The 229419-nt window shown below is 69.2% G+C and carries 200 protein-coding genes and 16 pseudogenes (1 of these 216 cut by a window edge); 115 read left to right on the forward strand and 101 right to left on the reverse strand.

Annotated features, from left to right (window positions below; genetic code table 11):
* Positions 1-35: 35 nt before the first annotated feature.
* The 3 genes and pseudogenes from OIE13_RS36650 to ltrA form a co-directional block, all read left to right on the forward strand.
* Positions 36-242 (forward strand): annotated as a pseudogene (locus tag OIE13_RS36650) (helix-turn-helix domain-containing protein); the annotation flags it as partial.
* 34 nt (positions 243-276) lie between these two features.
* Positions 277-867, forward strand: a complete 591-nt coding sequence (locus tag OIE13_RS12370; protein ID WP_326640012.1) for an IS630 family transposase — start codon at positions 277-279, stop codon at positions 865-867.
* Positions 868-1462: 595 nt separating this feature from the next.
* Complete coding sequence (gene ltrA, locus OIE13_RS12375; protein ID WP_326829502.1) at positions 1463-2842, forward strand: group II intron reverse transcriptase/maturase; 1380 nt, start codon at positions 1463-1465, stop codon at positions 2840-2842.
* Here ltrA and OIE13_RS12380 read toward each other — a convergent pair.
* The gene (locus OIE13_RS12380) at positions 2757-3299 is read right to left on the reverse strand and encodes a PRC-barrel domain-containing protein (RefSeq protein WP_326640010.1); all 543 of its coding nucleotides are present in this window, start codon (positions 3297-3299) and stop codon (positions 2757-2759) included. The two genes, ltrA and OIE13_RS12380, sit on opposite strands and share 86 nt — an antisense overlap.
* 325 nt (positions 3300-3624) lie before the next feature.
* Here OIE13_RS12380 and OIE13_RS12385 point away from each other — a divergent pair, with 325 nt between their 5' ends.
* Positions 3625-4113 (forward strand): flavodoxin family protein, encoded by a 489-nt coding sequence (locus OIE13_RS12385; protein ID WP_326640008.1) that lies wholly within the window; start codon positions 3625-3627, stop codon positions 4111-4113.
* Between the two features lie 43 nt (positions 4114-4156).
* Here the strand turns inward: OIE13_RS12385 and OIE13_RS12390 are convergent, their stop codons facing one another.
* Positions 4157-5467 carry a PP2C family protein-serine/threonine phosphatase gene (locus tag OIE13_RS12390; protein WP_326830027.1) on the reverse strand — a complete coding sequence of 437 codons (1311 nt, stop codon included), beginning with the start codon at positions 5465-5467 and terminating at the stop codon, positions 4157-4159.
* Positions 5468-5696: 229 nt separating this feature from the next.
* A complete protein-coding gene (locus tag OIE13_RS12395) occupies positions 5697-6236 on the reverse strand; it encodes an STAS domain-containing protein (protein WP_326640004.1) in 540 nt (179 codons plus the stop codon).
* Between the two features lie 97 nt (positions 6237-6333).
* On the opposite strand from OIE13_RS12395, the gene OIE13_RS12400 reads away from it, so the two are divergent.
* Complete coding sequence (locus OIE13_RS12400) at positions 6334-6603, forward strand: hypothetical protein (RefSeq protein ID WP_326640003.1); 270 nt, start codon at positions 6334-6336, stop codon at positions 6601-6603.
* Positions 6604-6843: 240 nt separating this feature from the next.
* Here OIE13_RS12400 and OIE13_RS12405 read toward each other — a convergent pair whose 3' ends face one another.
* On the reverse strand, positions 6844-7101 hold the full coding sequence (locus tag OIE13_RS12405) for a helix-turn-helix domain-containing protein (RefSeq protein ID WP_326640002.1): 258 nt from the start codon (positions 7099-7101) through the stop codon (positions 6844-6846).
* 790 nt (positions 7102-7891) lie between these two features.
* On the opposite strand from OIE13_RS12405, the gene OIE13_RS12410 reads away from it, so the two are divergent.
* From OIE13_RS12410 to OIE13_RS12430, 5 genes are all read left to right on the forward strand, one after another.
* Positions 7892-9064 (forward strand): Hsp70 family protein, encoded by a 1173-nt coding sequence (locus OIE13_RS12410; RefSeq protein ID WP_442811595.1) that lies wholly within the window; start codon positions 7892-7894, stop codon positions 9062-9064.
* Positions 9065-9066: 2 nt separating this feature from the next.
* Positions 9067-9510 (forward strand): thioredoxin, encoded by a 444-nt coding sequence (gene trxA / locus OIE13_RS12415; protein WP_326640001.1) that lies wholly within the window; start codon positions 9067-9069, stop codon positions 9508-9510.
* On the forward strand, positions 9494-10576 hold the full coding sequence (locus tag OIE13_RS12420) for an NAD(P)/FAD-dependent oxidoreductase (protein ID WP_326639999.1): 1083 nt from the start codon (positions 9494-9496) through the stop codon (positions 10574-10576). The genes trxA and OIE13_RS12420 overlap by 17 nt, the downstream gene beginning before the upstream one ends.
* Positions 10577-10607: 31 nt before the next feature.
* Positions 10608-11057 carry a DUF1931 family protein gene (locus OIE13_RS12425; protein ID WP_326639998.1) on the forward strand — a complete coding sequence of 150 codons (450 nt, stop codon included), beginning with the start codon at positions 10608-10610 and terminating at the stop codon, positions 11055-11057.
* 193 nt (positions 11058-11250) lie between these two features.
* Positions 11251-11727, forward strand: a complete 477-nt coding sequence (locus OIE13_RS12430; RefSeq protein WP_326639996.1) for an ester cyclase — start codon at positions 11251-11253, stop codon at positions 11725-11727.
* 59 nt (positions 11728-11786) lie between these two features.
* On the opposite strand, the gene OIE13_RS12435 is transcribed toward OIE13_RS12430, so the two are convergent.
* The 4 genes from OIE13_RS12435 to OIE13_RS12450 form a co-directional block, all read right to left on the reverse strand.
* Positions 11787-12446: a phosphate-starvation-inducible PsiE family protein gene (locus OIE13_RS12435; RefSeq protein ID WP_326639994.1), complete on the reverse strand. Its 660-nt coding sequence runs from the start codon at positions 12444-12446 to the stop codon at positions 11787-11789.
* A gap of 963 nt (positions 12447-13409) precedes the next feature.
* Positions 13410-14342 (reverse strand): metal ABC transporter permease, encoded by a 933-nt coding sequence (locus OIE13_RS12440; RefSeq protein WP_326639993.1) that lies wholly within the window; start codon positions 14340-14342, stop codon positions 13410-13412.
* Positions 14339-15187, reverse strand: a complete 849-nt coding sequence (locus OIE13_RS12445) for a metal ABC transporter ATP-binding protein (RefSeq protein ID WP_326639991.1) — start codon at positions 15185-15187, stop codon at positions 14339-14341. The genes OIE13_RS12440 and OIE13_RS12445 overlap by 4 nt, the downstream gene beginning before the upstream one ends.
* Positions 15184-16116 (reverse strand): metal ABC transporter solute-binding protein, Zn/Mn family, encoded by a 933-nt coding sequence (locus OIE13_RS12450; protein WP_326639990.1) that lies wholly within the window; start codon positions 16114-16116, stop codon positions 15184-15186. The genes OIE13_RS12445 and OIE13_RS12450 overlap by 4 nt, the downstream gene beginning before the upstream one ends.
* A 50-nt stretch (positions 16117-16166) precedes the next feature.
* Here OIE13_RS12450 and OIE13_RS12455 point away from each other — a divergent pair, with 50 nt between their 5' ends.
* The 6 genes from OIE13_RS12455 (at position 16167) to OIE13_RS12480 (ending at position 22361) form a co-directional block, all read left to right on the forward strand.
* The gene (locus OIE13_RS12455; protein ID WP_326639989.1) at positions 16167-16625 is read left to right on the forward strand and encodes a Fur family transcriptional regulator; all 459 of its coding nucleotides are present in this window, start codon (positions 16167-16169) and stop codon (positions 16623-16625) included.
* A gap of 373 nt (positions 16626-16998) precedes the next feature.
* Positions 16999-17250, forward strand: coding sequence for a ferredoxin (locus OIE13_RS12460; RefSeq protein ID WP_326639988.1), 252 nt, complete (start codon positions 16999-17001; stop codon positions 17248-17250).
* A 143-nt stretch (positions 17251-17393) separates the two neighbouring features.
* Positions 17394-18995: an ABC transporter substrate-binding protein gene (locus tag OIE13_RS12465; protein ID WP_326830028.1), complete on the forward strand. Its 1602-nt coding sequence runs from the start codon at positions 17394-17396 to the stop codon at positions 18993-18995.
* A complete protein-coding gene (locus OIE13_RS12470; RefSeq protein ID WP_326639986.1) occupies positions 18992-19945 on the forward strand; it encodes an ABC transporter permease in 954 nt (317 codons plus the stop codon). The genes OIE13_RS12465 and OIE13_RS12470 overlap by 4 nt, the downstream gene beginning before the upstream one ends.
* Entirely contained in the window at positions 19942-20802 is an 861-nt protein-coding gene (locus tag OIE13_RS12475; RefSeq protein ID WP_326830029.1) for an ABC transporter permease, read from the forward strand. Before OIE13_RS12470 ends, OIE13_RS12475 begins: the two co-directional genes overlap by 4 nt.
* Entirely contained in the window at positions 20799-22361 is a 1563-nt protein-coding gene (locus OIE13_RS12480) for an ABC transporter ATP-binding protein (RefSeq protein WP_326639984.1), read from the forward strand. Before OIE13_RS12475 ends, OIE13_RS12480 begins: the two co-directional genes overlap by 4 nt.
* A gap of 82 nt (positions 22362-22443) precedes the next feature.
* On the opposite strand, the gene OIE13_RS12485 is transcribed toward OIE13_RS12480, so the two are convergent.
* A complete protein-coding gene (locus tag OIE13_RS12485; protein ID WP_326639982.1) occupies positions 22444-24084 on the reverse strand; it encodes a (2,3-dihydroxybenzoyl)adenylate synthase in 1641 nt (546 codons plus the stop codon).
* Positions 24085-24265: 181 nt separating this feature from the next.
* On the opposite strand from OIE13_RS12485, the gene OIE13_RS12490 reads away from it, so the two are divergent.
* The 17 genes and pseudogenes from OIE13_RS12490 to rpmF all read left to right on the forward strand — a co-directional run bounded on the left by OIE13_RS12490 (position 24266) and on the right by rpmF (position 50457).
* Complete coding sequence (locus tag OIE13_RS12490; RefSeq protein ID WP_326830030.1) at positions 24266-31024, forward strand: non-ribosomal peptide synthetase; 6759 nt, start codon at positions 24266-24268, stop codon at positions 31022-31024.
* Complete coding sequence (locus OIE13_RS12495) at positions 31021-36531, forward strand: non-ribosomal peptide synthetase (protein WP_326830031.1); 5511 nt, start codon at positions 31021-31023, stop codon at positions 36529-36531. The genes OIE13_RS12490 and OIE13_RS12495 overlap by 4 nt, the downstream gene beginning before the upstream one ends.
* A complete protein-coding gene (locus OIE13_RS12500) occupies positions 36528-37694 on the forward strand; it encodes a saccharopine dehydrogenase NADP-binding domain-containing protein (RefSeq protein WP_326639977.1) in 1167 nt (388 codons plus the stop codon). Before OIE13_RS12495 ends, OIE13_RS12500 begins: the two co-directional genes overlap by 4 nt.
* Positions 37691-39658 carry a Gfo/Idh/MocA family oxidoreductase gene (locus OIE13_RS12505; protein ID WP_326830032.1) on the forward strand — a complete coding sequence of 656 codons (1968 nt, stop codon included), beginning with the start codon at positions 37691-37693 and terminating at the stop codon, positions 39656-39658. The genes OIE13_RS12500 and OIE13_RS12505 overlap by 4 nt, the downstream gene beginning before the upstream one ends.
* Before the next feature lie 50 nt (positions 39659-39708).
* Positions 39709-40986: a cytochrome P450 gene (locus tag OIE13_RS12510; protein WP_326830033.1), complete on the forward strand. Its 1278-nt coding sequence runs from the start codon at positions 39709-39711 to the stop codon at positions 40984-40986.
* Complete coding sequence (locus OIE13_RS12515) at positions 40983-41831, forward strand: thioesterase II family protein (RefSeq protein WP_326639972.1); 849 nt, start codon at positions 40983-40985, stop codon at positions 41829-41831. Before OIE13_RS12510 ends, OIE13_RS12515 begins: the two co-directional genes overlap by 4 nt.
* A complete protein-coding gene (locus tag OIE13_RS12520) occupies positions 41813-42595 on the forward strand; it encodes a class I SAM-dependent methyltransferase (RefSeq protein WP_326830034.1) in 783 nt (260 codons plus the stop codon). Before OIE13_RS12515 ends, OIE13_RS12520 begins: the two co-directional genes overlap by 19 nt.
* The gene (locus OIE13_RS12525) at positions 42592-44547 is read left to right on the forward strand and encodes an ABC transporter ATP-binding protein (RefSeq protein ID WP_326830035.1); all 1956 of its coding nucleotides are present in this window, start codon (positions 42592-42594) and stop codon (positions 44545-44547) included. The genes OIE13_RS12520 and OIE13_RS12525 overlap by 4 nt, the downstream gene beginning before the upstream one ends.
* Complete coding sequence (locus OIE13_RS12530; RefSeq protein ID WP_326830036.1) at positions 44544-46313, forward strand: ABC transporter ATP-binding protein; 1770 nt, start codon at positions 44544-44546, stop codon at positions 46311-46313. Before OIE13_RS12525 ends, OIE13_RS12530 begins: the two co-directional genes overlap by 4 nt.
* 65 nt (positions 46314-46378) lie before the next feature.
* Positions 46379-47782 carry a salicylate synthase gene (locus OIE13_RS12535; protein ID WP_326639964.1) on the forward strand — a complete coding sequence of 468 codons (1404 nt, stop codon included), beginning with the start codon at positions 46379-46381 and terminating at the stop codon, positions 47780-47782.
* A gap of 246 nt (positions 47783-48028) precedes the next feature.
* Positions 48029-48226, forward strand: a pseudogene (locus OIE13_RS12540) (permease); the annotation flags it as partial.
* A 95-nt stretch (positions 48227-48321) separates the two neighbouring features.
* The gene (locus tag OIE13_RS12545; protein WP_326639962.1) at positions 48322-49119 is read left to right on the forward strand and encodes a TIGR03943 family putative permease subunit; all 798 of its coding nucleotides are present in this window, start codon (positions 48322-48324) and stop codon (positions 49117-49119) included.
* Positions 49120-49326: 207 nt separating this feature from the next.
* Complete coding sequence (gene rpmG, locus OIE13_RS12550; RefSeq protein WP_326830037.1) at positions 49327-49467, forward strand: 50S ribosomal protein L33; 141 nt, start codon at positions 49327-49329, stop codon at positions 49465-49467.
* A gap of 4 nt (positions 49468-49471) precedes the next feature.
* The gene (locus OIE13_RS12555; RefSeq protein ID WP_326639960.1) at positions 49472-49717 is read left to right on the forward strand and encodes a type B 50S ribosomal protein L31; all 246 of its coding nucleotides are present in this window, start codon (positions 49472-49474) and stop codon (positions 49715-49717) included.
* A gap of 27 nt (positions 49718-49744) precedes the next feature.
* Entirely contained in the window at positions 49745-49981 is a 237-nt protein-coding gene (gene rpmB / locus OIE13_RS12560; RefSeq protein ID WP_326639958.1) for a 50S ribosomal protein L28, read from the forward strand.
* On the forward strand, positions 49981-50280 hold the full coding sequence (gene rpsN, locus OIE13_RS12565; protein ID WP_326830038.1) for a 30S ribosomal protein S14: 300 nt from the start codon (positions 49981-49983) through the stop codon (positions 50278-50280). The genes rpmB and rpsN overlap by 1 nt, the downstream gene beginning before the upstream one ends.
* 12 nt (positions 50281-50292) lie before the next feature.
* Positions 50293-50457 (forward strand): 50S ribosomal protein L32, encoded by a 165-nt coding sequence (gene rpmF / locus OIE13_RS12570; protein ID WP_326639955.1) that lies wholly within the window; start codon positions 50293-50295, stop codon positions 50455-50457.
* A 204-nt stretch (positions 50458-50661) separates the two neighbouring features.
* Here the strand turns inward: rpmF and OIE13_RS12575 are convergent, their stop codons facing one another.
* Positions 50662-52071 carry an IS256 family transposase gene (locus OIE13_RS12575; RefSeq protein ID WP_442816051.1) on the reverse strand — a complete coding sequence of 470 codons (1410 nt, stop codon included), beginning with the start codon at positions 52069-52071 and terminating at the stop codon, positions 50662-50664.
* Between the two features lie 200 nt (positions 52072-52271).
* On the opposite strand from OIE13_RS12575, the gene OIE13_RS12580 reads away from it, so the two are divergent.
* The 15 genes and pseudogenes from OIE13_RS12580 (at position 52272) to OIE13_RS12645 (ending at position 81010) form a co-directional block, all read left to right on the forward strand.
* Entirely contained in the window at positions 52272-53669 is a 1398-nt protein-coding gene (locus tag OIE13_RS12580; protein ID WP_326830039.1) for a DUF4158 domain-containing protein, read from the forward strand.
* Positions 53666-53920 (forward strand): Tn3 family transposase, encoded by a 255-nt coding sequence (locus OIE13_RS12585; RefSeq protein ID WP_326830040.1) that lies wholly within the window; start codon positions 53666-53668, stop codon positions 53918-53920. Before OIE13_RS12580 ends, OIE13_RS12585 begins: the two co-directional genes overlap by 4 nt.
* 205 nt (positions 53921-54125) lie before the next feature.
* Positions 54126-54395: a hypothetical protein gene (locus OIE13_RS12590; RefSeq protein ID WP_326637189.1), complete on the forward strand. Its 270-nt coding sequence runs from the start codon at positions 54126-54128 to the stop codon at positions 54393-54395.
* Between the two features lie 184 nt (positions 54396-54579).
* Positions 54580-55671, forward strand: a complete 1092-nt coding sequence (locus tag OIE13_RS12595) for a tyrosine-type recombinase/integrase (RefSeq protein ID WP_326828604.1) — start codon at positions 54580-54582, stop codon at positions 55669-55671.
* Complete coding sequence (locus OIE13_RS12600; RefSeq protein ID WP_326637185.1) at positions 55668-55988, forward strand: helix-turn-helix domain-containing protein; 321 nt, start codon at positions 55668-55670, stop codon at positions 55986-55988. Before OIE13_RS12595 ends, OIE13_RS12600 begins: the two co-directional genes overlap by 4 nt.
* Positions 55985-58303: a hypothetical protein gene (locus OIE13_RS12605; protein ID WP_326830041.1), complete on the forward strand. Its 2319-nt coding sequence runs from the start codon at positions 55985-55987 to the stop codon at positions 58301-58303. Before OIE13_RS12600 ends, OIE13_RS12605 begins: the two co-directional genes overlap by 4 nt.
* Positions 58304-58316: 13 nt before the next feature.
* Positions 58317-58592 (forward strand): annotated as a pseudogene (locus OIE13_RS36655) (Tn3 family transposase); the annotation flags it as partial.
* A 431-nt stretch (positions 58593-59023) separates the two neighbouring features.
* Complete coding sequence (locus OIE13_RS36660; RefSeq protein ID WP_442816065.1) at positions 59024-59713, forward strand: tyrosine-type recombinase/integrase; 690 nt, start codon at positions 59024-59026, stop codon at positions 59711-59713.
* Between the two features lie 77 nt (positions 59714-59790).
* Positions 59791-62028, forward strand: coding sequence for a tyrosine-type recombinase/integrase (locus OIE13_RS12615; RefSeq protein WP_326830042.1), 2238 nt, complete (start codon positions 59791-59793; stop codon positions 62026-62028).
* 40 nt (positions 62029-62068) lie between these two features.
* On the forward strand, positions 62069-62773 hold the full coding sequence (locus OIE13_RS12620; protein WP_326830043.1) for a Tn3 family transposase: 705 nt from the start codon (positions 62069-62071) through the stop codon (positions 62771-62773).
* A 37-nt stretch (positions 62774-62810) separates the two neighbouring features.
* Entirely contained in the window at positions 62811-63068 is a 258-nt protein-coding gene (locus tag OIE13_RS12625) for a hypothetical protein (RefSeq protein ID WP_326830044.1), read from the forward strand.
* A 206-nt stretch (positions 63069-63274) separates the two neighbouring features.
* Positions 63275-63831: pseudogene (locus tag OIE13_RS12630) on the forward strand (recombinase family protein).
* Between the two features lie 1146 nt (positions 63832-64977).
* Entirely contained in the window at positions 64978-77916 is a 12939-nt protein-coding gene (locus OIE13_RS12635; RefSeq protein ID WP_326830045.1) for a hemopexin repeat-containing protein, read from the forward strand.
* A gap of 416 nt (positions 77917-78332) precedes the next feature.
* Entirely contained in the window at positions 78333-78554 is a 222-nt protein-coding gene (locus OIE13_RS12640) for a hypothetical protein (protein ID WP_326830046.1), read from the forward strand.
* Complete coding sequence (locus OIE13_RS12645; protein ID WP_326639949.1) at positions 78551-81010, forward strand: hypothetical protein; 2460 nt, start codon at positions 78551-78553, stop codon at positions 81008-81010. The genes OIE13_RS12640 and OIE13_RS12645 overlap by 4 nt, the downstream gene beginning before the upstream one ends.
* A 27-nt stretch (positions 81011-81037) precedes the next feature.
* Here OIE13_RS12645 and OIE13_RS12650 read toward each other — a convergent pair whose 3' ends face one another.
* Both OIE13_RS12650 and OIE13_RS12655 read right to left on the reverse strand, forming a co-directional pair.
* The gene (locus OIE13_RS12650) at positions 81038-81400 is read right to left on the reverse strand and encodes a hypothetical protein (protein WP_326647093.1); all 363 of its coding nucleotides are present in this window, start codon (positions 81398-81400) and stop codon (positions 81038-81040) included.
* 509 nt (positions 81401-81909) lie between these two features.
* Positions 81910-82248, reverse strand: a pseudogene (locus OIE13_RS12655) (group II intron maturase-specific domain-containing protein); the annotation flags it as partial.
* 97 nt (positions 82249-82345) lie between these two features.
* Between OIE13_RS12655 and OIE13_RS12660 the strand changes: the two are divergent.
* The 3 genes from OIE13_RS12660 to OIE13_RS12670 all read left to right on the forward strand — a co-directional run bounded on the left by OIE13_RS12660 (position 82346) and on the right by OIE13_RS12670 (position 84427).
* Positions 82346-82477, forward strand: a complete 132-nt coding sequence (locus OIE13_RS12660) for a hypothetical protein (RefSeq protein ID WP_326639948.1) — start codon at positions 82346-82348, stop codon at positions 82475-82477.
* 172 nt (positions 82478-82649) lie between these two features.
* Positions 82650-83225 (forward strand): TetR/AcrR family transcriptional regulator, encoded by a 576-nt coding sequence (locus OIE13_RS12665; RefSeq protein ID WP_326639946.1) that lies wholly within the window; start codon positions 82650-82652, stop codon positions 83223-83225.
* Positions 83222-84427, forward strand: coding sequence for an FAD-dependent monooxygenase (locus OIE13_RS12670; protein WP_326639944.1), 1206 nt, complete (start codon positions 83222-83224; stop codon positions 84425-84427). Before OIE13_RS12665 ends, OIE13_RS12670 begins: the two co-directional genes overlap by 4 nt.
* A gap of 223 nt (positions 84428-84650) precedes the next feature.
* Here OIE13_RS12670 and OIE13_RS12675 read toward each other — a convergent pair whose 3' ends face one another.
* On the reverse strand, positions 84651-85355 hold the full coding sequence (locus tag OIE13_RS12675; protein ID WP_326639943.1) for a quinone oxidoreductase family protein: 705 nt from the start codon (positions 85353-85355) through the stop codon (positions 84651-84653).
* 131 nt (positions 85356-85486) lie between these two features.
* Between OIE13_RS12675 and OIE13_RS12680 the strand changes: the two genes are divergently transcribed.
* On the forward strand, positions 85487-85843 hold the full coding sequence (locus OIE13_RS12680; protein ID WP_326830285.1) for a winged helix-turn-helix transcriptional regulator: 357 nt from the start codon (positions 85487-85489) through the stop codon (positions 85841-85843).
* A 472-nt stretch (positions 85844-86315) separates the two neighbouring features.
* On the opposite strand, the gene OIE13_RS12685 is transcribed toward OIE13_RS12680, so the two are convergent.
* Both OIE13_RS12685 and OIE13_RS12690 read right to left on the reverse strand, forming a co-directional pair.
* Positions 86316-87005 carry an ABC transporter ATP-binding protein gene (locus OIE13_RS12685; protein ID WP_326830047.1) on the reverse strand — a complete coding sequence of 230 codons (690 nt, stop codon included), beginning with the start codon at positions 87003-87005 and terminating at the stop codon, positions 86316-86318.
* Entirely contained in the window at positions 87002-88069 is a 1068-nt protein-coding gene (locus OIE13_RS12690) for an FtsX-like permease family protein (RefSeq protein WP_442811593.1), read from the reverse strand. Before OIE13_RS12690 ends, OIE13_RS12685 begins: the two co-directional genes overlap by 4 nt.
* Positions 88070-88248: 179 nt before the next feature.
* On the opposite strand from OIE13_RS12690, the gene OIE13_RS12695 reads away from it, so the two are divergent.
* From OIE13_RS12695 to OIE13_RS12705, 3 genes are all read left to right on the forward strand, one after another.
* Positions 88249-89451 (forward strand): sensor histidine kinase, encoded by a 1203-nt coding sequence (locus OIE13_RS12695; protein ID WP_326639935.1) that lies wholly within the window; start codon positions 88249-88251, stop codon positions 89449-89451.
* Entirely contained in the window at positions 89448-90080 is a 633-nt protein-coding gene (locus OIE13_RS12700) for a response regulator transcription factor (protein ID WP_326639933.1), read from the forward strand. The genes OIE13_RS12695 and OIE13_RS12700 overlap by 4 nt, the downstream gene beginning before the upstream one ends.
* 262 nt (positions 90081-90342) lie before the next feature.
* Positions 90343-90501 carry a hypothetical protein gene (locus OIE13_RS12705; protein WP_326639930.1) on the forward strand — a complete coding sequence of 53 codons (159 nt, stop codon included), beginning with the start codon at positions 90343-90345 and terminating at the stop codon, positions 90499-90501.
* Here the strand turns inward: OIE13_RS12705 and OIE13_RS12710 are convergent.
* The 7 genes from OIE13_RS12710 to OIE13_RS12740 form a co-directional block, all read right to left on the reverse strand.
* On the reverse strand, positions 90498-90773 hold the full coding sequence (locus OIE13_RS12710) for a hypothetical protein (protein WP_326639928.1): 276 nt from the start codon (positions 90771-90773) through the stop codon (positions 90498-90500). The genes OIE13_RS12705 and OIE13_RS12710 overlap by 4 nt on opposite strands.
* Before the next feature lie 32 nt (positions 90774-90805).
* Entirely contained in the window at positions 90806-92008 is a 1203-nt protein-coding gene (locus OIE13_RS12715) for a cytochrome P450 (RefSeq protein WP_326639927.1), read from the reverse strand.
* Positions 92009-92331: 323 nt separating this feature from the next.
* Positions 92332-93168, reverse strand: a complete 837-nt coding sequence (locus OIE13_RS12720; RefSeq protein ID WP_326830048.1) for an ABC transporter permease — start codon at positions 93166-93168, stop codon at positions 92332-92334.
* Positions 93169-93173: 5 nt separating this feature from the next.
* Positions 93174-94145 carry an ATP-binding cassette domain-containing protein gene (locus OIE13_RS12725; RefSeq protein WP_442811754.1) on the reverse strand — a complete coding sequence of 324 codons (972 nt, stop codon included), beginning with the start codon at positions 94143-94145 and terminating at the stop codon, positions 93174-93176.
* A 52-nt stretch (positions 94146-94197) separates the two neighbouring features.
* Positions 94198-95046 carry a DUF4097 family beta strand repeat-containing protein gene (locus OIE13_RS12730; protein WP_326639924.1) on the reverse strand — a complete coding sequence of 283 codons (849 nt, stop codon included), beginning with the start codon at positions 95044-95046 and terminating at the stop codon, positions 94198-94200.
* 79 nt (positions 95047-95125) lie between these two features.
* On the reverse strand, positions 95126-95668 hold the full coding sequence (locus tag OIE13_RS12735; RefSeq protein WP_326639922.1) for a toxin-antitoxin system HicB family antitoxin: 543 nt from the start codon (positions 95666-95668) through the stop codon (positions 95126-95128).
* A gap of 1094 nt (positions 95669-96762) precedes the next feature.
* Entirely contained in the window at positions 96763-97584 is an 822-nt protein-coding gene (locus OIE13_RS12740) for an SDR family NAD(P)-dependent oxidoreductase (RefSeq protein ID WP_326639918.1), read from the reverse strand.
* A gap of 114 nt (positions 97585-97698) precedes the next feature.
* Between OIE13_RS12740 and OIE13_RS12745 the strand changes: the two genes are divergently transcribed.
* The gene (locus OIE13_RS12745; RefSeq protein WP_326639917.1) at positions 97699-98298 is read left to right on the forward strand and encodes a TetR/AcrR family transcriptional regulator; all 600 of its coding nucleotides are present in this window, start codon (positions 97699-97701) and stop codon (positions 98296-98298) included.
* Positions 98299-98503: 205 nt separating this feature from the next.
* Here OIE13_RS12745 and OIE13_RS12750 read toward each other — a convergent pair whose 3' ends face one another.
* The 3 genes from OIE13_RS12750 to OIE13_RS12760 all read right to left on the reverse strand — a co-directional run bounded on the left by OIE13_RS12750 (position 98504) and on the right by OIE13_RS12760 (position 101401).
* Complete coding sequence (locus tag OIE13_RS12750) at positions 98504-99508, reverse strand: HEAT repeat domain-containing protein (protein WP_326639916.1); 1005 nt, start codon at positions 99506-99508, stop codon at positions 98504-98506.
* Positions 99509-99514: 6 nt separating this feature from the next.
* Positions 99515-100183 (reverse strand): HEAT repeat domain-containing protein, encoded by a 669-nt coding sequence (locus tag OIE13_RS12755; RefSeq protein ID WP_442811592.1) that lies wholly within the window; start codon positions 100181-100183, stop codon positions 99515-99517.
* A 384-nt stretch (positions 100184-100567) separates the two neighbouring features.
* The gene (locus tag OIE13_RS12760) at positions 100568-101401 is read right to left on the reverse strand and encodes a hypothetical protein (protein WP_326639915.1); all 834 of its coding nucleotides are present in this window, start codon (positions 101399-101401) and stop codon (positions 100568-100570) included.
* Between the two features lie 194 nt (positions 101402-101595).
* Between OIE13_RS12760 and OIE13_RS12765 the strand changes: the two genes are divergently transcribed.
* The 8 genes from OIE13_RS12765 (at position 101596) to OIE13_RS12800 (ending at position 106548) form a co-directional block, all read left to right on the forward strand.
* Positions 101596-101973, forward strand: coding sequence for a DUF2089 domain-containing protein (locus OIE13_RS12765; protein ID WP_326639913.1), 378 nt, complete (start codon positions 101596-101598; stop codon positions 101971-101973).
* Positions 101973-102230: a hypothetical protein gene (locus tag OIE13_RS12770; RefSeq protein WP_326830049.1), complete on the forward strand. Its 258-nt coding sequence runs from the start codon at positions 101973-101975 to the stop codon at positions 102228-102230. Before OIE13_RS12765 ends, OIE13_RS12770 begins: the two co-directional genes overlap by 1 nt.
* An 11-nt stretch (positions 102231-102241) precedes the next feature.
* Positions 102242-102667, forward strand: coding sequence for an SHOCT-like domain-containing protein (locus OIE13_RS12775; protein ID WP_326639911.1), 426 nt, complete (start codon positions 102242-102244; stop codon positions 102665-102667).
* Positions 102668-102840: 173 nt separating this feature from the next.
* Positions 102841-103311 (forward strand): DUF1048 domain-containing protein, encoded by a 471-nt coding sequence (locus OIE13_RS12780; RefSeq protein ID WP_326639909.1) that lies wholly within the window; start codon positions 102841-102843, stop codon positions 103309-103311.
* Positions 103262-104089 carry an ABC transporter ATP-binding protein gene (locus OIE13_RS12785; RefSeq protein ID WP_326639908.1) on the forward strand — a complete coding sequence of 276 codons (828 nt, stop codon included), beginning with the start codon at positions 103262-103264 and terminating at the stop codon, positions 104087-104089. Before OIE13_RS12780 ends, OIE13_RS12785 begins: the two co-directional genes overlap by 50 nt.
* Positions 104086-104847 carry an ABC transporter permease gene (locus OIE13_RS12790; RefSeq protein ID WP_326639906.1) on the forward strand — a complete coding sequence of 254 codons (762 nt, stop codon included), beginning with the start codon at positions 104086-104088 and terminating at the stop codon, positions 104845-104847. The genes OIE13_RS12785 and OIE13_RS12790 overlap by 4 nt, the downstream gene beginning before the upstream one ends.
* A 72-nt stretch (positions 104848-104919) precedes the next feature.
* Positions 104920-105525, forward strand: coding sequence for a DUF1707 SHOCT-like domain-containing protein (locus OIE13_RS12795; protein ID WP_326639905.1), 606 nt, complete (start codon positions 104920-104922; stop codon positions 105523-105525).
* A 345-nt stretch (positions 105526-105870) separates the two neighbouring features.
* Positions 105871-106548 (forward strand): GAP family protein, encoded by a 678-nt coding sequence (locus tag OIE13_RS12800; protein WP_326639903.1) that lies wholly within the window; start codon positions 105871-105873, stop codon positions 106546-106548.
* A 447-nt stretch (positions 106549-106995) separates the two neighbouring features.
* Here the strand turns inward: OIE13_RS12800 and OIE13_RS12805 are convergent, their stop codons facing one another.
* Entirely contained in the window at positions 106996-110640 is a 3645-nt protein-coding gene (locus tag OIE13_RS12805) for an nSTAND1 domain-containing NTPase (RefSeq protein ID WP_326830050.1), read from the reverse strand.
* Between the two features lie 107 nt (positions 110641-110747).
* Here OIE13_RS12805 and OIE13_RS12810 point away from each other — a divergent pair, with 107 nt between their 5' ends.
* Positions 110748-114104: a hypothetical protein gene (locus tag OIE13_RS12810; protein WP_326830051.1), complete on the forward strand. Its 3357-nt coding sequence runs from the start codon at positions 110748-110750 to the stop codon at positions 114102-114104.
* Positions 114105-114426: 322 nt separating this feature from the next.
* On the opposite strand, the gene OIE13_RS12815 is transcribed toward OIE13_RS12810, so the two are convergent.
* Positions 114427-114573, reverse strand: a complete 147-nt coding sequence (locus OIE13_RS12815; protein ID WP_326830286.1) for a helix-turn-helix domain-containing protein — start codon at positions 114571-114573, stop codon at positions 114427-114429.
* Positions 114574-114786: 213 nt separating this feature from the next.
* Positions 114787-115149, reverse strand: a complete 363-nt coding sequence (locus OIE13_RS12820) for an ArsR/SmtB family transcription factor (RefSeq protein WP_326639900.1) — start codon at positions 115147-115149, stop codon at positions 114787-114789.
* A 101-nt stretch (positions 115150-115250) separates the two neighbouring features.
* Between OIE13_RS12820 and OIE13_RS12825 the strand changes: the two are divergent.
* Positions 115251-115358 (forward strand): annotated as a pseudogene (locus OIE13_RS12825) (vitamin K epoxide reductase family protein); the annotation flags it as partial.
* Between the two features lie 56 nt (positions 115359-115414).
* Here OIE13_RS12825 and OIE13_RS12830 read toward each other — a convergent pair.
* The 5 genes and pseudogenes from OIE13_RS12830 to OIE13_RS12850 form a co-directional block, all read right to left on the reverse strand.
* Positions 115415-115513, reverse strand: a pseudogene (locus OIE13_RS12830) (hypothetical protein); the annotation flags it as partial.
* 93 nt (positions 115514-115606) lie between these two features.
* Complete coding sequence (locus OIE13_RS12835) at positions 115607-116026, reverse strand: DUF3703 domain-containing protein (RefSeq protein WP_326830052.1); 420 nt, start codon at positions 116024-116026, stop codon at positions 115607-115609.
* Between the two features lie 28 nt (positions 116027-116054).
* Positions 116055-118202, reverse strand: a complete 2148-nt coding sequence (locus OIE13_RS12840) for a heavy metal translocating P-type ATPase (protein ID WP_326830053.1) — start codon at positions 118200-118202, stop codon at positions 116055-116057.
* A gap of 173 nt (positions 118203-118375) precedes the next feature.
* Positions 118376-118594 (reverse strand): hypothetical protein, encoded by a 219-nt coding sequence (locus tag OIE13_RS12845; protein WP_326830054.1) that lies wholly within the window; start codon positions 118592-118594, stop codon positions 118376-118378.
* Positions 118595-119066: 472 nt separating this feature from the next.
* Positions 119067-119519 (reverse strand): VOC family protein, encoded by a 453-nt coding sequence (locus OIE13_RS12850; protein WP_326639895.1) that lies wholly within the window; start codon positions 119517-119519, stop codon positions 119067-119069.
* Between the two features lie 280 nt (positions 119520-119799).
* Here OIE13_RS12850 and OIE13_RS12855 point away from each other — a divergent pair, with 280 nt between their 5' ends.
* From OIE13_RS12855 to OIE13_RS12875, 5 genes are all read left to right on the forward strand, one after another.
* Positions 119800-120297, forward strand: coding sequence for a hypothetical protein (locus OIE13_RS12855; protein ID WP_326639893.1), 498 nt, complete (start codon positions 119800-119802; stop codon positions 120295-120297).
* On the forward strand, positions 120255-120533 hold the full coding sequence (locus OIE13_RS12860; protein ID WP_326639891.1) for a sensor histidine kinase: 279 nt from the start codon (positions 120255-120257) through the stop codon (positions 120531-120533). The genes OIE13_RS12855 and OIE13_RS12860 overlap by 43 nt, the downstream gene beginning before the upstream one ends.
* 69 nt (positions 120534-120602) lie before the next feature.
* The gene (locus tag OIE13_RS12865) at positions 120603-120782 is read left to right on the forward strand and encodes a hypothetical protein (protein ID WP_326639888.1); all 180 of its coding nucleotides are present in this window, start codon (positions 120603-120605) and stop codon (positions 120780-120782) included.
* A 313-nt stretch (positions 120783-121095) separates the two neighbouring features.
* Positions 121096-121530 carry a helix-turn-helix transcriptional regulator gene (locus tag OIE13_RS12870; protein WP_326647089.1) on the forward strand — a complete coding sequence of 145 codons (435 nt, stop codon included), beginning with the start codon at positions 121096-121098 and terminating at the stop codon, positions 121528-121530.
* Between the two features lie 20 nt (positions 121531-121550).
* Complete coding sequence (locus tag OIE13_RS12875) at positions 121551-121712, forward strand: VOC family protein (RefSeq protein ID WP_442811591.1); 162 nt, start codon at positions 121551-121553, stop codon at positions 121710-121712.
* Between the two features lie 103 nt (positions 121713-121815).
* Here OIE13_RS12875 and OIE13_RS12880 read toward each other — a convergent pair whose 3' ends face one another.
* On the reverse strand, positions 121816-122172 hold the full coding sequence (locus OIE13_RS12880) for an ArsR/SmtB family transcription factor (protein WP_442811590.1): 357 nt from the start codon (positions 122170-122172) through the stop codon (positions 121816-121818).
* Between the two features lie 49 nt (positions 122173-122221).
* On the opposite strand from OIE13_RS12880, the gene OIE13_RS12885 reads away from it, so the two are divergent.
* A complete protein-coding gene (locus OIE13_RS12885; RefSeq protein ID WP_326639886.1) occupies positions 122222-123268 on the forward strand; it encodes a cation diffusion facilitator family transporter in 1047 nt (348 codons plus the stop codon).
* 463 nt (positions 123269-123731) lie between these two features.
* Here the strand turns inward: OIE13_RS12885 and OIE13_RS12890 are convergent, their stop codons facing one another.
* Positions 123732-125387 (reverse strand): serine hydrolase, encoded by a 1656-nt coding sequence (locus OIE13_RS12890; RefSeq protein ID WP_326639885.1) that lies wholly within the window; start codon positions 125385-125387, stop codon positions 123732-123734.
* A gap of 220 nt (positions 125388-125607) precedes the next feature.
* Between OIE13_RS12890 and OIE13_RS12895 the strand changes: the two genes are divergently transcribed.
* Positions 125608-126558: a GbsR/MarR family transcriptional regulator gene (locus tag OIE13_RS12895; protein ID WP_326639884.1), complete on the forward strand. Its 951-nt coding sequence runs from the start codon at positions 125608-125610 to the stop codon at positions 126556-126558.
* 638 nt (positions 126559-127196) lie between these two features.
* Here OIE13_RS12895 and OIE13_RS12900 read toward each other — a convergent pair.
* A complete protein-coding gene (locus tag OIE13_RS12900) occupies positions 127197-127880 on the reverse strand; it encodes a TioE family transcriptional regulator (protein WP_326639883.1) in 684 nt (227 codons plus the stop codon).
* A gap of 91 nt (positions 127881-127971) precedes the next feature.
* Here OIE13_RS12900 and OIE13_RS12905 point away from each other — a divergent pair, with 91 nt between their 5' ends.
* Positions 127972-129138 (forward strand): erythromycin esterase family protein, encoded by a 1167-nt coding sequence (locus OIE13_RS12905; protein WP_326639881.1) that lies wholly within the window; start codon positions 127972-127974, stop codon positions 129136-129138.
* Between the two features lie 153 nt (positions 129139-129291).
* Here OIE13_RS12905 and OIE13_RS12910 read toward each other — a convergent pair whose 3' ends face one another.
* Positions 129292-129837, reverse strand: coding sequence for a MarR family winged helix-turn-helix transcriptional regulator (locus OIE13_RS12910; RefSeq protein ID WP_326639879.1), 546 nt, complete (start codon positions 129835-129837; stop codon positions 129292-129294).
* A gap of 94 nt (positions 129838-129931) precedes the next feature.
* Between OIE13_RS12910 and icmF the strand changes: the two genes are divergently transcribed.
* On the forward strand, positions 129932-133183 hold the full coding sequence (gene icmF, locus OIE13_RS12915) for a fused isobutyryl-CoA mutase/GTPase IcmF (protein WP_326830056.1): 3252 nt from the start codon (positions 129932-129934) through the stop codon (positions 133181-133183).
* Positions 133184-133489: 306 nt separating this feature from the next.
* On the forward strand, positions 133490-133957 hold the full coding sequence (locus OIE13_RS12920; RefSeq protein ID WP_326639875.1) for a hypothetical protein: 468 nt from the start codon (positions 133490-133492) through the stop codon (positions 133955-133957).
* A gap of 122 nt (positions 133958-134079) precedes the next feature.
* On the opposite strand, the gene OIE13_RS12925 is transcribed toward OIE13_RS12920, so the two are convergent.
* From OIE13_RS12925 to OIE13_RS12935, 3 genes and pseudogenes are all read right to left on the reverse strand, one after another.
* Positions 134080-135132: an SDR family oxidoreductase gene (locus tag OIE13_RS12925; RefSeq protein WP_326639874.1), complete on the reverse strand. Its 1053-nt coding sequence runs from the start codon at positions 135130-135132 to the stop codon at positions 134080-134082.
* Between the two features lie 1128 nt (positions 135133-136260).
* A pseudogene (locus OIE13_RS36665) lies at positions 136261-137511 on the reverse strand (RNA polymerase sigma factor); the annotation flags it as partial.
* 47 nt (positions 137512-137558) lie between these two features.
* Positions 137559-137891, reverse strand: a complete 333-nt coding sequence (locus OIE13_RS12935; protein ID WP_326830058.1) for a YciI family protein — start codon at positions 137889-137891, stop codon at positions 137559-137561.
* Positions 137892-138213: 322 nt separating this feature from the next.
* Between OIE13_RS12935 and OIE13_RS12940 the strand changes: the two genes are divergently transcribed.
* Positions 138214-138372, forward strand: a complete 159-nt coding sequence (locus tag OIE13_RS12940; protein WP_326830059.1) for a hypothetical protein — start codon at positions 138214-138216, stop codon at positions 138370-138372.
* Positions 138373-138522: 150 nt separating this feature from the next.
* Here OIE13_RS12940 and OIE13_RS12945 read toward each other — a convergent pair whose 3' ends face one another.
* From OIE13_RS12945 to OIE13_RS12965, 5 genes are all read right to left on the reverse strand, one after another.
* Entirely contained in the window at positions 138523-139305 is a 783-nt protein-coding gene (locus tag OIE13_RS12945; RefSeq protein WP_326639866.1) for a sulfite exporter TauE/SafE family protein, read from the reverse strand.
* Positions 139302-139910 carry a rhodanese-like domain-containing protein gene (locus OIE13_RS12950; RefSeq protein ID WP_326830060.1) on the reverse strand — a complete coding sequence of 203 codons (609 nt, stop codon included), beginning with the start codon at positions 139908-139910 and terminating at the stop codon, positions 139302-139304. The genes OIE13_RS12945 and OIE13_RS12950 overlap by 4 nt, the downstream gene beginning before the upstream one ends.
* On the reverse strand, positions 139907-141301 hold the full coding sequence (locus OIE13_RS12955) for an MBL fold metallo-hydrolase (protein ID WP_326639861.1): 1395 nt from the start codon (positions 141299-141301) through the stop codon (positions 139907-139909). Before OIE13_RS12955 ends, OIE13_RS12950 begins: the two co-directional genes overlap by 4 nt.
* Before the next feature lie 269 nt (positions 141302-141570).
* Positions 141571-141840, reverse strand: a complete 270-nt coding sequence (locus OIE13_RS12960) for a metal-sensitive transcriptional regulator (RefSeq protein WP_326639859.1) — start codon at positions 141838-141840, stop codon at positions 141571-141573.
* Between the two features lie 549 nt (positions 141841-142389).
* The gene (locus tag OIE13_RS12965) at positions 142390-143736 is read right to left on the reverse strand and encodes a phosphoribosyltransferase (protein ID WP_326639857.1); all 1347 of its coding nucleotides are present in this window, start codon (positions 143734-143736) and stop codon (positions 142390-142392) included.
* A gap of 547 nt (positions 143737-144283) precedes the next feature.
* Here OIE13_RS12965 and OIE13_RS12970 point away from each other — a divergent pair.
* Positions 144284-144703 (forward strand): pyridoxamine 5'-phosphate oxidase family protein, encoded by a 420-nt coding sequence (locus tag OIE13_RS12970; protein WP_326639855.1) that lies wholly within the window; start codon positions 144284-144286, stop codon positions 144701-144703.
* Here the strand turns inward: OIE13_RS12970 and OIE13_RS12975 are convergent.
* The 5 genes from OIE13_RS12975 to OIE13_RS12995 all read right to left on the reverse strand — a co-directional run bounded on the left by OIE13_RS12975 (position 144700) and on the right by OIE13_RS12995 (position 150085).
* Positions 144700-146397, reverse strand: coding sequence for a sensor histidine kinase (locus OIE13_RS12975; protein ID WP_326639854.1), 1698 nt, complete (start codon positions 146395-146397; stop codon positions 144700-144702). The genes OIE13_RS12970 and OIE13_RS12975 overlap by 4 nt on opposite strands.
* A gap of 70 nt (positions 146398-146467) precedes the next feature.
* Positions 146468-147022 carry a hypothetical protein gene (locus OIE13_RS12980; protein ID WP_326639852.1) on the reverse strand — a complete coding sequence of 185 codons (555 nt, stop codon included), beginning with the start codon at positions 147020-147022 and terminating at the stop codon, positions 146468-146470.
* A 164-nt stretch (positions 147023-147186) separates the two neighbouring features.
* Positions 147187-148038 (reverse strand): universal stress protein, encoded by an 852-nt coding sequence (locus tag OIE13_RS12985; protein WP_326830061.1) that lies wholly within the window; start codon positions 148036-148038, stop codon positions 147187-147189.
* Positions 148039-148310: 272 nt separating this feature from the next.
* Positions 148311-149177, reverse strand: a complete 867-nt coding sequence (locus OIE13_RS12990) for a universal stress protein (protein WP_326639848.1) — start codon at positions 149175-149177, stop codon at positions 148311-148313.
* A 56-nt stretch (positions 149178-149233) separates the two neighbouring features.
* Positions 149234-150085 carry a universal stress protein gene (locus tag OIE13_RS12995; RefSeq protein ID WP_326639846.1) on the reverse strand — a complete coding sequence of 284 codons (852 nt, stop codon included), beginning with the start codon at positions 150083-150085 and terminating at the stop codon, positions 149234-149236.
* Positions 150086-150390: 305 nt separating this feature from the next.
* Between OIE13_RS12995 and OIE13_RS13000 the strand changes: the two genes are divergently transcribed.
* Together OIE13_RS13000 and OIE13_RS13005 are read left to right on the forward strand one after the other, a co-directional pair.
* On the forward strand, positions 150391-152493 hold the full coding sequence (locus OIE13_RS13000) for a glycoside hydrolase family 65 protein (protein WP_326639844.1): 2103 nt from the start codon (positions 150391-150393) through the stop codon (positions 152491-152493).
* Positions 152494-152584: 91 nt separating this feature from the next.
* Positions 152585-153226: a response regulator transcription factor gene (locus OIE13_RS13005; protein WP_326639842.1), complete on the forward strand. Its 642-nt coding sequence runs from the start codon at positions 152585-152587 to the stop codon at positions 153224-153226.
* Between the two features lie 12 nt (positions 153227-153238).
* Here the strand turns inward: OIE13_RS13005 and OIE13_RS13010 are convergent, their stop codons facing one another.
* A complete protein-coding gene (locus OIE13_RS13010) occupies positions 153239-154939 on the reverse strand; it encodes a sensor histidine kinase (RefSeq protein WP_326639839.1) in 1701 nt (566 codons plus the stop codon).
* A gap of 184 nt (positions 154940-155123) precedes the next feature.
* On the opposite strand from OIE13_RS13010, the gene OIE13_RS13015 reads away from it, so the two are divergent.
* Complete coding sequence (locus OIE13_RS13015) at positions 155124-155999, forward strand: universal stress protein (protein ID WP_326639837.1); 876 nt, start codon at positions 155124-155126, stop codon at positions 155997-155999.
* A 123-nt stretch (positions 156000-156122) separates the two neighbouring features.
* Here the strand turns inward: OIE13_RS13015 and OIE13_RS13020 are convergent, their stop codons facing one another.
* From OIE13_RS13020 to OIE13_RS13030, 3 genes are read right to left on the reverse strand one after another with little or no spacing between them, the layout of a single operon-like run.
* Entirely contained in the window at positions 156123-157409 is a 1287-nt protein-coding gene (locus OIE13_RS13020) for an ArsB/NhaD family transporter (RefSeq protein WP_326830062.1), read from the reverse strand.
* Positions 157406-157867 (reverse strand): CBS domain-containing protein, encoded by a 462-nt coding sequence (locus tag OIE13_RS13025; protein ID WP_326639833.1) that lies wholly within the window; start codon positions 157865-157867, stop codon positions 157406-157408. Before OIE13_RS13025 ends, OIE13_RS13020 begins: the two co-directional genes overlap by 4 nt.
* Before the next feature lie 44 nt (positions 157868-157911).
* Complete coding sequence (locus OIE13_RS13030; RefSeq protein ID WP_326639831.1) at positions 157912-158178, reverse strand: hypothetical protein; 267 nt, start codon at positions 158176-158178, stop codon at positions 157912-157914.
* 215 nt (positions 158179-158393) lie between these two features.
* On the opposite strand from OIE13_RS13030, the gene OIE13_RS13035 reads away from it, so the two are divergent.
* Positions 158394-159431, forward strand: coding sequence for a HAMP domain-containing sensor histidine kinase (locus OIE13_RS13035; protein WP_326639829.1), 1038 nt, complete (start codon positions 158394-158396; stop codon positions 159429-159431).
* Positions 159428-160078 carry a response regulator transcription factor gene (locus OIE13_RS13040; RefSeq protein WP_326639827.1) on the forward strand — a complete coding sequence of 217 codons (651 nt, stop codon included), beginning with the start codon at positions 159428-159430 and terminating at the stop codon, positions 160076-160078. The genes OIE13_RS13035 and OIE13_RS13040 overlap by 4 nt, the downstream gene beginning before the upstream one ends.
* Before the next feature lie 51 nt (positions 160079-160129).
* Here OIE13_RS13040 and OIE13_RS13045 read toward each other — a convergent pair whose 3' ends face one another.
* Both OIE13_RS13045 and OIE13_RS13050 read right to left on the reverse strand, forming a co-directional pair.
* A complete protein-coding gene (locus OIE13_RS13045; RefSeq protein WP_326639825.1) occupies positions 160130-161131 on the reverse strand; it encodes an Acg family FMN-binding oxidoreductase in 1002 nt (333 codons plus the stop codon).
* Between the two features lie 3 nt (positions 161132-161134).
* Positions 161135-161641, reverse strand: a complete 507-nt coding sequence (locus OIE13_RS13050) for a CBS domain-containing protein (RefSeq protein ID WP_326639823.1) — start codon at positions 161639-161641, stop codon at positions 161135-161137.
* A 422-nt stretch (positions 161642-162063) separates the two neighbouring features.
* Between OIE13_RS13050 and OIE13_RS13055 the strand changes: the two genes are divergently transcribed.
* The 3 genes and pseudogenes from OIE13_RS13055 to OIE13_RS13065 all read left to right on the forward strand — a co-directional run bounded on the left by OIE13_RS13055 (position 162064) and on the right by OIE13_RS13065 (position 165527).
* Positions 162064-162516 (forward strand): pyridoxamine 5'-phosphate oxidase family protein, encoded by a 453-nt coding sequence (locus tag OIE13_RS13055; protein WP_326639821.1) that lies wholly within the window; start codon positions 162064-162066, stop codon positions 162514-162516.
* A gap of 146 nt (positions 162517-162662) precedes the next feature.
* Positions 162663-164458 (forward strand): annotated as a pseudogene (locus OIE13_RS13060) (catalase); the annotation flags it as partial.
* A gap of 82 nt (positions 164459-164540) precedes the next feature.
* Positions 164541-165527 carry a sporulation protein gene (locus tag OIE13_RS13065; RefSeq protein ID WP_326830063.1) on the forward strand — a complete coding sequence of 329 codons (987 nt, stop codon included), beginning with the start codon at positions 164541-164543 and terminating at the stop codon, positions 165525-165527.
* A 149-nt stretch (positions 165528-165676) separates the two neighbouring features.
* On the opposite strand, the gene OIE13_RS13070 is transcribed toward OIE13_RS13065, so the two are convergent.
* Both OIE13_RS13070 and OIE13_RS13075 read right to left on the reverse strand, forming a co-directional pair.
* Positions 165677-166561, reverse strand: coding sequence for a hypothetical protein (locus tag OIE13_RS13070; RefSeq protein WP_326639817.1), 885 nt, complete (start codon positions 166559-166561; stop codon positions 165677-165679).
* Positions 166562-166649: 88 nt separating this feature from the next.
* Positions 166650-167291 (reverse strand): ATP-binding protein, encoded by a 642-nt coding sequence (locus OIE13_RS13075; RefSeq protein WP_326639815.1) that lies wholly within the window; start codon positions 167289-167291, stop codon positions 166650-166652.
* Positions 167292-167389: 98 nt separating this feature from the next.
* On the opposite strand from OIE13_RS13075, the gene OIE13_RS13080 reads away from it, so the two are divergent.
* Positions 167390-167761, forward strand: coding sequence for a GbsR/MarR family transcriptional regulator (locus OIE13_RS13080; RefSeq protein WP_326639813.1), 372 nt, complete (start codon positions 167390-167392; stop codon positions 167759-167761).
* 297 nt (positions 167762-168058) lie between these two features.
* On the opposite strand, the gene OIE13_RS13085 is transcribed toward OIE13_RS13080, so the two are convergent.
* From OIE13_RS13085 to OIE13_RS13095, 3 genes are all read right to left on the reverse strand, one after another.
* Positions 168059-168973, reverse strand: coding sequence for a GNAT family N-acetyltransferase (locus tag OIE13_RS13085; protein WP_326830064.1), 915 nt, complete (start codon positions 168971-168973; stop codon positions 168059-168061).
* A 204-nt stretch (positions 168974-169177) separates the two neighbouring features.
* Positions 169178-169966: an SDR family NAD(P)-dependent oxidoreductase gene (locus OIE13_RS13090; RefSeq protein ID WP_326830065.1), complete on the reverse strand. Its 789-nt coding sequence runs from the start codon at positions 169964-169966 to the stop codon at positions 169178-169180.
* A 46-nt stretch (positions 169967-170012) separates the two neighbouring features.
* Entirely contained in the window at positions 170013-170678 is a 666-nt protein-coding gene (locus OIE13_RS13095; protein ID WP_326830066.1) for an FMN-dependent NADH-azoreductase, read from the reverse strand.
* A 96-nt stretch (positions 170679-170774) separates the two neighbouring features.
* Between OIE13_RS13095 and OIE13_RS13100 the strand changes: the two genes are divergently transcribed.
* A complete protein-coding gene (locus tag OIE13_RS13100; protein WP_326639806.1) occupies positions 170775-171284 on the forward strand; it encodes a MarR family winged helix-turn-helix transcriptional regulator in 510 nt (169 codons plus the stop codon).
* A gap of 141 nt (positions 171285-171425) precedes the next feature.
* On the opposite strand, the gene OIE13_RS13105 is transcribed toward OIE13_RS13100, so the two are convergent.
* Together OIE13_RS13105 and OIE13_RS13110 are read right to left on the reverse strand one after the other, a co-directional pair.
* Positions 171426-171764: a hypothetical protein gene (locus OIE13_RS13105; RefSeq protein WP_326830067.1), complete on the reverse strand. Its 339-nt coding sequence runs from the start codon at positions 171762-171764 to the stop codon at positions 171426-171428.
* A 187-nt stretch (positions 171765-171951) separates the two neighbouring features.
* A complete protein-coding gene (locus OIE13_RS13110; protein ID WP_326639802.1) occupies positions 171952-172578 on the reverse strand; it encodes an Nramp family divalent metal transporter in 627 nt (208 codons plus the stop codon).
* A gap of 265 nt (positions 172579-172843) precedes the next feature.
* Here OIE13_RS13110 and OIE13_RS13115 point away from each other — a divergent pair, with 265 nt between their 5' ends.
* Together OIE13_RS13115 and OIE13_RS13120 are read left to right on the forward strand one after the other, a co-directional pair.
* Complete coding sequence (locus OIE13_RS13115) at positions 172844-173467, forward strand: alcohol dehydrogenase catalytic domain-containing protein (protein WP_326639800.1); 624 nt, start codon at positions 172844-172846, stop codon at positions 173465-173467.
* Positions 173468-173604: 137 nt separating this feature from the next.
* Positions 173605-174054, forward strand: coding sequence for a cupin domain-containing protein (locus tag OIE13_RS13120; RefSeq protein WP_326830068.1), 450 nt, complete (start codon positions 173605-173607; stop codon positions 174052-174054).
* Between the two features lie 156 nt (positions 174055-174210).
* Here OIE13_RS13120 and OIE13_RS13125 read toward each other — a convergent pair whose 3' ends face one another.
* From OIE13_RS13125 to OIE13_RS13140, 4 genes are all read right to left on the reverse strand, one after another.
* Positions 174211-174567, reverse strand: coding sequence for a hypothetical protein (locus OIE13_RS13125; RefSeq protein WP_326639796.1), 357 nt, complete (start codon positions 174565-174567; stop codon positions 174211-174213).
* Between the two features lie 144 nt (positions 174568-174711).
* Complete coding sequence (gene crcB, locus OIE13_RS13130) at positions 174712-175086, reverse strand: fluoride efflux transporter CrcB (RefSeq protein WP_326830069.1); 375 nt, start codon at positions 175084-175086, stop codon at positions 174712-174714.
* A complete protein-coding gene (locus OIE13_RS13135; RefSeq protein WP_326639792.1) occupies positions 175083-175424 on the reverse strand; it encodes a DUF190 domain-containing protein in 342 nt (113 codons plus the stop codon). The genes crcB and OIE13_RS13135 overlap by 4 nt, the downstream gene beginning before the upstream one ends.
* The gene (locus tag OIE13_RS13140; protein WP_326639790.1) at positions 175421-175915 is read right to left on the reverse strand and encodes a fluoride efflux transporter FluC; all 495 of its coding nucleotides are present in this window, start codon (positions 175913-175915) and stop codon (positions 175421-175423) included. The genes OIE13_RS13135 and OIE13_RS13140 overlap by 4 nt, the downstream gene beginning before the upstream one ends.
* A 273-nt stretch (positions 175916-176188) precedes the next feature.
* Between OIE13_RS13140 and OIE13_RS13145 the strand changes: the two genes are divergently transcribed.
* Complete coding sequence (locus OIE13_RS13145) at positions 176189-177097, forward strand: DMT family transporter (protein ID WP_326830287.1); 909 nt, start codon at positions 176189-176191, stop codon at positions 177095-177097.
* Positions 177098-177489: 392 nt separating this feature from the next.
* On the forward strand, positions 177490-178308 hold the full coding sequence (locus tag OIE13_RS13150) for a putative protein N(5)-glutamine methyltransferase (protein WP_326639789.1): 819 nt from the start codon (positions 177490-177492) through the stop codon (positions 178306-178308).
* A 111-nt stretch (positions 178309-178419) separates the two neighbouring features.
* Here the strand turns inward: OIE13_RS13150 and OIE13_RS13155 are convergent, their stop codons facing one another.
* Positions 178420-179613 carry a cytochrome P450 family protein gene (locus OIE13_RS13155; protein WP_326639788.1) on the reverse strand — a complete coding sequence of 398 codons (1194 nt, stop codon included), beginning with the start codon at positions 179611-179613 and terminating at the stop codon, positions 178420-178422.
* Between the two features lie 103 nt (positions 179614-179716).
* Here OIE13_RS13155 and OIE13_RS13160 point away from each other — a divergent pair.
* A pseudogene (locus OIE13_RS13160) lies at positions 179717-179989 on the forward strand (helix-turn-helix domain-containing protein); the annotation flags it as partial.
* Positions 179990-180136: 147 nt separating this feature from the next.
* Here OIE13_RS13160 and OIE13_RS13165 read toward each other — a convergent pair.
* Positions 180137-180796: a TetR/AcrR family transcriptional regulator gene (locus tag OIE13_RS13165; protein ID WP_326639787.1), complete on the reverse strand. Its 660-nt coding sequence runs from the start codon at positions 180794-180796 to the stop codon at positions 180137-180139.
* Positions 180797-180968: 172 nt separating this feature from the next.
* On the opposite strand from OIE13_RS13165, the gene OIE13_RS13170 reads away from it, so the two are divergent.
* On the forward strand, positions 180969-181499 hold the full coding sequence (locus OIE13_RS13170) for a hemerythrin domain-containing protein (protein ID WP_326639786.1): 531 nt from the start codon (positions 180969-180971) through the stop codon (positions 181497-181499).
* On the opposite strand, the gene OIE13_RS13175 is transcribed toward OIE13_RS13170, so the two are convergent.
* The gene (locus OIE13_RS13175; protein ID WP_326639784.1) at positions 181490-181915 is read right to left on the reverse strand and encodes a nucleoside deaminase; all 426 of its coding nucleotides are present in this window, start codon (positions 181913-181915) and stop codon (positions 181490-181492) included. The genes OIE13_RS13170 and OIE13_RS13175 overlap by 10 nt on opposite strands.
* Positions 181916-181917: 2 nt before the next feature.
* Complete coding sequence (locus OIE13_RS13180; RefSeq protein WP_326639782.1) at positions 181918-182781, reverse strand: TIGR03619 family F420-dependent LLM class oxidoreductase; 864 nt, start codon at positions 182779-182781, stop codon at positions 181918-181920.
* 93 nt (positions 182782-182874) lie between these two features.
* Between OIE13_RS13180 and OIE13_RS13185 the strand changes: the two genes are divergently transcribed.
* Positions 182875-183321 (forward strand): Lrp/AsnC family transcriptional regulator, encoded by a 447-nt coding sequence (locus OIE13_RS13185; protein ID WP_326639780.1) that lies wholly within the window; start codon positions 182875-182877, stop codon positions 183319-183321.
* Between the two features lie 743 nt (positions 183322-184064).
* Here the strand turns inward: OIE13_RS13185 and OIE13_RS13190 are convergent.
* Positions 184065-185153: a hypothetical protein gene (locus OIE13_RS13190; RefSeq protein WP_326830070.1), complete on the reverse strand. Its 1089-nt coding sequence runs from the start codon at positions 185151-185153 to the stop codon at positions 184065-184067.
* A gap of 803 nt (positions 185154-185956) precedes the next feature.
* On the opposite strand from OIE13_RS13190, the pseudogene OIE13_RS13195 reads away from it, so the two are divergent.
* Positions 185957-186201, forward strand: a pseudogene (locus OIE13_RS13195) (IS982 family transposase); the annotation flags it as partial.
* A gap of 73 nt (positions 186202-186274) precedes the next feature.
* Here the strand turns inward: OIE13_RS13195 and OIE13_RS13200 are convergent.
* Positions 186275-186478 (reverse strand): DUF6183 family protein, encoded by a 204-nt coding sequence (locus tag OIE13_RS13200; protein ID WP_326639776.1) that lies wholly within the window; start codon positions 186476-186478, stop codon positions 186275-186277.
* A gap of 70 nt (positions 186479-186548) precedes the next feature.
* Positions 186549-186842, reverse strand: a pseudogene (locus tag OIE13_RS36670) (DUF6183 family protein); the annotation flags it as partial.
* 190 nt (positions 186843-187032) lie between these two features.
* Between OIE13_RS36670 and OIE13_RS13210 the strand changes: the two are divergent.
* From OIE13_RS13210 to OIE13_RS36675, 14 genes and pseudogenes are all read left to right on the forward strand, one after another.
* Positions 187033-187287 carry a hypothetical protein gene (locus OIE13_RS13210; RefSeq protein ID WP_326639773.1) on the forward strand — a complete coding sequence of 85 codons (255 nt, stop codon included), beginning with the start codon at positions 187033-187035 and terminating at the stop codon, positions 187285-187287.
* A complete protein-coding gene (locus OIE13_RS13215) occupies positions 187287-187643 on the forward strand; it encodes a hypothetical protein (RefSeq protein WP_326639771.1) in 357 nt (118 codons plus the stop codon). The genes OIE13_RS13210 and OIE13_RS13215 overlap by 1 nt, the downstream gene beginning before the upstream one ends.
* A gap of 556 nt (positions 187644-188199) precedes the next feature.
* Complete coding sequence (locus OIE13_RS13220) at positions 188200-188682, forward strand: hypothetical protein (protein ID WP_326830071.1); 483 nt, start codon at positions 188200-188202, stop codon at positions 188680-188682.
* A gap of 226 nt (positions 188683-188908) precedes the next feature.
* Positions 188909-190054 (forward strand): four-carbon acid sugar kinase family protein, encoded by a 1146-nt coding sequence (locus tag OIE13_RS13225; protein ID WP_326639768.1) that lies wholly within the window; start codon positions 188909-188911, stop codon positions 190052-190054.
* 30 nt (positions 190055-190084) lie between these two features.
* Entirely contained in the window at positions 190085-190684 is a 600-nt protein-coding gene (locus OIE13_RS13230; protein WP_326639766.1) for an isochorismatase family protein, read from the forward strand.
* A gap of 23 nt (positions 190685-190707) precedes the next feature.
* Positions 190708-191598 (forward strand): polysaccharide deacetylase family protein, encoded by an 891-nt coding sequence (locus OIE13_RS13235; protein ID WP_326639764.1) that lies wholly within the window; start codon positions 190708-190710, stop codon positions 191596-191598.
* Position 191599: 1 nt separating this feature from the next.
* Positions 191600-192520: a hypothetical protein gene (locus OIE13_RS13240; RefSeq protein WP_326639763.1), complete on the forward strand. Its 921-nt coding sequence runs from the start codon at positions 191600-191602 to the stop codon at positions 192518-192520.
* Positions 192517-193437: a hypothetical protein gene (locus tag OIE13_RS13245; RefSeq protein WP_326639762.1), complete on the forward strand. Its 921-nt coding sequence runs from the start codon at positions 192517-192519 to the stop codon at positions 193435-193437. Before OIE13_RS13240 ends, OIE13_RS13245 begins: the two co-directional genes overlap by 4 nt.
* 2 nt (positions 193438-193439) lie before the next feature.
* Positions 193440-195104 (forward strand): ABC transporter substrate-binding protein, encoded by a 1665-nt coding sequence (locus OIE13_RS13250; protein WP_326639761.1) that lies wholly within the window; start codon positions 193440-193442, stop codon positions 195102-195104.
* Positions 195105-195157: 53 nt separating this feature from the next.
* Positions 195158-196165, forward strand: coding sequence for an ABC transporter permease (locus OIE13_RS13255; protein ID WP_326639760.1), 1008 nt, complete (start codon positions 195158-195160; stop codon positions 196163-196165).
* Positions 196138-197070: an ABC transporter permease gene (locus OIE13_RS13260; protein WP_326639759.1), complete on the forward strand. Its 933-nt coding sequence runs from the start codon at positions 196138-196140 to the stop codon at positions 197068-197070. Before OIE13_RS13255 ends, OIE13_RS13260 begins: the two co-directional genes overlap by 28 nt.
* A 5-nt stretch (positions 197071-197075) precedes the next feature.
* Positions 197076-198107: an ABC transporter ATP-binding protein gene (locus OIE13_RS13265; protein ID WP_326639758.1), complete on the forward strand. Its 1032-nt coding sequence runs from the start codon at positions 197076-197078 to the stop codon at positions 198105-198107.
* Positions 198104-199252, forward strand: coding sequence for an ABC transporter ATP-binding protein (locus OIE13_RS13270; protein WP_326639757.1), 1149 nt, complete (start codon positions 198104-198106; stop codon positions 199250-199252). Before OIE13_RS13265 ends, OIE13_RS13270 begins: the two co-directional genes overlap by 4 nt.
* A 976-nt stretch (positions 199253-200228) precedes the next feature.
* Positions 200229-200489 (forward strand): annotated as a pseudogene (locus tag OIE13_RS36675) (helix-turn-helix domain-containing protein); the annotation flags it as partial.
* Positions 200490-200585: 96 nt separating this feature from the next.
* Here OIE13_RS36675 and OIE13_RS36680 read toward each other — a convergent pair.
* Both OIE13_RS36680 and OIE13_RS13280 read right to left on the reverse strand, forming a co-directional pair.
* Positions 200586-200846, reverse strand: a complete 261-nt coding sequence (locus tag OIE13_RS36680) for a hypothetical protein (protein WP_442811753.1) — start codon at positions 200844-200846, stop codon at positions 200586-200588.
* A 171-nt stretch (positions 200847-201017) separates the two neighbouring features.
* On the reverse strand, positions 201018-201374 hold the full coding sequence (locus OIE13_RS13280; protein ID WP_326830072.1) for an acyltransferase family protein: 357 nt from the start codon (positions 201372-201374) through the stop codon (positions 201018-201020).
* Between OIE13_RS13280 and OIE13_RS13285 the strand changes: the two genes are divergently transcribed.
* Positions 201358-201603: a hypothetical protein gene (locus tag OIE13_RS13285; protein WP_326639754.1), complete on the forward strand. Its 246-nt coding sequence runs from the start codon at positions 201358-201360 to the stop codon at positions 201601-201603. The two genes, OIE13_RS13280 and OIE13_RS13285, sit on opposite strands and share 17 nt — an antisense overlap.
* 591 nt (positions 201604-202194) lie before the next feature.
* Positions 202195-203205: a hypothetical protein gene (locus OIE13_RS13290; protein ID WP_326830073.1), complete on the forward strand. Its 1011-nt coding sequence runs from the start codon at positions 202195-202197 to the stop codon at positions 203203-203205.
* Here OIE13_RS13290 and OIE13_RS13295 read toward each other — a convergent pair.
* Together OIE13_RS13295 and OIE13_RS13300 are read right to left on the reverse strand one after the other, a co-directional pair.
* Entirely contained in the window at positions 203177-204154 is a 978-nt protein-coding gene (locus tag OIE13_RS13295) for a phytanoyl-CoA dioxygenase family protein (protein WP_326639752.1), read from the reverse strand. The genes OIE13_RS13290 and OIE13_RS13295 overlap by 29 nt on opposite strands.
* Before the next feature lie 211 nt (positions 204155-204365).
* Positions 204366-204464: pseudogene (locus OIE13_RS13300) on the reverse strand (hypothetical protein); the annotation flags it as partial.
* Positions 204465-204648: 184 nt separating this feature from the next.
* Between OIE13_RS13300 and OIE13_RS13305 the strand changes: the two are divergent.
* Complete coding sequence (locus tag OIE13_RS13305) at positions 204649-205086, forward strand: Lrp/AsnC family transcriptional regulator (protein WP_326639751.1); 438 nt, start codon at positions 204649-204651, stop codon at positions 205084-205086.
* 24 nt (positions 205087-205110) lie between these two features.
* Here the strand turns inward: OIE13_RS13305 and OIE13_RS13310 are convergent.
* The 13 genes and pseudogenes from OIE13_RS13310 to OIE13_RS13370 all read right to left on the reverse strand — a co-directional run.
* Positions 205111-205341 (reverse strand): annotated as a pseudogene (locus OIE13_RS13310) (transposase); the annotation flags it as partial.
* 152 nt (positions 205342-205493) lie between these two features.
* Positions 205494-205622, reverse strand: a complete 129-nt coding sequence (locus OIE13_RS13315; protein ID WP_326639749.1) for a hypothetical protein — start codon at positions 205620-205622, stop codon at positions 205494-205496.
* Between the two features lie 63 nt (positions 205623-205685).
* Positions 205686-205904: a hypothetical protein gene (locus OIE13_RS13320; protein WP_326639746.1), complete on the reverse strand. Its 219-nt coding sequence runs from the start codon at positions 205902-205904 to the stop codon at positions 205686-205688.
* 71 nt (positions 205905-205975) lie between these two features.
* Positions 205976-206614: a GntR family transcriptional regulator gene (locus tag OIE13_RS13325; RefSeq protein WP_326639743.1), complete on the reverse strand. Its 639-nt coding sequence runs from the start codon at positions 206612-206614 to the stop codon at positions 205976-205978.
* A gap of 82 nt (positions 206615-206696) precedes the next feature.
* Positions 206697-207641: a carbon-nitrogen hydrolase family protein gene (locus tag OIE13_RS13330; RefSeq protein WP_326639741.1), complete on the reverse strand. Its 945-nt coding sequence runs from the start codon at positions 207639-207641 to the stop codon at positions 206697-206699.
* On the reverse strand, positions 207638-208864 hold the full coding sequence (locus tag OIE13_RS13335; RefSeq protein WP_326830074.1) for an amidohydrolase family protein: 1227 nt from the start codon (positions 208862-208864) through the stop codon (positions 207638-207640). Before OIE13_RS13335 ends, OIE13_RS13330 begins: the two co-directional genes overlap by 4 nt.
* A gap of 14 nt (positions 208865-208878) precedes the next feature.
* Positions 208879-209709, reverse strand: coding sequence for an ABC transporter permease (locus OIE13_RS13340; protein WP_326830075.1), 831 nt, complete (start codon positions 209707-209709; stop codon positions 208879-208881).
* Between the two features lie 77 nt (positions 209710-209786).
* The gene (locus OIE13_RS13345) at positions 209787-210722 is read right to left on the reverse strand and encodes an ABC transporter permease (RefSeq protein WP_326639734.1); all 936 of its coding nucleotides are present in this window, start codon (positions 210720-210722) and stop codon (positions 209787-209789) included.
* Positions 210719-211738, reverse strand: coding sequence for an ABC transporter ATP-binding protein (locus OIE13_RS13350; RefSeq protein ID WP_326830076.1), 1020 nt, complete (start codon positions 211736-211738; stop codon positions 210719-210721). The genes OIE13_RS13345 and OIE13_RS13350 overlap by 4 nt, the downstream gene beginning before the upstream one ends.
* Positions 211735-212730, reverse strand: coding sequence for an ABC transporter ATP-binding protein (locus OIE13_RS13355; RefSeq protein ID WP_326639731.1), 996 nt, complete (start codon positions 212728-212730; stop codon positions 211735-211737). Before OIE13_RS13355 ends, OIE13_RS13350 begins: the two co-directional genes overlap by 4 nt.
* A 10-nt stretch (positions 212731-212740) precedes the next feature.
* A complete protein-coding gene (locus OIE13_RS13360; RefSeq protein ID WP_326639728.1) occupies positions 212741-213730 on the reverse strand; it encodes a succinylglutamate desuccinylase/aspartoacylase family protein in 990 nt (329 codons plus the stop codon).
* Positions 213730-215220: an ABC transporter substrate-binding protein gene (locus OIE13_RS13365; protein ID WP_326639726.1), complete on the reverse strand. Its 1491-nt coding sequence runs from the start codon at positions 215218-215220 to the stop codon at positions 213730-213732. The genes OIE13_RS13360 and OIE13_RS13365 overlap by 1 nt, the downstream gene beginning before the upstream one ends.
* Before the next feature lie 234 nt (positions 215221-215454).
* Complete coding sequence (locus OIE13_RS13370) at positions 215455-215970, reverse strand: hypothetical protein (RefSeq protein WP_326830077.1); 516 nt, start codon at positions 215968-215970, stop codon at positions 215455-215457.
* Positions 215971-216021: 51 nt separating this feature from the next.
* On the opposite strand from OIE13_RS13370, the gene OIE13_RS13375 reads away from it, so the two are divergent.
* Positions 216022-217821, forward strand: a complete 1800-nt coding sequence (locus OIE13_RS13375; protein ID WP_326830078.1) for a zinc-dependent metalloprotease — start codon at positions 216022-216024, stop codon at positions 217819-217821.
* 155 nt (positions 217822-217976) lie between these two features.
* Here OIE13_RS13375 and OIE13_RS13380 read toward each other — a convergent pair.
* Positions 217977-218405: pseudogene (locus OIE13_RS13380) on the reverse strand (KR domain-containing protein); the annotation flags it as partial.
* 280 nt (positions 218406-218685) lie between these two features.
* Positions 218686-220134, reverse strand: coding sequence for an argininosuccinate synthase (gene argG / locus OIE13_RS13385; protein WP_326830079.1), 1449 nt, complete (start codon positions 220132-220134; stop codon positions 218686-218688).
* A gap of 1405 nt (positions 220135-221539) precedes the next feature.
* Between argG and OIE13_RS36685 the strand changes: the two genes are divergently transcribed.
* The gene (locus OIE13_RS36685) at positions 221540-221983 is read left to right on the forward strand and encodes an SNF2-related protein (protein ID WP_442816053.1); all 444 of its coding nucleotides are present in this window, start codon (positions 221540-221542) and stop codon (positions 221981-221983) included.
* On the opposite strand, the gene OIE13_RS13390 is transcribed toward OIE13_RS36685, so the two are convergent.
* The 8 genes from OIE13_RS13390 to OIE13_RS13425 form a co-directional block, all read right to left on the reverse strand.
* Positions 221871-222629: an MBL fold metallo-hydrolase gene (locus tag OIE13_RS13390; protein WP_326639722.1), complete on the reverse strand. Its 759-nt coding sequence runs from the start codon at positions 222627-222629 to the stop codon at positions 221871-221873. The genes OIE13_RS36685 and OIE13_RS13390 overlap by 113 nt on opposite strands.
* A 229-nt stretch (positions 222630-222858) precedes the next feature.
* On the reverse strand, positions 222859-223407 hold the full coding sequence (locus OIE13_RS13395; protein WP_326639720.1) for a hypothetical protein: 549 nt from the start codon (positions 223405-223407) through the stop codon (positions 222859-222861).
* A complete protein-coding gene (locus tag OIE13_RS13400) occupies positions 223404-223871 on the reverse strand; it encodes a hypothetical protein (RefSeq protein ID WP_326639719.1) in 468 nt (155 codons plus the stop codon). Before OIE13_RS13400 ends, OIE13_RS13395 begins: the two co-directional genes overlap by 4 nt.
* Positions 223872-223910: 39 nt before the next feature.
* A complete protein-coding gene (locus OIE13_RS13405; protein ID WP_326639717.1) occupies positions 223911-224693 on the reverse strand; it encodes a hypothetical protein in 783 nt (260 codons plus the stop codon).
* Between the two features lie 25 nt (positions 224694-224718).
* Complete coding sequence (locus OIE13_RS13410; protein ID WP_326639715.1) at positions 224719-225243, reverse strand: hypothetical protein; 525 nt, start codon at positions 225241-225243, stop codon at positions 224719-224721.
* A 48-nt stretch (positions 225244-225291) separates the two neighbouring features.
* Complete coding sequence (locus OIE13_RS13415) at positions 225292-226833, reverse strand: hypothetical protein (protein ID WP_326639714.1); 1542 nt, start codon at positions 226831-226833, stop codon at positions 225292-225294.
* Positions 226830-228404: a pyridoxal phosphate-dependent decarboxylase family protein gene (locus OIE13_RS13420; RefSeq protein ID WP_326639713.1), complete on the reverse strand. Its 1575-nt coding sequence runs from the start codon at positions 228402-228404 to the stop codon at positions 226830-226832. Before OIE13_RS13420 ends, OIE13_RS13415 begins: the two co-directional genes overlap by 4 nt.
* 1012 nt (positions 228405-229416) lie before the next feature.
* Positions 229417-229419, reverse strand: the final stretch of a protein-coding gene (locus OIE13_RS13425) for a transcriptional regulator (protein WP_326639712.1). The gene runs 306 nt beyond the window's last position; 3 of the gene's 309 nt are visible here — the last part of the coding sequence; its start codon lies off the right edge, out of view; it ends in the stop codon at positions 229417-229419.

The raw sequence follows: 229419 nt of genomic DNA on the forward strand, positions 1-229419 counted from the left end.
GGGAGATCGATTTCCGGCGAGCACATGCTGGGGGTATGGCCAGAAAAGGTCGCAGAGCGACGTTCGAGGAGAAGGTCTTCGCCCTCCGGTTGCTGGAGCAGGGCATGTCACCCGATCGGGTGGCCGACGCGCTGGGCGTGGGCCGCGAGTCGGTGTTCCGGTGGAAACGCCAGGCGCGGGCGGGCGGCCTCGAGGCGCTGCGGATCAAGAAGGCGCCGGGCCGGCCGCGGCGGCTGACGCCCGGCCAAGAGCAGACCGTCAAGGCGGTGGTGCGTGATGTCACCCCCCCGTCAGGTGCTGGGCACGGCTGTGGCACTGTGGACCAGGGCACTGGTGGCGATGGTGATCGCGGCCTGGTTCGGCATCGGTCTGTCGGTGGCGGCGGCCGGGAGGTTGCTGCGCGAGCTGGGCCTGTCGCCGCAGCGCCCGGTCTATCGGGCGTGGCGGCGTGATGCGGTGGCCGTCACCGGGTGGACGACGGTGGTCTTTCCCGAGATCCGCCGACAGGCGCGCAGGCGGGGGGCGGTGGTGCTGTTCGCCGACGAGATGAGCATGCGTGTCGATCACCGGGCCGGTACCACCTGGGGGGTGGTCGGGCGGACCCCTGTGGTGCGCGCCGGGGCGGAGCACCGGTCGGTGAAGATGTTCTCGGCGGTCGGAGCCGACGGCACGCTGCGCTACCGGCTGAGGCACGGGTCGATGGACCGGTGGGCGTTCCTGGGGTTCTGCGCGCACCTGCTGCGGACCGTCACCGGGCCGATCCTCCTGATCGTCGACGGCTCCTCGATCCACACCGCCCGGGCGGTCGGTGATTTCGTCGCGCGTACCGGCGGCCGGTTGCGCCTGTTCTTCCTGCCTGCTTACTGAGCCGATCATGTGCGCCCAGTAGAACTGGAGGTGAAGCCGTGACATAGCGGCTGATCTGCATGTTCGTAAGCTCGTCGTCGCTTGCCGGTGAAAGTCCGGTCCGGGTAGCTGCCAGGAGGCCCGGTAGCAGGCTGGCGGCTTCGTCTGGAAACGGGCGGGGTCGAAGCCCAGCGTCAAAAGCCCTTAAGGGGGAGCGACGATGCGGTCCGTAGCATGACGCGAAGCCTGCGGCGTCGTTACTCAGCCGTCTTCGGACGGGACAAGGGAGAGCCGAGCCCCTCGTGATCGGGGTGAAGGCCATGGAAGCGGCGAAGAGCCTGGAAATTGCAGCCGCGAAGAACTCCCCGGCGTATGGGGCGCGGAACGTATCGATAGTGACGGCGGGAACTGGGGAGGCCCTCCCCGGCCCGGTGACCTGCGGAAGGTGTTACCGGAGCGTGGCGTCCTATAACCGGTCAACGCCGGGAAGTGGATTGCTGGCCGGGTGGGCGTCGGAGGCGGCCGTAGTACTGCTTGAGCCGACCGGACAACATAACCGGCGGTGAGGGAAGGGCCGCTACTTCGTCGATGCATATTGAGGTGGAGGAGGGGCTCGGTGAGTGCCGTTTTGGCTATTCCCGCCGCCGTGGGGCCGCGTGTTCCGCGTGATCCGGTCCGCGCCTTGCAGCATGTGCTCTACCGGGCGGCCAAGGCCGATCCCGGACGTCGGTTCCACGCGCTCATGGACAAGGTCTATCGCAGAGACGTTCTGGAGCGCGGGTGGGTCATGGTGCGCAGCAACAACGGCGCACCGGGCATCGACGCGACCACGCTGGCCGACATCGAGGAGTACGGGATCGTCCGGCTTCTTGAGGAGTTGGCCGCGGAACTTCGGCAGGGCCGGTATCGGCCATTGCCCGCGCGCCGGGTGATGATCCCCAAGCCTGGGCTGAAGGACGAGTACCGGCCGTTGTCGATTCCCGCTGTTCGGGATCGGATCGTGCAGGCCGCTGTGAAGATCGTGTTCGAACCGGTCTTCGAGGCGGACATGGCTGATTGCTCATTCGGGTTTCGCCCGAAGCGCTCAGCACACGATGCTCTGCAAGTGCTCATTGAGGAGCAGGCGCGGGGCCGCCGGTGGGTGGTCGAGACGGACATCGCCAACTGCTTTTCGGCGATTCCGCACGATGAGTTGATGCGTGCGATCGAGGAACGCGTCTGCGATCAGTCGCTCCTGAAGCTCCTGCGGGTGATTCTGCGCGCCGGGGTGATGGAGGACGGACAGATCCGGCGAGAGGTCACCGGCACGCCACAAGGCGGCGTGGTTTCACCCGTCCTCTGTAACGTCTACCTGCACCGATTGGATCGGGCGTGGGACGAGGCGGACGGCGTGCCGGCCCGCTATGCCGACGACGCGATCGTGATGTGCTGGTCCCGCGGTCAAGCCGAGCGGGCCCTGGCCCGCCTGACGGAGCTGCTGGCGGCACTCGGTTTGGAGCCGAAGGCCGCCAAGACCCGCATCGTGCACCTGGAGGTCGGTGGGGAAGGCCTGGACTTCCTGGGCTTTCACCACCGGCTGGTGCGCTCACGCGGGTTCAACGGGAAACGGCCGTTCGTTTTCCTCGCTCGCTGGCCCTCAGACAGGGCGATGCAACACGCCCGCGACCGGATCCGTGACCTCACGGACGGCCGCAGGCTGCTGCTTCGCACCGAAGCGATCACCAAGGAGGTCAACCTGTTCCTGCGGGGATGGGCTGGCTATTTCCGGTACGGGCATTCTGCCCGGCGCTTTAGCAAGATCAGAGAGTTCGCCTGGATGCGCCTGGCGCTGTTCCTCAGCCGAAAACACCGGCGCAGCCGGAGCTACGGCCGGGGCGTGCTGAAACGCTCGCTCAGCGATCTCGGCTTGATCAGCCTGTATGGAATCGTCGTCGCGCCCAGGGCGGGCAAGCCCTGGCGGGAAAGGCCGAATGCCGGCGGTGAACGACGTCGGTGAGCCGTGTGCGGGAGAACCGCATGCACGGATCGAGGTGGCGGGGGTTGGAAACGGAGCGAAGAACCTGGTCACGGCCACTGGGGTGGCACACCCGTCCGGGAAACCGACGGAAGGAAGGCCCCAGGCCCTCCCGCCAGGAGAAGCCACCGCGCCAGCCCCCGACCCTACAAGTTTTGGTACATGCTGGGTGGCGGTGAGAGATCGAGTTCGGACGGGCGCATGCGTAGATTTTGCGCTCCTGCGGGTCGATCTTGGTTATGGTGCCGGCCGGCAGCACGACCTTCTTGCCGAAGACCCAGAAACCGGTGTCGACGACGAGGTAGCTGTCGCCGACGGCGTTGCTGTCCTCGTCCACCGAGCCGATCTTGCCGTCGGTGGCTTCCACGTCGAACCCGGCCAGGTCCAGGACCTGCTCGCCGCGGACCTCGGGGCGGTAGTTCCACAGGTTCTCGGTCACGGCGTTTCTCCTCGTCAGCGAAGGTAGGAAACCCACAGCTCTACCCCTGGCGCTTTCGGTAAACAGGTCGCGGAGACCTGCCCGCGAACTTCGTTGATCTTGTTCGGGAGACGACGGCGACCTCAAACAAGATCATTGCTGTGCAGTGTGGCGCGCGGTGTTGACCGCCGGGTGAAAGTTCGCGATCAGGGCAATGATCCACCGGCATGTTCGAAGGGGTGCGCTTCGGAAAGGTGTCCAGACAGTGATCGTGATGGCTGGGGCATGTCGGCGAATCTGTCCGCCGTGCTCGCGTCATCGGTACGTCGAGTCGAGGAGATGGTCCATGCGGGCGCTGGTGCTGAACTGCACGTTGAAGGCCTCACCCGAGCCGTCCAACACCGAACGGCCGGCCCAGGTGGTGATCGACGCGCTGGGAGTACAGGTCATGGCGTTGCGGCCGGCCGACCTGGACATCCCGCCCGGCGTGGTCACCGACCTGGGCGACGGCGTCGACCAGTGGCCCGTAGTGCACGCGAGGCTGCTCGAATCACAGATCCTCGTCGTGGTCACCCCCACCTGGGTCGGGCGGCCGTCCTCGCTGGCGCAGCGGATGCTGGAGCGGATGGACGCGATGATCTCCGAGACCGACGAGGCGGGGCGGCCGGTGGCCTACAACCGGGTCGCCGGAGTGCTGGTCACCGGCAACGAGGACGGCGCCCCCCACGTCATCTCCGAGATCGCCGACGGGCTCGGCGACATCGGCTACACCGTCCCAGGCCAGGTCTGGACGCGGCGTTGCGGGCAGCCGACGGCCGCCCAGATGACCCAGTGATCCGTTAACTGAGGCCCGGTTCTGCCGGTTCAGGCCCCGCGTCTCACAGGCGCAGCCGCTCATGGGCGTGGCCGTGCCATTCCACCAGTAACACCGTGGCGTCGTCTTGGAGGTGACCGTCGTGGTAGTCCAGCACGCTGCGCACCAGGCGGCGCAGTGTCTCGGGCGCCGGCAGGCCGTCGGTGGTGCGGCGAATGATGAAGTCGACGAAACGGTTCAGGCCGAACTCCTGGCCGGCGGCGTTGCGGGCCTCGATGATGCCGTCGCTGTAGAACACCACCCGATCCCCGGGCTCCAACTGCTCGCGGCACATCGTGACCGCCAGGCCCAGATCCAAGCCCATCGGATGAGCCGGCCGGCATTCCAACGTGGTGACCCAACGGCCACCGCGGATCACCACCGGCGGGTGGTGACCGCGGTTGACCCAGGACAACACCCCGGTGCAGGTGTCCAGATCGGCCAAGATCGCGGTGACGAAACGAGTGGCCTGACCAAACTCGGTGATCAGAACCTGCTCGGCGGCCTCGCTGGTCGCGGCCAGGTCGGCGCCCTGGCGGCGGTTGTTGCGGCAGGCGGCCACCGCCAGGTTGGCGCTCAGCCCGGCCGAGACGTCGTGGCCCATCGCGTCGAAGATCCCCACATGCACGACATCACCGGCGAGAGCGTAGTCGAAGGCGTCCCCGCCGACCTGGTAGGCCGGCTCCAGCGCCGCGGCGATGGTCACCCGGTGGTCGGCGAAGGTCAGCGGCGGCATCAACGTCCACTGCATCTCCGCGGCCACGTGCATCGGCCGGGTACGCACCAGTCGGGCGTAGGAGTCACTGCAGGGACGTTTGTCGACCAGCAACAGCGCCACCAGCGACGCCAGGTCCCGCATGTTGTCTTGGCTCTGCTTGTCTTGGCTCTGCTTGTCTTGGCTCTGCTTGTCTTGGCTCTGCGCGTCGGCGCCGGCCTCGATGCTGATGCGCAGCACCCCCAGGCGTTCGGTGCCGTCCAGCAGCGGCACCCACCACCGCTCCACACCACCGACATCCTCGTCGGTGCCCACCTCGGCACCGGCACCGCCGCCGGTGCCGGCCAGGATCCGCACCTCCTGGAAGGCCCGCCCGGCCAAGGTCGCATCGACGCGCAACTCGGCGACCTCCGTGCTCGCGTCCTCCCCGGCGCTTTGGCCCTCACCGGTCAACAGGCGCAGCATGTTCTGCTGCAGATCCGCCAGGTAGATCAGCACCTCGGTCATGCCCGCGGACGCGGCATGCTCACCGACCAGGCCCGGAACCTGCTCCAGAGCCGCCAGGTGACTGGCCCGCAACAGCCCCACCAGCATCCGCTCGGGGCCAGGAGAGGTCTTCACCTCCGCGCTACCGCCGACATACGCTTACCCACCTTCGCTGACCATTCATCCCTTATATTCCCTTAAGAGACAATTATCCGCTTTACTGTAGACTTCTCTTGGATCGGCCGTGTCCGAAGGTGCCTTCGGACACGGCTGCCATCCACCTCGGATCGCCGCCTTTCGGACGTTTCTTACCCATCGGTCTCAAGTCGGAACTGGTCGGCGAGTAGAGGGTGCCTGCGGCATTTCACCGGTCTCGCCCCGCAGTGCCAGGTCGCGCTCCGCCTGCCGCAGGGCGCGTACCGCCTCTCTCAGGTTCTCCGCGACTTCGAAGTGATCCGTCATACGGGTCAGCTTGAAAAGACGCCGGGAGACGGCTTTTCGGAGCGAGGATCACGATCAGGCGTCCCCCGCGCTCGCCGACCTGTTCCCGAATCTCCAGCAGCAGGCCCACCCCTGTCGAGGCTATGAAGGTCAGCTGGGTGAGATCCACGATCAGCCTGAGCTCACGGCGGGCGAGCACCACCTCATCGAGTCTGGCGCGGACGCGGAGGGCGGTGAAGGCGTCCAGCTCACCGAGGAGGCGAAGAATCCGCAGCGACTCCAGTCGCCAGGTCCGTATCTCCAGCAGCGCGCCAGGATCATCGGCCGTGGCGGCGAGGATGAGAAGATCGGGCCGGCAGACATGGCGTTCACCTTCGCGAGCAGGGCGGAAGGCGGCCGCGTCTCTGGACCAGAGCCCACCATACCCGTCCCAGGCGGCGTAACCACTCCTACGGGCGTGCAAGGCTGGAAGGGTTACCGAGGGCACTTCGCACGCGTCGTTCAGACCTCTCGTCGCCGGTGGCCGTTGGGCCGTAGCCCCGGAAAACCGCAGGCGAGCCATGGCTTCGCCGTTCACCGCCGCCTGGCACGACGTGCGCAGCGAGGACATCAACACCTACCTGTACGAGCTCTTCGGCATGGAGGTCACAGCGAAGGACTTCAGAACCTGGCACGCGACCGTACTCGCCGAGGTAGGGCTGGCGGTCTCCGCACCCACCGCTTCGACCAGAGCACGCAGACGCGCCGTTGCCCGGGTCATGGCAGAGGTCGCCGATTATCTCGGCAACACACCGCCTTGGTCCGGGCATCCTATGTGGATCCTCGCCTGATCGATCTGTACGAAGAAGGACGCACCATAGCAGCGATGCTGCCGAAACTTGGAAAAGGCGTCTCTGGCGGCGATATGGCCACCCACGGCGAAGCCGAACGGGCGGTCATCCCGTTGCTGGGCCGTGCATGACCGCCGTACTTCAAGCGCGGGGCGGCCTGCGGCTCCCACGGCGGAGCCGAGCGCTCAGCGTAGTGCCTTCTCCAGTTGGGCCTTGGTCATACTGGAGCGGCCCTTGACGTTACGTCGCCTGGCCTCCTGGTTGCGGGGTGAGGTAGCGGTGCAGGGAGGTTTTGGGGATGCCGGTCTTGGCCGCGACCTGGCCGAGGGTGTGGCCTTGGGCCTTCAGTAGCCGGGCGTACTCGATTTTGTCGGCCGGGTGGGCGACGGGGCGGCCGGTGCTCTCGGCGACGGCGCGGGCGTGGGCGGCGCGCTCGGCGGTGAAGGTGCGTTCCATCTCGGCGAACAGGGCCAGCAGCAGGAAGGCGATGCGGCCCATGCCCTCGTCGGTGGTGTTGATCGGCAGTGGAACAGCCTGCGAACGATCGCCGACCGGGGTGATTCTGATGGAATGAGCTCATCCGAGGCCCAACGGCCGGATGATCCGGTTGCCGCGCTCGCCGAGCTGACCAGGAACAGCGGCAGCAGGCCGTGCGCCGCTGGCGGCTTCTCCACCCCCATCTGGAAGACGGGGTCTCGATCCGCCGGCTCGCCGCCGACACCGACGCCTCGTCGCGGACCTTGCACCGGCGGCTGACCGCCTACCGGAACCACGGGCTCGCGGGCCTGACCCGCCGCCCGCGCGTGGACAAGGGCCGAGCCGGCCCTCGCCTGCCACCTCTGTTGTTTGATCCAAAAATGGATATTTGGGGGTTTCGGGGGGCCATCCGGGCCCTTTGACTGGACCTGTAGAGGTCGGAGAGCGGAGGGCTGATCTTTGGGCTGTGGCTGATGGCGCGTGACCGAGGCTTCTCGGTAGCCGGAACAACCAACCAGCAGGGGGTTGATCCATGAGAACCCGAGACATCCACGAGAGCCACAAGACGGTGCTGGCGACCTACGCACCTACGAGATCTTGGTGGACCCGGAGTTCCCCGATGAGGCCCGGCACGTGTTCAACACCGCCCGGGTGGCCACAAAGACCTTCAACAGACCGACGCAGCCGGTCGCGGAGTCGCGTATATGGACCCCCTGGTTCGGAGCGTCCGACGGCACATTGCGGCCGAGATCAGCGGAACCGGGCAGGGATGGGCCGAGAAGAACACGCGGGATCGTGAGGGGATAGGGCGATGGCGAATGCAGTAGGCATCGATCTGGGCACGACGAACTCGGTGATCGCGACGACTGAGGACGGCCATCCGATGGTCATCCCGAATGCCGAAGGGTCGCGGACCACACCGTCGGTGATGGCTTTCACCGACCAGGGTGAGGTCCTGGTCGGCCAGATGGCCCGCCGCCAGGCGATCCTGAACCCGAAGGGGACGATCTATTCGGCCAAGCGGTTCATGGGCCGGCGGTTCGAGGAGGTTCACGACGAGATCAAGGCGGTCTCGTTCGACGTCGCGACTGGTCCCGACGGGGCCGTGCGGTTCAAGGTCAAGGACAGGCAGTACGCGCCGGAGGAGATCTCGGCGTTCGTGCTGAGGAAGCTCGTGGCCGACGCGGCGAAGTTCCTGGGTGAGAAGGTCACCGAGGCCGTCATCACCGTGCCCGCCTACTTCAACGACGCCCAGCGGCAGGCCACCAAGGACGCCGGGAAGATCACCGGCTTGGAGGTCCTGCGTATCATCAACGAGCCGACCGCGGCCTCCCTGGCCTACGGCCTGGACAAGAAGGGCAGGGAGGCCGTCCTCGTCTTCGACCTGGGCGGCGGGACCTTCGACGTCAGCGTCCTCGACATCGGCGAGGGCGTGGTCGAGGTCCGCGCCACGGCGGGGGACACCCACCTGGGCGGCGACGACTTCGACCGCCGGATCGTCGACCACCTGGCCGACGAGTTCCAGCGTCAGGACGGCATCGACCTGCGCGCCGCCCCCCAGGCCCTGCAGTGGCTCTTCGAGGCGGCCGAGAAGGCCAAGGTGGAGCTGTCGGCGGTCAGCCAGACCCAGATCAGCCTCCCGTTCATCACGGCGGACGCGAACGGGCCCAAGCACTTGAACACCACGCTGATGCGGTCCACGTTCGAGCAGATCACCGCCGACCTGATCGAGCGGGTCAAGGGTCCGGTCGAGCAGGCCATGGCCGACGCCAAGCTGACCTCGGCTGATCTCGACGAGGTGATCCTGGTCGGCGGGCTTCGACCCCGTCTACGGCGCACGGCCGCTGCGTCGCTTCATCGCCCGCGAGGTCGAGACCCGCGTGCCCGCGCCCTGGTCGCCGACGACGTCCTCGACGGCGCGGTCATCCGTGTCGGAATGACCGGCGGCACACTCTCGGTGACGTACGAGAATCCGGAGGTCTGACCATGCGGTCACAGGCCAAGGACGCGAGCGTCATCCCATGCTCGAAATGCGGACGGAAGAACCGGCTGCCCAGTGCCGCCTCGGGGATCCCGCAGTGCGGCGACTGCCACCAGCCGCTTCCCTGGGTCACCGAGGCGGGGGACGATGACTTCAGCGAGGTTGTCGAGGCGGCCCGGATCCCGGTGGTCGTCGACTTCTGGGCACCCTGGTGCGGGCCGTGCCGCATGGTCAGCCCGGCGCTGGAGCAGGTCGCGGCCGATCTGGCCGGTCGCCTGAAGCTGGTGAAGGTGAACGTGGACGAAGCGCCCCGGCTCTCGGAACGCTTCACCGTACAGGCCATCCCGACGCTTGTCGTGATCGATCAGGGCCGGGTCGTCACCCGGCGGTCGGGCGCGGCGCCGGCTCCCGCCCTCCGCGAATGGGTGGACGATGCGCTGGCCGCCTGAGCTTTCCGAGACGCCGGACCCGCAGGGGGCCTACCCGCGGCTGAGCGACGCGCAGCTCCAGGCGCTGGCCCCGCACGGCGAGCGGCGCCGCGTCCGCCGAGACGAGGTCCTGTACGCGGAGGGTCTTCCGTGCACCGAGTTCTTCGCGGTCCTGGCCGGCAAGATGGTCCTGGACAATGTCGCGACGGGCGGCCAGGCGGGCACCTCCTCGCGGATCGAGAACTACCTCGGCTTCCCGTCCGGGATCTCCGGCGGCGAACTGGCGGAGCGGGCGGCGATCCAGGCCGGCAAGTTCGGCGCGCGTTTCTGCGTCCCCGCACAGGCATGCGGACTGCGCCTGGACGCGGGCGATCACATCGTCACCGTAGGGGAGGGCGGCACGATCCACGCGCGCACCCTGATCGTCGCGACCGGCGTCCGCTACCGGAGGCTCGATGTCCAGAATCTGGAAAGGTTCGAGCCCACGAGCGTCTACTACGCGGCGACCATGTTCGAAGCCCAGATGTGCAAGCGGGACCCGATCGTCGTCGTGGGCGGAGGCAACTCGGCCGGCCAGGCCGCCTTCTTCCTGGCCCGGCACGCCGCCCGCGTCCGGCTGCTCGTGCGCGAGGACGCGCTGTCCAGGAACATGTCCCGCTACCTGGCCGTCGAGATCGAACGGCACTCCCAGATCCAGATCATGCTGAACACCGAGGCCCGGGAGCTGATGGGAGAAGAGAGGCTCGCCGCGGTCATCGCCGAGAACAACGTCACCGGCGAGCGTTCCACGATCGAGGCCCGCGCGATGTTCATCTTCATCGGCGCGGCGCCGTACACCGCCTGGCTGGCCAACGAGATCGCGCTCGACCCGCGGGGCTACATCCTGACGGGCGCGGACGCCACCCGGTCCGGCAAGGAAGGCACACCCGACTCCGCCGACCGGCCGTTTCCGCTGGAGACGAGCAGGGCGGGCGTGTTCGCGGCCGGGGACGTGCGGAGCGGGTCGATCAAGCGGGTGGCCGCAGCGGTCGGTGAAGGCGCCATGGCCGTACGACTGATCCACGACTACCTCCAGGCCGGACAGTGACTCCGGGCCGGAGGGAAGGAAGGAGACCTCCATGGCTGTCATGGCGGTGCCGAGATTCGAACGCTTCTTCCGCAGCGCCGCAGGTGTCGACGTCGACAAGGACGACCTCCGGCGCTACAGCGACTTCGTGAACGACAAGCTCTACGACCTTCTGGTGATCGGCCAGGCCCACGCCAAGGCGAACCGTCGCGACATCATCGAACCCTGGGATCTACCCGTCACCAAGGGCCTCCAGGAGAGCATCCACCGGTTCCGCCTCCTCGACGAGGACATCGAGCTGAAACCCATCCTGGAGCAGCTCGCCACGCTGCCTCCGCTCGACCTGTCGGTCGGCGAGGAGACCGCCGGCCGCCTGCCCGAGATCGTCGGCGGCCTGTCAGCGGCACTGGCTCAGACTTTCAAGATCGTGGATCCGGAGGTGAAAAACCCCGCGACCGAGCAGTGGGAACGCACGATACGTGTCTTCGACCTGCTGCTCTGAGGCGACCGGGACGGCCTCGGCGATCAGCTCGGAACGGCCCGCCCCGGACGCCCGGTGAATCCGGCGCCGAGCCCTCCCAGGGGCGCGGCCGCGGCGAGCAAGGAAGAAGGAACGAACCGTTGACCTGTTGTACGGCGTAGAACCTCTCGCCCCGTCGTCGACGGGTAAGGCGATCCTTCGCATCGAAGGGGTGATGACCATGGGCGACGCTCGCGCGCTCAAGGACAAGCTGCTCGAGGCCTTCAACGCCCAAGATCTGGATCGTGTTCTTCAGTGCCACAGCCAGGACGGGGTCCTGGTGACCCCGGAGGGCGTCGCGGAAGGACACGCTCAGATCGCCTCGTTCTACGAGGAGGTCTTCAAAGGGTTTCCGGACCTGCGCATGACGGTCTGGCACACGGTGTTCTGCGCCGATCCCGCGGTGACCGAATGGATGCTCACCGGCACGCATAACGGGCCTTTCATGCTGCCCGGCGGGGGTGTGCTGGACGGAACCGGCCGTTCCGTCGCCGTTCGCGGCACCAGCACCTGCTCCGTCGGCAACGACAAGATCATCGCTCATCGGATCTACTACGACCAGCTGGAGCTGTACAGTCAGCTTGGTGGCGAACTCGTCTTCGACGATCGCTCATCATCCGCAGGCGAGGGACGGCCGTCGCCCGGCGACTGAGGATTCGATGTCGCCGCCATTTGGCGTGGCTGTCGGGCGGCTCCGCGGGCATCCGCCGGTCACTCCGCTGACGGTCCGCCGCCGGTTCCGGGCCGCCTGTCGGTACCACCCCCGACGGACGGTCCCTGATCAGCCACCCGCTGGGACCATCGCGCGACGGCCAGCGCGGCGACCAGCAGGAACGCCACGCCTGCGTAGACGGCCAACTCGATCCACTGCGCGCGGCTCTCGGCCGCGGTCATGGACACGGCGAGCCGGACGACCACCGACAGGATGTGCCGGACCACCGCGATGACGCCCACGATGATGAAAGGTTCCAGCTGGAGCCGCCCGCCTTCGAGATGCGCCAGAACGGTGACGAAGATCTCCAGAATGATGAGGACGAGAAGCAGTTCTTCGATGACGGTGATCGTCTTGGTCGTCCACGATCCGGAGCTCTGCGCCACTGTGATCCACATGAAGACGATGACGGCCGCGGCGACGACGAGCAGCATGAGCGAGACCAGATAGAGCACCACACGCTCGGTCCAGACGAGGAAGCGCAGCATCTTCTGCTCCGACCCGTTCCGCATGATCTCGGTCACCCGGGAACCCCGCCTGCCCCTGGGCAGCTGCCCGCCCTCCATGGCCTCGCCGCTCTCCTTGGACGCTCGCGCGGCCGGAATGCCGTGGAGGATGGCCGCGCCTCCGATGCCGCGACCCGCCAATTGCCGCTCCACGGCACGCAGGTATGCCCCGACAGGAGGTTAGATACCCGTCCACCATCGGGGCCGTATCCGTACCGCACCCTTTTGCCGTGCTTCGACCAAGACGTGACAGCTTGTTAATGGTCGACGCATATCCGACGCGTCGACCATCGTGCCGCTGAGGGTTCCCAGCCAGCCGGTCCGGCGCCGCCTGGTGTCGTGGCTGGCGGTGATGTGTATCGGTCCCGTCGTCGGGGTCGCAGTCACCAGTGCTACCCTCACCCGACGCGGCGGAGCCGCTGTTGGTCGCTGTCGTCGCGGGAATCCTCGCCCAAAGCTGTACGGGTCAGCTTTCGAGTCGCCTTCCACCAGCGGCCCCGTGTGTTCCGGCTCTCGCCTCCTGTGACTGCCATCGCAACGGCCGCGGCGGTCACGGCGTTGGCCGTCCACCTCACCGGCTAAACCACGGTACTTCAGGCGGTCGTGCTGCGTGCACGATCGCACATCGCGTAGGAACAGAGAGTCAGCTGCGCAGTGCTTCCAATGCGCGACGGCAGGCGTCGGCCGCACGATGTGTGGCGGCCGCCCCCTGGCCCGTTGTGGACCGGGCAGCGCGGCCCGCTCACCATCTCCGGAATCGTCCAGGCCGTCCTGTCCATCGGCCAGGCCGCCGGCCCGCCTGGGCTTCGACTAACGCCACTGGCCGATTGGTTGCTGCTCAAGTCTTGAACTGCCTGGTAGTGTGGAATACCACCTACATCGACGACGCCCTCACCCATGTAGCGGCCGTCGACGCCGGAAAACGTCTCTCCCAACGCCGTGCCCGCCCCGGCTCGGAGGTACGGGTATCGAGTGTGCTGCGACTGCGTTCTGATCGAGATCGACTTCACCGCTCTCGCCGAGGCAGCGTAGGCGATGTAGGCGATCAGGACAGGCCGACGGGGAGCGGCTGAGGACACCGGTTCCGCGACCACGGCACAAGCTGGACGCGGCGGCCTACCTCAGGTGCATCGATGGACGGCGCATATCGGGAGCGCTCGGGAGCCCCGCCTCCTCTCCAGCCGAAAATGGCCCCGAAGGCTTGTCTCCCGCGCGGGTGCGCAGTGCGCTGATCCCCCGGCAGGCTATGTAGATGGTGAAGGAGATGGTGGTGACGTACGGGCTGATCGGGATGCTGCTGCCCAGTGCCAGCAGGATGCCGCCCAGCATCGAGGTGAGGGCGAACACGACGCTGAGCAGCGTGACGAGGCCGGGTGAGGCGCTGACCCGCATGGCCGCGGCGGCGGGGGTGACGAGCAGGGCGAGGACCAGTAGCGCGCCTACGACCTGGATGGAGACGGCCACCGACAGGCCGAGAAGGATCATGAAGAGCGAGGACAAGGTCCGGACGGGGACACCCCTGGCTGCGGCGACGTCGGGGTCGAGGCTGGCGAACGTGAGGGGCCGCCACAGCACGCAAAGGCCGATCAGGACCACCAGGCAGGTGCTGATCAACCAGGTCGTCTGCACCGTGTCGACCGCGACGATCTGACCGGTCAGCAACCCGAACTTGTTCGCGGCCCGTCCCTTGTACAGGGCCAAAAACAGCACACCCAGGCCGAGACCGAACGGCATCAGCACCCCGATGATCGAGTTGCGGTCCCGGGCGCGCACCCCCAAAGCGCCAATGATCAGCGCCGCGACAATCGAGCCGGCCAGCGACCCCGCGGCGACGTTCACCCCGGCCAGCAGCGCCGCGGAGGCGCCGGCGAAGGAGAGTTCCGCGACCCCGTGTACGGCGAAGGGGAGGTCGCGCATCATGACGAAGGTGCCGATGACGCCGCCGACCAGGCCCAGCATCGCTCCCGCGATGAGGGAGTTGCGGACCAGGAACAACAGCTCGCCGTAGTTGTCGTAGTTGAAGATCTGGTGCCAGATGTCACCGGTCATGCTGCAGGCTCTCCGCCGTGGTCGTGGGAACCGGGGGCGCCGACGACCACGAACCTGCCGCGGACCTGAAGCACCTCCACCGGGCTTTCGTACAGGTCGGACAAGGTCTGCGAGGTCATGACCTCCTCAGGGGTGCCGATCAGAAACCGCCCTCCGGCGAGGTAGAGCACCCGGTCGACCATCTCCAGAACCGGGTTGATCTCGTGCGTGACGAACACCACCGAGGTGGCGCAGGAACGTCGCCGCGCGTTCACGAGGTCGGCCACCACCTGCTGGTGGTGCAGGTCCAACGACAACAACGGCTCGTCGCAGAGCAAGATGGCCGGATCGGTGGCGAGAGCTTGAGCGACCCGCAGCCGTTGCTGCTCACCACCCGACAACACCGACAGGGGAATGTCGGCGAAGGCCGTGGCGCCCACGGCCTCCAGAAGTTCCTCCACCCGCCGACGGCTGCGTCGACCGCCGACGGAAAAACCCCAGCGGTGCCCGTCCACGCCGAGCCGGACCAGGTCGCGGCCCCGCAGCGGGGTCTGCGCGGCGACAGCCCGCTGCTGCGGAATATAACCGATCAGGTCACTCCCCCGGCGGGCCGGCCGTCCGCCCACCAGCAGCGTGCCCGCCGACAGCGACTGCTGACCGAGAAGAACGCGCAGGAAACTGGTCTTGCCTGATCCGTTCGGTCCCAAAACCGCGACGAACTCACCCCGCCGCAGATCCAGGTCCAGGCCCTGCCACAGGACCCGATCACCATAGGCGAGCTCCGCGCCGACGAGGCTGAGCATGACGTCGCCATCGGCCATCGCCTTCTCGCCGTGCGAAGCCGTGACCTCAACAGGCTTGGTCATTTGGCCAGAGCGGCCTGGAGCGCGTCGAGGTTGGCGCTCATCCAGCCGATGTAGTCCTTGCCCTCAGGCAGGGTCTCGGTGACCGCCACCACCGGGATGCCGTTATCGTCGGCCGCCTTCTTGAGCTGCTCGGTCTGCGGCCCGCTCGTCTGCTCGTTGTAGACCAGGGCTTTGACCTTCTTGCCGCTGAACAGGGCGAGCGTCTCCCGCAGGACCTGAGGGGAGACATCGTCGCCTTCCTCGATGGCCTCGCTGAACTCCTCCGGAGTGAGGTTCTTCAACCCCGTGGCCTCCAGGATGTACAGCGGGACGGGCTCGGTGATGGCCACAGTGGCGCCGTCCGCCTCAGCGGCGATCTTCGCCTCGTGTTCGACGAGCGGCTGGAGCTTCTGCTTGAAGGCATCGGCGTTGGCGGTGAAGGTGGCCGCCGAGGCGGGATCGGCCTTGGTCAGAGCCGCGGAGACCTGGTCGGCGATCTTGGCGACCGAAGGGAAGTCGTACCAGATGTGCTCGTTGAGTTCGCCGCCGGCGGGTGCGGTCTTGCCGGAGACGGTGACGGCGTTGATGACCTGCGCGGAGGGGTTGCCGCTGGAGGCGAGCATGGTGTCGATGAAGTCGTCATAGCCGCCGCCGTTCTCGACGACCACCTTCGCCTTGGACAGCGCGAGCTGGTTTTGGGTGTTGGCCTCATAGGAGTGCGGATCCTGCGCGGGATCGGAGATGATCGAGGTCACCGCGACCTTGTCGCCTCCCACCTGCTTGACGATGTCGCCGTAGACGTTGGTCGAGGCCACCGCGGTGACAGGCGTTGAGGGCGACGAGGTCCCGGCCGCGGGGGACACCGGCTGCGGCGAGGGGGAGGAGGACGCGCCGCATCCGGCCATCAGCAGCGCCAGGGCACAGAGAGCGGCGGAGCGCATGAGGTGCATGCGGGACCTTCCTAGATCAATAACGGTTTTCATTTCAACCTGGTGCTTTCGTGGACAACCCTGTAGAAAGTGAAAACCATTGTCAAGCTGGAGTGGCGATCGACATGCAACAGGTGCCGTGGTGGCACACCCGACTCAACGAAGCCGGCATCCGGGCAACCAGAAAACGCGTACTGGTACTGGAGGTACTACTCACCGAAGCCCAGCCCATCACCGCCGCGAAACTGCACGGCGAACTCCTGGGACGAGGCAACACCGTCGGCCTGACAACCGTGTACCGAGCGCTGTCCTCACTCGTGGACGCAGGACTCGCCCACGCCTTCACCCAAACAAGCGAGACCACCTACCGCATCTGCGGCCCCACCCGGCACCACCACCTGATCTGCCGCACCTGCGGCCTGGTGACAGAAGAGGCGACCAAGAAACGACCAGACGGCTTCCGCGTCGAAGAGGTATACGGCATCTGCGGTGACTGCGCGGCCTTCCTCCAACCGGCGAACCCGGGTTAAGGCCCCGGCCCCGGGAACTGCCGACTGTCAACCCGATCCGGCCACCGCCTCCGCGCCGCCCCCCAAACTGGTCGCGCAGACCGAGCGCACCCTCAACAAACACACCGGTGTGCGGTGGTCAGGCTGAGGCCGCCGGCCGAGATGACGCAGCAACAGAGCGGACGTGGGACTCGCCGATCCCATTGATCCAGCCCATGAGTCGGCGGACAACAGGCGAGCCTCCAAGAGTATAAATATGGTTATCATTTCCACTAGCCTGTATCGAACGCCGGCTCCGCACCCGGTTCGGCCGACGCGTGCAACCACTGCTTTTCCTACTCGTCGCGGTCAAGGGCAACGGCATGACAGTCCAGCTCAGGGAAGGGAAGGGATCTTGGCAATCGACCCGGGACCGCTCGAGACCGATTCCGAGTGGTCAGGTATCGAGGTGACCGTGGAGGCGGGCGTCTGTGTCGGCGCCGGACAATGCGTGCTCGCCGCCCCCGAGGTCTTCGATCAGGGCACCGACGGGCTGGTGGTCCTTCTCGACGAGACTCCGCCCCCTTCTCTGCACGCCGCCGTGCGAGAGGCCGCACGTCGGTGCCCGTCCGGTGCCGTCACCGTCGGCGACAGCACGGCCCGCTGAGAAGACACGCTCGGCGGTCGCCCACCGAACCGCTTTCCGCCCCCGCCCCCGTCCAGAGCCGCTGAGGCGGCACGCGTCTGCCTCATGAGCAGCCCGGCTCCCCGAACACCCACCACCGCAGTGCCCCCATATCAAGGAGAACCATGTCCCGCCCATTCGACCGCCGTCGTTTCCTCCGCCAGGGAGCCCTGACCGCCGTGGCTCTGGCCGCCGGGCCTGGTTTGATCACCGCCTGCTCCGCCGATGGCTCCACCGCGTCACCGAAGGCCGCTGCGGCTTCCGGAACCCCCCGGGCCGGGGGCACCCTCCGGGCGGCCTTCGTCGGTGGCGGCGCGTCCGAGACCCTCGACTTTTTCAACGGCCCCACCCCGCTGGACCTGGTACGAGCCCGCGCCTGGCACGCCACCCTCGGCAATCTCGATCCCACCGCCGAGGACGGCGTTCGCTACGGGATTCTCAAGGGCATCGATGTGTCCGAGGATCTGTCCACGTACACCCTGCACCTTCGACCCGATATCCGTTTCACCGACGGCTCCGCGCTGACCTCGGCCGACGTCCTGCACTCCCTGGCGACCCTTGCGGCGGGCAGCACGCTGCCGGTGTTTCGGATGGCCTCGCTCAACTTCGACCTCGCTCGCGCGAAGGCGGACGGCGCCCTCAAAGTGATCCTGCCGACCGTTCGTCCGATCGCCGACGGTCGTCTGATCCTGTGCCAGGGCAATTTCCTCGTCGTCAAGGACGGAACGAAGCAGTTCTCCACCGGCATGCCGAGTTGCGGTCCGTTCACGCTCACCGAGTTCACCGCCGGGCAGGGAGCCGCCTTCACCCGCAACGACGACTACTACGGGGCCGCCCTGGGGCAGGGACCCCGCCTTGCCGGTCTGGAACTGCGTTCGATCGCCGACTCCGACGCCCGGGCCGGTGCGCTGACGAGCGGCGAGGTCGACTTCGTGCACGACCTCTCCCCCGTCACCGCTCGTACGCTGTCCGCCAACGAGAAGTTCGACCTCGTATCCTCCAGGAGCCCTTACCTGGTCGGCCTGTCCTTCCGGATGAACATGAACGTCAAGCCGTTCGACGACGAGCGGGTGCGCGAGGCGTTCAAACTCGCCGCGGACCGCGAGGCCATGGTGAGGACGGTGTTCTACGGCAACGCCACCGTGGGCAACGACCTGCCCTCAATGGGCTTCCCCGACTACGTGGAGGGGCTCGCGCAGCGGGCGCACGACCCTGACAAGGCCCGCTCCTTGCTCAAGGCCGCCGGCGCCGAGGGGATGGAGATCGTGCTGACCACGGGGCCGGAGACGCCGGGCATGGTCGAGGTGGCGACCCTGTATGTCGAGGACCTGAAGAAGATCGGGGTGAGGGCCTCGCTCAAGGAGCTGCCCGCCGGCCAGCTCTTCGCCGACTTCGCCGCCTACACCCGGCTACCGCTGGCCGCCTCCTATCAGGTGCCGGTCCCGGCTCTGTCGACCTACCAGATCGGCACGGCCGGTGGCGCGCCGTCGGCGTTCGGCTGGAAGCGCCCCGATGTCGACGCGCTCGTCTCCAAATCCCGCGCGCAGAGCGAGCCCGCGGAGGCGAAGAGGATCGGAACCGAGGCACAAAAGGAGCAGTGGGAGGACGGGAACACGGTGCTGCCGGTGTTCAAGCCCTACGTCAACGCCCAGGCGAAGGGGGTCACCGGCATCCAGGACGACCTGTTCGAGCAGTTCCCCGGTTTTTCCCGGGCAGCCCTGACGTGAGCTGGGCGGTCTTCGTCGGCCGCCGGGTCGTCGGCGCGGCCGTGCTGCTCGTACTGCTGTCCGGCGCGGTGTTCGCCGCCACGGCCGTGCTGCCGGGAGACGCGGTCAGCGCGGTGGCGGGCACCGATGCCTCCATGGCGGAACGCGCCCGGGTCCGGGCCGCCCTCGGCCTGGACCGGCCGGTGGCCGAACGGTATGCCCAGTGGGCACTCAGCGCGGTCCGCGGCGACCTGGGTACCGGATTCGTCGGGCGTCGGCCGGTCGCGGAGGTGCTGGGAGCCCGGCTCCCCAACAGCCTGCTGCTGGCCGGCCTGACCCTCGTCCTCACCGTTCCGCTCGCGGTGCTGCTCGGCCTGTCGGCCGGGCTTCGGGCGGGCGGTACCGCCGACCGTCTGCTCTCCTCCCTCGCCCAGGTCGCGGCGGGGATACCGGAGTTCGTGTCGGCGGCGCTGCTGATCGCCGTGCTGTCGGTGCAACTGGACCTGCTGCCACGGGTATCCCTGGTGCCGTTGGGCGGCACCCCGCTCGACGCCCCGCAGAGCCTGGTGCTGCCTGTGCTCACCCTCACCGCGGTCGCTCTGGCCACGGCCACCCGACTGATTCGCGTCTCGGCGGCGGACGTGGCGGCCTCCCCGTACGTGGAGACGGCCCGGCTCAACGGGGTGCGTGGCCTGCGCCTGGCCCTGCGTCATGTGCTGCCCAACGCCGTCGGTCCCGCCGTGCAGGCCCTCACGCTCATCACCGGTGTGCTGGTCGGCGGGGCCGTGGTCGTGGAGAGTGTCTTCGACTATCCCGGTATCGGTCGCGAGCTTCAACAAGCCGTCGCGGCCAGGGACATACCGATGGTGCAGGGCATCGCCACGGCCCTGGCCGCGGTGATGCTGCTGATCCTGCTGCTGGGCGACATCTGTGGACGGCTGCTCGATCCGGTGGGCGGGGATCGGCGATGACGGGTGTCCTGATGCAGGAGGGACGACTGCGGGCGGGCGGCTCTCTGCTGCGACCATGCCGCCGATGGCTGCCGCTGCTCGCCGGGGCCGGGGCGCTGTTCGTGGTCGTGGTCGGGCTGTGCGGGCCGCTGATCGCTCCGCACAGCCCGACCGAGCAGCTGGGGACGCCCTTTCGGTCACCGGACGGCATCCATCTGCTGGGTACCGACGTCCTGGGCCGGGACGTGCTGAGCCGCGTGCTGTGGGGAGGGCGGGTGATCGTCCTCACCGGGCTCGGCGCGACGCTGGTCGCCGGAGCCGCAGGAATGGCCGCGGGTGTGTTGACGGGGCTCGCGCCCCGCCGCGTCGGCGATCTCGTGCTGCGGCTCGTGGACGCCTTGGCGGTGCTTCCCGCGCTGTTGCTCATTCTCGTGCTGGCGGCCGGTTTCCCCGGCAGCGACCTGGCGGTCGTGGCCGCCGTCGCCCTGGCCACCACTCCGTTCTCGGTACGTGTGCTGCGCGCGGCCACCCGGCAGGTCGTCGTCACCGGCTACGCGGAGGCGGCGTATGCCCGTGGCGACAGCAGATGGGCCGTGCTGGGCCACGACATACTGCCCAACATCGCCGGACCGGCACTGGCGGACACGGCCCTGCGGCTGGTCGCGTCCGTCCACCTCACCGCCACCGCCGGCTTCCTCGGTCTCGGCCGCGGCGCGCCGGCCCCGAACTGGGGACGCATGATCAACGAGAACATACCCGGTGCCTCTCTGACGGTCGCGCCCTTCCTGGCGCCCACCCTGTTGATCGTGCTGCTCTCGGTCTGCGTCGGCCTGCTGGCCGACTGGTTCGCCGACGCGGCATCCGGGGAGCGGCGATGACCAGCGCGGACGGCGAGGAACTGCTCCGCGTCACGGGGCTGACGCTGGCCCCGGTCGGCGGCGGCCTCCCCGTTCTGCGGGAGGCGACGCTGACCCTCGCCTCCGGGCGGGTGCTGGGGGTGGTCGGGCGGTCAGGCTCGGGCAAGAGCAGCCTGGCGCTGAGCCTGCTCGGCCACGTGCGCCCCGGCCTGGAACGGCGCTCCGGCACGGTGCGGGTGGCCGGTCTCGATCCGTTCGACCGGTCGGGAGCCCGCCGGTTGCGTGGCCGGGTGGTGTCGTTCACGGGGCAGGATCCGGCGGCCTCCCTCAACCCCGCGCTACGGATCGGGGCACAGGTCGCGGAGGCGGTACGGCTGCGCTCACCCGGACTCTCCGACGTCGCCGGGCAGGTCCGGTCGCTATTGTCGTCGGTACGGCTGCCGGCCGACAGGGCGTTTCTGCGGCGCCGTCCCCATCAGGTCTCCGGCGGGCAGGCGCAGCGGGTGGCACTCGCCGCCGCCCTGGCGGGCAGGCCGCGGCTGCTGGTCCTGGACGAGCCGACGGGCAGCCTGGACACCGTGCTGGCCCACCAGATGCGTGAACTGCTGACCGAACTGGTGCGAGACGGTGACCGCACGGCGGTGCTGGTCGGTCATGACCCGGATTGGGTCGCGGCGCTGGCGGACGAGGTGATCCGGCTGGACGACGGGCGGATCACCGCCTCCGGCCCGCCGCGGACGGTACTGCCGGTCGGGCCGCACGTCACCGCGCCCGCCGACCGTGCGGATGCCGAGGCTCCCCGGACGGCCGTTGGCGAGAACCGGGGCGAGCTGCGGGTATGCGACCTGTCGGCCGCGCACGGCCGCAGAGTCGTCCTGCACGAGGTCTCGCTGACCGTCCCCGCCGGCACGTGCACAGCTGTGGTGGGGCCGTCCGGTTCCGGCAAGACCACCCTTGCCCGCTGTCTGGTCGGCCTGCATCGCGCGGTGCGGGGCACGGCCGGCTGGAGGGACGGGTTCGACGGGCCGCCTGTCGCTTCGGGGCGCGGCCGTGCGGTGCAGTTGGTGGCCCAGGACTCCCGTGGGGCGCTCAATCCGCGAGAGTCCGTGCGGACCGCCCTGATGCGGCCGCTGACCGGCCTGCGAGGAATGTCAGCCGAGGAGGCCGCCGCCGAGGCCGGCAGGACGCTCGGGCTGGTCGGCCTGGCGCCGGCGATCCTGTCACGCCGGCCAGGCGAGTTGTCCGGCGGGGAGCGCCAGCGGGTCAACCTGGCGCGGGCCCTGGCCGGTGCGCCGCAGGTGCTGGTCTGTGACGAGATCACCTCGGCGTTGGACCCGGAGATCGGGGCCGGCGTCCTGGACCTGCTGACCTCGTTGCGCCGGACGCTGGGGCTGACGGTATTGCTGGTGACCCATGACCTGACCGAGGTGGCACGGTACGCGGACCGGGTCGTCGTCTTGGACGGCGGGCGGGTGGTCGAGTCGGGCCCACCGGGCCGGGTGTTCGCCCGGCCGGAGCACGCGGTGACACGGGAACTGGTTGGCTGCTCCCGGGTGGGCCCGGCACGAGACCCGGTGTAGCCGCAGAAGGCAGGGGCGAAGGAGACGCCGCAGGCGCGTGAGGGGAGGGGGCGCGGGCCGCCCTCTCCCCTTCCCGGCCCTGTCATGTCGGTGAGAGCGTCCCGGCCAGGGCCTTCTTGTCGATCTTTCCGACCGCGGTCAGCGGCATGGCCGCGATTCCTGCCACCTGGTCGGGTGCCTTGTACTCCGCCAGCCCGCGCCCTCTGAGGAAGGCGGCCAGTTCCCGCGTCCCCGGGATCGGCCCGGCGCAGACCAGGAACGCCACCGACCGCTCGCCCCACTTCTCGTCGGGAACCCCGACCAGTGCCGCCTCCGTGATCAGCGGGTGGGTGAGCAGGTGCTCCTCCACCTCGGTCGCCGCGATCTTCTCGCCGCCGCGGTTGATCTGGTCCTTGATCCGTCCGACGACGACCAGGTGGCCGGAGGGAAGCCGGCGTACGACGTCCCCGCTGCGGTAGAAGCCGTCGGGGGTGAAGGCGACGCGGTTGTGCTCCTGCGCACGGTAGTAGCCGCGCAGGGTGTAGGGGCCCCGGGTGAGCAGTTCGCCGGGGAGACCGTCGGCGACGGGCCGGCCGTCGGGGCCGACGATGAGGACCTCGTCGTCCGGGCAGATCGGGCGCCCCTGGGAGGTACAGATGAGATCCTCGGAGTCCTCCAGGCGGGTGAGGCTGATCAGTCCCTCGGCCATGCCGAAGACCTGCTGGACCGTCACGCCCAGCGCGGGGCCGAGCTTGCGGGCGACGTCGTCGGCAAGCCGCGCTCCCCCGACCTGGAGCACCCTGAGGCTGTCGAGGTCCGCTCCGCCGCGGGCACCTTCCTCCATCCAGTACGGGACCAGGGGCGGGCTGAGCGAGGTGATGGTCACGCGCTCGCGCTCGATCAGCGCGAAGGCGGTCTGCGGGCTCGGATCGGGCGACACGACGACGGTACCGCCGGCGGCCAGAGTGCCCAGCACGCCGGGGCAGGCCAGCGTGAAGTTGAAGGCGATCGGCAGGACGGCGAGATAGACGGAGTCCTCGTCGAGACCGCAGATCTCGGCGGCGGCGCGGGCGTTGTAGGCGTAGTCGTCGTGGGTGCGCGGGATGAGTTTGGGCAGGCCGGTGGTGCCGCCGGAGTGCAACAGCAACGCCAGGTCGCCGGCGACGGGATCCTCCGGGTCGGTCGCGACGGGTGGGGCGTCGTCCGCCAGGTCCGCGAAGCGGATGAAGTCCCGGTGCGCGCCCGGGTCGCCGACCACCACCACGTGGCGTAGCGTGCCGCTTTCCGCCTGGTCGGTGAGGATGTCGCGGAGCAGCCCGCGGTGGTCGAAGCGGGCGTGCCGGTCGGGGATGACGCAGGCCACCGCGCCCGAGATGCGAACCAGGTGGCCGATCTCGGCGCGGCGGTGTCCCGGCATGGCGTGCACGGGTACCGCGCCGAGGCGTTGAAGGGCGAACCAGAGCTGGACGAACTCCGCGCAGTTGGGCAGTTGGACCACGACACGGTCGCCTTTGCGCAGGCCCAGCCGCCGCAGTCCGTGCGCGAGCCGGTTCGCCTCGGCGTCCAGGTGGGCGTAGGTCCAGCGGCGCTCGCCGTCGACGAGCGCGGTTCGCTGCGGGCGCTGCGCGGCCCAGTCACGTAGGTGCGCGCCGAATGTCCGGCCACTCCAGTAGCCGGCGCGGCGGTAACGCTCCGCGTCGGCGTCCGGCCAGACCGGATGGGTCTGGGTCTGGGGCTGGGTCATGGCGATCCCCTTCGTCGTCTCCCGCTGGGAGTGGCATATGCCTCGTTCATCCGTTTAGGATGCACGAGTAGAAATGATAACCATTTTTACTGCATTGCTCCATCGGCACGTCCTTCCGCTGACGCAACGCCACAGGCAAGCACCACGAACATCCGAGCCCACACCGGAGGGAAACCCACCCTTGAGTGACGAACACTCCGTCCCAGAACAGACGCCGAACCCCGCAGAGCCGCCTTCGCATGCGCCCGCACCGGCCTTCGCGCCGGACGACGTACGCGAGGCGGTCGCTCAGGCGCTGGAGATACCGGCGGACGAGATCGACCAGGAGCGCGACCTGTTCGAGCTCGGTCTCGACTCCCTCGCCGTGATGAGACTCGCCGGCGAGTGGCGTCGCCGCGGTATCGCCGTCACCTTCCGGGACCTGGTCCAGGACCCGGTGCTCGGCTCCTGGAGCGCCCTGCTGACGGAGAGGGCACAGCAGGCCTCCATCGACATGCCCTCCCCCGCCCTCACCCCGGACACCGGTTACGACGAGGAGGCGCCGTTCGCGCTGGCGACGATGCAGCACGCCTACTGGATCGGCCGGCAGGACGGCCAGCCGCTGGGCGGCGTCGCCGCCCACTTCTACGTCGAACTCGACGGCGAGGGAGTGGACCCCGTACGGCTCGAGGGGGCGCTGCGCGCTCTGAGCGAGCGGCACGGCATGCTGCGGGCCCGCTTCGACGACGAGGGCCGCCAGCACTACGGCGCGCCCGGCACCGGCCTGGTCGTCCACGACCTGCGGGAGCTGCCCGCCGACGAGGTCACCGACACGCTGGAGACGTTGCGCGAGCGCCACACCCACGGCCGCCTCGACATCGCGGCGGGCGAGGTCTTCCGGGTCTCCCTGTGCCTGCTGCCCGGCGGGCGAACCAGGCTCCAGCTCGACCTGGACATGATGGCCGGCGACGCGCTGAGCCTGCGCGTCCTGCTCACCGACCTGCACCGGCTGTATGAGCGCCCCGATGTGTCATTGCCCGCCTTCGGCCTCGACTACGGCCGCTACCTGGCCGAACACGCTCGGCGTCGTGGCGCGGAACGCGAGCGGGCCGCCCGGTGGTGGCGCGACCGGCTCCCCGATCTTCCCCGGGCGCCCCGGCTGCCCACGACGGTGGATCCGCTGCGGCCGGTGTCGGCGGCCGACTCCGCGCTCACCCACTCCAGGCGTCTGCACCACTGGCTGGACCCGGACGCCAAGGCCGCCCTCCTGGCCCGGGCACGCCTGCACGGCATCACCCCCGCAGCTGCCCTGGCCACCGCGTTCGCCGAGGTCATCGCCGCCTGGAGCGACACCCACCGCTTCCTGCTCAACCTCCCGCTGTTCGACCGGGAGATGCTCACCCCCGACGTCGCCGGCCTCATCGGCGACTTCAGCGGCTCCGTCCTGCTCGACGCGGACATGAGCGCCGCCCTGCCCTTCACCGAACAAGCCCGGCTGCTGCAGGACGGTCTGCAGGCGGGGGTCGCCCACGGCGCGTACGGCGGCGTCGAGGTGCTGCGCGACCTCGCGCGCCTCGAAGGCGCCCCCGTCCTCGCGCCCATCGTCTACACCAGCGCCATCGGCCTGGGCGAGATCTTCACACCGGACGTCCAGGCGACCTTCGGCCGCCCGGTGTGGATCATCTCCCAGGGCCCCCAGGTCTTCCTGGACGCCCAGGTCACCGAACTCGACGGCGGACTCCTTCTCAACTGGGACGTCCGCGACGGCGTGCTCGCCCCCGGCGTGCCGGACGCGGCCTTCGACGCCTACCGCCGCCTGGTCACCGACCTCCTCACCACCTCAGAGGCCTGGCTGCTGCCCGTCGGACCGCTGCTGGCCGCCGACCGGCTCCCGGTCCGCGCCGTCGCCGCCCTGCCTGCGGCCCCGCAGCCCGGCCACGTTCTGCACACGCGCTTCTTCCGGCTCGCCGACGAGCGGCCCGGCCACCTCGCCGTCGTCAAAGAGGACGGATCCGCGCTGACGTACGCCGAACTCGCCCTGGTGGCGCGGAAGGTGGCGACCCTGCTGCGGCACCACGGTGTGCGGGAGGGCGACACCGTGGCCATCACCCTGCCCAAGGGCGCCGACCAGATCGCCGCCGTCCTCGGGGTTCTCGCCGCGGGAGCCGCCTACGCGCCCGTCGGGGTGGAGCAGCCCGCCATCCGGCGCAGCCGCATCCACGCCATGGCCGGCGCGGCCGTTGTGCTCACCGACGACGCTCACGCCCATCTATGCGCCGATCTGCCTGAAGTAGCCGTGCTGCGCCTGGCCGACGCCGAGGAACTCCCCCCCGGGCCCGTCGCCCACCCCGGACCGGACAGTGCCGCATACCTGCTCTTCACCTCCGGCTCGACCGGGCTGCCCAAGGGGGTGGAGGTGTCACACCGCGCCATCGTCAACACCGTCGACGCGATGGGGGATCAGTTCGGCGTCGGTCCCGGCGACCGCACGCTGGCGATCTCCGCCCTCGATTTCGACCTCGCCACCTACGACATCTTCGCCCCGCTGTCGGTCGGCGGGCAGGTGGTCGTCGTCGGCCAGGAGCACCGGCGTGACGCCCACCACTGGGCACACCTCGTCCGCGAGCACAAAGTCAGCATCGTCCAGTGCGTTCCCGCACTGCTGGACCTGCTCATGGCGGCGGGCGGGGACGCGGGACTCGGTGACACGCTGCGCCTGGTCCTGCTCGGCGGCGACTGGGTCGGGCTCGACCAGCCCGCCCGGCTGCGCGCCCTCGTCCCCGGCTGCCGCTTCGTGGCCCTCGGCGGCATGACGGAGGCCGCCGTGCACTCCACCGTCTTCGAGGTCGACGAGGTCGACCCCTCGTGGAAGTCCATCCCCTACGGCGTGCCGCTGCGCAACATGCGGGCCCGCGTCGTGGACGGGCGTGGACGCGACTGCCCCGACCAGGTGCCCGGTGAGCTGTGGATCGGCGGCCCAAGCGTCGCCACCGGCTACCGCGGCGATCCTGAGCGCACCGCGTCCCGGTTCGTCGACCATGACGGCGACCGCTGGTACCGCAGCGGTGACCTGGCCCGCTACCGGCCGGACGGTGTCCTGGAGTTCCTCGGCCGCGCCGACCACCAGGTGAAGATCGGCGGGCACCGCATCGAGCTCGGCGAGGTCGAAGCGGCACTGGAAGAACATCCGGACGTGCTGCACGCGGTGGCCACCGTGCTGGAGACCCCGGTCCGCCGCCTGGCGGCGGCCGTGTCGGTCATATCGCCCACGGGCGGCCGCCCCGACCCCGACCTCCTGCGGAGCCGGGCGGCCGAACAGCTACCCGCCTACATGCTTCCCGAGCATGTCCTGGTCATGGACACGATGCCGCTCACCTCCAACGGCAAGCTCGACCGGGCGGCCGTGCGGCGTGTCCTGACGGCCTCCGCACGCGAGCACCCCGTAGCGGCGCAGGCCCCGTCCGGCCCGGTGGAGACCGTGGTCGCGGGCGTGTGGGCCGAACTCCTCGGGGTGCGCGACGTGAGCCGCGGCGACGGCTTCTTCGCGCTCGGCGGGGACTCGCTCATCGCGACCCGCATGATCGGCCGGCTGCGCGCCGCCGGCGTCGGCGGGGCCCGCGTGGCCGCGCTCTTCGCCAACCCGATCCTTCGGGAATTCTCCGCGCTGCTGACACTGCGGCCCGACACCCCCGGCCCGAGCACCGCACCGAGCACCGCACCGACCACCGTCCTCTCCTCTGACCCCGGCCACGCCTACGAGCCTTTCGCCCTCACCGATGTCCAAGCCGCCTACCACACCGGACGCGACCCCGGTTTCACCCTCGGCGGCGTCGGAACCTGGCACTACAGCGAGTTCGACGGCGCCCAGGTCGACCTGGGACGGCTGGAGCGGGCCTGGCAGACCCTCATCCGACGGCACGGCATGCTGCGCGCCGTCGTACGAGAGGGCACGCAACAGGTGCTGGAGGCCGTCGCACCGTATCGGATCGACTGCCAGGAGAGCGACGCCGCCGGAACCGACGAGGCCCTCGCCGCCCTGCGCGAGCGGATGTCCCGCCAGGTCCGCGACCCCGGCCACTGGCCGCTCTTCGCCGTCGCGGCGGTGCGCTACCCCGGCCCCTCGGGATCCGTCCGGACCAGGCTCGCCATCGGCCTGGACTACCTCGTCCTGGACGCACTGTCGATCACCACCCTGTACGCCGAGCTCAACGCCCTGTACGCCGACCCCGACACCTCACTCCCGGCGATCGAGCTGTCGTTTCGCGACTACCTCACCCAGCTTCCGGCCGACCCCCGCTCCACCGAACGGGCCCGCGCCCACTGGCAGGCGCGGCTGGAGGAACTGCCCCCCGTCCCCGCCCTGCCCCTGGACCGCAATCCGGCACTGCTCGAGACGCCCAGGTTCGCCCGCAGGCAGCTGCGCCTGGACGCCGCCGCCTGGCGCACCGTCAAGGAGCGCGCCGCCCGGCACCGCCTGACACCCTCCACCGTGCTGCTCGCCGCCTACGGGGAGGTCCTGGCGACCTGGAGCGGAACCGACGCCCTCACCCTGACCCTGACCCTGTTCAACCGGCGTGAGGTGCACCCGCACGTCCACCGCGTCCTGGGAGACTTCACCTCCCTGTCCCTGGCCGCCTACCGCCGATCCGGCGACGGCTGGCTGTCGGCCGCCGCCGCGCTGCAGCGGCGGCAGGCCGAGGACCTCGACCACCAGGACGTGCCGATCGCCTGGCTACTGCGGGAGTTCGCCCGCCGTACCGGCATTCTCGACGCCGCCGCGCCGGTGGTGTTCACCAGCGCGCTCGGCGTCGGCGACGCCGGACTGTCCGACCCGGCCTCGGGCTTCCCGCCCAAGGTGTGGGGAATCTCCCAATCCCCCCAGGTCATCCTGGACAACCAGGTCACCGAGGAATCAGGCGAGCTGGTCGTCACCTGGGACGCGGTGGAGGAACTGTTCAGCGACGGCGTGCTCGACGCCATGTTCGACGCCCACACCCGGCTGATCCACCACCTGGCCGACGGCGACTGGACGGCACCGATCCCGGACCTGCTGCCCGCCGCGCAGCGGCAGCGGCGTACGGCGGTGGCGCTGGAGGAGGAGGGCGACCCCGTCACGCCCCGGCTCCTGCACGAGGCGTTCTTCGAACGCGCCGCCGCCGAACCGGACCGGACGGCACTGGTCACCTCCGAGGGCGGCACCACCAGCTACGGCGCGCTCGCCGACGGGGCGCTGCGCACCGCCGCCACCCTGCTGGAGCGCGGCGTGCGGCCAGGCGACCTCGTCGCAATCAGCCTGCCCAAGGGGCCCGAGCAGATCACGGCCGTACTGGGCGTCCTGGCCGCCGGCGCGGCCTACGTCCCGATCGGCCTGGACCAGCCTGCCGCCCGCCGCGACCGGATACGAACCGCCGCGGGAATCGGCCTGACCCTCGGCGAACGGCCCGCACCACCGCGAGCCAACACGCCGGACGACACCGGGGCACACCAGGTGATGTCCCTTCAGGAGGCGCTGAGCCATGAACCGCTGGAGCGAGCACATCGCGTGCCGGTCGAGGCACTCGCCTACGTGATCTTCACGTCCGGGTCGACGGGTGAACCCAAGGGAGTGAAGATCTCCCACACCGCGGCCTGGAACACCGTCGCCGACATCGGAACGCGCCACGACATCGGCCCCGGCGACCGCGTGTTCGCCCTGTCCGCGCTGGACTTCGACCTGTCGGTCTACGACATCTTCGGGCTGCTGTCGGCCGGCGGCTCACTGCTGCTGCCCACAGACGAGCTCCGACACGAACCCCGGCGGTGGCCCGCCCTCGTGCACCGCCACGACGTGACGGTGTGGAACACCGTGCCGGCGCTCCTGGACCTTCTCCTGGACGCGGCGGAGCACGCCGTAGCCGACAGCGAAACGCTGCGAGGGCTGCGCGTCGCACTGGTCTCCGGCGACTGGATCGGCCTGGACCTGCCGGGCCGGTTGCGGGCACTCACCGTGCGGCCCTGCCGGTTCGTCGCCATGGGCGGCGCGACCGAGGCGTCGGTGTGGTCCAACACCCTCACCGTCGAGAAGGTGGACCCCAGCTGGGCGTCCATCCCCTACGGGCGCCCGCTGACCGGGCAGCGCTACCGCGTCGTCGACGGCTTCGGCCGCGACTGCCCCGACTGGACGCCCGGCGAACTGTGGATCGGCGGCGCGGGGCTGGCCATGGGATACCTGGACGATCCGCGCCGCACCGCGGAGAAGTTCCCCACCCACGACGGGCAGCGCTGGTACCGCACCGGCGACCTGGGCCGCTACCGCTCGGACGGGCTCCTGGAGTTCCTCGGCCGGCTGGACACCCAGCTGAAGATCGCCGGGCATCGCATCGAGGCCGGCGAGGTCGAGGCGGCCATCGAAGCCCACCCGGACATCTCCCGGGCCGCCGTGGTGGCCGCGGGAGAGCGCACCGCCCGGCGGCTGGTCGCCTTCGCCGTTCCCCGCGAGCTCCCCGACGATCCCCTCATCGCCCACGACGCTGCCGGCCCGGACGCGACACGACTTGCCGACCGGCTCCATCGCTGGCTCGGCGAGCGCTTGGCCGCCTACGCCATCCCCTCCCGGGTGCTGCTGCTCGCCGCGCTGCCGCTGACCGCCAACGGCAAGATCGACCGCGCCGAACTGGCCCTGCTGGCCGCCCGGGACACCTCCTCGGCCAATGCCGAGCCGCCCCAGGGGGAGGTGGAGACCGCCCTCGCCGGGCTGTGGGACGCCCAGCTGCCCGGCTCGGCGCTGGACCGCAACGCCAACTTCTTCACCACCGGCGGGGACAGCCTGTCCGCGATCCGCCTGGTGTCAGCGATCGAACGCCGTTTCGGGACCGGCATCACGATCCGCACCCTCCTGGCCGCACCGACCATCGCCGCGCTCGGCGCGGAGATCACCGCAACGGTCGCCGGCGCGACCGACGTCGAAATCGGAGAACTGTGAACATCACCGAGCTGCTGGCCGGATACGCACGTGACGGCGTGGTCGTGTGGGCTCAGGACGGGCAACTGCGCTTCCGGGCACCCAAGGGCTTCCTCACCGACGAGCGGCGCGCCGAGCTGCGCGCCCACAAGGACGCGATCCTGCGACACCTGGCCGACGAGCAGAACAGCCGCCCCCTGCACCACGACGAGGCCGGCCGCCACGACCCCTTCCCCCTGACGGGCATCCAGGCCGCCTACCTGATCGGCCGGGCCGACGCCTACGCCTACGGCGGTGTCGCCTGCCACGCCTACGTCGAGCTGGACTACGCCGAACTCGACACCGACCGCGTCACCGCCGCCTGGCAGCACCTGATCGAACGGCACGACATGCTGCGCGCGGTCGTCCACACCGACGGATACCAGCAGGTGCTGCCGCAGACCCCCGAGCTGCGCGTCACCGACACCGCTACCGCCGACACGGCGCAGGCCGACGCCGCCCTGAACGACGCCCGCGCCAGGATGTCGCTGCGCCGAGGACCCACCGACCGCTGGCCGCTGTTCGACGTGCACATCACCCGGGTCCCCGGGCGTGCCGTGCTGCACCTGTCGTTCGACATGCTCACCGTCGACCACGCCAGCCTGCGCATCCTGCTGGCCGAGTTCCACCACCTGTACCGGGACGGCACCGGCGCACCGGCCCCGCTCGGCATCACCTTCCGGGACTACGTCCTGGCCCGGCGAGCCCTGACGGACACCCCCGCCTACTTGCGGGACCGGGAGTACTGGACGGCGCGGCTGGAGGAGCTGCCGCCCCCGCCGGAACTGCCGACCGCCGAGACCTGGGCCGCCACCGAACACCCAGACGACGGTGACGTCCGTTTCCGCCGCCTGGAGCGGCCGCTGCCGATGGCCGCCAGGCAGCGCCTGACCGAGCGCGCCGGACGACGCGGACTGACCGTCTCCACGGTGCTGCTCACGGCGTACGCCGAAATCGTCGGCCGCTGGTCGCGCACCGCGCGCTTCACCCTCAACGTGCCGACCGTGGACCGCCCGGCGCTGCACGAGGACATCGGCCGCCTCGTCGGTGACTTCACCTCGGTGGAGCTGCTCGCCGTGGACCTGACCGCGCCGGCCTCCTTCACCGAGCGGGTCCGGGAGACCGGCGCCCAACTGCTGGAAGACCTGCAACACCCGCTGTTCACCGGCTCGGAGGTGCTGGCCGAGTTGTCGCGCCGGGCCGGCGCCCCCGTGCTGATGCCGGTCGTCTTCACCAGCGCCCTGGGCGGCGCCGGAGCACCGGGCGGCATCCCGCCGGAGGTCTCCTACGCACTCACCCAAACTCCGCAGGTGTGGCTGGACTGCCAGGTCATGGAGCGGGGCGAGAGGCTGGTCATGTCCTGGGACATCCGCGAGGGCGCCCTGCCCGACGGCGTCGCCGAGGACATGTTCGGCGCCTACGTCACGCTGGTCGAACTGCTGGCGGCCGAAGGCGCCGACGCCGAGGACGCCTGGGAGCAGCCGGCCCGCGTCGAACTGCCCGCGGCGCAGGCTGCCCGCCGGATCGAGGTCAACGCGACGCAGGGCCCGTTGCCGGACTCACTGCTTCACGAGCCGGTCCTGGCCCGTGCCCTGGCCACCCCCAACGCGGTCGCGGTACAGTCCCCGGACCGCGCCTTGACCTACCGTCAGCTGCTCGGACGGGCAGCGCAGGTGGCCGACCTGCTGGTCGCAGCCGGGCTGCGCCCCGCCGAACCGGTGGCCATCTGGATGGACAAGGGCTGGGAGCAGGTCGTCGCCGTGCTGGGCACGCTGCTGGCCGGCGGCGCCTACCTGCCCGTCGACACCGCGCAGCCCCCGGCCCGCCGCGACACGATCCTCGCCGACGCCGCCGTCCGTACCGTGCTGACCCAGTCCTGGCTGGCGGAGATCGACGATCTACCGGACGGCGTGTCGGCCGTCGTGGTGGACCGGCTGCCCGAGGCCGTCGCGCCCAACGCCGCCCCGCCGCGCCGCGCCGCCCCCGACGATCTGGCCTACATCATCTACACCTCCGGCTCCACCGGCACGCCCAAGGGCGTGATGATCAGCCACCGGGCCGCCCTGAACACGGTCCAGGACATCAACCACCGCTACGCCCTCACCGGTGACGACCGCGTCCTCGGCATCGCCGCGCTGGGCTTCGACCTGTCGGTCTACGACATCTTCGGTCCGCTGTCGGCAGGCGGCACGCTGGTACTGCCCGAGGCCGGGCGCCGCGGCGACCCCTCTCACTGGGCCGACCTCATCTCCGCCCACGGCATCACGGTGTGGAACTCAGTGCCCGGCCAGTTGCAGATGCTCTGCGACTGGCTGCGCTCGGAGCCTCCCGGCCAAGACGGCACGCTGCGCCTGGCCCTGCTGTCTGGCGACTGGATCCCGATCACCCTGCCCGACGAGGCGCGGACGATCCTGCCCGGCCTGGAGGTCATCTCCCTGGGCGGCGCCACCGAGGGCTCCATCTGGTCGATCGCACACCCCGTCGGCGCGGTGGACACCAACCGGCCCAGCATCCCCTACGGCCGTCCGCTGACCAACCAGCGCCTCACCGTACTCGACCACGCCCTGCAGCCCCAGCCCGACTGGGTCACCGGTGAGCTGTACATCGGCGGAGCCGGAGTGGCCATGGGCTACTTCGGCGACCAGGCCCGCACCGCGGAACGTTTCATCACCGATCCGGCCACCGGTGAACGGATCTACCGCACCGGCGACCTGGGCCGCTACCTGCCCGAGGGGGACATCGAGTTCCTCGGCCGCGAGGACGCCCAGGTGAAGATCCGCGGCTACCGGGTGGAACTCGCCGAGATCGAGGCCGCCCTACAGGCACACCCCTCGGTAGGCGTGGGGGCGGTCCTGGTCGACGACTCCGCCTCAGGCGGGCGCCGCCTGGCCGCGTTCGTCGAAACAGCACACCACGGGTCCGACGAACCCGCCCCCCCGTCCGCCACCCGCGCACGCCAGGCCGCCGCGCACGCCGTACACGAGGCCTCCGCCAAGATCGACAGCAAACGGCTGACCGCCTTCCTCGACACGCTCGACGAGGTCGCGCTCTCGGTGATGAGCCGGGTGCTCACCGGCGCCGGCCTGTTCGCCGATACCGCCGGGCACACCGCCGAGGAGATCTACACCGCGCTGCGCTCCACCCCGCGTCACCGCCATGTCCTACGCCGCTGGCTGCGCGCACTCACCAGCCGGGGCCGGCTGTCGCACGACGACGCCGCCGCGACCTTCGGCGGGCTGCACCCGACCTCCGCAGCAGATCTGGAGCACACCTGGCAGCGCGCCACCGCACTGGAGCGAGAGGTCGGCTGGAGCACCGAACTGCTCGAGGTCATGCGCACCTGCGCCGACCGGCTGCCCGAACTCATCTCAGGCGACCTCGACATCCGCGCGCTGCTCTTCCCCGGGGCGGCCACGGAGGCCGCCGACGCCGCCTACCGTGACAACCTGGCCATCCGCCACCTCAACCAAGCCCTGGTGGCCGCCGTGCGAGAGATCGCCGCCGACCACGCGGGCGAGGAGCGGCTGCGCGTGCTGGAGGTCGGCGGCGGCGTCGGCGGCACGACCGGCGAACTGGTGCCGGTCCTCGCCGAATACGGCGTGGACTACGTGTTCACCGACCCGTCGGCGTTCTTCCTCAACGAGGCACGCGAGCGCTTCGCCGACCACCCCTGGGTGCGCCACGAACGCCTCGACGTGGACAACGACATCCGCGAACAGGGATTCATCCCCAACTCCTTCGACGTCGTGGTGTGCGCCAACACCCTGCACGCCGCCTGCGACACCGAGGCCACACTCGCCCGGCTTCGTGAGCTGCTGGTACCCGGCGGCCACCTGGTGTTTGTGGAAAACACCCGCGACGACCACTACCCGCTGCTGGTGTCCATGGAGTTCCTGGAGGTCGCCGGACGCACCTGGACCGACCACAGGGCACACAACGGGCAGTCCTTCCTCACCCGGCCACAATGGCTGGACCTGCTGGACCGGCACGAAGCGGTGGACGTCGTCTCGCTTCCCGAAGTGGGCGACCCGCTGGCCGCCACCGGCCAGGAACTCTTCCTCGCCCGCCTGAAGGCCGACCGCGCCCACGTCACGGCGGGCGAGCTGACACGCGGTGTGTCCACCCGGCTACCCGAGTACATGGTTCCGTCGCTGTGGCAGATCGTCGACGCCCTGCCCCGCACGGCCAACGGCAAGACCGACCGCAACCAATTGCGCTCCTGGCTGCCCCGCGAGGGCACGCAGGCGGCTCCGGCCGCCGACGAGCGGCCGATGGACGAACTGGAGAGCAAACTCGCCGAATTGTGGGCGCAACTGATGGCCGTGGAGCACGTCGGCCGCACCGACGACTTCTTCGCCCTGGGCGGAGACTCCCTGCTCGTCGCCCGCATGGTCGGCCGGCTACGAGAGCGGATACCGCAGGCCGCCGACCTGGAGTGGGAGGTCGTGCTGAGGCACATGCTGCGGCGCCCGACGGTGGCCGGCCTCGCCGCCTTCCTGCGCGGCCTCACCGGCGAGTCTCCGGCCGACCGGCCTGACGCGCCCGTCGATCCCGTCATCCACCTGCACGGCGCCCGTTCGGCGGACGAGCCCACCACCGTCCTCGTCCACGCAGGAACCGGGACGATCATGCCGTACCGGGCGCTGGTCACCGAGATCAGGCGGCGCTCCCCCGGAGTCGCCGACGTCGTGGGCCTGGAGGTCCCCGGCCTCGACCGCTATCTGGCCGCCCCGCCCGAAGGGCTCATCGAGCAACTCGCGGCCGACTACGCCCGCGCGCTGACCGCGGGCGGCGGCAGGCGCTTCCACATCGTGGGGTACTGCCTGGGCGGCCTGATCGCCACCGAGGTGGCCCGCAACCTGGCCGAGTCCGGCGCCCAGGTGGAGAGCCTGACGGTCATCAGCAGCCACAGCCCGAGGTTCCGCCTCGACGACGAACTGCTGTCGGAGTACTCCTTCGCCGTGATGATGGGCATCGACCCGGCCGACCTCGGCTTCCCCGACGACCAGTACCGAGTGGCGGCCGCCACCGACGCCGTGCTGGCCGGCAGCCCCGGCGTCCTGCCCGACGGCGGACTCGCCGCCCTCACCGGAAAGTACGCCGACATCGCCGCCTGCTTCCGGAACCTGGCCACGGTACCCCGCGCCACGCGCATCGCCCGGATGTGCGAGGCGGTACCCGCCTCGGCCGGCAGCTACGAACCGGACCACATGACCCGGCTGTTCTCCGCCTACCGCCAAAGCGTCTTCGCCATCACCCGCTACACCGCCGAACCCTACGCCGGCGACATCACCTTCCTGCGACACGACGGCGCCTACCCGTTCCCCGGCAGCAAGGCCGCCGTCACCGAGTACTGGCAGGAGCTCACCCTGGGCGACCTGGAGATCGTCGACATCGGCGGCGACCATTTCAGCTGCCTGTCGGCCGAGCACGCCCCCGCGGTGCTGAAGATCCTCACCGAGCTGACCAACGGCGCGGTGACCCGATGAACGGCACGCGCATCATCGGGGTGCTGGGCGCCTCCGGAGCGGTGGGCCGGGCCGCGGTCCGCGAACTGCGCGACCTCGGCCACGGCGCGCTGCGCCTGGGCGGGCGCCGGGTGGACGCGCTGCGGGCCGTGGCCGACCAGGAGCTCGCCGGCCGCGGCGACATCGTCCGGACCGACGTCGAAGATACCGCGAGCCTGGCCGCCTTCGCACAAGGATGCGACGTTGTCCTCAACTGCGTCGGCCCGACCTACCGGCTCAGGGCCACCGTGGCCTCGGCCGCGCTGGCCGCCGGAGCGCACTGCGTCGACGTGGCCGGCGACGACCCGGCCGCCGAAGACCTGCTCAACGACGGCGACCCGGCCCGCGAGGGCCGCAGTGTGATCCTGTCCGCGGGAGCGCTGCCCGGCCTGTCCGCCATCCTGCCGCGCTGGCTCGCCCGCCAGGACCTGGACGAGGTATCGGCGCTGACCGCTCACTGCGGCGGCCTGGAGTCCTGCTCCCCGACCGTGGCCGTCGACCTGATGCTCTCCCTCACCGCGGGCGGCGCGAACGGCGCCGCCTACGGGGAACCGCTGGCCGCCGTCCGCGGCGGGCGCCGCCTCTCCCGGGCGCTGCGGGCCGTCGAGGACGCCGAAATCCCCTGCTTTCCCGGCCGGGTGGCCGTGCAGCCCTTCCTCAGCGGCGAGAGCGAACGCTTGGCCACGCGTCTTGGGCTGGATCGGGTGGACTGGTTCAACGTCCACCCCGGCCCGCAGGTACGCGCCCTGCTGAACCTGTTGCCGGGCCGCCTCGCTGCGGGAGCCGACCTCGGCGAACTCGCCGCCCGGCTGATCTTGGCCGCCAACCTCGACCTGGCCGGGCGCACGCCCTACTACGTACTCGACTTCCAGCTGACCGGCACCTCGGCCGGCCGGCCCGCGTGGCGCCGGCTGACGGTACACACCGCCAGCAGTTACCGGCTCACCGCCGCCGTCGGGGCGCTGGCCGTGGACGCGATCCTGCGCGCGACCGTCCCGCCCGGCGTGCACTTCGCCTGCGATGTGCTCGACCCGGACACCGTCGCCGACTGGCTCCGCGGCGGCGGAGCCGTCGATCGGTTCGAGCTGTCCAGGTCCGCCGATGAGCCGTGCGCCGACGATCCGGCCGAGGAGGGCGTCCTGTGAACGGGCACCCCCCGCTGCGGATGGTCGTCTGCGGCACCAACTTCGGCCGCTTCTACGCCGAAGCCGTCCTGGCCCACCCCGGCTACACCTTGGCCGCGATCCTCAGCCGCGGCTCCGCCGCCTCCCGCGCCTACGCGCGACGCCTCGGCGTCCCTCACCACACCGAGGTCGACCAGCTACCGGACGACCTCGACACGGCGTGCGTCGTGGTCGGCTCATCGATATCGGGAGGAGAGGGAACCGCACTGGCCAAGGCCCTGATCGGCCGCGGCCTCCATGTCCTGCAGGAACACCCCGTTCATCTCGACGAGCTGACCGAGTGCCTGAAACTCGCCCGACGCCACCGCGTGCAGTACCGGCTCAACACGCACTACCCGCACGTCGAGCCGGTGCGCGCGTTCATCCAGGCCGCCCGCAGGCTCACCACCCGCCAAAAGCCGCTGTTCATCGACGCCGCCACCCCCGTCCACCTGATGCAACCGATGGTGGACATCCTCGGGCGAGCCCTCGGCTCGCTGCGCCCCTGGCGGTTCACCGACCCCTTGACCCTGCCCGCGGAGGTCGGCACACAGCCGTTCCGCCTCCTGCAGGGAGTCCTCGGCGGGGTAGCGCTGACCGTGCGAGTCCACCACCAGCTCGACCCCGCCGACCGCGACAACCACGCCCTGCACTGGCACCGGGTATCGCTCGGCACCGAGGGTGGGGTCCTCACCCTGGCCGACACCCACGGGCCGCTGCTGTGGAGCCCACGCCTGCACGTCAACCGGGACGCCGACCGCCGGTTCGTACTCGACGGGCCGGGCACCGACGACCTCGACCTCACGACGACCTCGGTCATCGGCGACACCGGGACGTTCCGCGAGGTGTTCACCGAGTTGTGGCCCCAGGCCGTCGGCCGCGCGCTCGACGGGCTGCGAGCGGCCGTGACCGACAGCGAAGACGTCCTGCGGGCGGCGCAGTACGACCTGACGATGTGCCGCATCTGGTCCGATCTGGCCGCACGACTCGGGCCACCGGAAATCATCAGGCCCCCCGCGCCACACCCCCTTCCAGCCGGCGAGCTGTTCCCCGCTCCGCCGGCCCCGGCTGAAGCGCGAAAACCGATCCCCTCCCCCGAACCCCCCACGGACACCGGATCCCGGCCTGCCCCCCCATCGGAGTCGTCCGCAGACACCGAGGCGGCGCCTCCGTACACGCCGTCGGCCGAGTTCTTCGATCTCATCGCCACCGAACACACCGCCGGCGCGAGCGCTCCCGCCGTCGCACGGGCACTGGCCGGCGCGGACCTCTCACACGGACCGGTGCTCGACATCGGAGCCGGTACCGGCCTGCTGACCGAGGCCGTCGCCCGGGCCCGGCCCGACGCGGAGATCCTCGCCTGCGAACCGGCCACCGGCATGCGGGCCGTCCTGACCAGCCGCGTCTTCAGCGACCCGTACCTGCGCCCCAGGGTGACGATCACCGCTGACGCCGCTCCGGAGCTGGAGCTGCCCGACCACGTCAGCGCCGTCCTGCTGTGCGGTGTACTCGGCCACCTGGACGCCGGGCAACGCCGACGGCTGTGGGAGCGCCTGCTGCGACGCCTGTCCCCGAAGGGCGTCGTCATCGTCGAACTCATGGGGATGGAAAAGCCTCTACTCCTTCCCGAGACCCGGATGGCCACCGCCCGAGCCGGCCACCACCGCTACGAATGGTGGTTCTCCGGCGCCCCCGACCAGGACGCCCCCGCCACGATGCGGCTGCACACCACCTGGCGGGTGTACCTCGACGACGAGGACATCCCGCTACGCCTGGTGCACGACTCCTACCGATGGATTCCCTTCGGGCTGCGGCAGGTGGCCGAGGAGGCTGGGCTGCACGCGCGGCTGCTGCCCACCCGGCCCGGTGCGCCGCCGCTGGCCGAGCTCACCCGCCAGCCGGTCGTTGCCTCCCCTGTTCCCACCCCAGGCCCCGCTCTCCCCTGACCCTCTCCTCTCTTCTTTCTCCCCTCCTCGCCAACGACGAAAGATGACCGATGAACCCGCCCACACCTTCCAGCGTGCCCTCCTCCGCACCCGCGTCTGCTACGGGCGAGGCCGCCTCCATCCCCGCGCTGGACGCCCCCCGCCCGCAGAACTTCCCCATCCGCCGGGGCTGCCCCTTCTCCGCACCCGAGGAGTACACCCGCCTGCGCACCCTCGAACCCGTCGCCCGGGTCACCCTGCCCACCGGACGAGAGGCCTGGGTGGTCTCCCGCTACGAGGACGTCCGCGAACTGCTCGCCGACCCGCGGATCAGCGCCGACATCCGCCGCCCCAACTTCCCCGCCCTCGGCGAGGGCGAGCAGGAGATCGGGGCCCGGCTGCGCCCCTTCATCCGCACCGACGCCCCCGAGCACACCCGCTACCGCCGGATGCTGCTGCCGGAGTTCACCGTCCGCCGGATCCGTGCCATGCGGCCCGCCGTGCAGACCATCGTGGACGGCCTCCTGGACTCCATACTCGCGACCGAAGCACCCGTCGACTTCATCCCCCTCTACGCCAACGCCGTCTCCACCTCCGTGATCTGCGAACTGCTGGGCATCCCCGCAGAAAACCTGGAGTTCTTCCGCGACGTCACCCGCATCTCCGGCTCCCGCCACAGCACCGCCGAACAGGTCGCCGAGGCACTGGGCGGACTGTTCGCCCTGATCTCCGACCTGGTGGCCCAGCGGCAGGAGCAACCGGGCAACGACCTGCTCTCCAAACTCGTCGTCAACCACCTGCAGACCGGCAACGTCACCCTGCCCGAACTGCTGTCCACCGTGGGCATCACCATCAACGCCGGACGCGAGACCAGCACGAACATGATCGCCCTGAGCACCCTGCTGCTTCTCCAGCGGCCGAATCTGATGGAGGAACTGCGAGCCGACCCCTCCCTGATGCCGGCCGCCGTCGACGAGTTCCTGCGGGTGATGTCGATCGCCGACTCCATCCCGCTGCGGGTCGCCGCCCAGGACATCGAGATCTCCGGCACGGTGATACCCGCCGACGACGGCGTCATCGCTCTGCTGGCCGGCGCCAACCACGACCCCGAGCAGTTCCCCGACCCCGACCGGGTCGACTTCCAACGCCCGGACAACCACCACGTCGCCTTCGGCTACGGCGTCCACCAGTGCATCGGCCAGCACCTGGCCCGGCTGGAGCTTGAGGTGGCCCTGGAGACACTGATCCGCCGCGTGCCCACGCTGCGCCTGGCAGCCTCGGACGAGGAGATCGACTTCAAACACGACTCCGCCACCTTCGGCATCGAGCGGCTGCCGGTGACGTGGTGAGTGCCCATCCCGGCGTGCCCGCCCCGTGGACAGGCACCAAACCCCACCCGGCGCCGCGGCGTTTCGGCCCGTGGATCCGGTGCTGGAGCCCGCGGCCGGCGGCCCGGCTACGGCTGATCTGCCTCCCGCACGCCGGTGGCGGCGCCAGTTTCTACCGCCCCTGGGCGGCCCTGCTGCCGCCGGAGGTCGAGCTGTGGGGCATCCAGTACCCGGGCAGGGAGGACCGCTTCGAAGATCCCCTGGTGGACCGGATGGACGAGCTGGTCACGGCCGTCACCGACGCCTTGGTGCCGTTACTCGACCGCCCCTACGCCCTGTTCGGTCACAGCATGGGCTCGGCCGTCGCCTGGGAGGTGGCCCGCGACCTACGGCGCCGCGAGACGCTCGGCCCGCGACGGCTGTTCGTGTCCGGCCGCGAGGCCCCGGGCACCGCCACCGTCGGCGAGGTCCACCGGCAAAGCGACGACCTCCTGTGCCGGGAACTGCAACGGCTCGGCGGCACCAGCGACGAAGTGCTGGCCGATCCCGATCTGCGCCCGGTGGTACTCGGCTACGTGCGCAACGACTACCGCCTCATCGAAACCTACCGCCCGATCCCCCTGCCCCCGCTGCGCTGTCCGATCGAGGTGTTCACCGGCGAGACCGATCCGGAGCTGACCCCGCAGAGCGGTCGCGACCGCGCCGGCGGATGGGCGGATCTCACCACTGCCCGCACCGAGGTCCACACCTTCCCCGGCGACCACTTCTACCTCGCTCCACGACGCCAGGAGGTCGTCACGGCGATACTTCGCCGCCTGGATCCGTCGCTGGCCATGGGCGCTCACCGGTGGCCCAGCACCCCCTGACCACCCGGCCGCGTCCGCACAACCAGGAGAACCCCATGATCGACTACTACTCACCCTCGGCCGAGTTCTACGAGATGGTCGCCACCCGCCACACCGCCAGCAGCGGACCACCGCTCACCCGTGTACTGGCCCACGTCGACGTCTCCTACGGCCCCGTCCTGGAAATCGGCGCTGGCACCGGCCGGATCACCGAGGTCATCGCGGCCGCGCTGCCACAAGCGGAGATCATCGCCGCCGAGCCCTCCGCCACCATGCGGGCCGTCCTCACCTCTCGAATCGCCCGGGAGGCGGACCTGCGCCGCCGCGTCACCGTCGTCGACGGCTCGGCGCAGGACCTCCAACTCCCCGAACGGCTCTCCGCGGTAGTGATCTTCGGCGTGGCCGGACATCTCACCACCACCGAACGCGGCGCCCTGTGGCGCAGGCTCCGCGACCGGCTACCCGACGGCGGTCTCATCGTCGTCGAGTTAATGGGGGTCTCCGCTCCACGCGTCATCCCACCGGTGATGTCCCTGCGAGAGACCATCGGCCGCCAGACCTATGAGTGGTGGATCGGCGGCGAGCCCGCCCAGGACGACGCCATGCGATTCACCACCACCTGGAAGGTCCTGCGAGATGGTCGCACCGTTCGCGAGGTCACCGACAGTTATGACTGGCACACCTTCGACGTCGCCCGGCTCGCCCGCGAGGCGGGAATGACAAGCCGCCGCATCACCGAGGCCGGCGGCCAGGCCATCCCCGAAATCGGAGTCCTCGTCAAATGACCCAACCCACCTCACGCCACCGAGGCCCGCAGCAGCCCGGCGCGCCCGGTCTACACAGCGTCCCCGACGCCTCCGGCGCTCCCGACACACCCGGCGCCTCCCCGGGCCCGGCCCCGTCGGACGCCCCGAAAGTGCCACCGTTGCGCGGCATCCTGCGCCAGGTCCGGGGCCGCCTCGCCCTGGCCGTCGCCCTGCAGGCCGCCGGCGCGCTGGCCGGAGTCATCCCCTTCATCGCCGTCGCCCGGATCGCCGTCCACCTCACCAACGGCTCCCCTCCCCTCGGCGAGGACCTCTGGCCATTGGTCACCCTCGCGTGCCTGTCCGGCCTCGCGGCCCTGCTCCTCGGATCCGCCGCCGGGGTGGTCAGCCATCTCGCCGACAACGACCTGCAACTCGCGCTGCGCCGCCGACTGGCCGAGCACACCGGCCGCCTGCCGCTGGGATGGATCACCTCCAGGGGCGCGGGGGAGATCAAACGCGCCGTACAGGACGACGTGCACGCTCTGCACACGCTCGTCGCCCACACCCTCCTTGACGTCACCGCCGTCCTCACCGCCCCGCTTCTCGCGCTGGTCTACCTGTTCACCCTCGACTGGCGGCTCGCGCTGCTCAGCGTGCTACCCCTGACCCTCGGCGCCTACCTGTTCAGCCGGGCCATGGCCGGAGCGGCGGCGCAGATGGCCGAGTACGGGGCGGCCCTGGGCCAGATCTCCTCAGCCGCCGTGGAGTTCTCCAACGGCATCGCCGTTTTGAAGACCTTCGGCCGAAGCCGTAAGGTCCACGAACGCTTCCTGACCGCCACCGACGGCTTCTCCGACTTCTTCACCTCCTGGGTCCGCACCACGCTGGTCACCTCCACCGCGGCCCTGCTCGTCGTCTCCCCGGCCGTCATCCTGCTCCTGCTGGCCCTGGTGGGAGCCGTGTTCGTCACCGGCGGATGGACGACCGCCGCCGACCTCATACCGTTCATCCTGCTCGGACCGGCCGTCGCCGCCCCCATGGGCGTGGTCGGCCCCCGGATCCAGCAGATCCGGGCCGGCCAGGCCGCCGCCACCCGCATCTCCGCCCTGCTCGACACCCCGGTCCTGCCACAGAGCACAACACCCGCCATCCCCCAGGACTCCCGCATCTCGATGCGCAAGGTGTCCTTCTCCTACGACGGCCGCACCGACGCCCTGAGCAGCATCGACCTCGACCTGAAACCCGGCACCGTCACCGCGCTCGTCGGCCCCTCCGGATCGGGTAAATCCACCCTCGCCTCACTGCTTCTGCGTTTCCACGACGTCACGGCAGGCGCCATCACCATCGGTGGTGCCGACGTCCGCGACATACCCGCCGCCGACCTCTACCGCCACGTCGGCTTCGTCCTGCAGGACGTGCGACTGCTACGGGCCTCCGTCGCCGACAACATCCGCCTCGGCCGCCCCTCCGCCGACGACGACCAGGTCGAACAGGCCGCCCGCGCCGCCCAGATCCATGACCCGATCACCGAACTGCCCGCCGGCTACGCCACCGAGGTCACCACCGGCGTCTCCTTCTCCGGTGGCGAACAACAACGCCTGTCCATCGCCCGCGCCCTACTCGCCGACGCCCCCGTCCTCGTCCTGGACGAGGCCACCGCCTATGCCGACCCCTACTCCGAAGCGCTGATCCAGAACGCGCTGTCCACCCTGGCCGCCGGTCGCACGCTGCTCGTCATCACCCACCGGCTGGCGACCGTCCGCCACGCCGACCAGATCGTGGTGCTCGACGGCGGGCAGATCGTCGAACAAGGCCGCCACTCGGACCTGCTGGCCGCCGAAGGCCGCTACGCCCAGCTGTGGAGAGCCCAGGAGGCGGCACAGGCCGGCGACGAAACAGCACCCACCTCCACCACATCAGCCGCCCTGGCCCCCACGGCACTAACCGTCCGCGGCAACCTCGACGCCTCCCCAGGGAGAACCCCGCGATGATCCGTCATCTCTACCGTGTCCTTGGACCCGAGGGATCCGGTTTCCTGAACCGTCTCCTCGTCGTGCTGGCGAGCGCCGCCATCCTCCAGGGCCTCGCCTTCACCCTGCTGGTGCCGGTGCTGCGTGCCCTGCTCGGTGAGAACCCGGGCGAGGTGTGGCCGTGGCTCACCGTCCTGACGGTCTGCTCACTGGCCTACGCCGCCCTCCAAGCCGTCGCTCTGAGCAGCGGCTTCACCGTCGGCTCCCGACTCTCGCGGGTGCTGCACCGGCGACTCGCCGACCGCGCCCTCGACCTGCCCATCGGCTGGTTCACCCCCGGGCGTGCCGCCGAACTCAGCCGCCTGGCCGGCCAGAACATCATCCAGGTGATGAACATGCCGGCGCACCTGCTGCGTCCGCTGACCAGTTCGGTCCTCACCCCACTCACCATCGTGGCCGCTACCTTCTTCCTCGACGGCCGGGTCGCGCTCGTGCTGCTGCTGTGCGCACCGTTGCTACTGGCGGTACACCTGTGGAGCACCTCCGTGATGAGCAGGCTGGATCGGGGACGCGACACAGCGATCGGCGAATCAGCCGACCGTGTCCTGGAGTTCGCGCAGAACCAGCCGATACTGCGCGCCTTCGGCCGGACCGTCGACGGCTACGGGGCACTCGACGACGCCCTGGCGGCGGAGTCGCGTGCCGACCGCCGACTGATTCACCGCGGCGTACCGGGTCTGGTCTCCTTCGCCTTCGCCACCCGTACGGTCTTCGCCCTCCTGCTGGCTTTGGGAGTCTCCTGGACTCTGGGCGGCTCCCTGGACGTGGCGACCCTGCTGGCCCTGCTGGTGCTCGTCGGCCGACTCACCGACAGCCTGTCCAGCGCGGCCGACCTGGGCGCCGGGATGCGGATCGCCCGCAACAGCCTGGAACGGCTGGACGCCGTACTCGGCCGGCAACCGTTCCCGCAACCGGCCGAGCCCCGGCTGCCGGATGGAGCCGACGTGGAGTTCGACGCGGTCCGCTTCGGCTACCGGCACGACACCATGGGCGGCTCCACCTCTCTCACCGATCCAGAAGCCGAGTTGCTCTCCGATGTGAGCTTTCGCATCCCCGAGCGCAGCATGACCGCTCTCATTGGGCACTCCGGCGCCGGCAAGACCACCGTCGCCCGACTGCTGGCCCGCTTCTGGGACACCACCGGCGGCACGGTCCGCATCGGGGGAGTCGATGTCCGCGACATCACCTCCGAGGACCTGGCCGCGACCGTCTCGATCGTCTTCCAGGACGTCTACCTCTTCGAGGGCACGATCGAGGACAACGTCCGCGTCGGTGATCCAGACGCCAGCGAGGAGAAACTGCGCCGCGCCGCGGTCATGGCCGGGCTGGACCGGGTGGTGGAGGAAATGCCCGACGGCTGGGCCACCCGGGTCGGCGAGGGCGGTACCGCCCTGTCCGGCGGACAGCGTCAGCGTGTCTCCATCGCCCGCGCCCTGCTCAAGGACGCGCCGATTCTCATCCTGGACGAGGCGACCGCCGCGCTCGACCAGGAGAACGAGGCCGTGCTGACGTCCACGGTCCAAGCCCTGGCCACCGAGAAAACACTGCTCGTCATCACCCACCGCCTCAGTACCGTACTGGCCGCCGACCAGGTCCTCGTCATGGAGAACGGGCGGATCACCGAACGCGGCACGCACGCTCAACTCACCACCGCCGACGGCACCTACGCCGACTTCTGGCGACAGCGCACCAACGCGGACGGCTGGCGGCTGGAAGTGGCCCCGTGACCGCAGCGGCCCCGACCGGCACGTCCACCGAAGCACGAGAACACCGCACGGCAAGGAGCACAACGATGACCGCCAGGCAATCCGAACCATGGGCGGACTGGGCGCGGGCCGTACCCGCCCTCAAATGCACAGCCCTGCTTCACACCCCGGACAAACCGGCCCGCACGGCCGTGCACCTCACCAGGGCCGGCCTCGACGAGCAGTACGCCGTCTACGAGCACGCCGGGGTCTGGTACTTCGTGGCAGGCTCCGCCGTCACGCTCACCGCAGACGCGACCGAGGTCGTCGCCCGCGCCGACGGACACACGTGGACCGCGGCCACCGAAGGCCGACCACTGGACAGAATCGCCGAAGCACTCACAGCACTCGGGAACCGCGCTGACGGAACCCGTTACCTGTACGGATGGGCCACCTTCGAACTCGCCCACCTGCTGCACGGTGATCCCACCGCCGCAGGAACGCAACCACTCCTGTCGTTCCTGGTTCCCTGCGTGGAGGTAGCCCTCAGCCCAGGGAAGGCCGAACTACGAGCCGTCGACGAAGCCTGGGCCGCGAAGGTCACGGCCCTGCTCCAAAACCCGGACGATCCCGTTCCGGCCGATGCGACGATGACCACACCGGCCGCAACGGAAGCCGAACGCCTCATCGCCTCCGACGCGTCCGCATACCGCCACGCCGTCGCCCGCAGCGTCGCCGACATCCACGCGGGCCTCCTGGAAAAAGCCGTTCTGTCTCGGATCGTCGTACTGCCCGAAGGAAACGAGCCCGACTTCGCCGCCTCCTACCTCGCCGGGCGCCGAGCCAACACCCCCGCGCGTTCCTTCCTGCTGAACCTCGGCGGCCGGCGAGCCGCCGGCTTCAGCCCGGAGACCATCGTCGAGGTGGAGGCGAACGGCCGAATCCGCACCCAGCCACTCGCGGGCACCCGAGCCCTGGGACCCGACCTCGCCGAGAACGACCGCCTGCGCGAGGAACTCCGCACCGACCCGAAGGAGGTGCACGAGCACGCGATCTCGGTACGACTGGCCGCTGAGGAAATGGAAACGATCTGCCGGCCCGGCTCGGTGCTGATCGAGGAGTTCATGACGGTCAAAGCACGTGGCTCGGTACAGCATCTCGCCTCCCGGATCGCCGGGCAGTTGCGTGAGGATCTCGGCCCCTGGTCGGCGTTCGCGGCACTTTTCCCGGCGGTCACCGTCACCGGCGTACCAAAGAGCGCCGCCCTCGCGGCCCTGAACCGCCACGAACCCGAACCCCGAGGACTCTACGGCGGGGCGGTGTTCCGAGCGGGAACCGACGGCTCACTGGACGCGGCACTGGTCCTGCGCACGCTGTTCGCGCATGGTAACCGCACCTGGCTCCGTGCCGGGGCAGGCATCATGAGCCAATCCACCCCGGAACGCGAATACGAGGAGACCTGCGAAAAGCTACGAAGCGTCGTCCCGCACCTGCGGTTCCATCACACGTGAAGGAGCCGCACGTTCCTCGGGCATCGGACTTACTCGTTCAACTCCTACGCCCCCGAATCCTCTCCGGCACGGCCCCGGCCCGATGCGTTCGCGTGGTTGTGGAGTCCGCCGACACCTCCTCATCCAACCGGCTCGTAGCGTCTTCGATGGCCTGGCTGGAGGGCGCCGGCCACCTGCACTGCTACGTCCCGGCGATGCGCCGGGACAGCCCTGTTTTGCCTGTTGAGATTCGGTCTTTAGTCGACCGCGTTCGTGGCGGCCTCGATGACCGCGTTCTCCCCCACCGCGAAGCTGGCCTTCCTGGTGGTCGGGCCGATGGTCGACCTGAAACTGATCGCGCTGCAGGCCGGCACATTCGGCGGCGCTTTCACAGCCAGGTTCGTCCCGCTGACCTTCGCCCTCGCCGTCCTGGTGAGCACCCTCTTCGGGTGGTTGCTGCTATAGGCTCCACACCTCACCGCCCCCTCGCCCCGCGCCCCCAGGCACGCCACGGCTCGGCCTCGGGCCCCGGCACGATGGAAGGAATCCGCGCCCCCCCGATGAACCGTGTGACCCAGAACCTCCTCCTGACCCTGCTGGGCTGCGCCGTGCTGCGGATCTCGGCGTTCTCCACGACCTACCTCAACTACGTCAAACCCGGCTTCCGGCCATTCCTGATCGGCGCCGGGGTAGTGCTGGTGGGCCTTGGGGTCATCGGGCTGCTCCAGGCGTCCCGGACGAAGGAGAACCCAGCCCAAGACGAACCACGTGACCATTCAGACAGCCATGATCACTTACCCGCCGACGACCGCTCGCATGATCGCGACCGGTCCGACGGTGACGGGCACGACCACGCGCACGGCGGCCCCCGGGTCGCGTGGCTGCTGTGCCTGCCGGTGTTCGCGATCTTCCTGATCGCGCCGCCCGCGCTGGGCTCGTTCGCCGCCTCCCGCGACGACACCCCACCGCCCCGCGACCAGACCCTGAGCTCCTTCACCCCGCTCACCGGCACCGGCGCTGTGGAGATGACCATCGGCGATTTCATCGGCCGTGCCTGGGACGACGACAAGAAGTCCCTCACCGACCGCGAGGTCAAACTGACCGGCTTCGTCTCCCCCGCGAAGAAGAAGGGGCAATGGTACGTCACCCGCATGCAGATCGCCTGCTGCGCCGCGGACGCGTTCCCCCTGAAGGTCGCGGTCAAAGGACTGCAGGCGCCGCCCGCCGACACCTGGGTCGAGGTCACCGGCACCTGGATCCCGCAGACCTTCGGCAAGATGACCACCGGCGTCATCTACCCCCAGCTCACCGGCAAGAGCCTCACCAGGATCGAACCCCCCGACGAGCAGTACGAGTAACGCCAAAAAGCATGTACAAGCTCAGGTTCCCCTTCCCGAGCATGGTCGGCCACCAGGCAATACGACGTCATCAGGTCTTGGCGGACCATCCACAGATGCCGGTGATCCACCGCTGATTCGGGCCGGTCCGGGAAAAAGCCCGGTCGACCAGGTCAGCGGCGATCCGGTCGGACGTGGAACGACGCCACCCGGGCCGACCAACGACCGGTGATCAAGCTGCGATCTACTGCGGGCACCGGCTACACCTACGTGACCCGCAAGAACCTCCGCAATGACCCCGACCGGCTCACCCTGCGCAAATACGACCCGGTCATCCGCCAGCACGTGCTGTTCCGAGAGGACCGCTGAAGCGATGAAAAAAGACATCCACCCCGACTACCACCCTGTTGTGTTCCGCGACCCGAGCGCGGGCTTCGCCTTCCTGACCCGCTCCACCATCACGAGCGGCAAGACGATCGAGTGGGAGGACGGCAACACCTACCCGCTCGTCGACGTCGACGTCTCCTCGGCCAGCCACCCCTTCTACACCGGCCGCAGTCGCGTCCTCGACACCGCGGGCCGGGTCGAGCGGTTCAACCAGCGCTACGGCAAGACCTGACCCCGCCCCCTTCGGGAAGGAAACCGCATGTCCGCCCACTGCCAGCTCACCGGCCTCAAGCCGGTGTTCGGCAACAACGTCTCCCACTCCCACCGGCGCACCCGCCGCCGCTGGAATCCCAACATCCAGCCACGGCGCTACTGGCTGCCCACCGAGGGTCGCTTCGTACGGCTGACGCTCAGCGCCAGAGCCGTCAAGACCATCGACAAGATCGGCATCGAGGCCGCCGTGGCCCGCATCCGCGCCCGGGGAGAACGCATCTGATGGCCAAGAAAAGCAAGATCGCAGCCAACGAGCGACGCAAACGCGTTGTCATCCGCTACGCGGAGCGCCGGGCCGAGCTCAAGGAGATCATCCGCACCGGCTCCCCCGACGAGCGAGTCCAGGCCGTCCGCGAGCTGAGCCGCCAGCCACGCGACGCCAGCGCCACCCGCGTGCGCAACCGCGACAGCACCGACGGCCGCCCCCGCGGACACCTGCGCAAGTTCGGGCTCTCCCGGATCCGCTTCCGCGAACTGGCCCACCGCGGCGAACTGCCCGGCGTCACCAAGTCCAGCTGGTAGGAGCACCACGACATGGCAGTCCCCAAACGCAAGACCTCCCGCAGCAACACCCGCCACCGCCGCTCACAGTGGAAGGCCACCGCACCCGACCTCGTCCCGATCACCATCGACGGGCGCGAACTGCTGGTGCCGCGCCGACTCGTCCGCGCCTACCGGCGCGGCCTCCTCACTCCCTGAGAACCGGCCCGCACCCCGAACCCCCACCGTGAACCCGCACCCCGAACCCGCACGGTGAACCCCGCACTACGAGAGGAGCTGTCATGTCCGTCCCCGTCGTCATCGTCTCCGGACTGTATCCCCAAGCGCGCTCGGCCCTGGTGGACCACCTGGGCCTGTAACCTCAAGTGTGTAAAGGTGATCTTGTGGTGTTGAGATCGTTTTTTACCCGATTCGTCCTGGATAGGCGATAGCGAGTTCGTTGAGGGCTTCACGCCAGCCGTGAGTCCTTTGCCCCTCGATGAGACGCCCGGGGTAACCGGGGCGATGCCTGTCCCGGCCGCGGTGGGCGGCACGTTCGCGGGCGCGTTTGTCCTCGATGTTGACGATGGCCGGCCAGAGCAGCTTGACGACGGCGTCGTCACCGGGGAAGTGCCCCCGAGCCTTGATCACTTTGCGCAGCTGGTAGTTGAGGGACTCGATGCTGTTGGTGGTGTAGAGCAGCCTGCGCACCGCCGGGGTGAAGGCCAAAAACGGCGTCACCTGTTCCCAGGCGCTCTCCCAGACCCTGACCGCCTGCGGGTATCTCGTGCCAAGAGCGGTGGCGGCGAAGGCGGCCAGGGCCTCAAGGGCCGCGTCGGCGTCCGGCGCGGTGTAGATCCTCTTCATCTCCGCCGCGACCTCGGCGCGTTCCTTGCGCGGCACCAGCCGCAGGCTGTTGCGGATGAGGTGAACGATGCAGGTCTGCACGGTGGTGTGCGGGAAGGTGGCGCAGATGGCGTCCTCGAACCCCGACAGGCCGTCGCAGCAGGCGATCAGGATGTCGCCGACGCCGCGGTTACGCAGATCGGTGACCACGCCGCGCCAGAAACCGGCGCCCTCCCCGGCGACGCGGGCGCCCGGTTCGGTCTTGGCGGTCCAGATGCCCAGGACGTGCTTGTCGCCGTCGGTGTCCACGCCGACGGCCAGGTAGGCGGGCTTGTTCTGCACGACGTGGTTGTCGCGCACCTTGACCATGATCGCGTCCAGGAACACCACCGCGTAGACCGCGTCGAGCGGCCGGCGCTGCCAGGCCTTGACCTCCTCCATCACCTGCTCGGTGATCCGCGAGACGGTCTCGGCCGACAGGTGGGTGTCATACACCTGCTCCAGGTGGTGGACGATGTCACGCACGCTCATCCCGTGCGCGTACAGGCTGATCACCATGTCGTCCAGGCCGCCCGCGACCCGGCCGGCGCGCTTGGGCACCAGCACCGGCTCGAAGCTTCCGGCCCGATCTCGTGGCACCGACAGTTTTACCGGGCCGACCGCGGTCTGTACCGTTTTCCTGATCGCTCCGTTGCGGGAGTTGCCGGAGTTGTAGCCCTCGCTCGCGTGCCTGGTGTAGCCCAGATGCGCGGTCAGCTCGGCCTCCAGCGCTCGTTCCAGGACCGCTTTGACCAGGTCGCCGAGCATGCTGTTCTCGCCGGTCAGCCGTAACCCTCCGGCCTCGTCGCGGGAGCGGGCCAGGAGTTCGTCCAGTTGGCGGTCGTCGATCAGTTCACGGATCGGACGCCTGGTCACTTCAGATACCGCAGACGAAAGATTACTCACAGTAGTCGACGTTGTGCCGTCGACACCCTCGATCACAGACATGACGGTGCTTCTCCCCCCGAAGAAGTGGGTGTCCCCACAGGTCACGGGGCTTGAGCAGCAATGGAACGGCCAGTCACGTTAAGGAGCCTGGTGGGCGTCTCTTAGCGTGACTGGCCGTTCCGATGTGGGCGGAGGTAGATCGGGTAACGGTTCGGTGGCTCTGCGTTGGTTACCGGTGGGTCGGTCCTACTTTGCGGCGTATGCCGGTGGAGTTCTTGACCGATGATGAGGCGGCGGCGTACGGGCGGTTCGCGGGGCCGCCGGCGCGGGCTGATCTGGAGCGGGTGTTCTTCCTCGATGACGAGGACCGGGCGCTGGTCGGGCGGCGGCGCGGTGAGCACATGAAACTTGGGTTCGCCCTTCAACTTGTGACGGTGCGTTGGCTCGGGACGTTCCTGGAGGATCCCCTGGATGTGCCGGGGGTGGTGCTGGAGTTCGTGGCCGAGCAACTCGGCGTCGAGGACCCGTCGCAGGTGAAGCGGTACACCGAGCGGCGGCCGACGCCGTTCGATCATCAGCAGGAGATTCGGCAGGCCTACGGGTGGAAGGACTTCGCCTCGGTCGAGCCGGAGTTCGTCGCGTGGGTGGCGGCGAGGTCGTGGACGTCGGGGGACGGCTCGAAGGCGATCTTCACCGACGGGGTGGGGTGGCTGCGGGAGCGGAAGGCGCTGCTGCCGGGCGTGACGACTCTGGCGCGGCTGGTGGCGAAGATCCGCGAGGACACGACCAAGCGGCTGTGGGGCGCGCTGGAAGGGCTGCTGACGATCGGGCAGCGGTACGTCCTGGACCAGATGCTGGAAGTGCCGCCCGGGTCACGGGTGTCGGATCTGGAGCGGTGGCGCAAAGGGGTGGCGCCGCGGGCGTCCGGCCCGACCATCATCAAGGCCCTGGACCAGGTGGCGGAGATCTGCGGTTTGGAGCTTGCGGAGCTCGGCGCCGAAGCGCTGGTGCCGCAGCGCCGGTTGGGCGAGCTCGCGAAGTATGGGATGCGGGCGGACGCCTCGGCTTTGCGCCGGCATCCGGACGGCCGCAGGTTGGCGACGCTGCTGGCCACGGTCCGGTTCCTGGAGGGCAAGTCAGTCGACGACACCCTGGAGCTGCTGGACCTGCTGATGGCGACGGAGGATGAAGGCGCTGCCGGCCGTCCTGGGCTACCGCAGCCGCCTGCCCGCGCCGCTGATCCCCGGCCGCCTGGTCGACGCAGGTGTGGTGACCGGCCCGTGGCAGCGCCTGGTGTTCGGGCACCCGGCCCGCGAGGACGCCTCGGTGAACCGGCACGCCTACGCCTTCTGCGTGCTGGAGCGGTTCTGGCGCGCCTTGAAGCGCCGCGAGATCTACGCCGACGCCTCCACCAAGTGGCGCAACCCTCAAGCCGAGCTGCTGGAAGGAGTCCAGTGGGAGGCGATCCGGCCCGACGCGCTCATCGCGCTCAGCCTTCCCGACGACCCCGACGCGCTGCTTGCCGAGCACTCCCGGACCTTGGACGCCGCCCTCAAGGAGGTCGGCGGACGGCTGATCGCCAACCCCGACGGTCGAGCCGCTGGAGCGCTCACGGCTGTCGCACGTCTACCAGAACTACTTCCGGCCCGAGACCTTGAGCTTGGCGAACGTGCCGCTGGTGGAGATGCAGGCGAACCTGCCGCTCGCCCAGGCGTGGGGCGGGGGCCTGGTCGCCGCGGTCGACGGGATGCGGTTCGTCGTCCCGGTCCCGGCCGCGTTCGCCCGCCCCAACCGCAAGTACTTCGGCTCCAAGCGCGGCATGACCTGGCTGAACGCGATGAAATGGGCCGAGTTGCATCGGATACAACGTGCTGAATGTCCGTTGTGGGGGATGGCTCGGCCTGGTTAAACGTGGTTGTCCTTTGGCTTCGCAGCCGGAACCGGAGGATTGCCCAGGTTCGTCTCAGCCGCTGATAGTTGGCGGCTGAACGGCGAACGCCTGGCCTTGTAGGGGCCAGGCGTTCGGTGCGGCACTGAACTGATGTCAATGCGCTGGGTCAGATCACGCATGACATCAGCTTTCGGGTCGCGATGCAAATTAGACCCGGAGGGGGGTGTTGATCATTCCAAAGAATCCTCGTCAGACCGGCGCAAAGGCTGCTTCAGCCGCTGCTAAGGCCCTGACCAGCGCGAATGCGACCAAGGCGGAGAAGTCCGCTGCGGCCAGCGCACTGTCGCAGGCTCCCAAGAGCACCGGCCAGACCGGCGCGAAGGCCGCTTCGGCCGCCGGCAAGACGCTGGCGAACCCGAATGCGACCAAGGCGGAGAAGGCTGCCGCAGCCAGCGCGCTGGCGCAGACGCCGGTCCGCCCGAAGAAGAAGTAGCACGCGGCTGCTCGGGGCCTACACCCGGGCAGCCGCCCCGCTGAACGCCGTCTCCGACGGCTGCTCCGCATACTCAGAGCTTGCCGTGTCCTTGTCTTTTGATCACATCAACCACAACAATGTTGCGGTGAATGCAACGGAAGCTCGTGAGGGTCATGTCAGCCGCTTGGCCGGGTCCGCCGGCTTGGAACTCGTCGATGGAGTGGTCCACCTCGACCCTTCAAGCGCGGTGTTCGAGGCGATGCTGCTGGGCTGGGCACGCCAGCAACGCACTCGTTTCCTCAACGAGGAGACGACGATCAAACCGCGGATGTCGCTGGTGCGGCGTTTGGCTGACTTCACGAACCAGTACCCGTGGCAGTGGCAACCTGCCGATGGTGAGGCGTTCATAGCTCACCTGCGGTCCCCGAACCGCAAGAAGCCGGTCGTTCTGTCGACAGGGCGGGGCTACGAGACCACCCTCGCTCTGTTTATGGACTTCATCACCGACCGCCGCTACGGATGGGCGGCGGAGTGCCTGGAGCGGTTCGGACAGACCCCGCAGCAGATCTTCCACGAGGACAATCGTGTCGCCCACGTGGCCGAATACGAGGGCCAGCCTGATCGCCGCCCGTTGACCTACGACGAGGTCCAAGCCCTGTTCGACGCCGCCGACAGCCGAGTTGAGGAGGCCCAGACTCGGGGCCGCAAAGGCGCGTTGACCGCGATGCGCGACTCCGCCCTGCTCAAGACGGTCTACGCCTACGGGCTGCGGCGCAACGAGGCGCGGATGCTCGACCTCGCCGACCTTCGGCGGGCTCCGAAAAGACCGCAGTACGGCAAACACGGCGGCCTCTACGTCCGCTACGGCAAGGCCTCCAACGGCAGTCCGCCCAAGCGCCGCACGGTGTTCACGGTCAAGGAGTTCGACTGGATCGTTGACGTGCTCGACCACTGGTGCACCGAGGTCCGCCCCGCCTTCTCACCTGGCAAGCTCGCCGCACTGTTTGTCACCGAACGCTCCAGCCGCATGTCCCTGCGCGGCGTCAACATGGCTTTCACCACGGCCAGAGACGCCGCTGGCCTACCGCCCGAACTGGATCTGCACTGTCTGCGGCATTCGTACATCACGCACCTCGTGGAGTTCGACTATCCCGAGAAGTTCGTGTCCATGCAGGTCGGCCACAGCTACGCCAGCACGACCGCGATCTACACCGGTGTGTCCGACGAGTACCGCAACCGGGTGATCCAGCGCGCCCTGAAGGACCGCCACCCTGACCTCTGGGAGAGTCAATGATCAAGAAAATGGGGATCACCTGGAACCTGCGCAAGCTCATGGCCGACCGCGACATGTTCCAGACGACGGACATGGTCCCGCTACTCGCCGAACGAGGCGTCCATCTCTCCCGCGAGCAGGTCTTCCGGTTGGTCACCCAGCCCCCGCAGCGGCTGTCGATGGACACCCTCGCTGCGCTCTGCGACATCCTTCAATGCACCCCGAACGACTTGATCGAAGTCGAGACGGTCAATGCCCAGGTCAGCAAGGCTGTCGGAGACACGGACCGTCCTGCGCCGCAGGTTCGGCGGACCACGATCCGTCGACCGGGCCAGTGAGCCGCACCCGCGACGAGCGCAGAGTCGCAGAACGCCACGAACGACGCGTCCGGATCATCAATGCGCTCACCACCCGCCTGCCTGACCTGGACGCGGAGGCCGCGTCGGACGCACTGCTGCAGGCGCGGGCCGAACGCGGCGTCGCCCAGCGGGAGCTCGACGAGCACTTGGCCGCGCATCCGGACGCGCTCACCTCCGGCGATCCACGTTGCCCGGCCGTGATCGTGCGCCTCGCGCAGGCCCTGCTCGCCGCCGGACACACCGGTGTCACCTCGCCCGGTTGCTCGGAATGTCGACGCACCGGCATCACGCTGCCCCGCAGCGGCCCGGGCGGCCGGATCTGCCAGGCATGCGCCGCACGAAGCTCCCTGAACAAGAAGCCGTGCGGGCGCTGCGGTCGCACCGCCAGGATTTCCGCTCGGCGCGACGAAGGTGGCATCTGCTATTCCTGCTACCGCAAGGATCCGCAGGTCACCGAGGACTGCGCGGGCTGCGGACGTTCGCGGATGCCCGCCACCCGGCGCTCGGATGGCAAGCCGCTCTGTGAAGCCTGCTGGACTCCGCCCGCGCATACCTGCACCGCCTGCGGTCGCGTCGGCCGCGCCCATTCCCTCGGCTCGGCCGGGGCGCTCTGCCCGACCTGCTACCGCCACCTTGCCCAGCCTCGCCGGACCTGCGGGAACTGCGGCAGGCACCAGCAGATTGTCCGCCGAGCCACTACCAACAGCCCTGACCTCTGCTGGAACTGCGCGACCCCGGCCGCAACCCCGTGCTCAACTTGTGGGCAGGTCCGCCCCTGCACCAAGAACTCTCAAGGGCGGCTCGTCTGCCGCACCTGTCGGCCCCGGCCCACCAGTGTGTGCTCTGCTTGCAGCCAGGTTCGCCCCGTGCACGCCCACTGGCCCCGCGGACCGGTCTGTGGCGCCTGCTATGTCCGCATCCTCGACCACTCCGATGAGTGCCACCTCTGCCACGAGCAGCAACCTCTGATCGCAAGGGACGACAGCGGTCACAACATCTGCGGCCCATGCGCCGGCATGCCCGGCATCTACACCTGCCTGGCCTGCGGCAAGGGCGGACGCCTCTACGCTGATGGCCGCTGCCCCCGCTGCGTGCTCTTGCTCCGCCTCGAAGAACACCTCGCTGGACCCGATGGCCAGGTCTCCTGCCAACTCCGTCCGCTGCAGGACGCGCTGGCCGCCGCAAACGACCCCCGCGGTGTCCTGTGCTGGCTGCGGCGAAGCCCGAACGCACACCTACTGGGCGAACTTGCCGCAAGCGGAAAGCCGCTTAGTCACGACCTTTTAGACGAACTCCCGCCCAGCCGCTACGAGCACTACGTCCGGCAGACTCTGGTTCACACCGGCGTGCTGCCCGAACGCCACGAAGACCTCGACCGGATCCCCGCCTGGCTGGATCAACTCCTGGCCGACCGGCCTACCCAGCACGCCGCCCTGATCCGACCGTTCGTCCACTGGTTCCTGCTCAAACGGGCCCGCCGCCGAGCCGCCCACCGGGGACGACCCGCCATGGCGGGCACCTACGTCCGCACCCGGGTCCGCGTCGCCCTGGAACTGCTGACCTGGCTCGACGAGCACCGACTCGCGCTCGGGGACCTCACCCAAGACCGCCTCAACCAGTGGCTCGCGGACGGCAGCACGCGCAACTACTCCATCCGCTACTTCCTAAGCTGGGCCGCCAAACGCGACCTCCTGCCGGAGATGACCATCCCGTCCATCCCTCGCCAGGATCCAACGCGGATCTTGGACGAGGATGAGCGCTGGCACCAGCTCAGCCTCTTGCTGAACGACGCCACACTGCCGCTGGACGTCCGGGCCGCCGGCGCTTTGGTGCTGCTTTTCGGGCTTCCGACCTCACGCATCCGGCATATCCACACCGGGCACCTGCACGAGCATGACGGTCAGATGCACCTCAACGTCGGCTCACCTGCGTTGCTGATCCCGCCCAAGCTGGCCAGGCTGTTGAGCCAACTCGCTGAAGGCCAGAGCCGACAAGCCAGGATCAAGACCGACGGCCCCGGGCAGCGTTGGCTCTTCCCCGGCCTGCTACCAGGGCGCCCAGCCGCCCCGTCTGGGTTCAGCCGCAAGCTCCTCGACCACGGGATCGACGCTCGGCCGGCCCGCAACGCGGCCCTCATCGCGCTCCTGGAGGATGTTCCGCCCCCGATTCTGGCCGATCTCCTCGGCCTCCACATCAACACCGTAGTTCGATGGGCCAACATCGCCAGACGCGACTGGACCGACTACCTTGCCGCCCGCGACCAGGACACGACGAATACCGCACCCTCTGAATAAGTGCACGTCCCCAGTAAACGACCAGGTCGCGGGCATCGGGCAGATGGTCGTGCCCGGCACCCCGCGCGACTCCCTGCACATCCTGGACGCACTGCTGAACCTGGACGGCGGGGTGAAGCCGGAGATGGTGGCCACCGACAACGCCTCCTATGTTGTTACATGGACACCTCTCGTCCCACAAGCCCAACTAGTAACTGGATTCAGCCAGTTCGCCAGCCGTGTGGGACCTCATCCCTGGAGGTGTCGATGCGGGTCCGGAAGCAGCGTTTGGAGAACGGGACAGTCCGGGTCGAACTGCTCGACGAGGCTGGTGAGCCAGTCGAGATCGTCTCGAGCTTCCTGCGGTCGCTGGCGGCCCGGGACTACTCGCCCAACACACTCGTCGCCTACGCCCACGACCTTCGGCACCTGTGGTGCTTCTTCGACCGCGAGGGCCTGACCTGGCAAGAGTTCGCCGCTCCGCAGGCGCTGCGGTTGCTGGAGCACTTGCGGTCCGTCCCTTCACGCAGGCCTCGGCAGCGGATGACGTTGACCGTCGCCACCGTCGATGAGGACGGGCCGGGCACGAAATTGGCGCCGACCACCGTGAACCGCGTCCTGGCCGCCATCTCCTCCTTCTATGAGTACGTCATCATGGCCGGGCAGTTCGACCGGGCGAACCCGATTGAGAAGCGGCCCGACCCGGCTCTGCAGCGGGTCTCGGAACGACACCGCCCGTTCATGGGCCGGGCCAGTCGACAGAAGCCGATCCGCCGCAGCGTGCGCGTCAAAACCGTGCAGCGGATCCCGCGGCCGCTGGACGAGGACCAGGTCAAAGCGCTGTTAGCGCAGCTCAAGCGGCTGCGTGACCGGGGCATCGTGCTGCTGATGCTCCAAGGCGGCCTGCGTCCTGGGGAAGTTTTGAGCCTGCACCTGGAGGACATCGCCTACGGCCGTCGGCGCGTGATCGTACGCCACAGGACCGACCATCCCAAGGGCGCCCGTTCCAAGTCCCGGTTCGAGCGGGTGGTCGACCTGCACGAACCAGAGACGCTGGCGATGCTGAGCGCCTATGTGATGCAGGAGCGTCCCGCCGACTCTGACAGCCCGCTGGTGTTCCTCATCGGCGGGGGCGGGATGCGGAGGCTGGAGGCGCTCAGCTATGACGGGCTGGTGCGGATGTTCTCCCGAGCGGCCGCCAAGGCTGGGATCCGCCAGCCGTGGGTGACCCCGCACGCCTGCCGCCATACACACGCCACGCGCATGTGGGAAGACGGGATGCGGGAGCTGACCTTGCAAAAAAGGCTTGGCCACGCCTCGCCGGAGTCGCTGCGGATCTATACCCGGGTCTCCGACCCCGAGGTGGTCGCCGACTACAACCGCGCCCTCGGCCAGGGCGAGTCCGGCCTGGGCGTGGGCGAGACACGGTGAGCGCCGGTCACGTGTCGGCCGCCGCTCTGGCAGCGTCCGCGCCGAAGGTCGAGCGCCCCAGCCCAACGCACTGTCCGGTGGCGCACTATGTCGATCATCTACACGATCAGGGCCTGCACCCGCAGTATCTGAGGGCGAGGCTGCGCTTCTATCGGGCCTTCACCAACAGGTGGCCGACGTTGGCCGACTGGTTCGACGAACCGTTGGTGGAACGGGTCGGCCGCCTGCCTGGGGAACCGAGCCATCAGCCGTCCTGCCCACTGTCGTTCCGCGCCCGCCGATACCTGATCTACCTCGCACTGCACGGCTACACCACGCTCGACTACCCCTTTACCCTCGCAGCCGGCCAGCTGCGCGTCGTCGACACCGCCGCGGCGCTGGGCATCGACATGGGCGTCGAGGCCCTGGTCGAGGAAGCCGTCACGCTCGGTTTCCACCGCGAATCAGCGCGGCAGGCGATGACCTGGACCGTCGCCCGCATCGCGTTGCGCACGGGCATCCTGCACGCCGACGGGATCACCGAGGAGCACATTAACGAGGCGCTGGAAGCCGTCCGCCTGTTTAGCGAACGCGACGACCTGCGCTTCTTCTATCCCTCGGCGCAGAAATACCGCGACAACGCCCAGAAAATGTGGGTCACCCACCTGCATCAGCTCCACGTCGTGCTCTTCCACCGCGGCCAGGTCCCCACCCGGCCACGCAAGAAGATGCCCGACCGCAAGCCGCCGCTGGCACTACCGCCCCGGATGCAGGCGGTCGCCCAGAGGTGGCTGGCCGCGCGGCGGCTGACCGATGCCCCCTCGACGACCGAGCAGCTGGAGCTGGCGATCCGCAACTTCGGCGACTGGCTCACTGAGCGCCACCCCGGCATCATCTCCTGGACGGAGGTGACCAGGGACCACTGCCTGGAGTGGATCGAGTATCTGGCCGACTCGCCGTCGAAGGTGACCGGCAAGCCGCTGGGCGTGATCTCCCGCAAGCAGCGCATCTCGGGGCTGTCCCAGCTGTTCCGGGAGACCGCTGCCTGGGAGTACGACGACGTCCCAGGCTACGCCCTCATCAGCGTTGGTGACGCTCCCAAAGCGCCGCAGCGGGTACCGCGATTCATCCCCGGCCACGAGCTCGATCAGCTGATGCCGGTCATCGACGAGCTCACCTGCTCGTTTCAGCGCGCCGCGCTGTTGGCGGTCCGCTGGTCCGGGGCTCGCCGGGATGAGATACGTCGGCTCCCCATCGACTGCCTGGACCGCTACCCCGACGGGACGCCTCGGCTGCGTCTCCCTGCCCGCAAGACTTATAAGGAACGGATGGTGCCGCTCCACCAGGACGCCGCCGGCGCGCTCCAGAAGGTCATCGACCTTCGTAAACAAGGACGCGACCGCCCGCTCACCGACGAGCGCACCGGCGAGCAGATCCGCTACCTGTTCGTCCGCCACGGCAAGCTCATCTCCAGCACCTACCTGTTCGTCCGCCACGGCAAGCTCATCTCCAGCACCTACCTGTTCGTCCGCCACGGCAAGCTCATCTCCAGCACCTACCTGTTCGAGGATCCGCTGCAGAAGGCAAGCAAGGCCGTCGGGCTGGTCGGCCCGGGTGGCTGGAACGGCAAACAGCGCGGCACCGTCTCGGCGCACAGATTCCGGCACACCGTCGGAACCCAGCTCGCCGAACGCGGCGCCAAGTTGCACACCATCATGAAGGTCCTTGGCCACTCCTCGGTCTCTATGGCATTGGTCTATGCCCAGGTCAGCGATCGCGAAGTGCTGCGTGACTACAAGTCCGTCCTCGAACCCGGCGCCGTCGTTGCGGGCCCTGCCGCTGAGGAGCTGAAGTCCGGGACGCTGCCGGCTGAGGCCGTTGACTGGCTGAAGAGCAACTTCCTCAAGACCGAACTCGAACTCGGCCACTGCCTGCGCCTACCCGCCGAAGGCCCCTGCGAGTGCGACCTCTATCTGACCTGCGCCAAGTTCGTCACCACTCCCGACTACGCCCCGCGCCTGCGAGCCCGGTTGGAGGTCGAGCAGCAACTCGTCCAGGACGCCAACGAACGCGGTTGGACCCGCGAGATCGAACGGCACACCGCCGTGGCCCGCCGTCTCATCGGCCTGCTCACCGACCTCGGCGAGCCCACCGATCCGGGTGACAGCAACTCTTCAGGAAGGTCATCATGCACGTCGACGGACTGGGCGAGTCGCTCAGTCCATTGCACAGCCCACCGCGTGCCCGATGCGCAGCGCCGACGAAGGAGGCGTTGCGCGGCGATCGCCCCCAGCCTGGCAGGCGGGCACCGAAGTGATGGCGATCGGTCGGCATGAGCAGGCGACAGCCCTTGACAGTGTCCATATAAACTCCGACATGGTCTTTGGCCTGCTGGAGCTGCTGGGCATCTCCTACCGGCCCGCGCTGGCGGACCTGCCGGACCAGAAGGGCTGGCGGATCAACGCCTCGGCCGACTACGGGCCGTTGAACACCTTCACCCGGGGAAAGATCGACCTGCGAAAGATCCGGCGGAACTGGGAGGACATCCTCCGCGTGGTCGCCTCGATCTACACCGGCACGGTGCGGGCCTACGACGTCGTCACCATGCTCCAGCGCGACGGTCACCCCACCGCCCTCGGCGAGGCGATCGCCTCCTACGGCCGGATCTTCAAATCGCTGCACATCCTCCAGTTCATCGACGTGGACGAGACCTACCGCCGCGGCATCAAGGACATCCGCAACCTCCAGGAGAACCGCCACTCCCTCGCCCGCAAGATCTGCCACGGCAAGAAGGGCGAGCTGCACCACCGGTACGAACGCGGCCTGGAGAACCAACTCGGAGCCCTCGGCCTGGTTTTGAACTGCGCGACTCTGTGGACGACCGTCTACCTAGACGCCGCCGTCCGCCAGCTCAAAGTCCAGGGCTACCCGGTGCGGGAGGAGGACATGGCCCGGCTCTCGCCGTTCGCCCACTCCCACCTCGGCGTCCACGGCACCTACACCTTCGCCCTGCCCGACCTGGCCCCCGGCGCCATCCGCGACCTGCGCGACCCCGACGCCTCCGAAGACGACGAGATCTGACCAGCGCGGTGAAGCAGAGGGTGGCAACGTGAGAGCCATGACGGATACCCCGGACTCAGCACCAGCGACCTACGAGGACCTGATGCGCCAGACCCGCCGGATCTACCAGGAGCTGGAGCGGTACCACGGGATCACCCGGCGGCAACTCAAGGAGGAATGGAAGACCGTCGAAGCCGCGATCTACGTCGCGCTGGACACCGACGACGAGTCCGGCCAGGTGGTCGGACAGGCCGCCTTGGACGCCGCCCAGCAGATACGGGCGCGATGGATCCCGGCATCGGACAACCTTCAGTAGCCCACGGCCAGCATCACTGGTCGTTCATCTAACGACCGTTTGACGAACACGACCGGGAAACCCCTCCTCGCCGGGGCCCGGTGCGGCGTGTCCGGTTCCGGTGTTCATTTTCCCGTTCATCTTCACCTTGCGCCCTGCTGCCGTTCGGATTCATCTCGCGAGACGTTTGATGAACGGAGGGCGGTCCCGTGGCGCTCATCGGCCTGGTGTGGGTCAGTACCGACAAGCAGAAGACCCAGCGGCAGCACGACGCCCTCGGCCCGATCTGCTGGAAGGTCTTCGAGGAGAAGACCAGCGGCAAGCTCGCCACCGCCGACCGGCCCGACCTCTTGGCCGCCCTGTCCTACATTCGCGAAGGGACCTGCTCGCGGTCCAGGGGGTCGACCGGCTCGGCCGCAACCTCCTGGAAGGGCTCATCGTCCTCAACGACCTGTTCCAGCAGGGCATCGGCGTGAAGGTCCTGGAGGGCATCGGGGCCGGAGAGCACACCGAGCGCTCCTTCATCCTCGACCTGGCCCTCGCGCTGGCCGAGGACCGGCGCCGCGACATCGTCAAGAAGGCCCTCAACGGCCTGGAGGCCGCCCGCCGCCAGGGCGAGCTCGGCGGGCGCCGCCCCGTCGTCGACGACGACAAACGCGCCGCCATCCTCGACCGCCACCGCCGCGGCGAATCCATCCGCACCATCGCCGCCGGAGTGAAGGTCTCCATCGGCGTCGTCCACAAGACGATCACCGAAGCCCGGCCGCTCGACCAGACGACCTGACCCGCGGCTCGTCACCGAACCGATACCGCGGTCCTCGGCTTATCGCTACTGGCCGTTCCGATCCTCCTCGCGGGCCGGGCCCGGGCAGGCGCCTTGTGGCCCGGGCCCCTCTCCTGCGGGGTCCTGTCGGACGAAGACCCGCACCCGCCCTACCTACCCGGGCCGCTTGCTTGGCGGGGGCTGTGCCGGGTCAAAGGACGATCAAGACGCGGAGCGGCATGCGCGCCCCGCCAGGGCGGCGGCGCTAGCGTGCGGGCACTGCCGCGCACTCCCCTGACGGGCCCGCGGCAGGCCATGCTCTCCTTCCTCACGGCGGGAGGAGCCCGGGGGCCGCCTTCCAGCCTGTCCCGGGATGCCGAAGGGGCGGGCCGGGCCACGCATGCTCACACATCCGGCCCGGGCCGGACCCGCCCGGCCGGGAGGCCCGGGCCGGACCCGCCCGGGAAACGGCCCAGGCCCCCGCTGTACAGAGCCGGAAGGACGAAGAAGCAGCCGGCCCCACCACACACCCCTACCCGCACCGGCGTACCGGTGCGGCTCGGCCGCGGGGCTTGGCAAGGTGCGGGGAAACGCGGGGAGAACTCCCCGCCGGGCCGGGGCGCGGCGGCAGGGCCCGGAGCCGCGGGCCGGGCCAGGTGCCGACTCCGCTCGCGACCGGCCGAGCGGGGTGGCCCGTCCTCTGCGAGCGGTTTTCCGGATCCGGTCAGCGAGTTTTCTTCTTGACCGAGAAAGTGCCGTCTCGGACGGAACAGAAAATGACCTGGCCGGGTCGGCATGACGCGTGGAGGGAAACGGTGGAACGCGCCGCGACGCGCTCGGCGGCGGCGTCGAGCCCACACGAACGAATTCTGTGTGCGCCGCCCTTCCACTCCGTCGCTTTTGTGCGGTGCGGTGCGGTGAACTCGCCTGCACTGCCGGGAGAACGGGGGGTCCGACCCGTGGAGAAGCCGCGGAGAGAACGCACCGGAGCAATGGGTTCGGCGGTGATCGGGCGATTTGGCCGCTACCCGGATTTGCGCTAGGTGAGAAAGGCGCATGGTCGGTGTGTCCAAAAGGTAAGTAGGCGGTGTTTCCCCGCTCCGAGATCATGAGGCGCTTGTTTCTCTCGGCGGCCCCGGCCGCCTCGGCGGGCTTGGAGATGCGCACATGGTGAGTCAAGAATCGTCGCCCGACTACACGAGCCTGTTCGGCGAACTGCGCTTTCCCGAACGCGATGACGCGCGTTCCGTGTGGTCGCCCGCCGCTTACTTCGCGGAGCTCCTGGGTCTGCTGGAGGGGACGTTCGGGCGCCCGGGGCTGCTCGACCGGCGGCCCGATCTGACCCGGATCGTGCTCGACAAGGAGAACACGTTCACCGAGACCGCCTACCTCGACATCGTCAACGAGGTGCTGGAGCGGCTCGTCGGGGACCAGCCGTACGAGACGCTCCGCAAGGCGGCGCACCCGTTCGGGCTGCCGTTCTCGCTGAAGTCCGAACGGCTGCGGGTCTGCCTCGAACAGCTGAAGGCGACACCGGAGGAGCTGTACCGGCTCTTCGCCGCCCAGGTGGATCACGACGTCGCCGCGCGCGAGTACCTGGGCCTCACTCCGGAGGACGTCGCGGTGATCACCGGGTCCGACGTCCAGGCCGCGGCGCTCGGCCAGCGGTACGGCCTCGCGGCGGGCGAGACCCTCGCGGCCCTGCGCGACACCCGCCGGTTCGCCGAGGCCACCGGCCTCACCGACGCCGAACTCCGCGAACTCGTCGCGATGGCCGGGCAGGCCGTTCCGGAAGGGCGCGTCACGCTCAACACCGGCGAGACCTCGCTCGTCCCGCCGTCCGGCGCCGACCTTCCCCCGGCCTGGCTGGACCGGGCGCACCGGCTGGTCCGCCTCGCCCGCAAGACCGGACTGACGCTGACCCACCTCGACCTCGTCCTGACGTCGTGCGCGCAGGGTCGCCTCGATCCTCCCGCCCTGCGCGCGGTGGCCGCCGTCGTCCGGCTCGGCAAGGTCCACGGGCAGACGGTCCCGGAGGTGTGCGGACTCATCGTGCCGTGGAAGCCGGATCCCAAGGTGACGGTCGAGACGTGCTCGGGCGACATCCTCACCCCCGCCAACCGCGACTACCGGTTCCGGCTGGCCCGGCTGATCGGGGTGGCGGAGCCGGACATCGTCCGGCTCGTCCTGCGGTACCGGGAGCGCTACGCCGACCGGGAGCCGAGCCCGTTCGACCGCGGGCAGGTCGGCCTCGCCGAGATCTCCTTGCTGCGCCGGGCGGGCCTGCTCGCGGCGGCGCTCGGCGTCGGCCCCGACGAGCTCTGCGACGTGCTCGTGGCGTTGGAAGGCGACCCCTCCGTCCAGCGCTACAGCACGTTCGCGGTGCTGGGCGGGCCCGCTCCGGAGACGCGCGACTTCCACAAGGTGCTGGAGGGCGGCGCACCGGAGCAGGCGCTGTGGCTGGCCCAGACCCTGTTCGCGGTGATCACGTGGATGCGCGCCGCGGGATTCGACGGCGCGGAGCTCGCCGGCATCCTCGGCGGCCGGCCCGACCCCGCCACCGGGGATCCGCACGGCCTCGCCGCACTGTTCGCCAGGCTCCGCGACGCCCTCGACCCCGTCGCGCTCGGCCCCGACGCGCTGCGGTCGGACAGGTTCGGCCCCAGGGCGGCCCGGGTGATCCACGACGTGCTCGCCGCCTTCCCCGACGGGGTCGTGGCCGCCGTCGGCAGCGGGCTGCTGGAGGTCCACCGGGAGAAGGCCGAGAAGGCCGCCTACGAGGCGGTCACCGACCTCGGCGTCGTCTTCCCCTCTGACCTCACCGGGCTCGGCCTGGGCGACCGGCTCCAGGCGAAGATCTTCCGCAATCTGGTCCTGCGCGGCGTGCTGGGCGCCGACGGAGAGCTCGCCGCGCCGCCCGAGCGGGAGCCGGACCTCGCCGGCGACTTCACCGGCCACCGGGACGCCCTGTTCGAGATCATCGCGGACGAGGTGGACGGCCCCGCGGAACTCCACCCCTCCCACTTGGAGCGCCTGCCGGGCCTGAGCCCGCAGGAGCGCCGGGAACTGTACGACAACCTCGTCTACCGCCGCCATCTCGGCGAGGACGGCACGGTGCTCGACCCCGACTTCTTCCGCGACCCCGACAACGCCGGGGACCTGTCGGTGAACGTCCCCCTCGCCGACGCGGCCGCGCCGGTCGCGGAGCTGCTTCGCGAGCGCCTCGCGGAGTTCCGCACCTCCCCTCTCACCCTCGACTCGTCAGTCCTGGCGGGGCTCCGCCTCACCGACGCGCAGTTCGGCAGGCTGGTCGACAGCCTCCGCTTCAACGGCCACCTCGACGCCGAGCGGCGCTACACCGACAAGGAGGCGCTGCTGCGCGCCGCGCCCGCCGACTTCGGCCTGGCCGCCGAGTTCGCCGCCCTGCGCCCGGCCGTCCTGGCGGCGCTGCGCGGCCAGGTCGCGGAGTTCCATGCCGGGCTGACGACCTTCACGGCCGAGGACTTCGCCGACCTCGCCGACGACCTCGCGGCACACCGCGTCCACCGTGCGCTCGACGACGCCTGGCTGGACGAGGGGCAGATCGCCGACCCGGGCGAGTTCGCCGAGCCCGGCGGCGCCGTGGACCTCGGCTCGGGGTTCACCGGCGCGGACGAGAGCGCCGTGTTCGACGCGATGGCGGCGATCGCCGCGCAGGAGGCGCCCTACCGGGTCTCCCGGAGCGCGTTCACCGCCCTCGGGCTCACCGATCTCCACGCCGACCGGCTCCTGGACCGCCTCGTGACCGCCGGGCACCTGACCGAGCGCCACGCCGTGGCGCGGGACCGACTCGCCTACTTCGCCAACGCCGACAACTCCCTCGACTTCACCCTCCCCGACATGGTGGACTTCGCCCGCGAAGTCTTCTTCGTCCTGCACGACACCGCGACGGCGCTGACGGCCGCCGTCACCGAGGCGACCGACCGGGTCGCCGAACTGGCCGGCAAGCAGGACCAGGCCCTGCACGCCTGCCTGTCCGACGTCCTGGGTCTGGACGCGGCCGCGACCAGGGCCGTGGTGGAGTGCGTCGCGGGGAGCGCGCGGGAGGCGCGGGCCTTGTTCGCCCGGCCCGCCCTGGACACCGACGGGACGCCCACCGATCCGCGCGTTGTCCTGGCCCACCGGCGGATCCGCAGATTCGCGCTGCTGGCCGCCAAACTCGGGCTGCGCGCCGCCGAGATCCGTGCGGTCTTCGCCGACCAGGACCTCACCGGCAAGTACCCCGAGCCGCTGACCCTGCCGCCGGGCGTCGCCCGCATCCAGGCGCTGCTCGACGCGGGCGACGGCGTGATCCTGCTCTTCGGCGACGACGGCGGTTACTGGACGTACTCCGCCGCCACCCGCGCCCGCACGAGCCCGGCGCGCCGTCCGCTCACCGACCTGTCGCCCCGGCTCTCGGCCCTGGCCGCGGTGGACGCCGCGTTCGTGCGTCCCGACGGCACCTCCTGGCTCGTCGGACGCGACGCCAAGGGCGCCGCGCTGGCCTTCACCAGGGAGAAGGGCGGCACCCGGTGGGCGCCGCGGGCACAGAGGTGGGGGAAGGTCAAGAACGCGTTCGCCGACCCGGTCCGGATCGACGGCGCGTTCACCGACAACGACGGCCGCGTCTACCTGTTCGCCGGTGACCAGTACGTCCGCTACTCCGCGGGCTACGACACCGTGGACGAGGGGTACCCGCGCGACGTCGCCGAGTGGCGCTCCCGCGAGGGCCTGCCCGCCCCGCGCGTGCGCGAGGCGGTGGACGCCTGCTTCCAGGACCTCGACGGCGTTGTGCACGTCTTCGCCGGGGACCGCTGGATCACGACGGCGGAGGAGCGGCCCGCCGCCGAGGTGTGGGGACGGGTGGAGACCCGTTTCGCCGACCTCAAGTCCGTCGACGCCGCCTACACGACGGCGTCGGCCGTCCACGTGCTGTCCGGCGGGGAGATGCTGCGGTACTCCGACAGCATCGAGAACGCCGGCGTCCTCGCCGACGAGGGCGTGCCGCGCCGCCTGCGCGACCTGCCGCCGCAGTTCGAGGGCGGCGTCGAGGCGGCCTTCACCGACCCGTCGGGCGTGCTGCACCTGTTCAAGGCGGGCCGGACCGTCGCGCTCGACGGCGCCCGCGCGACCACGGCCGTGACGGCGGAACGCTGGGGCGCGCTGTCCCCCGCGCTGACCGCAGGCCGGGTGGACGCCGGCTTCGCCGGGCTCGACGGGCGCACCTACCTCTTCAGCGGCGACACCTACCTGCGGTACTCCACCGCCGACTACACCACGGTCGACTCCGGCTTCCCCCGCCGGATCGCCGACGACTGGGGCGGGCTCACCCGTGTGGACGCCTCGTTCGTCATGGACGGCAGAACGTACCTGTTCGGCACCGGCGGCCTGGTCCGCGAGATCCCCGCCGACCACCAGCCCGACCTGGACGCCGGACGGCTCACCCCCGCGCTGCGCGCCCTGTTCGCCGAGCACGGCCTCACCGTCACCGCGCTGCGCGGGAGCGCGCCGCGCTGGGAGCTCACCACCGGGGAGGGGGTCGCGCTGACCGTCGTCCGCGAAGGACTCCGGCTGAAGGCGCGGGGAGACGGCGCGGCGTTCTACGTCCGCTACTCCGCGCGCGACTACCGCACCCCCGACCCCGGCTTCCCCAAACCACTGGCCGACAACTGGTGGAACATGCCGGAGGGCATGCGGCTCGGCCCTGTCGACGCCGTGTTCACCGGCCGCGACGAGCGCACCTACCTCTTCTCAGGCGACAGGTTCGTCTGGTTCGACGCCCGGCACCGGTGGTGGTCGGAGCCGATGGCGCTGCGCGAGCGGTGGGACAGCCTGCCCTTCGCGCGCGTCGACGCGGCGTTCGTCGGCGCCGATGGCCGCACCTACGTGTTCTCCGGCGACCGCCACGTCCGCTACTCCACCGCCGACCGCACCCAGGTCGACGACGGCTACCCGGCGCAGAACGCGGGCCGGTGGGGCCGCGTCGCGCACACCCTCGCCCGCACGGGCCGGGTGGACGCCGCGTTCGTCCTGGACGCCCCCGAACAGGTGGACGGCGTCGAGGTCGTGCGCACCCGCACCTACCTGTTCTCCGGCGACCAGTACGTGCGCTACACCGGCGCCGCGCTCACCGTCGTCGACCCCGGCTACCCGCGCCGGATCGCGGAGCTGTCCGGCGAGCCCGGCCTCGCCGCGCTGCCCGTCACGCTCGACGGGGTGGACGCGGCGTTCGCCGACCGGCGCACCGCCTACCTGTTCCGGGGCGGCGAGTGCCACGCGGTGTCCACCGCGGGCCACCGCCGCTACACCGACCTGCCGGTCGGCGGGGTGCGCTGCGCCTACGTCGAGGACGGCTCGCTCGTCGTCGAGACCGCCGACGGATGGCGGCGGCTGTCGGCGCTGGAGGGCAGGACGGTCGCGGCGGCCCCGTTCCGGCCGCGCGCCCTGCGGACCGTCCCGGCGCGCTTCACCAGCGGCCTGGACGCCGTCCTCACCGGCGCGGACGGCGTCACCTACCTGTTCCGCGGGCCGTCGTGCTTCAACACCCAGGTCGGCCGCGACTACCCGATCGCCGAAGAGTGGGGCAGGCCCAGGGACCTCCTGCGCGAGACCGGCGAGGTCGACGCGGCGTTCGCCGCCCGCGACGGCAGGATCCACCTGTTCAGCGGCGACCAGTACGTCACGCACGCGCCGGGCGCGGCACTCGCCGAGGGCGACCCGAAGCCGATCGCCGACCGCTGGGCCGGACTGGAGGGCGTCGCGCTGGCCTACGTGCACCGCGGCAAGACGCACCTCTACGGCAAGCCGGACGCCGCCGGCAGGGTCCGCCACGTCGTTTACTCCGACGAGTCGTGCGCCGCGCCGGACCCGGGCTACCCGGTGACGATCGAGGCGGCCGCGGCCTTCCCCGGTTCGCCGCTGCCCTTCCCCGACGCCGTCCTGGTGGAGGACACGGCGCTGGTCCTGCTCGCCGGCAAGCGGTGCGCCACCTACAGCGACCGGACCGGGGTCTGGTCGGCGGTCCGCCCGATCGAGCGGCTGTACCCCGGCTTCGGCGCGGGCCTCGACGCCCCCGACGGCCTCAGGTCGGCGCTGCGGACCGCCGACGGCGCCGTCTGGTTCTTCTTCGCCGACACCTGCGCGCCGTTCCAGAACGAGGCGTTCGGCCCGCGGGTCAAGGTCCGCGACCAGTGGGGCCGCTCGCCGAACCCGTTCCTGGCGCCCGGCGCGACCGTCGATGCGGCCTTCGTGTGGCGCGGCGACCGCACCTACCTGTTCTCCGGCGACCGCTACGTCCGCTACACCGGCCGCGTCTACCGGCACGTCGACCCCGGCTACCCCAAGCCGATCGCGGGCAACCTCCGCCGCGAGGAGCCGTTCGCGCGCCTTCCGGAGACCTTCGAGGACGCCCTGGACCGGCCGCTGGACGCGGTCGTCGGCAACGACAGGACCGTCCACGTCCTCGTCGGCGGCGTCTGCCACACCGCGTCGAGTGAGCTCGCCGCCACGTTCGGCACCGGCCGGCTCGGCGCCCTCCGCAACAACCTCGCGGCGACCGGCAAGGTGGACGCCGCGCTCGTCGCCGACCGGCGGATCTACCTGTTCTCCGGGGACCAGTACGTCCGCTACTCCGGCGCAGACCGCACGTTCGTCGACGACGGCTACCCGCGCGCCCTTGCCGACCTTCCCGGCGACCTGAGCCTGGCCGCGCTGCCGTCCGCGTTCCAGGACGGCGTCGACGCGGCGTTCCGCGGCGCCGACGGCGTCGTCCGGCTGTTCCGCGGGCGCGAGTTCTTCGCCGCCGGGACCGCCGGCCCCGTGGCGGGCCGCTGGGGCAAGGTCCGCAACTCCTTCGACACCGGCCCGCTGGACGCCGCGTTCACCGCCCCTTCGGGAGAGCTCTACGCGTTCAGCGGCGGCCAGTACGTCCGCTACCCGGCCACCGGAACCCTCGACCACCCCGAGGCCGGCTACCCCCGGACCGTCCGCGACGACTGGGGCGACGCCCCGCAGGACTTCGAGGACGGCCCCGACGGCGCGTTCACCCTCGACGGCCGCACCTACCTGCTCAAGGGAGACCGGTACCTGCGCTACTCCGGCCCGTACCACCAGGTCGACCGGACCTTCCCGCAGCAGTTCCGGCACCGGTGGTCCGGCACCGCCGACCACCGGCTGAGCGACCTGCACACCATCGTCCGCTTCGCCGCGCTCTGCCGGGGCCGCGATGGCCTCGCCGCGTTCTTCCTCGACGGCGCCGAGGACCCGTACGCCTACCTCGCCTCCGCGTTCGGCTGGCCGCTGGAGGAGGTGCGCTGGGCCCGGCGGAACATGGGCCTGCTGCGGCCCGGCACCAGCGAGGAGCACCTGTTCGAGATCGAGTTTCTGCTCACCCTCGCAGACGCCTTCGGAGCCTCGGCCAAGACCGGCATCGGGGTCCCCGAGCTGTACGGCGTGTGGGCGAAGATGTTCGGGCCCGCGCCCGACCTCGACGGGGCGGCGGCCGCCGTGCGCGCCGCGATCGAGCGGAGGGCGTCGCCGCAGGAGTGGCCGAAGATCTCCGCCGCCATGCGCGACAGGCTGAACGTCCGCAAGCGCGACGCGCTCGTCGCCCGGCTGACCCCTCTGCACGGGAACGCCCGCGACCTGTACGAGCGGTACCTGATCGACGTGGAGATGGGCGGGCAGGGCACCACGTCCCGCGTCCGCGAGGCGATCGCCGCGACCCAGCTCTACCTCCAGAGGTACCTCCTCGGCCTGGAGAAGGTCACCCTGCCCGCCGGCGTCGATCCCGAGGCCGTCCGCGCCAGGCTGCGCACCTGGTGGGGGTGGATGCGCAGCTACCGCACCTGGGAGGCCAACCGGAAGGTCTTCCTCTACCCGGAGAACTACCTGCGGCCCGAGCTGCGCGACCGCAAGACCCCCGCGTTCTCCGCGCTCCAGGACGACCTCCTGCAGGGCGACATCACGGAGAAGGCCGTCCAGGCCTCCTACAAGCGCTACCTCGACGAGTACACCGAGGTCTCCCGCCTGACCATCGCGGGCGGCTACGTGTACCGGCCCGAGGGGACCGCGGCCGAGGTGCGCAGGCTCGTCCTGTTCGGCAGGACCCGCACCGACCCGCGCCGCTACTACCACCGCACCGCCGAGTTCCGCGACGGCGGCAGGCTCTCGGCCGCCTGGGACGCCTGGGAGAAGGTGGACGTCCAGATCGCCGCCGACCGGGTGGACCCGGTGCACGCCTTCGGCAGGATCTTCGTGTTCTGGTCGACGGTCGAGCCCGTCCCGCCGGCCGACCCGTCCAAGGTCACCGTCACCGCCAAATCGTCGGGCTCGGATCAGAAGGTGAGCGGGCCGCCGCCGCGCTACCAGGTCAAGATCCGCTACTCCTTCCGCAACCTCGACGGCGCCTGGGTCGCGCCCCAGGTGCTCGCCTCCGACGCCGAGCGGGAAGGCCAGATCACCGACGTCAGCCTGTACGTGCAGGCTTCCCGCAAGGTCCCCGGCGTCAGCGAGCACGACTCGATCATCGTGCAGTGCTCCTACACCGTCGGCTCGACCGCCCACTCCGCGGCGTTCACGCTCACCCCGGAGCTGTACGCGCTGCCCGCCGCGACGGTCACGCCGCCGCCCCGCGCGGCCGACCTGTCCGCGCTGTTCGCCGAACCCGCCGAGACGCCCATCACCCCGGACCGGGTCGTGCGGTTCAACGCGCCCGCCGACAGCGAGGACGGCCCCTGGTTCAGCGTCGACCACAAGGGCGGCAGCTTCCTGTGCCGCCCCGTCGCGGCCCCCGCGGACCCGGCGCCGGTCCAGCCGTTCAAGGGTAACGCCGACAGGCTGCCGACCACCTGGGACCGCGTGGACGCCGCGGTCCGCCTGCCCGACGGCACCCTGTACTTCTTCGAGTCCGCGACCGGCATCCACGTCGCCGTGCCGCCGGACAAGGTGACGTCGCGGCAGACCCGCCAGCCCACCGGGGACAGGTTCGGCGCGGTGTCCACCCGCATCCTGCGCACGGGGGCCGTGGACGCCGGGTTCTTCCGCACGCACACCTACCTGTTCAGCGGGGACGAGTACTACCGCTACCCGGTGATCTCGGGTCCGTCGGTCCTCGGCCCGCTGGAGACCGGCTACCCCAAGAAGCTCGCCGGCAACACCGAGCGCCTGCCGCAGTGGCAGGCGATCGACGCCGCGGTCACCCTGCCGGGCGGCACCGAACTGTTCTACGCCAAGGCCGTCGGCTTCGTCACCGGCGACGACCTGGCCAACGCCCGGTCGGCCGCCGCCGAATGGCGGGTTCCCGCGAGCGCCGCCGTGGACCGCTTCCACGTGGCCGATGGCAAGGCCTACGCCGTCTTCGGCGACAGGTACGTCAAGCTGCGGTCCGACCTCGCCGCCGAGCACCCGCCCAAGGCGCTGGCCGGCAACACCGACGGCGTCCCGGAGCAGCGCCCGCCCGGACCGGTCGTGCACGCGGGCCGCGCCACCCTGGCGTTCGACAACGCCAACGCCGTCTTCAAGCAGAGCGGCAGCGGCAGCTCCGAAGGGCTGCGCGACACCCGCGGGCTCGGCCGCGCCACGACCGAGTTCGGGCGGACGGGCGAGGTCACCGCCGCGTACCTCGCCGACGGGAAGCTGTACCTCGTCGGGCCGCGCGAGTTCGTCAGGTTCACCCTGGCGGCCGACGGGACGGTCCCGGACTTCGCCGACGACGGCTACCCGAAGCCGACCGCCCAGCAGATCCGCGGCGTGCTGTCGCGCGGCGACCAGCGGTTCGCGTTCGGCCCCGCCGGCTACGCGCCGATCCCCAAGGGCTGGGAGCCCTCGACCCCGCTGACCTTCCTGCCCTACCGGGGCAACTGGCGCGGCCTGCCCGCGGGATTCCCCGGCGACTTCACCGGGCTGCTGGAGGGCGACACCCACCTGTACCTGTTCCTCGGCCAGGGATACGCCGCCCACCCCTACGCCGACGCCGCCCCGCGCCCGTTCGAGGTCGCCTCCCTGCCGACCCAGCTCATCCGGCTCACCTCCAGCACCGCGGCCGAATTGAACCGGAGGCTGCTCACCGGCGGCGTCCCCGCCCTGCTCGACCCCGCCACGCAGGAGCTCGACGAGCTGCCCGCCTTCAGCACCACGGCGTCGAACGCCTCGACCATCCGGATCAAGCCGCGGATCGCGCCCCACGCGCCCGTCAGCTCCCACCTCGACTTCGACAGCGCCAACGGCCCGTACTACTGGGAGATCTTCTTCCACGCGCCGCTGCTCATCGCGCAGACCCTGAACGGCGGGCAGCGCTTCGAGGACGCCCGCCGCTGGTACGAGTACGTCTTCGACCCGACCCGGATCGCCCGCTACTGGCGGTTCCTACCGTTCCTCGCCGCCGACGTGGACGCGCTCGTCGCCCGCACCCGCCAGGACCTGACCGAGCTGGCGTCGCCCGGGATGGAGACCCGGCTGAACCCCGTCCTCACCGCGCTGTCGGCGCTCACCCCCGCGTTCCGGCGCGCCCGCGACCTCACCGGCGCCGAGCTGGCGTACCTGGCCGACCTCGGCGGGACGGGCCTCGACCAGGTCAGGGCGGCCCTGGCCGCCCTGACGCCCGACGCCCGCACCGCCGCGCTCGGCGAGCGCATCGAGATGATCGCGCGGCTGCGCCGCCAGTACGACCTCATGGGCGACCGCCGAGCTCTCATCCAGGCCTACCTCGACGACCCGTTCGACCCGCACACCATCGCGGCGCTCCGCCCGGAGGCCTACCGGCGCGCCGTCGTCATGGCCTACATCGACAACCTCCTCGACTGGGGCGACATGCTGTTCCGGCAGTACACCGCCGAGACGGTCGACGAGGCGCGGATGCTGTACGTCTACGCCTACGACCTGCTCGGGCCCCGCCCCGTCACGCTCGGCCCCGCCGCGCTGCCGCCCGCCGCCCCCTACGCCCTCACCGAAGGCGACGGACCCGGCGAGACCGGCCACCTCACCGCCGACGGCACCCTGCTCAAGGACTCCGGCGCCGTCCACGCCGGCATCGCCAACCCCTACTTCTGCGTGCCGGGCAATGAGCTGTTCCAGGAGTACTGGACCCGCGTCGAGGACCGGCTCACCAAGATCCGGGCGTCGCTCGACATCCTCGGCGTCGCCCGGCCGCTCCCGCTGTTCGACCCGCCCCTCGACGTCATGGCGCTCGTGCGCGGCGCGGCCGAGGGCGGAGGGCTCGACGCGGCGATGGCGGCGGCGGCCGTGCCGGTGCCCGTGCACCGGTTCGACTTCGTGCTCCAGCGGGCCCGCGAGCTGACCGACCGGCTCCGGCAGCTCGGCACCGACCTACTGGAGGCGGTCGACCGGCGCGACTCCGAGGAACTGGCCCTGCTCCAGCAGCGCCAGCAGGGCGAGATCATCGGCCTCACCCGCAAGATCAGGGAACTCCAGGTCAAGATCGCCGAAGAGGGCGTCGCCGAGGCCCGCGACGCCAGGACCGCCGCCGAAGCGCGGGTCGCGCACTACCAGAAGCTCATCAACGACGGCATGTCGCCGCTCCAGCAGGCGCAGATCGCGATGATGTCCCTCGGCGCCATAGGCCAGTTCGTCTCGGCCGGCCTGAAGATCGGCTCCGGCATCGCCGCGGCCGTCCCGCAGGCCAAGCTCGGCCCGTTCATCGTCGGCGCCGAGACCGGCGGCCTCCAGCTCAGCAAGGCCCTCGAAGCCGCGGGCGAGGTGTCCGCGAGCTTCGGCGAGGGCTTCAGCATGATCGGCGAGGTCCTCGGCCTCCGGGCCGAGTTCGACAGCCAGGTGGAGGACTGGCGGTTCCAGCTCGACACCAGCCGCTCCGACGTCGTCCAGGTCGGCCACCAGATCACCACCGCCGACCTCCAGCTCGCCATCGCCCGCCGCGAGCTGGAGATCCACGACCGGGAAGCGGCCCAGCACGCCGCCGTCACCGACTTCCTCACCGCCAAGTTCGCCGGCCCCCAGCTGTACGGCTGGATGGTCGGGCAGATCTCGGGCCTGTACTTCCAGACCTACAAGCTCGCCCACGACATGGCCCGCGCCGCCGAACGCTCCTACGAGAGCGAGCGCGGTGCGTCCCCCGGCCTGATCCGGGCTGCGTACTGGGACTCGCGCCGCAAGGGCCTGCTCGCCGCCGACCAGCTCGCCCTCGACCTCGACCGGCTCGGCCAGGCCTACTACGAGACCGACGCGCGCGGGATGGAGATCACCAAGCGGGTGTCGCTGCTCGGCCTCGACGCGCCCGCCCTGCTCGCGCTGCGCGACACCGGACGCTGCGAGTTCGCGCTCACCGAGACCCTTTTCGACCGCGACTTCCCCGGCCACTACCAGCGGCGGATCAAGTCCGTCAGCGTCGCCTTCCTGACCGCCGAAGGCCCCGTTCCCGTCAACGCGACCCTCACCCAGATCGACAACAAGACGGTGCTCGCGGCCGACCCCAAGGCCGTCCGCTTCCTCCTCGACCCGAAGGGGCCGCCGCCGGAGAGCGTGCGCGGCGACTGGCTGCCCGGGCAGCGCATCGCCCTGTCGGAGGTCCAGGACGGCGAGGACAGCGGCGTGTTCGACCTGCGCTACGACGACCAGCGGCTGCTGCCGTTCGAGGGGACCGGCGCGGTCTCGCGGTGGCGGCTGGAAGCACGGCGCGTCCCCGCCGGGCTCGTCGACGTGGCCGTCACCGTCCGGTACACCGCGCGCGACGGCGGCGAGACCTTCGCCACGGCCGTGCGCGGCATGCTCAAGCCCTACCCGGCGGCGATCCTCCTCGACGTGGAGAGCCGCTTCCCCGAGGAGTGGGAGGCCTTCCTTGGGGACGGCGGCGAACTGCTCCTGCCGATCACCCAGAACCTCTTCCCCGGCATCTCGGGGCGGCAGGTCACCGGGATCGTCGCCCAGTACGCGGCACCGGACACCGAGGCGAGGTTCCTGCTGCACGGCGACCCGGCGCTCGCCCTCGCCGCCGGCCGTCTGGTGCAGACGCCGGGACTCAACGCGGACAACCGCCCCTGGCGGCTGACCGCCTCCGGCGACCCCGCCGGACTCGCCGGCTTCTCCCTCATCCTCCTCTACCGCGCGCTCCCCTAGGAAGGCGACCATGGCCAACGACAAGACCTCCGCGCAGCGCAAGAAGAAGAGGAAGAAGTCCTCCGACGGCGACAGGACCTCCGCACGGGCGGGCTCGCCCATGGACGTCGACAGCTCCTCGTCCGGCACGGACTCCGGCGACGAGTCCGACACGGGCGGCAGCACCGGAAGCAGCGCCAAGAAGCCGCGACTCAGCTCCACGTCCTCCTTTGGTTCCTTCGGCGGCGCAAGCCAGTCCGGATCTCCGGCGTCGCGGCAGAACACCCCGGCACAGGCCGGCGGGACGACGAGCGGCCCCACGCAACGGAAGATCCCGCAGCTCGCCTCGAAACCGACGTTCCCCGCCGCCGGTTCCCGGCCCCCGGCGAACGGCACGCTCGCGGGTCGCGCGGTCACAGGCGCCGCGGACGGTTCGGATGCGGCGGGCACAGGTGCCGCAGGTACCGGGGTTGCCGCAGGCGCTGTGGGCGCCGCAGGTACTGCGGGTGCGGCGGTCGCTGCGGGTGCTGGGGGCACGGCAAATGCCGCCAGTGCTGCGGGCACTGGCGGCGCTGCGGGGGCGGGTGCCGGGGGCGCGGGTGGCGGCGGCGGGAGAGGTGGTGGCGGGGGCGCGGGGGCCGGGGCGGGGGCTCCCGTGAAGCGCAGGATCGTGATCCAGGAGGACCCGGGGCTGTCGCCCATGCGGAGGGTGAAACTCGTTCCGCGCGTCAAGCTCGGCGACGGAGTGATCAAGGGCATCCGTTTCGGCCGCGCCCGGACGCCGTCGCCCTTCGGCGGCCCCATGGGCGATCACACCAGTTCGTGGGCGAGTGTGGTGGACTCCGTGCACGCCTCCCTGTACGGCAGATCCCTCCCCGACGCGTTGCAGAAACTCTCGGCCATGCAGGACGCCGTGCAGGAGTGGATGAACAGCGACACCTCAGAAGGCAGCAAGCTGTTCGACACCCTCGCCCCGGAGGACCAGGACAAGCGCGAGAAGGCCCTGGGGCACTACGCCGCCACGGTCAAGCGGCTGGTCGGAGAAGCGAAGCAGCACCTCGGGCAAGCGCCGCCGAACGACCCCGCGGCCCAGTCCGCTGCGCAGGCCGCGGCGGCGAAGCTCCTCGCCGACGCGGTCGGGCACCACCTCGCCTACGTGAACTTCCTGCCGTTCGCCACCGTCCGCGCCGGCAGCGACCGGGGATCGATCGGATCGGGCGAAGGGGAGGCCCGCGCCGCGGTGCTGGACGCGGAATTCGCCAGCGAGGAGAACCTGGACGAGGTCGAGGCCCAGAATCCCGGCCACGGAAGGCACCGCAACTGGCGGGATTCCCTGGTCACGCTGGGAACGCAGAGTCCCGATTTCGTGCTCCGCGCTGAGATCTGGAAGCTGTTCTCGCTGGAGGCGGCGGTGCGTGCGGCCGACCTGGAGCACGTCGTCGCACCGGAGCGGGCGAAGAAGACGGCGGAGAAGCTGGACGCCCTGAAGACCATGGGCGATGGTCTGGGGGATCTGGTCGACGTCCTCCTCGTCGAGGACGGAGTGAAGGGGCCGGACGGAAAGACTTCGAGGCGAACGAAGAAAAAGGACTTCACGTTCCCCGACGGAGGGGTGAAGATCACGCTGCCCGCCCGGACAGGGCAGGGGGCGACAGGGGTGCCGAACGGGCCGGAGGTGGTGGCGATCGGTTCCCTCCAAGATCTGGCGAGAGTGCTGGACAAGATCGAGGGTCGCGCCGTGGCACAGGTGCCGGATCGCAGCGGTGCCCCCGAGCTGTGGCAGATGCGGGTCCAGGTCACCGGGCTCACGAAGAAACTGCGCGGCATCATGGGCGAAGTGACGCCCGGTCTCTCCGACGAGCTGCGCGCGTTCAAGGACGGCATCAAAAGCACGGGCGACGACATGGCGGAGGAGTCCCGCCGCCTGCGGGAGGATCCCGACCGCACGCGGGAGGACCCCGCCCGGATGCTCGCGCACCTGCTGCACGACTTCCAGTCGATCGTGGTCCGCAGCTATCCCGGCGCGGCGTCCAAGGCCGGCTTCCTCGGTGGCAGCGCGGCGGATTCGGCCGTCAACGTGCTCAAGGAGCATCTGGATAAGGCGGGGCTCGCCGTGGAGCCGGCGATGCTGGACGCCTTCCTCGACAAGGTCAAGGAGTTCCACACCGAACTCGGCGAGCCCGAATACGCCGTGGACGCGCGCTGGATCGCCGAGGCCGGCGGCGGCGGCCTCCTCGTCGCGATCCGCAACGGCAAGCTCGAATTCGGGGGCAGGCCCGACGCTCCCGTCGGCATCGCCGGCATGGGGTCGCACACCACGTCGTGGGTGACCGAGTGTGCCGCCGTCGAGCAGTGGTTCAAGGAGAAGGGGGAGGCCGGGATCGGCGACCACCTGCGCAAGCAGGTCATCAAGGATCTCAAGGGCGAGCTGATGACCGACCTCGCCCCCCTGCTGCCCAACGACCAGCTCAGCGCCGACCAGCTCACGGACATCTTCGAGGCCGCCCGGGCGGCGCTGGAGGCCGAGGCCCCCGAGGACACGATCGAGGCATACCTGAGCTTCCGCAACCTTCTGCCCTACGCCACGGTGGACGCGGGCAACCGCGACGGCCAGGGAGAGCGGGCCACCGCGTCCAAGGGCGTGAACTTCGATGAGGAATCGCTGGAGGCCGCCATGGCGCTCAAGCAGGACGAGCTCGACAATCCCGGCACGGCCATCGCCGTGCTCCAGGCCGCGGCCACCTCCCTCAGGAACGTCGCCCCCGACCTGGCCGGCCCTGCGGCCCCGAAATGGCAGAAGGACTTCCTCGAAGCGGTCGACACCACGATCGCCGGGCTCGACCACATCGTGAGGAGGCTGAAGAACTCGGTGCCGCAGAAGGCGCCTGCGGCTCCGCCGACCGACCCGACCGGAAAGACGAAGAAGAAGGAGAAGGAGAAGACCAAGGCCGAGATGAAGAAGGAAAGGCTGGCCAGAAAGGCGAACGACGAGCCGCCGAGCGTCGATGACATCCTTCAGATGCGCGATGCGGAGCACAACGCGGTCTGGAAGGCGGGGCATCCGGGCAAGAAGACGACGCGGCCTGCCGGTGCCGCCGCGCAGAGCCCGCCCTGAGGCCCGTTCTCGTGCGGTGGGCGCGGCTCACCGCCTGAGGGGTTTGCGTTTCCGGAGATAGTCGGTGAGGCGGACGTCGGCCTCGAAGGCCAGGTCGGCGTCCGGTTCGGGGTCGAGCCAGAGTTCGGAGACGCGGTGCCAGGCGGGCGGTCCGAGGAAGGGGCCGGCGACGGGGTCGGGCCCCAGGGCCGGTCGTAGGGGCCGGTGTCTGGATGGCCGAACTCGCCGTCTTCGAGGAACACCTTCACGAGGCCGTGGCCGGTGGCGGAGAGTCTCGCGGGCCTCCCGGACCGCGGCGGGCAGGAGGTCGATCGTGGTCACGGCACCGTCTGTGCCGACGAGGACGTCCAGGAGCGCCGCGTTGCAGCCGGTGCCCGCACCGATCTCCAGGACCCGGTGAACCTGGCCCTCGCGCTGGCCGAGGACCGGTGCCGCGACATCGTCAAGAAGACCAAGGACGGCCTTGAGTCACCCGCCGCCAGGGCAAGGTCGGCGGGCGCCGTCCGGTCGTCGACGACGACAAACGCGCCGCGATCCTCGACCGCCAGCGGCGCGGGGAGTCCATCCGGACCATCGCCGCCGGGGTCAAGGTCTCCATCGGCACCGTCCACAAGACCCTCAAGGCAGCGGCCGAGGACAACCCCACCGACCGACCACAGCCACCTGCCGCATCGGAACGGCCAGTCACGTTAAAAGCCGCCCACCGAGCTCCTTAACGTGACTGGCCGTTCCATTGCTGCTCAAGCCCCGTCACTTGCTTCCCTCTAGATCACCCCTTACAGTTGGGTCGGGCCGCAGCGCCCTGCCGGGGTTGCCCCCAGTGGGTTTCTGCGACCCGCCCGCCGCACCCGACGTGCGCGTCTCCGCGCATCGGGCGCTCCACGTGTCTTGCCCGCTGGTCAGCCGCCAGCGTCGGCGGCTGCCGGCTTCGGGGTCCATGGGGTCGCGATGGCGCTGCCGCGGTAGCGGTAGCGGGTCACTGGGACGCTGGATGCGCCGGTGAACACGACTCCGTTGTGGGCGAACCTCCACCCCTTGTCGCAGAAGCGACGACGGAGTTCCCTCATGCTCAGCCCGGTCCTGCCCGCGTACTTGGCCCGTATCCAGCGCATCAACCGGCCCCACGCGTGGTGGTCGATCGAGCTGAACACGTCCTTGGACACTCCGTGCCGGAAGTAGTTCGCCCACCCCGCCATTGACCTGTTCAAACTGATGATCAGCTCGTCCAGGTCCAGGTGGAGGGTTGACCTGTACGTCTTAGGGCCTGTTCCAGGTTCAGATCACTGTTCGGTTGAACCGGCCATCTGATCACCCTCGGACTGGTAAACGTCTTGAGTGACGCGTGGCGATCCGACGGATTCCGGTCCCGGTGAGGATCTCCAGGTTGATGTCCCGGGCGTGCAGTTCGTCCTCCAGCAGCACGAGCAGTTCCTTGCCGCCGCCGAGAGCGGCGACATCGGCCAGTAGGTCATCCCCGGCTGAACCCGCCGCCCCGGCCACACCTGAACACGGACTCCACCCGTCTGAGCGCACCTTCACCCACGCGTGACCTGTCTGAACGCGATTCGACTTGAGCGTGGTCGGGGCGTGGTCTACGATCAGGGCAGTCGTACAGGGCGATCGCCCTAGTTTGGAGTGAATGATGGTCTCCCCAGCGGCCGAGCGCGGGCGCGCGGTTCGGGAACGGCTGATGAACGCGGCGGCGGAGCTCATCCCCGAACGCGGCTGGGCGGCGGTGAGCACCCGGATCCTCGCCGAGCGCGCCGGGGTGACGCCGAGCGTGGTGCACTATCATTTCCCTTCGCTGTCGAGCCTGCTGAACGAGGCCGCGACCAGCCGGATGCGGGAGTTGCTGGCCGGGCTGAACGATCTGCTGGAAAACACCCGGTCGCCTGCCGACGCGATCGAGACGATGCTCACGTCGGCCGAGGAGTACACCGGCGCCGATGCCACCTCGCTGCTGTTCATCGAGGCGTGTCTGGCGAGCGCCCGCGATGACGAACTGCGCGAGCGGATCGCCGGGCTGGTAGCTGAGTTCGGGCAGCGGTTCGGCGGGTGGCTGGAGCAGCACGGGGTGCCCGCCCCCTTCGAGACCGCCGCCGTGTTGGCGGCCTCCTTGGACGGCGTTCTGCTGCACCGCGGCCTGGGCCTGAAGGCGAACGCCCCCTCGGCGGTGCTGCGCAGGCTCGTTTCCACATCCTCCGGGGAGGAATGACAGTGCGAACAGTGATCTGCGGGGCCGGGATCAGCGGCCTGGCCCTGGCGCACCGGCTCGCCGCCCATGGCGGCGAGGTCGTGGTGATCGAGAGGGCCCCCGGGCCCCACCCCCAGGGATACATGATCGACTTCTTCGGTCCCGGGCTGGAGGCGGTCGAGGCCATGGGGCTGCTGCCCGCGTTCGAACGGGCGGCCTACCCCTATGACGAGGGGCACCTGGTCGATCGGAACGGTCGCCGCCGCGCCACCCTCCAGACCAAGAGCTTCTCGCGAGGCCCGTTGCTGAGCCTCATGCGCCCCGACATCGAGGCCGTGCTGCGGGAGAACCTTCCGGCCGAGGTCGAGCTGCGCTACGACACGGTGCTGACCGAGGTGGCCAACCGCACCGACGGCGTGGCGGTGACGCTGGAGGACGGCACCGTCTTCGACGCCGATCTGCTCGTGGGCGCCGACGGGATCCATTCGACCGTCCGCCGGCTGGTGTTCGGGCCGGAGGATCGCTACCTGCGCTACCTGGGTCTGCACACGGCGGCGTTCACCTTCGACGCGCCGGACGTGCACGCCGCCACCAAGCGCGCGTTCTGCCTCACCGACTCCGTCAACCGGCAGCTGGGCTTCTACGCTCTCCGCGACGGCCGCGTCGCCACGTTCGCGGTGCACCGCAGCGCCGACCCCACGATCCCGGACGACCCGCGGGTGGCGATCCAGCGGGCCTACACCGGCCTGGGCTGGGTGACGCCGCGCGCGCTGGAGCAGTGCCCGCCGGCCGAGGAAATCTACTACGACCAGGTCGCGCAGATCGAGCTTCCGGGGTGGAGCACCGGCCGGGTTGTCCTGCTCGGAGACGCCGCCTACGCCGTGTCGCTGCTCGCCGGGCAGGGCGCCTCGCTCGGCATCTCCGGCGCTTTCCTGCTCGCGGACCGGCTCGCGCACGCCCCGACCGTCGAGCGGGCCACCGCCGGGTTCGAGCGCCTGTGGCGGCCCGTGGTCGAGGAAAAGCAGCGCAACGCCCGGTCGATGGCCCGCTGGTTCCTGCCCTCCTCACCGACCGATCTACGGGTCCGGCGCGTGATGCTCGGGCTGACCCGGGTGCCCTTCGTCATGGGTTACGTGAACTCCATCCTCGCGGGCAAGAACACCAGGCTCGCCGACGTCATGCGCCAGGCCTCCGGCGCCGCGACCGAACCGGCGGTCCCGTAGCGCCACCGCTCCGGTCCACGGTTGGTCTTCCTCTCGCCGTGCTTCTTCACCGCCGGCGGATCACCGATTCCCAGCTGCTCGGCCAGGTAGTCCACCACCGGCCACGGCACCGCCAAAGGATCTTCCTGGATTCCTCAGCCCCGTACACCGCGGCGACGTCGGCGACGTCGGCGACCTAAACTCACTGCCTGTCCAGGGTATGCGCCAGGTGTGATCCGAGGGGTTATGGCGTGAGGACCGTCTTGCCGATGGTGGTGCGTTCTTCGAACGCTTTGTGTGCGGTGGCGGCCTGGGCCAGCGGAAGGGTGGCGCCTGCCGCCTCCCGTACGCGCTCGCGCCAATCCGGTGTGCTGTAGTCGATCGCCGCGTCCGCGCCGAGTCGCTTGGCCACGTCCAGCTTCTGTTCGCCTCGGGCGACGGCGATCACCCTCGTGCCGGCGTGTTTGGCCAGTTGTACCAGTAGACTGCCGACGCCGCCCGCGGCGGCCTCGACCAGCACCGTCTCTCCTGGCCGGAGGGCTGCCGCCTCGGCCACCCCGACCGCGGTCGTCCCCTGCCCGAGCAGAGCCAGGGTCGTGTGGTCGTCCAGCGTGCCGGGCCGCGACAGGGCCACCGCCGGAAGGACCGCCTTCTCGGCGTAGCCGCCGCCTGCGGTGGCGCCGACTACCTGCCGGCCGATCTGTACGGGGTCGACATCCGGGCCGACGGCGATCACCGTGCCCGCCACTTCGAAACCCGGCGAGTACGGCAGCGGGAGGTCGGCGAGCACCGATCGCATCAGGCCGGCCCGTATCTGGATGTCGGCGAAGCCGATCCCGGCTGCGGTGACCCGCACCGGGATCTCGCCGGGGCCGGGCTCTGGGTCGGGAACCTCGTCCACCTGCAGCACGTCGGGGGGACCGTATTCATGGAACCGAACAGCACGCATTGATGGTCCTTCGCATCGGGGAGATGTGATGCGGCGGATGCACCGCCATCGCGAAGGTATCGATGAGATACTGGTTACTTCAAAGGTATCTAACTACCGTGAGGGTACTTATGGATCCGCTCGCCCCGGACATGTTCGACCCGGCCTGCCCGAGCAGCATCACGCCGATCCGGATCGGCGACAAATGGTCAGCGGGGGTCATCCAATGCCTGGAACAGGGGCCACGACGGTTTTCTGAGATCCGTGTCCCGCTCCGAAATGCCACGCCCAAGGTGCTCACTCAGACTCTCCGTGCCCTTGAACGCGACGGGATGATCACTCGCACCGTTTATGCCGAGGTCCCGCCACGAGTGGAGTACGAGCTGACCCCGCTGGGGCGTACCCTGCTCGACCTCATCGCCGCCTGTTGGCACTGGGCAGAGGAGAACATGTCCACTCTCCTCGCGGCCCGTGATGCCTACGAGAACACCATTACCGACGCCGTCTGATCGAACCAGCACAGCGCGCCGCACGGCCCCGCAAGCAGCTTCCGCCGGACACCTGCGACCGGGAATGCCGCTTCATTATCCGCCACGGTGTCCGTTAGAGGATCCCTCAACGAGACAACCCGGGCAGCCGTCGCGCGAGGACGCGGCCTGCGGGAACGTCATCTCATATAGCCGGCCCGCTCGGTCCCGGACGCCCGCGACATCGGCGACACCCTCGTCGCCCGGGGTGTCCGCCTCTCGCCTGGCGGGAGCATCTACGACCCCGCGGACCCGATGTCGAAGATGTTCTTCAACTCTTGAGAGGGGGCGATCGCGGTGGAATGATCACTCGTGCTCTTTCGCCTGGCCTACCTGACCGTGGAGTCCTCCACGAGTACTCACGTGCCGTTCGAACTGCACGGATGCAATTTCGAGCCGGACTGTCTTGTCCTGGACCGGTTGCCGTGTGTGGCCGGCGTGGGCCGGGATCGTGTCAGCCGAGGTGGGCGGCGGCTCCTGCGGTGAGGTTGCCGTCGGTCATGGTCAGCACGCTGTCCACCATGGCGAGCGTGGCCAGGTCGTGGGTGACCATGACGGTGGCCACGCCGTTCTGCTTGGTCAGACCGGCCAGCAGAGAGACGATCTGCTCGCCGCGCCGGTGGTCGAGGGCACTGGTGGGCTCGTCGACCAGTAGTACCTCGGGTTCGTTCATCAGCGCGCGGGCGATGTTCACCCGCTGCCGCTCGCCGCCGGAGAGTTGGTGCGGCCTCTTGTCCTGCTTGCCCGCCAGGTCTACGGCCACCAGGAGTTCGCGCGCCCGCTTGGTGGCCTGCCGTGTCGAGCGGCCGGCCAGATCGGCCATGACCAGGAGCTGGTCCAGGACGGTGAGCGAGGCCAGCAGGTTGGGCTGCTGGAAAACGATGCCGATGTGATCGCGCCGGATGCGGGTCCGGTCGGCCGGGCTCGCGCCGGACACGTCGTACCCGGCCACGGTCACCGTGCCGGACTCGGGGGTGAGGAGGGTGGCGGCGACGGCGAGCAGGCTGGACTTGCCCGATCCGGACGGGCCGACGACGGCGGTGAACTCGCCGGGGGCCACCGAGAGGCTGACGTGGTCGAGCGCGGTGAGCGTGCGGTCGCCGTCGGGGTAGGTCAGGATGATGTCGGTGAGTTCGAGGGTCATCGGGAGGCTCCCAGCGCGGTCAGCGGGTCGACAGAGGTGATCTTGCGGATGGCCAGTGCCGCGCCCAGCGCGCCGAGCAGGATCATCACGGCGACGGGAACGACGGTGGTGGCCGCCGACAGGACGAACGGGACGGTGCCCTCGGCCAGCGATCCGAGCCCGGCGCTGAGAACGCCGCCGAGCCCCGCGCCGAGCAGCAGTACGATCACGGCCTGGGCGAGGGCGTCGCGTAGCAGGTAGCCGGTGCTCGCGCCGAGCGCCTTGAGCACGGCGACGTCACCGGCCCGCTGGATCGTCCACACCGTGAAGAACGCGCCGATGACCAGTGCCGAGATGGCGAACAGGAAGCCGCGCATGAGCTGCAGCGAGCCGTTCTCGGAGGAGAAGGAACCAATCGCGGCCGGCGCGTCGGCCAGTGAAACGGTGGTGGTGTTCAGGCGCCCGTCGGTCGTGGAGAAGTCCGGCTCTCCGGTGGTGCGCAGGGCCAGGACGGTGGCGACCGTGTCGGCGCCGCTCTGGCGGCCCATCCACTCCCAGTCGCCGATACCGATCCACGCGACCGGCACGTGGCTGTAGGCGGCCGCGGCCGCAGTGCCGGCGACGGTGAAGTCGCGGCCGAAGATCTGCACCTTGTCCCCGGCGGCCAGCCCGCTGTCGTCGGCCAGGCCGGAGGAGAGCACGACCTTGCCTGCGCCGAGGGCGCCGCCCAACGGTCCGGCCAGGTCGCCGCCGGGCTCGACACCGAACACTGCGGCGCCTGTGCTGTCTTGCCCGGAGGCGATCCTCCCCATCGTGATCCCGAGCCGCTCGGCGGTGACGACGCCGTCCGCCGTGCGCCACTCCTGCCAGGTCTTCTCCGTGATCCGGCTGTCGGAGAAGGACGGCTTCTCGGTGCGGGAGAAGACGATCCGGTCGGCGCGCAGTCCGCTGACGGCCGAGATGTTGTCTTGGGCCAGCCCGGCGGTCAGGCCGGACAGCATGGTCACCAAGAGCGTGATGAGCAGGACGACGGTACCCATCAGGGCGAACCGTCCTTTGGCGAAACGCAGGTCTCTGAGCGCCACGAACACAGGCGATCCCCCCGTTGGATGTGGGTCGATCTGGACGCCTTCCAGACTCCAGGAACGGGTGTTTCCGGCACATCGTGAAAACGGGCGGCGCGGGCGCCTTCTTTTGGTCGGCCGGAAATCAACCTTTTGAAGGATGCATCCCATCGAACCCCTTCACCTACTCTGGGGGAGAAATGATGGACTTCCCGTTCCCGCCGACGCTCAAGCTGCTCAGGTGGGCCATTCACGGCACCTTCGCGGTCCTGCTGGCGATCGCCGTCGCCGGGGCCGCACACGAGGGCCACGCCGCCGTCGCGACCTGCGGTGTCCTGCTCGGCGTGCTGTACGCGGCAGGAATCGTCATCGAAGGACGGCTCCCGCGCTTCGGCGGCCCCGCGCATCTGCTGCTGGGACGCATCTGGCTGCTGATCGTCACGCTCGGCTGGGCCGCGCTGGCCCTGAACTCACCGCTTTTCGTATGGCTGGCCTTCCCGCTCTTCTTCGCCTACCTGCACGTGCTGCCCCTGATGGTCGCGCTGCCCGGCGTCGCGGCGCTCAGCGTCGCGGCGATCGCCACAGCCGGCCGGCATACGGGCGGGGTGAGCGCGCCCCAGGTGATCGGGCCGTCCATCGGCGCGGCGGTGGCCACGCTCATGGGACTGGTCTACAAGGCGCTCTACAGCGAGAGCGAGCAGCGCCGCCTGCTGATCGACGACCTGGTCCGCACCAGAGGCATGCTCATGCAGGCGGAGGCCGACACGGCCCGCCTGGCCGAGCGGGAACGCCTGGCCAGGGAGATCCACGACACCCTCGCCCAGGGCATGTCCAGCATCATCCTGCTGCTGCGCGCAGCCCGCCGCGATCTTGCCACCCGGCCCGGGGACGCCGAGCAGCGGATCGCCGAGGCCGAGCACGCCGCCCAGGACAACCTGGAGGAGGCACGCAACTTCGTCCGTGCCCTGGCACCCCCCGCGCTGCAGCACTCCTCGCTGACCGCCGCTCTGCGCAGGATCAGCGCCTCAGCCGCCGCGGGCACCCCCACCCGGGTCGGGTTCGAGATGTCGGGCACGCCGGTGCCGCTGTCCGCCGACTACGACCTGGCGCTGCTGCGCATCGCCCAGGGGGCGCTGGGCAACGTCAGCCGCCACGCGCAGGCCGCGCATGCCACCGTGACGCTCACCTACCTGGACGACATGATCGTGCTGGACATCGTCGACGACGGCTGCGGCTTCGTCCCGGCGCAGGCCCCCGCCGAGACCGCGAGCACCGGCTACGGTCTGCGCACCATGCACGACCGGGCAAGGGCGTTGGGCGGCAGCCTCACCATCGAGTCCGCCCCGGGAGAGGGCACCGCGGTCGCCGCCACACTGCCGCTGCCCGAAGGGGCGGCCCGGTGACAGCGCCGATCAGGATCCTGCTGGTGGACGATCACCCCGTAGTGCGCTCGGGCATCCGTGCCATGCTCGCCGGACAGCCCGACTTCGAGCTGGTCGGGGAGGCGGCCACGGGCGAGGACGGCGTGGAGGCGGCACGTGCCCTCGCACCCGACGTCGTCTTGATGGACCTTCAGTTCGGGACGGGCATCCACGGCAGCGAGGCGACCCGGCGAATCGTCGCGCTCGGCGGTCCCCGCGTCCTGGTGCTCACCACCTTCGACACCGACGCCGACATCGTGGCGGCCGTCGAGGCGGGCGCCACCGGCTACCTGCTCAAGGACGCCCCCTCCGACGACCTGCACGCCGCGATCCGCTCGTCCGCCACGGGCACCAGCGCGCTGGCCCCCAGCGTCGCCTCGCGGCTGCTGGGCCGGGTCCGCACCCCGGCCACCACGCTCAGCCCAAGAGAACTGGAGGTGCTCGGCCACGTCGCGGCCGGCCTGTCCAACCGGCAGATCGGCAAGCAGATGTTCCTGAGCGAGACCACTGTCAAGACCCACCTCGTGCACATCTACGCCAAGCTCGGCGTCGACTCCCGCACCTCGGCGGTGGCCGCCGCCACCAGAAAGGGGCTCATCCGCCCGGCGTGATCTCACCGTCCCACGCCGCTTGACCGCCGGCGCAAGCGCCCCGGCGCCCGGCCGGGCCGAGTTCGTGGCGGAGGGCGGAGCGGCAGTCCGGCCGTTCCTGGTGACCTTCACCGGGCCCGGGAGCGGTGCGCCCCAGGGTGGTGACGGCCAGAAGCAGGTCCTGGAACTCAGCACGCTTCCGGGTGTCGAGAATGTGGCGCCGGCTCCGTCCCAGGGACACCAGCGGCCACGACAGGCCGCGCGGCGAAGAAGGAGAACCACCATGATCGAACGGATGGACCACGTGGGCATCGTCGCCGACCTGCGAGCCCGCGGCGCGGAACTCGTGGGCGAGCTGGAGCGCTACGAGGACAGCTACCGGCTCTGCTACGTCCGCGGCCCGGCGAGGATCATCGTCGAACTGGCGGAGCAGATCAGCTAACGGTCCGTCGCGGCCGACCTGCGACCAACCAGAGCGATCCGACTCGCGTTCCGCACTCGGATCCTCTTGCGGGAGGCCGGTGTGGCGCCCCGCAGCAGCCGCATGGTTACTCGAACCGGCCGTCGGAGCGGCTTCACCCACACCGACTCCCCCAGCAGGGTGCGGCAGTCCACCAGGGCGCCGACACCGGACACCACCACAAGCCCGATCATGAGGGCCACGTGCGCCATCAGCGGGCGGCGCCATTCCCGCCATGGCCTCGACACACTCATCGTCTCCCCCGGCATCGAACGATTCCGGGCGGCTATTCCACGTCCCAGGTGACCGGGAGGCTCTTGATCCCGTAGATGTCCGCGGTCTCCGGGCGCAGGTCAACCTCATCGGCAGGTACGGCCAGGCGCAGCGTGGGGAAGCGGGTGAGCAGCGCGGGGAAGGCGACCCGCATCTCGACGCGGGCCAGTTGCTGACCCAGGCACTGGTGGATGCCGTGGCCGAAGGCCAGGTGCCCGCCGTCCTGCCTTCGGAGGTCGAGCACGTGGGGATCGGCGAAGCGCTCGGGGTCGCGGTTGGCGGTGTTGTACGACAGGATGACCGCCGTACCGGCCTCGATGGTCCGGCCGCCCAACTCGACGTCCTCCAGCGCCGTCCTCATGAACGTCTTGGCGACGCTCAGATACCGCAGCAGCTCCTCTACGGCCCGGTCGGCGAGCGCGGGATCGGCGCGCAGCGCGGCCAGTTGCGCCGGGTTGCGCAGCAGGGCGAAAGTGCCCAGCGCCAGCATGTTCGCGGTGGTGTCGAGCCCGGCCGCCAGCAGGATCAGGGCGACCCCCCTCAGCTCCTCGTCGGTCAGGTCGCTGTCGGTGAGGTCACTGAGCACGTCGTCGGTGGGGTTCGCGCGCTTGGCGACCACCAGCTCCGCGAGGTAGTTCTGGGTCGCGGTGTAGGCCGCTATCAGGTCCTCGTCGCTTGTCTCCCCGCTGAGGAACGAGTCGACCTGCTCCTGGAAGGAGCCCCGGTCCTGGTACGGCACCCCCAGCAGCTCACAGATCATGATGGCGGGGATCGGCTTGGCGAACGCGGTCACCAGGTCCGCCGGCGACCCGGCCTTCTCCATGGCGTCCAGGTGGTCGGCGGTGATCTGCTCGACGCGCTCGGTGAGCTGTCGCATCCGCCGTACGGTGAACTTGCCCACCAGCGGTTTCCGATAGCGCCCGTGCTGTGGCTCGTCCATGAGGAGGAACTCGCCGGGCGGCGCCGGAGGGACCTCGATGTCGCCTAGGTCGATGGTCGGGTGGTGGCGCATGAGCTCCTTGCGCGAGCTGAACCGCGAGTCGGCCAGGGCCGACCGGACCAGGTCGTATCCGGTGATCAGCCAGCCCTGGTGTCCGTCGGGGAAGGGGTAGCGGCTGATTGGGCCGTGCTCGCGGGCCTGGATCAGCTCCTTGGGCGGGTCAAAGGGACAGCCGGGCTGACGCGCGGTCGGCAGCGTGGTGACGGTGTGTTCCATGGTCATTCCTCTCATCGACCTAGGTTGAAGTCGCGATATTACGTGTTTGTCGTGGCTCGAAAGATACGTTGCATTTAGAATTTCCGCCAACCACAGGAAGTGCATTCAGACAGATAATTAGCGCTGATTAAGGCAATGATGCTGCGTGCGAATGCAATGTTGCGTTGCAATGAGCTTGGCAGCGCGAGCGCAGCGGGCAGCCGGTTTGCCCTCCCCGTTCCTGTGGCGGATCGAACGGACAGCCCTCGGGGCGGGTGACGGGCAGCGAGTCGACCGGCGAAACCTGTTGGTGCTGCATCGTTTCTCCTTGGCCCAGGTGCGGCTTAGCGGGTGGACTCGCGGTTGAACAGCCTCTTCGACCACAGGTAGCCGCCGAGCGCGATGACGACGCACCAGCCGACCGCGATGACGGCGTTGTTCCCGATCGGGGTGCCCATCAGCAGGCCGCGCAGGGTCTCGATGAGCGGCGTGAACGGCTGGTACTCGGCGAACCAGCGCAGCACGGTGGGCATCGAGTCGGTCGGGACGAACCCGCTGCCCAGGAACGGCAGCAGCAGCAGCGGCATACCGACGTTGCTTGAGGACTCGACGGTCTTGCTGGCCAGGCCGAACGCGACCGACAACCAGATGAAGGCGAAGGCCATCATCACCAGGACGCCGATGAGGGCGAGCCAGTCGCCGGGCCCCGCCGACGGCCGAAAGCCGATGAGCAGCGCGACGCCGATGACCGCCGCGATGCTGAGCATCGTCTGGATGAGGCTGCCGATGACGTGTCCGGTCAGGACGGACACCCGGGCGATGGCCATGGTGCGAAACCGGTCGACGATGCCCTCGGTCATGTCCATGGCGATCGAGATGGTGGTGCCCTGGACCGCGGCGGTGATCGTCATCAGGATGATCGCGGGGGTGACGTAGTTGACGTACTGCGCACGTCCGCCGGAGCCGCCGGAGACGCCGCCGAGTCCGGCGCCGAGGGTGCCGCCGAAGACGTAGACGAACAGCAGCAGGAAGACGATCGGCATGCCGATGAGCATCAGTGTCATGGACGGGTAGCGCATCATGCGCTTGAGGTTGCGGCGAAGCATCGTCGCCGAGTCGCTCAGGGTGTGCGACACAGTGCTCGCAGTGCTCGCAGTGCTCGCAGTGCTCGCAGTGCTCATGGTGCTCATGGTGTGGTCACCTTCTCCTGGTTGCCGGTGAGAGCGAGGAAGACGTCGTCGAGGTCGGGGGTGTGCACGCTCAGCGAGTCGACCTTGACCGCGTTGTGGTCGAGCCGGTCCAGCAGCGCCTTCAGCGATTTGAGGCTGCCGTCGTGCGGTACGCGCAGGGCGAGCGTGTCGCTGTCGCGGGAGGACTGGCCCACGGCGCGCGCGGCGGATTCGAGGTCGCGCTCGTCGGTGAACCGCAGCAGGACGTGGCCGCCGGGGATGCGCCGCTTGAGCTCGTCCGCGGTGCCCTCGGCGACGATCTTCCCGTGGTCGAGCACCGCGATCCGGTCGGCGAGCTCGTCGGCCTCCTCCAGGTACTGGGTGGTGAGGAAGATGGTGACGCCATCGGCCACGAGTTCTCGCACGATCTGCCACATGGCGCGGCGGCTGCGCGGGTCCAGCCCGGTGGTCGGCTCGTCGAGGAAGATCACCTGTGGTGAGCCGACCAGTGTCATCGCCAGATCGAGCCGCCGCCGCATCCCGCCGGAGTAGGTCGCCGCCGTCTTTTTGGCCGCGTCGACGAGGTCGAACTGCTGGAGCAGCCGGGCGGTCTTGTGCCTGCCGGCCTTGCGGCCGAGGTGGTGCAGGTCGGCCATCAGGGTCAGGTTCTCCTGACCGGTCAGCAGGTTGTCGACCGCGGAGAACTGGCCGGTGACGCCGATCGCGGCACGCACCGCGTCCGGCTCGGCCGACAGGTCGTGGCCGGCGATCCGCGCGCTGCCCGCGTCGGCGCGGATCAGGGTGGACAAGATCTTGACGGTGGTGGTCTTGCCGGCGCCGTTGGCGCCGAGCAACGAGAAGACGGTGCCATGCGGAACGTTCAGGTCGATGCCGTCGAGCACGACGTGGTCGCCGTAGGAGCGGCGCAGGCCGGTCGCCGTGATCGCGGATGGGGATGGCTGGGATGGCCGGGATGGCCGGGATGGCATGGTCATGAGAGGCCCCCTTTTTCGGGATCTGGTCGGGAAGGGCGGGATCCGGTCAGGAACGGCGGACGGTGATGTCGCCGAACGAGGTGCGCGCGCGTACCTCGACGCTCTGCTCGGAGGTCTGCGGTGCGTGGCCGAGAGCCTCCAGCGCGTTCTCCACCCGCCCGTGCGCGGTGTTCAGGTCGAGCCAGGCGGCGGTGCCGGCGGCGATGCCGATGTCGAGGTGGCCGGTCGCGGTGTTCAGCGTGACGGTGCCGCGCCTGACCTGGCCGAGGCGGATGCCTCCGTTGGAGGTTCTGGCCTCCACCGTGGCCTCGGCCCGGTCGACGCGGATGTCGCCGTTGGCCGAGCGCACCTGCAGGTCGCCGGTGACGGTGGCGAGGTCGGTGTTGCCGTTGGAGTTCTTGATGACGGCGCTGCCGTCGATCTCGCCGATGTGCACGCGCCCGGTGCCGGTGGAGACCTCGGCGTTGCCCGCGATGGCCTCGACGGTGATGTCGCCGCCGGAGGTGCTCAGTCGAAGCGGCCCGGTCCGCTCCAGGCGGAAATGCCCGACCGAGGCCTTGAGTCGGCACTCTCCCAGCGTGCCGATGCCGCGCAGGTCGGCGACCGACAGGTCGGCGTGCACGTGCGAGCCGGCGGGAAGTTCGATCAGCACGTCGACCGACCTGGTCTTCTTGGAGAGGTCGAGGATGCGGGCCTTGGGCCCGCGGATCGTCAGGGTGCCGTTGGCGTACTCGACGCGTGTCTTGTGCGCGGCGTCCACGTCGGAGTCGTCGCCGGCGTCGCTGGGCCGTACCTCGACGACGGTGTCGCTCCGGTCGCCGGCGATGATCTGCACGTCGCCGACGGAGAGTTCGATCGTGGCGGAGATCGGTTCGGGTGTGGCGAAAACAGGCATGGCTATCCCCTTGGAATGGGTCAGAGGAACATTTCCGCTGGTCGCAGGTGTGTGAGGAAAGTGGTTGTGTCGGGGTGGGTTAGCGGGCCCAGCCGGTGTAGCGCTGCGCGCTGCGTTTGCCGCGCGGTCCGGAGCCGTGGTCGCGCTCGGGGGCGTGCGGCGCGGCGCGCAGCGCGGTCGAGGCGGCCCGGACCAGCCAGGCGTTGAGCGAGCGGCCTTCCTTGCCCGCGGCCTCCTCGATCGCGGCCTTGAGCTGTTCGGGGAGGCGGACGTTGATCCGGGCCACGGGGCCGTCCTCGAAGCTCGCCGCGGCGTCGTCGGCTGAGACCGCGCCCGACACCGCGCCCGGCTCCGGGGTGTCGTGGAGGGGCTGCTGCGTCTGCCGGGCCGTCACGACGAAGTTCGGGTCACGTCCGCGCAGGTGGACCTGGACCGAGCCGGGGGCCAGGTCTCGGGTGATCTCGTCGGCGGCCGCCGACAATGCCTCGAGCAGGGTGAGCCGGATCGCCGACTCCATCGACACGGTCAGCCGCTCGATCAGCGCGCCGGCGTCGCCGTCGCCGGTCTCGGCGGCGGTCAGCAGTTCGCGGCCGAGGGAGGCCACGTACGGGGTCAGGTCCATGGCATCATTATGGCACAGTGTGATGCCATCATCAAGCCATATTGGCTCAGATTGGCATCACTCTGGCTCAGGCTGGATGTTCAGCCGATCACGACACGACAGACCGACTCCGGAACTCGCACGTCAGAGGGTGCGCTCGGCGCGCCGATACCCTTCCGACGCGCGGGGCGGAGCCGAAGCCCTTCCGGATCACAGCCGCATTCATCCCGTCCTGGTTCCCGGTCGCCGCAAGATCACGCGCCCCGCGAGCGCTCATCAGCAGTGATCGCCTCGCCGGGCCTCGCGTCCACGGACATGGTGTACGAGCATCCGAATCCGGTAAGCCGGTCACGGTGGAAAAGCGCGGCGTCGTCCGTGGTGAAAAGCGCGGCGAGGGTGGTGGAGTGGCCCCAGACCGCCCATCGGTACGGGTCCGCCGCGGTGCGGAAGGATCCGGGGCCGCTCCTCGCCGCCGCCTCGCGCGGGGCTCTCGCCGTGCGGGGCTCTCGCCGTGCGGGGTACGAAGGTCCGCGGGGCGTCCGGTCACGGGCCGCCCCCGGCCGGGTGCGGGGACGAACCGGGCCTTCCACCACGAAAAGCGGCCCACCCAGGGGGGCGGCAGTGGCCTTCCTTGATCTGGGTGAATCCGCACGCCCCCAGCGTGCCAACTCATCCAGATCATGGAAAATCCCCGATCGTCACCACCACGGCCCCGCCTCCACGCCCGCCATGACCCGCTTTGCCCCCTCCCGGAGCTCCACCGGCCCGCCCCCGGTCACCCACACCCGCCCAACGCCCGCCACCACCCCGCACGATGCGATACCGGTGAGCGGCCCCCAACCACTCCACCACCCTCGCCGCGCTTTTCCCCACGGACGACGCCGCGCTTTTCAACGGCGATCAGCCAGGCGCGACGCAGGTACCGATCTCAAACACTCGTACACCACCTGCGCGGACGCGACCGTTTCCCCTCAGTCCAGCCAGTAGGTGGCTACACGGTCGGCTTGGAGCCTGCGCTCGGCGACGTGGGGGCGTGGGGGCGGTGACGCGCAGGCCGGGCCCGGGAGTGGCAACCGCCCGGCCCCGCGTCAGGGCAGGGCCAGGTGCGGTTCCGGTCAGCCTGGGGCCTTGCGGCTGAGCTCTTCCCATGCCTGGTAGAGCTCGGCTCTGGCCCGGTCCAGTTCCTGGACCTGGTCGTAGGACCGGCCGCCGACGATGAGCCGCCGGGGCGGTTCCGGCAGCGCGGCCAGTTCCATGATGACGGGGGCGGCCGTGCTCGGAGCCGGCCCGGTCTCCTCGCCCCACATCTCGGCCAGCTCGGCGCGCAGGGGATCGTAGTGCGGGAGGGCCTCGGTCTCCGTGGTGCCCTTGGTGAACAGGCCGGTGTCGTAGCCGCCCATCTCCACGATGGTGACCTTGATGCCGAACCGCTCGACCTCCATCGCCAGCGCCTCGCTGACCGAATCGAGCGCCACCTTGCCGGCACCGTAGAAGCCGACGGACGCCATGCCGCCGGCGGCGCCCATCGAGGTGACCTGCAGGATGCGGCCGGAGCCCTGCGCGCGCAGGTGGGGCAGGACGGCCTGGGCCACCCAGACGGCGCCGAAGAAGTTGACGTCCAGATGCGCCCGGATCTGCTCTTCCGTGGCCTCCTCCACCATCCCGTAGAGCAGTCCGCCGGCATTGTTGACCACGACGTCGAGCCGGCCGAAGATGGCGACCGCGCGGTCCACACCGTCGAACACGGCCCGGCGGTCGGAGACGTCCAGCGGGAGCCGGACGAGAGCATCCGGGTACTCGCCGGCCAGGGCCGCGAGCGGCTCGACATTGCGGGCCGCGGCCACGACACGGTCCCCGGCGGCCAAGGCCGCCTCGGTGAACGCCCTGCCCAGGCCCCGTGAAGCGCCGGTGACGAACCAGACTCTGGCGGTCGTCATGGAATCCCACCTCCTAAAACGAGACGGTACGTCTCGGTTCGCTCCAGTCTGCAAGGCGGTAGCGACCTTGTCAAAACGAACCGGCTCGTCTCGTTGAAGTGCTAGCTTGAGCCCATGCCCCAAGCCAGGAAGCCGGACCGCTCCCGGCGCAGCGAACGTTCGCGGCAGGCGATCCTCGAGGCGACCCGCGCGCTGGTCTCCGAGGTCGGGTACGGCAAGGTGGCGATCGAGACCATCGCCGCCCGGGCCGGCGTCGGCAAGCAGACGATCTACCGCTGGTGGCCGTCCAAGGGCGCTGTGATCTTCGACGCCTTCCTGGCGCTCAGCGAGGGCACCGAGGGGCAGGGCATGGCGCTGCCGGACACCGGCGACATCGAGGCCGACCTCACGACGGTCATGCGCGCGACGGTCGCCGAGTTCGCCGACCCGGAGTTCGAGAAGCCGATCCGGGCGCTCAACAACGAGATCATCAACGATCCCGACCTTGCCGCGCAGTACCACGAGAAGCTGGCCCGGCCCGTGGACGACGCCAAGAAGGAGCGACTGCGCAGCGCGCAACGAGCCGGCCAACTGGCCGTGGACGCCGACCTCGACCTGGTCCTGGAGGTGCTCTACGCACCCCTGTTCCAGCGCTGGCTGCACCGCTCGGGCCCGCTGACCGCCGAGTACGCCGACTCGCTCGTCGACGTCATGCTCAGGGCCTTTCGGCCCTGAACCCCGAGCATGGCCCCAGGAAAGGCAACCCGCTGCCCGACAGCAGACTCCCCGGGGCTTGATCCGCAGCCCGCTCGTGCCCGCTGGCGTCGACCTCGATGCCCCACATCGCAGCGGCAGTCTGCACGCACGACCCGCACCGGCGCGGCTGGACGCTCCATCAACTCCGCCCTGCAGCACCTGGCGGCCGCCGACCGCACCGCCGCTATCGTGCGTTGCGTATCCCGAGAATGTATGCCGCAGTAAGCGCAACGGCACGGTCTTCGTCATGTGACAGATCTGCGAGGGCACGTGACGCGGTGATTCCCGGGATATCCGCGAGCGCCTGTGCCAGCCGTCGACGTGCAGACGATTCAGCGGTGCCGTGGGCGAGGCGATCAACGAGCCTGGTAGCGATCTGATCCGCCAACGCGGGACGACTCGCCAGCGCGCTCAGTGCATCGGCTGCATCAACGTCATTCGTCCCCTCGACGACCATATCGATGAGCGTCGGGACCGCGTCGGCTACTCCACGTGCCCCGAGCGCCAGAGCTGCATACCTGCGGACCACGATGTCGGGATTCGCGAGGGCGTCCCGCAGCAGTGCGGTCGCCTCACCATCCGGAATCTCAGCGATGGACTGGACGGCACGTTTCCGCACCTCGGCTACCGGTGAGCCGAGGCCCTCCGCCAGCAGCGCCAATCCGCCATCGCCCAATTGCGCCAAAGCCCATCGAAGGGCTCCGGCGACGTTCGGGTCCGTCTCGCTCAGCGCCGCCTCGACCAGTGCTTCCACTGGCACCGGAACCTCTTCAACTGAGGACAAGGCCGCGCGCTGGCGCTTCCCAGCGCTCTTTGACCCCAACGCCTGGAGGAGTGCGACGATCTGGAGGACGTCCTCCCAGCCGGCGGGTTCCGCGGCACCGATCCGACGGAGTCGCGTGAGCAGTTCCGTCTCACCTGCAATGCGTTCTCGCGTCTGGCGGATGAGGTCGTCGACGAGCTCTGAGGGCGTGAAGCCGGGATCGTCGAGCGCGCGCCTGACTTCACGCAGCGACAGCCCCAATGACCGCAGGCTCTCGATATGGAAGATCCGCCGGACGTCCTCGCTGGAGTACTCTCGATAGCCGGCGTCGGTACGACCCGTTGGCCGCACCAGGCCGAGCGAGTCGTAATGCCTGAGCATGCGGGCACTGACCCCGGACCGTCGTGCCACATCACCGATCAACACTGCCTATCACTCCTCCTGGCTGGTCCTGCCGAGGGCCACGACGCGCTTCGCCTCCTCGATCGCGAACTCGAATCCAGCGTCCGGGTCGCGCAACAGCCGTTCTGTGGCGATCGCGTGCGCGCGCACGCGAGGGTCGAGATCCGTCATCGCAGCGCGCAAAGTTGGCAAAATCACCTCACCGAGCGCGACCAGCGCCCGGCTGAGGCTCAGCTGCATCTCACGTTCACCGCGCCCGAGCTGTGCCGACAACACTGCGGCCAGCTCGGGCTCTTCACCTTCGGGCACGAGCACGACCGCTGCCCGCCAAGCGCTCCGCGCCACCTCATCGTCGGCGTCGGACAGAAGCGCCCGTGTGATCGTCGGCCACGCTTGCCGATCCCCAATCTTGGACAGCGTGTGCAACGCCTGGCTTCGTGCCTGTGCACGCTCCGAGCGGACTTCATTGAGAAGCTCTGGGACCGTCATTGATACTGAGTGGCGGGTGAGTGCCCACGTAAGCATGTCGCGCACATAAAATTCGGGTTCGATCGCGCATCGTTCGATGAGCTTGTCGATGAACCGCGGGTCAGGGGTCGTGCCGGCCGCTAGCGCTGCCCGCAGCCGCACTGACGAGCGGCTGTCCTCCAGCCCCTGGAAAACTCGAATCGTATCCGTGTCCTGTTTCGGCATGGTCATCGGGACCACCTCCTTGGCTACAGTGAAGACCTTGTCACTGTGTCAAGGTCAAGCGGGGTCACGCCGCGAGATCACCAGGCACCCTCTGTCCCCACCACCGAGGCCGAGATCCGCAGCTACTACACCACCGTGTGGGCCGCGCGCCGTACCCGGCGACATCGTGCTCATCAAGACACTGCTTTACACCGGCGTCCGCGTCGCCGAACCGGTCAAGATCCGCATCGACGACGGCGACCTGGGCGTGAGCGGCTTGCTTGTCGCCACCCGCAGCGGCCGCGCTACAGGATTCCTTTCTACCAGGCGCGGGCCCGCGAGCAACGCGTCTCGCCACCATCGTCGACCCCGACGACTGACCCCAAGGATCGGTCGATCCTCACCAACGACCTAATGGAACGCGAAGTAGTGGTGGTTCACGGCCGAGATGCGATCGTTGAACCCCTTGGCTCCCAGGTTGGCGATGCTCTGGAAGGGCTGCACGTGCAGCTTAGATCCAGGCGGCAAGCCGTAGGTGGCAGGATAGACGTGCTCCCACAAGGTCAGCCAGCCAGATCCGGCTCTCACGGAGGAGATCTGGTCGTTCCAGCTGGTCCACGACCACAAGATCCCGGCCATGTGTACCTCGGTCAGGTCCGGTAAGACGTGGCCGAGATCCAGGTTGATGCTCCAGCCGGAGAAGTCGGCGTGCTCCCACAACGTCGCGGGCGTGCCGTCGACGTGGTGGAAGGCGGAGGCGGGGGTGCCGGGTTCGCCCGCAGAGTGGGCGTCGGTGTCGGGGGACACGGTCCGCACGGGTTGAGCGCGCATGTAGTCCAGCGCTTCCTGGGGTACGGAGAAGGCACGAAGGACCTGACGTTCGGCGGCTGCGTCGTCCCATACGTAATCCAGCGCGAGGCCATCCAGCGCGAGGCCATCCAGCGCGGCCACCTCGCCGGGTGCGATCTCGTGCTTGTCATCCAGCAGTATCGGCAGCTGGGCGGGCCGGTGCCGGTAGGGGCCGCTCGTACGCCCGGCCCGCCAAGGCAATGCGGCGGAGGCGGGCTGGGCGAGCCCGACCGGCTTGCCGCTGGCCCGGCGGTAGAGAATGTCCTCCTCAGAGGCTCCCGTGCGGTCGGCCTCGGCCAGCAGCAGCCCCACCAGGTCGTCGAGGGAGTGGACCCCTTCCCGCCGAAGCAACTCCAGGGCCCGGAGACGGCGGTCAGCGTCGTGCGGTGCACTCATGGGATCCCCTCGCAGCGAGAGCGTCTGCTGGCTTCACTATCACGCAGATCACGGATCGCGCCGGGGGCGAGCTTCGGCAGCAGGAGGCTGTAGGCGGGGCGGCGGACCAGCAAGGAGCCCAAAGGAAGTGCGGGTTTAAGAAAATTAAGATCAACATCTTGAAAACTGAAGATTAGGCGAGTATATCTTTAGATATGACAGAGCAGGCGATGGAGTGGCAGGAACTCACGAACCTGACCCGGGGCCAGCCGTTCGTCGTCGAGCGGGTGCGCCTGGCAGGCAGCGGCGTCGCGATCGAGGGCGAGTTCGAGCTACCGCAACTGGCTCAGCTCAACGTCGAGGACCAGGTCTTCGTCACGGCGTTCGTGCGGTGCCACGGCTCCATCAAGGAGATGGAACGAATCTTCGGGGTGAGCTACCCGACGATCAAATCACGACTGAAGCGGATCACGCAGATGCTCGACTTCGTCGAGACCGATCCGGCGCCGTCACGGGCCGACATCATCGATCGGTTGCGCCGCGGCGAGATCACCGCACAGCAGGCATTGTCCGAGTTGGAGGGCCGGACGTGATGCCGCAGTTGCTGACCGTACGGGTCAAACGCCCGGACCGTCATCCCATCCGGATCTGGGTCCCGGTACTCCCGGTGGTGTTCGTGTTCTCACCGATCGCGGTTATGGCCGTCCTGGGGGCGGCCGTGGCCTGCCACGTGTACCGCGTCGATGTGGTGCGGGCACTCGGCACCGGCTGGCGCATCGTCTCCGCGTTGCCCGGCACCCAGGTCGACATCGAGTACAGCCGTACGGCTGTACTCGTAGCCATCCGATAGGAGAGGTTGCGATGAACGAACAGCGCAAGGACATCCTCGACATGCTGGCCGAGGGCAAGATCACCGCAGAGGAGGCGGAGCAGCTCATCGCCGCGCTCGAACGGGACCAGCCGCCGCCGGCGTCGAGTCCCGGAGCCCGGCCGAAGGGCAGGGCGAAGTACCTGCGGTTGATGGTGGACACCCTTGATGAGAACGGCGAGCCGGGGCGGATCAACGTGCGGGTGCCGCTGCAGCTGCTGCGGGCCGGCGTACAGCTGACGGCCCTGATCCCGCCGCAGGCACTGGCCGCGGCCAACGCCAAACTGGACAAGTCGGGCGTGCCGTTCGACCTCACGCAGCTCAAGCCCGAACACCTCGAGGCGCTCGTGGACCACCTCGACGAACTGACCATGGAGGTCGACCAGCCCGATGCCCAGGTGCGTATCTTCTGCGAGTAGGCGCCGTCCCGTCGGACGAACCCCCGAGAGGGTGCTGGAACACCCTCCCAAGGCCGCACCCGCAACAGCAGAGCACGGGTTGAACTACCAACCTGAAATCCAGCCGCTCATCGGCGCGTAGCGGCGGAGGGCCACTCGGACGAGTGGCTGCGTGAACCCGCCGAAGATTTCGATTGCCGGCTTCGCCGTCGCGGACGCGGCGGGAGCACCGGCGACCACGACCGCGGCCGCAAGGGCGACTGCGGCCGGTCGAGGACAAGAGGCGCTACCGGCAGTACAAGGCGCGCACGCAGCAGCTTCCCGCGAACCATCACACGGCGATCGATGCGCTGCAGCGGTACACGGAGTCCTTCAGGCCGGGGAAGGCGGACAGCCTGCTGATGCTGGCCGATCTCGCCGATCTCTTCGAGCAGAGCGCGGCGAACGCAACCCCGATCCGCGAAGTCGTCGGCGAAGACCCTGTTCAGTTCGCCGAGGCGTTCCTTCGGACCTACCGGAGGGTCAGTGGATCAACCGTGAGCGGGAACGGCCGACCAACAGCATCGAGCGCGTCACGGGCGACGAACCGTGACCAAAGAGAGAAGGGACATCCGGATGACAGCCAATCAGATTCAGGGGCCTGCGATCCACGTGCAGGGCCTTGAGAAGTCGTACAAGACGCTGCGGGTGCTGCGCGGCGTGGACTTCGACGTGGCGCGGGGCAGCATCTTCGCGCTGCTCGGCTCCAACGGGGCGGGCAAGACCACGGTCGTGAAAATCCTGTCCACGCTGCTCAAGGCCGACGCCGGGACGGCCGGCGTCAACGGCTTGGACGTCGCCACGCAGGCTGCCGACGTGCGGGAGTCCATCAGCCTCACCGGACAGTTCGCCGCCGTCGACGAGATCCTCAGCGGGCGGGAGAACCTCGTGCTGGTCGCCCGGTTGCGGCACCTCAAGAACCCGGGCACGATCGCCGATGACCTGTTGAAGCGTTTCTCGCTCACCGACGCGGCCGCGCGGAAGGTGTCGACGTATTCGGGGGGCATGCGCCGCCGCCTCGACATCGCGATGAGCCTCATCGGCGATCCGCCGGTCGTCTTCCTCGACGAGCCGACGACCGGGCTCGACCCCCAGGCGCGCATCGAGGTGTGGCAGGCCGTCAAGGAACTCGCCGGCCGGGGTACGACGGTGCTGCTCACCACGCAGTATCTGGACGAGGCCGAACAACTCGCCGACCGGATCGCGATCCTGCACGAGGGCCGGATCATCGTGAACGGCACCCTGGCCGAGCTCAAGCGGCTGCTCCCGCCCGCCAAGGTCGAATACGTCGAGAAGCAGCCGACCCTCGAGGACGTCTTCCTCGCCATCGTCGGCGCCGGCGGCAAGGACGCGACGCCGGCCATGACCGCAACATCTGCACGGACGAGTAAGGAACAACGATGACCAAGCATTTCTTCGGCGACACCGCCGTCCTGCTGGAACGATCCCTGCGCCACATCACGCGCAGCGTGGACACCGTCGTCACGACCACGATCATGCCGATCGCCATGCTGCTGATGTTCGTCTACGTGTTCGGCGGCGCGATCAACACAGGGTCGGAGTCGTATGTGAACTACCTGCTGCCCGGCATTCTGCTCATCACGGTTGCCTCGGGCGTCGCCTACACCGCATTCCGGCTCTTCATGGATTTGAAGAGCGGCATCTTCGAGCGATTCCAGTCCATGCCGATCGCACGCTCGTCCGTGCTGTGGGCACACGTGCTGACCTCGCTGGTCGCCAATCTGATCTCGCTCGTGGTCGTCGTGCTCGTCGCCCTGCTCATGGGCTTCCGCTCGGCGGCGGAAGTGTCGGCGTGGCTCGCGGTCGTCGGCATCCTGACCCTGTTCACGCTGGCGTTGACGTGGCTGGCCGTCATCCCCGGTCTGACCGCGAAGTCCGCGGACGGCGCGAGCGGCTTCTCCTTCCCGCTCATCTTCCTGCCGTTCGTCAGCTCGGCGTTCGTGCCCACCGCCACCATGCCCGGCCCGGTGCGCGCCTTCGCCGAGCACCAGCCGGTGACCTCCATCGTCAACGCCATCCGCGACCTGTTCACCCAGCAGCCGGTCGGCACCGACATCTGGATCGCCCTGGCCTGGTGCGTCGGCCTCCTCATCGTCGCGTACGCCTTCGCCATGGCCACTTACCGCCGCAAAATCGCCTAGGTTGTCTCCTTAGACCGATCAGTCAGCAATTTCGGTGGCGCGGTGCCACCACCTCGCCGCCGAGGAGGCCGGATGCCGGCAGATCCGCCCAGCTCACCCGCGCTGCGCGCGTCCGACGCGGACCGCGACAGGGTCATCGAACTGCTGCGCGCCGCCGTCGCCGACGGCCGGCTCGACCCGGTCGAGTTCGACGAGCGGCTGGACGCGGCGCTGGTCGCCCGCACCATCGACGCGCTGACCCCGCTCGTCACCGATCTGATGGCGGTTCCAGGCAGCGACGGCGCACTCACGCTGCCGTTCGCTGGGACGCCGGCCGAGTCGGCCGCCGAACTGCTCACCATCAAGGAGCGGCACGGCTCGGTGCGCCGTGACGGCCGGTGGACGCTGCCGTACCGGCTGGCGCTGCGCACCGCGTGGTGCGACGTGCTGCTGGACCTGACCAGCGCGGTGCGCAGCGCGCCCGAGCTCGTTATCGAGCTGCGGGTGAGCGGCGGCAACGTGGAGTTGGTCCTCGCGCCGGGCATGGTGGTGGACGCCAACGAGCTGTCGGTGCGGCACAGCACGCTGGCGATCAGCAGGGACGCGGGCGACAACACGCCGGAGACGCTGCGCGTCCGCTTGGTAGGCCGAATGCGGCACGGCCGGCTCGACACCCGGTGGCAGGCGCCGCGCCGGTGACGCGGCAGGGCCCGGATACCGCGGTATCCGGGCCCTGCCATCTCGCTTCTGCTTGTCGGCCTCCCGCAGCGCCGACGAAGTGCTTGACCCGGCCCACCACCGCGACGATGCCGGGGCAAGTAGGGAACGGGGAACAGCAGGGGAGCACATCACCGTCGCGGCCGTCGGCTCACGGGGTGAGCCGACGGCGCGGCATCGCCAGGGCGAGATGCGCCTGATGAGAAGGTTGACAGGAAGGGCTCCAAGGATGCCCTGGTCAACCGCGGCGCGCGCTTGGTAGGTCGGCGGGTCAGGTCCCGGCGCCCTGTCGGCCAGATCATCCCTGATTGGCACACGGAGGCCACCATGGGTCAAGCTCTCGGGGACGTACTCGGCCTGGCGGCCGGCGTCGCGGTCAGCCCCCTTCCCATCATCGCGATCATCCTTGTCCTGGCCACGCCGCAAGGACGTCTCAACGGGCTGCTGTTCGCCCTCGGCTGGGTGGCAGGGCTGTCGGCCTTGGGCGGCATCATGCTGGCGATCGGCGGAGCCGGGGGCTCCTCCACCCACCATCAGCCGGCCACCTGGGTGGGAGGGCTCAAGATCGTCCTGGGCGTCCTGCTCGTCCTGTTCGGCGCCCGGCAGTGGCGGCACCGTCCCAAAGGCGCCACGCAGGCCGAGCTGCCGAAGTGGATGGCCGCGATCGATCGCTTCACCCCGATCAAAGTCTTCGGGCTCGGGCTGGTCCTGTCTGCGGCCAACCTCAAGAACGCCCCGCTGACCCTTGCCGCCGCCGCCTCGATCAGCTCGTCCGGGCTTCCCGCCGGACAACAGATCGCATCCCTGGCAGTCTTCGTGATCATCGGCTCGCTCGGGCTCCTGGCACCGCTCGGAGTGTTCCTGTTCATGGGAGATCGGGCCAAGACCGTGCTCGGCGGCTGGAAGGATTGGGCGGCACAGCACAACGTCGCCGTGTTGGCCGCCCTGTTCTTCGTCCTCGGCCTGAAGCTGCTCGGGGACGGCATCGGCATCCTCACCTCCTGAAACCAACGGCGCCCCCTGACGTGGCGGGCGGTCTGCGTCCAAACCCTGCCGTGCCGAGACGACCGTGCTGAGGACGCTCGGGCTGGAGGTGGAGCCGGCCGGGCACTGGCCGACTGGGCGCTGTGTCGGCGGGGAACCCGTTGTCGGCGACGGTGACCGCGATCCGGGACCTGTTCGGCAATCCAGGCCCGGCTGGGGAGTCCTGGGCTGCGCAGCACGCGCTGCCGCCGGCCACCGCCTGGCCGATTGAGGTGCACAGGATTTCCCGGACCGGCTTCAGCTTGGGGTGCCAGCGTTCGGCGTCCCGGGGGGTCGTCGAGGCCGGGGAACTTGGTGACGCCGCGGATGGTTTCGGCGATCTCGGCATGCTTCTGCGCCCAGATGGCGAACTTGCTGTAGCCGTTGAAGGCGATCTCCCCACTGGGGAAGTGCTCGATTAGTGATCTTCTAGTGGCACTGCGTTTGATGATCAACACCGGGGAAGTAGCTCGCCCACTGCTTGTTGGTGAGGTCTGGGTACGCCCTGGCACAGACGGCCGTGTCGACGAGGGTCGGATCAGTGCTCCACAGGCGGGCCGGGCGGTCGGCGCCGCCGCTGACCAGCAGGCGGCCCGCGAACATCAGGCCGACCACGGGGCCGTCACCGCCGGTCAGGATCGCCCAGCGGGTGGGAGCGCGGGGATCGGCGACATCCCAGAGGTGAACGATGGGCTCGCCACCACCGGTCGCGAGCAGGCGGCCGTCGCCGCTGAAGGCGAGCGAGTCAACGTAATTGCCGTGGCCGTCCAGGACCGCCAGGGAGGTGGGACGGCGGGGATGGGTGACATCCCACAGCCGGACGGTGGTGTCCTGGCCGGCGGTGGCCAGGGTTGTCGCGTCAGGGCTGAACGCGCCGTTGTACACGGCGTTGCCGTGGCCGCGCAGCACCGCTACCGAGGCAGGGCGGCTGGGATCGGTGAGATCCCACAGCCGGGCGGTCCGGTCGTAGCCGAAGGAGGCGAGCAGGCGCTGGGACGGGGCGAAGGCGATGGCGTTGACAAAGCCGGTGTGGCCGGCGAGCGGCTTCGTCTCACGCGGATGGGCGGGATCGCTGATATCCCAGATCCGGATCACGTAGTCGCGGGTGGCGGTGACGGCGAGCACCCGCCGGTCGGCGCTGAACTCCGCGCTGTCCGGGGGTGTCGCCGCTCCGTTCATGGTCGCCAGGAGCCTGGGGGCGGCTCCGATGAGGCTCCACAGGCGGATGCCTCCGCCAGGCCCTGCGGTGACCATGAGCGAGCCGTCGGCTGATAGTTTGACCAGCCCCTCGGTGGCGGTGAGCACCCGACTCACCGGGCGGTGAGGGTCGCCGACGTCCCACCGCAGCGCTCGATCGCCGTTGCCGGTCACCACCGTGCGGCCGTCGGGCGTGCCCCAGATCGGCCGCGTACGCGCACCACCCATCAGGGCGACGCCAGGAAAGTCCCACAGACGAAGCAGGTGGTCGTAGGAGCTGGTCGCGAGGGTCCGTCCGTCCGGGCTGAAGGCCACATCGGACATCGCCCCGGTGTCGATCGGCGCCCCCGGCCGGGGGCTGAGCACCTGCAGTTGCCGGCCGTCGAAGGCGTCCCACACGCGAGCGGTGTTGTCATCGCCCGCGGTGGCGACGGTGCGCCCATCTGGAGCGAAGACGGCTCCGTTCACCACCCACCGGTGGCCGGACAATCTGGCCTGGAGCCGTGGGCGGCGAGGATCGGCGAGGTCCCACAACCGCGGCGTGCTGTCCTCGCCCGCGGTCACCAGGTGCTGCCCGTCCGGGCTGAAGGCCACCGACAGGACCCTGCCGGTGTGGCCGGTCAGCGTCGAGAGGAGGCGGAAGCGGGTCAGGTCCCACAGCCGCGCCGTACCGTCGTGCCCGGCGCTGGCCAGGATCTGGCCGTGCACGGCCAGTCGCCGCACCGCGCTCTGGTGCCCGTGAAGCGTGGCCAGCGGCCGGCCGGTGGCCACGTCCCGCAAGAAGATCGTGCCCTCGGCGTTCCCGCTGGCTAGGAGCCGCCCGTCCGGGGTGAAGGCCAGGCCTCGGACCGCGCCACCGCGGCCGGGCAGTGTCGTCAGGGGCCGGGCGGTGGCCACGTCCCACAGGCGGATGGTCCCGTCGTCGCCGGCGCCGGCCAGCCGCCGCCCGTCGGGGGTGAAGGCGAGCGCGGTGACCTCGCCGGTGTGTCCGGCCAGTACGGCAAGCGGGCGCGGCCGGTGCGGGGTGGCCATGTCCCACAGCCGCACAGTCCGGTCCTTGCTCGCGCTGGCCAGGATCCGGCCGCCGGGAGCGTACTCGACATCGTGCACGTAGTCCGTGTGACCGCTCACCCGGATGTTGAACGGCACGCCGAAGGCGCTGAGCAGCCCGCCGCGCGCCTCCATGGTGGGCGCGAGCGCGTAGGCGGCCTGGGCGAGCCGGGCGGCCAGCGCCGGGTCGGCGGCACGGACGGCGGACGCCTGCTGAGCGACCTGGCGGGAAAGGGCGATGTCCCGCTGCTCGCGTGCGGTCGCGGCAGCGTCGAGTGCGGCGATTCCGCTGAGGCAGGCCAGTACGAGCAGCACGACCAGGCCGGCCACCAACCGCCTTAGCCGGCGCGCGCCGGCGCGGGCGGCCGCCGCCTGCCGGTGCTCCAGAGCAGTGGAGGCGTCGAGGAACTCGGTGGCGAGCGCGCCGGGCGGATGATCCGTGGTCGCGCTCCACTCCTGGGCGGCGGCCAGACGGGTGCCCCGGTAGAGCGAGGCGGGGTCACGCCCTTCGTGATCCCAGGCGGCGGCGTCCTCGGCCAGGCGGCGGCCGGCCAGGAGCCCGGCCCGGTCCTCGGCGAGCCATGACCGCAGCAGCGGCCAAGCGGTGAGCAGAGCTTCGTGGCTGATCTCGACGGTCCCGTCGTCGGCGGTCAGGAGCCGTTGGGCGATGAAGCGGCCCAGGACGTCCTCGGCACCCGCGGGCAGATGTTGCCTGGCCACGCGGCGGCGGGTGTCAGCGGTGTCTTCGGCGACGTGCACCAACTGCAGCAGCAGCCGCCGGGCCGGCGTGCGCTGCGGTTGGGTCAGCTCGGCGTAGGCGGTATCGGCGCTGACCGCGATCGCGCCGCCGATGCCGCCGACCGCGTGGTAGTCGGCGACGGTCAGAGCGGGGCCATGACCGTGCCGCCAGGTGGCGTACAGAGCGTGCGAGAGCAGCGGCAGCGCGCCTGCGGCCGGGGTGAGATCACGCAGGATCAGGTCGATCAATCCGGCTTCGAGATCGAGGCCGGCCTTGCGGGCCGGTTCGGCGATGGCCGCCCGCAGGCCCGCCTCGTCCATCGGGCCGACCGTGAGCTGACCCTCGGTGATGGCGGCTACCAGTTCGGGATGGCTCAGCGCCTGGGTGTAGAAGTCGGAGCGCAGGCCGAGCACGACGATGTTGTCTCGCGCCAGGGCGTGCACGGCGGTGACGAAGGCGCGCCGCTCCCCTTCCTCCTGGCACAAGGTGAACAACTCCTCGAACTGGTCGAGCACGATCAGCGGGCCCGCCACGCCCGCGAGTGCGTCCGCGGGCCGTACCCCTGGGGTTCGGATCGTTCCCGTGCCCAGGGTGGCGAGCAGACCCGCGCCGATCAGGGAGGATTTACCGGATCCTGAGGGCCCGACCAGGACCTGGATGCCGCCGCCACGCTCGCGCAGTTCGGTCACCCGGGCGATCAGGCGCGCGGTCAGGTCGGATCGGCCGAAGAACCAGTCGGCGTCCTCGGGCTGGAAGGGGGCCAGGCCACGGTAGGGCTCGGGCCCGGAAAGGCGCGAGCCGCGCCTGTGCCGGGCCTGCCGCCAGCCGGTCAGCCAGTCGTCGATCCGGGCCCGGTCGTCTTCGCCGCACGCGCGAAGCACCTGGATCAACAGCTCGCGGGAGGTGGTGGACGGGAGTCCCCGCCCGGCGAACCAGTCGCCGATCGTGCTGTGCGCGCCCTGGACGCCGACCGCGGCCGCCACCTGGCGGACTGTCAGGCCCGCACGCTCTCGCAGCAGGGTCAGCTCATGGGCGAAGTCGCGACGGGTCCGGATCCGTCGCGGCTGCGGATCGTTGGCCTCGGGCACACCTGCATGTCGGCACGAGCGGGGAAAGGGTTACACGCCGCGTACGGACTTGTACGGATATCCCGGCCGGTCTCGGCCCACCAGCGGAGTTTCCCTACGGTCGAGGCGTGCGATTCTCCATCGGGCGTGGCCTGACCGCCCTGCTGCTGACACTGGTCTGCGTACTCGTGGGAACTCCGGCCTCGCCGGCCTGGGCGGGTGAGATCTGCCAACTGGAGATCGTCCTCAAGACCGGCGACGTCGGCATCCGGGACGACTCCATGGAGATCTTCCGGGTGGGCGAGAAGGTGCTCCTGTTCCAGGGCGGCCCGCCGCCCGCACCGGCCCGGCCCTACCATCAGGGCGGCGGCGACCTGGCGGACTTCGAGCACATCTGGATGGCGCATCTGGCGGTGTGCGCCACCACCGCCGATCTGGCCAAGGGTTTCACCATCGAGCATGTCACCTACGCGTCCGACCTCGAAGCCGACAACTGGAGTCTGGCGGCCCTGACCATCAAGGACCGGGCTACCGATACCGTGCTCGTCAACCGGACCGCTCCCCCGGGCGAGGACCTCCACGTGTTCTCCAAGAACTCCAACCAGATCCTGGCCATCCCCGTCGACGTCGGAAACCCGCAGGAGCCGGTCGGCGACCCGGACCGGAAGATCTGCCGGTTGAAGTTCATCGTCACGACCGGCCGGGACGGGATCCGGGACGACTCGACGCAGATCATCAGGCTGGGCGAGCAGGTGCTCCTGTTCGACGACCGCCCGTCGTACGCCCCGCCCAGGCCCTTCCTGCGAGGCGGGACCGGCGATCGGACGAACACCGAGTTCACCTGGAACACCCGGCTGGCGGTGTGCGCCACCGCCGCCGAGCTGGCCACCGGTTTCACCTTTGAACATGTCAACAACGCCGACAATCACGAAGCCGACAACTGGAGCCTGCTGAAGCTGCGCATCGAAGACCTCGACACGCACGCCGTTCTCGTCGACCAGGTCACACCGCCCGGCGTGTACGAGCTGCACCGGTTCTACAAGAACAGTGGTCAGATCTTCAGCACGCTCGACCTGGACAGCGACGGCGACGGCCTGACCGACCGCGTCGAACTGAAGGGCATCGACCAGGACACCTGGCTGCCGGACCACGGAGCCGACCCCTGCCGCGACACCATCGCGGTCGAGCTCGACTGGCTCGTGGACACGGAAAACGGCATCAGCGACAAGCCCGACCCCGCCGCGATCGGCGAGGCGATCGCCATGTTCGACAAGGCGCCCCGTCAGGCGGAGGCCACCTGCCCGTACGGGCAGGACCTCAAGCCGGGCATCCAGCTGCTCGTCCACGTCGACGGGGAGATCCCGGTCAACCGCGCACAACGCGTGCGACCACTCGCCCTCGAACGGGACGGGCAACCGCGGCCGTTCGACTCCTTCCGAGCCGCCAACTTCACCCCCGGCCGCTCCGGCCTGTTCCGCTACAACCTGTGGGGCTTCAGAAGCGACAACACCAACGAGAGCGGCTGGTGCTGCGCCGGAAGAGACTTCGCGGTCACCCTCGGCACCATGCCGAACGCTCCGGTACGGGTACAGAGCGGGACCTTCGTCCACGAACTCGGCCATGCGCTCGGCCTCGAGCACGGCGGCACCGACGTGGTGAACCACAAGCCGAACTACCTGTCGGTCATGAACCACACTTACCAGATGGTGGGTATCCCCGACTACAGCGCGTGGCAGGCGCGGCTGGCTGAGATCGGCCCCGCCACTGACATGAGCGGGCGCCTGCTGTCGACACTCGACCAGGTCAGCACGCTCGACTACTCCAAGAACGCGCTGCCCCCGCTCGTCCGTGACCGCCTCGACGAACGCCGGGGCATCGGCACCAACAGTCACGCCATGGCGGCCTGGTGGGACAACCACGGCACCCTGCGAGTGGGCGACGGCTCCACCCCCCTGGACTGGGACCCCGACGCGCCAGAAGACCGGCACATAGTCGAGGTCGACGTCAACGGCGCGTTCCAGGAATGCGTCGAGGGCACCGACCCGAGGCCCACCCCGCCCCACAACGACGCATTGGAGACCCGGCCCTTGCCCGGGATCGACCTCCGGCGGTACGGGAAGATCTACGCCGGTGTCGATGGGCGATGCCAGACCCCGCCCGAGCCGGGTGACCAGGCCGCGCTCCTGCCGGGCGACCGGGGCAGGGTCCCGCTGGGCTTCGACTACCCCCGGGAGTTCGACCACGACGAGCACGGTCTGGTCGGCGCCGACGACTGGGCGCGCATCAAGCTCGACTTCAGCAGCGGCGAAGGCGGCGGCGCCCCGGCCTCCGGCGAGGTCCCCGAGATGACCACCGAAGAGATCACCAGCTACCGGGCGCGCCTGGTCGACGCCCTGGTCGCGGCGAGCGGCCCGGTGCCCGCAGCAGCACCGCGCTGGGGTTATGCGTACATGGACCGGGCCACCACGGCCGAGGCGCCCATCGGTGCGGTGACCCAGCTCACCCCGTCCTGGCAGTGGAGCACCGGTCGGCTCGACCCGGCCACCGCCGACCGGCGCGCCACCGTCGTGCACACCGGTACCGGCACCTACGAGGTACGCCTGCCCGGGGTGGCGTCAGCGGCCGGGATCGCGCACGTGACCCCCTACCGGACCGCATACCGCGGCCGCACCTGCGGCGTCGCCGGGTACGCTCCCGACGGCCCCGACCAGCTGGTCCGGGTGCGCTGTTTCAACGAGGCCGGCGCGCCGGTGGACTGGTGGTTCACCGTCTTCTTCGCCGCGCCGGGCACCGGCACCTCCCCCTACGCGACGGTCCGGTACGACGACGGCGCCGGAGGCACCACCACGGTGGACCCGGTTCACAACGCGGGCACGGTGAATTCCGGCGGCGGCGTCAACCGCGTCACACGAGAAGGCATCGGACGCTACCGGGTAACCCTGGAGGGCGCGGCGTTCACCGCCGGTACCGGATACGTCCAGGTGACGCCGTACGGCGACGGGGCCGCGACACGATGCAACCCACTGGGGGCCACACCCGGCGACGACCGCGTGGAAATCACTGTGGTCTGCTACACGATCGGCGGCGCGACACCCGCCCAGCCCGCGGACTCGCCCTGGCTGCTGTCCTACGTGGACGGCGCGGGCCTGCACCGGGATGCCGCCACGCCGGCCGCGTACGTCACGGTGACCGGTAGTCCGGCCGCCCCGGCCGTGGACACAGCCCGCTCCTTCAGCAGCAACGACGAGGTGCCCGCGCTCACCCGGCTCGGCATCGGCCAGTACCGGCTGACCTGGAACACCCTGGGCAAGACCGGCGACAGCGTGCAGGTCACCGCGACCGGACCGGACAGCGGATACTGCCACCTCGGAACCATCGACTCCTACTCCGCACCGCCTCGGCTGTCCATCCACGTCTGGTGCCACACCGCCGCGGGAGTCCCCGGCGACAACACCTTCGCTCTTGCCTACCTTCGAGCACCGTGATCCCCGAACACCGTGACCCCGAGGACCCCGAGGACCCCGCCGCGACCATCAGCGCCGCGATCGACACTAATGCGGCACGAGAGGAAACGCGGCGGTGTCAAGCTCGGTGGCGACGCTCAACCCACGCCCTCCCCATCACCGCTTCGGGAGGAGCTCGTCCGTCCGCGCTCGGCCTGCACGCGCGCAGCGTCGAGGTGATGGACCGCCGAGGTCGGCGCGGTCCGGTGCCGTACACATCCGGAGATCTTCGTATTGATCGACTACCGGCTATGGTGTGTCACCGCCCTGATGGTGTACGAACGTGTCGATTCAACGTGTGGATTCAGGGCAGCCAGTCGATGGCGGCGGCCAGCGTGGAGGGCGCGGTCCCGAAGTTGTGCCGGAAGACCCGGGTGAAATGTGACCCGTCGGCGAATCCGGCGCTGTGGGCGGCCATCGTCAACGTCTCTCCTGCGGCTACCAGCCTGATCGCATGTTTTCACCGTCCGCTCCCATGCCGGCGGGAGCTTCGGCCCGGTCGGCACGCTACGAGAGAGCGAGACGCCGGTCGCCGGCGCCTGCGCGAGCGTCAACGGCTGGGTGCGGGTCAAGACCGCCACCGGTGTGACCGGCTGGGTCTTGGCCCGTCAGACCGGCCAAGAGAGCGGCCGACTGTCCAAACGCCACCTGACCGTGCCAATGCTCAGATCGCCTCGGTGAGATCTTCCGCGCCGATCAGGGCGGTCAGCAGGGCGCGGCCGGTCGCGGTCAGGTGGTACATCACCAGCTTGCCATCGCGGCGGGAGACGGCCAGATCGGCGTTGCGCAGGACGCGAAGGTGGTGGGAGGCCAGATTCTGGGCGAAGCCGCATACCCAGGCCAGGTCACAGACACACATCTCACCACCGGCGGCCATGGCCAGCGCCACCCGCAGCCGGGAAGGATCGGCCAGGGCCTTGGCGCGCTCGGCCGCCGAGGCCAGGTTCGGCGCGGCAGCCAGACGGGCGCGGACCTGTTCGGCGTGGGGAAGGTCGAGGCAGAGAAGGTCGCATCGCTCGTCGCTCACCCGATCACGCTAACAGCCGGTTGGGGATGTTCGGATCGGCGTCCACCGAGTGCGGCGATGTCGGGCGGATTCGACCCGAACACATATCAACATCCATCACACTCACCGTCGAGAAGATCGCGCTGTTGAAGGACGCGGCCTACGTGCCCAGCTGCAGCATCAACCCAGTGCTGTCGTGCGGGTCGGTGATGACCACGCCGCAGGCCGAATTGAGTTCGGGCGCGTAAGCGGGAAACCGGTAGACCAGCAGCCAGTCGGCGTGAGCGTCGATGAACGCCCGCGTCGCGGCACAGACGTGCGCGGGCAGCCCGTCCCAGACGACCAGGATCGGCCCGCCCAACTGGTGGTGCGCCGCAGTCAGCAAGGCGGTGAAATCACCCGGCCCGAACCCCTTCTTCTCTCCCTTACGGCGGTGGTAGGTGATCGTCCGGTTTATCCGGTGGACGCTCCGCAGCGGTCAGGTGGTCAGCAGGGCGGCCAGATCGGGCGGCACGGGCATGGGCTGGGTGAGCTTGGCGGCGGCGCGGCCGGTGTTGCCTTCGGGGTAGCGGCCCAGCACCGAGCCGGGAGCCGCCACGATGATCCGCACCACCTGGCCCAGCACCTCGCGGCGGTCCCGCTGGCGCACCGCAAGAACGAACATCGCCAGGTGGTTGCGGGTGTGCGGCCAGGGCCAGGGCTGAGACAGGATGTGGGCGCGCTCCAGATGCCGCCAGCGGGCCCCGGGGGCGCTGGCGGTGCGGGCAGCGCTTATCTCATCGCGGTAGGCGGCGCGAACGGCCGCTGACATGGGACGGGACATGGTGATCTCCGGGTGGTGGCTCTGCGGGTGCGGACGGCAGGCGCTCGGGGCGCCGGTGTGGAGGGCGGCCCGCATGCGGACGGGTACCTGGCGAAAGAGCGTTTCACCGGCGGTTCTTCCTGCCCGGAATGGTGATGCTAATCGGGGTTGTGGTGCCGCAGCCGTCGGCGCAGCTGGGCCCACATCCGCACGCATCTGTCCCCACCGCGGCAACGGCAGGAGCAGCCGTGGCGGCAGACGTGGTAGCGGGGGTGGCGGGATCGGCCGGCTGACGGTCCTGGCGTGCAGGGGACACCTGCACCGGGGGCGCGCTCGTCTCCGGTGCAGGTAGCGGGGCGAGTGCGGGGACGCCTCTGGCCGCGCGGATGGCGTTGGCGATCACGAACACCTCGGCCAGTTCGTGGATGAACACCACGGTGGCAAGGCCCAGCACGCCCGCGATGGCCAGTGGGATGAGCACGGTGATGATGGCCAGGGAGAACCCGATGTTCTGCAGCATGATGGTGCGGGCGGCCCGGGCGTGTCCCAGCGCCTGGGGCAGGTGGCGCAGGTCCTCGCCCATCAACGCCACATCGGCGGTTTCGATGGCGACATCGGTGCCCATCGCGCCCATCGCGATGCCGACGTCGGCGGTGGCCAGCGCGGGCGCGTCGTTGATGCCGTCGCCCACCATCGCCACCGGCCGGGTCTGGCCGAGCGCGGTGATCAGGGAGGCCTTGTCTTGGGGCCGCAGTTCGGCGTGCACCTGGTCGATCCCGGCCTGGCGGGCCAGAGCGGTCGCGGTGGCCGTGTTGTCCCCGGTGAGCATCGTGGTGGAGATGCCGAGCCGGTGCAGGGCGGCGACGGTGGCCGCCGCCTCGGGCCGCAGCTCGTCGCGGACGGCCAACGCCCCGACCAGCCGGCCGTCGTGCTCGACCAGAACCACGGTGGCTCCCGCCTCCTGCATGCGGGTGACCTCGGATGCCAGCGGGCCGGCGTCGATGAATCCGGGCCTGCCCAGCCGGACGGCGCGCCCGTCGATGCGGCCCTCCAGCCCGTTGCCGGGTACCGCGGTGACATCCTCGGCGGGTGTGGCGTCGGGGAACGCGGCCAGTACGGCGCGGGCCAGTGGGTGCTCGCTGCGCGCCTCCAGCGCGGCGGCCATTTTCAGGATCTCCTCGGCCGAGCGCGCCCCGGCGGGCACCGTCTCCACCACGACGGGGGCGTTGCGGGTCAGGGTGCCGGTCTTGTCCAATGCCACCGCGCGGATCCGGCCGAGCTGTTCCAGCGCCGCACCGCCCTTGATCAGCACACCGGACTTGCCGGCGGCGCCGACGGCGGCCACCACGGTCAGCGGCACCGAGATCGCCAGCGCGCACGGGGAGGCGGCGACCAGCACGATCAAGGCGCGCTCGATCCACAGCTGCGGCTCACCCAGCAGGGCGCCGATGACACCGACCAGGGCGGCCAGCATCATGATGGCGGGCACCAAAGGCCGGGCGATGCGATCAGCCAGCCTTTGTGAGGTGCCTTTTCGTTCCTGGGCCTCCTCGACGATGTGCACGATGCGGGCCAAGGAACTGTCGGCCGCCCGCGCGCTGACCTCGACCTCGATCACGCCGCCGCCGTTGATCGTGCCGGCGTGCACCACATCCGCGGGCCCGGCCTCGACCGGGACGGACTCACCGGTGATCGCTGAGAGGTCCAGCGCGGTACGGCCGGCCCGGATCACGCCGTCGGTGGCGGCCCGCTGCCCGGGTTTGAGCACCATCACCTCGCCCACCCGCAACTCCTCGGGCGCGACCGTCTGCTCGCGGCCGTCCCGCAGCACCGCGACCTGCTCGGGAACCAGATCCAACAGGGCGCGCAGGCCTCGCCGGGTCCGGGTGACGGCGTAGTCCTCCAGCCCTTCGGAGACCGAGAACAGCACCGCCAGCATGGCGGCCTCGCCGTAGGCGTCCAGGACGATCGCACCGCCCAGCGCGATCGTCATCAGCGTGCCCACGCCGATCCTGCCGCGCCGCAGCGCGCGCACGGTTCCCGGTACGAAGGTCGCCCCGCCGACGACGGCGGCGGCGAGCTCCAGCACCATGGCGGCCGTGCCGGCACCGAACCGGCCGGCCGTCCAGCCCACCCCCAGCAGCAACGCCGCCGCGGCCGCGAGTCGCAGGTGACGGACCTGCCAGAGCTTCTCCTGCGCACGGTCCTGTCCGGCGTCCGCCGGGCCGCTGGAGTTTCCGCTCGCGCCGTCACCGCAGCATGCGTCACTCATCGAATCGACTCCTCTCGCGACGGATCTCCCGGTCCGGTGGTCGTGGCGGGCAGCACCACCGACAGCAGCGTTCGTCCCCGATCGGTCAGCGTGTACATCACCAGGCGGCCCTCCCGGCGCGAGGTGACCAGCTCCGCGCCGCGCAGCAGGCGCAGATGGTGAGAGACCAGGTTCTACGCCGGCCCCGTCACCCAGGCCAGGTCGCACACGCACAACCGGGCGCCGCCGGTCAGTGCGGCGGCGATCCGCAGCCTGGTCGGATCCGCGAGCGCCCGCGCGGTGGCGGCAGCACGCCCGGCCACCCCCAGGTCGGGCAGACAGGATCGGATGCTCTCGGCGAGGGGAAGGCCAAGACACAGCAGATCGCAGTGATCGGCACGCTCCTCAATCATATCAACATACTAACAGTCATTGATATAACCGGCTAGCGTCAACTGCTACGAGAGCGTCAGGGCGTGGGCGTTCGGCTCGTCGCGCCTGATGCTCCTAGCTTTGACCACATACGTTCACCGGGTTGGGTGATCACGCGGCGAGAGGGAGAGGGCGTCCGCCGAAGCGGATGCCCTTTTCGCTGCGGAATCGCCGACAGCCGCGCCAGTACACCCGGGTTCACCCAGTCCAGGACCCTGCGGCCCCGTGTGCCTGCAGGCCGGACACGCAGGCCCCCGGTCGGCCGGTCAGCGCCGCAGCGAGCACCGGCTGCTGTTGACGACCCGCGGGAGATCACTCCTACCCGCCGCGGCCTATGCCTTGGCGGAGTTCCCGCGCACACGCCGGTGCCGGTGCCGGTGCGGATGATTATGCGCCCACAGGACCCGCTCGCCTTCCCACGTCCAAGATAGGAGCCCCGGGCCGGGAAAGGTCCTACGCGGCGCAGAACTCGTTGCCTTCCGGGTCCCGCATGATCCACCAGTGTCCGGCAGGCCCCTTGTTCACTTCGCGGACGCGGGTCGCGCCCAGGTCCTCCAGCCGTGCCACCAGCTTATCGAGGCCACCAGGCTCGCCGTGGACGTCAATGTGCAGGCGGTTCTTGCCGGCCTTGCCCTCGGGGACATCCTGGAAGAGCAGCCGCCGCCCGCGGCCGATGCCACTGGTCTCGTCGAACGGATCCTCGGGGTGGCGGATAGCGGCGTAGCCGCGGAAGATCTTGCGGCCGTGGTGTTCGGCGATCACTTCCTCGTTGATGTGGCCGGCGGCCAGCAGCCGCTCGATGAGCGCGCCGGGATCTTCCACTTCGTAGCCCAGCGCCGCGGCCCAGAAGTCCGCGAGTGCGGGTGCGTTCGTGCTGTCGACGACAAGTTTCCAGCTCAATGCCATGTAACCAGTTATATTGGTTACATGGGCTTCGCCGCAACCCGAGGGCTCACGCTGTACTCCCACACCGGCGTCGCCTACCGGTTCGACCCCGGCGCCCCCCGGCAAATCCCAACCGAGCCCCCGAAGGCCGCGGCACCCGACAGAGACAAGATCTTCATCGGTCTTCTACCAGGCGTTTCGTCACCGCCGCCGGCCGAAGATCGCCACTCGGGGCCTGACCTGGTCGTCAGGGTTTGCTGACAGGTCGGCACAGGCCCCAGAATCCCCTCCTGGGGGATCCATGAGGCGGAGAGTGGACGCGGCGCGGGCCGTGGCCCTATCCCTGGGCACGCTCGGCCTCGCGGCGCTGGCCGCGCACGTGATCATCGAGCTCGCGATCAACCCCCGGCCGCCCGGCGTCGGCGACACCGGTCCCGCCCAGGCGCTGGAGGCGGCGGTGCGGGCGGTGGCCGACGGCCTGGCGGTGACCGGGGCGGCGGTCCAGACCGAGGAGAGCCACGTCGTCGGCGAGCTCGGGGACGACCCTCGCAAGATCCCCCTGGTGTGGCACGGAGAACCCGCCGGGACGCTGCTCCTCGGCCCGCCCGGGGCACGGCGCTTCCCCCGGGCGTACAAGCGGCGGATGCTGGCCGTCCTGGTGCCGATCGTCGCCGAATCGGGCTGGAACGGTCGATCCGGCTGCTGGCGGTGGAGGTGCCGGTCACCGTCAGGGGGAGCCTGGAGGGGCTGCCACCCGTGGTGGAGGTCGCGGCGTACCGGATCGTGCAGGAGGCGCTGACCAATGCCCGGCGTCATTCCGGTGCGGAGGTCATCACCGTGACGCTGGAGCGGGCGGGCGACCTGCGGGTGCGGGTCACCGACGATGGGGTGGGCGTCGGCGCGCCGGCTCGGGGCTCGGGCTCCGGCCTGTCGACGATGCGCGAACGGGCCGCCGAGGTGGGCGGCACCTGCTCGGTCCGTGGCGGCGAGCACGGCGGCACCGTGGTCGAGGCTGTTCTCCCCGTCCCGATATGACCGGTGCGGGCCGGTGGGTGCAGGTGGCCGGGAGTTGCACGAGGTTCAGCGCCGGGCTCAGGGACACCTGTGTCACCTGGATGGGCGGCAGAGCGAAAATCCATCCGGTGGGCCGACCTCGCGGTCGCGGCGTGGAGCACCGAGTGGAACTACGGCCCGGGGTACGACGGCGTCGTGTACGACGCGTACGGGATCGCCCCGGACCCGGAGCGCATCGCCTATTACCGCCTGCTCTGGGACATGGCATGACCGGTAGGCCCGCACGATGATTCGCGATCCGATTGGCGTGTACCTGCGCGATCTTGGCGCCGATCTCGGGGTCCTCGTCGTCGGTGAGGCCCCGGGAGATCATGTTGGCCACCAGCGGCAGGCCGAGCGCGTCGATCCGGCGGTGCAGCGGGTCGTACATGTAGGTGCGGTAGGCGTCTTCCTGCCCTGCCTGCCCGAGGGGGCGCTGGTCGTCATCGCCGGGCGCGTGCCACTGATCCGAGTGAGCCCGGACCCATGGTGGCGACGAACCTGTCCGCCCGCGCGGCAGGTGCGACGTGGAACGATGGTGGGTATGGGCCTTGAGCATGCGGAGGCGCAACGTTTGCGCGACATTGCCGTGATACGTCGTGTCCGCGACCGAATCGATCGTGAGTACGCCAAGCCACTGAACGTCGAGGCACTGGCCCGTGGGGCGCACATGTCGGTCGGGCACCTGAGCCGAGAGTTCCGCCGCGTCTACGGTGAGTCTCCGTACTCGTATCTGATGACCCGACGGATCGAACGGGCGATGACACTGCTGCGCCGCGGAGACCTCAGCGTCACCGAGGTTTGCTTCGCGGTGGGCTCCTCCTCGCTGGGCACGTTCAGCACGAGGTTCACCGAACTGGTCGGTGTGCCGCCGAGCGTCTACCGCCGCGACCACTCCCAAGCCGGGGCGGGAATCCCGCCATGTCTGGCCAAGCAGGTGACCAGACCGGTCAGGAATCAAGAAGCCCGCACCCGGTAGCTCTGCTTAGTGAGATGGACATGAACATCACCATTCACTACGCCTTCCTCCCGCACACCGACCCCGAAGCCGCTCTGGACTTCTATCGCGACATCCTGGGCTTCGAGGTCCGCAACGACGTCGGCTACGAAGACATGCGCTGGATCACCGTCCAGGCACCGCCCCCAAGGCCGTTTCTGTAGTTCAGCGGGAAAGCAGGTCTCGAAACGCTGCCGTCCAAGCTCATCTTGGACACCGTCCACTTGGCGCGTGAGCACGAGACACGATGTAGGCGCGCCCGCTGGGTCAGTCGTGCCGGGGAATGCCGGAGATCTCATGACCGGCATGGAAGAGAGCCTCGTTGATCAGGGCTCGGACGTGCGCGTCGCGGGCCCGGTACAGCATGCGGCGGCCATCTCGCCGGGTCTGCACCAGCCCGGAGAGCCGTAGCTTGGCCAGGTGCTGGGAGACCGAGGGCCTGGCCACGCCGATCGCCATGGCCAGCGATCCGACGTCGAACTCGCCTGTGGACAGCAGCCACATCAGCCGCAACCGGGTGGCGTCGCTGAGCATGCGAAAAGCCTCCACCGCAGCTTCCACCTGCGCGCTTGTCGGTTGTTCCTGCGCAGAGGTTGCACCTGATTCATTGTCGCGTGCATACATGACTACCTATAATCCGCGCAAACGGGCCAAAAGCAAGCGAGGCACGCGAATGGCGCATCAGGATTCCCCTCAACACGGCCATGGACACGGGCATGGACACGGGCATGGCGGCGGGCTCAGGCGGCTGGCGGCGAAACTCGGCCACGCCGTCACCCCGCACAGTCACGACAGCGCGGACAAGACCGACACCGCGCTGGAATCCAGCAGTCGCGGCATGCGGGTGCTGGCCATCTCGTTCGCCGTGCTCGTGGTCACCGCCATCGCCCAGGCGGCCATCGTGGCCGTGTCCGGCTCGGTCGCGCTGCTCGGTGACACCCTGCACAACTTCGCCGACGCGTTGACGGCCATCCCGCTGGCCATTGCCTTCTCGCTCGGGCGGCGGGCGGCCACACGCCGCTTCACCTACGGCTACGGCAGAGCCGAGGACCTGGCCGGCATCATCATCGTGCTGTTGATCGCCGCCTCCGCGGGCTTGGCCGGCTACGAGGCCGTCAAGCTCTTGATCAACCCCGAGGACATGCGGGCACTCGGCCTGGTGGCCGCCGCCGGCGTGGTCGGCTTCCTCGGCAACGAATGGGTCGCCCGCTACCGGATCAAGGTCGGACGCGAGATCGGCTCGGCCGCGCTGGTGGCCGACGGCCTGCACGCTCGCACCGACGGCTTCACCTCACTGGCCGTGCTCCTCGGAGCCGGTGGCGCCGCACTCGGCTTCCCTGTCGCCGACCCGATCGTCGGCCTGCTGATCACTGTCGCGATCCTGTTCGTCCTGCGCGACGCCGCCCGCGAGATCTATCACCGGCTCATGGACGCGGTCGACCCCAAGCTGGTCGCCCAGGCCGAGCGCATCCTCACCGGGGTGCCCGGGGTCGAGCGCGTCGGTTCGGTACGGCTGCGCTGGCTCGGTCACATGCTGCGAGCCGAGGTCGAGATCGTGGTGCGTCACGATCTTTCGCTGGTCCAGGCGCACGCCGTGACCGTGGAGGCCGAGCACCGGCTCATCCACGACCTGCCGCGGCTGTGCGCCGCCACCGTGCACGCCGACCCCGACGGCCCGGTCGGCACCGACCATCACGCCGCCCTCCTCACTCACCGTTAACGGGTCGGGCGCTGTCGCACCATCCCGGTACCGCACAGACGAAAAGCCAGGTCAGTCCACATTTTCGGTAGCAGGTGCGAACGGCTGGAGTGCACCATCGGACCCTGGTCGCACCGGCGGCGTCATGCTCGGCCAGCACGGCCCCGCGTAGGTGATCAAGCTCTTCCCTCGCGGGGCGCCGGGTGAACATTTGCCCACCCACGTCGGCCACGGCCGGAAGAAACGGCCGCACCTGGTCCGCGCGGACGAGCCTGATCTCATGACGTGCGGCACCCGCCGCACCGGCCTGGCCACACCAGGCCGGCCGGCGGGCGCCGCACTCACGAGATCAGGCACCCTTGACCGCGGTGAAGCGGGCGATGACGTCGTTCCAGTTGATCAGGGTCCACAGCTTCTCGACGTAGCATGAATCCGAATGGTGCGCCGCCATCGCAGCTTGGGCGGACGGCAGTACAAGGAGCGGCTAGGTCGTCGGGAGGCCGACCGCGTTGGACGCGTCGGCCTCGAAGTATTCCGTCGTGGCGAAGGGGCCGGCGTGATCCTCGAAGAAGCTCCTGACTCCGTCGATCGAGTCATGGACGATGACGTTCACCGCCTTGGTCCCGTCGGTGCTCGCCACCGCCAGCGTCCACTTGGCACCCTTGGGAAGCTGGCCGTACGCCTTCTTCAGGGAATCCCAGAAACCGTCGTTGTCAGAAATCGTGGAAACAGCCATGACGTGCACCGTGGCACCCTCCTCATTGACTCTCGGATTCACTCGACAATTGATGTGAAGATACTGTGCGGCACCATTCTTGAAGTCGTAGATCGCGACGGTCTGAGGGTCCTCGAGCGGATCGTCCGAAGGCATCAAGAAGTGGGTCTCGCTGATCGGGGACAGCTCATAGTCGAGCTGTTCTGGTTTATTGAGGAGTTGCGCCTCCATGGGGTTCAGGGTGAATTTGAGGTGGAGTTTTCCGCGTTCGGCCGCCACTTCGTAGCGGGTGCCGGGGCGCTCGTAGGAGCCTTCGTACCTGGACAGATCGAGGGCCAGGGTCGGGTCGGGCTCCGGCAGGTCGGGGATCGTGACCGCGCCGAGGTCGGCCAGGATTTCGTTGAACACCTTCCGATAGAAGCTGTCGCGCGGCCCGGCGTTCGCCAGCATCGAGACGGCGATGTTCGATTCCGGCAGGATCCGCAGGCGAGCGCTCTGGCTGACTGCACTGCCGTCGTGGGCGTAGACGGTTTGGCCACGCCAATCGCACACGATGAGGCCGAGTGCCCATTCCGGCCCGAACATGTACGGGTCAGGTATGGGGACCCGCGACTCCGTCATCTCGCGGATGATGCCGGGTGAGACGATTCTGGTCCCGTTCGGCGCCTTTCCTGCGTTAAGGAAGACGTACGCCATCATGAGCAATTCCCGGGCTGTCGTGTTGACGTTGCCTCCGGGGCCGAAGGAGCGCGGCAGGTGACCCAGCGGTGAGAGGATGGGCCCCTCTTCGAGGGATCGGATCAGGTATCCGGTCGCGGCCCGGTTCTGGTCCGCGTGCTCACGCCGGCTGCTCGTCGAGGTCAGTCCCAAGGGGTCGAACAGGCGATCCTTCATGATGTCGTCCCACCGCTTGCCGTCGATCACCTCCATGATGCGGGCGAGGATCGCGTAGCCCAGGGCCGCGCTGTAGCCGTGAGTGTGGCCCAAGGGGTGGACCTGGCACGCGCCGGCGATGTTCTCCACCATGCGCCTGTACACGTCGTCGTCCTCACCCGGATCTCCGTAGTTCTCCTCGATGCCGTTGGTGTGGTTGAGGAGATGGCGGGGTGCGACCTTGGCGCTGACGTCGGGGTCGGCGACCCGGAAATCAGGAAGGTAGGTCCGCACCGGCTCATCCAGGGCGACTTTCCCCTCGTCGACGAGCTGCATGAAGGCGAGGGCGGTCCATGTCTTGGATACGGAGCCACACTGGTAGATGGTGTCGGTCGTCGCGGGCTCCCGCGCGGAGACGTTCTTGACGCCGACCGCGAAGTCGGTGATCTCCCCGTCGCTGAGGACTCCGATCGCGGCACTCGGAATCCGGTACTCCGCGAGCAGCTCGGAGACGCGAGCTCGTATCCGGGTCACATCCAACGCTCTTGCCATAAGGGGTTCCTCGTCCTGTCCGACTCTTTCCAAGAAGGAAAAAGCTACGTTGCATTTCAAGTCTCGTCAACGAGAAACCTCCAATGATGTGCTTCAATACTGGGCTTTTATGCCGATCGTTGCAACAGAATTGTTGATAAACGCAATCCACGCCAACCAGCCGTTGCAATGTACTGTTGGTGAACGCACCCGTGAACCCGAACCGAAAGGAGACGAGCCGATGCCCGGAGGCAGGCTGACCCACGAGGATCGCCGACAGATCGCGATCTGGCTGGCCGAAGGGCTGGGATACGCCGAGATTGCCAGGCGGCTGGGCAGACCCACATCCACGATCAGCCGCGAAGTGGCACGCAACAGCGCGCCCAGCGGCTACCTGGCCGACCGCGCCCAGCAGGCCGCCGGGCAGCGCGCCCGCCGCCGCAGACCGGTTCAGGCCACGGAGCCACCAGCCGACGGGCGGCCGGCCAAGTCCGTGCGCGATTTCGTGGAGCAGTTCGCGACGCTGCTGGTCGGGACCGGCCTTCCCCGGATGCCCGCTCGCGTGTTCGTCTGCCTGCTCACCTCCGACTCCGAGGGCCTGACATCCACCGAGCTCGTACGCCGCCTACAGGTCAGCCCGGCATCGGTGTCCAAGGCCATCGGCTACCTCGAGGCGATCGAGCTGGTCAGACGCACACAGGATTCCGGCCGCCGAGAGCGGTACGTCATCGACGACGAGGTCTGGCTCCGGGCGTTCAAAGCCGACACCGGGGCACACGCCGAGGTCGCGGCGACCGCGCGGTACGGGATCGAGATCTTCGGCGCCGACACGCCCACCGGCACCCGGCTGGGCCAGATGGCTCAGTTCTTCACCTGGATCAGCGAGCAGATGAACAACAGCGGCCTCACCGACGCCGTCGTCCGCGATGCGCTGACAGTGCTGGCCGCGCTGGTGTACGCCGCTCGGCCACTCACCGTGGACGAACTCGCCACGGCACTGGACTGGCCCATCCAGCGGGCGGCCGACGCCGTGGACGCGATCAGCCGTCGTCCGATCCTCTCCGACCCGCTCACCGTGGAGCAGGTCGGGCGCGGCGCGTACGCCATCACCCCGAGGCCTGACCGCCTGAGCTCCGCACAACGCGACGCACTGATCGTCAGTCCGTGCTCGACCCGAGGGACTCGAAAATGACGAAGCCGGATAGATGTCGCAACCGCGATCCCTCCGGCCACACCTGCGCGCCTGCCAGACAGCGTCGCAGTTCCGATGGCTGCGCGCGGTCGAGGCGCACCTGTCCCCACGCGACCGGCGCATCGCGCTGATCCCCTGGGAGGCGAACATGTCGAGCAGCGGTTGCGGTGCACGCTCGTTGAAAATGACCTCAAGTCCTTCCGCCGACTCCCGCGCGGTCTCTTCGCTACCCGGGTCGCAGACCACATCGGCCCCACCGTCGGAGAACTCGCGGGCCGCGTCCTTGCCGTATGGTGCGGCAGAGTGAGGTCGGTGTGGCTTGGTGAGTTTTAGTTTTTGGTGGTAATGGATTTTTAATGATCTTGAAGTCGGCCGAGCGCCTTTACTATGTAGATTAATAACTCGGAGGCGGGTGTACTGCGGCACGATGCCCAGCCGGGCGTGCCAGGCCTCGCCGTCATCGTCCGGGATGCCCGCATGGTCACATGCTGCGGCAGGGGCGGCACCCCTCCCCCCGATCAGGTCCGGGACTCCTACAGCTACGGTGAGCCGCAAGGTAGGCGTTGATCCTGTGGTTTACCTGGGGTTTTCCGGGCCGGCGAGCGCGTGCCTCCGCACCGTGTCACCGTCACTCGGCCTCAGGGTTCGCGAGCGCAGAGGTACGCGTCCAGGTCGGCGGCGCCCTTGAGCATGGCGCGGCCCCGGGCGGACAGGCGGGCCTGCCAGTCACGCAGGGTCGACTCCAGCGGGGCGACGCCTCCGGCGGAGCGGACCTGAGCGATCAGCGGGGCGATCCGCTCCAGCAGGTAGCCGCCCCGCCTGAGCTGGTGGGCCAGCCGGACGTCCCGTACGTCGGCCGCACTGTAGATCCGGTAGCCCGTCTGCGGATCACGGCGCGGCCGGACCAGCCCGGCGTTCTCCCATTTGCGCAGGGTGGCAGGGCGGATGCCGAGCCTCCTGGCCAGAGGGCCGATGAACGTGTCGCCGCGCTCCTGCGGCACGGGCGCCAGATCGCGGAGCGCGGCTTCGACGGCCTGGAGGGTGCGGCGGTCGTCGAGGAGCTGACCGTGGCTCTCGTCGATGAGCCGCAGCGCGTCCTCGGTCGCGTCCCGGTTGACCGCCTGCATGATCGACGTGGCCGTCCGGTGACCGTGCCCGGGCACGAGGGCGAGGAACGCACGCAGGGCTTGCGCGTGCAACGGCGTATAGGTGCGATAGCCGTGGACGGTGCGTTCGGCGGCGGGCAGGATGCCGGCGTCCTCGTAGTTCCTGATCGCCTGGGTGGACAGGCCATGCTCGCGCGCCAGGTCCACTGGCCTCATGGATGCATCGCCGATTGAAGGTCCATCTCGATGAGAGCGGGGATTTCCAGGGAAAAGTTTACACCGAGAGTTCAGAGATACCGTTGAAGGAATGGATATCAAGGACACGGCCCGGCCACTCGACGGCGCGAGCGTCTCGGCATTCCTCCGGTCGCTTCCCGCCAAGCCCCTGCTGCTCGGCCTGGGCGAGGCCAGGCACTTCGTGGAGGAGCTGGGCGAACTGCGCAACGAGATCTTCCGACACCTCGTCGAGCACGAGGGCTACCGGTCGTTCGCCATCGAGAGCGACTGCCTCATGGGCCTCGTGGTGGACGACTACATCACGACAGGCGCGGACACGCTCGATGACATCATGGAACGCGGCTTCAGCCACAACTTCGGCGACTCCCCGGCCAACCGCGACCTCGTGCGCTGGATGCGGGCGTACAACGAGGAGCATGACGAAAAGCTTCGGTTCTTCGGGTTCGACGGCCCTCTGGAGTATTGGGCGGCGAGCCCGCGCCATGCGCTCACCGCCCTCTACGCCCTCCTCGACGGCACGCTCCCCTGTACCCGGGAAACCCTCGACGCGCTGCTCGGCCCGGACGACCGGTGGTCGAACGAGGCCACGGTCATGGATCCGTCCCAGTCGATCGGCCAGTCCGCCGACGCCCAGCGGCTGCGACTGATCGCCGACGACCTGGTGGCGCTGCTCGACACGCAGGCGCCGCGGCTGAGCGCGGAGGACAGGGAGCGTGCGGCACTGTACGGGCGCACCGCCGTCGGCCTGCTCCGCTACCACCACTGGATGGCCGACACGTCACCGGGCCGCGTGGCGCGACTGTCGGGCCAGCGGGACGCGATGATGGCCGCCAACCTGCGTGCCGTCGCCGAGCAGGGCCCGGCCCTGGTTTTCGCCAGCAACCTTCACCTGCAGCGGAACAAGAGCCTCATGCGGCTCGGCGACCAGCTGCTGGAGTGGTGGAGCGCGGGGGCGATCACCGGGACGCACCTGGGCGACCGGTACGCCTTTCTGGCCTCGGCCCTCGGCACGGTCGGCGACGACATTCCGTCCCCGGACACCGTCGAGGGCCTCCTGTCCACGCTCCCCTGGGACCACTCTCTCATCGACGCCCGCCGCCTGGCCGAGGCCGTCACGAAGCCCACCCCGCGCACCTCCCACGATTTCGCCTATTTCCCGCTGGACCCGGCCCAGCTCGACATGATCGACGGCGTCGTCTTCCTCAAGCAGGCTGTCAGGCTGAAAAAGCTGGGTTGACAGGCGCGTGCGTGTCAGGCTGTGCTGACACGCACGCGTATCAATCACACCATCCATGCCGGGCGCCCCCTCACCGAAGGCGGCGCCCGGGATCGCCAGGCGATTGCTGCTGTGCGGGCTGGTCGTCGGCCCGCTTTGTCTCACCGGCCTTGGCTACGGGCGTACGGGTAGGTTACGCGGGTTTGTTCCGGCCTGACCTGGCCGATGGACGTCGCCCAGGGCGGCGCGGATATCGCGGAGGTGGGCGGTGGCCTCGGCGGCCTGAGCACAGGTGAGGTCGGCCAGGCCGAACGAGCTCTCGTTGAGGGCCTCGGTCGCCCGCAGTGCCAGAGCCTGCCCCGCGGAAGTGATCCTGGCCAGGACCACGCGCCGGTCGTCGGGTGAGACCCGCCGTTCCACGAGCCCGCGCTGCTCCAGGCGGGTGACGACGTTGGTCACGGAGGCGGGATGCACCATCAGCCGCTCCCCCATCTTTCCCATCGGCAGCGCTCCCCGCGCGAACGCCAGCAGTTGCAGCGCCTCGTAGGCCGCGAAGGTCAGGCCGTACGGCTTGAGGGTCTCCTCGATCCGGCTCAGCAGCAGTTGCTGCACCCGCATGACGGAGGTGACGGTGGCCATGTGGTCGGCATGCTCGGGCCAGCGGGCGTTCCACTGCCGGTGAGCTTCGGCGATGGAATCGAAAGAGGGTGAACTAGGCACCGGCTCACGGTACTTGACCGGATCCCGATCACCTTTGTACTTTAATGTCAAAATATTTGATGTCCAAGGATTCATTACCCTCCAGGAGAGTCCGGTGCCACGCTCCGACGACCACTCCCGCGTCAACGACTCGCTGCACGTTCCCGCCCACCCGGTGCGTTTCGTCACCGCCGCCGCGCTGTTCGACGGGCATGACGCGGCGATCAACATCATGCGGCGGATCCTGCAGGCCCAGGGAGCCGAAGTGATCCATCTGGGTCACAACCGCTCGGTGCGGGAAGTGGTCGACGCGGTCATGGAGGAGGACGCCCAGGGGGTGGCGGTCAGCTCCTACCAGGGTGGGCACGTCGAGTACTTCGAATACCTCGCCTCGGCGCTCGGCCAGGCAGGGCTGGGACACGTCCAGATCTTCGGTGGCGGCGGTGGCGTCATCGTGCCGGAGGAGATCGCCCGGCTGGCCGAGTCGGGGGTGCGGATCTTCTCCCCCGAGGACGGCCAGCGGTTCGGCCTGCCGGGAATGATCAATCGGCTCGTACGCGAGTCGGACGTCGATCTCGCCGCGCGGCCGGCACCGGTCGAGAGCGTGCTGGCGGGTGAGCGGACGGCGCTGGCGCGCACGATCACCTGCCTGCAGGGCGGGACACTGCCGGAGGCCGACCGGCGGGTACTGGCGGACGCGGCCGCCGGCCGCCGGGTTCCGGTGCTCGGCATAACCGGCACCGGCGGCTCAGGCAAGTCCTCCCTCACCGACGAACTGGTACGCCGGCTCCGCACCGACCAGCAGGACAAGCTCCGGGTGGCCGTGCTGGCGGTGGACCCGACCCGGCGCCGTGGCGGCGGCGCGCTGCTGGGCGACCGAATCCGGATGAACACCCTGGACGGCGACCGCGTCTTCTTCCGTTCCCTGGCCACCCGGGGAGCCCGCGAGCTGCCCGAGAACATCGGAGCGGTGATCGAGGCGTGCAAGGCCGCCGGATACGACCTGGTGATCCTGGAGACTCCGGGCATCGGCCAGGGTGACGCCGCGATCGTCCCCCTTGTCGACGTCGCACTGTATGTGATGACGCCCGAGTTCGGCGCGGCGTCCCAGCTTGAGAAGATCGACATGCTGGACTTCGCCGACGTGGTGGCGATCAACAAGTTCGAACGGCGCGGCGCGGCCGACGCGCTGCGCGACGTGTCACGGCAGCTGATCCGCAACCGGGAGGCGTTCGGCGCCCGGCCCGAGGACATGCCGGTGTTCGGTACCAGCGCGGCCACCTTCAACGACGACGGCGTCACCGCCCTGTACCAGCACCTGAGCGGCCTGCTGGCCCAAGGCGGCCTGCCGCTCCAGCCCGGTGTCCTGCCCGAGGTGAGTGGCCGCGTCTCCACCGGCGCGGCCCAGATCGTCCCGCCCGGCCGGGTCCGCTACCTCGCCGAGATCGCCGAGACCGTACGCGGCTACCACGCCGAGACCGCCCGGCAGATCGCGGCCGCCCGGCGCCTGCAGCGGCTGACCGAGGTGGCGGCCGAGCTCACCGGATCACCCGCGACGGCCGTCGCCGAGCTGGCCGATCAGGCCCGAGCCGACCTCGCACCGGCCAACGCCGAGCTCATCGACGGCTGGCCCGCCGTCGTCGAGGCGTACTCGGGCCAGGAGCAGGTGGTGCGGGTCCGCGACCGGGAGTCGCGCACCCTGCTGACCCGCGAGTCGCTCTCGGGCAGCACGATTCCACGGGTGGCGCTGCCGCGCTACACCGATCACGGGGAACTGCTGCGCTTCCTGCGGAGCGAGAACCTGCCCGGCCGTTTCCCGTTCACGGCCGGGGTCTTCCCGTTCAAGCGCGAGGGCGAGGATCCGGCCCGGATGTTCGCCGGCGAGGGGGACGCCTTCCGCACCAACCTGCGCTTCAAACTGCTGTCGGCCGACAGCGAGGCGACCCGGCTGTCCACCGCGTTCGACTCGGTCACCCTGTACGGCCGCGACCCCGGCCAGAGCCCCGACGTCTACGGCAAGGTCGGCACCTCCGGCGTGTCGATCGCGACCCTGGACGACATGAAGGCGCTCTACGACGGGTTCGACCTGGCCGCACCGGCCACGTCGGTGTCCATGACCATCAACGGCCCCGCCCCCACCGTCCTGGCCTTCTTCCTCAATGCGGCCATCGACCAGGCGCTCGATCGCCACCGCGACACGCACGGCTGTGAGCCCTCGCCCGAGGAGGCGGCGAAGCTGCGCGCCCGGACACTGGCCACCGTGCGCGGCACCGTGCAGGCCGACATCCTCAAGGAGGATCAGGGCCAGAACACCTGCATCTTCTCCACCGAGTTCTCGCTCCGGATGATGGGCGACATCCAGGAGTGGTTCATCCACAACGGGGTGCGCAACTTCTACTCGGTGTCGATCTCCGGTTACCACATCGCCGAGGCCGGGGCCAACCCCATCAGCCAGCTCGCCTTCACCCTGACCAACGGCTTCACCTACGTGGAGTCCTACCTGGCCCGTGGTATGAAGATCGACGACTTCGCGCCGAACCTGTCGTTCTTCTTCTCCAACGGCATGGATCCCGAGTACAGCGTGCTCGGCCGGGTCGCGCGGCGGATCTGGGCGGTCGCGATGCGGGAGCGCTACGGCGCGAACGAGCGGTCGCAGAAGCTCAAATACCACATCCAGACCTCCGGCCGGTCGCTGCACGCCCAGGAGATGGATTTCAACGACATCCGCACCACACTGCAGGCCCTGATCGCGATCTACGACAACTGCAACAGCCTGCACACCAACGCCTACGACGAGGCCGTCACCACCCCCACCTCCGAATCGGTACGCCGCGCCCTGGCCATCCAGCTCATCATCAACCGCGAGTGGGGCCTGGCGATGAACGAGAACCCGTTGCAGGGCTCGTACATCATCGACCAGCTCACCGACCTGGTCGAGGAGGCCGTGCTGGAGGAGTTCGACCGGATCAGCGAGCGAGGCGGCGTGCTCGGCGCGATGGAGACCGGCTACCAGCGTGGCCGCATCCAGGACGAGTCGATGCGCTACGAGCAGCGCAAACACGACGGCAGCCTGCCGATCATCGGCGTCAACACCTTCCGCAATCCCGACGCCGACGCCCGCAACGCCGGGCCGGTGGAACTCGCCCGCGCCACCGAGGCCGAGAAACGCTCCCAGCTGGAGCGGGTCGGCGCCTTCCAGGAACGCCACCGCGGGCAGGCGCAAGCCGCCCTGGTCGCTCTCAGGGACGCCGCCCACGACGGCGGGAACATGTTCGCCGTGCTGATGGACACCGCCCGCGTGTGCAGCCTGCAGCAGATCACCGACGCGCTCTTCGAGGTCGGCGGCCAGTACCGGCGCAACGTCTGAGGCACCGCGAACATCCGCTCACGTCCAGTCGGGGGTTTCCGGTATCCGGGGGCCATAGAGCGAGTTGAACCCCTTCGCCGGTTTGACGGCCCGGTCGCCGACGGCGGTCATGCCGATCGGGCCGAAGACACGCCGCCTCAGGTAGGCGAGCTGCCGCGCCGACGACCGCGCAGGCGTTTTGGCCGGTCCGGCGCACAGCCCACACCGGGCCCCCTCGTCCGCCGTGCGTCGCGGCCGGTTGCGCGTCGCGGCCGGTCGTGCATCGCGGGAACTCCACAACGCCCCATCGCCGTCGGCATCAGCGTCGTGCTCGGCGGCACGGCCCTTGCCGACAGGGGCGCGGACGGAGCCTCGACGCCCGTGGTGACGCGCGCCGGCCTCGACCCGTCGCTCGTCGCGGGCCGGGGCGCGGATGTCGACTTCGCCGAGCAGGAGGCGGAGAACGCCGCGACGAACGGCACGATCATCGGCCCGGACCGCACCGCGTACACGCTGCCGGCGGAGGCGTCGGGCCGCAGAGCGGTCAGGCTGACGCCCGGACAGCACGTCGAGTTCACCCTGCCGAGCGCGGCCAACGCGATCACCGTGCGCTACAGCATCCCGGACGCCCAAGGTGGCGGCGGCATCACCGCACCGCTCAACGTCATGGTGAACGGCGGAGCCAAGAAGTCCATGACCCTCACCTCACGGTACTCGTGGCTGTACAACCAGTATCCGTTCTCCAACGACCCGAACGCCGATCTGCTGCACCCCGACTGGTGGATCACCGGATGAGGACCGCACCGATACGTGGGACTTTCGACTCTCCAGACCCACCCGGGAGGGTCTCGCACAGGCGCACGCCCTCGACACGATCCTCGGCGCCACCACCTGATCCCGCACGGGGACACCCCAGGTCAGGGCAGGAGATGCTCGTGACGCATCCGGGCGAGCAGACCGGTGAAGCTCTCATGGGAGTCCACGCAGTCATGGAAGCCGGCCCGGCGGATCTTGACGGTGCTCTGCACGGAATCGAAATCGCGGGCCAGGATCTCATCGGCGAAAGGCCAGGACGCCATCTGCGCGTAGGGGGTGGGAACAAGGTCGCGCTCCCGCACCAGCCGCTCCCAGACCGGGGCCTTGTCGGCCATGTGCTCCTCCAGCGACATCGGCTGAGGAGCGGCGGTGGGCATCTCGAAGACCTCGGCGATCTCAGACCACAGATGCTCCCAGCGATACAGATCACCATTGGTGACGTTGAACGCCTCGTTACGTGCGCTCTCAGCGGTCAGCGACCAGTGCGCGGCCGAGGCGAGGATGCGGGCATCGGTGAACTGGTGCAGCATCCTCCAGTCGGCCGGTGTACCGGGGAAACGCAGCGGAACACCCACGTCCTTGCAGACCGCGGCATAGACACCGACGGAGTTGAGCAGACTCATCGGGGATCCGATGGCAAAACCGATGACGACATCGGGACGCAGCACCGTCCAGGTGAAACCGCGCTCGTCACCGCGCCGGACGAGCAGGTCCTCCTGGTCGTAGTGGAACATCGGACCCAGGATGCGCGGATCACTCTCCTTGGCCGGCGTCTTGTAATACCCCAGATGCCGGCCGTACCCCTTTCCGCCGGTGATCAGGGTCACGTGGGCCAGCCGTGCCCCCGCGCCGTGCAGACCGTTGAGGGTGTTGGCGAGCATCGCGGTGTTGTCACGCACCATCTCGGCCATGGTGGACCGCTCGGCATACCCGGCGAAGACCAGTCGGGTGATATGCCCCAGGCCGGCGAAGGCCGCGTGCGTGGCCCTCGGATCGATCAGGTCGACGCCGAGGTGACGTTCCACCCCCGGGGCGGGCTCGGCCTCCCGCCGCGAAACCGTGATCAGCCTCACCTGCGGATCCTCACCCAGCCGGACGCGAATCGCACTACCGGACACCCCGTGCGGGCCGATCAGCAGAACCTGCGATGCCATGCCCACTCCTCGGATAACGCACCGATCACCGCCGGAACTGGCTGTGCCCCACTGAGACAGGTGAAACGACCCTAACCGCCACCCCCTGGATGAGGCCGGATATCCCCTGGTCACAGCCTGGCGTGTCACCGCGGCGGCGGGCGGGGCGGCGGATGAAGGCGTCAGCCAGGCGGCTGAAACCCTGCGGGAGGTTCGTGGCTAATGGCCCTCGGAGATCTCGGGCGGCCGGTCACCCGCCGAACCGCGGCAGGTGTGACCGGATCCGGCCACCACCTGCTCTCCTGGTCGCCGCCTTCACGATCCCCCCTGCGAAACAGCGGCGCCCCTGATCGGGCGCATGAACCGGCACGACCTCGTACGTCGAAACGCGCCGAGGCTCACCGAAACGGTTCAACCGGTCCGAAGTTGGTTGAGGGTGTGGCCGGTGGCCCGCTTGAACAGATATTCGGCCCGTTCGTAGGAGAGCCTGCGGCGGCCGGTCTCGGGGCACAGGTCGCCGGGGGCGGGCCGCCGACCGGGACCGGGCCTGCGCTCGGACAGGAACAGCGGGCCGCGACGACGGCTCGCGATGAGCTGGGGGATGAGCTCGGCGGTGCCCGACCGCCAGTGAATCCAGCGGGACCCCGGCGCCCGGCCGCGCATCCCCGCCAGGTCGAGGTCCTCGACGTTGAGCGCGAGCACCGAGCCGATCCCGGCCGCGCTCTCGTGGAGCATCAGCCACAGGGCGCGCTCGCGCGGGGCGAGGTCCTGCCGCTCCCACAGCGCCTCGACGCGTGGCGGCTCCATGGGGCGGGTGCGCGACCGGGGCTCGGGCCGGCGAGCGATCCCGGCGGCCAGGTCTTCGCTCGGCCGGCCCCGGTCCGCGGCCCAGGCGGAGAAGGAGCGGACGGCACCTCGGTGCCTGTTCCACGTCGCGGCGGCGGCGCTCTCCCAGGCGGTGGCGAAGACCTCGGTGACCTGTCCGGCGGTCACACCCCGCAGCGGGATGTCGTCGCCGAGGTCGCGACGGAGCCGGCTCATGGTCTGGCCGTAGGAACGGACGGTCGCGGCGTCCAGGTCGTCACGGGTGAGGAAGGCGGTCGCGGCCTCGGCCAGGGTGACCGCGGTCCCCGGTGTGGCAGCGTCCGCGCAGGCGGCGGCGCGTTCCAGCAGGATCGTTCGTTCCGGCACGTTGAGAGTGAGCGCCGCGGCCCGTTCGAACTCCCGCCGGGCCTCCTCGTGGCGGCCGAGCCTGGCCAGCAGATCGCCGCGCACGCTGGGCACCCGGTGGTAGCCCTCGAGCACCGGCTCGGCCACCAGGGTGTCGACGAGCACCAGCCCCGCCCCGGGACCGTACGCCATGGCCAGCGCGACCGCACGGTTGAGCTGCACGACCGGAGTGGGCAGCACCCGGACGAGCGTTTCGTAGAGGGCGGCGATCTGCGCCCAGTCGGTCTCCTCCGCCGTACGGGCCCGCGCGTGACAGACCGCGATGGCGGCCTGTAGCACGTACGGGCCGAGAGGTCCGCCGAACCGCTTCGCCCGCAGCAGCGCCGCGAAACCGCGACGGATGAGGAGCCGGTCCCAGCGTCCGCGGTTCTGCTCGTGCAGCGCGACGGGTTCCCCCGATGGCCCCGTCCTGGCGGCCAGCCGGGACGCCTGGAGCTCCATCAGTGCGACCAGGCCGTGAACCTCGGCCTCGCCTGGCGCGAGCCCGGCCAGCAGACGGCCCAGGCGCAGCGCCTCCTGGCAGAGATCCTGGCGCATCCAGTCGTCACCGGCACTCGCCGCGTACCCCTCGTTGAACACCAGGTAGATGACCTCGAGAACCGACGACAGGCGCGCCGCCCGGTCCGGCCCCACGGGGACCTCGAAGGGGACCCCGAGTGCGGCGAGGGTGCGTTTGGCCCGGACGACGCGCTGCGCGACGGTCGGCTCGGGGACGAGAAAGGCCCTCGCGATCTCGTCGGTACGCAGGCCACCGAGCAGCCGCAACGTCAACGCCACCCGGGACTCGGCAGACAGCGCCGGGTGGCAGGAGACGAACATCAGGCGCAGGACGTCATCGCCCACCTCATCGTCGAGTGCCGCGTCGGTCTCGGCCTCGGTGCTGTCCGGCCGGATCGCGAGCTCGTGGGCGAGCTGCTCGTGCCTGCGTTCGAGCCGCTCGTCGCGCCGCAGGTGGTCGATGGCGCGACGTTTGGCGACGGCCATGAGCCAGGCGCCCGGACTGTCCGGAACACCTGAGTCAGGCCACTGTTCGAGGGCGGCGAGGAGCGCGTCCTGCGCGAGCTCCTCGGCCAGCCCCACGTCGCCCACCATCCGGACGAGCCCGGCGATGATCCTCGCCGACTCCATCTTCCAGACCTCGTCAACCGCGCGATGGGCGTCCCGGGACATCACGGGCTCGATCACAGCACCCGCCGGGCAGGTGTGCAAGCGCCCGATCAGTCCTCCGGGCCGAAGACCTGCTGGATGGTGCCCTCACCGTCGCCGATGATCTTCCAGAAGCGCCGGGCGAGCTCGATGGCCTCCTCCTTCGAGCGCGCCTCGATGAGCGCGAAGCTGACGATGGCCTCCTTCGCCTCGGTGAACGGCCCGTCGGTGACGGTCATCTCGCCGCCGGAGGCCGAGACGTGAAGGCCGGCCGGGTCCAGGCCACCGGTCGCCAGCAGCACCCCCGCCCGGGTCATCTCCTCGACGAACGCGGCCATCTCCGCGTAGACCGCCTCGCTCGGGGGTGCCGTGTCGCCGCCCTTGGTCGTCATCAGAAATCGCATCGCTGTATCTCCTTCAGGTGATCAGAGAACCGATCCTCGCCGGTTTCCGACTACGCGTCGATCCGGACCCGCAGAAATCGACACGTGTCATCTGACCAGGGCGGCGACCCGATGTGACAGGGAATGCACGCGGATCCACTCGTTCGCGATCCGGTGGCATCGCTTCCCGTTCCCCATCCGACGCGTCAGCAGACCTCGCCACCTCAGGGGTCCCGGACTGGAGCAATGAAGAAATTTCCAACGAAGTAGCCTCTAATGGGGGTGAATCGCCCAGAGCACCCAGCGCTCCGACGCCCACCTGCCCGGCGTCGAGGAATGCCTCGTGCTCACCCATGGACACGTCACCACCGGCCCGGCCGATTCCCCCACCGACCTGGCCGAAGGCGATTCCATCCGGTTCAATGCCGCTCGCCCGCACCTGTACCGAGGTCACGCCGCGCACAATCGCGCTGTCCTTCTCATGCTGCATCCGGAGAACTGACCAAAGCATCGGCGCGCCGGCCGACGAGCACGGCGAGCACAGCCCGGAGATCGCCGGCTGGAGGAGGTCGTACCGCACCACCGCAAGGGCTGGAAGTACAAGATGGCCAAGCACATCTTCGGGACCCCCGGTGGGATCGGCGATTTCCGCTCAGCCGCCCGGCGCCACGAGGTCGAGCACTCCCTGGGCCAGGACGAAGGCGGCCACGACGAAGACGAGGTAGGCGAACCAGCGGCGCAGGCGCTCGGCGTCCAGGTGGCGGCCCAGGCGGGCGGCCGCCAGCGACCCGGTCACCGCGGCCGCCGTGAAGGCCCCGATGACCGTGTAGTCCAGGCCGGCGCCACCGGCGTGGGCGGCGAACCCGGCCGCCGAGTTGACCACCACGATGAGCAGCGAGGTACCGACCGCGGCCGTCATCGGCAACCCCAGCGCCAGTACCAGCGCCGGGATGATGAGGAACCCCCCTCCGACGCCGAACAGGCCGGTCAGCACGCCCACGGCCGCGCCGGCGGCGACGGCCTTGGGCAGGCAACCGCGCCAGTTCACCCCGCCGCCGGGCAGCGCGCAGGCCCCGCCGGTCGGCGTGTTGCCGGCCAGCATCCGCCAGCCGGCCACCACCATGAGCACGGCGAACCCGATCAGGATCGCCTGTGGGGGCAGCATCCGGTTGATCGCGGCGCCACCGAACGCGGCCAGGGCCCCGGCGCCGCCGAACACCGCGGCGATGCGCCGGCGCACCTGTCCGGCCCGGATGCGGGGCAACACGGCGGCGGCCGAGGAGATGCCCACCACCAGCAGCGAGGCCGGTACCGCCGAGGCCGGTGGCAGGCCCGCCCCGTACACCAGGGCGGGTACCGCCAGGATCGACCCGCCGCCGCCCAGCAACCCGAGCAGGATGCCGATCAGCGCGCCCAGGCCGAGTGCCGCGGTCAAGGGGTCGTCTCCCGTTGCGCCAACCGGCTCAGCACCGCCTTCAGGTCGGGCCGGCGGGGGCCTCGGTTGTAGGGGAGTTTGGCCAGCAGCATGCCCATCGCGCAGGTGTTGGACAGCGCGGCGAAGGTCAGCCCGCCACCGATCGCGGCGGCGAGCCACTTGGCCGGCGGAAACAGCGTGCCGGCCAGGATCGAGGTCAGCACGAGGGATCCGGCCACCGGGCGTACCTGACGTTCCAGCTCCCAGCGGGCCCGGCCGGTACGGAGCGGCGCGCCGGCACCCTGCCAGGCGAGGATCCCCCCTTCCAGAACACGCGGGCCCACCGGTCCCGCTCCGGCCAGGGCCGCCGCGGCCTGTGCCGCGCGCTGCCCGGAGCGGCAGACGAGCACAACCTGCTCCCGCTCGGAGCCGTCGAGGTGGGTGCGCAACCGCTCACGGTGCTCGCGCAGCAGATCCAGCGGCACGTTGACCGAGCCGGGGACGTGGGCGGTCTCGAACTCACCGGGGGTGCGCACGTCGATCAGCCGGGGCGCGGACCCGGAGTCCATCAGGTGGCGCAGGGCGGCCACATCCAGCGTGGCGGGCGTGTCGGAGCGAATAGTCATGAGGTCTCCTCGATGGTCAGGCCGCTTTCGGCCGCTTGGGAGTAGTTGTCGTCGATGTGTACGACCCGGCGGCCGCCGCGAGCCAGCAGGCTGCTCGCGGCGGCGGCCCGGTAGCCGGAGCCGCAGTGCACCCACACCGTCCCGTCCGGTATCTCGGCCAGGCGGTGCGGCAGTTCGGGCAGCGGGATGTGCGTCGCGCCGTCGATGTGCCCGGCGCGCCATTCGTTGCGCAGCCGCACGTCCAGAACGACGTCGGGGCTGGGCAGGCCGCGTGTGGCGCGGCCCTCGCGTACGGCGGCCAGCTCGGCGAACGTGGCGACGGTCAGCTCACCCAGCCTGGCGCCGTCGCCGCCGGCCCACTGCTCGGGGGTACCGGTCGCGGCGGCGGCCGGACGATCGACGCCGATGCGCGCCAGCTCGCGCTGGGCGGCGGCCACCTGCTCCGCCGACTCGCCCAGCAGCGTGATGGGCGCCCCCCAGGGTGCCATCCAGCCCAGCCAGGTCGACATCGGGCCGTCCAGGCCGAAGCTCAGCGTTCCGGCCAGGTGCCGTTGGGTGAACGCCTTACGCGAGCGCAGGTCCACCACCCATTCACCGGCGTCGATACGTGCGCGCAGTTCGGCGGCGTCGGCCCGCCGGGCCGGGGTCAGGTCGATCAGGTCCGCGCCGGCGGTGTTCCTGGCGCCCATGTGGGCGTAGTAGGCGGGGTAGGCGTCCAGCCCGGCGAGGGTCTGGGTGACGAAGTCGTCGGCCTCCAGCCGTAGCGCCGGGTTGGCGCCTCGCTCACGTCCTATCGTCGAGGATGAGGCGTCGCTCTGGGTGGCCGAGCAGAAGCTGCCGAACCCGTGGGTGGGCCAGACCCGCGTACCGTCGGGCAGCAGATCGGCCAGCCGCCGCACCGAGGCGTGCTGGTGATGAGCCAGGGCGTGGGCGTGCCGGGCGCCGAGCAGGTCTGTGCGGCCGGTGGTGCCGAACAGCAACGATCCGCCGGTGAACACCCCCACCGCCCCGCCGGGACCGCCGAGCACGTAGGACAGGTGGTGGAAGGTGTGCCCGGGGGTGGCCACCACGGAAAGGCGCATCGACGGCGACAGCGCCATCTCGTCGCCGTCGCTCACGGACACCCGGTCGAAGGCGACCTCGTCGGCCGCCGCCACCAGGTAGGCCGCACCCGTCAGCCTGGCCAGGGCCGGCCCACCGGAGACGTAGTCGTTGTGCAGATGGGTCTCGGCCACGTGGGTGATGCGCACGCCCAGCCGACCGGCCAGGGCCAGGATCCGGTCGATGTCGCGTTGCGGATCGACCACCAGCGCGACCTGCCCGTCATGGGCCAGGTAGCTGCGGTCCCCCAGCGAGGAGGTCTGCACCACCTCTGTCTCGATCGTCGTCATCGTCGTCTCTCACTTTGTCTCGTCGTTGCTGTCTTCGCCGGCGGGTGAGGGCCGGCCACGCCCGGGTTTCGTGCCGGCCGGCGGCCCGGCGGCGAGCTCTCGCCGGATGTGCGTCCGGCGGTGTCGCGGCGGCCCGCCGGAGTGCGCGTCACGGAAGGCGTTCCCCCGACTCCGGCGCGAATATACCCAGGGGGGTATACGTCGGACAGAGGAACGCCCCGCCTCTCATCGTGCCCCGCCCGCCGCGTGGCGTGCGGGGCACGATGGTGTCACGACAGGGCCAGGAACAGTTTCTCCAGCCGCTCCTGGCTGATCGGCGGCTGATCGCCGCGCTCACGCGCCATCTGGCACTGCTGCATGCCCGTCGATATGATCTTGAATCCGGCCCGGTCCAACGCCTTGGAGACCGCCGCCAGCTGGGTCAGCACCCGCTCGCAGTCGTCCCCGTTCTCGATCATCGCGATCACTCCGCCCAGCTGCCCCTGGGCCCGTTTGAGTCGTGTCAGCGCATCCGACAGGACCGTCGCGTCCATCTGCATCCCGCCTCACCTCCGCACCCAATATACCCCCGGGGGTACATGGGTCGAACGCGGAGGGTCTCACCGTTCACCGATTCCCGACGGGAGACGTGGCTTCTGGGGAAGCGCCGCAGCCCGAAAGCTCTGAAGATTTCCTAAATTCTCGCGAATCGCGAGCGGGGTCCCCCGCTCCGGACGTCGAACCGGACCCCTCCGGCCCCCGATTCGACGGTGTTCTCCTCTCCATGGAGACGACCCCCAAGGGGTGCCATCCGGGACGGAACAGCCCCTGCGTCATGGTGATGCGGATCCCCGCCGGTTTCGCCGGCGACGTGGATGTCAGGCTGGGACACCAGGCGAAGCCGGGGGAGGAACACGCGAATACGGGGCGTCCATCGCGGGGCGTCATCACGGAGGGAAGGCTCCCCGGAGCGGTCGTGGGCGGGGTGAGGTCGAGCCTCCGGTCACCGCACCGGGTAGGGCTTGACCGTCGGATACGGACCGATGGCGGCCAGATCCTCACGCTCGGTCACCTCGTCCCGATCCTCGTCCTTCAGGACGAGGTGGCCGTCAAAGGTCGCTCTGATCGCTACCGAAGTGACCGGTGAACCAGTCGCGGGCCAGGACGGCGACGCGCTCGAGCGCCCCCGGCTCTTCGAACAGATGTGTGGCGCCGGTGATGATCCGGAGCATGCTCTCACCGTGTAACCGTCCCCGTGCCGCCCGGTTGAGGTCGAGCACCACCCTGTCGTCACCTCCCACGATCAGCAGGGTCGCCGCCCGCACCTCGGTCAGCCGAGGCCAGGCCAGATCGGGCCGTCCGCCCCGGGAGACGATGGCGGCGACCTCGCAGCCCGGCTCCGCCGCCGCCCACAGCGCGGCCGCGGCTCCGGTGCTCGCCCCGAAATAACCGACGGGGACGCCCGCCGCCCAGGGTTGATCGCCCAGCCAGGCGGTCACCCGGATGAGCCTTTCGGCCAGCAGCCCGATGTCGAACACGTTGCCCCTGTCGTATCCCTCCTCCGGGGTGAGCAGGTCGAACAGCAGCGTCCCCAGACCCGCGTCGTTGAGCACGGCGGCCACATGCCGGTTACGCGGGCTGTGCCGGCTGCTGCCGCTGCCGTGCACGAACACCACCACTCCACTGGCGCCGCCCGGGAGGACGAGCTGACCGGGCAACCTGACCCGCCCGGCGTCCACCAGAACCTCCTCGTCGAGGCAGGGTGGATTGGACGCCGTGCTCTCGTCGGGCTCCCCCACCCCGGGCGCGGCCCTGCGGAGCAACGAGGCCACCTGCTCATCGGTGGTCTGGGCGAAATCGACATACCAGGCGCCGACCGCCAGAAGGTGCTCCGGTGTCCGCAGGCAGACCACCTCGTCGGCGACCTCGCGAAGGCTCTCGATCGTGTCCGGTGTCCCCACCGGCACCGCCAGCACCACCCGTGAGGCACCGCGCGCCCGAGCGGCCTGGCAGGCGACACGCGCCGTCCCGCCGGTGGCCACCCCGTCGTCCACCACGATCGCCGTGCGGCCCGTCAGGTCCGCCGGGGCGCGGTCGCCGCGCAGCCGGCTCGCCCGGCGCAGGACCTCGGCCCGCTGGCGCTCCTCCACCTCGGCCGTCTCCTCGTAGGTGAGCTGCGCGAGCCGTACGATGTCCTGGTTGACGACGCGTATCCCGCCCTCTCCCACGGCGCCGAACCCGAGCTCCGGCTGGAACGGCACCCCGAGCTTGCGGACCACGATCACATCCAGCGGAGCGCCAAGGGCCCGGGCGATCTCGAACGCCACCGGCACGCCGCCCCTGGGCAGGCCCAGAACGACCACTTCCTCGGCGCCGGCGAGCCCGCGTAACCGCTCGGCCAGCCGTACGCCGGCATCCTGACGATCGGCGAACACCACGCCACCCCCTTCCGGCACTCTGCACACCTCCGCTCACCGGCGGAGCTTCGAGATCGCGGCGCGCGGCCGAAAACGGCGTCGATGCCCGCGCCCGGCTCCGCCGGGCAACCGGCCGCTCATCGGTCGCCGCGGCCTCCTCACAGCCGACGACGGCGAGTCTTCACCCCTCAACCCCCAATGTCAGCCACCAGGGCATCCTGGCGGTAGGGCTGAAGGCCCCGATTCAGAACCCCCTATAAGGGAACAACCGGCCGGACGCCCCCATTTCAATCGTCGTCCCGTCCGCTACCGGGGCCGGCGGCTGAACAGTGAGGGAGCCCCCTGCGAGGCCAGGCCGACGGCGCGGCCTGAACCGTACCTGCCAGGTACGGCGAGGAGCCGCGAGCTCGGCCTCTCTCGATCTCGGCCATGGTCACGATCATCACATCGGCAGGAGCCCCGGTAGCCCGGGGGCAAGAGCACCAAGACGGCGACGCCTACCGCTGTCCCCCGGAAGGCCGAACACCGCCAATGACGGGACTTTAGCCCCTAACGTCCCTGGTGCGCCGACGGGCAGCCTGAAGGCATGAAGCTCGACTCGGCAGGCCTTGAAGTGCTTTCCCGGCCGGAGTGCCTCGAACTCCTGGGCTCGGTCTCGATCGGACGGATCGTGTTCACCGACCGTGCCCTTCCGGCCGTACAGCCGGTCAACTTCGTCCTCGACGGCGAGACCGTGGTGATCCGCACCACCATCGATTCCAAGCTCGCCGCGGCGGCCCGCGACGCGATCGTCGCCTTCGAGGCCGACGACTTCGATTCTTCGGCGCGCACCGGCTGGTCGGTCACCGCGGTGGGGCCCGCCCGAGCCGTGTACGAGTCGCAGGAGATCGAGCGCCTGGCCCGGCTACCCCTGACCGCCTGGGCGCCGGCAAGCCGGGACCACTACATCCTGGTGCAGACGGGGCACCTTACCGGCCGCCGCATCTCCTCCAGGCCCGTCGACTAGAGCGGCACGCTCCAGCTCAGCCTGGTGCCCCCCGCCTCCGGCGAGATGATCTCGAAGGAGCCGCCGAGCCGGGCCGCCCGCTCCTGCAGGTTCCGCAGGCCGCTGCGCCTGCCGTCGCCGGCCAGCCCGATACCGTCGTCCCGCACGACGAGGGTGAGCCGGTCGTCCAGCGCCTCGACGGAGACGTCGATCCTCCCTGCCTTGGCGTGCCGTACCGCGTTGGACAGGGCCTCGCGCAACACCGCGAGCAGGTGGTCGGCGATCTCGGGCGGCACGCGGTTGTCGAGCTGCCCGTCCATTCGCAGGCCGGGCATGAAGCCCAGGTGGCCACGGGCGCCTTCCACCATCTCGACGATGCGGGTGCGCAGGCTGGGGGCGCTGTCCCCGCTGGGCGTCTGGAGGGCGAAGATGGTGGAGCGGATCTGGCGGATGGTCTCGTCAAGCTCGTCGATGGCGCCTTTCAGGCGGCTGGAGGCCTCTGGTCTCTCGACCAGCCTGACCGTGCTCATCAGCGTCATGGCGATGGCGAACAGCCGCTGGATGACCACGTCGTGCAGGTCCTTGGCGATGCGGTCGCGGTCTTCGAGCAGGCCCAGCCGTTCGGCGTCCTTGCGGCTCTCGGCCAGCTCCAGTGCCACCGCCGCCTGCGCTGCGAAGGCGTGCAGGGTACGCAGCTCCGACTGGACGAACGGGGTGCGGCCCGAACGCTTGCCGAGTGACAGCACGCCGCGCGCGACGCCCGCCGCGCCCAGCGGGACGGCCCCCACCGGGCCCATCGGCAGATGGTCGGAGAACACGCTCCGCAGTCCGGTCTCGTCCGGATCGTTGACCATGAAAGGCTCGCCGTCGGCGAAGGCCCGTCCGGCCAGGGATCCCGCGGTCTGGATCTCCACCTGTTCCAGCTGCCCGGCGTTCTCGCCGTCGGCGATCGCCACCCGCAGCACCTGCCCGTTCGCCTCCGGCAGCAGGATCGCCACGACGTCCGCGTCGGTCATCTGACGGGCGTGCCCGGCCATCAGGGTGAGGACCTCCCGGGGGTCCGCGCCGGACAGCAGGCTGGTGGTGATCTCCGATGACGCGGCCAGCCACGTCTCCCTGCGGCGGGTCTCCTCGAACAGGCGGGCGTTCTCGATCGCCACACCGGCCGCGGTGGCCAGCGCGACGACGATCGCCTGGTCCTCCTCGTCGAACTCGCCGCCGCCGCGCTTCTCGGTGAGGTAAAGATTGCCGAACACCTCGTCGCGCACCCGGACCGGCACACCGAGGAAGGAGCCCATGGGGGGATGGCCCGGAGGGAAGCCGTAGGACTCGGGATGGTCGGAGATGCGCGTCAGGCGCAGCGGTCGCGGCTCCTTGATCAGCAAACCGAGCAGGCCGAGCCCGTGCGGCCAGTGCTCGATCCTGGCGATCTCCTCCTCGCTGAGCCCCACCGGAATGAACTGCACCAGCGTGTTCTCCTGGCCGACCACTCCCATCGCGCCGAAGCCGGCGTCCACCAGCCTGGTCGCGGTCTCGACGATGCGGCGCAGCACCGTCTCCAGGTCGAGGTCGCTGCCGACCGCCACGACCGCCTCGAGCAGGGCGTGTACGCGGTCGCGGGTGGCGAGTACCGCTTCGAGCCGGAGTTGCAGCTCCGACAGCAGCTCGTCCAGCCGCATGTTCGGAAGCAGGGAATGGGAGTCCGTGTCTGCCATGTCCGCGAGTCTCGCACCAAGACGGCAAAACGCCCACCCCGATCATGGGGTGGGCGTCGTGGTGGCCCGGTTAGCGCAGGACGGGGTAGTTCCGCACCAGGGAGGTGTTGCTCCACCACCTGCCGATGCCGAGGGTGTCGCCGGCGCCCGCCATCGCCAGCCCGGCGAGCACGACGATGTAGACGATGTGATCGTCCATGAACGGGTTGGTGGTCAGGGGCAGAGCGGCGGCCCACATCAGGATCAGCATCAGGCCCCCGGCGACGGCGGCGATCCGCATGCCGGCCCCCAGGATGAGGGCGACGCCGACCCCGAGCAGGCCGAGCATGAACAGCCAGTCCACCCAGGCCTGACCGGCCAGGCCGGAGAAGAGGCCGCCGAGGGCGTTCTCACCGGTGCCCTTGAGGAACCCGGTCGTGGGGCTGCCGCCGGAGATCCAGGCGCGGTCGGCGGGGGTGGCGAACCCCCAGCCGAAGGTCTTGTCGAGGAACGCCCACAGGAAGATCCATCCGATGGAGATGCGCGCGATCGCCCAGACGTAGTCGACCGGGCGTGTCGCCGCCGGAGGGGTGACGTTCGGGACGGACTGCTTGGAGGGAACGTCCCGACCGTGCCTGGTGGCCATGACGGCCCCTTTCGGTAGTGTTTCGCGGTCTCTGTGGTGTCTCCATCACATCGTTTTCCGGGGCCGCTCCGCAGTGCCGTACGGCTCGCGCCCGGGCTGCGAAAGTCATCGCGTTCATGGGACCTTCGGCCTATCCGGCACGGGGATGCCCCGGTCGTATCCGGCTACGACCTGACGACGGCGACGGAGCAGCGGGCGTGATGCAGAACGCCCCGGCTGACCGAGCCCAGGAACAGCGAGCCGAGGGCGCCGCGGCCGTGGGAGCCGACGACGATCAGGTCACAGGTATCGGAGGCGTCGCTGAGCGCCTCGACCGGGTGGGCGCGGCGCACGTCCTCGATCACCTTCACCCCGGGGTACCTCTCTCGCCACGCGGCGAGCCGGTCCGTCACGACCCGGTGATGGGCGGCGCGGAACTCGTCCATGTCATAGACGATCTCCGGGGCGTAGATGTGCACGGGCACCTGCCAGGCGTAGAGGGCGCGCAGGGTGCTGCCGCGCAGCCTGGCCTGCTCGAAGGCGTAGGCGAGGGCGGGCTCGCAGGCGTCGGAGTCGTCGAGGCCGACCGTGATCTCGCCGTGTACCCCGGTCTGGCCGGGACGGACGACGACGACCGGGCAGCGCACATGACCGGCGACGTGGATGCCGACCGAGCCGATCACGGCTCCGGCGAACCCGCCGAGGCCTCTGGTCCCGACGACGATCTCCGTGGCGTCCTTTTCCTGCTCGCGCAGGACCAGCGCCGGCGGTCCCTCGACCAGCGCGGTGGTCACCTCGATGGCAGGTTGCCCGGAGCGGGCCGTCTCCTCCGCGGCGGCCAGCACCTTCTGGGCGGACTCGGTCACCGCGTCCTCCCACTCGGGAGCGGGGAACTTGGGGATGTCGTTCGGCCAGCGCTGCACGGCGGTGACGATGCGCAACGGCAGGCCCCTGCGGGCGGCGTCGTCGGCCGCCCACTGGATGGCAGCGGTCGCGGTGGTGGAACCGTCGGCCCCAACGATGATCAGACTAGACATAAGTCCTCCTTCTCTCCTATCCGACCTCCGTCAAACCTGCGGCCCCAGGGCCGGAAGTCCCTACCGGCCCACGTGATGGCAGGGCCTTTCGTCACTCCGCGACGGAACCGGCCGGCGTTCCGACATCAAAGACACCGGGGGGTGAAACCCCGTCTTCCTGCCCCGATGCCAGGGAACCACCGCATCGTGCCGTTGTCGCTCGCCGCCGGCGGGCGGATACAGCCTTGTCGCTCGCCGCCGGCGGGCGGATACAGCCGTCAACGGCTGTCCGATCAGGCGCGCCGGGGTGCCGCCGTGGCGGGTGTCACGACCAGCGGGCAGGCGGCGTGCTGCAGCAGCGAGTGGCTGACCGAGCCCAGCAACAGCCCCGCCAGGTTCCCGCGGCCGCGTGACCCCACGACCAGCAGGTCGGCGTGTGCCGAGGCGTTCTTCAGAACCTCCACCGGATGCCCGCGCTCCACCTGCTCGGTGACCTTGACATCCGGATGACGCTCGCCCCGGCCCGCCAGCGCCTCGGCCAGCAGCCGCCGCTCGCCCTCGGCCGTCTCCTCGGCAGACGCCTGGAACGGCCCACCGACGGGCCGGTTCCAAGCGTGCACCGCCCGCAGGCCGGCGCCGCGCAGGGATGCCTCGGCGAAGGCGAACTCGATGGCGGACGCACCTGCCGCGGAGCCGTCGACTCCGACGACCACCTCGCCCACCCCGGCGTGTGACCGCTCGGGCGCCTTCCGGATGACGGCGACCGGGCAGGCGCTGTGTCCGGTCACGCCCAGCGCGACCGATCCCAGCAGCATGCCGGAGAAACCGTCCCGCCCGTGACTGCCGACCACCAGGAGGTCGGCGTCCTTCGCGGCCTCGATCAGGACGTCCCTGGGGTCGCCCGGCAGCAGCAGCGGCTCCACCTTGACACGCCCGTCCTTCTCGCGGGCCCGGTCCAGCGCGTCCGTCAGCATGGACATGGCCCCATCGCGCATCCACCGGCCCACGTCGGCGTACGGGGCGTCCTCGGTCATCTCCAACGGCCAGGCCACCATGGCGTGCACCACGCGCAACTCGGCACCGCGTAGCCGGGCCTCCCGTACGGCCCAGCTCACGGCCTCAAGCGCGGCCTGCGAGCCGTCGACTCCCACCAAGATCACAATATTCCCCTTTCGAACCTCTGGCCGCCCCTGCGGCCAGAGCCGTTGAAGGTCTCCTACCCCCGAAACCGCCGGTCACCGGACGTTGATCCGACAACCGCCACAGGACAGCGAGCATGGTGGAGAATCTCACGGCTGACCGATCCCAGCAGGATCGCTCCGACGGCGCCGAGACCGCGAGAGCCCACGACGAGCAGGTCCGCCCGCGCCGAGGCGGCCAGCAGTGTCGGCACCGGGCGCGCGCGCGTCACATCCGGGACGACCTCGACGGCGGGGAACCGTTCCCGCCAGCCGGCGAGCCGGTCCTCGGCCACCCGGCGCTGTGCCCGCCGGATCTCATCGGTGTCCCCGCCCGCCTGCCAGGCGTAGACCGCGCGCAACCCGCAGCCGCGTAACGCGGCCTGCTCGAAGGCGAACCCGAGAGCGGGTTCGCACTCGGTGGAACCGTCGACGCCCACGACCACCTCACCGTGCGCCTCGGCGAAACCCCGCCTGACGACCACCACGGCGCCGGGTACGTGACCCGCCACCCGGACGGGGACCGAGCCGAGCGGCGACCCGGCGAAACCGCCCAGGCCGCGACTGCCGACCACCAGTTCGACCGCCGTTTCCGCCTGCCCGCACAGAACCTCGGACGGCGTTCCCTCGATCAGCTCGGTGGTCACCCGGACATCCGGCCCCCGTTCCGTCGCCGCCTTGGCCGCTTCGGTGAGCACCTGTTCGCCGAAGCGCGCCAGCCGGCCGGGCCGCCCCGGCAGGGGGAACTCGACCAGGTCGGATGGCCAGCGGTCCATGGCGTGCACGATCCTCAGGGACACCCCCCTGCGGACGGCGTCGTCGACCGCCCATTCCAGGGCCACTGCGGCGGCGGCCGAGCCATCCGTTCCGACAGTGATCGATTCGGTCATCACTTTCCCCCGCTGCCCATCGGATCGCGGCACGGACGGTTTCCCCAGGGACGATCGTCCCCGGGCACGGGGACCTTCGTCCTCTCCCCGGCGAGAAGAGCCGATCTTCGGACGAAGGTCCCTGAACCATAGGGCCGATCAGCCCTAAGAGGACCGTGAACACTGCCGTACCGTCCGGGTGGAAGGGGGTACCCAATGACTCTCCCGGCAGTCAGGGCAGTCCGCTCCGGTCCCGTCACCGGCATCGACCGGCGCCGGCCTCGTCGTCGCCGATCCGGCACAACCACGATTTCACGGGAGAAGACGTGAACCCCTGGCTCCTCACCTATGACGGCTTCGACCCCGCCCGGGAGGGGGTGCGAGAGGCGCTGACGACGCTCGGTAACGGCTACTTCGCCACCAGGGGCGCCGTACCGGAGTCACACGCCGACGGGGTGCACTATCCCGGCACCTACGTCGCCGGCTGCTACGACCGGCTCGTCTCCCAGGTCGCGGGCCACCCGGTGAAGAACGAGGACCTCGTCAACGTGCCGAACTGGCTGCCCCTGACCTTCCGCGCCGACGGTGGCGACTGGTTCGCCCCAGGACACGCCGAGATCCTGGCCCATCGCCACACGCTCGACATGCGCCAGGGAACTCTCAGCCGGTTCCTGCGGGTACGCGACTCCCACGGCCGGATCACCCGGGTGGAGCAGCACCGTCTGGTCTCGATGGACGACCCGCACCTGGCCGCTCTCACCATGACGATCGTTCCGGAGAACTGGCACGGGCTGCTGGAGATCCGCTCGGCACTGGACGGGCGTGTCACCAACGCCGGAGTCGCCCGCTACCGCGATCTGGCCGACCGGCATCTCGTCCCGATCTGCGGGCACGCCGCCCACGGCGTGATCGAACTGCTGACCCGCACCGCCACCTCCCGCGTGGAGATCGCACTCGCCGCCCGCACCGCACTGGCCGACGGGCACCGCCGTACCGGCGTCGAGGAGGGCTGGGTGGGCGACGAGCGGGCCGTCGAGGTGAAAGCCGGCGACGAGGTCGCCGTGGAGAAGATCGTGGCCCTCTACACCTCCCGGGACAGGGCCATCGCCGAGAGCGAGGCCGCCGCGAGAAGCGCCGTCGTGCGCGCGGGCGGCTTCTCCACCCTCCTCAAGCGGCACGTACGGGCCTGGGACCGGCTGTGGCAGCGGGCGCACGTCACCGCCGAGGACACCGAGGTGCAGCAGATCCTCAACCTGTACGTCTTCCACCTGCTGCAGACGGCCTCCCCGCACATCGCGGAACTCGACACCGGGCTGCCCGCCCGGGGCCTGCACGGCGAGGCCTACCGAGGCCACGTTTTCTGGGACGACCTGTTCGTCGTCCCCTTCCTCGCCCCGCGCCTGCCGGAGATCACCCGGGCACTGCTCAGGTACCGGTGGCGCCGCCTGCCCGAGGCACGCTGGGCCGCCCGTGCCGCCGGATACGCCGGAGCGATGTTTCCCTGGCAGAGCGGAAGCGACGGCCGGGAGGAGACACCGCACCTGCACTTCAACCCCCGCTCCGGCCGCTGGCTGTCCGACCGCTCGCACCTGCAGCGCCATGTCGGCCTGGCCATCGCCTTCAACGTGTGGCAGCACTACCAGGCGACGAAGGACACCGCCTTCCTCGCGGGCTTCGGCGGCGAACTGCTCCTGGAGGTGGCCCGCTTCTTCGCCTCACTCGCGACCTGCGAGAAGGGACGCTACGCGATCCGCGGCGTGATGGGCCCGGACGAGTATCACGACGGCTACCCCGACCGCACCGAGCCCGGCCTGGACAACAACGCCTACACCAACGTCATGACCGCATGGCTGATGCGCCGGGTCCTGGACATGATCGGCCTGGTCGGCGCCGAGGAGGTCGGCGAGCAGGAGATCGAACTGTTCACCGGCATGACCCGGCGGATGCGGGTGGACTTCCACGACGGAGTGATCAGCCAGTTCGAGGGATACGCGGGCCTGGAGGAACTGGACTGGGCCGCCTACCGGCGCGAGTACGGGGACATCCGGCGGCTGGACCGCATCCTCGACGCCGAAGGCGACACACCAAACCGGTACAAGGCCTCCAAGCAGGCCGACGTGCTCATGCTCTTCCACCTGCTCGGCGAGGAAGGGCTCGACGAGATCCTGACCGGTCTCGGCTACGAATGGAACGCCGAGATGGCCAGGCGCACCGTGGACTACTACCTGGCCCGCACCTGCCACGGCTCGACGCTGAGCGCCGTCGTCCACGCCGGAGTGCTGGCACGCCTGCGCCCCGGCGCCTCGCACCCCTTCCTGGTGGAGGCGCTGAACAATGATGTGAAGGACCTCCAGGCGGGGACCACCTCCGAGGGGATCCACCTGGGAGCGATGGCGGGAGTGGCCTGCCTGTTCGCGGCAAAGACCTGATCACCGGTCATCGCCCCCGAATTTGCCCGATGCTGACAATCGGCACCTTGATCCCTGCATCCGACACACCGGAAAGGCTAACCTTCAGAACATGATTCGCGTGTTCCTGGTCGACGATCACGAAGTGGTACGGCGCGGTGTGGCCGCGCTGCTGGAGTCCGAAGGCGACATCGAGGTGATCGGCGAGGCGGGAACCGCCGAGTCGGCGGTGGCCCGTATCCCGGCGCTACGGCCGGACGTCGCGGTCCTGGACGTACGCCTGCCCGACGGCAACGGGGTGGACGTGTGCCGCGAGGTCCGCTCCAGAATGCCGGAACTGGCCTGCCTGATGCTGACCTCCTTCGCCGACGACGAAGCCCTGTTCAACGCCGTGATGGCCGGCGCCTCCGGCTACGTGCTCAAACAGATCCACGGATCAGACTTGGTCGGCGCCGTACGCACGGTGGCGGGCGGCGAGTCGATGCTGGACCCGCAGACGACCTCGGCCATGCTGGCGCGACTACGCGAACAGGCCGTCAGAAAAGACCCCCTGGCCGCCCTGTCGGATCAGGAACGCCACATCCTGGAACTGATCGGCGAGGGCCTGACCAACCGGCAGATCGGCGAACGGATGTACCTCGCCGAGAAAACGGTCAAGAACTACGTCTCCAACCTGCTGTCCAAACTGAACATGCAGCGCCGTACCCAGGCCGCCGCCCTGGTGACACGGCTGAAGAACAACCGCCCCGAATGAGCGGGCCTTCGGCTAGGTGAGGGACGCGCTCCAGATCAGGCGGGTCCCCGCCTCCGGGGAGGATTCCACCGAGAAGGAACCACCGAGCCGCTCGGCCCGTTCCTTGAGATTACGCAACCCGCTGCGCCTGCACTCCCCGGGCAACCCGGCCCCGTCGTCCGCCACGGTCAGGACGAGCCGATCGCCCTCGATCTCAACCGTCACCCCGGCCCTGGAGGCCCTGGCATGGCGCACGATGTTGGACAGAGCCTCCCGCACAACGGCCAGCAGATGCTCCGCGACCTGTTCCGGCACGCCGCCGTCCAGCGGGCCCTCCATCACCAGACCCGGCATGAAACCCAGGTGGGCCCGGGCGTCCTCGACCAGTTCCACGATCTGCGCACGCAGACCGCGATCACCTTCCTGGTGCGGGGTCTGCAGGGCGAAGATGGTCGAGCGAATCTGCCGGATGGTCCCGTCCAACTCGTCGATCGCGTTCTGTAGCCGGTCCGAGGCCTCAGACCGCTCCACGAACCGCGCAACGCCCATCAGCGTCATGGCGATGGCGAACAACCGCTGGATCACCACATCGTGCAGATCCTTGGCGATCCGGTCACGATCTTCCAGCAGGCTCAGCCGCTCGGCGTCCACCCGCCTTTCCGCCAACTCCAGGGCGACCGCGGCCTGCCCGGCGAAGGAGTGCAGGGTGCGCAACCCCGCCTGACCGAACGGGATACGGCCCGGCTGCTTACCCAGCAACAGCACGCCCCGCACCCCTCCCGCCGCGCCGATCGGCACCGCGGCCACCGTACCCAGCGAGACATGCTCGGCGAGCATCATCGGAATCTCCGCCTCGGCCGAATCGGCGACCATACGCGGCTCACCGCTGGTGAAGGCCAGACCGGCAAGGGAGTCGGCGACAGACGTCTCCGCATGAACCGCCTGGTCGCCGTCCGGCCCGTCGGCGAGAACCACCCGCAGGACCTGCCCGCCCTCGTCGGGCAACAGGACCGCGACAAGATCGGCATCGGCCATCTGCCGCGCCCGCCGCGCGATCAACGCGAGCACCATCTCCGGCTCGGCCCCCGACAGCAGGCTGGTGGTGACCTCCGCCGAGGCCTGCAGCCACATCTCACGCCGCCGGCTGTCCTCATACAGCCGGGCGTTCTCGATGGCGACCCCGGCGGCGGTGGCCAGCGCGGTCACGATCGCCTCGTCCTCGGCGTCGAACTCTCCTCCCCCACGCTTCTCGGTGAGGTAAAGATTTCCGAAAACCTCCCCACGCACCCGGATCGGCACCCCCAGAAACGACCCCATCGGTGGATGGCCGGGGGGAAAACCGTACGACTCCGGATGATCACAGATGTGAGCCAGCCTCAGCGACTGCGGCTGCTTGATCAGCAGACCGATCAGGCCCAGGCCGCGCGGCCAGTGCTCGATGCCGGCGATCTCCTTCTCGCTCAACCCCACCGGGACGAACTGGACCAGCGTGTTCTCCTCACCGATCAGGCCCAGGGCACCGTAGGTGGCGTCGACAAGGGGGATGGCGGCCTCCACGATCCGGCGCAGCACGGTCTCCAGATCAAGTTCTCCGCCCACGGAGACGACCGCGTCCAGCAGCGCGTGCACCCGGTCACGGGTGGCGAGCACCGCCTCCAGACGCACCCTCAGTTCCGCCAGCAGCTCGTCCAGCCGCATGTGCGGTATCAACGCGCCGGGCTCGAACTCCCCCATACTGCGAAGTCTCGCACCCCGGCACGGGGCGGGCGCTCGCGCACCCGGTGTACCCCCACATCAGGATCGGCAAGTGCCGGACCAGCGAAGACGCGCCCCTGAAGGTCAAAAGAGCACAGCCGCGCCAGGCGGGTACATAGCCCCCATACGGGCTCGGCCCGACTCCAGTCCCAAGGTGGTGACCATGACAGAGCCCATCGTCGTCGGCGTCGACGGCTCGGCCTCCTCACTCCGGGCCGTGGCCTGGGCCGCGCGGGAGGCCGCCTTACGGAACGCGCCGCTGCACATCGTGCACGTCACTCTCCGCTGGGCCTACGACGTCCCTCTCGTCCCGCAGCCTGCCCACTGGGGGCCGTCGGCGGAGTCCGCCTCCCGGAAACTACTGCGCCAGGCCTCCGAGCAGGCCCATGCCGACGCCCCCACCGTGACGGTCAGCACCGAGATCGCCGACGGCGCCACCGCGGAGGCGATCATCGCCGCGGCCGAGACCGCACAAATGATCGTTGTCGGCAGCCGGGGTCTCGGCGGATTCGCCGGGCTGCTGCTGGGCTCGGTCAGCCGTACCCTCGCCGACCGATCCCCCTGCCCGGTGGTGGTCGTGGGCGAACCCCGCACCGAGCACGGCACTGAGATCGTCGCCGGCGTCACCGGACACCCCGGCCAGGAGCACATCCTGGAGTTCGCCTTCCGCGAGGCCACGCTGCGCGGCCTGCCCCTGCGGACGGTGCACGCCTGGACCCATCCGGCCCTCAGGGCACCCGGCGACATGCAACCGCTCGTCTTCGACGTCGAAGCCGTCGGTCAGGAGGAGGCGCGTCTGCTGGCCGAGTCCATCGGCGGCTGGCGGGAGAGGTTCCCCGACGTGCCCCTCGTCGAGCAGGTGGTGCACGAGCATCCGGCCAGAGCGCTCATCGACGCCTCTGTCTCCGCCGAACTGGTCGTCGTGGGCGCCCCCGGCCCGATGAGGATTCTCGGATCGACGGTGCACGGCCTGCTCCCCCACGCCCACACGCCCGTGGCCGTCGTCCCGCGCCCTTCTTCGCACGTGCGCCGGGCCTGAGCCCTCGCTCCGCACCGTCCTGCCGGCCGGCACCCCGGCCAGGAGAACACAGCTGTCTCCCCCGGCCGGGGTGCCGTTCAGCCGACGCTCGCCGGTTCGAACGCGGCGGCACTCTCACCTCGGTCACATGAAGTAGCGCAGCCAGACGTACGCCCAGGCCATGAGCGTGCTCAGCACCGTCACCACGATTCCGTACCTGGTGAACTGCCAGAAACTGATCGGGTGACCCGTCCGCGCCGCGATCCCGATCGCGACCACGTTCGCGCTGGCCGCCACCGCCGTACCGTTGCCACCGAAGTCGGCGCCCAGCGCGAACGCCCACCACAGCGCCTGTCCGGTCGCCGCGTCGGGGGCCTGCGCCACGATCCCCTCGACGACCGGCGCCATCGTCGCGACATACGGGATGTTGTCGAAGAACGCCCCCAGCACGCTGGAGCCGAACAGCAGCGACGTCGCCGCGAGGAAGTAGTCGTCGCCGACCGCCTCGATCGCCCACATCCCCACCGTCGCGATCACGCCGGTCTCGACCAGACCCGCGACCATCACGAACAGTCCCATGAAGAACACCAGCGTCGGCCACTCGACTTCCGCCAGCACCTCGGAGACCGAGATCCGCGACAGCAGGAGCATCACTCCCGCCCCCACGAGCGCCACGATGGACGGCTCGATGTGCAGCACCGCGTGCAGCCCGAACCCGGCCACCACCGCGGCGAGCACCGCCAGGCACCGTACGAGCAGCTTGGGGTCGGTGATCGCCCGCCGCTCCTGCAGCGCCATCACCGCGGCGACGCGCTCGGGGTTGTACTGGAAGGACCCTTTGAACAGCACCCTGGTCAGCAGCACGAAGGCGACGAAGATGACGACCACGACGGGCGCCATGTGCACCAGGAAGTCGTTGAACGTCAGCCCCGCCCTGCTGCCGATGATGATGTTGGGCGGGTCCCCGATGAGGGTCGCCGCGCCGCCGATGTTGGAGGCCAGCACCTCCGCGATCAGGTACGGCTGGGCCGGAATCCGCAGCCGGTCGCACACGACCACCGTGACCGGCGCCACCAGCATGATGGTGGTGACGTTGTCAAGGAAGGGCGAGGCGACGGCGGTGATCACCATCAGCATGACCATGAGCCGGTAGGGATCGCCTTTGGAACGCTTCGCCGCCCAGATGGCCAGGTAGTCGAAGATCCCCGTCTGCTTGACGATCCCTACGATGACCATCATCCCGAGTAGCAGGAAGATGACGTTCCAGTCGATGCCCTCGTGCTCGGAGAAGAACACCTCGGAGCCCGGTATCAGCCCCAGAACCGCCATCGCGCCCGCGGCGACAAGGACCACCTTGACCTTGTCCACCTTTTCGGTGGCGATGAAGAAGAACGCGACGAGGAAGATCCCTAGGGCGAGCAGCGCGCTCAAGACTCACCGAGGCCGAAGACGGCCAGGCTGGTGAGGAGCCGCTCCAGGGTGATCGCCCCTGCCAGCGAGCCGTCCCGTTCCACCACGGCCACGATCGGACTGCGTATCCTGGCCATCAGCGCGGCCACCTCAAGCAGGTTCGCGTCCACCGGGACGGTCACCGGCCTGGCGTGCTCGCGCGGCAGGCAGTCACCGACCGTGCGATTGCCCAGGTCCTGCCAGAACCGGTCCGCGTAGGCCTCGTCGATGGTCCTGGCCAGCGCGGGATCCTCCTGGTAGGAGCCGGGCACGGCCAGCCGCAGCACCTGGGTGCCCGGAAGTACCAGCTTGGGCCGCGAGCGGTCGTCCACGATGATGAGTCCGGGCAGGCGACCTATCACCATGACCCGTACCGCCTTCGCGACGGAGTCACTCGTGGTGACCGTCGGAAGGCTCACCGCGATGTCGCGCGCTTGCATGGCACCTTCCTGTCGGGTGAGATGGCGCACGGCGGGTGGTGTGCTCACCGTGCGCCTCCGGTGATCTCGGCCAGCCGCTGTTCGAGGGTGGCGAGCCTGTCGTCCACCGACCGGCTGTGCAGGACCTGGGCGACCTGATCGGCCTCGTCCTGCGCCAGGTGGATGGCCTGCGAGGGCTCGTCGCCCCCGCCGTACACCAAGATCCGCCGGGATCCGTTCCTGTCCACCAGGACCGCCAGGTTCTGGCCGTCTCGGGTGGCGAAGTGGAACAGGACCCCTTCACCGGGCACGGTCGTACGTGTGATGTTCATATCGGTGGTCACTCCCTTCCACTCGAAGCCGCGGTCACGAGGCGAGGCGTTCCGCCCGGCGGATCAGGTCCTCCTGGAGTCGCACCTCGCCCCTGTTGGTGTCCGCCGCCCCTCCATCCCATCGGCGCCGTCCCCCTGCCACCATCGGGGCCGGCACCCATCTGATCAGGGGTGGAACATGCAGAAGCGACGCGGAAAGATGGGAGACGCCCCCCATGGACAGGCCGTTCGGCGACCGGGAGGCTGATGAGATGAGCGAGCGCCCCGACAAGACGGCAGGAGCGCGCAGTCCGGTGCGCATCCTGTTCAAACGCCTGTTCGCGATCAACGGGCTGGTCTTCACGGTCGGCACGCTGGTGCTCGCCCTCTCCCCCGCCACCGTGTCCTCGCCGGTGCTGCTGACCGAGATCCCGGTGCTGACGGTCGGCCTGGCGCTGATACTGGCCGCCAACGCGCTGCTCCTGCGCACCAGCCTGGCCCCGCTCGACGCGCTCACGACCCTGATGCAGCGGGTGAACCTGCTGCATCCGCTGGACCGGCTGCCCAGCAACGGCAACGGCGACCTGACCCACCTGATCGACACGTTCAACGCGATGCTGGACCGGCTGGAGGCCGAGCACAGCGCCAGCAGCGCCCACGCCCTGGCCGCGCAGGAAGGCGAGCGACGGCGCATCGCCCGCGAGTTGCACGACGAGATCGGCCAGAGCCTCACCGTGGTCCTGCTGAGCCTCAAACACGCCGCCGACCGCGCACCCGACGATCTACGCGAGGAGTTGCGCGGGGTGCAGGAGAGCGTCCGCGCGAGCCTGGACGAGGTGGGGCAGGTCGCCCGCCGCCTGCGTCCAGGAGTACTGGAGGACCTTGGCCTGCAGAGCGCCCTCAGCGCGCTGAGCAGCGACTTCTCCCAGAGCAGCGGCGTTCCCGTGACCCGCAGGGTCGATCCAGACCTGCCCTCGCTGAGCGAGGACGTCGAGCTGGTCCTTTACCGCATCGCCCAGGAGGGCCTGACCAACGCGGCCAGGCACGCCTGCGCCTCCCGGGTCGAACTGGCCCTGACAGCGGAGCCCAGCGGCCTGGAGTTGCGCATCACCGACAACGGCCGCGGTGGCGTGCGTCAGGACGGGGCTGGGATCCGCGGGATGCGCGAGCGCGCCATGCTCATCGGCGCCCGCCTGAGCGTGACCTCTCCGCAGGGCGGCGGCACCGACGTCCGGCTCACCGTACCGGCCGAGAACAGGCAGGGAAGCCGATGAACCCCACGAGGATCCTGCTGGCCGACGACCACGCCCTGGTCCGCCGCGGGCTGCGGCTGATCCTGGACGCCGAGCCCGACCTCATCGTGGTGGCCGAGGCGGCCAACGGCGCCGAGGCGGTGGAGGCCGCCGTACCCGAGGCGGTCGACCTGGCGATCCTCGACATCGCGATGCCGCGGATGACCGGCCTGCAGGCGGCCCGTGAGATCTCGCGGCGCGCGCCCGGCATCCGGCTGCTGATCCTGTCGATGTACGACAACGAGCAGTACTTCTTCGAGGCGCTCAAGGCGGGGGCCTCTGGGTACGTGCTGAAGTCGGTGGCCGACCGCGACCTGCTGGAGGCGTGCAGGGCGGCGATGCGCGGCGAGCCGTTCCTGTACCCGGGCGCCGTCACCGCCCTGATCCGGCACTACCTGCAGCGCGACAGGCTGGGAGAGGCGATGCCGGAGAGCATCCTGACCCCGCGCGAGGAGGAGATCGTCAAACTGATCGCCGAGGGCAACTCGGCCAAGCAGATCGCCGAGACCCTGTTCATCAGCGTGAAGACGGTCGACCGGCACCGGGCCAACATCCTGCAGAAACTCGGCATGCGCGACCGGCTCGACCTCACCCGGTACGCCATCCGCGCGGGCCTGATCGAGCCGTGAGAGCGCCGGCCGGACCCGGCCGTCCCCGCCTGTCCGCCCCTGTCCTTCGGGTCAGCCCGGCCCGCGTTCTTCCAGCACATCGGTGACCGGCCGCCGGACGCCCTCGCTCTCGTCGGAGGTGAAACCCAGGCGCATGATCATCTGGGGGTACTCGCCGGACAGCAGTTCCTGCCGCAGGAACTCCCGCAGGTGGAACATCTCCAGCGCCTGGGTGTGGAAGGCCGCGCTGATGTCGTAGGCGGAGGCGTGCAGCAGGATACGCTGCAGCGCCTGGCCCGCCGCGACCCAGTCCTCGCGGGAGTCCCCCGGCGTGGTCAGCACCGCCACGGTTCCGGTGGATGTGGAGAGGAACTGGTCGGTGTCGCTGCCCCAGGAGTGACCGTGGGTGTAGTCGCGCTGGGCGAAGTGCGGATGGGTCCGCCTGGGCTCGCGCGGGTAGCCCTGCGCCGAAACCCCGTCTTTGCGGGGGCTTCCCGGCGGCTGGGCCCAGCGGATCATCTCCAGGGTGAGCAGCCGGTCCTGGGACTGCACGTCCTCGGCGGCGCAGGTGAGCGCGGCGAGCACCCGGACGGCGGCCTTGGACCTGACCGGCGTCAGCCGTGCCCCCTCGGCACTCGCCTGGCAGACGAACGCCTCGACGAGGCGGTCCGCCACGGGCACCTCGGTGAATCCGGCGCGGTGGGTGCGGCGGCGTTCGATCTCGGCGTGCAGCAACCGGGTGTGCTCGTCCGGGGCGACGGCCGCCCCCACCCGTACCGTCGCCAGCAGAGCGGGACGGTCGGGGTCGGGCAGCACGCGCACCTGCGGTTCGCGGCCGAACCTGCGCAGCGCGAGCCGCACGTTCATCAGGGCGGCACCGCAACTGATCAGCATTTCCCGGCCCTCGGGATCGCCGAGCCGTAGTCTCCTGTCACTGTCGGCCCGCAGAGCGATCTCCTCACCGTCGATGGAGAAGGACCACGGTTGAGTGTTGTGCACCGATGGTGCCCACACGGCGGCCCCGACCGCCGTACGGATCGCCGAGGTGATCTCCTCGGTGGTGTGAGCGCTCATGACTCAGCCTCCGTCACGGGTAAAGGGATCGTCGGCCCCGCGGGACCGGGGCAGGACGGGGACCAGACGGAACATTCCCGTCATCAGCTCCGGCGGCCCCTCCTCTTCGGTGATCCGGCCGGCCACGGCCCGCAGCACGTCGGTGGAGGTCACCATGCCCACCAGCCTGTTGGACTCCCCCAGAACGGGGATCGCGTCGACACCGGCGCCGATCATGGCCGCCGCCGCGTCGGTCAGGCGCGCGTCGAGGGTGGTGTGCGGGCAGCGGTGCTCGGCCAGCAGCGAGCGGACTCGCGCGCGTGACTGCTCGGCCGGGCCGCCGGACCAGCGGGCGGCGAGATCCTCCCAGGTGAGAACACCGCGCAGGCAGCCGTTCCGGTCGACGACCGGCAGGTGGTGGACACCCGCGCGACGCATGATCTCCCAGGCCATGAGCGGGGACTCATCGGGTTCGACGACGACCAGCGTCCGGCTCATCACCCGCGCCACCGTGAGGTTTTGCACGTCCATCACGCCTCACCCCGGGTGTGGCACGTCATCGAACCCGGCATGGCCTCATCGGCGGCCCATGCGGAAGGTGAGCCTTCCGTGCCCGCCACTACCTGCGCTGTCATCTTCTCCCCCTTGCGCCTCTCCCCCCATCAGACCGCTTCCCCCCCGTTCTCCGCAGCGGCCGAAAGACCCGCCCACCTGGGACTTCCGGCCCCGTCTTCGTACCCCGCCCGTGGTGGAACACCGGCTGAGGGGAACATCCCCTGCGAGGGTGGTTCGGCCCGAGGCGGCCCGCTGCCCCACCGGGTACTGTTTTCCCTTCGGAAGGGGAGAGGGGCGGTGGCCGAAGAACCCGCGGAGCCCGTACACGGTCGGATTGACGACGCCCGGCGTGCGACGATGCCAAACCTTTGATCGTTTTGTTCTCACAGGAGATTTTGATGACCGAACATATGACGACCCCGGGCGACCCCGCCCCCGCCCACCTGGAGAAACTGCAGGCCGACGAGTGCCTGCGGCTGATCGCTCCCGGTGGTGTCGGCAGGGTGGCCTTCGAAGAGCCCGCGGGACTGACGATCCTGCCGGTCAACTACGTACTGCACGACAACTCGGTGATCGTCCGCACCGCTGTCGGAGGTCCCCTCGACAGCAACCTGCGCACCGGCGTCCGGGGCGTCGAGTTCAAGATCGCATTCGAGATCGATCGGATCGACGAGACCGCCCGCGAAGGATGGAGCGTGCTCATCCGGGGTGGCGCCCACCATGTCTCCGCCGACGAGCAGGCCGAGGCATCCGCCTCGGGAGTCCAGCCCTGGGCGGGCGGCGACCGCGAGCTCTATCTCAGGATCATCCCCAGCGAGATCACCGGACGGCGCATCCAGCACGCCCGCTGACGGCCGGAAGGACATTCGCCCGCCGCTGAACCGGCGGGCGACACCTCCGCCCCGCCAGAGCCGTTCCCCGGGGAAAATCGGCCCATTCCCTTACCGTGGCCAGGCTGAGCAGCGCGTATATCCACCCGGCGGCCGGGCAACAGGTGATTGTCCAGTGGTCGGCCGCTCAGGAGTACGGATATGTCAAGCGAGGAAACGGCGAAGAGCCGCAGGAGTTCACCTCGGCGCGTTTTCTGTGCGACACCTCGCTCACGACGCCGGTGTTCGTCAGGTTCTCCACGGTGGCGGGCTCACGCGGCTCGGCCGACACGGTGCGGGACGTGCGCGGTTTCGCGACCAAGTTCTACACCGAGCAGGGCAACTTCGACCTGGTCGGCAACAACTTCCCCGTCTTCTTCATCCAGGACGGCATCAAGTTCCCCGACTTCGTGCACGCGGTCAAGCCCGAGCCGCACAACGAGATCCCGCAGGCGCAGTCGGCCCACGACACGTTCTGGGACTTCGTCCAGCTCCAGCCGGAGACACTGCACATGGTCATGTGGCTGATGAGTGATCGGGCCATCCCGCGCAGCTACCGGATGACGCAGGGCTTCGGAGTGCACACCTTCCGGCTGGTCAACGCCGAAGGGTACGGTACGTTCGTCAAGTTCCACTGGCGGCCCGAGCTCGGCACCCACTCGCTGGTGTGGGACGAGGTGCTGCGCCTGCAGGGCAACGACCCCGACTTCAACCGGCGTGACCTGTGGGACACGATCGAGGCCGGTACCCCGGCGCGCTGGGAGCTGGCCGTGCAGCTCGTGCCCGAGGAGCGGGAGCACAAGTTCGACTTCGACCTGCTGGACGCGACGAAGATCATCTCGGAGGAGGTGGTGCCGCTGCGCCCGGTGGGCACGCTGGTGCTCGACCGCAACCCCGACAACTTCTTCGCCGAGACCGAGCAGGTCGCCTTCCACGTGGCCAACGTGGTGCCGGGCACGACTTCACCAACGACCCGCTGCTGCAGGCCAGGCTGTTCTCCTATCTCGACACGCAGCTCATCAGGCTCGGTGGCCCCAACTTCGCGCAGATCCCGGTCAACCGGCCTGTGGTCACGGTGAACAACGACCAGCGCGACGGTTACCACCAGGACGTCATCCACACCTCCCGCACCAGTTACTCGATCAACTCGATCAGCGGCGGCTGTCCCATGGCCGGGGACGGCTACGTCCACTACCAGGAACGGGTGGACGGGCAGAAGATCCGCGAGCGCAGTCCCAGCTTCGCCGACCACCACGGCCAGGCCAGGATGTTCTGGAACAGCATGTCGGGCTGGGAGCGCGACCACATCGTCGCGGCCTTCCTGTTCGAGCTGGGCCATGTGCGGCGCAAGCCCGTCAGGGAAGGCGTCCTCGCCCAGCTCGCCGGTGTCCACGCGGACCTGGCCACTCGGGTGGCCCAGGGGCTGGGCCTGCCGGTCCCGCCGGCCCAGGACGGTCATGACCTGGCCTCTCCCGCGCTGAGCCAGGCCGCCCAGCCGCCGGCCGGTATCGCCACCCGCAAGGTCGCGATCCTGGCGGCCGACGGAGGCGACGCGGACGCCCTGAACCCGGTGCGGCAGGCGCTCGAAGACCGGGGAGCGATCTGCGAGGTGCTGGCGCCGCACGAGGGCCAGACCGGACCGCTGAGCGTGGACCGTTCTTTGGGGATGGTCTCCTCGGTGCTCTACGACGCGGTCCTGCTGACCGACGGCGCGGCCCTGTCCGCCGTCGGGAACGCCGTCCACTTCGTCAGGGAGGCTTTCAAACACGGTAAGGCCATCGGCGCGGTCGGCTCGGGCGCGACGCTGCTGGAGGCGGCGGCGCTCCCCGGCTCCCAGGAGGTGGTCAGCGGAGACGACGGCCTCATCGAGGCGATCGCCGTCCACCGCCACCACGACCGCGACATCACCGGCTTCGCCGCCTGACGGCGTCAGAGGTCGGGAACCCCGCCCCCCCTGTGATCGTTTGCTCTTCGGTCAGGTTCAACGACAAGCAGGAGAGGAAGCCGTGATCTTCAAACGGATGCTGGGAGCCTTCGGTGTCGGGGCCCCGTCGGTGGACACCGTCCTGTCCACCCCACGCGTGCAACCCGGCGGGCTGCTACGCGGCGAGGTAAGGATCAAGGGCGGCGACTTCGACGCCGACATCGAGTACATCGCGCTTGGACTGGTCACCCGGGTGGAATCCGAGCACGGCGAGGGTGAGCAGATCGGCCTGATGGAACTTCACCGTACGCAGGTCTCTGGACCGTTCCGGTTGCGCAGCGGAGAGGACAAGACCGTCCCCTTCCAGTTCCCGGTCCCCTGGGAGGCGCCGATCACCGAGATCGCCGGGCAGCACCTGCACGGCATGGGCATGGGAGTGCGCACCGAGCTGGCGATCGCCGCGGCGGTCGACAAGGGCGACATGGATCCGGTCGAGATCGAGCCGCTGGCCTCCCAGGAGGCGTTCCTGCGGGCGTTCTCCCAGCTCGGCTTCCACTTCAAGAGCGCCGACCTGGAGCATGGCCACATCCACGGCGTGAGCCAGCGGCTGCCGTTCTACCAGGAGATCGAGTTCTATCCGCCACCCGCCTACTCCGGGCAGATCAACGAGGTCGAGCTGACCTTCATCACCGGCCCCGGCGGACTGGACATCATCGTGGAGGCCGACAAGCGCAGCGGCCACCATGGATCCGGCACCGACGCCTTCGGCCGCTGGCAGACCGGTCACGACCAGGCCGCGTACCGCGACTGGGCCGCTGAGATCAACGGCTGGCTGGCCGCGCTGTCCCAGCGGCCCCATTACGGCGGTCATGACGGCGGCCACTACGGCGGCCACGACCCGTACGCCCACCAGGGTGGTCACCACGACTCCCACCACGCCCACTACGAGCAGCGCGGTGGTCCGGGAATGGGCGCGGTGGTGGCCGCCGGCGCGGCCGGCCTGGTCGGCGGCTACGTGGCCGCCGAGGTGGTCGACGAGATCTTCGAAGACGAGGAAGAGGAGGAGTGACCGTGCCGGGTCCCGCCCGGTGAGCCGAGGCGGGATGGAACGGTGACGGCCCGCCCCGCGACATCGCGGGGCGGGCCGTCGTCATCCGTGTTGTGCGCGGAGAAACTGGACACACCCGCTGAAATCTCCAGTGCGGACTGTCCGGGACGTCATGTGGCGGGCGAGATTGCAGCGCCGTTCTTCCGGTAGGTGCGTGTTCGGGTGTATAGGCGGAAACCCATGCTCTGGTAGAGGATCTGCGGCACGGGATAGGCGTCGTCGCCGCGCGGGTAGACGATGGCGTTCTTGCCGCCCTCCTCGGCCAGCGCGTGGAGGGCAGCGGTGCAGACGGCTCGGGCGAGGCCGAGGCGGCGGAAGTCGAGATGGGTGCCGACGGGTTCGATGAGGCCGATCTGGTGGAGGTCGTCATGCCAGATCAGGCAGTTGGCCGCGAATCGGCCGTCGGGGGCCTCGATGACCCAGTCCAGTTCGGGCCGGTAGGGCCAGGCGGCCATCACGTTGCGGTAGGACTCGAGCGTCACACGGGTGGAGTTCCAAGCTGCTTGGTGGACCGCGACTCGCCTGTCCAGGTCTTCCTCGCTGCGGACGGCTCGTGCGGTGAATCCGTCCGGCAGCACCGGCTCGGGCAGGCCGGTCAGGTCGCGCGAGTGGTAGGCGAAGAAGGGTGCTTCATCTTGGGGCTTGTATCCGTGCCGCAGCAGGGCGGTGTGCAGGTCGGGTTGGGCGTCTAAGGGGTTGATCTCGCGGGGGTGGTCGCCGGCCAGGTGGTCGAACCAGTTCAAGATCTCGGGTAGCAACTGAGAGTGCGCCGGGTCGACCTCGAGCCGTAGGTCGTCCGGCAGTCGGGCCCAGGCCCAGGCGACCACTCTGCCCTGGGACTCCCAGAGCGCGATCGGCCAGTCGGCTTGCTGTGTGGTGAACATGAAGCGACCCCAGGCCAGGTCACCGACGTGGTGCGAACCGGAGGTCGACCACATGCGTTGTGTCAGGTCCTGCATCGTACGCAGGTCGGCGGGCCCTGTGTAGCGGCGCATGATGATCGTCATAGTCGCCCTCGCTGGCAAGCTGTCGAGGTCGGCAGATGCCCACTCCTTTGCGATGGACTCGGCGTCCTGCGGTTGGTCATGCTGTCGCTCCGATCTGGGTGGGTTCGGGGTGGAGGCGATCGCGGTTGGTCTCGTAGTTGCGGGTGGCGCGGCGGTCGAGGACGACGGTGTCGAGGATGTCGCGGGTGAGGCGTTCTTCCTGGGTGAGGATGGCGCGGATGGCGCCTTCGCGGATCAGGGCGGACAGGCTGGCGATGCTGCCGCTGGTGCGGTGGTGGAGGTAGTGGATGTCGTCGATGATGACGAGTTCGGTGCCACAGACCCGGAGTGCCTTGAGGACCAGGTCGGTGACCTTTCGTTTGGTGTTGCTGCGGGTGAGGGGAATGCCGAACCATTCGGCGAACGCCGCTGACAGGTCCTTGGGGGTGGCCTGGGAGGGGATGCTGAGATAGACGACCGGGGTGTAGTCGGCGACGTAGCCGTCGCGTCGGCTGGGGAGGAAGTTCTCGGGGTGCTTGCGGCGGAGATTCTGCTCGAAGTCGGCGGCGAACATCTTGACCAGGGTGGATTTGCCGACGGTTGGCGGGCCGTCGATGACCACGCTGCGGCGGGCGCCGGCGGGCTGGTTCCGGTTGGCCAGGAGCTTGATCTGGATCTCGGTGTGCAGGAACTTCACCGGGGGTGTGCGGATGACGATCCAGCGGGCGCGGCGTGGCACACCGACTCCGCCCCGTGCGGCCGGATCGCCGGGCTGCCGCACGGAAGACGAGCTCGTCGAGATGGCGGTCAGGTTGGGGCTGCCGAGGATGACCGCGCGTGCACCTCGATCTGCTGCTGTCTGAGGAGGGCAGGCGCACCGCGGCCGAGTTGACCCGCAGACTGAAGATCAGCCCGGCCTCCGTCTCCGTGGCCGTGAACTACCTGGTCGAGCAGGGGTTCGTCCGGCGCGAGCGCGATCCGCAGCGGCGTTGCGACATCTACGTGGTGGACGACGACGCCTGGTACAACTCGATCGTGACCAGCAGGCGGCAGACCCTCGAGACGGCGCAGGCCACGATGGCGGCAGTCGAGACGTTCGGGCTCGACAGCCCCGTGGGGCAACGGCTGGCCAAGGCAGGGGCGTTCCTGGAGCAGATCAGCCTGGACATGATCGAGTCGGCCGACCGCTGGCGCGCCCTCCTGGCGTGATGGGGCTCAGCCGAACCACCTGAGGAGCCGGCTGACCAGTTCCTGCTGATCGTCACTGCCCGACGCCGCTTCCCGTGGCTATGTGACGGCTGCCCGCTGCACGAGCGGTGCACCACCGCCAAGAACAGCCGCGTGGTGCAGATCCGCCCACACCATGACCTGTAGGCCGCCGCCCGCCGCCAAGCCGCCACCGACCCGGACTGGCAGAACGACCACCGGCGCCGGCGCCCACCCGTCGAACGCGCCGTCGCCTGGATCGTCGCCCGCGGCAACCGGCGCTTCGGTACTCCGGCAACTTCACAGGATCCATTCCCGGCGTGCTCCGCTCTGGTCGAGACGGAACCCAAAGGACTCGTTGACGTGCAGCATTGCGGCGTTGCCGATCGCGTTCCAGGTCGTCACGGTCGCCAGCTCAGGTTCGTGTTCAACGGTCCACGACAGATTCGCGCGTTTGAGGACCACTCCCAGGCCCCGGCCTCGGTGGGACGGAAGCACGATGGTGTCCCACTGGCTCGCATGCCGCCGGTGCGAGTCGGCCATGCCGAGCGCCGAGTATCCGACCAGCAGTCCGGTCTCGCGATGCCGTACGGCGGTCAAATAGGTGCGATATCCCCATGCGTGAAGGACGGCGTAAAGCTCTTGAATCTTGTCCTCGTCGAAGTCCTCAGGCACCTGGTCGCTGCCCGAACGCGCCGCCTCCTCGACTGCCAGACGGGACGACATCGCGGCAAACGCCGCCCGATATTCTGCGGGGACGCCGTCCCGCCAATGCAGTAGTTCACATCCGGCGCCGGTATCGCTGTCGGCGGCCGGCCTGGTCGGGCCTATGCGCAGCGACAGCCGCTGATAGCGCAGGATGCACGCCGCCCCGGTGGCCTCGGCGAACGCATCCCCCGCTCCCGCGCCGTCCGCAGGGCCGGAGGTGAAGACGGTCATCTTCTGGACACCAAGTCCGGCCAGGTGGCCAGTGGCCGTGGCCAGGAGTCGGCTCCCGACACCTGCCCGGCGGACATCCGGATGGACGACGAAGTGCACGACGTCCGCGGTCCGTCGCTGGTCGGGTTCCGGCACGCCGACCGCGCACAACCCCACCGGTCGTCCGCCCATCCGTGCGCCCCAGGCCAACACGGAATAGACCCGATAGGAGGGCGCGGAGTACTCACCACCCCCGCATCGACTGTCGCTAACGCCCCACGGCCAAGTCCCCGGCACTCATCGTGATCACCATGGTCACAATAGCTCCGGCCTTCAAAAACACGCTCTGAACGCTGCCCGTCCGACCACTGGGCGGCCCCCCACTCGGGTCCGCGTCAGACGACGATGCCCCGGGTGTCGGTCTGGGCGGCATGTGAGAATCCGCTCCCCGCCCACATGGTCGGACGGGGAGCGGATTCATGTGGTGCGAGGTTTGAACTGCTATCCGCCGATGTGCGGTGCGCGTGCGGCGGCGGAGCCGTCCCGTATCACCTCACCGGTGAGGTTGCCGTTGGCTCCCGAGCCCAGGAAGACGATGAGGTTGGCCACATCGTCGGAGTGGGAGAGCCTGTGAGTGGGGGTGGCGGCGGCGAGGGCATCGGTGACGAACGCCGGAATGTCGGGGCGGCTGTCGGTGAGGGTGAAGCCCGGCGCCACGACGTTGACCAGGATGCCGTCCCTGCCACCGTTCCAGGCCAGGCTGCGGGCGAGCCCGTACAGGCCCGATTTGGCGGTCCCATAGGGGCCCGGCCCGGGCAGGCCCTCCTCCGCGACACTCGAGGAGATCAGCACGATCCGGCCCCAGCCCCTGGCGCGCATGCTGGGCAGGACCGCGCGGACCGAGGCCGCTGCCCCGATCAGGTTGGCACTGATCATCGCGTCCCACTCCTGCAGCGGCACGTCCTCAAACCGGATGCTGGGGTCGGGCGGCCCGTCGCCGCCCCAGCGCACGGCATTGGCGACTAGGACGTCGATCCCGCCCCAGCGCTCGACGACGCTCGCGACGGCGTGGTCAATGGTCGGCAGGTCTTCAAGGTCGAGCCGGACGACGTACGCCTGCCCGCCGGAGGCCTCGACGTCGGCGGCCACCTTTGCGGCGCTGTCCGGGTTGTTCCGATAGGTGATCGCCACCCGAGCGCCTTCGCGCCCATAAGCGCGGGCGGTCGCGGCTCCTATCCCGGTCGACGCGCCGGTGACCAGGACCACGCGGCCGTTGAGATCTGTGTTCATGGTGCGGTTGTCCTCTTGTCTTCGCTGATCGGGTAGAAAGTCACGTTCAGGACGGCGTCGCGGCGCGCACTCGGGTCGCCAGGGTGTGCACCGCGTCGAGCGCCGCGGCGTGGGAGGCCTCATGCTGCTCGCGGAACTGCGCGAGGAAGGGCATGACCGTGGCATGCGTGAACTCGGCATGGACGAACTCCACGTCGTCCAATCCGAGCACGGAGAAGTAAGCGCGCAGGTAGGGCTCCTGGAAGTCGAACTGCTCGCGGGGCGTTCCCGGCCCGTAGCCCCCGCCGCGCGCACTCAGCACCACGGCCGACTTTCCCTTGAGCGGCAGCCAGGGAAGGGGCACGCGGTCGATCCAGGCCTTGAGCGCGGCAGGCACCGAGAAGTTGTACATCGGAACGCCCAGGAGCAGGACGTCTGCCGCGAGGAGTTGCTCCACCAGCGGGCGGGTGGCTGCCCAGCTCCTGGCCGGCTCGGGGGCGCCGGCGGCCACCTTGTCCATGGCCTCGATGTCGCGCACCCCGTTCACGGACGACTGGGTGGCGAGGTGGACACGGTCCTCGTCGATGGGCGGCACCGGGTCCGCCACCAGGTCGCGGTAGGTGTAGACCCCATCGGGATGGGTCGCCCGCCAGTCGGCCACGAAGGTCTTGCCGAGCCTGCGCGAGAACGAGTCGCTGCGTCCGCCGGCGTCCAGATGCAGAAGATGCGTCACAGGGTTGCCTCACATTCAAGATGATCTGGATTCACAATCAATATAGAGCAAGATGGTTTCGAGTCAAGAACATCTTGGCTTGCTATCATGCTGTCCATGGCCATCTCTCCCGCACCCGAAGGCTCGCCCGGCAGCTGGTTGCACCGGGATCTGCATTGGCTGTTCGCGCGGCTGAAGCAAGGCCTGGCCACAGCGGAGACCGCGGCCGTGCGTGAGCACGGCATGACTCTGTGGGGCTACACGGTGTTGATGGCGATCGTTGAAGCCCCCGCCCGCACCCAGCTCGCCCTCGCCCAGGCCGTGTCGGTCGACAAGAGCAAGCTGGTCCTCATCCTCGACGAACTGGAAAGTGCCGGCCTGGTGCGCCGCCGGCCGGACCCCGCCGACCGCAGGGCGCGCATCATCGAGGTCACCTCCGAGGGGAGCCGTGCCCTCAAAGCCGCCCGCGGGAACATCGAGGCAATAGAGGACCGGCTCCTGGCCGACCTCACCCCCTCGGCTCGGACCGCGCTGAAGAGCGCGTTGCAAGATCTCATCGGCGAGCCCATCGCGAGGGTCGAGGACGGACGGCCACACGAAACCGTCTGCGCGCCCGGCCAAGCCTGACCACGCATTGGAGCCCACGGCACCGGCGGCCAACCACTTGATGTCGAAACTCCTATAGCTACGACCAGGGGCCAAAGAGCCGCTGATCCTTGGAGAACTGCCTGTTCACCCCGAGCCGCTGATCCTTGGAGAACTGCCTGTTCACCCCGTGGTTGAGGTCGGCATTTGGGGTTGTTCGTCGCGTTCGCGTAGCAGGCGCAGAACGGTGGCGGGTGAGGGATGTCGGCCCTTCCTCTTGCCCTTGGTGATGACAAGCCGGGCGGCGATGTCGCGCAGGCCGAGGTTCTGCTCGCGCAGGTTGAGGTACATGTCGACGCCGGCCGGCGTGGTGGCGATCGGCAATTCGCGCGCGGTGACCTCCCTGGTCCATCCGCCCTCCTCGATCCGGATGTGCGCCATGGAGAAGGAGAATTTCATGTTGGGCACGGTGCCGTAGCCGGTGACCGGCGGCGTGAGCAGGTCCGGATTCTGAATGTCCAACTCGATGTTCCGGGGCCCGTGTCGACGCCTCCCTGGCCGTTTCGTTGGGGCTGCGGAATGTTCTTGTACGTACGGTCGCGCATGCGAGCTCATCCTTTGTATCGGCATGATGGATAAATGACGCGGGTGACTGACATAGGGGCGACCGGCAGCGACCTCCGTGCTGTTTCGGGAGTGAACGGGGGCTTCAGAAAAGGAGCGTGAACGGCAGGCAGACGCCGAGCGCGGCCACAATCGCGCCCGTCACCCCGGCGACCCGCGTGGTGAGCGGGGCGTTGACGAGCGGGCCCATCAACGCCCGGTCCCGGCAGAACCAGACGAGGAGAAACAACGCCACCGGTACCCCCAGCGAGATCACCACCTGGCTCGCGATCAGCAAGCCGGTGAGGGGCACGCCGATGCTCAACGCCAGCACGGACGGCGCCATCGTCACGACCCTGCGCACGTGGGGGGACACCCGCCAGCCGAGGAATCCGTGCATGACCACATCCCCCGCCAACGTGCCGACCCCGGCCGACGAGATCCCGGAAGACAGTAGTGCCACGGCGAACGCCAGGGCGGCGAAGCCGCCGACCCGGCCGGCCAGCTCGGAGTGTGCGTCGATAAGGTCGCCGGTCCACGTCCCGCCCGTCGCGACACCGAACCCGGCACCCAGAGCGATCATCGACACGTTGACGCCGGTGGCGATGCCCAGGGCGAGCACGCAGTCGAGGCGCAGTGCGCGACGTACGAGCCCGGGCTGCCTGCGGACGGCATCGGCCGACATCCCGCGGCCCTGGACCAGCGCGGAGTGCAGATAGACCGCATGCGGCATGAACGAGCCAGGCGAGCAGCGTTGGAATCGGCCGGCGTCCATTGTTCGTCGCGGGAGAGAGGCAGGATCTCCCCGCTAATTACGTCGGAGTACGCGTGGGCGGCCAGCGAGCGAGTACGTTTATGTTGATTTATGTTGATTTATGTTGATTTATATTGATTTGTGTCAAAACTGGGCGCATGACGGGGGCGGTGCGTGTAGTGCGGCCGCCGGTCGCCGGATGAGAGACGGGGGTACGGATGAGCACTGGCACTGGGCAGCCGATATGAAGGCCGTCGTCTTCGCCGGCACCCGCTCGGTCGCGGTCGAGGACGTCCCCGACGCGGTGCTCGAGGAACCCGAAGACGTCGTCGTCCGGATCAGCTCGAGCGCGATCTGTGGGACCGACCTGCACATGTACGACGGGCGCACGGGAGCCACGCCCGGCCTGATCCTGGGGCACGAGCCTCTCGGCGTCATCGAGCAGGCCGGTTCCGCGGTCGAGATGGTCAAACCCGGGGACCGGGTGGTGATCCCGACCCACGTGTACTGCGGAGTGTGCGTCAACTGCGCTCGGGGACTGTCGGCCGCCTGCCTGCGGGTGCGCCCGGGCGGCTTCGGCGCGGCGTACGGTTACGCGGGCATGGGGCCTTACCGCGGCGCGCAGGCCGAGCTGCCGAGGGTGCCCTTCGCCGACGCCAACTGCATCCCGGTGCCCGGGGAACCGGGCGACGATCGTGAAGACGATCTGGTGTTGCTGGCCGACGCATTCGTGACCGGATGGCATGCGACCGAGTTGGCGCAGGTGACCGCGGGCGCGACGGTCGCGGTGTTCGGCGCCGGGAGCATCTTGTTCCGGGCCTTCGACCAGCGCGTCGACGGAGTCATCAAGGCCGTCCTGCGGCCGTGACAGCCGGCGCATCGGGGGTGGACGGTGATGGTGGAGCCGGGGCGGGAGGTGATCCCGCAGGCGGTGCCGAGCCCGCTGACGAGGGCGGCACTCTCCCTCATGGGTGATCGCTTCTTGGCGCTAGAGAAAGGGCAATCATGAGTGACATTCCCCGCAGCAAGCAGGTCAGGGTCGTCCACCGCGAAGCCCTCGACAGAAACACGACGCAGACTCCTGGACTGATCCGCGAAGTGGCCTTCGATGCCCGGAACCCGGACGCAGCACATCTTTCGGCGTTCCTGAGCACGGTCAAACCCGGCGCGGCAACCGGAGCGCACCATCACGGGGAGCAGGAAACCGTCCTGTACGTCATCAGCGGCACGGCCCGGTACCGGTGGGAGGACCGGCTGGAGAACGTGGCGGAAGCGGGACGCGGTGACTTCGTGTTCGTCCCCGCCCATGTCATTCACCAGGAGATCAATGCCTCCGCCGAGTACGAGACGGTCTGGACAGTTGTGCGGTCCGGCGTGGACCCGATCGTTGTCAACCTCCCTGAGCTCGACGAATACATCGAGGCGCCGGCGGTCGAGTACACCGTCCCGGAATAGACCACTGAGGACGGCTCGAATGACAACAATCCCTCGCATCCACCGACATCATCTCCGCGCGCAACAATCCGCGCCGTACCGCCCTGCCGGGAGGTGCCGGGTGCCGGGAGGGCCTCACTCACCGGGGTGGCCAGGCGCAGCCCCGGCAGCCGCGGATCAGTCCGGTAGGTCCAGGCTGTCGCGCAGCTTGGTCGGCTTGAGGAAGAGCACCGCGACGACGCCCACCGCGGCGATCGCGGCGGAGATCAGGAAGATGTGCCCGGTGGCGTCGCCGTACGCCGCGCGCACGACGGTCCTCGCGGCTTCGGGCAGCGCCTCAAGGTTGAGGGTGCTGCCTCCGGAGCCGGATGGCCGGGTGCCCGCCTTCGCGAAGCCCTCGGCGATACCGGTGGCCACCCGGTTGGCCAGGACCGCGCCCAGCACCGAGACTCCGATGGTGCCGCCCAGCGAGCGGAAGAAGGTGATGGCCCCGCTGGCGGCGCCCAGCTCCCGCAGCGGGACGACGTGGCCCAACCCTTCGACAGGGAGTGAGCCACGTCCACCCGCCACCGGTTCTGGCGCCGCTCTCGAAGACCCGGCCGTCGATGGGGCCACCCGCACGAAGTTTCCCGGCTCTTCACGCGAGAGGCTCGCCCAGGCGATCTTCGCGCGAGAGGCTCACCCGAAGATCGCCTGGGCGAGGGTGAGACCGGCGAACACGGCTCCCAGGCCTGCGACGATCGAGGCGACGACGTTGGCGACGGCGAGGAGCACCGCGCCGGCCTCGGCCAGCCGCAGCGTCTCGTAGGAGAACGTCGAGTACGTGGTCAGCGCCCCGCAGAAGCCGGTACCCAGCAGCAACTGCACGCCGGTGCCCGCCGCCCCGGACAGCACGGCCCCGGTCAGGATGCCCAGGATCAGCGAACCGGCCACGTTGACCGCGAAGGTGCCCCAGGGGAAGACCGTGTCGTGGCGTGCCTGCACGGCCCGGTCGGTCAGATAGCGCAACGGCGCGCCGACCGCGCCGCCGAGCAGCACCAGCAGCCAGTTCACTTCGCCCGCCCGCGGTGGGGGCGAACGACCTCGACCTCGTCCAGAACGGCCAGGCTCTCGGTGAGCAGGTCGTCCAGCCGGGGCAGGAAGGCGCGGATCCGCTCCTCGGTATCGATGATCACGATGCTCACCGGCAGGTCGTCGGTCATCGACAGCAACCGGGTGGTGTGCACGATCGAGCCGGCTCCGAAACCCTCCACACCGTGGAAGACCGATGCCCCGGCCAGCCCGGCGGCATGGGCGCGATGCACGATCTCGCTGTACAGGGGGCGGTGATGCCAGGTGTCGGTGTCGTCGACGAAGATCGTCAACCGCAGCGCCCGTTCAGGCGGGATCATCGTGCTCTCCTCGCTGCCCTCACCAGGAGCCGGCGGGTGGTCCACGCGCCGGTGACCACCGCGGCCAGGGCCGCCAGGACCGTCGCCGCCAGGTAGCCGAGCGCCAGGCCGGTCCTGCCGCCGGAGACCAGGCGCTCGATGTCCAGGCAGTAGGTGGAGAAGGTGGTGAACCCGCCCAGCACTCCGGTGGCGAGGAACGGCCGCACCCAGGCCGGTGCCGTCCACACCTCGGTCAGCGCCACCAGCAGGACCCCGATCAGCAGGCAGCCCGCCACGTTGACGCAGAACGTGGTCCACGGGAAGGAGCCGGCCGCGGTCGGCCACAGCAGGGCGGCGCCGTAACGGGCGCCCGCGCCGATCGCACCGCCGGCGGCGATCGCCGCCAGGACACCGTGGTGCGAACGGCTCGGCTCGGGGGAATCGACGCCGGGGTCAACGCCGGGGTCGACGGGCTCGGTCACTGTCTCGAACCTCGTCTGTTTCGAGCGCATGCCTCTCCCTACGCGTGGTGGCTGCCCGGCGTGACCGCGGACACGACCTGTCACGAGTAGGGACCGTTGGCGGCGACGGGGTGCCGCGTTTCCGGGGCGGGCAAGCCGCACCGGCGCGGATCCCCGGCCCTTCCCAGGCTAGCGCGATCACGTCACGATCACCGTCATCGCCGCTCAGGGCGCCGCACGGCAGGACCGTCCAGCCGCCGAAGGTACCCGATAACGTGCATTAAATCCCATAGGTCACAATGATCGCCGGAGGTGGTGACGGTGATGCGGCGAGGGGTGGCGGCGACCCTGGTTTCGGCGGCGGCGTTCGGGCTCATGCCCGTCTTCGCCTCCTTCGCGTACGGCACGGGGATGTCGGTGACGACGCTCCTCATGCTGAGGTTCGCGATCGCGGCGGCGGTGTTCCTCGGATGGCTGGGAGTGCGCTGCAGGCTCGGGCGGCTGACCGGACTGCAGTGGGCGACCCTCGCACTGCTGGGCGGCGGCATGTACGCGGCCCAGTCGCTGCTGTACTTCACAGCGGTCCAGCGCATCTCACCGGCTCTCGCCGTGCTGCTGCTGTACCTGTATCCGGCGCTCGTGTCGATCCTGTCGGCGATGGTGGAGCGCACCCGCATGAGCTGGACCGTCGCCGGGCCGATCCTGGTTTCACTGGCCGGGCTGACCCTGGTGGTGGGCCGCCTGGACACCGGCCTCGACGTTCCCGGCCTGCTCGCGGCGGCCGGGGCCGCCGTGGCCTACGCCCTCTACATCATCGTGGGCAGCCGGGTCTCCGCCTCGCTGTCTCCCGCGGTCACCACGGCCTACCTGTCGATGTTCGCCACGGGCTCGTTCGCGCTGCTCGGGCTGGCATCCGGCGGGCTGGACCTCGGCTTCGCGCCGGCGGGCTGGGTCTGGGTGACGGCGGTGGCGCTGGTGTCGACGGTGCTCGCGATCGCCCTGTTCTTCGTCGGGGCCACGACGCTCGGCCCGGTGCGCGCGTCGATCCTCAGCATGCTGGAGCCCGTCGTGACGGTGCTCGCCACCTGGCTGCTGCTGGGCGGGACCCTGACCTGGCAGCAGCTCTCGGGGGGCGCGGTGGTGCTGGCCGGCGCCCTCTGGGGCATCCTGGCGAGCTCGGCCCGCGGCACCTCCCCTGCCACGGAGGAGACCGCCGTGCCGGCATCCTCCTGACCTCGCACCAACCCCCGTACCACCCCTGTGCGTCCCGAGCACCGGCGCCCACGGCGAGGTCCGCGCCTCCCCGCAACTCGCGGCTGTGGCCACGCCGGCCGAGGCAGCCCGCGGGCGAGGTCCTGACGTGGTCGGTGGTCCGGCGTCTCGCCGGAATCGGTCGTCGCGGCGACACGCAGGCGTCGGGATCCGCGCCCCCGCTGTTCCGGCTCAACATAATGTGTTTGCGTCGCGGTCCGGCTCGGATAATGTTGCCCTCTCCAGCAATGGACCTATCGAGGAGGTGAGACCCATTACCGCTGTGTCAGGTCGGGTGCTCTCATCTCACGACCGTGCGGTTCACCGGGCATAGGTGACCGGGAGAGCACCCTTCGGCATCCCGAAAGGCTCTCGTGTCGTTTTCCCTGTCCCCTTGCCATCGCTCCGTCATCGTCACCAGGCTCCGGGCCGCCGGTTGCGTGTTCGCCGAGGACGAGGCGCACCTGCTCCTCTCCACGGCACGGACTCCGTCCGATCTCGCCGCCATGGTGGACCGCCGAGTCGCCGGCCTGCCCCTCGAACACGTCCTCGGCTGGGCGGAGTTCTGCGGACTGCGGATAGCCGTGGACCCCGGAGTCTTCGTCCCCCGACGGCGTACCGAGTTCCTCGTCCACCAGGCCGTCGCCGTCCGAGAGCGCCAGGCCCTCATCCGGCCGCAGGTCGTCGTCGACCTGTGCTGCGGCTCGGGCGCGGTGGGCGCCGCGCTGGCCGCGGCCCTGGAGCGGGTCGAGTTGCACGCCGTCGACATCGACCCCGCCGCGGTGCGGTGCGCCCGCCGCAATGTCGCCGCCGACGGTCAGGTGTACGCAGGTGACCTCTACGAGCCGCTGCCCGGCACGCTGCGGGGGCGTGTCGACCTCCTGGTCGCCAGCGCGCCCTACGTACCCACCGAGGCGATCGGGCTGCTGCCCGCCGAAGCCCGCGTCCACGAACCGCGGGTGGCGCTCGACGGTGGCGAAGACGGCCTTGACGTCGTGCGGCGCCTGGCCGCCGCGGCGCCGCTGTGGCTGGCGCCGGGCGGCCACCTGCTGGTCGAGACGGGCGAGCGTCAGGCGCCGCTGACCGTCGAGGCCTTCACCCGCAACGGGCTGATCCCGCGTGTGGCCGGTTCCGACGAGCTGGACGCCACGGTCATCGTCGGCACCGGGCTCACCCCCCGTCCCCTGAGCTGATGACCTGGGCGAGGTCGGTACCCGCGCCGTTCGGATACCGACCTCCGCTTGACACGTCCCCTCAACGGTTGAGCGTGCCGGAACGCGGGAGGATCGGGCCGGGTCCGGCCATCAGAGGAGCACGGGCAGTGACGCCAGACGCCAGGTGCCGGGGTCTGGGGCACGTCCCGCGTCCTGTGGCGAGGCGGCGAGAACCAGGTCCGGGAAGCGGCGCAGCAGTGCCGCGAGCGCGACCTCCGTCTGTACGCGGGCCAGCGAGGCTCCCAGGCAGAAGTGTGGCCCGTGGGAGAACCCGAGATGTCCGGGCGATGCCGCGGCCCGGCCGACGTCGAGCCGGTCGGGGTCGGCGAACGCGCGCGGGTCGCGGTTGGCGGCGGCGATCGCGGCGGTGACGGGTTCGCCCTTGCGCACCAGCGTGCCGCAGAGCTCGACGTCCTGGCGCGCGTAGCGGGGTATCGACAGCAGCGTCGGACCGCACCAGCGAGTCAGCTCCTCGACGGCGCGTGGCATGAGGGTGGGATCCTCGCGCAGCACGGCGAGCTGGTCGGGGTGGGAGAGCAGGACGTCCACGGCGTTGGCGATGAGGTTGGTGGGCGTCTGCCCCGCGAGGACGAGATGCCAGACCAGGGTGACCAGTTCGGTGTCACCGAGCTTGTCCCCGTCTTCCGCCTGGGCGCGGATGAGGTCTGAGAGCAGGTCGTCACCGGCCTCGTCGCGCCGGCGCGCGACCGCCGCCTTGGCACCTCGCATGATGCCGGGTATGGCCTCGGCGAAGCTCTGGCCCGCGCCCGTGACGACGGTGACACCGTACTCGCGCCACTGCGGGCGGTCGGTCTCGGGAATGCCGACCAGCTCGCAGATGACGTCCATCGGCAGTGGTCTCGCGAAGTGCCGCAGCAGGTCCACCGGGCCGTGCTCGGCGTGGGCCTGCAGGCCGTCGAGCAGGTTCTCGACGATCGGCTCGATCCGCGGCCGGAACTCGGCGGCGCGGCGCGCGCTGAACGCGGGCGAGACCAGCCTGCGCAGCCGTGTGTGCTCCGGCCCGTCCATCTCGCTCATGGTCCGCATGTAGGGCAGGCAGTCCTCGGGCACGTCGGGCCGCATGAAACTGGCGGCGTTGATCTCGAACCGCGGATCACCCAGCATCGCCCTGGCGTCCTCGTACCGGGTGAGGGCCAGCATCGGGCCGAAACCGGGCGCCACCAGCCGCGCCAGCGGCGAGCGCTCCCTGGCGCGCCCGTAGGCGGTGAAGGGGTCGCGTAGCACCTCACCGTCGGCGAGGTGGATCTCGGGGATGTCGATCATGGATCCTCCGGAACTTCAAATGATATAAACAGATGATCTCATCATCCGAGTGGTCACGGTATCTTGGATTGGGATGGGCGGCAACGCCGGAACCAGGGGGACGATGGGGACGAGGGGTCGGCTCAGCAGGGCTCAGCTACAGGAGCACAACCGTGCCAAGGTGCCGGCCGCGGCCAGGGACGAGTTCGCCGGGCACGGTTTCCGCGACACCAAGATCGACAGGATCGCCGAGCGCGCCGAGCTCACCCGCGGCGCCGTCTACTCCGACTTCCCCGGCAAGCGGACCCTCTACTTCACCGCCGAGCGCGCACCCGAGCCGTCGCACCTGGAGGCGGGCCCCCGCGAGGCACTCGGCGTGCTCGCCCGCGCGCTGGCACCGCCGGCCCGGCTGGCCGTCGGTCAGGTCCAGAGGTCACCGGCGAAGCATCGCGAGTAGCCGCCCGACCACCTCACCGGAAGACTTTCCTCGCAGGCCGGAGCGGCACCGGTCACCGCGGGTGTCCGTGAACCGCAGCTCCGGCGCTCACGCCGACGCCTCGATACCTGCGCTCCCGTCACGGGGCTCCGAGCTGAGCGACACGGTGACGATCTCGGGCCCGCACTCCGCACGGCCGACCAGCCGGGAGCCGACCAGCCTGCAGGCCAGCTCGACGAAGCGGTCCTGGAGCTGGGCGACCGACAGCCGGCCGTCGGGGCGGTACCAGACGGCGACCCCGTTGCACATCTCCAGAAGTGCCAGCCTGGCCACCCGCAGGTCGGTGATCTGGAACGCCCCCGTACGCACCCCCCGTTCCAGTACACGCTGGAACATGGACTCGTAGTCGTCACGCATGGCGACGATCTCCGCATGGTTGTCCCCGGTCAGCGCCCGCACCTCACGGTCGGTGACCTGGCAGGTGAGCGGGTTGACCGCCTCCGTCGCGACCTGGGCGAGCACCAGCCTGGCGAGCTGGACGGCCGGGTCCGCGCTGGGCTCCAGGGCCTCGCGCCCGGCGCGCAGGAGCTCGCCCAGGCCCGCGCGCATGATCCCTGCCAGCAGCTCCTCCTTGCCGCCCGCGTAGTGGTACAGCGTGGCCGAGTTCAGCCCGGCCGCGCGGCCGATCTCGCGGATGCCCGTGGCCGCGAAGCCCCGTTCCGCGAAGAGCCCCACCGCGGCCCGCTGGATCTGCTCGAGGTTTGACACGGCATCTCTCAATCGAACGATTGATTAGACATCGCACCCTAGCAGGGCACGCCACGAGCGGCACCGCTTGACGGCCCGCAGAAAAAATGATGCAATCCCGCCTCAGCGTCGCAGTGCACCCGGCAAGAAGACCGCCGAGGGCATGGAGGCGCCGAAATCATGGGACGACACCATGGAAACCATCGAACCGGACGGCCGCCTCACGGCGTTCGGCAACCAGCTGATCGAAGTTCATCTCTGGCTCCGCGAGGAGCTGTCCAGGCTCCGCGAGGACGTCGACTCCGCCGTCGAAGGCCGCGGCGGGCGTCCACGGGAGCTGCGGGCACACTGCCTGGCGTTCTGCTCCGCGCTGAGCCTGCATCACACCGGTGAGGACGGCGGGGTGTTCCCCGCCCTGGCAGAGCGGTTCCCCGAGCTGCGCCCCGTGCTCGAAGAGCTGGAGCACGACCACCACGTGGTGACCGAGATCCTGCTCAGACTCCAGGAACTGCTCGGTGGCCTGGGAGCGGAGGCGATTCCGGATCCGGACGGGGCACGGCAGGTGCGAGCCGAGCTGGACGGCCTGACCGCCCTGCTTGAGTCACACTTCCGCTACGAGGAGAAGAAAATAGTCGCGGCCCTCAACGCGCTGGAGGTCCCGGGCTGGAAAGCCTCGAAGACCGACTTCTTGCTGAGGACCGCCCGCGCGGCGGATCAGAGGTAGTAGCCCTCGACCGGGAGGCGTGCCTCGTCGAACAAGGCGGGGCCCTCCTGGCGCGCGCCGGCGCCGGTCGCGGCCGGTTTGAGGCTCGCGAGCTGTTCGTTGGAGAGCGCGAACACCACACGGCCGAGTCCGGAGCGTTCGATCGCGCCCGCGCACATGGGGCAGGGCTGGCAGCTGGTGTACATGGTCGTGGCGGCCGCGGTGGCGGGGTCGAGCTCGCGGGCCGCCCACCTGGCCAGCTTGAGTTCGGGGTGGGCGGTGATGTCGGCGTCGGTGAGAACCGTGTTGCGGTCCTCGGCGAGCACGGCACCGTCCGGGCCCACCAGCAGCGACCCGAACGGCGGGTCTCCGGCCGCCCGCGCCGCGGCGGCAAGCTCGATGGCCCTGCGCAGGAGGTGTTCGTCGTCGCGCGTCATGGTTACCTCGTCTCTGAGTGATGTGTATCCGGATACCAACGGGCGGTCACGGTGGCGAGCGCCTGCCACGCCACCCGCGGGTGACGTGTCTCGTCCGGGTCGCCGTTGAACGGATCGAGCACGACGGTGTCGGAACCCAGGAGGCGCAGCTGTTCGAGGTCGTCGAGTACCTGGTCGATCGTGCCCTCCCCGGCGAGCCGCCCGGGGTCGGTGACCGGTGCCTCGGTGAGCCGCAGGGCGATCCGGGGGACCAGGGCGGGCACCGGCCGCCGGGACTCCCCGGCGATGGCCTTCAGCCGCTCCAGTGCCTCGCGCAGCCAGGGCAGGGTGACCCGCAGTGGATGCCACGCCTCGCCGAGGCGTACCGCCCGGCGCAGGCCGGTGTCACTGTTGCCGCCGACCCAGATCGGTATCCGCCCGGCGCGGTAGTCCTTGTCGTCCTCCCAGGCGGCGCGGATCGCCCGAAGGTGGTCGTCGGTCAGCGCCCCGCGCCGCTGGAACGGGACACCGAGCGCGTCGAACTCCTGCCGCGCCCAGCCGACGCCCACCCCGAGGACGAGCCGCCCTCCACTGAGTTGGTTGAGGTTGGCGGCCATGCGGGCGACGAGCAGCGGGTGCCGGTACGGCACGATGAGCACCGTGGTCCCGAGCCGGACCCGGCTGGTGATACCGGCCAGCCAGGCGAGGGTGGTGAAAGGCTCGTAGAACGGCGCCGGATACTGCTCGGCGACGTCGGGTGTTATCGCGATGTGGTCGGAGACCATGAGCAGGTCAAAGCCCAGGCCCTCCACTGTCTGCGCCCAGTCGCGCAGTACACCGGGGTCGGTTCCTGGCCCAAAATTCGGGACATTAACGCCTAATTGCACTACTTCAGACTATCCAGCCGTTATTTCCTATTGGAAGAGAGTTTTCCCGGCACAATAGTCGATATGCCGTGAATATGCCGGTACCTTTGCCGGATGACCGAGAGCCTCGACGCCACCGACTGGTCGATCCTGGTCGAGGTCCAGCGAGACGGCCGCATCCCGTTGACCGAGCTGGGGCGGCGGGTGAACCTCAGCGCCTCCGCCACGACCGAGCGGATCAGGCGCCTGGAGGCGGCGGGCGTCATCACCGGCTACCACGCCCACGTCGACCTGGCGAAGGTCGGCTTCGCCGTGCTCGCCGTGGTACGCCTGAAGTATCCGGGCAGCCGGCACCAGCCCCTGCACCGGCTGCTCGACGAGCGCTCCGAGATCCTGGAGTGCCTGCGGACCACCGGCGATGACTGCTACGTGCTGAAGATGGCCGCGACCTCCATGGCCCACCTCGAACAGCTCGTCGACGAGCTGGCCCAGTTCGGCAGCACCACCACCAACCTCGTCTACAGCCAGACCTTGCCCTACCGCGGCCTCCAGGGACCCTGAACGCGTGCGGACTCCCTCCTGCGCCCCGCGGAGCGCCGTCTGACCGCTCCTTTCCACGGCAGGACCCGCGGGACAGGCCCCATGTGATCAGTGGTCATAGGCGATCAGCGATCGGGTGACCAGAGCTCCGGTCTTGTTGTTGTGTCAGATCGCGGAGGGCATGGCGAGGATGCGTTGGGTGACCCGGGTTACGACGCCTTCGAAGGTTCGCCCCCAAGTCGGCGAGCGGCCGGATGCTGCCCAAGACGCAGATCGCGCTGGGCCTCCTCCACCCAGAACCGGGCGGCAAGCACCCGATCCCACCTCCGCTCACAGAGAGCCACCAACAAGGGATCGCTCGCTGTGACGAAGCGAGAACACGATTCCGCTTAACTTCGGAGAACCTGTCGCGGTAGCGATATCGCGTCACAGCGACGCTGGAGGCGATATCGCTACCGCGATGCAGTTGTGGGCAATTCTCCAGTCTAGATCGCAGAGCCGGTGGCGGATCTCGTTCTATCTGAGGCGGTGGTGCTTGTGGTGAAGCCAACGCACGATGCGCCACCACGCGTGGTGACAGGCACGCACTCATCTGTCAGCCGTCACCGACCGCACGATCGGCCGCCCTCGACTCCTTCGACGAATTTGACGACAGCCAGGCCCTCTATGCCCGGTGGCCGGGACGCATCGTCGACCATGTCCGTGGCTCTTCTATTGCGACCTTCTCGCTTGGACCGCAGGAACGATCAACGAGGGCAGGAGCGTTACAGGGACGAAGCGAGCGGCGGATTTACACGGCAGTCGAGAATCCGCTTGATTTCGAGGACCTTGTCGCTGGCGTCACCGGCGGCCGCGTTCCTGGTGTCGGCCGTGTTCCTGGTGTCGGCGGCGTTCCTGGTGTCGGCCTCGGCCTTGTTCCCGAGGGCGGCGTTGATGTTCTTGTTTCGGGCGTCGTTGTAAGCCCTGTTCCTGGCGTCCGCCTCGGCCTTCTGCCTGGCCTCAGCCTCAGCCTTGTTCCTGGCGTCCGCCTCGGCCTTCTGCCTGGCCTCAGCCTCAGCCTTGTTCCTGGCGTCCGCCTCGGCCTTCTGCCTGGCCTCAGCCTCAGCCTTGTTCCTGGCGTCCGCCTCGGCCTTCTGCCTGGCCTCAGCCTCAGCCTTGTTCCTGGCGTCCGCCTCAGCCTTCTGCCTGGCCTCAGCCTCAGCCTTGTTCCTGGCGTCCGCCTCAGCCTTCTGCCTGGCCTCAGCCTCAGCCTTGTTCCTGGCGTCCGCCTCGGCCTTCTGCCTGGCCTCAGCCTCAGCCTTGGCGTCGTTGTAAGCCTTGTTCCTGGCGTCCGCCTCAGCCTTCTGCCTGGCCTCAGCCTCAGCCTTGTTCCTGGCGTCCGCCTCGGCCTTCTGCCTGGCCTCAGCCTCGGCCTTGGCGTCGTTGTAAGCCTTGTTCCTGGCGTCCGCCTCAGCCTTCTGCCTGGCCTCAGCCTCAGCCTTGTTCCTGGCGTCCGCCTCGGCCTTCTGCCTGGCCTCAGCCTCGGCCTTGGCGTCGTTGTAAGCCTTGTTCCTGGCGTCCGCCTCAGCCTTCTGCCTGGCCTCAGCCTCAGCCTTGTTCCTGGCGTCCGCCTCGGCCTTCTGCCTGGCCTCAGCCTCAGCCTTGGCGTCGTTGTAAGCCTTGTTCCTGGCGTCCGCCTCAGCCTTCTGCCTGGCCTCAGCCTCAGCCTTCTGCCTGGCGATGGCGTCGGCGAGACTCTTGGAGTCGGCAGAGGTGTCCAGATGGAAGTTGACCCTCTGGTCAAGCCTCTGCGACTGCAGCGACCGCTGGAACTGGCGCTGCCAGCTCCGCTGCCGCTGGAACTGCTCCAGCAACTGATGCCGCCAGGAACGGCTGCAACCCTGGTTGCAGCAACCGTGGTTGCAGCTGAACGAAGCAACTCGGACGGCACTGGCACTGGCACTGGCAGTGGCCGTGGCTGTGGCTGTGGTGATGGCGGTTGCGGCGCCGAGGCCAACGACTCCGCCTGTCAACACCGTGCTGCTGGCGGCGAATGCTACGACGACGCTCTTGAGTTTGGACATTGAGTGTTCCCCTTGAAAGGATCGATTGCCCCCTGCTTCGACGTTCTCCAAATCGGCCAGAAAACGTCGCCATAACCCTTACGGATCATTCTTGCGCCACCTTGATTTCCTTGCACATCACGGAATAAACGGCGATCTCCCGCTTCTTTTGTTCAATTGCCCTCCCGTTGATGATGTTGGACTTATCCGTTAACTTACACATGTCCACGCCAAGACATAATTTCGCCAAGCTTGCGATCTTTTCAGTAAGTAGTCGAAATTACAAGCTTTTAGCCTTGAATCCGACAACTCGTATTACGCACCAAATGTTCCTTTTAGATAAGACCCATTGAGGTGAGATTTATCCGCCATAAAATATGCTTTGATGCCGCTAGCTGGCGGATTACAGACCCTGATCATCCGACTTCACAAAGGACGTTTATCTGACATATATCCGATTTAATGGACCAACGCTGGATGCGGGTACACATTCACGAGGAACGCCGCTTTTGTCCCCGCTCCGCCCCGATCGGTCTTCGTCGGCTTCCGCCACATCACGGCCACCTTCCTCGACGGTCCGTGATGGGGGTAGACGGCATGTCGGCTCAGTATTCGACAACCACTGGATCGTCGACTCCACGCCGGTGCCGTGCGGAATGTCGCGCCCGGCCGTACGGCGTTCGAGCCTGATGGGTTGGCCGCCTACAGCTACCGTGCCTCGCACTTGCGGTTCTTCCGGGGCCTGCGGCTGTATTTGGCGTGCACCCCGACCGGCATGCCGATCCTGTGGGCTCTGGCCACCCCGAAAATCGGCGAACGCGAGGTGCCGGCCGCGATTCCGCCACGCGATGCGGATCTGCCCGGTCGGAGCCCCCAGCCTCGAGGTTGCTCACACCCAGCCTCCGCCCTGACTCCTCCCTCGACTCAAAAGGTCAGTCGGTGTCGTGGGAGACCAGCAGGCTCAGCACGTTCCCGCGCGGGCTGAGCGCGCCGACCGCGAGCTTCTGGTCCGTCCAGTACGGTGTGCGCCTGGTGATCCTGAACACCAGCCACCGCCATCGGGCCGCGAGTTCGTTGACCCGGTGGACGGACGCCTCGGCGGGGGCGCGCACCAGACCCGCTATCGACCGCCACACCGCCCCCCCTGCCGAGCCTCAGCGGCAGCCCCGCGAGAGGATGCCCCGACTCCCGCAGGGCGTCGGCGCACCGCACCGCCGCCGGCACCCGGGTCAGGTTGACGCGACGCACCACCAGTTCCTGCGCCAGGCAGGCGATCAGCTCCGCCCAGGTGTCCGGCTCGACGGGAACACGCCCGAACAGCGGCAGCAGGTGATGGACCGGCCGGGACTCGGCCAGCAGCGCGGCCAGGTCGCGGACCTCCCGAAGCCACCGCTCACCGACATAGTGACCACGTACCAGCTCGGCCAGCGGCCCGGCGTCGCCGGGAATCCGCGCCAGGATCAGCCCGTGCGGCCCGTCAACGATCCCGTGTGAGATCACGAAGGCTCTCCCGGCGACCTCACCCGCATACTCACCCCTCCTCGTGCCGAAAACCCGCCCTTTGCCAATCGGATACCATTACACTAAGTAATCGAGTGGTGACTAAAGCAGTGTCGTCCCGTTTGCGGGCCAGAGCGTGCCGGTCAACACGGAGGCAGAAGACAGTCGACAAAGGGATCCGGGCGTTCAGGTGACTGACGATCATGACGGTGACTGCGGAGTTGAGCAAGGGGTCCACCTCGGCCGCGTCGTGGTACGCAGCACCGGCCGGTTCAACATCACCACCCGGCACGGCCTCGTGCAGGGCATCGGCCACCGCCCCGTCCGCCCGCTCCAGCGAGCAGACGGTTACGGCTACGGCACCGCGAAGGAAACCACCATGCAGCACCGTTCCACCTTTCCTCCCGGCCCTGAAGGACCGGGTCTCCACACTGGAGGTAACTGATGAACACAGGCCGTCGCGACGTCTCCGGCCCCCTGGAGAAGCACAGCGGTTCCACAAAGGCAGCCCGCGTTCGCGCGCTGCTGGCGGTCGGCGCGATCACCGGTATGGCCCTGCTGGCGACAGGCGCCCCTGCCTCCGCCGTTTCGGTCACCACCTCCGAGGCCGGGGCGCACACGGTCACCGCACGGGCCGGCGCGGTCAGCAGGCTGCCCGCCGGCGACGATGTGTACCGCGACTGGTTCTCAAGCCACTCCAACTGCGTGGCAGCCGGCCAGGGAGGAATCGACCGAGGCCACTGGGAGCACTACACCTGCTCCGAGGGCGACTGGTTCTGGCATCTGTGGACCAACCGCTGAACTCTCCCCATCAAAACCTTCGCAAGGCAGCAGCTTCGCCGCCCTGCGAAGGTTTTGAGTATTGCCACGTGATTTGTGACGCCACCGGCTGGAACCTCGTATCTGTTGTTCACCAGCCCGACGCCTTTACAATGTAGATCAAAAGGGTCGATCCGGTCCGGCCCAGCCCACACGGGGCGAGAATTTTAGCCGACGGATTCCCGCCGGTGAGCGGGCGTGATGCAGGCGCCGGCTCTGTTGTGTGCAATGGCCCCATGGCTGCTGTACCGATATGGACTGACCTGCTCCAGAGCCGATCCGCCCTCTGCCTGGGACTCGCCCCCTCCCCCAGGTGGCTTGCGGCGTGGCGGATGCCCGACGACGTGGGCGGAGCCCGGCGGATGTGCGCGACGGTGCTGGGGGCCGCGGGCGAACGGGTGTCCGTCTACCGGATCCAGGCACCGTTCTTCACCCGGTTCGGCACCGCGGGCACCGCCCTGCTGCGTGACGTCGTCGACGGCGTGCACGAGCGGGGCTCGCTGGCGGTGCTGGACGCGAACTCGACTTCATCGGCCGGGTGGACCACCAGGTCAAGCACCGCGGCTACCGGATCGAGCTGGGCGAGATCGAGCAGACGCTGCGGGCCTGTCCCGGCGTGGACGACGCGGCGGTGGCCCTGGAGGACGACCAGCTGGTGGCCTACGTGGCCGTCCCCATGCCCGCTTTCGCATCTGCACGAGCCTCCACCTCGGGGGCCACCTCCGCCTCCGGACCCGCCTCCGGATCCACCTCCACCTCCGCCTCCGGATCCACCTCCGCTTCCGGACCGGTGACGGCGAAGGACGCCAGAGCATGGGCGGCCGGGCGGCTGCCCGGTTACATGGTGCCGGGGACCGTACGCGTGCTGGACGAGCTACCGCTGACGAGTGCGGGCAAGATCGACCGTCGCCGGCGGCCGACCATGAAGGCGTTCACAGCGGAGCGACCCCGCTCTCCGCCCCCGGGCCGGGCAGCACGTCGATGTCGGCGGCGCGCATGGGCCGGTCGCAAGGCTCCGTAGACCCAGGTCTTCTCCGGTCCGCGGGCATAGTCGAGCTCGGAGACGAACGTCGCACTAGGTCAGAGCAGCACTGTTCCACGCCCCGCCCCCATCAGCGAACGTGCGACATTCGTCGAATGACTGCTCGTCATCGGCGTCAATACTCTCGGGGCAGTTGTCAACGTCGAGAACGGAAACCGAGCCGATGACCCCCTCAGAGCTACCGCGTCCCCCTCGTGGACCGGCGATGGGCATCCTCGCAGAGGACCTGCAGGGCTCTGTCGCGGTCGCCTGCCGGCTGCGCCAGCGCGGGCTCGACCCGGTGATCGTGCGCGACCCCGCATCTGTCGTCTCCGATGCGGATGCCATCGTCGTCGACCTCGATCTGCACCACGCCGCAGGCGCCGCCGAGGCGCATATCCGCGAGTGGGCGGCCTGGCTCGACGACCACGGCTGCGAGCGGGTCGAGGTGAAGCTCAACGCCGAGCTGCGCGGATCTCCGGATGCGCTGATCGCCGGGATCGACGCGGGGCAGGACGAGAACGGCATCCTTCTCGTCGTCCCGGCCTATCCGACCGCCGGCCGTGTCTGCGTCGACGGCCATCTGCTCGCCCCCATGCCGGTGGGCAACGGGCTCGACGTCGACGTGCGGTCCGCGATCCGCACCGAGGACGCCGAGCTGATCGGGCTCACGGTGCTGAACCAGGGTGCCGATGCCGTCACCGCGCGCATCCTCGAGGCCTTCGCCCGCGGCATCCGGCGGTTCGTCCTCGACGGCACGGTCGAGGCGCACCTCGGCACCGCGGCGCAGGCCGCGACCCGGCTCCGCGAAGAGGGGCACGCCGTCGCGACCGCGAGCACCGGCGGCTGGCTGAGGTTCTACCCTGACCTCGGCCGCGACGGTTTCGTCGTCGTCGTCACCCCCGGCAACCACGACACCGACCGCGCGCAGCTGCGCCGGCTCGGAGCGGCCTACGGCTCCCGTGCGCTGATCACCACCGCCGCGGAAGCCGCAAGTTGGGGGGCGGATGCCGCGCACGAGGTGCTTGCCTCGCATCGGATCCTCGCGCTGCACGAGACCGACCGCGACGACCCCGACCGCTGGATCGTCGCGGAGCAGCTCGCCGGGGCGGTGCGCAGCCTGCTCGACGCCTCGGCCCGCAGCGAGAACAAGTGCCTCGGCGTGGTCGCCAGCGGTGGCCTGACGACAACGGCGCTGGTCCAGCAGCTCGGCGGCACGAGCCTGCGTGCGGGGCTCGAACTGGAGCCGCTGTGCCCGACCGCTCACATCACGGGGGGCGACTTCGACGGCCTGCGGCTGCTCTGCAAAGCCACCGGGACCGGCTCCGAGGAGACCCTGCTTCGCATGACCCGTCAGATCCTCGGGGCCTGACCCCGCTCGCATCCCATGGAAGGACATCGTGTGACCGACATCGATCCGCTGCGCACCGCGCTCATCCTTATCGACCTGCAAGGCTCGAACGCCGACCACCCCGTGCACCCGCACCCCGCAGGGGACGTCGTCGAGCGCTGCATCCGGCTGATCGACGCGACTCGGAACGCGGGCGGCCTTGTCGTGCATGTGCGCACCAGCTTCCTACCGGACGAGGGTGATTCGCTCGGCGGCAAGCTGCTCACCGATGTCGAACGCCCCGCACGCCCGGTACGGCGGCCCGGCTGGGACCGCTTCCTCCCCGGCGTCGATCCGCTGCCCACCGAGCCGGTGATCGTGAAGCGTAGCTGGAACGCGTTCCACGGCTCCGACCTCGACCTGCAGCTGCGCCGGCGCGGGGTCACCACCGTGATCATGGCGGGAATCTCCACCGGATTCGGCGTCGAGGGGACCGCCCGTGCGGCATACGACCACGCCTACAACATCGTCTTCGTTCCCGAGGCGATGTCGGCCTACGCCGCCGAGCAGCACCACCACTCGGTGCACGCCGTCTTCCCGCAGCTCGGCCGCGTCCGCAGCCTGGACCAGGTCGTCGAGGCGCTACCCCCTCAGCCCGCGACCGTGCCCTGAAGCAGATACGGAAAGAACCAGTGATGGACGAGTTCCTCAGCTACCGGCCCCTCGACCGGCGGGAGAGCCTGACCCTGCCCGACGGCAAGCGCGTCGCCGTGAACGTGGTGATGAACATCGAGCACTACGAGTACCTTCCGCCGACGAACCCGCACCGAGACTACTTCTACCGCGTTCCGGCAAAGCCGGACATCGTCGGCTACTCGTTCCGCGACTTCGGCAACCGCGTCGGCTTCTGGCGGATGCTGCCGGTGCTCGACGACTCCCCCGTGCAGGTGACCTGCTCGCTCAACTGCGAGGTGCTGCGCCTGTACCCCGACATCGCGGAGGCGATGGTCGACCGGCGGTGGAGCTTCATGAGCCACGGCACCTACAACAGCCGTCTCCTGTTCGGCGAGTCCGAGAGCTCGGAACGCGAGTTCTACGACTACACCATCTCCACCGTGCAGGAGCTCACCGGCTACCGCATGCGAGGGATGCTGGGACCGTCGTTCAGCGCCACCCCGGCCACCTACCGGCTGATGGCCGAGGCGGGGATGACCTACACGACCGACTGGTTCATCGACGACCAGCCGTTTCGGCTCGACGGGCCGAGCGGCGGGGGACTGATCGGCGTGCCCTACTCCCGCGAGGTCAACGACGCGCTGATCTTCCCCGGGTCGCCGATGTTCGGTCTGGACAGCGACTACTTCGCCGAGATCGTCCAGTCGCAGTACGAGGTGCTCGCCGCCGAGGCCCACGAACGCGACACCGCGTACGTCATGACGATCGCGCTCCACCCCCTCTACATGGGCATCCCGCACCGGATCGGCCACCTGGCGCGGATGTTCGAGCGGCTGAGCTCGCACGACGACATCTGGTGGACCACCCCGGAGCAGATCGCCGCCCACGTCGATGAGATCGGATGGTGCTGACATGCGGCTTGTGAGAGCTTTGCACGAGACCGAAGGCGGATCCCGCCTCGCCCCGAACCGCGGCTGGCCCAGCGGCGCGCGCCTGGCCGTGGTCGTGCTGATGCATCTCGACCACGTGCCCGCACTCCCCGGCTCCGCGCCCGGCCTCCCGCCCTCGAGCGTGGCGATGCGCGGCCCGTACCCGCAGATCATGGACGTGCACACCACGTCGCAGCACGAATACGGGCTGCGGGTTGGAGCGTTCCGGATCCTCGACCTCCTCGACGAGCTGGAGATCGCCCCGACGGTCGCAATCGATGCCTTCTCCGCCCGGCACCGTCCCCGCCTGGTGGAGCGCATCGCCGAGTCCGGTGCGGAGTTCGCGGCGCACGGGCTGGACGGCGCCGGCATCCTGCACGACGGGATGGGTGCCCAAGGGCAGCGCGCCCACCTCTCCGAGTCGATCGACGCCGTGGCCGAGGCCAGCGGCATCCGGCCGATCGGCTGGAGCGGCCTGGACTACGCGCAGTCCACGACGACCCTGGAGGATCTCGCCGACCTCGGCATCCGCTGGACTGCCGACTGGCCCAACGACGAGGCGCCGAACATCCTGGCCACGTCCCGCGGCGACATCGTCGACATCCCAGTGAACATCCACCTCGACGACGTGTTCTCCCACCTCAAGCGCGGCACGCCGATCCGCACGTGGGCCGACAACATCACCGCATCCGCACGGCGGCTGCTCGACGAGGACGCACCCCGCACCCGGACGCTGGTGCTGGGGCTCCACCCCTGGCTCATCGGCCAGCCGTTCCGGTTCGCGCACCTGCGCGAGACGCTGCGCACCCTGCGCGGCATGGACGCCCTGTGGTGGGCGCGCGGCACGGATGTCGTCGCGCATCTGGACGGCGAGGCACGGAACGACGAAGGAGACCGACGATGACCCTCAACCTGCTGGCCCGTGAGCTCGGGGCATCCGTGGTGGACTGCTCGGACGAGTTCTTCGGCGCGGCCGACGCCCTGCTCCTCTCCACCCCGCCGCAGCGCCCCGGCACCTACGGACTGCGTGGAGCGGATGTCGACGGGTGGGAGAGCCGCCGGCACAACCCCGACCACGACTGGGTCGTGATCCGCGCCGCCCATCCGGGCCGGATCGAGCAGGTCGAACTGGAGACCACCGGGTTCCGTTTCAACGCCCCGCGGCGCATCAGCGTCGACATCTCCGACGCCGCCGACGGCCCATGGCACGAGATCCTCGCCGACGCCGAGGTGCAGCCGAACTCCGTGAACGAGTATCCGGTCGCCGACGCCGGGCGCTCGGCCGCCTTCGTCCGGCTGCGCATCATCCCCGACGGCGGAGTCGCCCGCTTCCGCGCGCACGGCATCGTCGACGTCTCCCGCAGCCGCCCGCCGGAGGGCGTGCGCCTCTCGGATATCCGGCTCGGATGCCGCGTGCGCGCGTCGGAAGGCTCCTTCGGGGACCCGTGGTCGGTGATCTCTCACGCGATGCCGCGGAACACGCACGACGGCTGGGAGACTCCCCGGCGGTCCGACGCCGATCGGCATTTCGTCGAGCTCTCCTGGCCGGAGCCCGTCCGGCTGCGGACGCTCGAGGTCGTCGCCACGCCGTTCCGCGGCAACTGCGCGGCCCGGATCGCCGTCGAGGCGCGGGCGGACGACGCGTCCGGCTGGGCGGCACTGGGAACCTTCGAGATCGCCTCCGGGGCGACGACCGCCATCGAGCTGGCCGCCACCGACGCGCAGCAGGTCCGCGTGCGCGCCCTGCCCGACGGCGGATTCTCCCGCCTCTGGTTCTACGGCGCTCAGCTTCCCCTCACCCACACCCAAGATCAGGAGTAACGATGAAGTTCAAGAAGACCGGGGTCATCGCGGTCGCCGGCGTGACGCTCCTGACCTCGTGCTCAGGGGGAGGCGACACGTCCGACAAGGGCACCGGCGGCGGATCGACCTCCAAGGTGCTCGTGTTCGGCGCTGCGGGCGCCCCGTCTCTCTTCGACCCGTTCTACACCTCGGACGGCGAGACCGCCCGGGTGAACAACCAGATGTTCGAAGGACTGCTCAGCCTCAAGCCGGGCACGGCCGACCCCGCACCCGGCCTGGCGGTCTCATGGGAGCAGAACGAGGGCGGAAAGCAGTGGACGTTCCAGCTCCGCGAGGGCGTCAGCTTCCATGACGGCACAGCCTTCAATGCCGCCGCCGTCTGCGCGAACTTCGACCGGTGGTACCGGCAGCCCAAGATCGCGCGCACCTCGGCGGTCAGCCACACCTGGGTGAACGACTTCGGAGGCTTCGAGGGCGACAAGACTCCCTCGCTGTACGCCGGATGCGAGGCGCAGAGCGAGTCCACGGTGGTGCTGAGCCTGACCAATTCGAGCTCGAAGTTCCCCACCATCCTCGCGCACGGCACCTACGCCATGTCGAGCCCGACGGCGATGGAGAAGTACAACGCCAACGGAGTCGAGGCCAAGGGCGAGGGCTTCGCCTTCCCGGAGTACGGCCGCCTGCACCCGACCGGAACCGGCCCGTTCACCTTCGTCTCGTACGACGACTCGACCGGCACGGTCAAGCTCGCTCGCAACGACAAATACTGGGGCGACGCACCGAAGATCGCGGGCATCGAGTTCCGCACGATCCCGGATGAGACGGCGCGCCGGCAGGAGCTCGAGGCCGGCACCATCCACGCCTACGACCTGCCGGCCCCTCGCGACTGGAAGAGCCTGAAGGACGGCGGGTTCCAGGTCGTCACCCGGCCGCCGTTCAACGTCATGTACCTCGGCCTGAACGCGACCACCGTGCCCGAGCTCAAAGATCTCCGTGTCCGCCAGGCCATCGCCTGGGCGATCAACAAGCAGCAGATCGTCGACACGCTGCTGCCCGAGGGCTCCGAGACCGTGACGCAGTTCGTCCCCCGTTCCGTCGAGGGCTACGACAGCGGCGTCGAGGGGTACCCGTACAACCCGGACAAGGCGCGCGCCCTGCTCGCCGAGGCCGGCGTGCCGAACCTCAAGATCGAGCTGTGGTACCCGACCGAGGTCACTCGCCCATACATGCCCGAGCCCAAGCGCTTCTTCGATCTGATCAAGGCCGATCTCGAGGCAGTCGGCATCCAGATCGAACCGGTCGCGAAGTCATGGGCCGGCGGCTACCTCAGCGGTCGTGAGGCGGGCCAGGCGCCGGTCTACCTGCTTGGCACCACGGGGCACTACAACAGCGCCCAGAACTTCCTGGGCATCCTGTTCGGCGCCACCGACAACGCGTTCGACACCGGTCTGCTCGGCTTCGGCCAGGAGCTCGTCGACGACCTCAAGGCGGCGGACCGCGAGCCGGATCCGCAGAAGCGCGTCGACATGTACCTCGAGATCAACCGAAAGATGGCCAATGACTGGCTGCCGTCGATCCCGATCGCCAGTAGCCCCTCCGCGCTGGTGTTCGACGGCAGCGTGCGCGGCATCGTCGCCAGCCCGGTCGGTGGCGAGCGCCTGGCCACGGCTACCCTCGACAAATAGTCCCACCCGGGTGCGGGCCGCGCGCAGGCGCGCTCCGCACCGATTGGATAGACATGTTCCGGTTCATCCTCCAAAGAACGCTCCAGGCGGTCGCGACCTTCGCCGCCCTCACGGCGATCCTGTTCGTCTGGCTGCGCAGTCTCCCGGGCGGACCGCTCGATGCGCTGCTCGGCGAGAACGCCAGCCCGCAGGACCGCGCCAAGCTCGTCGAGTCGCTCGGCCTAGACGAGCCGCTGTGGACGCAGTACCTGCGCTACCTGGGGCGGTTCTGGACCGGCGACCTCGGCGTATCGACGGGCGTCTGGCGCGGCGCGCCCGTCACCGAGGTGATCCTCACGCGGGCGCCCGCCACGATCGAGCTCGCCCTGAGCGCGCTGATCGTCGGCGCCGTGCTCGGCATCGCCGCCGGCTACTGGGCGGCGAAGAGGCGCGGCGTGTTCGACGTCGCCTTCCTCAGCTTCTCCGTGCTCGGCCTCGCCGTGCCGGTCTTCTTCACCGCGTTCATCCTCAAGTACGTCTTCGCCGTCCGCGCGGGATGGCTGCCGCCGTCGGGACGGGCCGACCTGAGCGGCTCCATACCGACGACGACGGGGCTGACGCTCCTGGACTCGCTGCTCGCCGGGAGCGGGGCCGCGTTCGCCGAGAGTCTCACCTACCTCACGCTGCCGACGATCGCCCTGGCGATCATCCCCTTCGCCGTGATCTTCCGGCTGACCCGGGCGTCCGTGACCGAGACGCTCCAGCAGGACTTCATCCGCACGGCGAACTCCAAGGGCCTGCGGAACCCGACGATCGCCGGGCGCCACGTGCTGCGCAACTCGCTGCTGCCGGTGATCACGGTGATCGGGTTGCAGGCCGGCGGCCTGTTCTCCGGCGCCGTGCTCACCGAGACCGTCTTCAACTACCGCGGGCTGGGGCAGTCGATGGCGCTGGCCTTCACCACGCGCGACTACGCGGTGCTGCAGGCCCTCATCATGCTCGCCGCAGTCCTGTACCTGGTCATCAACATCGTCGTCGACATCGCCTATGCGCTGTGCGATCCGAGAGTGAGGACGCCATGACCGCCGCCCCGGCCGTTCCGCGCCACCGTGCCGCGACCGGACGACCGGGCGCGCAGACCCTGAGGCGGCTGCTCCGCCAGCCGGCGTTCCTGATCGGCGGGGCGATCACATTCGTGTTCGTCCTCGTCGCGGTCACCGCGCCGGTGCTGGCGCCGCACGACCCGGCCGCCCCGTTGCTGCTCGATCAGGTGCGCGCCCAGTCGAACCCCGTTCCGCTCCCGCAGGAGGGATTCTCGCTGGGCGGGGATCCCGCCGGTCGCGATCTGCTGTCCCGACTGATCGCCGGAGCCCGGCAGACCCTCATCGTCGGGGTGATGGCGACGCTCGGCGGTTTCGTCGGCGGCATCGCGCTCGGTCTCGTCGCGGGCGTGTTCGGCGGCAAGGTCGACACGCTCGTGATGCGGGCGGTGGACGTGATGCTGGCGATCCCGTCGCTGCTGATGGCCTTCTCGATCGCGGCCCTGTTCGCCAACCCCAACGAGTGGACCCTGATCCTCACCATCGCGATCGTGCAGGTGCCGGTCTTCGCCCGGCTCATGCGCGGATCGATGCTGGTGCAGCGCGGCACCGACCATGTGCTGGCCGCGCGGGCGCTGGGTGTGAAGCCGGGGGCCATCGTCTTCCGGCACATGGTCCCCAACGCGCTCGGGCCGGTGATCGTACAGGCGACCCTGAGCCTGGCCGTGTCCATCCTCGACGCCGCCGCCCTGTCCTTCCTCGGGCTGGGCAACCCCGACGACGGCCGGCCGGAGTGGGGGCAGATGCTGGGCGGCGCGCAGCAGTACTTCAACTCGTTCCCGCATCTCGCGATCTACCCGGCGCTGTGCATCATCGTCGTCGCCCTGGGCTTCACGCTCATGGGCGAGTCGCTGCGCGAGACCCTCGACCCCCGCACCCGGAGGTGATGCAGATGAATGCGCATGCGCACCAGACCCGGCTCGGAGCGGATCCGCTGCTGGTGGTCGAAGACCTGTCGGTCACGTTCTCACGACCTGGCCAGGAGCCCTTCACAGCCGTGGACGGGGTCGGGTTCGAGGTCCGTCCCGGCGAAGTGGTCGGTCTGGTAGGCGAGTCCGGCTGCGGCAAGTCCGTGACCTCGCTCGCCATCATGGGGCTCCTGCCCCGCCGGGGGACCCGCGTCAGCGGCAGGGCGGTCTTCGACGGCGTGGACCTGCTCTCACTGTCCGATCGTGAGCTGCGCGATCGCCGTGGCGCCGACGTGGCGATGATCTTCCAGGACCCGTTGTCCTCGCTGAACCCCGTCGTGCCGCTGGGAGTGCAGGTGGCGGAGGTCATCCAGCGCCATCGCCGGATGAGCCGGTCCCGGGCGACGCGGCAGGCGCAGGAGATGCTGGAGCGGGTCGGCATCCCCGATCCCGCCCGGCGGATGCGCGAGTACCCGCACCAGGTCTCCGGCGGCATGCGCCAGCGCGTGCTGATCGCCATCGCCCTGGCCTGCGAACCGCGGCTGCTGATCGCGGATGAGCCGACCACGGCGCTGGACGTCACGATCCAGGCCCAGATCCTCGCGCTCCTGAAGGAGCTCGTCGTCGGCTCGGGCACCTCGTTGATCATGATCACCCACGATCTCGGCGTGGTCGCCGGCCTGTGCGACACGGTCAACGTGCTCTACGGCGGACGCATCGTCGAGCGGGCGGACCGCTATTCGCTGTTCGACGCGCCCCGGCATCCTTACACCGGAGGGCTGCTGGAATCCGTGCCGGCATTGGGTGACGGGGAAGAGCGGCTGCGACCCATCCCGGGTTCCGTCGCCGACAACATCCCGTGGTCGCAGGGGTGCGCCTTCGCGCCGCGCTGTCACGTCGCCACCGACCTCTGCTTCCGGGAGGGGCCTGCCTGGTCGGCCGACGGCGAGCGGCGATCGCGCTGCCACCACCCGCTGTCCGATCCGATCATCGTGGCGAAGGAGACGACTTCATGACGACGGTCGCCGTTCCGACCCGACCGGGCGCCGGGGAGCAGCCCCTCCTCGACGTCCGCGACCTCAAGGTCCACTTCCCGATCCGCCGAGGGGTGCTCATGGACCGGACCGTCGGCCACGTCCACGCGGTCGACGGCGTCGACCTGCGGATCATTCGTGGGGAGACCTACGGCCTGGTCGGGGAGTCGGGGTGCGGCAAGTCGACGTTCGGGCGCGCCGTGCTCCAGCTGACCCCCGTGACCTCGGGGGAGATCCGCTTCGACGGAATCGACCTGCGGTCGCTGCGCGGTGAGGCGCTGCGCCGCCGGCGCCGCCACATGCAGATGGTCTTCCAGGATCCGCTGGGGAGCCTGGACCCCCGGCAGAGCGTCGAGCAGATGTTCCGTGAGGGGATGGCCGCGCACGGGCTGGCGAAGGGAGATGTCTCCGGGCGCCTCGACGAGCTGCTCGACTCGGTGGGGCTGCCGCGGACGGCGCTGCGCAAGTACCCGCACGAGTTCTCCGGAGGACAGCGTCAGCGCATCGGCATCGCCCGGGCGCTCTCGGTGGAGCCGCAGCTGATCGTCGCGGACGAGCCCGTCAGTGCCCTGGACGTGTCGGTCCAGGCGCAGGTCATCAACCTTCTCGAGGACGTCCAGGCCGCATACGGGCTGACCTACCTGATCATCGCGCACGACCTCGCCGTGATCCGGCACATGAGCGACCGGATCGGGGTGATGTACCTCGGCGGGATGGTGGAGGAGGCGCCCACTGCGGAGCTGTTCGCCGAGCCGCTGCACCCCTACACGCGGGCGCTGCTCTCCGCCGTGCCGCAGCCCGACCCCCGGTACGAGGATTCTCGCGAGCAGATCCTGCTCCGCGGCGATCTGCCCAGCCCGGCGGACCCGCCGCCCGGATGCCGGTTCAGCACCCGTTGTCCGTGGAAGCAGCAGACCCGCTGCGACACCGAGCGCCCGCAGCTGCGGACCGTCGGGGTTCCGGGGACGACCGCCGCCCACCGGGTCGCCTGCCATTGGGCGGAGGGCATCCGCGACGGTGCGATCCGGCCGACGCGGTCGACCCGCGTCGGCGCCGCCCTGCCCGTCGGCGCGGCTGCATCATCGGGGTCGGCGTCCGGCACCCCGCCGGCGACCGGCGGGAGCTGACCGCTGTGCCGGCGACGCGGGTCGGGACAAGGCCGAGGGCGCTCGGGCGGAGGGGAGCGGCGTGAACGGCGTCCTCACGCAGCACCTCCACGAGCTCGTGCATTCTCTCAGCGCATCGCTGGACGTGCCGGTCGAGGTCACCGACGTGCAGTTGAACCGGATCGCCCGGTCGATGCCGAACTCCTCCGCGGACGAGGACTTCGCCGAGGCGGTGTCGCCTCGGCACCTCGGATTGAGCGCGCGCTCCGTGGCCCTGATCTCCGAACCCGTCTACATCGGCGGGAGCGCCGACCTCGGGATGCCCCTGACGCTGGTGATCCCGGTGCGATCGCCCGGTTCGGCGCCGTCGCTGCTGCTCTGGATCACCTGCGCGCGAGGGCCGCTGTCGCCCGAGCGGATCGAGAGCGTGGGACGGATCGCGGAGGCCACCGTCTGCGCGCTGGAGACAGCCGGGCTGCTCGTATCGCCCGAATGGGCGGACGACCACGTCGGCCGTGCCTTCGCTTCGGGGGATCTGGACGGACTGGACTCGCTGCTGGGCCGGGCCATCCGCGACGGAAAGCTGCTGCACGACGGGACCTTCGTCTGCCTTGCGCTCTCGATGCCCGCGGCGCTTGACCCGGACTCGTCGGGATCGGCGGCGCAGCGACGGCTGACCGCCGTGACGAACCGCTTCGCCGAGGGCCATCTGCGCGACCGGTGCCTCATCGCGTTCAGCGGCTCCGTCAGCTTCGCGCTGCTGGCACCTCAGCCACGCGACGTCCAGACGACCCTGCCAGGGCTGCTCGCGACGAAGACCGTTGACCTGATCTTCCGGTCCCGGCGGAACGGCATCGACCTCCCATGGCTCGTCGCTGTCAGCACGATCGTGGCCGATCGCGCGAGTGTCGCCGTCTGGCAGGCCAGGCAGAGCCTGGACCTGGCCGAGAGCATGGGCTGGAAGCACCAGGTCGTCCACTGGGAGAGAACCGCGCACATGCGCGGGCTCGCCGCAGTGCCCACGGACGTCCTCGTGCGCCACTTCATCAGCCCGTCCCTGCGATGGCTTCTCGAAGACGAGTCGGCGGAGGACCTCGTCCGGACTCTCAGGGCGTTCCTGACCACGGCGGGGAACGTCAAGCAGGTCGCGGCAGACCTGTATCTTCACCGTGCGACCGTCTACCACCGGATCAGGAAGGTCGAGGCGAGGCTGGGAGTAGACCTGTTCAGCGGTGCAGGGCGTCTGGAGGTCCACGCCGGTCTTCTCGCTGCAGAGATCGTCGCGAGCCGGACGACGGCGGGGCGAGAGCTGCCCGGCCGCCTCACTCCGCGGCCGACCCCTTCTTCTCCCGCCTCAGCGCGTGCAGGATCGCTCGGTGTACCCGTTCGGCTGGGCGGCGCCCTCGAGGATGAGCCGACGGGCGGCGACGAATGCGATCCCGGGCTCGGCGTCGAACGCGAGCGGCTCGTAGGCCGCATCCCCGGCGTTCTGCGCGTCGACGACTGCGGTGAGGCGGCACAGGCTGACGTCGACCTCGTCCTCGGAGATCACGCCGTGTGCCAGCCAGTTCGCCAGCAGTTGGCTCGAGATCCGCAGCGTCGCGCGGTCCTTCATGAGCGCGGTGCCGTGGATGTCGGGCACCTTCGAGCATCCGACCCCTGGTCGATCCAGCGGACGACGTAGCCGAGGATCGACTGCACGTTGTTGTCGAGCTCGGTCGCGACGACCTCGGGGGGGAGAGATCGTCGTCGCCGACGAGCAGGATATCGATCCGGCGCGCCTGGCTCACATCGAGGGCTCCGCGCCCGGGGCCGGGGGTGTGGTCTTCGGTTCGCGGCGCAGCATGGCCCGCAGTCGCTTCTCGATCGGATATTCGTACAGCCGGTACAGCCCCCATGACAGCAGCACGCTGACGGCCAGGCCGGCCAGCGCGTACGGCAGGTGCGCCCAGCTGGGCGGCGGGAAATCGTACAGCGACCGCCGACCGAACGCGTGCTTGGCGATCGGGAAGAGCACCAGGAAGTGCACCAGGTAGAAGGCGTAGGACCACTGGCCGAGCGCCACCAGCGGGCGGGAGCCGAGCAGGCTGCGCCGACCGGCCAGGTCGTTGGTGGCCGCCGCCGCGATGAGCGGCGCGAACACCACGATGCTGCCCCACCGGCTCTCACACGGCCACTGCCACGTCTACGCCACCACGATCCACACCACCGCCACCCCCGGCAAGGCCGTCGCCTTCGCCCTGCCCACCCCCACGGGCACCCGCCTGACCTTCCCGCCCCTCCCCGACCTCCGCCCCGGCCTGGCCCGCCTGCACGAGTGGACCGACCACCACCCACCCGTGGAAGGGCGGACTCCAGCCGAGAACAGTTGAACGCCCCGGTCGATCTCAACCCACCCCTCCCGGCGCCAGCCGGGCAACAGGCGCCGTTGGTGAAAATCTCCTGGATATCGGCGAGCCAGGTGACCCGGAACCCGCTCTCCTGGCTTCCTTCCCGTCATCCTGTCGAACGCCGGAAGGCACCCGTCGTCGGTTCTGACTGGTGAGTGTCGATTTGAACAGTACCGAGTCGCTGATGCCCCTCCCCCAGCGCTGGGCGGCGGGTGCCGGATACAACACTCGGAGATGTTCCAAGAGCAGCGGAAACGTCAGGGTGGTGTGTGCTAAAAAAGGCGCGTCGGCCCAGCTCATTGGGGATTGCCGAGGGATCGGCGAACCCGGGTGAGCGGGCGGGCCAGCACGACAGGCCGTGCCACGGCGCCCGGAAGGGCGTGAGCGAGCCGGTCACCCGGAGAAAGAAAGACGGCCCCGAGCCGGTGCGACCAACACCGTCCCAAGGCCTTGATCAATTCACCCTGCCAAACCAGGAGAAAGATCTGTGCTCGACTGTACTCGCGCGCCCGCGCCCATATCAAACATCCGCTCCCGCCAGACGATCGTCTTCTCGGTCTCGGAGGGCGGGCGATGAGCATCCGGCCGACGAAGCCGCCCTCCGACCGGTTCACCCGGATATCCAACCTTTGGATCCGTGACCTGCGGCTGTCGTGGAAGGCGCGCGGCCTGCTGGCCTGGCTGACCTCGCACGCGACCGGCTTCCGGGTCTCGGAGAAGACCATCGTCTGCGCCGCCCCGGACGGCCGGGACGCGGCCCGGGCCGCCATCGGGGAACTGGAGGCGTACGGCTACCTGGTGCGCGAACGCGAACGGGGCCGCGACGGCAGGCTCGGCGGCGTCACCTACATCATCTGCGACCCCTGGTCACCGCGGCTCACCGCTGCCAAACCCAGGCCGGAAAACCCGTTGCTGGCCCCGACCAGTGCGGACACCGCGAAACCGCAGGTGGCAGCCTACGACGGGAAACCCAACGTAGGAAAACCCACCCGTATAAGAAGACCAGAGAAGCAAGAAGACCAGAACCCCGAGAAGATCAGCGAAAACCCCCCTCTTCTCGCCGTAGGCGAGCCTGCGGACCGTAGGGGGCCGGGCGCCGCGCCGACGCCTGCGGCGAATCCGGAAGAGTTGTCCCGGATGGCCGCCGAGTTGCTCGGCAGGCTGCCCGACCACTACCGCCGCGCCCCGGCCTGGCTGCGCTCCCGGCTGCTGAAAAAGATCTCCGAGGCCCTCACCCGGCACTCCCCTCCGGCCATCGCCGACGGCACCGCCTACTCCGGCTGCGGACGCGATCCCCGGCATCCGTTCTGCGACGCGGAGGTGGGAGATACGTCCGCCCGGCCAGGCCCCGAGGTCCCCCCGCATCCGTCCCGCGAGGCGAAAGCGGCGAGCGCGAAGGCCCCACCCGGTTTGGGCCTTCTGCCCTACTCTTCCTCGGAGCCCTTGGCCAGTGTGGAAGCGAGTTGGAGACAAACGCGTCCTGGCCCTGGTCTTCTCGAAGCGGACGCGGGGACGGTCATCGGCTTCGCTCATGCCGATCCGGCAGAACCGCGTCTCACAACAGGTAGGCGTTGTGGGGGTTGAACCTGGTTCCCGCCACCTGGACGCACTTGTGCGAGCTGATGTCGAGGTTGGAGCCGTCGTAGGTGTCGCCGGTGACGCGCTGCGGGTAGACCCACGTGTCGCCCACCGTGTAGCGGCCGTTGAGCGCGAGCCGGGTGACCGCCGTGGGCAGCGACCCGCGCGAGCGGTGCATGCAGCGCTCGCTGAAGATGACATATTCGCCGGCCTTCATCGGGACTGTCTGCGTGTCGCCCGGCTTGACCTTGAAGGGCTCGGTGACGACCGCGAACAGGTTCTCGCAGAACGCATCGAGCATGTCGAAGAGCTCCTCCAGCGAGTACTTGTCGGGGTCCACCCCGGAGAAGACGTTCCGCGTGTCGATGTCGAGGATCACGCTGTTGTTGGCGGCGCGGTCGAGCAGCTCCTCCTTGGTCTTGATCCGGTTGCGCGGATCGACGTAGGCGCCTGACTCCGCCAGCCGTACCATCCGCTTGGGGTAGGAGTTGCGCTGGGAGCCCTTGACGAACTCCATGACGCCGTCATCCTCCGAGACGTCCGTCAGCGCCAGCCACACCGTCCAGTCCCATTCGCCCGCGGGATTCATGGGGAACAGCGCTGGGCGATGCCCGCCGACCTCTTCGCCGTCGAAGTAGCCGTACTCCTGGTGCCAGTCGATCGGACCGCCGCCGGGGAACTTCTCGAACAGCTTGGAGCGCCACAGGATCAGCGAGTCCGCCCTGGTGACCTCCTGTACCGTCTGGGCCAGCTCCGGAGCCGTCAGGATCTCGCGGACGGTTTCATTGGCCAGGTGCCAGTCACGCACCGAATAGCGGCCGTAGAGCGGGTGCGTGGGCGCCTCGTGCAGAACATTGCCGAAGAACTCCCGCAGTTCCTCGAGGACCGCGGAGGAGGCGAAACGTGGGAAGGGACCCACGAAGCCGTTTCTGACCAGGGACTCTTGGGGTGACATGTCCATCAGGGACCGGCCTTTCTGTCGCTACGAGGGGACGGTGAGGGTCGGGAGCCCGCGGAGAACCGGCCGGCCTTGGCGGCGACGTCGCCGCCATAGAGGCGCAGCACCTGCTCCAGGGCGAATTCGGCCAGATAGCGCCGCAGGTCGTCGGGAGGTTCCTCTACCAGCAGGAGCCGGGCGCCGCCGATGGTGTCGGCGTGGGCTGGTCGTACACTTCGTGCCCGTTCAGGGTCAGTTCGTTAACGCCTGCGGGTGTGATGGCCACGCGGTACTCGTTTTTGACTTCCTTCGGGACAGCGATGAGCATTGCCCACCCCTTTATCGGGAAACAGCAATGATGGTGGCGGGTCCTTTGATAAGGCGCCATAACATCGCAAGAACTAGCGATATCTCAGCAGATACTCGCCCATCGTTCATTCATGAGTCCTTCTCGACCATCGAGTCCGAATCCTGTGCGACCGTTCCGCGGCACTCCGGCAGCGCTGGATGACGTGGATCGACGGCTGCTCCATGAGCTGGCCGAGGACGCGCGCATCCCGAACAACACGCTCGCCGGCCGAGTCGGGATCGCTCCATCGACGTGCTCGCTGAGGTTGAGACGCCTGCGTGAGATCGGAGCAATCCGTGGCTTCTACGCCGACATCGCCCCTGAGGCCCTCGGCCTGCCGATCCAGGCCATGATTGCCGTGCGCGTGCAACCAACTGCGCGCTCCCGCATCGGTGAGATGACCGCCAAGCTGGCCGCACTGCCAGGAGTGCTGAACGTCTACTTCCTGGCGGGATCGGTGGACTTCCTGATCCAGGTGACGGCCGCGTCGCCCGACGCGCTGCGCGAGTTCGTCACGCTACACCTCAGCGCCTCACGGGAGTATGCCTCGACTGAGACCAGCCTGGTCTTCCAGCACATCCGCAGCGGGCTTCCCGGCTAGTGCGACGTTCCTCACCGGAAGTAAGGCCTCCACCTGGACGTCCAGTACCTTGGCCATCTCGCTGACCTGGCTTTTGGAGATGTGTTTGATGCCGAGCTGTTCGACCCGCTTGTCCACCCGCCGGGTGGAGACCCCGATCAGGTAGCCGGTGGCCACCACGCTGATCAGGGCTTGCTCGGCCCGGCTGCGCCACTCCAGCAGCCAGTCGGGGAAGTAGGAGCCTGAGCGTAGTTTCGGGATGGCGAGCTCGACGGTGTGGCTGTTGCCTTTTCGGTACGGCCTGATTCGAGGCCGCTTGGATGGTCGAGCGGCCGGTGCCGAGTGGATTGGCGCATGGTCAGCCTGCCGGTCGGAGCCGGTAGCGGTGGGGCCGGGACGCTGGTGAGTCCACGGGGTGTCGCCGCCGTTCAGGTGGTGAGTGCGGCTGAGCGCCGGGCCGGGTCCAGGCGGCAGAGCTTGCCGAGGTTGAGCACCATGGCGGCGAAGGTGAGCTCGGCTTGGCAGGCGGTGGGGTCCACACTGTTGGGCACGGCCATCGCTTTCTTCTCCTTCGATCTTGGTTTCGCAACCTGAAGGATCACGCGATGGCCGTCCTCATTTCACGGCGCCACACCATCTAACTGGGGAAACTCATCCACCACGTCCGCGGACGCAACCCGGTGTCGCACCGCCACGGCGGCCGCGGCCAGCGGGATCAACCCGCACACCGCCGCCTGCAAGGTGAGGTAACCGGCGGGCCCGACGACGAGCCGGCCGCCGACGGCCACGACCGCCTCTTCGTCGCCTCTCGCGGGCCGCAGATGGCCCGGGTGCCTCAACGCTACTCCAGAGCTGGGGCGGCCCCGGTCCTCACCAGGGCCGGCAGTCGCACGCCCCTTGGAGTGTCGGCTCATGCCTCATCTGGCAGCACCTGGCTGAGGATCTCCATCGAATGCCGGCGACCGCTCCTGACGTGTTCCGATGCGAGCGCGGCAGCTGATTCAGCGTCGCCCTTCTCGATCGCAGCGAAGAGCTGCTGATGCTCATGGCACAGTGACGTCGGGTCGCGTTCCGCCGTCAGCCTGAAGAGCCAGCGCACCCGGCCGCTGATCATGGCCATCATCCGTTGCAGCAAGACATTGCCCGAGATCTCCACGATGCACTCGTGAAATGCCGCGTTGGCCGAGCTGATCACCCCAGGGTCATCGGTTTCGGTGGCCGCCTCGGCCTGCCTCAGGGCCTCCTTCAGTTGCTCGATCTCCTCGGCCGAGGATCGCTGGGCAGCGAGCTGGGCCGCCAACCCCTCCAGAGATATCCGAACGCTGAAGAGCTCATCGGCATCACGCATGGTGAGCTGTCGTACCACCGCACCGCGACGCGGGATGAGGTCGATGAATCCGTCCAGCTGGAGTCGGACGAATGCCTCGCGCAGCGGCACCCGGGAGACATCCAGGCTCAGCGCCAGGTCACGCTCGATCAGACGCGTCCCCGACGGGAACACGCCCTCGATGATCTGCTCGCGCAGGCGCGCGTACACCTGCTCGACCAACGACCTGTCGGCGGACCCGAGCGACGTCTCCGGTGCGATCATGCGGGCCATCCGCCCGACCCCGGGATATCAGCTGTCACCGTCACAATTCCTCCAGTTTCGAATTGACCGCGTCCGGGCTGGCAACGCCAACCGATGGCAAGCGAGCGTCGAGATCTTCTGCCAATAGTGCATAGCACTCGGGTCGACGGTCGTCCAGAAAGCTCTGTCCTATGCCGCTGTGGGTCCGCGCCGCCGATATCTCCTCGGCGAGGTCCGCGGTGTGCACCACCAGGCACTCGTCCACCTCGGCCCGAGCAACGACCGTTCCCCGGGGGTCGACGATCTGGCTCCCCCCGTAATAGTCGAGGCGCTCCGAGTAGGCCCCCTGTTCACAATGATTCGACACCACCATCCAGGTCTGGTTGAAGAAGGCCGTGGATCGGGCGCACAGGTCCATGTATTCGCCGGTCCCCTGCGATTCTCCCATCCTGGTGGGCCATGCGGTGGAATAGAGCAACAACTCGGCGCCCTGCAATGCGTACAGCCGGCTCAGTTCGGGAAACAGCAGGTCGGCGCAGATCAGACTGCCTACCCGGGTATCACCCGCCATCGTCACGTCGGATCGGTGCCCCGGTTTCATGTAGGGGTACTCGGGCTTGTTGTGCATCTTGCGGAAGGAGTGCACGACACCACCGGGACCGACGATGGCCACCGAGTTGTACAGCACGCTGCCGTAGCGACCAGCCTCGATGAGTCCGAACTGCACGAACATGTCATGTCGTGCGGCCAGCTCGCCGAGCGCCTCGGTCGCGGGTCCGGGAATCGTCTCCGCGGCCTCGAGGAGGCGCTTGGTCTGATCCGCCTGCGCCGCTGTTCCACGCGGGATAGCGAAGTCCACGTACCCCTGGAGAGATGCCTCGGGGAAGACCAGGAAGTCCACCCCGCGGCTGCCGGCCTCGGCGATCAGCTCACTGATCTTCTCGAGGTTGGCCTGCTTGTCACGCGTCACCTTCATGTTCGCGGCCGCAAGCGTGGTCATCGTCATCGACGACTCTCCTCGCGATGACGAGCCGCTGGAGTGGCCTCGACACCATCCTGTCGGGCGACAACACGACCTGCCTTCACCACCAGCAGCGGACGTTCCGGCCTCGACACCGCCTCCGCGGCTGACTGCGCCCGGGCCACGAGGAAGTCGGCTCGGTCGCCCTTGGCGAGACCGTATCCGGATTCGATACCCAGTACCCGAGCCCCTCCCCGTGTGGCGATGTCCAGGCAGAGCTCGAGATCCTCATCGCGGCGGAAGCCGCACCTGTAGGCGACGAGCATCGCGCGCTCCAGCATGCTCCCGGTACCGAAGGGCCCCCAGAGGTCGCGCACTCCGTCGTTGCCACAGCACACCCGTACGCCGTGCTCGCTGAGGAGCTTGATCGGGATCATGGCGTGTCCTCCGGGCGCGACCGTGGCGATGCCCACGCCGCTGTCCGCCAACTGCTCGGCGAGCTCATGCTGTCGCGCGACGCCGACGTCTCCGAGAGCGAACGCATGACTCACCGTCACCTGCCCGGACATGCCTCGAGCACGCGCGTTCTCCGCGATGAGCTCCAGTTGCCACGCCCCGAGCTCACCACCATCGTGCAGGTGAATGTCCACCGGTGCGCCGTGACGCTCGGCGATGCCGAAGACACGGGAGAGGTGCGCCACCGGGTCGCGGTCGAACCCCGCGGGGTCGAGTCCACCGACGATGTCGGCACCCGCGGACAACGACTTCTCCAGCAGCTCGGCAGTGCCCGGGCGACGTAGCAGGCCACTCTGCGGGAACGCCACGATCTGGACGTCGATCTGTCCCTCCAGGGAGCGCACCGCCCGGGCGACGCCCTCCACGCTCTCCAGACCGTTCTCGTCATCGACGTCGACATGCGTGCGCATCGACGTCGTGCCCTGAGCGATGCACTCGGTCAGCAGCGCCCGGGCCCGATCCTCGACGGTCAGGCCGAGCCGGCCACGGACCCGGCGCTCGTTGTCGGTGAGATCGAGCAGAGTCGGCCCGGCGGAGTGCGGACGATACGGGAGGCCCCAGGTGGTCTTGTCGACGTGTGCATGCGCGTCGACGAGACCGGGGATGAGATACCCCCCGTTCCCGTTGAGCACCGGCGACCCGTCGGCGTGCTCCACCTCCGGTGCGATGTCAGTGATTAGTCCGTCGATCACCTGGACGCAGCCGATCGATGCGTCTGGCAGACGGACATCGCAGATGTGCAGGTCGGCCATAGTCGATACCTCTCTCATTGACGACTCAAAACATTTCTCCCCTTGGGCTCCCTCGGACTGTCCTGTCCCACCCCGATCTCGTCGGGATCGACACCTACGCGTTCCCGCAGGCCATCACCGACGAAGTTGAAGGCCGCGACCACGCATACGATCGCGATTCCCGGTACGAGACTCGCCCACGGCGCGGTGGACATGTATCCCTTCGCTTCGGAGATGATCGTTCCCCAACTCGGTGTCGGCGGCTGGACACCGAATCCCAGATAGGACAACGACGACTCCAGCAGCACCAGGTGGGCCAAGTCGTAGGTGAAGTAGACCAAGATCGTCGGCCATGAGTTCGGCAGCAGATGCCGGCCCAGGATCTTCACCGTGCGAGTGCCGGAGACGCGTGCCGCGTCGACGAACAAGCGCTCGCGCAGGGTGAGGGCGGCACCATGTGCCAACCGGGCATAGGGCGCCGCGGAGGCGATGCCCAGAATCAGGACGAGATTGGTCAGGCTGGGCCCGAAGGCGGCGATCACCGCGATCAGCAGGATCAGCTGCGGGAAGGCCAACTGGACGTCGACGAGCCGCATCAGGATTCCTTCGCACCAGCCACGGAAGAAGCCTGCAGACAGACCCACGGCGACACCGATCAGCAAGCCGATCAAGGCGGCTCCGGCGACGACCATCAAGGTGTAGCGCGCTCCCACGACCATCATGCTGAAGATGTCCCGGCCCAGCGCATCGGTGCCCAACGGGTAGCTGCCCAGGCTCGGCGAGGTGAACCGAACACTCGGATCGGTCTGGAAGGCGTCATGGGGAAGCCACCCGTGGGGCCACACGGCGCACACGATGAGCAGCACAAGGACTGTCCAGCCTGCTCGGCGCGCGATCCTGCCGCCCATCCTGCCCCGGGCGCGCCCCTTCGCCTGTCGGCCGATCATCGCCGGATCCTCGGGTCGAGCAGTGCATAGATGACGTCGACTATCTGGTTGATGGCGATCACTCCGAACGCTGCGAACAGGGTGATCCCCTGGACCACCGGGAAGTCTCGGGTCGAGATGGCGTTCACCAGCAGTTGGCCGATCCCTGGCCACCCGAACACGGCCTCGGTGATCACGGCCCCACCGAGGAGGTAGCCGAACTGCAGCCCGAGAACGGTCACGATCGGGATCATCGCGTTCCGCATCACGTGGATGGTGAGGACCCGCGTGGGACTCAGGCCCTTGGCGCGGGCGGTACGGATGAAGTCCTGCTGCTGCTGCTCGAGGATGCTGCTGCGGGTGACCCGCAGCAGCAGCGGGATCACGAACAGTGACATCGAGGAGGCCGGCAGCACCAGGTGTTCCCAGCCCCCGGTGCCGACGGTGGGCAGGAGACCCAACTGCACTCCGAACACGAAGATCAGCAGTGTGCCCGAGTAGAAGACCGGGACCGACTGGCCGAGCACGGCCAGCCAGCGCCCGAGATTGTCGATCAGTGATCCCGGCCGGAGCGCGCCGAGGATTCCGAGCGGGAGCGCGACAGCGGCCCCCATGGCAAGGGCGGTCAGACCCAACTCGAGCGTCGCGCCGGCTCGTTCGAAGATGAGCGAGGTGACCGGCGTCTGATAGCGGATCGAGTCTCCCAGCTGGCCGTGGACGATGTCCCCGAGGTAGGCGATGAACGAGCCGATCAAGCCTCGATCGAGCCCGTGCGCCTCTCGGAAGTGCGCGATCACCTCCGGCGGAGTGTTGATCGGCAGCAGGATGGCAGCGGGGTCACCGGTCTGGCGAACGATCAGGAACACGGCGATCGTGACCCCGAGCAGCGTGAGCGCCATCCGGGCGACTGCCCGGACGCTGGACATCACCAGGGGTAGATATGTGCTTCTCATCGCACCTCCCCCTGTGTCTGCAATGCCGCGGCCTCGACGAAGTGACACGCCACCGCGTGCCCGGCGTCGATGGCGCCCAACTCGGGCTTCTCCGTCCTGCACCGTTCCGGCGCGCCCAACTGCTCATAGAGAGGGCAGCGAGACCAGAACGGGCAGCTGTTCGTGTCCGGAGTCTCTCCTGGAGCCGGCAGCGGGCCCGGAGCGTGGGTGAGCTCGGGGTCGATCTGCTGGTGGTTTCCCGGAACCGCCGCCAGGAGACGGCGGGTGTAGGGATGCAGAGGGGAGGCGAAGAACTCGTCTCGTGATCCGATCTCCACCAGGGTGCCGGCGTACATCACCGCGATCCGGTGGGACATCCGACGAACGACGGCCAGGTTGTGGGAGACGAACAGGTACGTCAGGGTTCGCTGCTCCCTCATCGACTTCAGCAGGTGCAGCATCTGAGCTTGGACTGAGACATCCAGAGCACTGGTCGGTTCATCGCAGACGATGAAGTCCGGCTCGGAGGCCAGCGCTCGGGCGATGGCGACGCGCTGCTGTTGCCCCCCGGACAGTTCCCGAGGGAAGCGCTTGGACCAATCCGGGTCGAGGCCGACCTGCCGCAACAGGTCGCGAACCCGAGATCGCACCTCACCTCCGGTGGCGAGTCTGTGCGCCACGATCGGCTCGCTCACGATCGCCTCGAGCTGCATGCGCGGGTTCAGGGACGCGTACGGATCCTGGAAGACCATCTGCATCCGCCGCCGGGCGTCACGGCGTTCCCCACGCGGGGCCGTGGTCATCGAGACCCCGTCGAAGACGATCTCCCCGGATGTCGCGGGCTGCAGTCCGATCAAGGCCCGCCCGAGGGTGCTCTTCCCGGATCCGGACTCACCGACCAGTCCGAGAGTCTCGCCGCGCCGGATCGTCAACGACACCTCGGCAACCGCGCGCTTCGATCCCGATCCGCGTCGTCCCCCGAAGTCGACGACGACGTCGCGAGCCTCCACCAGCGTTTCCCTGCTGGATTGATTCACAACCAGCCTCCCGCCTGTGCTCCGATACATCGCGCCAGGTGCCCCTGTGCGAACTCGGAGAGTTCCGGCACTCCGTCATTGCATTCGTCTCGCGCCGCCGTGCAACGCGGTTGGAACGAGCACCCCGGCGGCAACGCGAGCAGGTTCGGAGGACTGCCCTGAACCGGAGCAGCCAGGGCCTCGAGGTCCTCGTCCAGTCGCGGGATGCAGTCCAGCAGCGCCTGGGTGTACGGCATTCGTGCTCCGCGCTCGACGACCCGAGCGGGTGCCATCTCGACGATCCGACCGGCATACATGACGGCGATCCGATCGCAGAAGTCCGCCGCGGCAGCAAGATCGTGCGTGATCAGCAGAACCGCCGCGTCGGTGTCGCTGACGAGCTCGGACAGCAAGCTCAAGATCTGGCCCTGCACGCTGACGTCGAGCGCAGTGGTCGGCTCGTCGGCGATGATCAGCTTCGGCTTGCAGGCGATCGCCATGGCGATCGCGACTCGCTGCCGTTGCCCACCGGACAACTGGTGCGGATAGGAGCCGAACCTCCGAGCGGGCTCCGGGAGCCCGACCCGGTCCAGGAGATCGATCGTCTCCGCCCGCGCCGTGCGCTTGCTGCGCCCGCGATGGATCCGCAAGCTCTCGGCCACCTGGTACCCCACGGTGAGCGTTGGATTCAGGCTGGTGGTGGAGTCCTGGAAGACGAAGCCGATCCGGCCCCCCCGAAGACGCCGCATCTCCGCTTCGGTGAGAGTCAGCAGGTCCGTCCCCTCGAACAACACCTCGCCAGATCGCACTCGTGCCGGCGGCGGAAGGAGCCGCGCCAGGCTGAGCGCGGTAATGCTCTTGCCTGACCCGGACTCCCCCACCAATCCCAGTCTTTCTCCGGGCCGCAATGCGAAGGACAGTCCGTTGGAGGGCCGGATCTGACCATCAGCCGTGTTGATGCTCACGGTCAGATCCCGCACATCCAGCAGCGGCATATCATCGCTCGACGCCATCGGAACGACCTCAGCTCGTAGTCGGGCTGGGCAGCCATTGAGCCGAGCTCTCCTCGGCCAACCCGAACGCGAAGCACCCTGGGCGCACGGGATAGGACCGAGCGGTCCAGTACAGCCACCCGCCGACGGGCGCGGTCAAGGTCTCCAGGACCTCGAAGGTCTGCGGACACACCACCACACCGAGCTTCTGACCCGGCTCGACTCGCGGCAGGAGGTCGATCACCTCGGGCTCGGGCAGGAGCAGGCCTCCCACCGACGGATGCACCCTCGTGGTCTTGCTGAAGTGCAGCAGTTGATCGGGGAGCTTCATCGGCTCGGTTCGCATCCCGAGCTGGGTCATCACATTGAGCACACCGGTGGTGTTGGCCTCGATCCACCGCTGCTCCTCGGCCAGTCCGAAGCCTGCTCCGCCGATCCCTCCCGAGATGCAGGGGATCCCCAACCCGATTCCGGCGTATGCGGCCAGCGTTCCGGATCCAGGATGCTTCAGGCCCGCGCGCCTCTGCACCGAGCTGCCGAATGCGATGCACATGTCGCGCCCCTGCTGGGTGACCTTGTCGTCCGGCAGGTCCTCACTCCACCACGCGTTGGCCATCAGCACGCCCCACTGACCAAAGTGCAGGTCTATCAGCGCGTCACAGCTCTCCACGAAGGGAACCAACGCCTTGACCAGCAGGTCCGTGATCCAGGTGAAGCTCCCCGGCCAGACCCGGTTCATGTCCGGCGCGTCCGACTCGATCTGGGTGTTGCGAACCCCGTCTCGCAACGAGACCGGGTTCGCCACCGGAATGACGATGACCTTGCCGCGGAACTCCTCCTTTCCCAGCTGCTCGACGGTATGACGCAAGGCGGAGACCGTGAGCCACTCGTCTCCGTGCTGGGTGCCGATGACACCGAGCGTCGGGCCGGGTTCGCTCCCGATGAACTCATGCACCCAGATCCGGACGTCGGAACCGTCGAGGTCCCGCATCACGGTTACTTCCTTGATGTTGTGTTCCATCACTTGATCTCCAGCTCGTAAGGCACGATCAGTTGGGTGGCGTGCGGCGTGAATCCCGTGATGCGCTTCGACACGCCGTAGTTGTCAGCGCTCTGGAACAAGGGCACCCAGGGCGGATCCTCCCGGAGGCGATCCACGAGCTGCTCGAAGACCTTCTGCCGCTTGTCGGGGTCCGCCACGCTGTAGGTCTCATCGAGCAACCGGCCGAACTCGGCATCCTGGTACACAGCGTCCGGCCCGGGACGCCACACGTCATACATGAAGCTCGCGTCCGGTGGCGGCAGGTAGCCGACCATGTACATGTCTCGCAGCGTGTGTGCGTTGTGCTCGGTCAGAAAGGCCCCGGCCTCGAGCCCCGTCTGCTTGACCTTGATGCCGACCTTCTCCAACTGGCCGGCGATCACCTGAGCGATTTCCTTGTCCTGCGGGAAGAGTCCGATCGCATACTTGAAATCGATCGTGAAACCGTCGGGATACCCGGCTTCTGCAAGCATCTGCTTGGTCTTGTCCGGATCGAAGTCGTAGACCGAGGCCGGCGTGTCCGGGACGTAGCCGGTGAAGTTGGGCGTCACCATCTGCCCCTCGAGCAGCTCACCCTTGCCGCCCAGCTGCTGATCGATCAGCGACCGGACATCGATCGCGTGCCAGAGCGCCTGTCGCACCTTGGGGTTGCTCAGCGGAGACTTGTACCTCTGGTTGAAGACCAGCGCGACACAGCGCATTCCCGGCCGACTCACGAGGGTCGAGTTCGATCCCGACGCCACCGCATCGAACGAGCCGACCTCCACCTTGGCGACGAGATCGACCTCACCGCTCTGCAAGGCCGCGATCTGCGAGGACGGGTCCGGAATGATCTTGAAGTCCAACTCGTCGTACTTGGCCTTGCCGGCCCAGTAGTCCGGATTGGCGGTCATCTGGATGCTCTCGCCGCGGTTCCACTTCTTCAGAACGAACGGCCCGGTGCCGATCGGCTCCACCCCGAACTTCTCTCCACCGACCTCGGTGTAGTACTTCTTCGGGAACTGATAGCTGCTGTAGGCGAGTCCGTTCATCACCAGCGGCGACGGCCGCTGGGTCTTCACGCGAATCGTGTAGTCGTCGACTGCCTCGACTGTGGTGATCGGTTGCAGCATCGACTTGTACGGATTCGCGTTCCGCACCAGGTCGAGGCTGTAGACGGCACTCTCGGCGTTGAACGGCTCTCCGTTGGTGAACTTCACACCCTCGCGCAGCTTCAGTTCCACGGTGAGGGGGTCGATCTGCTTCCAACTGGTGGCCAACACGGGTTCGAAGCCCGTCGCCTCCGGGTCGAAGCGCAGCAACCTCTCGGTGACGTTCTCCGAGACGTTCATCTCCGCGCGGTTGTCGCGAACGGTCACGTTGAGGCTGCCCGGATCGCTCGACTGGGCGATCACGATCCGGTTCTCAGCACCGGATCCCGAGGAGGATCCGGCACCACACCCGGCAGCGGCCACGGCGATCACCGTCACCGCGGCGACTTGCCCGAGAACCCTTCTGCCGACGAACCGGCGGACGCCTGCCGGTCCGCCCCCTTGCGGGACTGATTCTCGTGTCACTGCACACCTCCGGTGCCGTCGTTCCTCAGCTCCTGGAAACTGTTTGGTATATGAAGTACCATGCCGGAACCGTAGCGACATAGGTCACACCCCGCAAGCCCCAATGAAAGGGCCGAAAGCATGCCCACCGAACCTGAGTCCGATTCCTCAGGCACTCCTGCGCTCGATCACGGGTCCCCCGGCGAGCTCGCGGGCGACGGCGCGTTCGCCTGGTCCGTCGCAGACTCGCCCCGGTTCCTCCTCCACAGCCACGTCCTCCGGGGCATCGGATGGGGCGCCATCGGAGTGGACCGAGGCCAGATCGGTCCGTCCCGAGCGTGCCGTGCGGACGCCACCGAGGACGGGTGGGCGATCGTCGCCGAGAACACCACCTACGGACTCAGCACAGCCTCCGCCACCGCCCAGGGAGTCCTCCACGGCGCGGCCACGCGCGCCGCGCGAGACTCGTTCCCCGAGTCTGTCCTCGTGCACGCCGCCTCCGGCGAAGCGAGAGCCTCCGCTGCTGAAGCCGGCGCGACGCCCACGAACGGAGGAAGGCCCGGGAGGGAGACCTTCGACCCCACCGCGCTCGCTCTTCTCGATCACCTCCAACTCGCGCAGCTGCTCACCCGCCACCACGGGATCCCGTATGAGCTCCGGCCGGAGCTCAGTCGCGTCGTCCACCGCCAGTGGTTCGACGAGATCCTCGTGCTCGACGCTGTCGTCACCTACGGCGTGAGCGCCGAGGTGCCCCCGGAAGGTCCGGTCGGCACCTTGGGGGAACCGGCTGCCGAGCCGACGAATCACGGCTACCCGGCCCCCGGGGATACCCTGTCGATCACCCAGCGGATCGCGTTGCGCCCACTGCCCGAGCCGGGGTTCTCACCGGTTCGCATGCACCCCAGGCAGGGATCGATCGGCGACGTGGAACTGTTCCGCTTCGACCGGATCGGAGAAGAGGACGCGCGCGAGGCCCTCGCGCCCGTATTCCGCCTCACGCCCGGTGCGGACAACCCACCGATCGTGTTCCGCCTGGACCCCGGGATACCGGAGCCGTATCGCTCCGCGATCCTCAACGGGGCGAACTGGTGGCGAGAGGTGTTCGAGGCCATCGGGCAGCCCGACTTCTACCGCGTGGAGGTGTGCCCCGAAGGGGAGGACCTCTTCGACCCGCGCTATGGAACGATCGCCTGGACGCATCGCCTTGACCGCGGGTGGGCGTTCGGTGCGATCCACACCGATCCGCGCACCGGCGAGATCATCAAGGGGTGCGTGTCGCTGGGATCCAAGCGCATCGAGGACGTCCGCACGCTCGCCCAGGCCATCCTCGGAGAAGCGGACGCTCGTCGTGACGAGGTGGAGGCGATCGTGCTGCAGCGAGTCGAGGAAGTCGCGGCACACGAGGTAGGACACACGTTCGGATTCCAACACAACCTCGCGTCGCACTGTCACTCGGTGCCGTCGGTGATGGACTATCTGAGCCCGGTATTCGATGTCACCGACGACGGCCGCGTGGTGTCCGGGGACGCTCAGTCTCCGGGCCAGTCGTACGGGAACAAGCTCGGACCGTGGGACCACTGGCTCGTCAAGGCGCTCTACGCGCCACAGCTCCTCGACTCAGCCACGGCTCCCGGCGGCGTCGACGACGTACTCACGTACACCTCGAACGAGGATTCGCGACACGACTACATGGCCGACGCAAGCGGTGGTAGATGGCATGCCCCGGGGCGCCCGCTGGAGTCGTTCGCGCGCATTGTAAGGGTGCGGCAGGTAGCGCTTGCCCGATTCTCCGCGTCGAGTGCGCCGGCCGGTGAGGACTCGAACGAGATCCAGCGAAGGTTCCGGTTGCTGTACCTCATCCACCGGTACCAGGTGGTGTCGGTCATCAAGGCAGTGGGCGGAACCGTCCGCAAGTACGCACAGGCCGGCGAGACGACGCCGGATGGCAGGTTCGCCGGCGAATGGTCGCCCGTGCCGGAGGAGGATCAGCTCGAGGCGCTACGTGCAGTGGTGGATCTGTTGTCGCCCGAGTTCCTCGAGGTGCCCGCTCATGTAGATCCACTACTGGTACCGCCGTCGGGTGGAGTGAGCGAGAAGCCGGGCGGATTCGAGAACCGGTTCGCCGGGATGGTGGACATTCCCTCGATCGTGCAGTCCGGCGCGGATGTGATCCTTGGCCCTCTGCTGACACCGGAACGGCTCGGCCGGGTGGTCGAGCAGTCGACGGTGGTGTTGCACGAGTTGCTGGATCAGACAGTGCGCAAGGCACTGCGGGTGCTCGACGATGCTGCTGCAAGGGTCGACGGGTCGAACGATGTCGCGACCTTGATCGCATGGGCGGTCATCGGACGGTTCAAGAACTCGATCACCTCACCGTTGCTGCACGCGCATGCTCGTTTCGCGATCCTCCTGCACCTGGAGGACGTGGAGGTCAGCTCGCGGCTGCTCCAGAAGAAGTGGGACGCGGTAATCGATGCCGCGCTGAACCTCGAGGACACACCGGTCGTCCCCCCGCCGGGAAAATTCATCCTATGACCGGCGAAGCCGCCCTCCGACCGGTTCACCCGGATCTCCAACCCCTGGCTCCGTGATAGGAGATATGGCCCCCCCGCACCCGCTTCGCGAGGCGAAAGCGGCAGATACGCAGCCCCCACCCGGCTGGGCCTCCTGCCCGCCCCGTCCTCCCGGTCCGCGACGTCGCAGGCGGCCACAGTGACGGTGGCTCCCAGTGCGGTGAGTTCGTCCCGCAACCCTGGCGCGTCACCCCGGCGGCTGACCAGGACCAACTGTCGCACCCCGTGCACGGTGACCAGGTGACGGGCCAGCAGCCCGCCGAGCGTGCCGGTCCCACCGGTGATCAGCACGGTGTCCTCAGCTCCGGCGAACTTCGCCGGCCCATGTGAGAAGGCCCGCACCAGGCGGCGCGCCAGCAGCTGCCCGCCCCGTACGACGACCTCCGGTTCGTTCGAGGCCAGGGTAGCGCTGATCGTCAGTGGGGTGATCTCGTCGGCGTCCAGCAGGACGAACCGGCCGGGTTCCTCGGTCTGCGCCGACCGAATCAGGCCGATGACGGCCGCGCCGGCCAGGTCGCTGACGTCGTCACCGGTCCTGGCCGCCACCGCGCCCGACTCGCCGCTGAGTCCGAGAGCGTGCAGAGCGGAATCCAGAAGTGCCGGGTGGACTTGGCGACTGGCTGGTGTTACTGGTGCTGAGGTGGAAGGGCGGACTCCAGCCGAGAACGGTTGAACGCCCCGGTCGATCTCCCCCTTCCAACGCCGGTCGAGCAGCGGGCGCCGTTGGTGAAAATCTCCGAGATACCCCGATCGGGGGCTACCGGTGCTCTCCGGAAGCCGGTCCCCGGAGTCGCGGCATTTCAGAAGTGCCGTTGACGTCGGCGGTTCAGTCGGTGCCGAACTCCATCGCGGCGTGGTCGAGCATCTCGTCGTCGCCGGAGACCTCGCCGCGTGAGGCGATGACCTCGGCTCCGCCCTGCGGCATCGCGCCGATCAGTTCGGTCGAGGCCGCCTGGACGGCGCCGATGAGCGCGGCATGGGCGGTGCCGACCATGCCGAGGCTGGCGTACTGTTCGAGCTTGGCACGCGAGTCGGCGATGTCGAGGTTGCGCATGGTGAGCTGGCCGATCCGGTCCACCGGGCCGAACGCCGAGTCCTCGGTGCGCTCCATCGACAGCTTGTCCGGGTGGTAGCTGAAGGCCGGGCCTGAGGTGTCCAGAATCGAGTAGTCCTCACCGCGCCGCAGCCGCAGCGTCACCTCGCCGATGACCGCCGTGCCGACCCAGCGCTGCAGCGACTCTCGCAGCATCAGCGCCTGCGGGTCGAGCCAGCGGCCCTCGTACATCAACCGGCCGAGCCGCCGGCCCTCGGCGTGGTAGCTCGCCAGGGTGTCCTCGTTGTGGATCGCGTTGACCAGCCGTTCGTACGCCGCGTGCAGCAACGCCATCCCAGGCGCCTCGTAGATGCCCCGGCTCTTGGCCTCGATCACCCGGTTCTCGATCTGGTCCGACATGCCCAGGCCGTGCCGCCCGCCGATCGTGTTCGCCTCCATCACCAGGTCGACCGGGCTGGCGAACTCCTTGCCGTTGATCGTCACGGGGCGGCCCTGGTCGAAGCCGATGGTCACGTCCTCGGCGGCGATCTCGACCGCGGGATCCCAGAATCGCACGCCCATGATCGGGTCCACGGTCTCGATGCCGGTGTCAAGGTGTTCCAGGGTCTTGGCCTCGTGGGTGGCGCCCCAGATGTTGGCGTCGGTCGAGTAGGCCTTCTCGGTGCTGTCGCGGTAGGGCAGGCCGTGGGCGAGCAGCCACTCCGACATCTCCTTGCGGCCGCCGAGCTCGGACACGAAGTCCGCGTCGAGCCAGGGCTTGTAGATGCGCAGGTGGGGGTTGGTGAGCAGGCCGTACCGGTAGAACCGTTCGATGTCGTTGCCCTTGAACGTCGAGCCGTCGCCCCAGATCTGCACGTCGTCCTCGATCATCGCCCGGACCAGCAGGGTCCCGGTGACGGCACGACCTAGCGGCGTGGTGTTGAAGTAGGCGCGCCCGCCCGAGCGGATGTGGAACGCACCGCAGGTGAGCGCGGCCAGGCCCTCCTCGACCAGCGCCGCGCGGCAGTCGACCAGGCGCGCGATCTCGGCGCCGTACGTCAACGCGCGGCCGGGTACCGAGGCGATGTCGGGCTCGTCGTACTGGCCGATGTCGGCGGTGTAGGTGCACGGAACGGCACCCTTGTCGCGCATCCACGCGACGGCGACCGAGGTGTCGAGGCCGCCTGAGAAGGCGATGCCGACGCGCTCGCCGGCGGGCAAGGAGGTGAGAACCTTGGACATAAAACAAGATTATGCACCGTGTTGCATGGTCATGCAAAATCGCGACCCGCGGCTCGCGATCTTACGCGGAGGCCATGGCCATCCGCGCTGTTCACCGAACGCCACCCACCCGTGGAAGTACGGACTCCCCGCCCGGCGCGAGTCGGTCACCCGGAGAAAGAAAGACGGCCCCGAGCCGGTGCGACCAACACCGTCCCAGGGCCTTGATCAATCCACCCTGCCGGACCAGGGGAAAGATCCGTGTCGACCGGGGGAGACACGATCGCCCGGCCTACACGCTCGATGCCGTCTTTGCGGGCTCCGGTGGCCCGTGGGTGGTCGTCCGTCCAGCGCACGACCTTGTCCATCCAGGTGCCGGGGGCGCGACCGGCCGTCCGGGCCTGACGTTCGACTTCTTCAGGCCGGTCCCGGCCGACCCGGCCACGTCAATCAAGATCACATAAATGCGACCGAGTGAGGCCTTGATCAGCTTTCTGAATTGTGATGAAAGGTTCTCCGGAACCTTTGATCCAGCGGACGCTCTCATCGGATAATCCTGACATGATCGGCTCTCGATGGGTACTTGTGATCACTGGTCTGGTAGTGGCGGCACTCGGTGTAGCTCTCGCTGTGACCAGCGCAGAGAGCGCAAATAGATTGTCTGGAGCGGTGGGCGGGATCGCCGGGGTCGCAGCTCTTGGATTCTCGATCTGGGTGTGGGTGGAGGAACGATCCTCACGGCCCCATGACGGCCCTCGTCGCGAATCTGCACCTCTGCGCATCGGTCATACTTTGCCTCCTTCCGGGAATACTCTGGCAGAGCGGCTGAGCCTTAGAACTCCCCGTCTGGCCACCATCTGGGGCATTCCTGTAGGAATAGTTGTCGCGATCGATGATGGAATGCCGGTAAGCCTGATAGTTGGATTTATATTCGTGCTACCCTACGCGCTGTTGTGGCTGTATGGACTTCGCAGAAAATCCAAGTCTGGTCGCTGGATAATTGATGCCGCGGTCGGCCTCATGGTTTTCGGTTGGACTATTTTGATTAGCGGCCTGCCATTTGAGACATCCGGCCCGAATCACCTTTGGATCACCCCTCCAACCCTTCTCGTTTTGGCCGGAATCGGCTGGGTAGCGACCGGAAGTTGGCTCGCGCGCATAATTAGAGATCTTCGCAAATAGGGGGCGCTTTGCGCCGGCAGGGCAGCCCTCGAGCCGATCGGCGGCGGGTAGGCGTCGGTGGTGTCGCTCATGACCGATTCCCCGGTGTGCAACCCGCCCACGCCGCGCGCAGAAGGGTCTCGATGGATTCCTGGGAAACGGGTGCGGGATTGGACGGCGGTACGACCTTCATGACCCGGGCCACCGTGTCGGGGATGTCGAACTCCGCCATTGGGAGATACGGCCCCCCGGCCCGACTCCGCGAATGGACCGAACATCACCCACCCGCAGAACGTCCGATTCCAGCCGAGACCGGTTGAACACCGTTCGCCCTACGCGGCCCGCGCAGACGAGGGGCAACATCACCGGGCACTTGGTCGTGGTGGACGAAGCACACTCGCTCCGCAACGCCAACACCCGGCGGGCCGAGGCGCTACGCAGACTGCCCCCGGGTAGCACCCCGAAGCGGCTGGTGATGCTCACCGCGACCCCGGTCAACAACAGCCTCTACGACCTGTACGACCTGATCTCCTATGCCTTGTCGGCCAGTTCACCTCGTCGCACCATGAACGATAGTCCAACCGCACCTGGGATGATCATTTATAGACAGGCCCCAGGGGGACCGGTCGTCCCGAGGTGGTGGAAACGAGCAGATGGTCGAGACCGGCTTCGGAGAAGGCGGCGTGCACGTCCGCCTGGTCCTCGGTGAAGTGGGTCCAGCCCTCGACATGGAGCGGCACGACGTGCCGGGCTTTCAGCAGGCGCGCGGCGATCACCATCTCGGTGGCGTTCAGGGTGAGCCGCCCGTCGATCATGGGCGTGCGGACGGCGCCGCCGAACAGCAACGCGATGTCGACGGCCGGGAACCGCCCGGCGATGAGCTCCACGTACTCCAGCGAGGCGTTGTCCCCGCTGATGTAGACGGTGGGCAGCCCGTCGCCGGTGAGCACGAAGCCGGTGACCTGACCGACGATGGGCTCGCATCCCGGCGGGCCGTGCAGGGCGGGAACGGCGGTGACGCGAACCCGGCCGACGTCATGGTGCTGCCAGGGGTGCATCGGGGTGACCCCGATGCGCGCGGCGGCCTCGGGCGTGCTCAGGGTCAGCGGTGCGGCGGACATCATCTGGCGCCCCAGCCTGTCCAGGTTGTCGGGATGCTGGTCGTGGCTGAGCAGCACCAGGTCCACCCGGCCGACGTCGGCCGGGGAAAGGGCCGGGCCGATGGTCTTGGTGAGCGTGAGCGGCCCGACGGGGTGATCTCCCGGCGGATCGAAGGTCGGATCGGTGAGGATGCGCAGCCCGCCGAGTTCCAGCAAGGCCGTCGGGCCGCCGATCACGGTGATGGTGGTCGTCATGGGCGGGTCCGTTCGCTGCGTGGTCGGGCATCGTCTGGATCATGCTAGCCCTGTTTTCCGCCGATGACCCCGATTGACGTGGGGTGATTACCCGCTGCACCGGATCAGATGCGGCTGCCGACCTGCAACGACGATCGGCCGCGCGCCGGTCGGTCATGGTCGCCGCCCGGCGGCGACCATGACCTCCACCTCCGCCTTCACCGCACCGCGCTCGCGGCCCCGGAGACCGTCAGACGGGCATTACCCGCAGGGCGGGATAGCGGGCCGAGTTCAGGTACAGCTTGTCGGTGCCGTGTTCCTTCTCAAGCTCCAGGACGAACCGATAGCGGTAGAGCCCCGGCCGGGCGTCGCTCATCACCGCCCCGGCCCAGTAGTAGTAGACGGCGGTGTACTGGTCGCGCATCCGGTCGGGAGCGCCGTAGATCTTGAGCTCGGTCATGATCCGGCGTTCGGCGACGTCGTCCTCGTCGCCCTTCTCGATGTCGAGGAAGACCAGGTTGTTGATCTTCGGCATCGGCGGCCAGGTGCCGTCCGGACGGCGGTGCATGTCGATCGGGCGGATGATCCAGTTGATCACCTGCCCCTGCTTGCAGATGGTCTCCAGGTGGTCGGTGCCCTGCCCGACCCCGCCGACGCTGTTGTCCATCATGTAGAGGCAGCCGTCCAGGGACTTCGTCGCGGCGGCCTTCTCCATGTCGACGAGGGTCACCACGTTCAGCTGGACGGAGTTGAGCTGGCCGCGATCGGCGAAGTCCGCAGCCGCGTATTCCTGGGTCATCGGCCTCCCTTTCCCTCGTTGGCGGGACCGGCCAGGACCGGCCGGGCGGTGGGGGTGAACGGCGTGCTCACGGTGCCGAGCAGGAACGAGAGCCGGTACGGGACCGGTTCGGTGAGGTCCTGCTTGACCTCGGCGGTCCAGAACACGATGTCGGTGCCTGGATACACCTTTCGCGTGGGCTCGGCGATCCGCTGGTCGATCTCGATGTCGATGAGGGCCGCGTAGGTCTCGCACTCCAGCGGGATCACGTTCCACAGCAGGGTGTCGCCCTTGCGTACCCGGCTGTACAGCTCGGGGGTGCCGAAACCGGTGGACCCTGCGGCCCTGTTGGTGTCATAGAGATAGAGGTTGTCGTCCAGGTTCTCCGACGCGAGCGCGGCCACGGGGTCGACCACCGCGGTGATCGTCACGGGCCGGACCGGCCGGGCGGGCCGGCGTTCGGGCTGTCTGTTCCTCGGGGGCATGCGGCTCCTTCACTCGAAAGTGCTTCGGCTCGGACCTGGTCAGCCAGCGGCCGGGACGGGCGGGAGGGGGAGCACGCCCACTCCGGCGCCGGTGAACCCGTTGCGCTTCGGGTCGTTGATGATCTTGAGGCTGGACTCGCAGGTCAGGTCCACGGACTCCCAGACCAGCTCGTCGTTCTGCTCGACCAGCTCGTGCAGCTGGACGTGCACCGTGTACGGGTAGACCCCGGGCCGGCTCGTGTCCACGGTCGCGGCCCAGTACCAGCCGTCGTAGATCATGTCGGGTGACCCGTACTGGGCCGGGTACATGATCTTCTCGGTGACGGCCGGGCCGGTGATATCGGTGATCACCGGAGCCGGGTAGTTGTACGCGCCGGGGCTGCTCGTGGTCTCACCGGTGACGTCCAGCAGCTTGGCCTCGGTGAGGCCGCGCCCGCCGCCCGACTTGCGGGCGTGCCTGCCGACCCGCTGCTGCAGCCGCTTGAGATCGTCGTCGCTCACGCCGCCCTCACCGCTGAGCGCGGCCAGTTCCTCCAGCGTGCGCCGGTCGTCGGCGCGTTCCTGCTCGGCCAGGTAGTTGCGCGGCACCGTCGGGGGGATCGACCCCAGCGCCGCGGGCAGCCAGTTCAGCACCTGCTCGGTCGCCTGCGACCCGTCGAGGAAATGGGTGCCGGGCACGATCGTCACCAGTTGCTCGGTGCCCACCCCGACCGAGCCGAGCAACTTCATGTTGTCGAACCAGTACGTGTTGCCGTCGAGCGACCGCGTCCGGAGCGCGTTCTCGACGTCGAAGAGCACGATGATCCCGTGTTGCTGGGCCATGAAACCGCCTTTCGCAGAACGTGACTCACACGCGCAGCAGCGCGGGCGAGTCGATGTGCAGCACGCTGTTGGGTCCTTCGTGGAGCTTGAGGGTGAGCCGGTACCGGTACGGGACACCGGGCGTCATGTCGTAGGGCACGACGCCCTCCCACACCAGTAGGTCGTGGTTCTCGTGCCCGTTGGAGTCCATGGCGTCGGCCCCGGTCCCGGGCACAGCATCGGGTGCCGGAACGGTGGAGGGCTCCACCGGGTACGGCGGCACGGTCTGGTCGGCCGGGTACGGCACGGTCTGGTCGGCCGGGGGCGGGACGGTCGCACCGGCCAGGAACTCGATGGCCTGGATCTCGACCGGAGTCTGCACGTCCACGTGGATGGGCGTCCAATGGACGACCTGTCCCGGGACCACCACCGTGACGAGGTCGGGGGTCCCCTGGTGCTTACTCCCCGCCTCGCTGTCGTCGATCAGCGAGAGGTTGCCGTTGTGCAGCGTCCGGTCGGACAACGCCCCGACGGCGTCGACCATCACGACGATGCTGATCTTATCTTTCATCGATCCTCCCTTGTCGGATGTCATTCGGGCGTACGGGCCACCACGTGCTCAGCCTCGGTCCCTGACCAGCGGCGTCTTGCCGACGGTGGTCCGCTCGATCTGCGGTGAGGAACGTGGCACGAACACCAGCCGGAACCCGTATCCGGTCTGCTCGATGGCCGCCGCGTTGGCCTCCCGGTCGTTGAAGAGCGACAGGGAGCTCGGCAGCGCCTGGGTGAACAGCTGCCGCGTCCCGCTCGGGCCGAGGCCGAGCTCGACGACCGCGGCCATGCCCTCGGCGTCGTCCACCGCCGCCAGCAGGGTGAGGGTCCGGTCCTCACGGTGGTTGTGGAACTGGACCTCGTGCGCGACCAGGTCCAGGTCGACGCCGGTCGTCGAGCGCAGCCGCCCGCGCAGGGCCGCGTAGGCCAGCGTCGCCGAATACTGGCTGTCGTTGAGGTGCAGCACGTCGGCGGTGCGCCCGGCGAACTCGAATCGCTCGGTGCGCAGCCCGGCCCCGTTCAGGGCGGGGCGGCGGATCATCCGATCGCCGAGCTTGAGCCGGAGCAGCGGCGTCTCTTCGGCGTGCAGCCGGGTGACGACCAGCTCGCCCTCCTCGCCTTCGGCGACGGCACGGCCGTGCTCGTCCACGATCTCCACCAGGTGCAGCCCCGGCACGGCGGAGAGTGCCTGCGAGGTGTGGTCGAGCTGGAGCCCGACGCACTCGGCCTGGGTCGCGGCGAAGTAGCTGAGGATCGACACGTTGGGAAAGAACGCCTGCAGCTCGTCGCGCTTGCGCTGCGGCAGGGACCCGCTGCCGTACATGGCGACCCGGAAGCTCGCCCTGGCATGCGGGGGCAGGGCCGCGCCCAGCTCGGGCAGGAGCCCGATGCCGGCGGTGATGCCCATCAGCGCCTTGTGGCCCGGGTAGGAGAACATGTGCTCCAGCACCGGCGCGCTCACCGGCCCCGCGCCGATGTAGTTGACCCCCGGGACGTGGGACAGGACGCCGCCGACCATGGTCCCGCTGCTCCACATCTGGTAGTCGGCCAGGGTGGTGAACAGCCAGCGCGGCGCGGGGCCGCGCAGGTAGCGGCCGAGCTGGTAGGCGCCCATGAACGCCCCGGCGATGCGGTAGGTGTCGCGCAGCTCCCGCAGGGAGTACACGATCTCCAGGGGCATGCCGTCCCCGGTGCCGCCGCTGGCCACCACCTCGAACCCGCCGCGGTCGAGCGGCACGACCATCCCGGCCCGCGCGCCCATGAACATGTCCCGCTGCACGGCCTTGTCCGAGAGAGGGATCCGCTCCCACTCGGACATGTCGGCGGGGGCGCCGCGGATTCCGAAGTAGTGCAGCCGCTCGCGCCACAGCGGGTTGAGCAGGGCGACGCCGACGAGTTGCTGAAGCCGGCGGAACACCAGCGCGTTCTGGAGGTCGAGCGGCGACTCGCAGTACGGGACTCCGGCGAGCCGCCCGCACTCCTCCAGCTTCCCCGCGAACGACGGCAGCCGGGTGACGTCGTCCACCGAGCGGGGCCGCAGCTCCTCCTCGGGGATCAGTCGTGCCGCCAGCTCCGCCGAGGCGGCGATGTCCAAATCCATCATGGTCATGAATGACTCCCATTCCGCTGGTCGTGCCGGGCCGCGGCGCTCGCGCGCAGCACCCGTTGCCCGATGTCCCTGATCTCAGCGATGAGCATGGCCAGGTGGTCGGCGTCGATCAGGTGGTTCATCACCACCACGCGCAGCGCCGCCACCCCGTCGATGTCGACCTTGGAGATGAAGAAGCGCCCGCCGCCCCGGATCCGGTTGCGGATCTCCAGCTGCAACCGGTGCACGGTCGCCGGTTCCAGGCCGTCCGGCCGGTACCGGAAGCACAGGATGTTGGACTCCGGCTCGTGCGCCACGGCGAAGTCCGGCTCGGCGGCGAGCATCCGGTACGCCTGCCGGGCCACCGCGCACAGCCGGTCGATCCGCTGCGCGAACAGCGCCGGGCCGTAGACCGACCAGACCGTCCAGAGCGGCATGATCATCGGACGTTTCGTGCACTCGAAGCTCTTGTCCGCGCTGTCGTAGGCGCTGTAGACGTCCGGTTCCTCATCGAAGACGTAGCTGGCGCGCTGCCGGAACGCGCCGCGCGCCGCCGCGCCGTCGCGGTAGAAGAGCAGCGTGCACGGCGCCGGCATGAACAGCATCTTGTGGGCGTCCCAGGTCAGCGAGTCGGCCTGCTCGATGCCGCGCAGCCTGTCCCGGTGCCGCTCCGACAGCAGCAGGCTCGCCCCGTGCGCCCCGTCCACATGAAGCCAGAGCCCATACCGGCGTGCCACGGCCGCGAGCTCCTCCAGCGGGTCGAAGGCGCCCATCGACGTGGTCCCGGCCGAGGCCACCAGGCAGAACAGTCGCAGACCGCGCCGACGCGCCTCGTCCAGTATCGGGCCGGCCAGATCGGGGCGGATCCGCCCGGCCCGGTCGACCGGGAGCCGGACGATCTGCCGTTCCCCGATGCCGAGCACCCCGGCCGCCCGGGTCACGCTGTAGTGGGCCTCCTCGCTGACCGCGATGGCCGGGGGACCCGACATGCCGCCGGCGCCGCGCGTCCAGATCTGTGGGAAGGCACGGTTGCGGGCGGCCAGCAGCGCGGTCAGGTTGGCCAGGGAGCCCCCCGAGGTCGTCACCATGGCGAACCGGTCGCGGTCCCAGCCGATGAACCGGTTGAGCTCCTCGGCCATGAGCCGCTCGGCGACGCTGGGGAGCTGCCCGGCCTCATAGAAGGAGGAGGGCTGGTTGACCACCGAGCCGACCAGGTCGATAAGGCTGGCCAGCGGCACCACGCCGGAGAACTGCCGTCCCATGTAGCCGGGTGAGTAGACCGGGATGCCGGTCCCCGTATACAGGTCGACGATCTGGTTCACCCGGTCGGCGTCGAAGTCGGCGATGCGCCGCCGTTCCGGGGTCATCAGTTCCCGCGCGGCCTTCAGCAGCACCGCCGGGTCGAGGAGGTCGAGTCCCCGGACCGACCGGTCGCCTAGATACGTCGTCAGGCGGCTGACGATGTCCACGGCGCCGTCGTGGAAACGTTCGGGGTCGAAGGCCGCGGTGAGGCCCGGCGTGGGTGACCGGGAGCCTTCGCCGGTCGTCGGCTCTGGAAAGGAACTTTGGACATCGGAAAGCGAACTCGTCACGGAGGAGACTCCAAACGATCCGGCGTCGAGAACGCCCATATGGTCGCGCCTGGACGAGAATTCGGACATGGTGAATTGAACTCTCGGGCGATCACATGAAGGTTCTCGCGAATAAATGCGTGATCTACGGTGATGCGTCGATCTAGAAAGAGATCCCCGGCATCCGGGGAAACGAGGCGGCATTCGTGCCACCGCTGGGCCGTGCCGGCGGTTTGGAACGGTCCAGACTTGGGGGGGTGTCGATCGATGATAGTGGGAGATGGCACGAGAGGGTCTCGTTGCCCCTTGTTAACACCCTGTTCGAGCAGTTCGGATCGGTCCGGCGAGGATGTCGCCGACGATCAGGATCTGAAGGGGACCCGGTGCGGCCGGATCGCGATTAATTCGACCTGAATTTCACCTGATGTATGCGTGGGCACGCCCGTCATGTAAGTGAGCTAATCATTGATGACAGGGGGGCGCAAGACCTCGAATGCAGGTGGAGTGGCAGATTCCGGCCACTGTTACTTACGCGCGGCGATTGAGATGGGGGATGTTCGGTGAGTCTTGACCGTTTTGCGGTTTATGAGTTTTTCTCACAAACCTGGATTAAGCTCGGAATTCGAGGCCGTCGCCTCGGCGGGCGATCCCGTTAACAGAACATTCTTATTGCATGTGGTTGTATTCTCAAAAATGCGACAGAAGCCTCAACGAGGCGTTGAACCAGTCTTTCCCGGCATATCGACACTAAAAGAGGAAATCCCTAACGTTTTCGGGCGGTGCCAGGCCCGCCCGTCGGCTCTGGCCGGCGAGTGTCGATCCAACCGGCGAGGAGCTTGCCGACCGCCTGGTGGGAGACTCCGAGCAGCAGGCCGATGTCCCGATGGGGAAGCCCCTGATCGTGCAGACGGCGCGCGGCCTCGCGTGAACGACCTGGCGTGACTGCCACCATGCACATCTGGCGTCTTCGAGAACTCGAAGCCGTACCGCTTGGCCAGGCAAGCCATCCGGCCAAGCAGATCGTTCCGTTTCCTCA

The organism is Streptosporangium sp. NBC_01810, assembly GCF_035917355.1.
Lineage (GTDB): Bacteria > Actinomycetota > Actinomycetes > Streptosporangiales > Streptosporangiaceae > Streptosporangium.

What these genes read in the sequence shown, in the direction of transcription:
- OIE13_RS12370 (WP_326640012.1), top strand. Translation starts at nt 277, where the DNA reads ATGTCACCCCCCCGTCAGGTGCTGGGCACGGCTGTGGCACTGTGGACC.
- OIE13_RS12385 (WP_326640008.1), top strand. Translation starts at nt 3,625, where the DNA reads ATGCGGGCGCTGGTGCTGAACTGCACGTTGAAGGCCTCACCCGAGCCG.
- OIE13_RS12400 (WP_326640003.1), top strand. Translation starts at nt 6,334, where the DNA reads ATGGCTTCGCCGTTCACCGCCGCCTGGCACGACGTGCGCAGCGAGGAC.
- OIE13_RS12405 (WP_326640002.1), bottom strand. Translation starts at nt 7,101, where the DNA reads ATGGGCCGCATCGCCTTCCTGCTGCTGGCCCTGTTCGCCGAGATGGAA.
- OIE13_RS12410 (WP_442811595.1), top strand. Translation starts at nt 7,892, where the DNA reads ATGGCGAATGCAGTAGGCATCGATCTGGGCACGACGAACTCGGTGATC.
- trxA (WP_326640001.1), top strand. Translation starts at nt 9,067, where the DNA reads ATGCGGTCACAGGCCAAGGACGCGAGCGTCATCCCATGCTCGAAATGC.
- OIE13_RS12420 (WP_326639999.1), top strand. Translation starts at nt 9,494, where the DNA reads ATGCGCTGGCCGCCTGAGCTTTCCGAGACGCCGGACCCGCAGGGGGCC.
- OIE13_RS12425 (WP_326639998.1), top strand. Translation starts at nt 10,608, where the DNA reads ATGGCTGTCATGGCGGTGCCGAGATTCGAACGCTTCTTCCGCAGCGCC.
- OIE13_RS12430 (WP_326639996.1), top strand. Translation starts at nt 11,251, where the DNA reads ATGACCATGGGCGACGCTCGCGCGCTCAAGGACAAGCTGCTCGAGGCC.
- OIE13_RS12440 (WP_326639993.1), bottom strand. Translation starts at nt 14,342, where the DNA reads ATGACCGGTGACATCTGGCACCAGATCTTCAACTACGACAACTACGGC.
- OIE13_RS12445 (WP_326639991.1), bottom strand. Translation starts at nt 15,187, where the DNA reads ATGACCAAGCCTGTTGAGGTCACGGCTTCGCACGGCGAGAAGGCGATG.
- OIE13_RS12450 (WP_326639990.1), bottom strand. Translation starts at nt 16,116, where the DNA reads ATGCACCTCATGCGCTCCGCCGCTCTCTGTGCCCTGGCGCTGCTGATG.
- OIE13_RS12465 (WP_326830028.1), top strand. Translation starts at nt 17,394, where the DNA reads ATGTCCCGCCCATTCGACCGCCGTCGTTTCCTCCGCCAGGGAGCCCTG.
- OIE13_RS12475 (WP_326830029.1), top strand. Translation starts at nt 19,942, where the DNA reads ATGACGGGTGTCCTGATGCAGGAGGGACGACTGCGGGCGGGCGGCTCT.
- OIE13_RS12480 (WP_326639984.1), top strand. Translation starts at nt 20,799, where the DNA reads ATGACCAGCGCGGACGGCGAGGAACTGCTCCGCGTCACGGGGCTGACG.
- OIE13_RS12485 (WP_326639982.1), bottom strand. Translation starts at nt 24,084, where the DNA reads ATGACCCAGCCCCAGACCCAGACCCATCCGGTCTGGCCGGACGCCGAC.
- OIE13_RS12500 (WP_326639977.1), top strand. Translation starts at nt 36,528, where the DNA reads ATGAACGGCACGCGCATCATCGGGGTGCTGGGCGCCTCCGGAGCGGTG.
- OIE13_RS12510 (WP_326830033.1), top strand. Translation starts at nt 39,709, where the DNA reads ATGAACCCGCCCACACCTTCCAGCGTGCCCTCCTCCGCACCCGCGTCT.
- OIE13_RS12525 (WP_326830035.1), top strand. Translation starts at nt 42,592, where the DNA reads ATGACCCAACCCACCTCACGCCACCGAGGCCCGCAGCAGCCCGGCGCG.
- OIE13_RS12530 (WP_326830036.1), top strand. Translation starts at nt 44,544, where the DNA reads ATGATCCGTCATCTCTACCGTGTCCTTGGACCCGAGGGATCCGGTTTC.
- OIE13_RS12535 (WP_326639964.1), top strand. Translation starts at nt 46,379, where the DNA reads ATGACCGCCAGGCAATCCGAACCATGGGCGGACTGGGCGCGGGCCGTA.
- OIE13_RS12545 (WP_326639962.1), top strand. Translation starts at nt 48,322, where the DNA reads ATGAACCGTGTGACCCAGAACCTCCTCCTGACCCTGCTGGGCTGCGCC.
- OIE13_RS12555 (WP_326639960.1), top strand. Translation starts at nt 49,472, where the DNA reads ATGAAAAAAGACATCCACCCCGACTACCACCCTGTTGTGTTCCGCGAC.
- rpmB (WP_326639958.1), top strand. Translation starts at nt 49,745, where the DNA reads ATGTCCGCCCACTGCCAGCTCACCGGCCTCAAGCCGGTGTTCGGCAAC.
- rpsN (WP_326830038.1), top strand. Translation starts at nt 49,981, where the DNA reads ATGGCCAAGAAAAGCAAGATCGCAGCCAACGAGCGACGCAAACGCGTT.
- rpmF (WP_326639955.1), top strand. Translation starts at nt 50,293, where the DNA reads ATGGCAGTCCCCAAACGCAAGACCTCCCGCAGCAACACCCGCCACCGC.
- OIE13_RS12575 (WP_442816051.1), bottom strand. Translation starts at nt 52,071, where the DNA reads ATGTCTGTGATCGAGGGTGTCGACGGCACAACGTCGACTACTGTGAGT.
- OIE13_RS12580 (WP_326830039.1), top strand. Translation starts at nt 52,272, where the DNA reads ATGCCGGTGGAGTTCTTGACCGATGATGAGGCGGCGGCGTACGGGCGG.
- OIE13_RS12600 (WP_326637185.1), top strand. Translation starts at nt 55,668, where the DNA reads ATGATCAAGAAAATGGGGATCACCTGGAACCTGCGCAAGCTCATGGCC.
- OIE13_RS36660 (WP_442816065.1), top strand. Translation starts at nt 59,024, where the DNA reads ATGGGCCGGGCCAGTCGACAGAAGCCGATCCGCCGCAGCGTGCGCGTC.
- OIE13_RS12620 (WP_326830043.1), top strand. Translation starts at nt 62,069, where the DNA reads ATGGTCTTTGGCCTGCTGGAGCTGCTGGGCATCTCCTACCGGCCCGCG.
- OIE13_RS12625 (WP_326830044.1), top strand. Translation starts at nt 62,811, where the DNA reads ATGACGGATACCCCGGACTCAGCACCAGCGACCTACGAGGACCTGATG.
- OIE13_RS12635 (WP_326830045.1), top strand. Translation starts at nt 64,978, where the DNA reads ATGGTGAGTCAAGAATCGTCGCCCGACTACACGAGCCTGTTCGGCGAA.
- OIE13_RS12640 (WP_326830046.1), top strand. Translation starts at nt 78,333, where the DNA reads ATGCGGCGGGCACAGGTGCCGCAGGTACCGGGGTTGCCGCAGGCGCTG.
- OIE13_RS12665 (WP_326639946.1), top strand. Translation starts at nt 82,650, where the DNA reads ATGATGGTCTCCCCAGCGGCCGAGCGCGGGCGCGCGGTTCGGGAACGG.
- OIE13_RS12670 (WP_326639944.1), top strand. Translation starts at nt 83,222, where the DNA reads ATGACAGTGCGAACAGTGATCTGCGGGGCCGGGATCAGCGGCCTGGCC.
- OIE13_RS12675 (WP_326639943.1), bottom strand. Translation starts at nt 85,355, where the DNA reads ATGCGTGCTGTTCGGTTCCATGAATACGGTCCCCCCGACGTGCTGCAG.
- OIE13_RS12680 (WP_326830285.1), top strand. Translation starts at nt 85,487, where the DNA reads ATGTTCGACCCGGCCTGCCCGAGCAGCATCACGCCGATCCGGATCGGC.
- OIE13_RS12685 (WP_326830047.1), bottom strand. Translation starts at nt 87,005, where the DNA reads ATGACCCTCGAACTCACCGACATCATCCTGACCTACCCCGACGGCGAC.
- OIE13_RS12695 (WP_326639935.1), top strand. Translation starts at nt 88,249, where the DNA reads ATGATGGACTTCCCGTTCCCGCCGACGCTCAAGCTGCTCAGGTGGGCC.
- OIE13_RS12705 (WP_326639930.1), top strand. Translation starts at nt 90,343, where the DNA reads ATGATCGAACGGATGGACCACGTGGGCATCGTCGCCGACCTGCGAGCC.
- OIE13_RS12710 (WP_326639928.1), bottom strand. Translation starts at nt 90,773, where the DNA reads ATGAGTGTGTCGAGGCCATGGCGGGAATGGCGCCGCCCGCTGATGGCG.
- OIE13_RS12715 (WP_326639927.1), bottom strand. Translation starts at nt 92,008, where the DNA reads ATGGAACACACCGTCACCACGCTGCCGACCGCGCGTCAGCCCGGCTGT.
- OIE13_RS12720 (WP_326830048.1), bottom strand. Translation starts at nt 93,168, where the DNA reads ATGAGCACTGCGAGCACTGCGAGCACTGCGAGCACTGCGAGCACTGTG.
- OIE13_RS12725 (WP_442811754.1), bottom strand. Translation starts at nt 94,145, where the DNA reads ATGCCATCCCGGCCATCCCGGCCATCCCAGCCATCCCCATCCGCGATC.
- OIE13_RS12730 (WP_326639924.1), bottom strand. Translation starts at nt 95,046, where the DNA reads ATGCCTGTTTTCGCCACACCCGAACCGATCTCCGCCACGATCGAACTC.
- OIE13_RS12735 (WP_326639922.1), bottom strand. Translation starts at nt 95,668, where the DNA reads ATGGACCTGACCCCGTACGTGGCCTCCCTCGGCCGCGAACTGCTGACC.
- OIE13_RS12740 (WP_326639918.1), bottom strand. Translation starts at nt 97,584, where the DNA reads ATGACGACCGCCAGAGTCTGGTTCGTCACCGGCGCTTCACGGGGCCTG.
- OIE13_RS12745 (WP_326639917.1), top strand. Translation starts at nt 97,699, where the DNA reads ATGCCCCAAGCCAGGAAGCCGGACCGCTCCCGGCGCAGCGAACGTTCG.
- OIE13_RS12755 (WP_442811592.1), bottom strand. Translation starts at nt 100,183, where the DNA reads ATGACCATGCCGAAACAGGACACGGATACGATTCGAGTTTTCCAGGGG.
- OIE13_RS12760 (WP_326639915.1), bottom strand. Translation starts at nt 101,401, where the DNA reads ATGAGTGCACCGCACGACGCTGACCGCCGTCTCCGGGCCCTGGAGTTG.
- OIE13_RS12765 (WP_326639913.1), top strand. Translation starts at nt 101,596, where the DNA reads ATGACAGAGCAGGCGATGGAGTGGCAGGAACTCACGAACCTGACCCGG.
- OIE13_RS12770 (WP_326830049.1), top strand. Translation starts at nt 101,973, where the DNA reads ATGCCGCAGTTGCTGACCGTACGGGTCAAACGCCCGGACCGTCATCCC.
- OIE13_RS12775 (WP_326639911.1), top strand. Translation starts at nt 102,242, where the DNA reads ATGAACGAACAGCGCAAGGACATCCTCGACATGCTGGCCGAGGGCAAG.
- OIE13_RS12785 (WP_326639908.1), top strand. Translation starts at nt 103,262, where the DNA reads ATGACAGCCAATCAGATTCAGGGGCCTGCGATCCACGTGCAGGGCCTT.
- OIE13_RS12790 (WP_326639906.1), top strand. Translation starts at nt 104,086, where the DNA reads ATGACCAAGCATTTCTTCGGCGACACCGCCGTCCTGCTGGAACGATCC.
- OIE13_RS12795 (WP_326639905.1), top strand. Translation starts at nt 104,920, where the DNA reads ATGCCGGCAGATCCGCCCAGCTCACCCGCGCTGCGCGCGTCCGACGCG.
- OIE13_RS12800 (WP_326639903.1), top strand. Translation starts at nt 105,871, where the DNA reads ATGGGTCAAGCTCTCGGGGACGTACTCGGCCTGGCGGCCGGCGTCGCG.
- OIE13_RS12835 (WP_326830052.1), bottom strand. Translation starts at nt 116,026, where the DNA reads ATGCGGGCCGCCCTCCACACCGGCGCCCCGAGCGCCTGCCGTCCGCAC.
- OIE13_RS12840 (WP_326830053.1), bottom strand. Translation starts at nt 118,202, where the DNA reads ATGAGTGACGCATGCTGCGGTGACGGCGCGAGCGGAAACTCCAGCGGC.
- OIE13_RS12845 (WP_326830054.1), bottom strand. Translation starts at nt 118,594, where the DNA reads ATGATTGAGGAGCGTGCCGATCACTGCGATCTGCTGTGTCTTGGCCTT.
- OIE13_RS12850 (WP_326639895.1), bottom strand. Translation starts at nt 119,519, where the DNA reads ATGGCATTGAGCTGGAAACTTGTCGTCGACAGCACGAACGCACCCGCA.
- OIE13_RS12855 (WP_326639893.1), top strand. Translation starts at nt 119,800, where the DNA reads ATGAGGCGGAGAGTGGACGCGGCGCGGGCCGTGGCCCTATCCCTGGGC.
- OIE13_RS12870 (WP_326647089.1), top strand. Translation starts at nt 121,096, where the DNA reads ATGGGCCTTGAGCATGCGGAGGCGCAACGTTTGCGCGACATTGCCGTG.
- OIE13_RS12875 (WP_442811591.1), top strand. Translation starts at nt 121,551, where the DNA reads ATGAACATCACCATTCACTACGCCTTCCTCCCGCACACCGACCCCGAA.
- OIE13_RS12880 (WP_442811590.1), bottom strand. Translation starts at nt 122,172, where the DNA reads ATGTATGCACGCGACAATGAATCAGGTGCAACCTCTGCGCAGGAACAA.
- OIE13_RS12885 (WP_326639886.1), top strand. Translation starts at nt 122,222, where the DNA reads ATGGCGCATCAGGATTCCCCTCAACACGGCCATGGACACGGGCATGGA.
- OIE13_RS12890 (WP_326639885.1), bottom strand. Translation starts at nt 125,387, where the DNA reads ATGGCAAGAGCGTTGGATGTGACCCGGATACGAGCTCGCGTCTCCGAG.
- OIE13_RS12895 (WP_326639884.1), top strand. Translation starts at nt 125,608, where the DNA reads ATGCCCGGAGGCAGGCTGACCCACGAGGATCGCCGACAGATCGCGATC.
- OIE13_RS12900 (WP_326639883.1), bottom strand. Translation starts at nt 127,880, where the DNA reads ATGAGGCCAGTGGACCTGGCGCGCGAGCATGGCCTGTCCACCCAGGCG.
- OIE13_RS12905 (WP_326639881.1), top strand. Translation starts at nt 127,972, where the DNA reads ATGGATATCAAGGACACGGCCCGGCCACTCGACGGCGCGAGCGTCTCG.
- OIE13_RS12925 (WP_326639874.1), bottom strand. Translation starts at nt 135,132, where the DNA reads ATGGCATCGCAGGTTCTGCTGATCGGCCCGCACGGGGTGTCCGGTAGT.
- OIE13_RS12935 (WP_326830058.1), bottom strand. Translation starts at nt 137,891, where the DNA reads ATGCGATTTCTGATGACGACCAAGGGCGGCGACACGGCACCCCCGAGC.
- OIE13_RS12950 (WP_326830060.1), bottom strand. Translation starts at nt 139,910, where the DNA reads ATGACTATTCGCTCCGACACGCCCGCCACGCTGGATGTGGCCGCCCTG.
- OIE13_RS12955 (WP_326639861.1), bottom strand. Translation starts at nt 141,301, where the DNA reads ATGACGACGATCGAGACAGAGGTGGTGCAGACCTCCTCGCTGGGGGAC.
- OIE13_RS12960 (WP_326639859.1), bottom strand. Translation starts at nt 141,840, where the DNA reads ATGCAGATGGACGCGACGGTCCTGTCGGATGCGCTGACACGACTCAAA.
- OIE13_RS12970 (WP_326639855.1), top strand. Translation starts at nt 144,284, where the DNA reads ATGAAGCTCGACTCGGCAGGCCTTGAAGTGCTTTCCCGGCCGGAGTGC.
- OIE13_RS12975 (WP_326639854.1), bottom strand. Translation starts at nt 146,397, where the DNA reads ATGGCAGACACGGACTCCCATTCCCTGCTTCCGAACATGCGGCTGGAC.
- OIE13_RS12980 (WP_326639852.1), bottom strand. Translation starts at nt 147,022, where the DNA reads ATGGCCACCAGGCACGGTCGGGACGTTCCCTCCAAGCAGTCCGTCCCG.
- OIE13_RS12985 (WP_326830061.1), bottom strand. Translation starts at nt 148,038, where the DNA reads ATGTCTAGTCTGATCATCGTTGGGGCCGACGGTTCCACCACCGCGACC.
- OIE13_RS12995 (WP_326639846.1), bottom strand. Translation starts at nt 150,085, where the DNA reads ATGACCGAATCGATCACTGTCGGAACGGATGGCTCGGCCGCCGCCGCA.
- OIE13_RS13005 (WP_326639842.1), top strand. Translation starts at nt 152,585, where the DNA reads ATGATTCGCGTGTTCCTGGTCGACGATCACGAAGTGGTACGGCGCGGT.
- OIE13_RS13010 (WP_326639839.1), bottom strand. Translation starts at nt 154,939, where the DNA reads ATGGGGGAGTTCGAGCCCGGCGCGTTGATACCGCACATGCGGCTGGAC.
- OIE13_RS13015 (WP_326639837.1), top strand. Translation starts at nt 155,124, where the DNA reads ATGACAGAGCCCATCGTCGTCGGCGTCGACGGCTCGGCCTCCTCACTC.
- OIE13_RS13025 (WP_326639833.1), bottom strand. Translation starts at nt 157,867, where the DNA reads ATGCAAGCGCGCGACATCGCGGTGAGCCTTCCGACGGTCACCACGAGT.
- OIE13_RS13030 (WP_326639831.1), bottom strand. Translation starts at nt 158,178, where the DNA reads ATGAACATCACACGTACGACCGTGCCCGGTGAAGGGGTCCTGTTCCAC.
- OIE13_RS13035 (WP_326639829.1), top strand. Translation starts at nt 158,394, where the DNA reads ATGGACAGGCCGTTCGGCGACCGGGAGGCTGATGAGATGAGCGAGCGC.
- OIE13_RS13040 (WP_326639827.1), top strand. Translation starts at nt 159,428, where the DNA reads ATGAACCCCACGAGGATCCTGCTGGCCGACGACCACGCCCTGGTCCGC.
- OIE13_RS13045 (WP_326639825.1), bottom strand. Translation starts at nt 161,131, where the DNA reads ATGAGCGCTCACACCACCGAGGAGATCACCTCGGCGATCCGTACGGCG.
- OIE13_RS13050 (WP_326639823.1), bottom strand. Translation starts at nt 161,641, where the DNA reads ATGGACGTGCAAAACCTCACGGTGGCGCGGGTGATGAGCCGGACGCTG.
- OIE13_RS13055 (WP_326639821.1), top strand. Translation starts at nt 162,064, where the DNA reads ATGACCGAACATATGACGACCCCGGGCGACCCCGCCCCCGCCCACCTG.
- OIE13_RS13070 (WP_326639817.1), bottom strand. Translation starts at nt 166,561, where the DNA reads ATGCGCCGCTACACAGGGCCCGCCGACCTGCGTACGATGCAGGACCTG.
- OIE13_RS13090 (WP_326830065.1), bottom strand. Translation starts at nt 169,966, where the DNA reads ATGAACACAGATCTCAACGGCCGCGTGGTCCTGGTCACCGGCGCGTCG.
- OIE13_RS13100 (WP_326639806.1), top strand. Translation starts at nt 170,775, where the DNA reads ATGGCCATCTCTCCCGCACCCGAAGGCTCGCCCGGCAGCTGGTTGCAC.
- OIE13_RS13110 (WP_326639802.1), bottom strand. Translation starts at nt 172,578, where the DNA reads ATGCCGCATGCGGTCTATCTGCACTCCGCGCTGGTCCAGGGCCGCGGG.
- OIE13_RS13115 (WP_326639800.1), top strand. Translation starts at nt 172,844, where the DNA reads ATGAAGGCCGTCGTCTTCGCCGGCACCCGCTCGGTCGCGGTCGAGGAC.
- OIE13_RS13120 (WP_326830068.1), top strand. Translation starts at nt 173,605, where the DNA reads ATGAGTGACATTCCCCGCAGCAAGCAGGTCAGGGTCGTCCACCGCGAA.
- OIE13_RS13135 (WP_326639792.1), bottom strand. Translation starts at nt 175,424, where the DNA reads ATGATCCCGCCTGAACGGGCGCTGCGGTTGACGATCTTCGTCGACGAC.
- OIE13_RS13140 (WP_326639790.1), bottom strand. Translation starts at nt 175,915, where the DNA reads ATGCGCTCGAAACAGACGAGGTTCGAGACAGTGACCGAGCCCGTCGAC.
- OIE13_RS13145 (WP_326830287.1), top strand. Translation starts at nt 176,189, where the DNA reads ATGCGGCGAGGGGTGGCGGCGACCCTGGTTTCGGCGGCGGCGTTCGGG.
- OIE13_RS13155 (WP_326639788.1), bottom strand. Translation starts at nt 179,613, where the DNA reads ATGATCGACATCCCCGAGATCCACCTCGCCGACGGTGAGGTGCTACGC.
- OIE13_RS13170 (WP_326639786.1), top strand. Translation starts at nt 180,969, where the DNA reads ATGGAAACCATCGAACCGGACGGCCGCCTCACGGCGTTCGGCAACCAG.
- OIE13_RS13175 (WP_326639784.1), bottom strand. Translation starts at nt 181,915, where the DNA reads ATGACGCGCGACGACGAACACCTCCTGCGCAGGGCCATCGAGCTTGCC.
- OIE13_RS13185 (WP_326639780.1), top strand. Translation starts at nt 182,875, where the DNA reads ATGACCGAGAGCCTCGACGCCACCGACTGGTCGATCCTGGTCGAGGTC.
- OIE13_RS13215 (WP_326639771.1), top strand. Translation starts at nt 187,287, where the DNA reads ATGAACACAGGCCGTCGCGACGTCTCCGGCCCCCTGGAGAAGCACAGC.
- OIE13_RS13225 (WP_326639768.1), top strand. Translation starts at nt 188,909, where the DNA reads ATGGGCATCCTCGCAGAGGACCTGCAGGGCTCTGTCGCGGTCGCCTGC.
- OIE13_RS13235 (WP_326639764.1), top strand. Translation starts at nt 190,708, where the DNA reads ATGGACGAGTTCCTCAGCTACCGGCCCCTCGACCGGCGGGAGAGCCTG.
- OIE13_RS13240 (WP_326639763.1), top strand. Translation starts at nt 191,600, where the DNA reads ATGCGGCTTGTGAGAGCTTTGCACGAGACCGAAGGCGGATCCCGCCTC.
- OIE13_RS13245 (WP_326639762.1), top strand. Translation starts at nt 192,517, where the DNA reads ATGACCCTCAACCTGCTGGCCCGTGAGCTCGGGGCATCCGTGGTGGAC.
- OIE13_RS13250 (WP_326639761.1), top strand. Translation starts at nt 193,440, where the DNA reads ATGAAGTTCAAGAAGACCGGGGTCATCGCGGTCGCCGGCGTGACGCTC.
- OIE13_RS13255 (WP_326639760.1), top strand. Translation starts at nt 195,158, where the DNA reads ATGTTCCGGTTCATCCTCCAAAGAACGCTCCAGGCGGTCGCGACCTTC.
- OIE13_RS13265 (WP_326639758.1), top strand. Translation starts at nt 197,076, where the DNA reads ATGAATGCGCATGCGCACCAGACCCGGCTCGGAGCGGATCCGCTGCTG.
- OIE13_RS13270 (WP_326639757.1), top strand. Translation starts at nt 198,104, where the DNA reads ATGACGACGGTCGCCGTTCCGACCCGACCGGGCGCCGGGGAGCAGCCC.
- OIE13_RS36680 (WP_442811753.1), bottom strand. Translation starts at nt 200,846, where the DNA reads ATGAAGGACCGCGCGACGCTGCGGATCTCGAGCCAACTGCTGGCGAAC.
- OIE13_RS13285 (WP_326639754.1), top strand. Translation starts at nt 201,358, where the DNA reads ATGAGCGGCGCGAACACCACGATGCTGCCCCACCGGCTCTCACACGGC.
- OIE13_RS13290 (WP_326830073.1), top strand. Translation starts at nt 202,195, where the DNA reads ATGAGCATCCGGCCGACGAAGCCGCCCTCCGACCGGTTCACCCGGATA.
- OIE13_RS13295 (WP_326639752.1), bottom strand. Translation starts at nt 204,154, where the DNA reads ATGTCACCCCAAGAGTCCCTGGTCAGAAACGGCTTCGTGGGTCCCTTC.
- OIE13_RS13315 (WP_326639749.1), bottom strand. Translation starts at nt 205,622, where the DNA reads ATGGCCGTGCCCAACAGTGTGGACCCCACCGCCTGCCAAGCCGAGCTC.
- OIE13_RS13330 (WP_326639741.1), bottom strand. Translation starts at nt 207,641, where the DNA reads ATGACGATGACCACGCTTGCGGCCGCGAACATGAAGGTGACGCGTGAC.
- OIE13_RS13335 (WP_326830074.1), bottom strand. Translation starts at nt 208,864, where the DNA reads ATGGCCGACCTGCACATCTGCGATGTCCGTCTGCCAGACGCATCGATC.
- OIE13_RS13345 (WP_326639734.1), bottom strand. Translation starts at nt 210,722, where the DNA reads ATGAGAAGCACATATCTACCCCTGGTGATGTCCAGCGTCCGGGCAGTC.
- OIE13_RS13355 (WP_326639731.1), bottom strand. Translation starts at nt 212,730, where the DNA reads ATGGCGTCGAGCGATGATATGCCGCTGCTGGATGTGCGGGATCTGACC.
- OIE13_RS13360 (WP_326639728.1), bottom strand. Translation starts at nt 213,730, where the DNA reads ATGGAACACAACATCAAGGAAGTAACCGTGATGCGGGACCTCGACGGT.
- argG (WP_326830079.1), bottom strand. Translation starts at nt 220,134, where the DNA reads ATGTCCAAGGTTCTCACCTCCTTGCCCGCCGGCGAGCGCGTCGGCATC.
- OIE13_RS36685 (WP_442816053.1), top strand. Translation starts at nt 221,540, where the DNA reads ATGGACCGAACATCACCCACCCGCAGAACGTCCGATTCCAGCCGAGAC.
- OIE13_RS13390 (WP_326639722.1), bottom strand. Translation starts at nt 222,629, where the DNA reads ATGACGACCACCATCACCGTGATCGGCGGCCCGACGGCCTTGCTGGAA.
- OIE13_RS13395 (WP_326639720.1), bottom strand. Translation starts at nt 223,407, where the DNA reads ATGACCCAGGAATACGCGGCTGCGGACTTCGCCGATCGCGGCCAGCTC.
- OIE13_RS13400 (WP_326639719.1), bottom strand. Translation starts at nt 223,871, where the DNA reads ATGCCCCCGAGGAACAGACAGCCCGAACGCCGGCCCGCCCGGCCGGTC.
- OIE13_RS13405 (WP_326639717.1), bottom strand. Translation starts at nt 224,693, where the DNA reads ATGGCCCAGCAACACGGGATCATCGTGCTCTTCGACGTCGAGAACGCG.
- OIE13_RS13410 (WP_326639715.1), bottom strand. Translation starts at nt 225,243, where the DNA reads ATGAAAGATAAGATCAGCATCGTCGTGATGGTCGACGCCGTCGGGGCG.
- OIE13_RS13415 (WP_326639714.1), bottom strand. Translation starts at nt 226,833, where the DNA reads ATGACCATGATGGATTTGGACATCGCCGCCTCGGCGGAGCTGGCGGCA.